Annotated in this window: 197 protein-coding genes, 1 tRNA gene and 3 pseudogenes (1 of these 201 only partly in view); 112 read left to right on the top strand and 89 right to left on the bottom strand. The window is 66.5% G+C overall.

Annotated elements, in window-relative coordinates; all coding sequences use genetic code 11:
- The 3 genes from J3A72_RS02950 to J3A72_RS02960 form a co-directional block, all read right to left on the bottom strand.
- Window positions 1–857, bottom strand: partial view of a TolC family protein gene (locus tag J3A72_RS02950; protein WP_075075842.1) — the 5' portion only. 397 nt of this gene lie to the left of the window's left edge; 857 of the gene's 1,254 nt are visible here — the first part of the coding sequence; the start codon lies at window positions 855–857; its stop codon lies off the left edge, out of view.
- A 56-nt stretch (window positions 858–913) separates the two neighbouring features.
- Complete coding sequence (locus J3A72_RS02955) at window positions 914–1,246, bottom strand: hypothetical protein (protein WP_014648874.1); 333 nt, start codon at window positions 1,244–1,246, stop codon at window positions 914–916.
- 241 nt (window positions 1,247–1,487) lie between these two features.
- Window positions 1,488–1,877 (bottom strand): RidA family protein, encoded by a 390-nt coding sequence (locus J3A72_RS02960; RefSeq protein WP_014648873.1) that lies wholly within the window; start codon window positions 1,875–1,877, stop codon window positions 1,488–1,490.
- A 108-nt stretch (window positions 1,878–1,985) separates the two neighbouring features.
- On the opposite strand from J3A72_RS02960, the gene J3A72_RS02965 reads away from it, so the two are divergent.
- A complete protein-coding gene (locus J3A72_RS02965) occupies window positions 1,986–2,879 on the top strand; it encodes a LysR family transcriptional regulator (RefSeq protein ID WP_075075841.1) in 894 nt (297 codons plus the stop codon).
- Window positions 2,880–3,025: 146 nt separating this feature from the next.
- Complete coding sequence (dnaQ, locus tag J3A72_RS02970; RefSeq protein ID WP_049407177.1) at window positions 3,026–3,535, top strand: DNA polymerase III subunit epsilon; 510 nt, start codon at window positions 3,026–3,028, stop codon at window positions 3,533–3,535.
- 13 nt (window positions 3,536–3,548) lie between these two features.
- On the opposite strand, the gene J3A72_RS02975 is transcribed toward dnaQ, so the two are convergent.
- Window positions 3,549–4,763: a glycosyltransferase gene (locus J3A72_RS02975; protein ID WP_075075840.1), complete on the bottom strand. Its 1,215-nt coding sequence runs from the start codon at window positions 4,761–4,763 to the stop codon at window positions 3,549–3,551.
- Window positions 4,764–5,044: 281 nt separating this feature from the next.
- Between J3A72_RS02975 and rpmB the strand changes: the two genes are divergently transcribed.
- The 9 genes from rpmB (at window position 5,045) to J3A72_RS03020 (ending at window position 13,254) form a co-directional block, all read left to right on the top strand.
- Window positions 5,045–5,281, top strand: coding sequence for a 50S ribosomal protein L28 (gene rpmB / locus J3A72_RS02980; protein ID WP_005411638.1), 237 nt, complete (start codon window positions 5,045–5,047; stop codon window positions 5,279–5,281).
- A 10-nt stretch (window positions 5,282–5,291) separates the two neighbouring features.
- The gene (gene rpmG, locus J3A72_RS02985; protein ID WP_169411268.1) at window positions 5,292–5,459 is read left to right on the top strand and encodes a 50S ribosomal protein L33; all 168 of its coding nucleotides are present in this window, start codon (window positions 5,292–5,294) and stop codon (window positions 5,457–5,459) included.
- A 475-nt stretch (window positions 5,460–5,934) separates the two neighbouring features.
- Window positions 5,935–6,183, top strand: coding sequence for a hypothetical protein (locus J3A72_RS02990; RefSeq protein ID WP_049442085.1), 249 nt, complete (start codon window positions 5,935–5,937; stop codon window positions 6,181–6,183).
- A 125-nt stretch (window positions 6,184–6,308) separates the two neighbouring features.
- Entirely contained in the window at window positions 6,309–7,727 is a 1,419-nt protein-coding gene (gene cls, locus J3A72_RS02995) for a cardiolipin synthase (protein WP_014648869.1), read from the top strand.
- Between the two features lie 45 nt (window positions 7,728–7,772).
- Entirely contained in the window at window positions 7,773–9,194 is a 1,422-nt protein-coding gene (locus J3A72_RS03000; RefSeq protein ID WP_075075839.1) for an FAD/NAD(P)-binding protein, read from the top strand.
- 9 nt (window positions 9,195–9,203) lie between these two features.
- Window positions 9,204–11,396, top strand: a complete 2,193-nt coding sequence (uvrD, locus tag J3A72_RS03005) for a DNA helicase II (RefSeq protein ID WP_014648867.1) — start codon at window positions 9,204–9,206, stop codon at window positions 11,394–11,396.
- Between the two features lie 122 nt (window positions 11,397–11,518).
- Window positions 11,519–11,845: a low molecular weight protein tyrosine phosphatase family protein gene (locus tag J3A72_RS03010; RefSeq protein WP_032960648.1), complete on the top strand. Its 327-nt coding sequence runs from the start codon at window positions 11,519–11,521 to the stop codon at window positions 11,843–11,845.
- 106 nt (window positions 11,846–11,951) lie between these two features.
- The gene (locus J3A72_RS03015; RefSeq protein ID WP_075075838.1) at window positions 11,952–12,506 is read left to right on the top strand and encodes a hypothetical protein; all 555 of its coding nucleotides are present in this window, start codon (window positions 11,952–11,954) and stop codon (window positions 12,504–12,506) included.
- A 301-nt stretch (window positions 12,507–12,807) separates the two neighbouring features.
- Window positions 12,808–13,254 (top strand): universal stress protein, encoded by a 447-nt coding sequence (locus tag J3A72_RS03020; RefSeq protein ID WP_005411629.1) that lies wholly within the window; start codon window positions 12,808–12,810, stop codon window positions 13,252–13,254.
- A 170-nt stretch (window positions 13,255–13,424) separates the two neighbouring features.
- Here J3A72_RS03020 and J3A72_RS03025 read toward each other — a convergent pair whose 3' ends face one another.
- Complete coding sequence (locus tag J3A72_RS03025) at window positions 13,425–13,709, bottom strand: DUF2782 domain-containing protein (protein WP_014038952.1); 285 nt, start codon at window positions 13,707–13,709, stop codon at window positions 13,425–13,427.
- A 97-nt stretch (window positions 13,710–13,806) separates the two neighbouring features.
- Between J3A72_RS03025 and polA the strand changes: the two genes are divergently transcribed.
- Window positions 13,807–16,581 carry a DNA polymerase I gene (polA, locus tag J3A72_RS03030; RefSeq protein WP_075075837.1) on the top strand — a complete coding sequence of 925 codons (2,775 nt, stop codon included), beginning with the start codon at window positions 13,807–13,809 and terminating at the stop codon, window positions 16,579–16,581.
- 366 nt (window positions 16,582–16,947) lie between these two features.
- Window positions 16,948–17,427: a YetF domain-containing protein gene (locus J3A72_RS03035; RefSeq protein WP_014648862.1), complete on the top strand. Its 480-nt coding sequence runs from the start codon at window positions 16,948–16,950 to the stop codon at window positions 17,425–17,427.
- A 44-nt stretch (window positions 17,428–17,471) separates the two neighbouring features.
- On the opposite strand, the gene J3A72_RS03040 is transcribed toward J3A72_RS03035, so the two are convergent.
- From J3A72_RS03040 to J3A72_RS03070, 7 genes are all read right to left on the bottom strand, one after another.
- Window positions 17,472–18,992 carry a hypothetical protein gene (locus J3A72_RS03040; protein ID WP_075075836.1) on the bottom strand — a complete coding sequence of 507 codons (1,521 nt, stop codon included), beginning with the start codon at window positions 18,990–18,992 and terminating at the stop codon, window positions 17,472–17,474.
- Window positions 18,993–19,088: 96 nt separating this feature from the next.
- Complete coding sequence (hemF, locus tag J3A72_RS03045) at window positions 19,089–19,985, bottom strand: oxygen-dependent coproporphyrinogen oxidase (RefSeq protein ID WP_075075835.1); 897 nt, start codon at window positions 19,983–19,985, stop codon at window positions 19,089–19,091.
- A gap of 53 nt (window positions 19,986–20,038) precedes the next feature.
- On the bottom strand, window positions 20,039–21,652 hold the full coding sequence (locus J3A72_RS03050) for a hypothetical protein (protein ID WP_075075834.1): 1,614 nt from the start codon (window positions 21,650–21,652) through the stop codon (window positions 20,039–20,041).
- 37 nt (window positions 21,653–21,689) lie between these two features.
- Window positions 21,690–22,655, bottom strand: a complete 966-nt coding sequence (locus J3A72_RS03055) for a hypothetical protein (RefSeq protein ID WP_075075833.1) — start codon at window positions 22,653–22,655, stop codon at window positions 21,690–21,692.
- Window positions 22,656–22,690: 35 nt separating this feature from the next.
- Window positions 22,691–23,251: a hypothetical protein gene (locus tag J3A72_RS03060; RefSeq protein WP_014648857.1), complete on the bottom strand. Its 561-nt coding sequence runs from the start codon at window positions 23,249–23,251 to the stop codon at window positions 22,691–22,693.
- A 30-nt stretch (window positions 23,252–23,281) separates the two neighbouring features.
- A complete protein-coding gene (locus tag J3A72_RS03065; RefSeq protein ID WP_075075832.1) occupies window positions 23,282–23,701 on the bottom strand; it encodes an NUDIX domain-containing protein in 420 nt (139 codons plus the stop codon).
- Window positions 23,698–26,067, bottom strand: a complete 2,370-nt coding sequence (locus J3A72_RS03070) for a S9 family peptidase (protein ID WP_075075831.1) — start codon at window positions 26,065–26,067, stop codon at window positions 23,698–23,700. Before J3A72_RS03070 ends, J3A72_RS03065 begins: the two co-directional genes overlap by 4 nt.
- 161 nt (window positions 26,068–26,228) lie before the next feature.
- Here J3A72_RS03070 and J3A72_RS03075 point away from each other — a divergent pair, with 161 nt between their 5' ends.
- The 27 genes from J3A72_RS03075 to J3A72_RS03205 all read left to right on the top strand — a co-directional run bounded on the left by J3A72_RS03075 (window position 26,229) and on the right by J3A72_RS03205 (window position 51,467).
- Window positions 26,229–26,681 (top strand): hypothetical protein, encoded by a 453-nt coding sequence (locus J3A72_RS03075; RefSeq protein ID WP_014648854.1) that lies wholly within the window; start codon window positions 26,229–26,231, stop codon window positions 26,679–26,681.
- Between the two features lie 70 nt (window positions 26,682–26,751).
- Entirely contained in the window at window positions 26,752–27,081 is a 330-nt protein-coding gene (locus tag J3A72_RS03080) for a hypothetical protein (RefSeq protein WP_005414880.1), read from the top strand.
- Window positions 27,082–27,118: 37 nt separating this feature from the next.
- Window positions 27,119–27,772, top strand: a complete 654-nt coding sequence (locus J3A72_RS03085; protein ID WP_014648853.1) for a sigma-70 family RNA polymerase sigma factor — start codon at window positions 27,119–27,121, stop codon at window positions 27,770–27,772.
- Window positions 27,769–27,984: a hypothetical protein gene (locus J3A72_RS03090; protein ID WP_014648852.1), complete on the top strand. Its 216-nt coding sequence runs from the start codon at window positions 27,769–27,771 to the stop codon at window positions 27,982–27,984. The genes J3A72_RS03085 and J3A72_RS03090 overlap by 4 nt, the downstream gene beginning before the upstream one ends.
- A gap of 213 nt (window positions 27,985–28,197) precedes the next feature.
- Window positions 28,198–29,595, top strand: a complete 1,398-nt coding sequence (locus J3A72_RS03095; RefSeq protein WP_075075830.1) for a cytochrome ubiquinol oxidase subunit I — start codon at window positions 28,198–28,200, stop codon at window positions 29,593–29,595.
- 1 nt (window position 29,596) lies between these two features.
- Window positions 29,597–30,610: a cytochrome d ubiquinol oxidase subunit II gene (gene cydB, locus J3A72_RS03100; protein WP_075075829.1), complete on the top strand. Its 1,014-nt coding sequence runs from the start codon at window positions 29,597–29,599 to the stop codon at window positions 30,608–30,610.
- A gap of 217 nt (window positions 30,611–30,827) precedes the next feature.
- Window positions 30,828–31,571 (top strand): beta-ketoacyl synthase chain length factor, encoded by a 744-nt coding sequence (locus tag J3A72_RS03105; RefSeq protein WP_014648849.1) that lies wholly within the window; start codon window positions 30,828–30,830, stop codon window positions 31,569–31,571.
- Window positions 31,564–32,361 (top strand): lysophospholipid acyltransferase family protein, encoded by a 798-nt coding sequence (locus J3A72_RS03110; RefSeq protein WP_075075828.1) that lies wholly within the window; start codon window positions 31,564–31,566, stop codon window positions 32,359–32,361. The genes J3A72_RS03105 and J3A72_RS03110 overlap by 8 nt, the downstream gene beginning before the upstream one ends.
- Complete coding sequence (locus J3A72_RS03115) at window positions 32,348–32,605, top strand: phosphopantetheine-binding protein (protein ID WP_005411610.1); 258 nt, start codon at window positions 32,348–32,350, stop codon at window positions 32,603–32,605. The genes J3A72_RS03110 and J3A72_RS03115 overlap by 14 nt, the downstream gene beginning before the upstream one ends.
- Before the next feature lie 17 nt (window positions 32,606–32,622).
- Complete coding sequence (locus tag J3A72_RS03120; protein WP_005411609.1) at window positions 32,623–32,880, top strand: acyl carrier protein; 258 nt, start codon at window positions 32,623–32,625, stop codon at window positions 32,878–32,880.
- Window positions 32,881–32,902: 22 nt separating this feature from the next.
- Window positions 32,903–33,454 carry a hypothetical protein gene (locus J3A72_RS03125; RefSeq protein WP_075075827.1) on the top strand — a complete coding sequence of 184 codons (552 nt, stop codon included), beginning with the start codon at window positions 32,903–32,905 and terminating at the stop codon, window positions 33,452–33,454.
- The gene (locus J3A72_RS03130) at window positions 33,447–35,132 is read left to right on the top strand and encodes an AMP-binding protein (RefSeq protein ID WP_075075826.1); all 1,686 of its coding nucleotides are present in this window, start codon (window positions 33,447–33,449) and stop codon (window positions 35,130–35,132) included. Before J3A72_RS03125 ends, J3A72_RS03130 begins: the two co-directional genes overlap by 8 nt.
- The gene (locus J3A72_RS03135; RefSeq protein WP_014648846.1) at window positions 35,122–35,892 is read left to right on the top strand and encodes a glycosyltransferase family 2 protein; all 771 of its coding nucleotides are present in this window, start codon (window positions 35,122–35,124) and stop codon (window positions 35,890–35,892) included. Before J3A72_RS03130 ends, J3A72_RS03135 begins: the two co-directional genes overlap by 11 nt.
- Window position 35,893: 1 nt before the next feature.
- Window positions 35,894–36,835, top strand: coding sequence for an acyltransferase (locus J3A72_RS03140; RefSeq protein WP_014648845.1), 942 nt, complete (start codon window positions 35,894–35,896; stop codon window positions 36,833–36,835).
- Window positions 36,825–38,375: an aromatic amino acid ammonia-lyase gene (locus J3A72_RS03145; RefSeq protein ID WP_075075825.1), complete on the top strand. Its 1,551-nt coding sequence runs from the start codon at window positions 36,825–36,827 to the stop codon at window positions 38,373–38,375. Before J3A72_RS03140 ends, J3A72_RS03145 begins: the two co-directional genes overlap by 11 nt.
- Window positions 38,362–38,793: an acyl-CoA thioesterase gene (locus tag J3A72_RS03150; RefSeq protein WP_032960618.1), complete on the top strand. Its 432-nt coding sequence runs from the start codon at window positions 38,362–38,364 to the stop codon at window positions 38,791–38,793. Before J3A72_RS03145 ends, J3A72_RS03150 begins: the two co-directional genes overlap by 14 nt.
- Window positions 38,790–39,419 (top strand): outer membrane lipoprotein carrier protein LolA, encoded by a 630-nt coding sequence (locus tag J3A72_RS03155; RefSeq protein WP_032960616.1) that lies wholly within the window; start codon window positions 38,790–38,792, stop codon window positions 39,417–39,419. Before J3A72_RS03150 ends, J3A72_RS03155 begins: the two co-directional genes overlap by 4 nt.
- A complete protein-coding gene (locus J3A72_RS03160) occupies window positions 39,412–41,766 on the top strand; it encodes an MMPL family transporter (RefSeq protein WP_075075824.1) in 2,355 nt (784 codons plus the stop codon). Before J3A72_RS03155 ends, J3A72_RS03160 begins: the two co-directional genes overlap by 8 nt.
- Window positions 41,767–41,818: 52 nt before the next feature.
- Entirely contained in the window at window positions 41,819–43,069 is a 1,251-nt protein-coding gene (locus J3A72_RS03165) for an NAD(P)/FAD-dependent oxidoreductase (RefSeq protein WP_014648840.1), read from the top strand.
- The gene (locus tag J3A72_RS03170; protein WP_014648839.1) at window positions 43,057–43,614 is read left to right on the top strand and encodes a DUF3261 domain-containing protein; all 558 of its coding nucleotides are present in this window, start codon (window positions 43,057–43,059) and stop codon (window positions 43,612–43,614) included. The genes J3A72_RS03165 and J3A72_RS03170 overlap by 13 nt, the downstream gene beginning before the upstream one ends.
- Window positions 43,611–44,795 carry a beta-ketoacyl-[acyl-carrier-protein] synthase family protein gene (locus tag J3A72_RS03175; protein ID WP_014648838.1) on the top strand — a complete coding sequence of 395 codons (1,185 nt, stop codon included), beginning with the start codon at window positions 43,611–43,613 and terminating at the stop codon, window positions 44,793–44,795. Before J3A72_RS03170 ends, J3A72_RS03175 begins: the two co-directional genes overlap by 4 nt.
- Entirely contained in the window at window positions 44,792–45,247 is a 456-nt protein-coding gene (locus J3A72_RS03180; protein WP_069117654.1) for a hypothetical protein, read from the top strand. Before J3A72_RS03175 ends, J3A72_RS03180 begins: the two co-directional genes overlap by 4 nt.
- The gene (locus J3A72_RS03185) at window positions 45,244–45,975 is read left to right on the top strand and encodes a 3-ketoacyl-ACP reductase FabG2 (RefSeq protein ID WP_075075823.1); all 732 of its coding nucleotides are present in this window, start codon (window positions 45,244–45,246) and stop codon (window positions 45,973–45,975) included. Before J3A72_RS03180 ends, J3A72_RS03185 begins: the two co-directional genes overlap by 4 nt.
- Window positions 45,975–47,213 carry a beta-ketoacyl-ACP synthase gene (locus J3A72_RS03190; RefSeq protein WP_014648835.1) on the top strand — a complete coding sequence of 413 codons (1,239 nt, stop codon included), beginning with the start codon at window positions 45,975–45,977 and terminating at the stop codon, window positions 47,211–47,213. The genes J3A72_RS03185 and J3A72_RS03190 overlap by 1 nt, the downstream gene beginning before the upstream one ends.
- Before the next feature lie 61 nt (window positions 47,214–47,274).
- Complete coding sequence (locus J3A72_RS03195) at window positions 47,275–47,715, top strand: hypothetical protein (protein ID WP_032960605.1); 441 nt, start codon at window positions 47,275–47,277, stop codon at window positions 47,713–47,715.
- A gap of 160 nt (window positions 47,716–47,875) precedes the next feature.
- Window positions 47,876–48,136: a YcgL domain-containing protein gene (locus tag J3A72_RS03200; RefSeq protein ID WP_032960603.1), complete on the top strand. Its 261-nt coding sequence runs from the start codon at window positions 47,876–47,878 to the stop codon at window positions 48,134–48,136.
- On the top strand, window positions 48,129–51,467 hold the full coding sequence (locus tag J3A72_RS03205) for an ankyrin repeat domain-containing protein (protein WP_032960601.1): 3,339 nt from the start codon (window positions 48,129–48,131) through the stop codon (window positions 51,465–51,467). The genes J3A72_RS03200 and J3A72_RS03205 overlap by 8 nt, the downstream gene beginning before the upstream one ends.
- 190 nt (window positions 51,468–51,657) lie before the next feature.
- On the opposite strand, the gene J3A72_RS03210 is transcribed toward J3A72_RS03205, so the two are convergent.
- The gene (locus J3A72_RS03210) at window positions 51,658–53,436 is read right to left on the bottom strand and encodes a monovalent cation:proton antiporter-2 (CPA2) family protein (RefSeq protein ID WP_014648831.1); all 1,779 of its coding nucleotides are present in this window, start codon (window positions 53,434–53,436) and stop codon (window positions 51,658–51,660) included.
- A gap of 346 nt (window positions 53,437–53,782) precedes the next feature.
- Here J3A72_RS03210 and mgtE point away from each other — a divergent pair, with 346 nt between their 5' ends.
- Together mgtE and J3A72_RS03220 are read left to right on the top strand one after the other, a co-directional pair.
- Window positions 53,783–55,153, top strand: coding sequence for a magnesium transporter (gene mgtE, locus J3A72_RS03215; RefSeq protein WP_014648829.1), 1,371 nt, complete (start codon window positions 53,783–53,785; stop codon window positions 55,151–55,153).
- A gap of 149 nt (window positions 55,154–55,302) precedes the next feature.
- A complete protein-coding gene (locus tag J3A72_RS03220; protein WP_075075822.1) occupies window positions 55,303–58,023 on the top strand; it encodes a bifunctional acetate--CoA ligase family protein/GNAT family N-acetyltransferase in 2,721 nt (906 codons plus the stop codon).
- A 73-nt stretch (window positions 58,024–58,096) separates the two neighbouring features.
- Here J3A72_RS03220 and J3A72_RS03225 read toward each other — a convergent pair whose 3' ends face one another.
- Window positions 58,097–58,477, bottom strand: a complete 381-nt coding sequence (locus tag J3A72_RS03225; RefSeq protein WP_049442059.1) for a YbjQ family protein — start codon at window positions 58,475–58,477, stop codon at window positions 58,097–58,099.
- Between the two features lie 139 nt (window positions 58,478–58,616).
- On the opposite strand from J3A72_RS03225, the gene J3A72_RS03230 reads away from it, so the two are divergent.
- Window positions 58,617–59,324 carry an alpha/beta hydrolase gene (locus J3A72_RS03230; protein WP_032960593.1) on the top strand — a complete coding sequence of 236 codons (708 nt, stop codon included), beginning with the start codon at window positions 58,617–58,619 and terminating at the stop codon, window positions 59,322–59,324.
- Between the two features lie 162 nt (window positions 59,325–59,486).
- Here J3A72_RS03230 and dkgB read toward each other — a convergent pair whose 3' ends face one another.
- Together dkgB and J3A72_RS03240 are read right to left on the bottom strand one after the other, a co-directional pair.
- Window positions 59,487–60,296 carry a 2,5-didehydrogluconate reductase DkgB gene (gene dkgB / locus J3A72_RS03235; protein ID WP_014648825.1) on the bottom strand — a complete coding sequence of 270 codons (810 nt, stop codon included), beginning with the start codon at window positions 60,294–60,296 and terminating at the stop codon, window positions 59,487–59,489.
- A gap of 245 nt (window positions 60,297–60,541) precedes the next feature.
- Window positions 60,542–62,662 carry a methyl-accepting chemotaxis protein gene (locus tag J3A72_RS03240; protein WP_075075821.1) on the bottom strand — a complete coding sequence of 707 codons (2,121 nt, stop codon included), beginning with the start codon at window positions 62,660–62,662 and terminating at the stop codon, window positions 60,542–60,544.
- Window positions 62,663–62,845: 183 nt separating this feature from the next.
- On the opposite strand from J3A72_RS03240, the gene J3A72_RS03245 reads away from it, so the two are divergent.
- Together J3A72_RS03245 and J3A72_RS03250 are read left to right on the top strand one after the other, a co-directional pair.
- Entirely contained in the window at window positions 62,846–63,301 is a 456-nt protein-coding gene (locus J3A72_RS03245) for an Rrf2 family transcriptional regulator (RefSeq protein WP_075075820.1), read from the top strand.
- Window positions 63,291–64,196 (top strand): NAD(P)/FAD-dependent oxidoreductase, encoded by a 906-nt coding sequence (locus tag J3A72_RS03250; protein ID WP_075075819.1) that lies wholly within the window; start codon window positions 63,291–63,293, stop codon window positions 64,194–64,196. The genes J3A72_RS03245 and J3A72_RS03250 overlap by 11 nt, the downstream gene beginning before the upstream one ends.
- Before the next feature lie 95 nt (window positions 64,197–64,291).
- On the opposite strand, the pseudogene J3A72_RS03255 reads toward J3A72_RS03250, so the two are convergent.
- Together J3A72_RS03255 and J3A72_RS03260 are read right to left on the bottom strand one after the other, a co-directional pair.
- A pseudogene (locus J3A72_RS03255) lies at window positions 64,292–64,792 on the bottom strand (RtcB family protein); the annotation flags it as partial.
- Window positions 64,791–65,330, bottom strand: a pseudogene (locus tag J3A72_RS03260) (aldo/keto reductase); the annotation flags it as partial. The pseudogenes J3A72_RS03260 and J3A72_RS03255, both read right to left, overlap by 2 nt.
- Before the next feature lie 169 nt (window positions 65,331–65,499).
- Between J3A72_RS03260 and J3A72_RS03265 the strand changes: the two are divergent.
- Window positions 65,500–66,357 (top strand): class I SAM-dependent methyltransferase, encoded by an 858-nt coding sequence (locus J3A72_RS03265; protein WP_075075817.1) that lies wholly within the window; start codon window positions 65,500–65,502, stop codon window positions 66,355–66,357.
- A 171-nt stretch (window positions 66,358–66,528) separates the two neighbouring features.
- A complete protein-coding gene (locus J3A72_RS03270) occupies window positions 66,529–67,068 on the top strand; it encodes a pseudouridine synthase (protein WP_014648817.1) in 540 nt (179 codons plus the stop codon).
- A 91-nt stretch (window positions 67,069–67,159) separates the two neighbouring features.
- Here the strand turns inward: J3A72_RS03270 and J3A72_RS03275 are convergent, their stop codons facing one another.
- A complete protein-coding gene (locus tag J3A72_RS03275; RefSeq protein ID WP_014648816.1) occupies window positions 67,160–67,534 on the bottom strand; it encodes a hypothetical protein in 375 nt (124 codons plus the stop codon).
- Window positions 67,535–67,734: 200 nt separating this feature from the next.
- Window positions 67,735–70,239, bottom strand: coding sequence for an ATP-dependent helicase HrpB (gene hrpB, locus J3A72_RS03280; RefSeq protein WP_046433145.1), 2,505 nt, complete (start codon window positions 70,237–70,239; stop codon window positions 67,735–67,737).
- Between the two features lie 67 nt (window positions 70,240–70,306).
- Between hrpB and J3A72_RS03285 the strand changes: the two genes are divergently transcribed.
- The gene (locus tag J3A72_RS03285) at window positions 70,307–71,104 is read left to right on the top strand and encodes a TatD family hydrolase (RefSeq protein ID WP_041864321.1); all 798 of its coding nucleotides are present in this window, start codon (window positions 70,307–70,309) and stop codon (window positions 71,102–71,104) included.
- Between the two features lie 55 nt (window positions 71,105–71,159).
- Here J3A72_RS03285 and J3A72_RS03290 read toward each other — a convergent pair whose 3' ends face one another.
- The 5 genes from J3A72_RS03290 to J3A72_RS03310 form a co-directional block, all read right to left on the bottom strand.
- Entirely contained in the window at window positions 71,160–72,044 is an 885-nt protein-coding gene (locus tag J3A72_RS03290; RefSeq protein ID WP_075075816.1) for an epimerase, read from the bottom strand.
- Complete coding sequence (gene panE, locus J3A72_RS03295; RefSeq protein WP_053496507.1) at window positions 72,041–72,979, bottom strand: 2-dehydropantoate 2-reductase; 939 nt, start codon at window positions 72,977–72,979, stop codon at window positions 72,041–72,043. The genes J3A72_RS03290 and panE overlap by 4 nt, the downstream gene beginning before the upstream one ends.
- Window positions 72,980–73,166: 187 nt before the next feature.
- Window positions 73,167–73,934, bottom strand: coding sequence for a hypothetical protein (locus J3A72_RS03300; RefSeq protein ID WP_075075815.1), 768 nt, complete (start codon window positions 73,932–73,934; stop codon window positions 73,167–73,169).
- 250 nt (window positions 73,935–74,184) lie between these two features.
- On the bottom strand, window positions 74,185–74,976 hold the full coding sequence (locus J3A72_RS03305) for an ABC transporter permease (RefSeq protein WP_014038898.1): 792 nt from the start codon (window positions 74,974–74,976) through the stop codon (window positions 74,185–74,187).
- Window positions 74,973–75,941, bottom strand: coding sequence for an ABC transporter ATP-binding protein (locus J3A72_RS03310; RefSeq protein ID WP_005411567.1), 969 nt, complete (start codon window positions 75,939–75,941; stop codon window positions 74,973–74,975). Before J3A72_RS03310 ends, J3A72_RS03305 begins: the two co-directional genes overlap by 4 nt.
- Window positions 75,942–76,025: 84 nt before the next feature.
- Here J3A72_RS03310 and J3A72_RS03315 point away from each other — a divergent pair, with 84 nt between their 5' ends.
- From J3A72_RS03315 to J3A72_RS03335, 5 genes are all read left to right on the top strand, one after another.
- Window positions 76,026–76,787 carry a ferredoxin--NADP reductase gene (locus J3A72_RS03315; protein ID WP_075075814.1) on the top strand — a complete coding sequence of 254 codons (762 nt, stop codon included), beginning with the start codon at window positions 76,026–76,028 and terminating at the stop codon, window positions 76,785–76,787.
- A gap of 66 nt (window positions 76,788–76,853) precedes the next feature.
- Window positions 76,854–78,188 carry a site-specific integrase gene (locus tag J3A72_RS03320; RefSeq protein ID WP_125899101.1) on the top strand — a complete coding sequence of 445 codons (1,335 nt, stop codon included), beginning with the start codon at window positions 76,854–76,856 and terminating at the stop codon, window positions 78,186–78,188.
- Window positions 78,185–80,182, top strand: coding sequence for a hypothetical protein (locus J3A72_RS03325; RefSeq protein ID WP_125899102.1), 1,998 nt, complete (start codon window positions 78,185–78,187; stop codon window positions 80,180–80,182). Before J3A72_RS03320 ends, J3A72_RS03325 begins: the two co-directional genes overlap by 4 nt.
- Complete coding sequence (locus J3A72_RS03330; protein WP_125899103.1) at window positions 80,182–82,185, top strand: hypothetical protein; 2,004 nt, start codon at window positions 80,182–80,184, stop codon at window positions 82,183–82,185. The genes J3A72_RS03325 and J3A72_RS03330 overlap by 1 nt, the downstream gene beginning before the upstream one ends.
- Window positions 82,182–82,688, top strand: coding sequence for a hypothetical protein (locus tag J3A72_RS03335; RefSeq protein WP_049459868.1), 507 nt, complete (start codon window positions 82,182–82,184; stop codon window positions 82,686–82,688). The genes J3A72_RS03330 and J3A72_RS03335 overlap by 4 nt, the downstream gene beginning before the upstream one ends.
- A gap of 42 nt (window positions 82,689–82,730) precedes the next feature.
- On the opposite strand, the gene dsr1 is transcribed toward J3A72_RS03335, so the two are convergent.
- A complete protein-coding gene (gene dsr1 / locus J3A72_RS03340; RefSeq protein WP_049403663.1) occupies window positions 82,731–86,555 on the bottom strand; it encodes an anti-phage defense-associated sirtuin Dsr1 in 3,825 nt (1,274 codons plus the stop codon).
- A gap of 585 nt (window positions 86,556–87,140) precedes the next feature.
- The gene (locus J3A72_RS03345; RefSeq protein ID WP_032962204.1) at window positions 87,141–88,055 is read right to left on the bottom strand and encodes a LysR family transcriptional regulator; all 915 of its coding nucleotides are present in this window, start codon (window positions 88,053–88,055) and stop codon (window positions 87,141–87,143) included.
- Window positions 88,056–88,331: 276 nt separating this feature from the next.
- Here J3A72_RS03345 and J3A72_RS03350 point away from each other — a divergent pair, with 276 nt between their 5' ends.
- The 3 genes from J3A72_RS03350 to J3A72_RS03360 all read left to right on the top strand — a co-directional run bounded on the left by J3A72_RS03350 (window position 88,332) and on the right by J3A72_RS03360 (window position 92,404).
- Complete coding sequence (locus J3A72_RS03350; protein WP_008266446.1) at window positions 88,332–89,396, top strand: SDR family oxidoreductase; 1,065 nt, start codon at window positions 88,332–88,334, stop codon at window positions 89,394–89,396.
- A gap of 75 nt (window positions 89,397–89,471) precedes the next feature.
- On the top strand, window positions 89,472–90,206 hold the full coding sequence (locus J3A72_RS03355; RefSeq protein ID WP_075075813.1) for an SDR family NAD(P)-dependent oxidoreductase: 735 nt from the start codon (window positions 89,472–89,474) through the stop codon (window positions 90,204–90,206).
- Window positions 90,207–90,481: 275 nt separating this feature from the next.
- Window positions 90,482–92,404, top strand: a complete 1,923-nt coding sequence (locus J3A72_RS03360; protein ID WP_230374543.1) for a TonB-dependent receptor — start codon at window positions 90,482–90,484, stop codon at window positions 92,402–92,404.
- A gap of 282 nt (window positions 92,405–92,686) precedes the next feature.
- Here J3A72_RS03360 and J3A72_RS03365 read toward each other — a convergent pair whose 3' ends face one another.
- From J3A72_RS03365 to J3A72_RS03405, 9 genes are all read right to left on the bottom strand, one after another.
- The gene (locus tag J3A72_RS03365) at window positions 92,687–92,932 is read right to left on the bottom strand and encodes a hypothetical protein (protein ID WP_008267212.1); all 246 of its coding nucleotides are present in this window, start codon (window positions 92,930–92,932) and stop codon (window positions 92,687–92,689) included.
- A 39-nt stretch (window positions 92,933–92,971) separates the two neighbouring features.
- The gene (locus J3A72_RS03370; RefSeq protein WP_032961297.1) at window positions 92,972–93,613 is read right to left on the bottom strand and encodes a hypothetical protein; all 642 of its coding nucleotides are present in this window, start codon (window positions 93,611–93,613) and stop codon (window positions 92,972–92,974) included.
- 16 nt (window positions 93,614–93,629) lie between these two features.
- Complete coding sequence (locus J3A72_RS03375; RefSeq protein ID WP_008264906.1) at window positions 93,630–94,328, bottom strand: HupE/UreJ family protein; 699 nt, start codon at window positions 94,326–94,328, stop codon at window positions 93,630–93,632.
- A gap of 29 nt (window positions 94,329–94,357) precedes the next feature.
- Window positions 94,358–97,495, bottom strand: a complete 3,138-nt coding sequence (locus tag J3A72_RS03380; protein ID WP_032961302.1) for a CusA/CzcA family heavy metal efflux RND transporter — start codon at window positions 97,493–97,495, stop codon at window positions 94,358–94,360.
- Window positions 97,496–97,504: 9 nt separating this feature from the next.
- Window positions 97,505–98,737 carry an efflux RND transporter periplasmic adaptor subunit gene (locus tag J3A72_RS03385; protein WP_040006894.1) on the bottom strand — a complete coding sequence of 411 codons (1,233 nt, stop codon included), beginning with the start codon at window positions 98,735–98,737 and terminating at the stop codon, window positions 97,505–97,507.
- Entirely contained in the window at window positions 98,734–99,984 is a 1,251-nt protein-coding gene (locus J3A72_RS03390) for a TolC family protein (RefSeq protein WP_075075812.1), read from the bottom strand. Before J3A72_RS03390 ends, J3A72_RS03385 begins: the two co-directional genes overlap by 4 nt.
- A gap of 88 nt (window positions 99,985–100,072) precedes the next feature.
- Window positions 100,073–100,438, bottom strand: coding sequence for a hypothetical protein (locus J3A72_RS03395; RefSeq protein ID WP_075075811.1), 366 nt, complete (start codon window positions 100,436–100,438; stop codon window positions 100,073–100,075).
- 129 nt (window positions 100,439–100,567) lie between these two features.
- Entirely contained in the window at window positions 100,568–101,218 is a 651-nt protein-coding gene (locus J3A72_RS03400; RefSeq protein ID WP_008264806.1) for a hypothetical protein, read from the bottom strand.
- 19 nt (window positions 101,219–101,237) lie between these two features.
- Window positions 101,238–101,888, bottom strand: a complete 651-nt coding sequence (locus tag J3A72_RS03405; protein ID WP_223224807.1) for a HupE/UreJ family protein — start codon at window positions 101,886–101,888, stop codon at window positions 101,238–101,240.
- 379 nt (window positions 101,889–102,267) lie between these two features.
- Here J3A72_RS03405 and J3A72_RS03410 point away from each other — a divergent pair, with 379 nt between their 5' ends.
- Window positions 102,268–102,591, top strand: coding sequence for a hypothetical protein (locus tag J3A72_RS03410; protein ID WP_008264507.1), 324 nt, complete (start codon window positions 102,268–102,270; stop codon window positions 102,589–102,591).
- A gap of 111 nt (window positions 102,592–102,702) precedes the next feature.
- Here J3A72_RS03410 and J3A72_RS03415 read toward each other — a convergent pair whose 3' ends face one another.
- The 9 genes from J3A72_RS03415 to J3A72_RS03460 form a co-directional block, all read right to left on the bottom strand.
- On the bottom strand, window positions 102,703–104,037 hold the full coding sequence (locus J3A72_RS03415; protein WP_008267238.1) for an MFS transporter: 1,335 nt from the start codon (window positions 104,035–104,037) through the stop codon (window positions 102,703–102,705).
- Between the two features lie 97 nt (window positions 104,038–104,134).
- Window positions 104,135–107,380 (bottom strand): CusA/CzcA family heavy metal efflux RND transporter, encoded by a 3,246-nt coding sequence (locus J3A72_RS03420; RefSeq protein ID WP_008266162.1) that lies wholly within the window; start codon window positions 107,378–107,380, stop codon window positions 104,135–104,137.
- Window positions 107,380–108,549 carry an efflux RND transporter periplasmic adaptor subunit gene (locus J3A72_RS03425; RefSeq protein ID WP_032961315.1) on the bottom strand — a complete coding sequence of 390 codons (1,170 nt, stop codon included), beginning with the start codon at window positions 108,547–108,549 and terminating at the stop codon, window positions 107,380–107,382. Before J3A72_RS03425 ends, J3A72_RS03420 begins: the two co-directional genes overlap by 1 nt.
- Window positions 108,550–109,773 (bottom strand): TolC family protein, encoded by a 1,224-nt coding sequence (locus J3A72_RS03430; protein ID WP_008266451.1) that lies wholly within the window; start codon window positions 109,771–109,773, stop codon window positions 108,550–108,552.
- A gap of 87 nt (window positions 109,774–109,860) precedes the next feature.
- A complete protein-coding gene (locus J3A72_RS03435) occupies window positions 109,861–110,424 on the bottom strand; it encodes a sigma-70 family RNA polymerase sigma factor (RefSeq protein ID WP_049400889.1) in 564 nt (187 codons plus the stop codon).
- Between the two features lie 14 nt (window positions 110,425–110,438).
- Window positions 110,439–110,867 (bottom strand): periplasmic heavy metal sensor, encoded by a 429-nt coding sequence (locus J3A72_RS03440; RefSeq protein WP_087786541.1) that lies wholly within the window; start codon window positions 110,865–110,867, stop codon window positions 110,439–110,441.
- Between the two features lie 508 nt (window positions 110,868–111,375).
- Window positions 111,376–111,990: a cyclin-dependent kinase inhibitor 3 family protein gene (locus J3A72_RS03450; RefSeq protein ID WP_162838411.1), complete on the bottom strand. Its 615-nt coding sequence runs from the start codon at window positions 111,988–111,990 to the stop codon at window positions 111,376–111,378.
- A 19-nt stretch (window positions 111,991–112,009) separates the two neighbouring features.
- A complete protein-coding gene (locus J3A72_RS03455) occupies window positions 112,010–112,465 on the bottom strand; it encodes an NIF family HAD-type phosphatase (protein ID WP_032961321.1) in 456 nt (151 codons plus the stop codon).
- Between the two features lie 68 nt (window positions 112,466–112,533).
- Window positions 112,534–113,310 carry a hypothetical protein gene (locus tag J3A72_RS03460; protein WP_125899104.1) on the bottom strand — a complete coding sequence of 259 codons (777 nt, stop codon included), beginning with the start codon at window positions 113,308–113,310 and terminating at the stop codon, window positions 112,534–112,536.
- Between the two features lie 120 nt (window positions 113,311–113,430).
- Between J3A72_RS03460 and J3A72_RS03465 the strand changes: the two genes are divergently transcribed.
- Window positions 113,431–113,700 (top strand): helix-turn-helix transcriptional regulator, encoded by a 270-nt coding sequence (locus tag J3A72_RS03465; protein ID WP_075075810.1) that lies wholly within the window; start codon window positions 113,431–113,433, stop codon window positions 113,698–113,700.
- 329 nt (window positions 113,701–114,029) lie between these two features.
- On the opposite strand, the pseudogene J3A72_RS03470 reads toward J3A72_RS03465, so the two are convergent.
- The 3 genes and pseudogenes from J3A72_RS03470 to J3A72_RS03480 form a co-directional block, all read right to left on the bottom strand.
- A pseudogene (locus tag J3A72_RS03470) lies at window positions 114,030–115,199 on the bottom strand (lytic polysaccharide monooxygenase).
- A 181-nt stretch (window positions 115,200–115,380) separates the two neighbouring features.
- Window positions 115,381–116,550 (bottom strand): lytic polysaccharide monooxygenase, encoded by a 1,170-nt coding sequence (locus J3A72_RS03475; RefSeq protein WP_049404906.1) that lies wholly within the window; start codon window positions 116,548–116,550, stop codon window positions 115,381–115,383.
- Between the two features lie 191 nt (window positions 116,551–116,741).
- Entirely contained in the window at window positions 116,742–117,269 is a 528-nt protein-coding gene (locus tag J3A72_RS03480; protein WP_032959047.1) for a DUF1203 domain-containing protein, read from the bottom strand.
- Between the two features lie 296 nt (window positions 117,270–117,565).
- Between J3A72_RS03480 and J3A72_RS03485 the strand changes: the two genes are divergently transcribed.
- The 4 genes from J3A72_RS03485 (at window position 117,566) to J3A72_RS03500 (ending at window position 122,087) form a co-directional block, all read left to right on the top strand.
- Complete coding sequence (locus J3A72_RS03485) at window positions 117,566–119,092, top strand: alpha/beta hydrolase (protein ID WP_075075809.1); 1,527 nt, start codon at window positions 117,566–117,568, stop codon at window positions 119,090–119,092.
- Window positions 119,089–119,835, top strand: coding sequence for an ATP-binding cassette domain-containing protein (locus tag J3A72_RS03490; RefSeq protein WP_046433110.1), 747 nt, complete (start codon window positions 119,089–119,091; stop codon window positions 119,833–119,835). Before J3A72_RS03485 ends, J3A72_RS03490 begins: the two co-directional genes overlap by 4 nt.
- Window positions 119,832–121,016 carry an ABC transporter permease gene (locus J3A72_RS03495; protein WP_049404907.1) on the top strand — a complete coding sequence of 395 codons (1,185 nt, stop codon included), beginning with the start codon at window positions 119,832–119,834 and terminating at the stop codon, window positions 121,014–121,016. The genes J3A72_RS03490 and J3A72_RS03495 overlap by 4 nt, the downstream gene beginning before the upstream one ends.
- 90 nt (window positions 121,017–121,106) lie before the next feature.
- On the top strand, window positions 121,107–122,087 hold the full coding sequence (locus J3A72_RS03500; RefSeq protein WP_075076136.1) for an IS5 family transposase: 981 nt from the start codon (window positions 121,107–121,109) through the stop codon (window positions 122,085–122,087).
- A 114-nt stretch (window positions 122,088–122,201) separates the two neighbouring features.
- On the opposite strand, the gene J3A72_RS03505 is transcribed toward J3A72_RS03500, so the two are convergent.
- Complete coding sequence (locus J3A72_RS03505; protein WP_032959053.1) at window positions 122,202–122,912, bottom strand: transposase; 711 nt, start codon at window positions 122,910–122,912, stop codon at window positions 122,202–122,204.
- A 99-nt stretch (window positions 122,913–123,011) separates the two neighbouring features.
- A complete protein-coding gene (locus J3A72_RS03510) occupies window positions 123,012–123,809 on the bottom strand; it encodes a helix-turn-helix transcriptional regulator (RefSeq protein WP_075075808.1) in 798 nt (265 codons plus the stop codon).
- Between the two features lie 77 nt (window positions 123,810–123,886).
- Between J3A72_RS03510 and J3A72_RS03515 the strand changes: the two genes are divergently transcribed.
- Window positions 123,887–124,141 (top strand): hypothetical protein, encoded by a 255-nt coding sequence (locus J3A72_RS03515; protein WP_032959056.1) that lies wholly within the window; start codon window positions 123,887–123,889, stop codon window positions 124,139–124,141.
- 83 nt (window positions 124,142–124,224) lie between these two features.
- Here J3A72_RS03515 and J3A72_RS03520 read toward each other — a convergent pair whose 3' ends face one another.
- Together J3A72_RS03520 and J3A72_RS03525 are read right to left on the bottom strand one after the other, a co-directional pair.
- The gene (locus tag J3A72_RS03520; RefSeq protein ID WP_014648799.1) at window positions 124,225–125,238 is read right to left on the bottom strand and encodes an energy transducer TonB; all 1,014 of its coding nucleotides are present in this window, start codon (window positions 125,236–125,238) and stop codon (window positions 124,225–124,227) included.
- A 201-nt stretch (window positions 125,239–125,439) separates the two neighbouring features.
- A complete protein-coding gene (locus tag J3A72_RS03525) occupies window positions 125,440–126,081 on the bottom strand; it encodes a TIGR00645 family protein (protein WP_019661669.1) in 642 nt (213 codons plus the stop codon).
- Between the two features lie 110 nt (window positions 126,082–126,191).
- On the opposite strand from J3A72_RS03525, the gene J3A72_RS03530 reads away from it, so the two are divergent.
- From J3A72_RS03530 to J3A72_RS03545, 4 genes are all read left to right on the top strand, one after another.
- The gene (locus J3A72_RS03530) at window positions 126,192–126,881 is read left to right on the top strand and encodes a glutathione binding-like protein (RefSeq protein WP_014648797.1); all 690 of its coding nucleotides are present in this window, start codon (window positions 126,192–126,194) and stop codon (window positions 126,879–126,881) included.
- Between the two features lie 163 nt (window positions 126,882–127,044).
- Complete coding sequence (locus J3A72_RS03535) at window positions 127,045–129,270, top strand: S9 family peptidase (protein WP_075075613.1); 2,226 nt, start codon at window positions 127,045–127,047, stop codon at window positions 129,268–129,270.
- 25 nt (window positions 129,271–129,295) lie between these two features.
- The gene (locus tag J3A72_RS03540; RefSeq protein ID WP_014648795.1) at window positions 129,296–129,811 is read left to right on the top strand and encodes a cytochrome c oxidase assembly factor Coa1 family protein; all 516 of its coding nucleotides are present in this window, start codon (window positions 129,296–129,298) and stop codon (window positions 129,809–129,811) included.
- Between the two features lie 67 nt (window positions 129,812–129,878).
- On the top strand, window positions 129,879–131,678 hold the full coding sequence (locus tag J3A72_RS03545) for a DUF885 domain-containing protein (RefSeq protein WP_075075614.1): 1,800 nt from the start codon (window positions 129,879–129,881) through the stop codon (window positions 131,676–131,678).
- 105 nt (window positions 131,679–131,783) lie between these two features.
- Here J3A72_RS03545 and J3A72_RS03550 read toward each other — a convergent pair whose 3' ends face one another.
- Window positions 131,784–132,242 (bottom strand): hypothetical protein, encoded by a 459-nt coding sequence (locus J3A72_RS03550; RefSeq protein WP_005420187.1) that lies wholly within the window; start codon window positions 132,240–132,242, stop codon window positions 131,784–131,786.
- 186 nt (window positions 132,243–132,428) lie between these two features.
- Here J3A72_RS03550 and J3A72_RS03555 point away from each other — a divergent pair, with 186 nt between their 5' ends.
- The 4 genes from J3A72_RS03555 to J3A72_RS03570 all read left to right on the top strand — a co-directional run bounded on the left by J3A72_RS03555 (window position 132,429) and on the right by J3A72_RS03570 (window position 135,029).
- A complete protein-coding gene (locus tag J3A72_RS03555) occupies window positions 132,429–132,677 on the top strand; it encodes a hypothetical protein (protein ID WP_005420185.1) in 249 nt (82 codons plus the stop codon).
- A 123-nt stretch (window positions 132,678–132,800) separates the two neighbouring features.
- Window positions 132,801–133,718 (top strand): bestrophin family ion channel, encoded by a 918-nt coding sequence (locus J3A72_RS03560; protein WP_014038878.1) that lies wholly within the window; start codon window positions 132,801–132,803, stop codon window positions 133,716–133,718.
- A 19-nt stretch (window positions 133,719–133,737) separates the two neighbouring features.
- Window positions 133,738–134,727: a porphobilinogen synthase gene (gene hemB, locus J3A72_RS03565; protein ID WP_053495949.1), complete on the top strand. Its 990-nt coding sequence runs from the start codon at window positions 133,738–133,740 to the stop codon at window positions 134,725–134,727.
- Window positions 134,728–134,759: 32 nt separating this feature from the next.
- Window positions 134,760–135,029: a hypothetical protein gene (locus J3A72_RS03570; RefSeq protein ID WP_032959066.1), complete on the top strand. Its 270-nt coding sequence runs from the start codon at window positions 134,760–134,762 to the stop codon at window positions 135,027–135,029.
- A gap of 120 nt (window positions 135,030–135,149) precedes the next feature.
- Here the strand turns inward: J3A72_RS03570 and J3A72_RS03575 are convergent, their stop codons facing one another.
- Complete coding sequence (locus J3A72_RS03575; protein ID WP_014648791.1) at window positions 135,150–136,013, bottom strand: PD40 domain-containing protein; 864 nt, start codon at window positions 136,011–136,013, stop codon at window positions 135,150–135,152.
- A 48-nt stretch (window positions 136,014–136,061) separates the two neighbouring features.
- Between J3A72_RS03575 and aroE the strand changes: the two genes are divergently transcribed.
- The 3 genes from aroE to dinG all read left to right on the top strand — a co-directional run bounded on the left by aroE (window position 136,062) and on the right by dinG (window position 139,534).
- Entirely contained in the window at window positions 136,062–136,907 is an 846-nt protein-coding gene (aroE, locus tag J3A72_RS03580; protein ID WP_075075615.1) for a shikimate dehydrogenase, read from the top strand.
- A 3-nt stretch (window positions 136,908–136,910) separates the two neighbouring features.
- A complete protein-coding gene (locus tag J3A72_RS03585; protein ID WP_014648789.1) occupies window positions 136,911–137,264 on the top strand; it encodes a hypothetical protein in 354 nt (117 codons plus the stop codon).
- 167 nt (window positions 137,265–137,431) lie between these two features.
- Window positions 137,432–139,534, top strand: a complete 2,103-nt coding sequence (dinG, locus tag J3A72_RS03590; protein WP_049404916.1) for an ATP-dependent DNA helicase DinG — start codon at window positions 137,432–137,434, stop codon at window positions 139,532–139,534.
- A gap of 105 nt (window positions 139,535–139,639) precedes the next feature.
- On the opposite strand, the gene ilvD is transcribed toward dinG, so the two are convergent.
- Window positions 139,640–141,484, bottom strand: a complete 1,845-nt coding sequence (gene ilvD, locus J3A72_RS03595) for a dihydroxy-acid dehydratase (RefSeq protein ID WP_075075616.1) — start codon at window positions 141,482–141,484, stop codon at window positions 139,640–139,642.
- A 409-nt stretch (window positions 141,485–141,893) separates the two neighbouring features.
- On the opposite strand from ilvD, the gene J3A72_RS03600 reads away from it, so the two are divergent.
- From J3A72_RS03600 to J3A72_RS03610, 3 genes are read left to right on the top strand one after another with little or no spacing between them, the layout of a single operon-like run.
- Window positions 141,894–142,466, top strand: coding sequence for a DUF1190 domain-containing protein (locus J3A72_RS03600; RefSeq protein ID WP_005420172.1), 573 nt, complete (start codon window positions 141,894–141,896; stop codon window positions 142,464–142,466).
- Window positions 142,467–142,473: 7 nt separating this feature from the next.
- Window positions 142,474–143,652: a glutathionylspermidine synthase family protein gene (locus tag J3A72_RS03605; protein ID WP_075075617.1), complete on the top strand. Its 1,179-nt coding sequence runs from the start codon at window positions 142,474–142,476 to the stop codon at window positions 143,650–143,652.
- A complete protein-coding gene (locus J3A72_RS03610) occupies window positions 143,652–144,311 on the top strand; it encodes a hypothetical protein (protein WP_053496510.1) in 660 nt (219 codons plus the stop codon). The genes J3A72_RS03605 and J3A72_RS03610 overlap by 1 nt, the downstream gene beginning before the upstream one ends.
- A 1,165-nt stretch (window positions 144,312–145,476) precedes the next feature.
- Here the strand turns inward: J3A72_RS03610 and J3A72_RS03615 are convergent.
- The 10 genes from J3A72_RS03615 to baeS form a co-directional block, all read right to left on the bottom strand.
- A complete protein-coding gene (locus J3A72_RS03615) occupies window positions 145,477–146,775 on the bottom strand; it encodes a DUF58 domain-containing protein (RefSeq protein ID WP_014648783.1) in 1,299 nt (432 codons plus the stop codon).
- Complete coding sequence (locus tag J3A72_RS03620) at window positions 146,772–147,758, bottom strand: MoxR family ATPase (protein WP_014648782.1); 987 nt, start codon at window positions 147,756–147,758, stop codon at window positions 146,772–146,774. The genes J3A72_RS03615 and J3A72_RS03620 overlap by 4 nt, the downstream gene beginning before the upstream one ends.
- Window positions 147,755–148,939, bottom strand: a complete 1,185-nt coding sequence (locus tag J3A72_RS03625) for a DUF4350 domain-containing protein (RefSeq protein WP_075075644.1) — start codon at window positions 148,937–148,939, stop codon at window positions 147,755–147,757. Before J3A72_RS03625 ends, J3A72_RS03620 begins: the two co-directional genes overlap by 4 nt.
- Window positions 148,936–150,552: a DUF4129 domain-containing protein gene (locus J3A72_RS03630; RefSeq protein ID WP_075075643.1), complete on the bottom strand. Its 1,617-nt coding sequence runs from the start codon at window positions 150,550–150,552 to the stop codon at window positions 148,936–148,938. The genes J3A72_RS03625 and J3A72_RS03630 overlap by 4 nt, the downstream gene beginning before the upstream one ends.
- Window positions 150,542–151,534, bottom strand: a complete 993-nt coding sequence (locus tag J3A72_RS03635; protein ID WP_075075642.1) for a stage II sporulation protein M — start codon at window positions 151,532–151,534, stop codon at window positions 150,542–150,544. Before J3A72_RS03635 ends, J3A72_RS03630 begins: the two co-directional genes overlap by 11 nt.
- Complete coding sequence (locus tag J3A72_RS03640; protein ID WP_014648778.1) at window positions 151,531–152,220, bottom strand: RDD family protein; 690 nt, start codon at window positions 152,218–152,220, stop codon at window positions 151,531–151,533. Before J3A72_RS03640 ends, J3A72_RS03635 begins: the two co-directional genes overlap by 4 nt.
- Before the next feature lie 123 nt (window positions 152,221–152,343).
- The gene (locus tag J3A72_RS03645; protein ID WP_075075641.1) at window positions 152,344–152,874 is read right to left on the bottom strand and encodes a gamma carbonic anhydrase family protein; all 531 of its coding nucleotides are present in this window, start codon (window positions 152,872–152,874) and stop codon (window positions 152,344–152,346) included.
- A gap of 141 nt (window positions 152,875–153,015) precedes the next feature.
- Window positions 153,016–153,837 (bottom strand): nucleotidyltransferase domain-containing protein, encoded by an 822-nt coding sequence (locus J3A72_RS03650; protein WP_075075640.1) that lies wholly within the window; start codon window positions 153,835–153,837, stop codon window positions 153,016–153,018.
- 135 nt (window positions 153,838–153,972) lie between these two features.
- The gene (locus tag J3A72_RS03655; RefSeq protein WP_075075639.1) at window positions 153,973–154,662 is read right to left on the bottom strand and encodes a response regulator; all 690 of its coding nucleotides are present in this window, start codon (window positions 154,660–154,662) and stop codon (window positions 153,973–153,975) included.
- Window positions 154,659–156,050, bottom strand: a complete 1,392-nt coding sequence (gene baeS / locus J3A72_RS03660) for a sensor histidine kinase efflux regulator BaeS (protein WP_046433068.1) — start codon at window positions 156,048–156,050, stop codon at window positions 154,659–154,661. The genes J3A72_RS03655 and baeS overlap by 4 nt, the downstream gene beginning before the upstream one ends.
- 128 nt (window positions 156,051–156,178) lie before the next feature.
- On the opposite strand from baeS, the gene smeA reads away from it, so the two are divergent.
- From smeA to smeC, 3 genes are read left to right on the top strand one after another with little or no spacing between them, the layout of a single operon-like run.
- On the top strand, window positions 156,179–157,375 hold the full coding sequence (gene smeA / locus J3A72_RS03665; RefSeq protein WP_075077035.1) for a multidrug efflux RND transporter periplasmic adaptor subunit SmeA: 1,197 nt from the start codon (window positions 156,179–156,181) through the stop codon (window positions 157,373–157,375).
- Between the two features lie 12 nt (window positions 157,376–157,387).
- Entirely contained in the window at window positions 157,388–160,537 is a 3,150-nt protein-coding gene (gene smeB, locus J3A72_RS03670; protein ID WP_075077036.1) for a multidrug efflux RND transporter permease subunit SmeB, read from the top strand.
- On the top strand, window positions 160,534–161,949 hold the full coding sequence (gene smeC, locus J3A72_RS03675; RefSeq protein WP_053495851.1) for a multidrug efflux transporter outer membrane subunit SmeC: 1,416 nt from the start codon (window positions 160,534–160,536) through the stop codon (window positions 161,947–161,949). The genes smeB and smeC overlap by 4 nt, the downstream gene beginning before the upstream one ends.
- 150 nt (window positions 161,950–162,099) lie before the next feature.
- On the opposite strand, the gene mnmG is transcribed toward smeC, so the two are convergent.
- Both mnmG and J3A72_RS03685 read right to left on the bottom strand, forming a co-directional pair.
- Window positions 162,100–163,989, bottom strand: coding sequence for a tRNA uridine-5-carboxymethylaminomethyl(34) synthesis enzyme MnmG (gene mnmG, locus J3A72_RS03680; protein WP_053495853.1), 1,890 nt, complete (start codon window positions 163,987–163,989; stop codon window positions 162,100–162,102).
- A gap of 556 nt (window positions 163,990–164,545) precedes the next feature.
- Window positions 164,546–165,037: a hypothetical protein gene (locus tag J3A72_RS03685; protein ID WP_032957537.1), complete on the bottom strand. Its 492-nt coding sequence runs from the start codon at window positions 165,035–165,037 to the stop codon at window positions 164,546–164,548.
- Between the two features lie 160 nt (window positions 165,038–165,197).
- Here J3A72_RS03685 and J3A72_RS03690 point away from each other — a divergent pair, with 160 nt between their 5' ends.
- Both J3A72_RS03690 and J3A72_RS03695 read left to right on the top strand, forming a co-directional pair.
- Complete coding sequence (locus J3A72_RS03690; protein WP_053496516.1) at window positions 165,198–166,160, top strand: pyridoxal-phosphate dependent enzyme; 963 nt, start codon at window positions 165,198–165,200, stop codon at window positions 166,158–166,160.
- The gene (locus J3A72_RS03695; RefSeq protein WP_080281832.1) at window positions 166,157–166,789 is read left to right on the top strand and encodes a YdcF family protein; all 633 of its coding nucleotides are present in this window, start codon (window positions 166,157–166,159) and stop codon (window positions 166,787–166,789) included. The genes J3A72_RS03690 and J3A72_RS03695 overlap by 4 nt, the downstream gene beginning before the upstream one ends.
- Window positions 166,790–168,148: 1,359 nt before the next feature.
- On the opposite strand, the gene bioC is transcribed toward J3A72_RS03695, so the two are convergent.
- The 5 genes from bioC to bioB all read right to left on the bottom strand — a co-directional run bounded on the left by bioC (window position 168,149) and on the right by bioB (window position 172,987).
- Window positions 168,149–169,033 carry a malonyl-ACP O-methyltransferase BioC gene (gene bioC, locus J3A72_RS03700; RefSeq protein ID WP_014648766.1) on the bottom strand — a complete coding sequence of 295 codons (885 nt, stop codon included), beginning with the start codon at window positions 169,031–169,033 and terminating at the stop codon, window positions 168,149–168,151.
- Between the two features lie 12 nt (window positions 169,034–169,045).
- Complete coding sequence (locus tag J3A72_RS03705) at window positions 169,046–169,825, bottom strand: SDR family oxidoreductase (protein WP_075076222.1); 780 nt, start codon at window positions 169,823–169,825, stop codon at window positions 169,046–169,048.
- A 29-nt stretch (window positions 169,826–169,854) separates the two neighbouring features.
- Window positions 169,855–170,634: a pimeloyl-ACP methyl ester esterase BioH gene (gene bioH / locus J3A72_RS03710; RefSeq protein ID WP_032957531.1), complete on the bottom strand. Its 780-nt coding sequence runs from the start codon at window positions 170,632–170,634 to the stop codon at window positions 169,855–169,857.
- An 18-nt stretch (window positions 170,635–170,652) separates the two neighbouring features.
- Complete coding sequence (gene bioF, locus J3A72_RS03715; RefSeq protein WP_014648763.1) at window positions 170,653–171,876, bottom strand: 8-amino-7-oxononanoate synthase; 1,224 nt, start codon at window positions 171,874–171,876, stop codon at window positions 170,653–170,655.
- A 67-nt stretch (window positions 171,877–171,943) separates the two neighbouring features.
- The gene (gene bioB / locus J3A72_RS03720) at window positions 171,944–172,987 is read right to left on the bottom strand and encodes a biotin synthase BioB (RefSeq protein ID WP_075076223.1); all 1,044 of its coding nucleotides are present in this window, start codon (window positions 172,985–172,987) and stop codon (window positions 171,944–171,946) included.
- A gap of 161 nt (window positions 172,988–173,148) precedes the next feature.
- Here bioB and J3A72_RS03725 point away from each other — a divergent pair, with 161 nt between their 5' ends.
- The 6 genes from J3A72_RS03725 to J3A72_RS03750 all read left to right on the top strand — a co-directional run bounded on the left by J3A72_RS03725 (window position 173,149) and on the right by J3A72_RS03750 (window position 177,718).
- The gene (locus J3A72_RS03725; RefSeq protein ID WP_075076224.1) at window positions 173,149–173,712 is read left to right on the top strand and encodes a DUF3658 domain-containing protein; all 564 of its coding nucleotides are present in this window, start codon (window positions 173,149–173,151) and stop codon (window positions 173,710–173,712) included.
- 109 nt (window positions 173,713–173,821) lie between these two features.
- Window positions 173,822–174,388, top strand: coding sequence for an HAD family hydrolase (locus J3A72_RS03730; RefSeq protein WP_197602793.1), 567 nt, complete (start codon window positions 173,822–173,824; stop codon window positions 174,386–174,388).
- Between the two features lie 123 nt (window positions 174,389–174,511).
- The gene (locus tag J3A72_RS03735; protein ID WP_014648760.1) at window positions 174,512–175,852 is read left to right on the top strand and encodes a chloride channel protein; all 1,341 of its coding nucleotides are present in this window, start codon (window positions 174,512–174,514) and stop codon (window positions 175,850–175,852) included.
- 93 nt (window positions 175,853–175,945) lie between these two features.
- On the top strand, window positions 175,946–176,641 hold the full coding sequence (locus J3A72_RS03740) for a ComF family protein (protein ID WP_053495196.1): 696 nt from the start codon (window positions 175,946–175,948) through the stop codon (window positions 176,639–176,641).
- A 58-nt stretch (window positions 176,642–176,699) separates the two neighbouring features.
- Complete coding sequence (locus tag J3A72_RS03745; protein WP_014648758.1) at window positions 176,700–177,251, top strand: HdeD family acid-resistance protein; 552 nt, start codon at window positions 176,700–176,702, stop codon at window positions 177,249–177,251.
- Complete coding sequence (locus J3A72_RS03750) at window positions 177,248–177,718, top strand: hypothetical protein (protein WP_075076225.1); 471 nt, start codon at window positions 177,248–177,250, stop codon at window positions 177,716–177,718. Before J3A72_RS03745 ends, J3A72_RS03750 begins: the two co-directional genes overlap by 4 nt.
- 52 nt (window positions 177,719–177,770) lie before the next feature.
- Here the strand turns inward: J3A72_RS03750 and J3A72_RS03755 are convergent, their stop codons facing one another.
- From J3A72_RS03755 to J3A72_RS03780, 6 genes are all read right to left on the bottom strand, one after another.
- Complete coding sequence (locus J3A72_RS03755) at window positions 177,771–179,549, bottom strand: MFS transporter (RefSeq protein WP_075076226.1); 1,779 nt, start codon at window positions 179,547–179,549, stop codon at window positions 177,771–177,773.
- Window positions 179,550–179,738: 189 nt separating this feature from the next.
- Window positions 179,739–180,854 carry an N-acetylglucosamine-6-phosphate deacetylase gene (nagA, locus tag J3A72_RS03760; protein WP_053495194.1) on the bottom strand — a complete coding sequence of 372 codons (1,116 nt, stop codon included), beginning with the start codon at window positions 180,852–180,854 and terminating at the stop codon, window positions 179,739–179,741.
- Window positions 180,851–181,627 carry a DeoR family transcriptional regulator gene (locus tag J3A72_RS03765; RefSeq protein WP_014038836.1) on the bottom strand — a complete coding sequence of 259 codons (777 nt, stop codon included), beginning with the start codon at window positions 181,625–181,627 and terminating at the stop codon, window positions 180,851–180,853. The genes nagA and J3A72_RS03765 overlap by 4 nt, the downstream gene beginning before the upstream one ends.
- 33 nt (window positions 181,628–181,660) lie before the next feature.
- Window positions 181,661–182,995, bottom strand: a complete 1,335-nt coding sequence (locus tag J3A72_RS03770) for a D-tagatose-bisphosphate aldolase, class II, non-catalytic subunit (protein WP_140222798.1) — start codon at window positions 182,993–182,995, stop codon at window positions 181,661–181,663.
- 16 nt (window positions 182,996–183,011) lie between these two features.
- The gene (locus J3A72_RS03775) at window positions 183,012–183,950 is read right to left on the bottom strand and encodes an ROK family protein (RefSeq protein WP_046433033.1); all 939 of its coding nucleotides are present in this window, start codon (window positions 183,948–183,950) and stop codon (window positions 183,012–183,014) included.
- Window positions 183,943–185,097: an SIS domain-containing protein gene (locus tag J3A72_RS03780; protein WP_075076228.1), complete on the bottom strand. Its 1,155-nt coding sequence runs from the start codon at window positions 185,095–185,097 to the stop codon at window positions 183,943–183,945. The genes J3A72_RS03775 and J3A72_RS03780 overlap by 8 nt, the downstream gene beginning before the upstream one ends.
- Window positions 185,098–185,419: 322 nt before the next feature.
- Between J3A72_RS03780 and J3A72_RS03785 the strand changes: the two genes are divergently transcribed.
- The 7 genes from J3A72_RS03785 (at window position 185,420) to J3A72_RS03815 (ending at window position 200,400) form a co-directional block, all read left to right on the top strand.
- Window positions 185,420–188,779, top strand: a complete 3,360-nt coding sequence (locus J3A72_RS03785) for a TIM-barrel domain-containing protein (RefSeq protein ID WP_075076229.1) — start codon at window positions 185,420–185,422, stop codon at window positions 188,777–188,779.
- Window positions 188,780–188,911: 132 nt separating this feature from the next.
- A complete protein-coding gene (locus J3A72_RS03790; RefSeq protein ID WP_075076230.1) occupies window positions 188,912–191,887 on the top strand; it encodes a TonB-dependent receptor in 2,976 nt (991 codons plus the stop codon).
- Between the two features lie 65 nt (window positions 191,888–191,952).
- Window positions 191,953–193,308 carry a Gfo/Idh/MocA family oxidoreductase gene (locus J3A72_RS03795; RefSeq protein WP_075076247.1) on the top strand — a complete coding sequence of 452 codons (1,356 nt, stop codon included), beginning with the start codon at window positions 191,953–191,955 and terminating at the stop codon, window positions 193,306–193,308.
- A gap of 317 nt (window positions 193,309–193,625) precedes the next feature.
- Complete coding sequence (locus J3A72_RS03800; RefSeq protein WP_075076231.1) at window positions 193,626–198,332, top strand: RHS repeat-associated core domain-containing protein; 4,707 nt, start codon at window positions 193,626–193,628, stop codon at window positions 198,330–198,332.
- A gap of 14 nt (window positions 198,333–198,346) precedes the next feature.
- Window positions 198,347–198,814, top strand: a complete 468-nt coding sequence (locus J3A72_RS03805; RefSeq protein WP_227832754.1) for a hypothetical protein — start codon at window positions 198,347–198,349, stop codon at window positions 198,812–198,814.
- A gap of 643 nt (window positions 198,815–199,457) precedes the next feature.
- On the top strand, window positions 199,458–199,847 hold the full coding sequence (locus tag J3A72_RS03810; protein ID WP_227863710.1) for a hypothetical protein: 390 nt from the start codon (window positions 199,458–199,460) through the stop codon (window positions 199,845–199,847).
- A gap of 103 nt (window positions 199,848–199,950) precedes the next feature.
- Complete coding sequence (locus J3A72_RS03815) at window positions 199,951–200,400, top strand: hypothetical protein (RefSeq protein ID WP_032967050.1); 450 nt, start codon at window positions 199,951–199,953, stop codon at window positions 200,398–200,400.
- Between the two features lie 82 nt (window positions 200,401–200,482).
- Here the strand turns inward: J3A72_RS03815 and J3A72_RS03820 are convergent.
- Window positions 200,483–200,559: transfer RNA gene (locus J3A72_RS03820), tRNA-Arg, on the bottom strand.
- Between the two features lie 149 nt (window positions 200,560–200,708).
- Between J3A72_RS03820 and ubiA the strand changes: the two genes are divergently transcribed.
- The 3 genes from ubiA to J3A72_RS22935 all read left to right on the top strand — a co-directional run bounded on the left by ubiA (window position 200,709) and on the right by J3A72_RS22935 (window position 203,943).
- Window positions 200,709–201,602, top strand: coding sequence for a 4-hydroxybenzoate octaprenyltransferase (gene ubiA / locus J3A72_RS03825; RefSeq protein WP_005411493.1), 894 nt, complete (start codon window positions 200,709–200,711; stop codon window positions 201,600–201,602).
- A gap of 478 nt (window positions 201,603–202,080) precedes the next feature.
- Entirely contained in the window at window positions 202,081–203,505 is a 1,425-nt protein-coding gene (locus J3A72_RS03830; protein ID WP_014038818.1) for a TIGR00366 family protein, read from the top strand.
- 273 nt (window positions 203,506–203,778) lie between these two features.
- On the top strand, window positions 203,779–203,943 hold the full coding sequence (locus tag J3A72_RS22935; protein ID WP_005414774.1) for a hypothetical protein: 165 nt from the start codon (window positions 203,779–203,781) through the stop codon (window positions 203,941–203,943).
- Window positions 203,944–203,997: 54 nt separating this feature from the next.
- Here the strand turns inward: J3A72_RS22935 and J3A72_RS03840 are convergent, their stop codons facing one another.
- A complete protein-coding gene (locus J3A72_RS03840) occupies window positions 203,998–204,624 on the bottom strand; it encodes a YiiX/YebB-like N1pC/P60 family cysteine hydrolase (protein ID WP_032958751.1) in 627 nt (208 codons plus the stop codon).
- Window positions 204,625–204,706: 82 nt separating this feature from the next.
- Here J3A72_RS03840 and J3A72_RS03845 point away from each other — a divergent pair, with 82 nt between their 5' ends.
- The 3 genes from J3A72_RS03845 to J3A72_RS03855 all read left to right on the top strand — a co-directional run bounded on the left by J3A72_RS03845 (window position 204,707) and on the right by J3A72_RS03855 (window position 208,534).
- Window positions 204,707–205,219 carry a hypothetical protein gene (locus J3A72_RS03845; protein ID WP_032958753.1) on the top strand — a complete coding sequence of 171 codons (513 nt, stop codon included), beginning with the start codon at window positions 204,707–204,709 and terminating at the stop codon, window positions 205,217–205,219.
- Between the two features lie 73 nt (window positions 205,220–205,292).
- On the top strand, window positions 205,293–207,131 hold the full coding sequence (locus tag J3A72_RS03850; protein WP_075076233.1) for a M3 family metallopeptidase: 1,839 nt from the start codon (window positions 205,293–205,295) through the stop codon (window positions 207,129–207,131).
- A 2-nt stretch (window positions 207,132–207,133) separates the two neighbouring features.
- Window positions 207,134–208,534: a TPM domain-containing protein gene (locus J3A72_RS03855; protein ID WP_075076234.1), complete on the top strand. Its 1,401-nt coding sequence runs from the start codon at window positions 207,134–207,136 to the stop codon at window positions 208,532–208,534.
- Window position 208,535: 1 nt separating this feature from the next.
- On the opposite strand, the gene J3A72_RS03860 is transcribed toward J3A72_RS03855, so the two are convergent.
- Genes J3A72_RS03860 through J3A72_RS03870 form a run of 3 tightly spaced genes read right to left on the bottom strand, consistent with a single transcriptional unit; the run spans window position 208,536 to window position 211,182 of the window.
- Window positions 208,536–209,207, bottom strand: a complete 672-nt coding sequence (locus J3A72_RS03860) for a hypothetical protein (protein WP_075076235.1) — start codon at window positions 209,205–209,207, stop codon at window positions 208,536–208,538.
- Between the two features lie 54 nt (window positions 209,208–209,261).
- Window positions 209,262–210,341, bottom strand: a complete 1,080-nt coding sequence (locus J3A72_RS03865) for an alpha/beta hydrolase (RefSeq protein WP_075076236.1) — start codon at window positions 210,339–210,341, stop codon at window positions 209,262–209,264.
- A gap of 13 nt (window positions 210,342–210,354) precedes the next feature.
- Window positions 210,355–211,182 carry an AraC family transcriptional regulator gene (locus tag J3A72_RS03870; protein WP_069117691.1) on the bottom strand — a complete coding sequence of 276 codons (828 nt, stop codon included), beginning with the start codon at window positions 211,180–211,182 and terminating at the stop codon, window positions 210,355–210,357.
- A gap of 186 nt (window positions 211,183–211,368) precedes the next feature.
- Here J3A72_RS03870 and J3A72_RS03875 point away from each other — a divergent pair, with 186 nt between their 5' ends.
- From J3A72_RS03875 to J3A72_RS03885, 3 genes are all read left to right on the top strand, one after another.
- Window positions 211,369–211,770, top strand: coding sequence for a hypothetical protein (locus tag J3A72_RS03875; RefSeq protein ID WP_014648738.1), 402 nt, complete (start codon window positions 211,369–211,371; stop codon window positions 211,768–211,770).
- 217 nt (window positions 211,771–211,987) lie between these two features.
- Window positions 211,988–214,390 carry a TonB-dependent receptor gene (locus J3A72_RS03880; protein ID WP_080469280.1) on the top strand — a complete coding sequence of 801 codons (2,403 nt, stop codon included), beginning with the start codon at window positions 211,988–211,990 and terminating at the stop codon, window positions 214,388–214,390.
- The gene (locus J3A72_RS03885; protein ID WP_075076238.1) at window positions 214,390–215,691 is read left to right on the top strand and encodes an aminotransferase class V-fold PLP-dependent enzyme; all 1,302 of its coding nucleotides are present in this window, start codon (window positions 214,390–214,392) and stop codon (window positions 215,689–215,691) included. Before J3A72_RS03880 ends, J3A72_RS03885 begins: the two co-directional genes overlap by 1 nt.
- Window positions 215,692–216,009: 318 nt before the next feature.
- Here the strand turns inward: J3A72_RS03885 and J3A72_RS03890 are convergent, their stop codons facing one another.
- Genes J3A72_RS03890 through J3A72_RS03905 form a run of 4 tightly spaced genes read right to left on the bottom strand, consistent with a single transcriptional unit; the run spans window position 216,010 to window position 219,882 of the window.
- Window positions 216,010–217,524, bottom strand: coding sequence for a PLP-dependent aminotransferase family protein (locus tag J3A72_RS03890; protein ID WP_075076239.1), 1,515 nt, complete (start codon window positions 217,522–217,524; stop codon window positions 216,010–216,012).
- A gap of 9 nt (window positions 217,525–217,533) precedes the next feature.
- Window positions 217,534–218,133, bottom strand: a complete 600-nt coding sequence (locus J3A72_RS03895; protein ID WP_032958773.1) for a DUF6436 domain-containing protein — start codon at window positions 218,131–218,133, stop codon at window positions 217,534–217,536.
- Window positions 218,133–218,411 (bottom strand): hypothetical protein, encoded by a 279-nt coding sequence (locus tag J3A72_RS03900; protein ID WP_169411283.1) that lies wholly within the window; start codon window positions 218,409–218,411, stop codon window positions 218,133–218,135. Before J3A72_RS03900 ends, J3A72_RS03895 begins: the two co-directional genes overlap by 1 nt.
- Before the next feature lie 55 nt (window positions 218,412–218,466).
- Window positions 218,467–219,882 (bottom strand): PLP-dependent aminotransferase family protein, encoded by a 1,416-nt coding sequence (locus J3A72_RS03905; protein ID WP_075076240.1) that lies wholly within the window; start codon window positions 219,880–219,882, stop codon window positions 218,467–218,469.
- 182 nt (window positions 219,883–220,064) lie between these two features.
- Between J3A72_RS03905 and cyoA the strand changes: the two genes are divergently transcribed.
- From cyoA to J3A72_RS03930, 5 genes are read left to right on the top strand one after another with little or no spacing between them, the layout of a single operon-like run.
- A complete protein-coding gene (gene cyoA / locus J3A72_RS03910; RefSeq protein WP_075076241.1) occupies window positions 220,065–220,970 on the top strand; it encodes a ubiquinol oxidase subunit II in 906 nt (301 codons plus the stop codon).
- Window positions 220,971–220,975: 5 nt separating this feature from the next.
- Entirely contained in the window at window positions 220,976–222,952 is a 1,977-nt protein-coding gene (gene cyoB / locus J3A72_RS03915) for a cytochrome o ubiquinol oxidase subunit I (RefSeq protein WP_053495291.1), read from the top strand.
- Complete coding sequence (cyoC, locus tag J3A72_RS03920; RefSeq protein WP_080469281.1) at window positions 222,949–223,584, top strand: cytochrome o ubiquinol oxidase subunit III; 636 nt, start codon at window positions 222,949–222,951, stop codon at window positions 223,582–223,584. The genes cyoB and cyoC overlap by 4 nt, the downstream gene beginning before the upstream one ends.
- 1 nt (window position 223,585) lies before the next feature.
- Window positions 223,586–223,918 carry a cytochrome o ubiquinol oxidase subunit IV gene (cyoD, locus tag J3A72_RS03925; RefSeq protein ID WP_006399830.1) on the top strand — a complete coding sequence of 111 codons (333 nt, stop codon included), beginning with the start codon at window positions 223,586–223,588 and terminating at the stop codon, window positions 223,916–223,918.
- A gap of 11 nt (window positions 223,919–223,929) precedes the next feature.
- Entirely contained in the window at window positions 223,930–224,610 is a 681-nt protein-coding gene (locus J3A72_RS03930; protein ID WP_075076242.1) for an SCO family protein, read from the top strand.
- Between the two features lie 161 nt (window positions 224,611–224,771).
- Here J3A72_RS03930 and J3A72_RS03935 read toward each other — a convergent pair whose 3' ends face one another.
- Window positions 224,772–225,350, bottom strand: coding sequence for a DNA breaking-rejoining protein (locus J3A72_RS03935; RefSeq protein ID WP_075076243.1), 579 nt, complete (start codon window positions 225,348–225,350; stop codon window positions 224,772–224,774).
- Window positions 225,350–227,116 (bottom strand): S8 family serine peptidase, encoded by a 1,767-nt coding sequence (locus J3A72_RS03940; protein WP_005411470.1) that lies wholly within the window; start codon window positions 227,114–227,116, stop codon window positions 225,350–225,352. Before J3A72_RS03940 ends, J3A72_RS03935 begins: the two co-directional genes overlap by 1 nt.
- 248 nt (window positions 227,117–227,364) lie before the next feature.
- On the opposite strand from J3A72_RS03940, the gene J3A72_RS03945 reads away from it, so the two are divergent.
- From J3A72_RS03945 to J3A72_RS03955, 3 genes are all read left to right on the top strand, one after another.
- Window positions 227,365–227,775, top strand: a complete 411-nt coding sequence (locus tag J3A72_RS03945; RefSeq protein ID WP_075076244.1) for a hypothetical protein — start codon at window positions 227,365–227,367, stop codon at window positions 227,773–227,775.
- 108 nt (window positions 227,776–227,883) lie between these two features.
- Window positions 227,884–228,324 (top strand): DUF2231 domain-containing protein, encoded by a 441-nt coding sequence (locus tag J3A72_RS03950; protein WP_041863928.1) that lies wholly within the window; start codon window positions 227,884–227,886, stop codon window positions 228,322–228,324.
- On the top strand, window positions 228,317–229,627 hold the full coding sequence (locus J3A72_RS03955; RefSeq protein ID WP_049441987.1) for a sorbosone dehydrogenase family protein: 1,311 nt from the start codon (window positions 228,317–228,319) through the stop codon (window positions 229,625–229,627). The genes J3A72_RS03950 and J3A72_RS03955 overlap by 8 nt, the downstream gene beginning before the upstream one ends.
- Window positions 229,628–229,676: the final 49 nt, after the last annotated feature.

Raw genomic sequence — 229,676 nt, forward strand, 5'->3', positions numbered from 1 at the left:
CGCTCGCCCCCCTCGCGGAAGCGGGTCTGCGCGGCAGTGACGCTCAGGTCGGGCAGGGCGCGCTTGCGCTCCACGTCGACCAGCTTGCCCGCCGCATCCGCTTCGGCTTCGGCGATGCGCACCGCCAGCGCGGTATCGGTGGCACCGCGTGGCAACGGCGGCGCGCGGTCGAGCAGGCTGTCGCCGATCGACTGCACCGGCGCATCCAGCAGCGCGGCACCGGCCAGGCGGGCCAGCGCGGCATCGCGGAAGGCCTGCGCCTCATCCAGCGCGGCGCTGGCGTTGGCGACTTCGCTCTGCGCCTGCACGGCGCGCAGCTGCGGCTCGCGGCCCTGCTTGACCATCGCGTTGACCGCGTTGGCGTCAGCGCGGGTGAGGCTCAGTGCTTCTTCGGCCAGGGTGTAGCGGCGCAGTGCACTTTCCGCCTGTGCATAGACCACCGCCAGCTGGCTGGCCACGTCGCTGCGGCTTTGGGCACCACGCAGGTTGGCGGCCTGTGCCTCGGCACGGGCGGCACGGACACGCGCGCTACGCTGGCCCCAGACCTCCAGCGGCTGGGACAGGGTGAGCACGGTATCGGCCTTGCCCATGCCGCCATAGGAGCCGGTGCCCCAGGCGTTTTCGGCGGAGTAAGAGAGGGAAGGGTTGGGCAACGCACGGGCCTGGTCGGCGCGCGCGTCGGCGGCCTCGGCCAGCGCCGCACCGACGCGGGTGCCGGGCAGCTGGTCCAAGCGTTCAAGCAGGGTGTCGTAGGAAGGGGCGGCTTGCGCCATCACCGATGCCGCCGGGGCCAGGCCCAGCAACACGGCGACGACCCGCCCGGCCGCACGCAGCGGCCGACGTGTCAGGGTCGACATGAAGAATTTCCGGAGGTGAGGGGAACCGAAGCCCGCGAATGCGGGACGCGCTCAACTCACGCCCGGGGAGGACGCGTCAGTTCATCCTGGGCGACCGCATAGGTCGCCGCGTCGCCGGCATTCATCCAGCGCGCCGGAAGCGGCGCACCGAAGGCGGCGAAGGTACTGGCCGGCAGGCTCAGATTGGAGTGGTGGCAGTGGTTGTGGCCACAGGCACCGACGTGCTTGCCGTCGGCATCGCCATCGGCATCCGGTGCGGACTCCACATGCACCGTGCTGGCATGCGGTTCCACCGTGCAGGCCAGCGCGTCGGCCACCGGCACGACCACGAATGCCGCCATCAGCAGCATCAGCAGGGTCGAACGGAGGTGGCGGGTGATCCAGCGCATGGACGGCAGGCTAGCAAGCGGTTTTCGCCGGATACAATATCAATGGACGCTTCGGGAATTCGTCGGAATCTCCCGTTCAGCTGGGCCGGGCGCGGGGTCGGATCCCTTTCCTCCGGAAAGGGCTCTGACCCCATCACATCGTTCGGGTGCGCCGCGCACATGTGCTCTGGTAGGTGTCGACCTTGGTCGACACGCTTTTCGACCCCACCGCGTTGCCGGCCAGCGGCCGGCACTACCCGTGTCACGGCAGCTTCGCGATCACCTTGATCTCGAACTGGAACCCATACAGCCAGGTCACGCCGATACCGGTCAGGGTCGGGTGCGGCGCCTCGCCCCAATACTCCGGCACGATTGCCCAGGCCTTCTCAAAGTTCTTCTCTGGATCGACCAGGAACACGGTCACGTCGATCACGTCATCGAACGTGCAGCCGGCAGCAGCCAACACCGCATTGAGATTCTCGAAAGCGCGGCGCACCTGCGTTTCGAAGTCTGGCTCGGGCGAGCCGTCCTCACGGCTGCCGACCTGGCCGGATACGAACAGGAAGCCGTTGGAACGGATCGCAGGCGAGTAGCGGTTGCGCTCGTACAGGGCCTGGCGGCCGGCGGGGAAAACGACATCACGCTGTGACATGGGGAAGATCCCGTGGGAGAGAACGCCATCCTCCCCGTCAGCGCTGTCTGGATAAACCGCGATGATCGGCCTAGATTGATTGTCAATTCCAAACAATCATGGCCCGCCATGGACCGTTTCGAGGCGATGCGGGCCTTTGCCCGGGTGGTGGAAACCGGCAGCTTCACCCGCGCCGCGCAGACCCTGCAGATCAGCCGCACCACGGCCACCCAGCTGGTGCAGCAGCTGGAGGCGCACCTGCGGCTGCGCCTGCTCAACCGCACCACGCGCCGGGTCAGTGTGACCGCTGACGGCGCGGCCTACTACCCGCGCATCGCCCGCCTGCTGGCCGAGCTGGAAGAGGTGGAAGGCGGGCTGGGTGACGCGGCCAGCCAGCCGCGCGGACGCCTGCGCGTGGATGTGCCCGGGCCGTACGCGCGGCTGCGGCTGGTGCCGGCGTTGCCGGATTTCCAGGCGCGCTACCCGGAGATCCAGCTGGACATCGGCGTGAGTGACCGCGAGGTCGATGTCATCGCCGACAACGTCGACTGCGTGATCCGGGGTGGCACCCCGGCCGACCCGGCACTGGTGGCGCGGCCGCTGGCGGCGCTGCCGATCGGCTTCCACGCCAGCCCCGGCTATGTGCAGCGTTTCGGGTTGCCGACCGATCCGCGCGCGCTGCAAGGGCCCGATCACCACATGGTTGGCTTCCTCAGCCCGCGCAGTGGCCGCGCACGCGTGTTCGTTGCACAGCGCGGTGATGAACGCGTTGAGGTGCAGGGCCGCTATACGGTCGGCTTCGATGATGGAAACGCCTATCTGGCCGCTGCGTTGGCGGGGTTGGGCGTGGTGGCGCTGCCCAGCTACATGGCCGAGCCGCACGTGGCGCGCGGCGAGCTGTTGCCGGTGTTGCCGGACTGGCAGCTGCCGCCGATGCCGATGCATGTGATGTTCCCGCCGAACCGGCACATGAGCCAGCGGCTGCGGGTGTTCATCGATTGGGTGGTGGAGGCGTTGGGTTGATCGCGCGCGCGCATCTGTAGAGCCGAGCCCACGCTCGGCTGCTTCTGGCATCACCAAGCCCGCGCTACGCGCGCCAGCCGAGCGTGGGCCCGGCTCTACCGGCATGCGAAAATCACCACCGCACGCAACAGAACACATCGCCACGCATGAGTCGCATCGTCGCACTGGATACCGAAACCACCGGCATCTCCCACCGCCTGGGGCACCGGGTGATCGAAATCGGTGCCGTCGAACTGATCGATGGCCAGCTCACCGGCCGCCAGTTCCACACCTACCTGCAGCCGCAGCGCAGGGTCGACTGGGGTGCACAGCGCGTGCACGGCATCAGTGATGCGATGCTGGTGGGCAAGCCACTGTTTTCCAGCAAGGCCGCCGAACTGCTGGACTTCCTGCGCGGCAGCGAGATGGTCGCGCACAACGCCACCTTCGATGTGGGCTTCCTGGACAACGAGCTGCGTCTGTCCGGTATTCCCGGCACGCTGGCCCAGCATTGCCGCATCACCTGCAGCCTGAAGCTGGCGCGCGGGCGCTGGCCGGGCCAAGGCAACAAGCTGGATGATGTGCTGCAGCGCCTGCGCATTCCCAGCCAGCGCGGCCTGCACGGCGCGCTCAAGGATGCCCATCTGCTGGCGCAGGTGATTTCGCACCTGCGCTGAGGCCTGGCCGCTGTTACACCGGCCGTAACCAGCGCTCGATCATCGCCACGCCACAGGCCACCCCGTCCTCATGGCCCATCGCCACGCCCAGGGCCGCCGCGCGTGCGCGTGTTGCGTCGGTTTCAACGAAGGTGATGGCTGCCGCCAGCGTTGCTGCATCCAGTCGCTTCGGTGACAACGGTGCCGGTGCCACGCCCAACCGATACAGGCGATCGGCCCAGAAGAACTGATCCGCGGCGAACGGCATCACCAGCGAGGGAATGCCGGCGCGGCTGGCCGAATGCGTGGTGCCGCTGCCACCATGGTGGATGGCGAGTGCGCAATGCGGGAACAGTGCTTCGTGTGGCGTCGGGCCGAGCACGAACACATCTGCTGGCAGCGCACCCGTCGGCAATCCGGCCCACCCTGGAAACAGCAGCACCCGGCGCGGTGCCAGCGCCTGCAGCAGGGCCGGCAGTACGCGCTCGCGATCGAATCCGGTCATGCTGCCAAAGCCCAGATAGACCGGCGGCGGCCCGGCATCGAGGAAGGCCTGCAGATCGGCCGGCGGCGTCCAGGGCGCATCAGGAAGCCGCCATTGGCCACAGGCGATGTGGTCGGCCGGCCAGTCCGCCGGTGGCGGCAGCAGCTGCGGCGAGATGCCATAGAGCATCGGCAGGTCGGACCACAGCGCGCGACGCGGCGATTGCCCCAGTTGCTGGCGTGCCGCGTTGATCGGCCGACGGAACTGGCGCCAGATCAGGCCGTTGACCCACCCGTAGCTGGCCCGGTTCAACCAGCCCGGCGAGCGTCCGGGTGGCAGGAACGGAGAGCGGAAGGCTCGCGTCGGGGTCAGCGGAATCATGCCGGTGCCGATGACCGGCAGACCCCGACGTTCGCCCACGCTCATGCCGACAAGGGCCGCCAGTCCGCCGGTCAGAATCGCATCGCAGCCTTCGGCGGCGGCATCGGCCTGGCGCATCCAGCCGCTGACATGCTGCAGCGCCATCCGTGCCAGACCGGTACTGGCGGCGGCAACACCGTTGCCCCGCGAGACAAGGGCGACCACTTCGTCATGGATGTCACCCTCAAGGGCCGCGTGGGGCACATCCAGGGCCTGCGCGCTGCCCAGGGTGCCGCCATCGGCCAGCAGTGTCACCGCGTGGCCTGCGCTGATCAGCCCATGGCAGAGCATGGCCAGCGGACGCGTATCGCCTTCGGTTCCGTAGGTCAGGGCCAGCAGCCGCATGGAAAGCTCCGCAGTGATCCGGGCCAGTATGCCGGTTGGCGAAGTCTCCCCGGCCCCGCCGGTCCAGTCCCCGCCTGTGGGTAACTTGCGCAAGTGCTTGAACCCGTGCATAATGCGCGGCTCGCTGTGTCCGGTTTTCTACCGGGCGGCGCCCCCGGGAGCACGTCCCCGGCCGCCCAACGCCAGCGTAACCCTTTGATTCTCTTGACGTGTGGTGGGCAACCATCGAGGCCGCCGTCGCCCGGGCTACGGGCTGACAACTACTACTATCGAGGTGCGCAATGTCCCGCGTATGCCAGGTTTCCGGCAAGCGAGTGCAGACGGGTAACAACGTCTCGCACGCCAACAACAAGACCCGTCGTCGTTTCCTGCCGAATCTGCACGAGCGCCGTTTCTGGGTGGCCAGCGAGAACCGCTGGGTCAAGCTTCGTGTTTCCGCGCATGCACTGCGCACCATCGACAAGAACGGCATCGATTCCGTTCTGGCTGAGCTGCGTGCGCGCGGCGAAAAGGTCTGAGGAGTAAAGCATCATGGCAGGCAAGCGCGATAAGGTCCGTATGATTTCCTCGGCCGGTACCGGCCACTTCTACACGACCGACAAGAACAAGAAGAACACCCCGGGGAAGATGGAATTCCTGAAGTACGATCCGGTCGTGCGCAAGCACGTCCTGTACAAGGAAGGCAAGATCAAGTAATCCGCACGGATTGCTGGTCCCCGCGAAGAAACCCGCCCTTGTGGCGGGTTTTTTCATGCCTGGCGTGCAGACTTCGGTAGCGGCCGACCTTGGTCGGCACTGCCGCACTCCCTGCGCACGCTGTCGCCAATGGCGCCATGCCTGGAGCGAAGGGCCGAATGCGATAAGTGATTGTTCCTACCGGTTCCGGCGCCTCGCACGGTTCAAATCGATTGGAACGACGGGCCCCGCCGTGCCCATGATGGCTGGCCGCTGCGGTTGCAGTGGTCGGGCTTGCAATCCCGTCGAATCGGTAGCCAGTAAACTCGCCCGCCGTTGCCGGAAAGCTCCGCCGACGGCGGGCGACCCATCTGCCTCTATGGCGGACGGTGCGTGGGGGCCTCGCGCCCGCCGGTTTGGTGGCTACCGTTCCCGGTATTGCAACCACGCATCGTCCGCCACCTTCACGGTGGCCAGATCCGTTGAAGGAGGTTGCATGAACACCCCATCACACCGGCAGGACCTGGAACTGGGCTGGCTGCGCCTGCAGCGCATGCTGCAAGGCATCGAGGGCATGGCGCTGCTGCTGTGCGACCACCATCTGGCACTGGCCAACGGCGCGCCGTCGCCGCTGCCGGAGGCGCAGCTGGAGCGGGCCGCACAGGCGATCGCCTGCATGGCGCTCAACGGCCGCCGCCATGCCGACACGGTGCGGCAGCTGTGCGAGGTGCCGGTGCGGCATTGAGCCATCCTGTAGAGCCGAGCCCACGCTCGGCTGCTGTGCGGTCGGACCGGAAGGCCGTCGAGCGCGGCTCGACTCCACAAGGGCCGGTGGGCAGAATGGCCCATCACCTCCCGACGGGCGACACGATGCTGTTCGAGTGGTTGCTGGGTTCGTACCTGCTGCTGATCGACTGGCTGATCCGGCTGGTTGCACTGTGCTGGATCCCCACCCGCACCACGCCGGGGGCGGCGCGCAGCTGGCTGCTGCTGGTCGGCTTCGTGCCGCTGCTGGGCCTGCCGCTGTACCTGCTGTTCGGCCACCCATGGCTGTCGCGCGAGCGCATCCGCCGCCAGGCCGAGGCCTCGCAGGTCATCCGCGAGGAACAGGCGCTGCAGCATCGCCTGCGCTGGACACCGCAGCCGGACACCGCCAGCGCCGAGATCGTGCCGCTGGTGCAGCGCCAGGGCGACTTCATGCCGGTGCACGGCAACGCCGTCGATCTGCTGACCGACTACGACGAATCACTGCACACGCTGATCGCCGACATCGACCAGGCCGAAGACCGCGTGCACCTGCTGTACTACCTGATGTTCGACGACGCGGTGGGCGAGGCGATCGTCGAGGCCCTGCAGCGTGCGGCTGCACGTGGCGTGCAGTGCCGCGTGCTGCTCGACGCGGTGGGCGCCAAGCGCGGCCTGCGTGCCTATCGCAAGCGCCTGCAGGCGCGCGACATCGAAGTGCGCGCGATGCTGCCCGGTGGCCTGCGCTGGCGCCGCAGCGGGCGCATGGACCTGCGCAACCATCGCAAGATCGCGGTGATCGACAACGAAGTGGCCTATGTCGGTTCGCAGAACCTGGCCGGCCCGCAGTTCGTGCCTGGCCACCCGAACCGCGAGCTGGTGGCGCGCGTGCGCGGCCCGGCGGTGGCGCATCTGGAAGCGGTGTTCGCCAGCGACTGGTACATGGAAACCGGCCAGCGCCTGGACGTGATCGCCGATGTGCCCGAGTGCAGCGACGACATCGCCACCCAGTTGCTGCCCAGCGGCCCCGCCTATCCCTACAGCAACGCACGCGATGCGGTGGCGGCGCTGATCCACCTGGCGCGGCGCCGGCTGGTGATGGTCACCCCGTATTTCGTGCCCGACGAAGCCACGCTCAGCGCCTTGCGCATTGCGGCCTTGTCCGGCGTGCAGGTGCAGCTGATCCTCTCGGCCAGCAACAACCAGCGGCTGACGTCGTGGGCGCAGGAGGCCTACTACGACGAGCTGCTGCGCTGTGGCGTGCGCATCGCGCTGTACGAGCCGCAGTTCCTGCATGCCAAGCACATGAGCGTGGACGAGGACATCGCCGTGCTCGGCTCGATCAACATGGACATCCGCTCGTTCGCGCTGAATGCCGAAATCGGCCTGGTCTGCTACGACCGCGCGCTGGTGCAGCAGCTGTGCGCGATCGAGGATGGCTACCTGCGCGAGTCGCGGCAGCTGGACCTGCAGCAGTGGCGCAGCCGTCCCACGTGGCGGCGCAGCCGCGAAGGCATCGCACGGCTGGCCGATGCGTTGATGTGAAACGGCGGCAACCGCCCGCTTCGGCAATCCGGCCCGTCATCGCCGATGGCCTACAATCGGCGCATGACTGATTCACCGCGTAATGGCGAACTGGACCTGGCAATCATCGGTGGTGGTGCGGCCGGGGTGCTGGTGGCGATCCAGGTGTTGCGCCAGGCCCAGGCGCCGTTGGCGCTGGCCATCTTCGAACCGGCTTCGCAGCTGGCGCAGGGCATCGCCTATGCCACGCCGTGGCCGGAGCACCTGCTGAACGTGCCGGCGGCGAAGATGAGTGCGTTTGCCGACCAGCCCGGCGATTTCCTCGACTACCTGATGGCCGCCAACGCCTACCCGGGCGAGGCGCGCGAGGTGCTGGGCGAGCGTTATGTGTGCCGGCATTACTTTGCAGCGTACCTGCAGCAGCGCCTGCAGGAGGCCGCCGCGGCCAGCCCGGCACAGCTGCAGGTGATCGTGCAGCCGGTACTGGGCCTGCAGCCGGATGACCACGGCTACCAGCTGGCACTCGGCGATGGCCAGACGCTGCACGCCGCACAGGCAGTGCTCGCCACCGGCAACAGCATGCGGCCGCTGCCGGTAGCCGGTGCCGAGGCACTGCCCGCCGATGACGTGATCGAGGCCTGGGACTACGACGGCGTACGCACCCTGGCCGGTGAGCAGGCCGTGGCCATCGTCGGCTCCGGCCTGAGCATGGCCGACACCGTGCTGGCGCTGGTTGCTGCCGGCCACACCGGCCCGCTGCACGTGATCTCGCGCCATGGGCTGCTGCCGTTGCCGCATGCGCATGGCGGCCTGCCCTCGTTCGACCCGGCTGCGCTGCTGCCGATGAGCCTGCGCCAGCGCCTGCGCGCGTTGCGCGGGTTCGCGCGCCAGGCGCAGGCCGATGGTCTGCCGTGGCAGGGGGTGATGGACCGCATTCGTCCGCACGGGCAGGCACTGTGGTGCAGCCTCGACGCGGCCGACCAGCGCCGCTTCCTGCGCCATGTGGTGCGCTACTGGGACGTGCATCGCCACCGCATCGCCGAAGAGGTCGACGCACAGCTGCAGGCGCTGATCGAAAGCGGCCAACTGCGTATTCACCGGTCCCGCCTGCAACGCGTCGGCCGCGAAGGCGATGCCCTGCGGCTGTCGGGTCGCGACGCCTCCGGCAAGGATCAGCAGTGGACGATCAGCGGGGTGATCAACGCCACCGGTGTGGAAACCCGCGCCAGCGCGCTGCGCAATCCGCTGCTGCAGCAGCTGCAGGCCGATGGCCTGGCCCGCCCCGGCCCGCATGGGCTGGGCCTGGACAGCACGGTGCCGGGCGACCGCCTGCGTGCGGCCGGTGGCCAGTCGCAGGCACGGCTGGGCGTACTCGGCAGCCTGCGCATCGGCAGCCTGTGGGAAAGCCTGGCGGTGCCTGAACTGCGTCAGCAGGCGCAGGCACTGGCCACCCAGGTGGTCGCAGGAGCCGCGACGGCGATGCCGTAAAATGGGGGCATGGATGTCTCCCACCTGCTTGATGGCCTGAACCCGGCCCAGCGCGAAGCCGTCTCCGCTCCCCCCGGTCACCACCTGGTGCTGGCCGGTGCCGGTTCCGGCAAGACCCGCGTACTCACCCACCGCATCGCCTGGCTGCATGAAGTCGATGGCGTGCCGACCCACGGCATTTTCGCGGTGACCTTCACCAACAAGGCGGCTGGCGAAATGCGCCACCGCATCGATGCCCAGCTGCCCCATGGCAGCCGTGGCATGTGGATCGGTACCTTCCACGGCCTGGCCAACCGCCTGCTGCGCCTGCACTGGCAGGACGCGAAGCTGCCCGAAGGCTTCCAGGTGATGGATTCGGACGACCAGCTGCGGCTGGTCAAGCGCGTGGTGCAGGCGCTGGAGCTGGACGACGGCAAGTACCCGCCCAAGCAGATCGCGTGGTGGATCAACGCGCAGAAGGACGAGGGCCGCCGCCCGCAGCACATCCAGCCCGAACCGCACGACGCGTGGCTGGAAACCATGCGCCAGGCCTACATCGAGTACCAGGCGCGCTGCGACCGCGCCGGCCTGGTCGACTTCGCCGAGCTGCTGCTGCGCGCGCACGAACTGCTGCGCGACAACCCGGCGCTGCTGTCGCACTACCGCGCCCGCTTCCGCGAGATCCTGGTGGACGAGTTCCAGGACACCAATGCCATCCAGTACGCCTTCGTGCGCGTGCTGGCCGGTGATTCCGGCCACGTGTTCGTGGTCGGCGACGACGACCAGGCCATCTACGGCTGGCGCGGCGCCAAGGTCGAGAACGTGCAGGGCTTCCTGCGCGATTTCCCGGGCGCGCAGACCATCCGCCTGGAGCAGAACTACCGCTCCACCGCCAACATCCTCGGCGCTGCCAACGCGGTGATCGCGCACAACCCGGATCGCATCGGCAAGCAGCTGTGGACCGACAGCGGTGACGGCGAGCCGATCGACCTGTACGCCGCGTACAACGAGATGGACGAGGCGCGCTACATCGTCGAGCGCGCCCGCCAGTGGGTGCGCGACGGTGGCAGCTACACCGAAGTGGCCGTGCTCTACCGCAGCAACGCGCAGTCGCGCGCGCTGGAAGAAGCGTTGCTGAGCGAGCAGGTGCCATACCGCGTGTATGGCGGCATGCGCTTCTTCGAGCGTGCCGAAATCAAGGACGCGCTGGCCTACCTGCGCCTGCTGTCCAACCGCAACGATGACGCCGCGTTCGAGCGCGCGGTCAACACGCCCACCCGGGGCATCGGCGACCGCACGCTGGACGAAGTGCGCCGCGAGGCACGCGCGCAGGGTATCTCGCTGTGGGAAGCAACGATGCTGGTCACCCAGGGCAACGCGCTGGCCGCACGCGCGCGCAATGCGCTGGCCGGCTTCCTGGGGCTGGTCAACGAGCTGCAGGCGCAGACCGTGCACATGACCCTGGCCGAGCGCGTGGACCACGTGCTGGCCCGCTCGCAGCTGCGCGAGCACTGGAGCAAGGAAAGCCGCAATGCGCTGGACTCGGAGTCGCGCACCGACAACCTCGACGAACTGGTCTCGGTGGCCTCGCGCTTCGTGCGCCGGGCCGACGACATCGAGGAAGTGGGCGAGGACATGGACGAGCTGGTCGCGTTCCTGGCCTATGCCGCGCTGGAGGCCGGTGAGGGCCAGGCGCAGGCAGGCGAAGAGGGCGTGCAGCTGATGACCCTGCACTCGGCCAAGGGCCTGGAATTCCCGCTGGTGTTCCTGGCCGGCCTGGAAGAAGGCCTGTTCCCCAGCGCACGCTCGCTGGAGGAAAGCGGGCGGTTGGAAGAAGAGCGCCGCCTGGCCTATGTCGGCATCACCCGCGCGCGCCAGAAGCTGGTGCTGAGCTATGCCGAATCGCGCCGCATCCATGGCCAGGACAACTACAGCCTGCCATCGCGTTTCCTGCGCGAGATCCCGCGCGAGCTGCTGCACGAAGTGCGCCCGAAGGTGCAGGTCTCGCGGCCGGCCTCGATGGGCGCCAGCCGGGTGATGGGCCATGCCTCGATCGAGGCGCCGCCGGTCAAGCTCGGCGCGCTGGTCACCCATCCCAAATTCGGCGAAGGCATGGTGACCGACTACGAAGGCAGCGGCGCGCACGCCCGCGTGCAGGTCGAGTTCGCCGACGCCGGCAGCAAGTGGCTGGTGATGGCGTATGCCAACCTGACGGTGATCTGATCACCGCCGCGGGGTCGGATCCCTCCCGCAGGGAGGGCTCTGACCCCATCGCGGAATGCACGTGGTTGGGGCCGGAGCCTTTTCCGTTGGAAAAGAGCTCTGCCCCCCATTAGGCTGCGCTCATGACCCGCAATGTGCTCTTCCTCTGCAGCCAGAACCGCCTGCGCAGCCCGACGGCCGAGCAGGTATTCGCCGATTGGCCGGGCATCGAGACCGCCTCGGCCGGGCTGCTGGCCGACGCCGAGGAAGTGCTCAGCCCCGAGCTGCTGCAGTGGGCCGATATCGTGTTCGTGATGGAGCGCGCCCACCGCAACCGGCTGTCCAGCCGCTACAAGGCCTGGTTGAACGGCAAGCGGGTGATCTGCCTGGATATTCCGGATGACTACGAGTACATGGACCCGGTGCTGGTGGAACTGCTGAAGCGCAAGGTCACGCCGTTCCTGCGTTGACAGGCTGTTGTAGAGCCGAGCCCATGCTCGGCTGCTTTTCCGGCCAGAAGCAGCCGAGCATGGGCTCGGCTCTACAATAGGTGGCACTTCTTCCAGGAACGCCCCCATGACCGAATCCACGCTGCACGTCACCGTGAAGTTGAACGCCCGGCTGCAGCCGGAGCACCGCCACGAACTGTTCGAGGATCCGCTCGACGCGCTGCTGCAGGCGGCCCAGGTGGGCGAGCTGACCGGCGGCGGCACCGCGATGTCCGACCTGGGTGAGGTCGAATACGGCGATATCGAGGTGGCGCTGGTCGATGCCGCGGGCGTGCCGAAGCTGATCGACCTGCTGGAGCAGCTGGGTGCACCGAAGGGTTCGCAGCTGCAGGGCGCAGGCGAGGCCGATCGCAGCTTCGGCGTGACCGAAGGCCTGGGCATCTACCTGGATGGCCTGAACCTGCCGGACGAGGTCTACGAACAGTGCGATTCCAACCACGTGTTCGAGCAGCTGTCCGGGAACATCGATGGCCTGGGCGAGATCTGCAGCTGGTGGCAGGGCCCGACCGAGACCGCGCTGTACATGTACGGCCAATCGTTCGAGGCGATGCGCGATGCGATTGACGAGTTCGTGGCCAGCTACCCGCTGTGCCAGAACGCGCGCATCGTGCAGATCGCCTGAGCGACGTTGTTGTAGAGCCGAAGGTAGCGGCAGGAGCCGCTGCCAACGTCGCTTTCGACGGCCCGAAGGGTGCCGGTCAGGACGACCGGCATAGCCCATGCTCGGCTGCTTTTCCCGCCAGAAGCAGCCGAGCATGGGCTCGGCTCTACAGAAGAGGGCGGGCCGAGCCTGTCCCCCGGACCACGTGACGGTGCGCACACGCCGCTGCGCGGCGCCGGATTGATCCTGCTCAAGGCGCCGCCTGCACATACGGTGTGCAATGGTGTCGTTCCCATCCGGCAGACCGCCACGGAGCCCCACCATGTACAAGCGCATCCTGATTGCCACTGACGGGTCCGAACTGGCCGACAAGGGCCTGGCCAAGGGCCTGGAGCTGGCCAAGGACCTCAACGCCGAGGTCGATATCGTCACTGTTTCCGAGCCGTGGGCCGTCGGCATGTATGACGCCATGGGCTGGAGCGTGGGCTACATGAACAGCCCCGAATACAAGGCCGACCGCGAGGAGGGCGCGCAGAAGGTGCTGCAGCCGGCGCTGGCCAAGGCCGCCGAGCAGGGCATCACCGCCAACCCGGTGCACGTGCTGGACCGCTATGCGGCCGACGGCATCATCGAGACCGCCGGCGAGCGCAACAGCGACCTGATCGTGATGACCTCGCACGGCCGCCGTGGCGTGACCCGTGTACTGCTGGGCAGCCAGACCGCCGAGGTGCTGGCGCGCAGCACACTGCCGGTGCTGGTCATCCGCTGATCCATACCCGCTGATTCAAGCGTTCCCGGGGAGGGGACCCGACGCCGGCCGCAGGATGCGCGCCGGCGTTGTTTTTTTGTGGGGGGATCGGGGCCGTGCCGATGGCCCTGAGGGGGGCAGAGCCCTTTCCTGTGGAAAGGGATCCGACCCCGGTCACAACCCCGGTCACCTCACCAGCTGTACAGCTTCCAGTAGACCGGCGACACGCCGTCCTTGTCGTTGTCCATGCGGCCGTCGCCGTTCTTGTCGTACATGTAGAACGGTGCACCGCGCGACGGGGTCACCTTGACCATGCGCAGCTGGCCGGACACGCGGTATTCCTCGATGGTGTCACCGTTGTCCATGGTGCGCTTGGACACATCCGCGCCCTTGACGTCCACCGGGGGAGCGCCCGCGCCACCCATGCTGGCGCAGCCAGCGAGCAGGAGCAGGGAAGCCAGCATCAGGGTCTTCATCGGCGGGGCCTTTGCCTGGAAAGAGCCCTGATTATGCCCCATCGCGGTGTACGGGCCGTGTCGCCGCGGTGCAGGCACGGGCGCGTAGAATCGGCACATGAGCAGATTAGTCCTGATCGACGGGTCCAGTTACCTGTACCGCGCGTTCCACGCGCTGCCGCCCCTGTCCAATGCACAGGGTGAACCCACCGGCGCGCTGTTCGGCGTGGTCAACATGCTGCGTTCGACGCTGAAGGAGCGCCCGGCCTACGTCGCGTTCGTGGTCGACGCGCCGGGCAAGACCTTCCGTGACGACCTGTACGACCAGTACAAGGCCAACCGCCCGCCGATGCCCGATGAGCTGCGCAGCCAGGTCGAGCCGATGTGCCGCATCGTCGAAGCGCTGGGCATCAGCATCCTGCGCATCCCCGGCGTGGAAGCCGACGATGTGATCGGCACGCTGGCCCTTCAGGGCCTGGCGCAGGACCTGAAGGTGACCATTTCCACCGGCGACAAGGACTTCGCCCAGCTGGTGCGCCCGGGCATCGAGCTGGTCAACACCATGACCGGCAGCCGCATGGATTCGGATGCGGCGGTGATGGAGAAGTTCGGCGTGCGCGCCGACCAGATCATCGACCTGCTGGCGCTGATGGGCGACGCGGTCGACAACGTGCCGGGCGTGGAGAAGTGCGGGCCGAAGACCGCCGCCAAGTGGCTGGCCGAGTACCAGCACCTGGACGGCGTGATGGCGGCCGCGCCGGCCATGAAGGGCAAGATCGGCGAGAACCTGCGTGCCGCACTGGAGCGGCTGCCGCTGAACCGCGAGCTGGTGACCATCCGTACCGACGTGCAGCTGGACGCCAGCCCGACCACGCTGGCCCTGCGCGAGCAGGATGTGCCGGCGCTGACCGAGCTGTATACGCGCTATGGCTTCACCCAGGCGCTGAAGGAGCTGGGCGCGCCGGTGCCGGCACCGGTGGCCGCCAGCGAGGCGACCCCGAGCCTGCGCGGCACCGCCACTGGCTTCGCCCGTGGCAGCGGCGAGGCGCCCGCCGCTGGCACGCTGGATCCGGCACTGTCCGCGCCGGGTGAGTACGAGACCGTGCTGACCGCCGAGCAGCTGCAGGCCTGGGTCGAACGCCTGCAGCAGGCCGAACTGATCAGCTTCGATACCGAGACCGATGCGCTGGACGCGATGCGCGCGCGCCTGGTGGGCATCAGCCTGGCCGTCGAGCCGGGCAGGGCGGCGTACATTCCGGTCGGCCACGATTACCCGGGTGCGCCGGCCCAGCTGCCCATGCAGCAGGTGCTGGACGCACTGCGCCCGGCGCTGCAGGACCCGGCGAAAAAGAAGCTGGGCCAGCATGGCAAGTACGACCTGCATGTGCTGCGCCGCCACGGCGTGGCGATGCAGGGCTACCACGACGACACCATGCTCGAGAGCTTCGTGCTCAATTCCACCGCCACCCGCCACGACATGGATTCGCTGGCGCTGCGTTACCTGGGCTACAGCACCATCAAGTTCGAGGACGTGGCCGGCAAGGGCGCCAAGCAGATCCCGTTCTCGCAGGTGGGCATCGACGAAGCCAGCCGCTACGCCGCCGAGGACGCCGACATCACCCTGCGCCTGCACCACGCATTGCAGCCGCAGCTGCTGGCCGAGCCGGCGCTGGACAGCGTGTACCGCAACATCGAGATGCCGCTGGTGCCGGTGCTGGCCAGCATTGAAGCCAATGGCGTGCGGATCGACACCGACGAACTCCGCCGGCAGAGCCAGGACCTGTCCTCGCGCATGCTGGCCGCGCAGCAGAAGGCCACCGAGCTGGCCGGGCGCAGCTTCAACCTGGATTCGCCCAAGCAGCTGCAGGCGGTGCTGTTCGACGAGCTGAAGCTGCCGGCGGTGGTGAAGACCCCGAAGGGCCAGCCCAGCACCAATGAAGAGGCGCTGGAGGCGATTGCCGACCAGCATGAGTTGCCGCGGGTGATCCTGGACTACCGCGGGTTGGCCAAGCTGCGCAGCACCTACACCGACAAGCTGCCGGAGATGGTCAACCCGGACACCGGCCGGGTGCATACCAGCTACCACCAGTCCGGTGCCGCCACCGGCCGCCTGTCCTCGTCGGACCCGAACCTGCAGAACATCCCGATCCGCACCGAGGACGGCCGCCGCATCCGCCGCGCGTTCATCGCCCCGGAAGGTTTCCAGCTGCTGGCGGCCGACTATTCGCAGATCGAACTGCGGATCATGGCCCACCTGTCCGAGGACCCGGGCCTGGTGCGTGCCTTCGAGCAGGGCGCCGACGTACACCGTGCCACCGCCGCCGAGGTGTTCGGGCGCACGCTGGAGGAAGTGACCCCGAACGAGCGCCGCGCCGCCAAGGCCATCAACTTCGGCCTGATGTACGGCATGAGCGCCTTCGGCCTGGCCCGCAACCTGGGCATCGACCGTGGCCAGGCGCAGGACTACGTGGCGCTGTACTTCAGCCGCTACCCGGGCGTGCGCGACTTCATGGAGCGGATGCGCCAGCAGGCCCGTGACCAGGGCTACGTGGAAACCCTGTTCGGCCGTCGCCTGTACCTGAACGACATCCACGCCCGCAACCAGGGCCTGCGTGCCGGTGCTGAACGCGCGGCGATCAACGCGCCGATGCAGGGCACTGCCGCCGACATCATCAAGCGCGCGATGGTGGATGTGGACCAGTGGCTGCGTGACAGCGGGGCGCCGGCACGGATGATCCTGCAGGTGCACGATGAACTGGTGTTCGAAACCGAAAGCAGTTTCGTCGAGGACCTGCGTTTGCAGGTGGTGGAGCACATGTCGCAAGCGGCCAAACTGCGGGTGCCACTGGTGGTCGACACGGGCGTCGGCAACAACTGGGACGAAGCGCACTGACGGTGTTTCAGGCCGAAAACGACGTGAATTTGTTCATGAGTCGGGTGTTTCTGACTCGACCATGAATGTTGCCCCTATTGAAATTCATTAAATGGGGTCCCTTCACGAACCGTTAGTGTTCGAAGTGCTTCTATAACTCCCGACAGGCGCAACGCCTGTTGTGGATCTCTCCCATCCCCTGGAGCAGATCTCGGAACGGGGACTCCTCCCCAAGTGCCCGTTCCCCGGCCCCGTTGACCTCCCCCTGGTCAGCGGGGCTTTTTATTGCGCGTACGGAACACACTGGGGGTCAGATCCCTTTGCCCGCCGGGCAAAGGGATCTGACCCCAGGTGCTAGGCTGGGCCACCGTTCCGCAGGGGAAGACCATGCCCGACCTGTTCGCCCTGGCCATGCCGTGGTGGGAATTCATCCTGCGCGCGGTGGTGGTCTATGTCGTGGTGCTGGGCATGGTCCGGCTGGGCGGCAAGCGGGCTCTGGGGCAGATCACGCCTTTCGACGTGCTGCTGATCGTGCTGCTGGGCAACGCGGTGCAGAACGCGCTGCTGGGCACCGACACCTCGCTGGGCGGTGGCCTGCTGCTGGCGGCCACCCTGATCGTGCTGAACTACGGGGTGGGCTGGTTGACCACCCGGAATCGGCGCATGGAGCGGATGATCGAAGGAGAGCCCACCGTGATCGCGCGTGATGGCCGGCTGTTGGAGGGCGTTCTCCGCCGCGAACTGATCAGCCGGGCCGATTTCGATGCCGCGCTGCGCCAACAGGGCGGCCTGCGGATCGAGGACGTGCAGATCGCCCTGCTGGAGACGACCGGGCACATCACGATCATCGCGCGGAAGAGCACCTGACCTCGTAGCGCCGGGCCCATGCCCGGCTCAACAGGTGCCTGGCCTCAGGGAGCGGCTTCAGCCTTCAGCGCCGGCCAGTTGCGCGTCGCGTCCACATCGCAGGCGACGTGGGTGCCCTTGCCGTCCTTCGCGCAGATCGCAGCCATGGCCTGCGGAATCTTCGGATCCGCGGTATGCGCATACACCGCGGCCATTGCCAGGCAACCTTCGCGCAGACCCGCGCTGCACAGCGTCTGGAAGTAGGACCGCGATGCGGCCCATTGTTCGTTTTTGAACAGTGCCTCGCCGGCAACCTTGCAGCCCAGCAGCTTGCCATCGGTGCAGCAGGCCTTGGCGCCGTCCTTGCGGTCCAGGGTCGGGCAGTCCAGCGGCAGGGGGATCTCCGCGAAGGCCACCGGCGGTGCGCAGCTGGCATTGCCTGAGCCCGGCTTGCGCTCGTAGTAGGCGAAGCGGTTGCCGCCGTCGACGCTGGCCAGGTTTCCGTTCTTCAGCGGCTGCAGTACGAAGTCGCTGCCGACGTCGCGATGGATGAGGATGCGCCCGTCCTGCAGGCTCGCGCGCAGGCGCTGGTCGCGGCCCCCGGCTTCCACCAGGCCACCATCGAGGAAGCGCAGCTGCGAGAGCACGCCGTATTCCGCTTCATAGCTCCCACAGGGCAGCGCGGAAGCCGGCACCGGGGCCAGTGCAGCGGCCGGTACCGAGGCCAGTCGGGCAAGCGCCTCGGCGCGGCCGCAGGCCACGCCCTCCGCGCGCTGGGCGCACGACAGCTGCAGCGCCTCATGGGCCTGCAACAGGCGCCCACCACTCCACAGCGCCTCGGCAACGTCGGCGCAGAACGCCTCGCCGTGCTGCTGCCGGCACAGTGCGGCCAGTTCATCGAGCTGCGCGGACGGCAAGACAGGGTCGTTCGAATGCTGCAGGCCGAGCACGGCCTTGCCCATCATCTCGGCGCCGACCACCTCGGCGATCGCCCTGCAGCCCTCGGCATTGAACGACGCCGAATCCTCCTTGCAGATCTCCGGCATCGGCGGCTCGGAACGTGCAGGCGCCGGCGCTGCGTCCTTGGCCTGCCGCTGGTAGGTCTCCAGCAGCTGCTTGCAGGCCGCGCCCACGCCTTCGGCGCACCAGGCATGCAGCTTCAGCGGTTCGGCTTCCGGCAATGCCTCCAGGCACTCGGAGGTGTTCATTACGCAGCCGCCCTCGATGGGCTCCGGCATCGTCCTGCAGGTGGCGGTGTGCTCGCGGGTGAATTCGCGATAGGGGGTGCTGATTGTGCGATCGTTATCCGAGAAGTACCAGTTTTCCAGGCGGCCGGTGGACAGGTTGCCGGTGCCGAGCACGTCCTCCTGGCGGGCGATGCGCAGCTGCTCGGTGGCCTGGTAGGGGCCGGACAGGAAACCATGGCCTTCACTTTCGATGGTCAGCGTGGTGTTGCCGTCGACATCCTTGTAGGTGCCGCAGGCCATCGATTGCGCGGCGGCCGGCAGGCTGGCCGAGGCCAATGCAAGCAACAGCAGGGAGCGCCAGCCCGCGGCGCGGGGGCGGAAGGGAACAGCAGCAGGCATGGGGTCATCCTTGAAGGAGGCAGTGCAGGGCCTGTCCGGCGCGGGGCGCACCACAGGCGTAAGAAGGCGCCACGGATCAGGCGTGGCGCCGGACGATCAGAGCCAGTCGCGTGGCACCAGGTAGTCGGCCAGGCGCGCCTCGGCGCTGCCCGCTTCCGGGGTGAAGCCGTACTCCCAGCGCACCCGCGGCGGCAGGCTCATCAGGATGCTTTCGCTGCGGCCACCGCTCTGCAGCCCGAACAGGGTGCCGCGGTCGTAGACCAGGTTGAACTCCACGTAGCGGCCGCGGCGGTACAGCTGGAACTCGCGTTCGCGCTCGCCATATGCGGCGTCCTTGCGCTGCTGCACGATCGGCAGGTAGGCGTCGAGGAAGCCATCACCGACCGCACGCAGATAAGCGAAATCGCGCTCGAAATCGCCGTGCAGGTCATCGAAGAACAGGCCGCCGACGCCGCGCGTTTCATTGCGGTGGCGCAGGAAGAAGTATTCATCGCACCAGCGCTTGTGCGCGGCATAGCGCTCGTCGCCGAACGGTGTGCACAGGTCGCGGGCGACCTGGTGCCAATGCTGCACGTCCTCGTCGAACGGGTAGAACGGAGTCAGGTCGAAGCCGCCGCCGAACCAGCTGGCCACCACTTCGCCGTCGCGCTGCGCCTGGAAGAAGCGCACGTTGGCATGGGTGGTCGGCACGTAGGGATTGAGCGGGTGGAACACCAGCGACACGCCGGTGGCGCGCCAGGAGGCGCCGGCCAGTTCCGGGCGGTTGGCCGAGGCCGACGGCGGCAGGCGGCTGCCGGCCACATCGGAGAAGCCGATGCCGGCCTGCTCGAACACCGCGCCGTCGCGCAGCACGCGGGTACGCCCGCCACCGCCCTCGGCCCGCTGCCACAGGTCTTCCTGGAAGCGGGCCTGGCCATCGACGGCCTCGATCGCCGCACAGACGCGGTCCTGCAGGTCGGTGAGGTAGGTGCGCACGCGCTCGAATTCGTTCATGGCGCTACTTTACCGCAGGGCCCGCCCGAAGCTGCGGGCAGGCCTTGGCCGGCTCATCGCTTGCGGTTGGAAGCGCGCGGCGCCGGAGTGTCCTCGGCCGTCGCTTCGTCCACCGCCTCCTGCAGGACACGGCCCAGCTCCAGGGCGCTCCAGTTTCCGGTGTCCAGCACGTCGCAGGCGACGTGGCGCCCGCTGCGGTCGGCGGCACACAGCCGCTCCAGCGTCGCATGGGCGTCGATGTCGCTGCTGCGGCCCTGCGCTGCGACCAGGTTTTCGCAGCCCTCGCGCACGCCGGCACGGCACACGGTGGTGTAGTGCTCTGCCGCCTGCCGCCACTGGCCGGACAGCGCAAGACGGTTGCCAAGAATGTTGCAGCCCTGCAGCTTACCCTGCGCGCAGCAGGCTTCGGCACCGCCGCTGGCCAGCGCCTGCGGGCAGTCCTGAGGCAGCGGCAGCACCGTGTAGTGTTTCGGCGGGCTGCAGGTGCTCGCGCCCTCGCCGGTCGGCACGAACACCTGGAAGCGTGTCCACGTGTCCAGGCCCAGCAGCTGGCCCCCGGGCAACGGCCGCAGCACGAAGTCGCCGCCCTTGTCGTGGCGGATGCGGATGTCGCCGTCTTCGACACGAGCACGCAGTTGGCTGTCCCAGCCGATGCCGACCCGTCCTGCATCGCCGAAGTCCAGCGTATCCATCAGGCCACCTGCGGCGCGGAAGGTGCCGCAGGGCAGCGCCGTAGCCGGCTGCGGCCGCAACGAGGCGCCCAGCGCCTGCAATGCAGGCAGGCGCTCGCAGGCGGCGCTTTCCTTACCGGGCGCGCACGCTGTGGTCAGTGCCTGCACCGCCTGCAAGGGGTCGCCGGATTCCCACGAGAGCTCGGCCACGCGGCTGCAGAAGCCGCCATGGCCGACCTGCTGGCACAACTGCAACAGCTGCTGGCGCTGCGCGGCCGGCACCACCACCGGCGTGGAGGGTGACAGCACGGAGCTCACGGCTTCGACCATCGCCGCACCCATCGCGGCCTTGACGATCTGATCCTGCAGCGCCGGATCCGCTTCCAGCGCCGCTGCACAGGCCGGTGTCTCGTTGCTGAAGCCGCCATTCCGGCACGGCACAGGCAGTTCGATGCCGGCCAGTGCGGTATCGAGGATGGCCTGTTGCTGCGCCTCATCCGGCGTGGCCGGCGCCCTGGCCTCGTCATGCCAGCGATCGGCCAGCTGCAGGCACATGCCGGGCACGCCTTCCCGGCACCCTGCTTCCAGCGCGGCCGGGGGCGCTTCACGGCGGTTGTCCAGGCACGCCGCCGCATCGGCCAGGCAGCTGCCTTCAGCCGGCCTGGCTGCGGCGGCGCACTGTGCGGGGGCCTGCAGGATGTAGACCGTGCCATCCACCTCGACCGTGCGGCCACGATCGCGCACCTGCAACGCGCTGGGCAGGCCGTACTCCAGGTTCACCAGTTGCAGCTTTCCGTCGATCTGCTGGAACGCGACCGGAGACGGCGCACTGCCGAAGTGCTTCTGCTCGCCGCGGTTCGGTGAGCTGATGCGCAGCGTGCCGCTGCCTTCGTCGGCCTTGAACAGGCCGCATTGCGGTGACTGTGCGGCGGCCATCGGCGCGGCCAGCAGCAGCGCCCAGACCAGCCAGCGGCGGCGCGGTGCGGGTGAATGCATGTCGTCTCCTTGACGATCGAACGGGAAACTCCAGGCGCTACGGCGAACCACGGCCCTCGCGCGGGGGCGTGCATTGTGCCGTGCCGGGCACCGGCTGGTAGCGCTGGTAACCGGTCTGCGTATCCATGCCAAGCAGATCGCCGTTGCCCAGCTGGCGCAGGACAAGGGTTTCGCCGTCCTGCTGAAGGTGGATGGCGCCGTCTTCCAGTCGGCCGCGCGTGCCATCGCCGAAGTCGAGCCTGTCGATCGCGCCGCCATCGGCCTGATAGCGGCCACAGGGCACTTGCTGGAGAGGCACGAGGCGTAGATCGGTGCCGAGTTCACGCAATGGCGCAACACGTTCGCAGGCACTGGCGCGCCCAGCATCGCAGACCACCTGCAGCGCCTGCACGGCCAACGCGGGTTCCAGCGCGATCAACTGCTGTTCGGCCACCTCGGTGCAGAAGCGACCACCGCGCTGGTGCAGGCAGAGCCGCTGCAGCGTGGTGCGCTGCGCGGCAGGCAATGGCGCGTCCTGCTGCCCGGCTGCGGCGGCGGGTGCAGCGAGAAAGTGGCGTAGCAGCGCCGAGCACCCGGCGCCGACGCTTTCCTCGCACGCGCGTCGCGCCTGTTCCGGCGGCGCATCCGCGAGCCGCGCAATGCACAGCGCAGGTTGGCCCAGGCAGCCGTCGGTGACGGGCGCAGGGGCGCGCTGGCAGGCCTGGGGTCGATGCAACTCGAAGTCGGTCATGCCGTCGTTGATATGCGCCCCGTCGGCAGCCACGCTGATGGCGGTGGATACACCGTCGTCGAGAAATACCAGGCGCAGATCGCCGCCGCTGCGGTCGATGCGCACAGGCGCGTGTTCCTGGCCTTCCAGAGCGCGATAACCGGCAGTGGATGATTCGAACACCAGCGCCATGGCGCCCTCGGTGCTGCGGTACTCGCCACATCGCAACGCGTCGGCGGACGCAGGTTGCGCGGCGAACAGCAGCAGTGCGGGGAGCAGGGGCAGCACGCGCATGCGACGGTCCTTGTCCAGCGGGAATCGGATGGGGCTCAGCGGAAGCGCGAGCGGATGTCCGGCCTCAACAGGCGCCAGGCCAGCCAGCCCTGCAGGCCGAGGAACAGGATCGAGGTACCGACCACGATGAAGGTGACCATCCAGCGCCGCGGCTGCAGCTCCTGCTGCAGGGCCGGGTCATCGGCCAGCAGTGCGATGAGATCGCGCATGCACGCGTCCAGCCACCAGGCGATCGCGAAGTTGGCCAGTGCGCTCAGCAGCAACAGCGCCACGAAGCCCCACAGGCCCCAGCGGCGTTCGCGCAGCAGGCCCCAGCTGGCTGCGGTCGAGACCAGGCAGGCCAGCGCGATGATCATCGAGGCGCCCACCGGGTGGGCCAGCAGCCAAGTGACGCTGTGCACCCGGTGCGCCTGCGCCATTCCGGCGAGCGACTGCCACAGCGGGGTGCCGTGCAGTGGCCACAACAGCAGCGCCTGCAGCACGAAGTAGAGCGTCAGCAGCAGGCACAGCCAGAACGACGCCTGCGCCATCGGGCGCACCCAGGCGTGAGCGGGTGGCGTGGTGCGGGTGGGAAGCGGCGGGAGCGGCACTGACATCCGATGTCCTTGCAGTCGGCGCCCGCCTGCTCAGCGGGCCGTCACCCGGGTGGCGACCGCCGGCAGGATATGGTGTTCGCTCAAGGGTGCCAAGGGCAGGCCATACGGTGGTTGCAGCGGCACCCAGGCCAGTTCGGCAATTTCGGCGCGCGCCTGCGGCGTGCCGTCCACCTGCACCCACCACGCCTGGGCCTGCACGCGGTGGCCGGGCTCGTTCACCGCCCAGTCCTCGAAGGTGCCCAGCGCGATGGCGGTCTCGGCGCGCAGCTGCACACCGAGCTCTTCGTCCAGCTCGCGGGCCAGCGCCTGCAACGGTGCTTCGCCGGGTTCGGGCTTGCCACCGGGCTGGATGAAGCGGCGGGCACCGTGCTTGCGCACCAGCAGTGCCCGGCCGCGGTCATCCAGGATGACCGCGGCCACGATCCGGATCGTGGCCGCGGCGTTGCTCACTTCAGGTTCTGCTCGAACAGCTTGAGGATGCGCTTGTACTGGTCCAGCCAGGAATCGGCACGCACGTAGCCGTGGCGTTCCAGCGGGTACGGTGCGATCGACCAGTTGTCCTTGTGCAGTTCGATCAGGCGCTGGGTCAGGTTCACCGAGTCCTGGAAGAACACGTTGTCATCCATCATGCCGTGGGCGATCAGCAGGTTGTCCTGCAGGTTCTGCGCGTACTCGATCGGCGAGGACACGCGGTACGCCTCCGGATCGATGTCCGGGGTGTTGAGGATGTTGCTGGTGTAGCCGTGGTTGTAGTTGTGCCAGTCGACCACCGGGCGCAGCGCGGCGCCGGCCTTGAACGTGCCCGGCGAACGGAACAGCGCCATGAAGGTCATGAAGCCGCCGTAGGAGCCGCCGTAGATGCCGGCGTGGTCACGGTCGCCCTGCTGGGTGTCGACCAGCCAGTCCAGGCCATCCTTGTAGTCTTCCAGTTCCGGGTGGCCCATGTTGCGGTAGATGGCCGTGCGCCAGTCGCGGCCGTAGCCCTCGCTGCCGCGGTAATCCATGTCCAGCACGATGTAGCCCTTCTGCACCAGCAGGTTGTGGAACATCTGCTCGCGGAAGTAGGCCGGGTAGCGCTGGTGCACGTTCTGCAGGTAGCCGGCGCCGTGCACGAACATCACGATCGGGTACTTCTTCCCCGGTTCCTTGTTTTCCGGCTCGTAGTACTTGGCCCAGACCACGCCCGCACCGTGCCTGGACGGTACCGCGACCAGCTTCGGCTGGATCCACTGGCGTGACTTGTAGTCGGCGGTGCGGGTGTCGGTCAGCACGCGTGCCTGGCCGCCGGTGCTGGGCAGCACCGCCAGCTGCGGCGGCAGGTAGGCACCGGAGTAACGCACCAGCAGCTGCTGGCCATCCGGCGACAGCGAGAAGTCTTCCACGCCGTTGAGGCTGGTCAGCTCGCGCACCTGGCGGTTGCCGGTGTCGACCGCGCAGACTTCGTAGTCATGCGGCGCCTGCTGGTTGCACAGGAAATAGAAGCCCTTGCCATCGGCCGACGGCACCGGTGCCGAGGTTTCCCACTTGCCGCTGGTCAGCGCCTGCGGCTTGGCGGTGCCGGCCTGGGTGTACAGGTGCGAGAAGCCCGATTCCTCGGACAGCAGCCACAGCGTGCGGCCATCGGCCATCCAGCCGAAATCGTTGAAGCCCCAGTTGATCCAGGCGTTGTCGGTCAGGCGGTGGCGGTTCTGCACGCGGCCGTCGGCGGCGTTGACGCTGATGATCCAGCGGTCCTTGTTGTCGTTGGCACGCAGCATCACCGCGGCCTGCTGGCCATCGGCGCTCCAGCGGATGCCGCCGCCCATGAAGTCGCTCATCACCTGCACGCTGCGCTCGCCCTTCAGCGCATCCTTGCCGGCCTTGCGGCGCAGCTCGGCCAGCGGGTCGGTGCTGATGCCCGGCAGGCTGGACAGCGAGACTTTCTCGGCCTTGCCGGTGCGCACGTCCACGTACCACAGGGTGTGTGGCTCGAAGCCGTTGCGGCCGACGCGGGTGCGGGTGTCCTCGGTTTCCTCGTAGCCCGATTCGGTCACGTACAGCGGCATCTTGCTGGTGCGGCCGTCGTCGAAGTCCTTCGGCTTGGTCACCACGATCAGGTGGGTCAGGTCCGGCGACAGCACGCTGTCACCGATCTCGACGTCGGCGCCCAGGTACACCGGGCCCGGTGCGCGGGTCGGATCGGCCTGGCGCCAGCGCTGGTCCTGGTCCTTCAATGCCTCGCGCTGCTCGCGGTCGCGGCGCAGGGTTTCCAGCGTGCGCAGCTGCTGGTCGCGCAGCACGTCGGCCTTCGGTGGCGTACGCGGGTCCTTCTCGGCCTTCAGGCTGGCCACCTGCTGCACGCCGCTGGCGGCGGTCCAGTGGAACCAGTTCTGGCCGACGCGCCAGATCACGCCGTTGTCGGCGGCAAAGTTCACGTTGCCCGCGCGCTCGTTGCTGCGGGTGAGCTGGGTCAGCGCGCCGCTGCGCAGGTCGCGCACGAACACATCGCCATTGCGCACGAAGGCGCTGCGGCTGCGGCTGCGGTCGTAGACCGGCTCGGCCACGTCCAGGGTGCCGCGCTGGTCATCGGCCACCTGCGCGGCCACGCCACCGGCTACCGGCTGGCGGAAGGTATCGCGTACCGGGCTGCCGTTGCGCTTGAGCTGGTACTCCACCTGCTGGCTGTTCCACGACCACCAGGCCTTCTCGACCGGCGGACCGATCCAGTCCGGGTCGGCCATGGCCTGTTCGATGGTGATCGGCGTCGGCGCGGCATGCGCAGCCGGTGCGGCCAGCACGGCCGACAGCAGGAGGGACAGGGGCAGCACTCGGGACATGGGCGGACGGCACCAGTAGAGGAAACCGGGCAAGCGTAGCAGCCGCACGGGCCCGGGGCAGGGGCCACAGGTCATGGCAGCGGAATCGGCAAAATGGCCCCCTCCAGGTCGCTGCGACGGCGTGTGCGGCATGATGGCCATTCCGTTCGGATGGAACCGATATGTACTGCTACGACTACAGGATCTCGCTGCGCGTGCAGCACCCAACAGAGGCCGGCGCCGGGATTGCCGCCCGGCTGGATCTGGAACCGGCGTTTTCCCGAGACGTCGGAACCGGATACCGGGATCGCGACGGCAGCCTGATCAGCGGGCATGCGGAGACCCGCGTGGTGTTCGTACTGGAGAGGGGCAAGGACGGCTGGCTGATGGATGCCTGGCCGGCGTTGGTCGATCTCCTGCGGGCACGCGCCGATGTGATCGGGGAACTGCTGCAGGAGGGGGCTTCGATCGGCGTGCGTGTCGGCATCTTTGGAAAGACCGCATGGGCGGGTTTTGTGCTGGATCAGCAGTTGCTGCGACTGTTGGCGGACCTGCAGCTGGGTTTCCAGGTGGAGACCTATTTCCCGGACCCGGCGGACACGCCCGGCGCCAGCGACGAGGTGGCAGGCAGCTAGTGCAACCGGTTGCCGTGGTCGCGCATCCATTCTCCTGAACCCGCATCATCCATCGAACAGGAGCCCGACCATGCAGGAACTGATCCCGATCACCCTCTTCATCTGCATCGCCTACGCGATCCATGCCATTGCCGATGCGCGCGCGCGCAGCAAGCTGGTGGCCCCGCACGTGCCGGAGGAAGTGATCCGCTCGCTGGCCGTGCTGGAAGAAGAGCGGCGCCGCCAGGGGGCGTTGCGCTGGGGCATCAGCCTGGTCTGCCTGGCCCTGGCCATGGCCCTGCTGGAGGCCATCGGTGCGCGTGACCTGACCTTCGGTGCCGCTGCCGCGCTGGTCGGCAGTGCCGGCCTGGGCCAGCTGCTGGCCTGGCACTTCACCCGTCCGGCCGCACGCAAGGGCTGAGCCGGCGCATGCCACGGGCACAGGGGGCGCCCCGCGCATGAGCCTGCTCGGCGAAGCGCTGTCGGCACTGCGGGGCCGTCGCCGCGAGGATACGGCGGCGACGGCGGCCCCCGCCAAAGCGCTGGACGCGGACCAGGCCCTGGTGCGGGCCATCATCGATGGCTCGCAGTCGGCCTTCGCGCAACTGGTTGAAGCCCACCAGCGCACCTGCGCGCATGTGATCGGACGCATGGTGGGCGACCGCGACCAGGTGGCTGACCTGCTGCAGGAAACCTTCCTGGCCGTGTTCCGCCAGCTGCACCGGTTCCGCTTTGAATCTTCGTTGCGTACCTGGGTTTCGCGGGTGGCCTACACCACTGCACTACAGCACCTGCGCCGGCGGCGGCTGGAGGCGCAATGGATGGTGGCGGTGGAGGTGCCGGAGGAACTGGGGATCGGCGATGAAGGCCCCGGGCCCGCCGAGTTGAGCGAGGCGCTGCAGGCCGGGCGCCAGCTCGGCGCGGCACTGGAACGGCTGAGCGCGCCGCAGCGCCTGATCGTCGGCCTGCATTACCTGGAGGATTTCGATCTGGCCGAGATCGAGCAGGTGACCGGACTGGCACGCGGTACCATCAAGAGCCACCTGCACCGCGCGCGCCAGGTCCTGAAGCAGGAACTGACGCGGCATGCCACTGCCGGAGAGCTGCTGTGAACCCACCCACCGATCCTCGCGATGCGGAAGCGCGCGTGCTGGCACAGGCGTTGCGCGAGCAGGCGCAGCAGGAAGCAACGCCGGATGTGAGCGAGGCGCTGCAGAAGCGCATTGCCGCTGAGTCGCGCGACGGTGGCGTGGGCTATGTGGTGGTGCAGGTGCTGTTGTTTGGCGCGCTGCTGGCTGCAGCGGCCTGGTATTTCTGGCTCTGAGGCGCCCTCCGGGCGGTGGGCCGTTCCAGTCGCCGTTGGTAGATGCCGACCTGGGTCGGCGTTTGGGCGTGTGTGCCAACCAAGGCTGGCAGCTACCAGAACGGTTGACCCCTGCGACAAAGTGAAGCAGCGCGTCACCCGGTCGCATCCCACCTTAACGAAATCCTCCTAAAGTGGTCCGGTATCCCACCGGTCGCAGGCAGGAGGCGTCCCTTGGACGCGTTGTTGTTGTCCCGGATCCAGTTCGGATTCGTCATCAGTTTCCACGTGCTGTTCCCGGCCTTCACCATCGGCACGGCCAGCTGGCTGGCCTTCATCGAATGGCGCTGGCTGCGCACGAAGTTGCCCGTGTGGCGCGAGCTGTATTTCTTCTGGCAGAAGATCTTCGCGGTGTCGTTCGGCATGGGCGTGGTCAGCGGCATCGTCATGGCCTTCCAGTTCGGCACCAACTGGCCGCGGCTGAGCGAGGTGGCCGGTACGGTCATCGGCCCGCTGCTGACCTACGAGGTGCTGACCGCGTTCTTCCTGGAAGCCAGCTTCCTCGGCGTGATGATGTTCGGCTGGGGCCGGGTCTCGCCGCGCCTGCATTTCCTGTCCACCTGCATGGTGGCGCTGGGCACGTTGTTCTCCACGTTCTGGATCCTGTCGTCCAATAGCTGGCTGCATACGCCTGCCGGCTACGAGATGGTCAACGGCATCGTGCATCCGGTGGACTGGTGGCAGGTGGTGTTCAACCCCTCGTTCCCGTACCGCCTGGCGCACATGGCGCTGGGCTCGTTCATCACCACCTGTTTCGTGATTGGTGGCGTCGGTGCGTGGTACCTGCGCAGGGGCACGCACGTGGAAGCGGGGCAGCGCATGCTGATCGCCGCCGTTGCATTCGCGGCATTGACCGTGCCGGTGCAGATCTTCGTCGGCGACATGCATGGCCTGAACACGCTCAAGCACCAGCCGATGAAGATCGCGGCGATGGAAGCGCACTGGCATGAAACCGAGGAAGGCGAGGGCGTGCCGCTGGTGGTGTTCGCGCTGCCGAACGAGAAGGAAGAGCGCAACGATTTCGAAGTGGCCATCCCGAAGCTGGGCAGCGTGATCCTCACCCACAGCCTGGACGGCACCTTCGACCCGCTGACCTCGGTACCGGCCAGCGAGCGGCCGCCGGTGACGCCGGTGTTCTTCGCCTTCCGCATCATGGTCGGGCTGGGCACGCTGATGCTGCTGTTGGCCTGGGTGTCAGCGTTCCAGCTGTGGCGCAGGAAGCTGCTGGATTCACCGTGGCTGCTGCGCGGATGGAACTGGATGCTGCCGAGTGGCTTCATCGCGCTGCTGTCCGGTTGGTTCGTCACCGAGATGGGGCGCCAGCCGTGGGTGGTGTACGGCGTGCTGCGCACCGCCGATGCGGTTGGCCCCCAGAGCGCGTGGATGACGGCGTTGTCGCTGGGCGTGTACGTGGTCGGCTACGCCTTCGTGTTCGGCTGGGGCATCTGGTACCTGGTGAAGATCCTGCGCCACGGGCCGCAGCCGTATGCCGAGGGGCCGTCGCTGGACCATGGCAGCCATACGCCGGCACGCCCGCTGTCGGCGGCCGACGAACCGCTGGAGGAGCGCTGACATGGACCTGATGACCTGGCTGCCGGTGGCGTGGTTCGCGGTGATCGGCTTCGGCGTGCTGATGTACGTGGTGCTGGACGGCTTCGTGCTCGGCATCGGCATCCTCGCCCCGTTCGCCGAGGACGAGGAACAGCTGGACCTGATGATGAACACCGCCGCGCCGATCTGGGATGGCAACGAGACCTGGCTGGTGCTGGGTGGCGCCGGCCTGCTGGCGGCGTTCCCGAAGGCCTATGCGGTGCTGCTGTCGGCGCTGTACCTGCCGGTGCTGCTGCTGGTGGTGGCGCTGGTGTTCCGCGGCGTGGCGTTCGAGTTCCGCTTCAAGGCGCATCGATCGCGCCGGCTGTGGAGCGTGGCGTTCGGCCTGGGTTCGCTGCTGGCCACCTTCGCCCAGGGCGTGATCCTGGGCACGCTGGTGCAGGGCATCCCGCTGGTGGACGGTGCCTACCAGGGCGGCGCGTTCGCCTGGTTCAGCCCGTTCGCGATGCTGACCGGTGCCGCGCTGGTGGCCGGCTATGCGCTGCTGGGCAGCACCTGGCTGATCCTGAAGACGGAAGGGCGCGTGCAGGCGCTGGCGCGGCAGATGACCCGCCCGCTGGTGGTGGCGGTGATCGCGGCGATGGGCCTGGTGAGCAGCTGGCTGCCGTTCCTCGATTCGCGGTTGATGGACCGCTGGTTCAGCGACGGCAACTTCTGGTGGCTGTCGCCGGTCCCGCTGCTGACCCTGGCGGTGGCGGCCGCGCTGTGGCGCAGCGCGACCCATCCGCGCCGCGACCTGCCGCCGTTCCTGCTCAGCCTGGCCCTGTTCGTGCTCGGCTTCCTTGGCCTGGTGCTGGGCATGTGGCCCTACCTGCTGCCGCCGTCGATGACCCTGTGGCAGGCCGCCGCGCCGGCCTCCTCGCTGGGCTTCACCCTGGTCGGGCTGGTCATTCTGCTGCCGGTCATCCTCGGCTACACGGCGTGGTCATACCGGGTGTTCCGCGGCAAGGTGCACGCCGACACCGGTTACCACTGATCGTTTGAATGCGGGGCCGGCCGGTGCCGGCCCCCGCGTTGGGGAATGTGAAACCTGCACACCCCGCGCAGGACGTGCTAGCGTGCGCTCCTTTCCGGCGGCCAGGGGGGCAGCCGGCGACGTCCTGGACGGACGCACGGCTGCAGGAATGGGGGGCCGCCGCGCGTCGCCGTAATGGCTCGTGCCTATCGTTCTCCCGTTGAAGCACCATCGCTAAATGATCGAATTCTCCATCGTCGACTGGGCCGCCTGGGCGCCCGGCCTGAGCGAGCGTAGCCAGTGGCTGGGCTGGGCCGATGCGCCGTATCCGCCGCAGGGCGAAGACACGCCGGCGTTGGCCGAGATCCCGGCGATGCAGCGCCGCCGCATCGAGCGGCTGGGCCGGATGGCGATCCAGGCTGCCTGCTGGTGCGAGGACGGGCAGGGCGCTGACAGCCAGGTGCCGCTGGTGTTCGCCAGCCGCCACGGCGACGTGGCCCGTTCGATGGACCTGCTGGGGGCGCTGGCCAGCGATCAGCCCCTGTCCCCCACCGGGTTCGGCCTGTCGGTGCACAACGCGATCGCGGCGCTGTACTCGATCGCCCGCGGCCACCGCGGCAACTACCTGGCGCTGGCCGCCGGCCAGGCCACGGTCGAGACCGCCTGCCTGGAGGCCGCCGGGCTGCTGGCCGATGGTGCCCGCGAAGTGCGGGTGGTGGTCTATGAGTCGCCGCTTCCTGAAATTTACGCGACGTTTGCCGACGAACCCGACCCGTTCTTTGCCTGGTGCTGGCGTTTGACCGCGCCGACAGCGGGCCAGCCGACGCTCTCGCTGCAATGGGAGGCGGCGCCGGAGGCCACCGCCACCGCCCCGGGCACGCTGCCGCACGCGCTGGACCTGCACCGCTTCCTGCTGTCTGGCGCGCCGGCGCTGGAGCACGTGGCCCAGGGCCAGCGCTGGCGCTGGGGACGCCGTGGTTGAGGCGCTGCGCCGCCTCGATCATGCCTGGCGGGTGTTCGGCACCGGCCTGAGCTTCGCCGCATTTGGCGTGGGCGGCCTGCTGTTGGGCGTGCTGGTGATGCCGGTGCTGCTGCTGATGCGCGACCCGGTGGTCCGCCGCCGCCGCGCCCGCCGCGTGGTCCAGGTCGCCTTTGCCAGCCACCTGCGCCTGATGCGTGCGCTGGGGGTGATGACCTACCAGATCGAGGGCGGGGAACGCCTGCAGCGCGACGGTTTGCTGGTTCTGGCCAATCACCCGACCCTGATCGACGTGGTCTGCCTGATTTCGCTGCTGCCCAACGCCGATTGCGTGGTGAAGCGGGCCGTGGCCTGCAACCCGTTCATGCGCGGCCCGGTGCGGGCGGCCGGCTACATCGCCAACGATGACGGGGCCGGCCTGGTCGACGACTGCGTAGCGGCGGTGCATGCCGGCGGTACCCTGGTGATCTTCCCGGAGGGCACCCGCAGCGTGCCGGGCCAACCGCCGCGGCTGCAGCGCGGGGCCGCCAACATCGCCGTCCGCGGCCGGCTGGACATCACCCCGGTACGGATCACCTGCACCCCGCCCACGTTGACCAAGGGACAGAAGTGGTATCGTGTCCCCTCACGTCGCTTTCACGTTCGGCTGCAGATCGGCGAAGATATCCCGATCGCGCCCTTTCTGGCCGATGACGACTCGCCAAGGGGGGATGCCTTGGCAGCACGCCGCGTCACCGAGCACCTTTCTCGTTATTTCGACCTGTCTGGAGATCCGCCCCGTGCAAGCACTTGAGCACGAGATCAAGGAATTGATCATTTCCTCCCTTTCGCTGGAGGACATCACGCCGGAGGACATCGATCCGACCGCGCCGCTGTTCGTCGAGGGCCTCGGCCTGGATTCGATCGACGCGCTGGAACTGGGCCTGGCGCTGCAGAAGAAGTACGGTGTCAGCCTCTCGGCCGATTCAGAAGAAACCCGTCGCCATTTCTCCAGCGTGCGCGCGCTCGGCGAGTTCGTCGCCGCCCGCCAGTCGTAACGGCGCCAGGAATTGCCATGACCAAGAATGAACTGTTCGAACGCATCGTCAGCATCCTGACCGACAGCTTCGAGATCGAAACCGCCCGGATCACCCCCGAGGCCCGCCTGTACGACGACCTGGACATCGACAGCATCGATGCGGTCGACCTGATCGTGCAGCTCAAGCCGCTGCTCGGCCGCAATCTGCAGCCGGAAGCGTTCAAGGCCGTGCGCACCGTGCAGGACATCGTCGATGTCGTGCATGGACTGCTGCCGGACCAGGCAGCCGCCTGACTGCAGCGCCGGCGGCTTCGCCATGGCTCGCGCACGTACCGTCGTGGTGGCAGCGATTTCGCTTGCCTACCCGCTGCTGGTGTACCTGGCGATGGGCCGTTTCGAGCCGCGCTGGTTGTCGCTGCTGCTGTTCACCCTGGCCCTGCTGCGTGCGCTGAGCACGCGACAGCCGCTGTGGTGGGCCGCCGCCGCTGGCACCGGCCTGCTGGCGTTGCTGGCCACCGTGCTCAACCAGGCCCTGCCGCTGAAGCTGTACCCGGCGCTGGTCAACGTGGTGATGCTGGCGGTGTTCGGCACCAGCCTGCGCTTCGGGCCACCGCTGGTGGAGCGCCTGGCGCGGCTGCAGGAGCCGGACCTGCCGCCGTTCGCGGTGGCCTATACCCGCCGCGTCACCCAGGTGTGGTGCGGCTTCTTCGTTCTCAACGGCAGCCTGGCCCTGCTGACCGCGCTGTACGCGTCGGACCGGGTCTGGATGCTCTACAACGGATTGTTGGCGTACGTGATGATGGGCGTGTTGTTCGCAGGGGAGTGGCTGGTGCGGCGGCAGGTGAAGGCGGCGCACGCGCATGGCTGAGTGGATTGCCCTGGACCGGCTGCTGCTGGAGGCACGGCCGCAGCGCAGCGTCGGCCTGTGCGACGGCGAGGTGATCGACCATGCCGGCTTCCGCCAGCGCGTACTGGCCTGGCGCGCCGCCTTTGCGGCCGCCGAAGGCCGCGACTGGGCCCTGTACTTCGATGATGCCGTGGCCTCTGCCGCCGCGCTGTTCGGTGCCTGGCATGCCGGCAAGCGGGTGTTCCTGGCCGCCGACAACCTGCCAGCCACGCTGCAGGCGCTGCAGCCGCAGGTGAGCGGCTTCGCAGGCGACGTGTCCGCCGACTACCGCTCGCTGGTGGCGCTGGACGCCGCGCTGGACGATGAGCTGCAGGCGCTGGACGAGCGCGCCTGCGAGCTGTGCGTGTTCACCTCCGGCAGCACCGGCCAGCCCAGTGCGATCGGCAAGCGCCTGGACCAGCTGGCGCGCGAGGTGGAGGCGCTGCAGGCCGCGTTCGGTGCGCAGATGGAGGGTGTGCAGGTCCATGGCACGGTGTCCCACCAGCACATCTACGGGCTGCTGTTCCGCGTGCTGTGGCCGCTGGCCGCCGGCCGCCTGATTCATCCGCGCCGGTTCTTCCACGAAGACCTGGTGGGTGCGCTGGCCGGTACCGATACGGTGCTGGTGGCGACGCCGGCCCACCTCAAGCGCCTGCCCGGGCAGCTCGACTGGGCCAGCCTGCATGGCCGCCTGCGCGCGGTGTTCTCCTCCGGTGGTCCGCTGCCGGAAGACGCAGCGCGGCAGGTGCGGCAGTGGCTGGGCGTGGCCCCGACCGAGGTCTATGGCAGCAGCGAGACCGGCGGCATCGCCTGGCGCCGCTGGGACATCGACCTGCCGCCGTGGCAGCCGCTGCCGGGCGTGCAGTGGCGCATCGACGATGGCTGCCTGGCGGTGGCCTCGGCGCACCTGGACACCCCCGGTTGGTGGCGCACCCAGGACCGTGTCGAAGCCCTGGCCGACGGCCGCTTCCGCCTGCTGGGCCGGGCCGACCGCATCGTCAAGATCGAGGAACGCCGGGTGTCGCTGGATGCGCTGGAACGCGCGCTGCGCGAAGACGCCGAGGTGGATGACGCGCGCGTGCTGGTGCTGCCCGGGCAGCGCGAGCAGCTGGCCGCCGTGGTGGTGCCGGCCGATCCGGCGCTGCTGGAGGGCGGCGACGCCGCGCGCCGTGCGCTGGGCCAGCGCCTTGGCGCCCGCCTGGCGCATGCGCATGACGCAGTGACCCGGCCGCGTCGCTGGCGCCTGGTGCAGGCGCTGCCGATCAATGCGCAGGGCAAGGTGACCCAGGCCGCGCTGGCGGCGCTGTTCCAGCCGTTGATGCCGGTGCCGGCGTGGGATCACCGCGATGCCGCCAGCGCCACCCTGCGCATGACCCTGGACCCGGCGCTGCGGCCGTTCCAGGGCCACTTCCCGCAGGCGGCAATCCTGCCCGGCGTGGCGCAGCTGGACTGGGCGGTGCGCTTCGCCCGCCAGGCGTTTGTGATGCGGGGCGCGTTCGTGCGCATGGATGCGGTGAAATTCCAGCACGTGGCCCGCCCCGGTGACGAGTTGACCCTGCAGCTGGACTGGGATGCCGCACGCAACGTGCTGGCCTTCCGCTACACCTCCAGCCACGGTGTGCATGCCAGCGGCAGGGTGGTTTTCGCTGATGCGGACTGATCCGGCCGTTGCCGGTGCCGCATTCGCGCCACTGGTGGTGATCCCTGTCTACGACCACGAGCACGCCATCGCGGCGGTGGTCGATGGCGTGCAGGCTGCGGGACTGCCCTGCCTGCTGGTCGACGATGGTTCGCACGATGGGTGCGCGGCGGTGCTGCGCGCGCTGGCACAGCGCCAGGGCGTCGACCTGCTGCGCCTGGACGTCAACCAGGGCAAGGGCGGGGCGATGCTGGCCGGCTTTGCCGAGGCCGGCGCGCGTGGCTACAGCCACGTGCTGCAGATCGATGCCGACGGCCAGCACGATACCACTGACCTGCCACGCTTCATCGAAGCCGCGCGCGCCCATCCCGAGGCGGTGATCTGCGGCATTCCGGCTTACGACGCCAGTGTTCCCAAGGCGCGCCTGTATGGCCGCTACGCCACCCACATCTGGGTCTGGATCAACACGCTGTCGCTGCACCTGCGCGACACCATGTGTGGCTTCCGCGTGTATCCGCTGCCGCCGGTACTGCGCCTGATCGGTGAAGAGACCATCGGCCGGCGCATGGATTTCGATACCGAAGTGATGGTGCGGCTGTACTGGCGGCAATTGCCGGTCGAGCACCTGGCCACGCGTGTGACCTATCCATCCGATGGCGTGTCGCACTTCGATGTGTGGCGCGACAACGTGCGCATCAGCCGCATGCATACCCGCCTGTTCTTCGGCATGCTCTGGCGTGCGCCGCGGCTGCTGTGGCGCCGCCTGCGGGGGCAGCGCTGAGATGGCGGCCGCGCAGGGTGCCCCGCACTGGGCCGACATCGGCGAATCGACGTCGGTGGCCGGCGTGCTGTTCCTGTGCTGGGTGCACCGCTGGTTCGGGCGCTGGCCGTTCCGCCTGTGCGTGTGGCCGGTGGTGGCCTGCCATTGGCTGGGCAACCGTATAGGGCGCCAGGCTTCGATGCAGTACCTGCAGCGGCTGCAGGCGCACAGCGGCGTGCTCGGCCGCGCGCCGACACGGCGTGACAGCCTGCGCCACTTCTTCGCCTTCGCCGATACGATGCTGGACAAGATCCTCGGCCTGGGCGGGCGCTACCCGGCCGAGCGCATCCACCTGCATCGTGACCTGGTGCTGCAGAAGATCGCGCGCCGCGAGGGCGGGCTGATCCTCACCGCGCACATCGGCTGCCTGGAGCTGTGCCAGGTGCTGGCCGAACAGGTGCCGGGGTTCCGCATCACCGTGCTGGTGCACACCGCGCATGCGCAGCGCTTCAACCGCCTGCTGCAGCGGCTGGACCCGCTGGCGGCGGTGGAACTGGTGCAGGTGACCGAAATGGGGCCGGCCACCGCGGTGATGCTGGCCGAGCGCGTGGCGGCGGGGGGCTTCGTTGCCATCGTCGGCGACCGCACGCCGGTACAGGGTGGCCGCAGCGTCACTGCCGATTTCCTGGGCCACCGCGCGCCGTTCCCGATCGGCGCCTATGTGCTCGCCGCGGCGCTGGGCTGCCCGGTCTACACCATGGCCTGCCTGCACGAGGGCGACGGCTATCGGGTGGCATTCGAACAGTTCGCCGAACGCATCGTGCTGCCGCGTGGCTCGCGCGACGCCGCGCTGGCCGAACAGGCACAGCGCTTCGCGCGCTGGCTGGAACTCCAGGTCATCCAGTCCCCGTTGGACTGGTTCAATTTCTTCCCCTTCTGGGATCAGGCTCCGCATGACGACTGACGCCGTACCCGTGTGCCGCTTTGGCGACGCACCGTTGACCATCGAAGACGTGGTTGCCCTGGCCCAGCGCCAGTGCGAGGCCGCACTGAGCGACGCGCCGGCGTTCCGCGCGCACATCCAGCGCGGTGCCGACTTCCTCGACCGCCTGCTGCGCGAGGACGGTGTGATCTACGGCGTGACCACCGGCTACGGCGACTCGTGCACGGTGAACATCCCGCCGGCGCTGGTGGCGGAACTGCCGCACCACCTGTACACCTACCACGGCTGCGGCCTGGGCCGTTACCTGGACCCGGTCGAGACCCGCGCGGTGCTGGCCGCGCGCCTGGCGTCGCTGGTGCGCGGCATGTCCGGCGTCAGCGTGCCGCTGCTGGAAGGCCTGGCCACGCTGCTGCAGCACGACGTGCTGCCGATGATCCCGGCCGAAGGCTCGGTCGGTGCCAGCGGCGACCTGACCCCGCTGTCGTACGTGGCGGCGGTGCTGTGCGGCGAGCGCGAGGTGCTGCATGACGGCCGCGTGCAGCCGGCGGCCGAAGTGCTGGCGAAGATCGGCATGACCCCGCTGAAGCTGCGGCCGAAGGAAGGCCTGGCGATCATGAACGGCACCGCGGTGATGACCGGCCTGGCCTGCCTGGCCTGGCAGCGCGCCGATTACCTGGCGCGCATGGCCACGCGCCTGACCGCGTTCAACGTGCTGGCCAGCGACGGCAACGCGCACCACTTCGACGAAACCCTGTTCGCCGCCAAGCCGCACCCGGGCCAGGGCCGCATCGCTGCGCGCCTGCGCAGCGACCTGCACAGCGAACGCCCGCCGCGCAACGAACAGCGCCTGCAGGACCGCTATTCGCTGCGCTGCGCGCCGCACGTCATCGGCGTGCTGGAAGACAGCCTGCCGTTCCTGCGCCAGCTGATCGAAACCGAACTGAACAGTGCCAACGACAACCCGCTGATCGACGCCGACGGCGAGCGCATCCTGCATGGCGGCCACTTCTACGGCGGCCACATCGCACTGGCGATGGACACCCTGAAAAACACCGTGGCCAACGTTGCCGACCTGCTCGACCGGCAGCTGGCGCTGGTGGTGGATGCCCGCTACAACCATGGCCTGCCGGCCAACCTGTCGGCGGCCACCGGCGCGCGCGCGGCCATCAACCATGGCCTGAAGGCGCTGCAGATCAGCGTGTCGGCCTGGACTGCCGAAGCGCTGAAGCAGACCATGCCGGCCAGCGTGTTCTCGCGTTCCACCGAGTGCCACAACCAGGACAAGGTCAGCATGGGCACCATCGCCGCGCGCGACTGCCTGCGCGTGATCGAGCTGACCGAACAGGTGGTGGCCGCGATGCTGATCGCCGCCCGCCAGGGCCTGGCGCTGCGTGAGCGGGTTGGCCTGAACGCGCAGCTACATGGCAGTCTGGCCGACATGTACGTCGACCTGGGGCAGCGCATCGCCCTGGTTGAAGAAGACCGCGCGCTGGATCGCGAACTGCGGGAACTGCTGGTGGAGATCCGCGCGCAACGTTGGGAGCTGTATGCCGGTGAATGAGGCCATCGAACGGGTTGGCGAAATTGCGTTGACCCCTGCCTTCCATGACTGCGATCCGATGAACGTGGTCTGGCATGGCAACTATTTCAAGTACTTCGAGATCGCGCGCTGCGCGCTGCTCGGGCGCTACGACTACGACTACCCGCAGATGCTCGAATCGGGCTACCTGTGGCCGGTGGTCGATGCGCGGGTGAAGTACGTGCGCCCGCTGCTGTTCAACCAGGCGCTGCGCGTGGTCGCGCGCATCGTGGAATGGGAGAACCGGCTGAAGATCGAGTATGAAATCCTCGATGCGCAGAGCGGCCAGGTGCTGACCCGCGCGATGACCATCCAGGTCGCGGTGGACGCGGCCAGCAAGGAAATGCTGTACCAGTGCCCGCCGGTACTGTGGGAACGCCTGGGAGTGCCTGCGCCGTGAACCCCCTTGTCCGTCTTTCGAGCGTGCTGCTGTGCGCGCTGATCTTCGTTGCCGCACCGCAGGTGCAGGCGGCCGACCCCGCCATCGATGCGATCACCCAGGCGGTGGCGCGGCCGGACGTGCTGCGTGGCCAGTTCAGCCAGGAAAAGCAGGTCAGCGGCTTCAGGAACCCGCTGCGCTCGCAGGGCCAGTTCGTGGTCGCGCGCCAGCACGGCGTGATCTGGACCACGCTCAAGCCGTTCCCTTCCGAAGTGGTGGTCACCGCCGACCGCATCCTGAGCCGCCAGCGCGATGGCAGCACCCGTGTCGAGCTCGATGCACGGCAGCAGCCGGCGATGCGTTCGGTGAACGCGATCATGTTCGCGCTGATGAGTGGCGACGTGCAGGCGCTGTCCAGCCAGTTCAACGTGGCGGCCAGCCGTGAAGGGCAGGGCTGGCGGCTGCGGCTGACGCCGAAGTCGGCGATGCTGGCCAAGGCGTTCCAGTCGCTGACCCTGCAGGGTGACCGCTACGTGCGCCAGGTCGAGATCGTCGAGGCCAACAAGGACCGCACGCAGATCCAGTTCAGTGCATTGAGCGAGGCGCCGGCCACGCTCACCGCCGACGAGGCACGCCGCTTTGAGTGAGGCCGTCGCATCGAACGCACCGGAGCGGCTGCGGGGCTGGTGGCACTGGCTGGGCATCGCCTGGCTGTTGCTGCTGCTGGTACTGGGCGCGCAGCAGTGGCACCTGTGGAGCCAGCAATCGCGGATCGACACCGACATCCTCGCGCTGCTGCCGCAGGATGCGCATGACCGCCTGTTGAGCGACGTCACCCGGCGCATTGCCGACGGCAGCTCGCGGCAGGTGGTGGTGCTGCTGGGCAGCAGGGACGGCGCCGCCGCCAAGCGTGCGCAGGCGGCCTTTGCCGCGGCCATGGCCAAGGACACTGACCGAGCCCTGCTGGTGCCCAGTGGTTCGATCGAAGGCTGGTTCGATGAGGCGCGCGCGTTCTACGCGCCGTACCGCGACCGCCTGCTGACGCCGGCCCAGCGCGAGCAGCTGCAGGGCAGCGAACCGGGCGCGTTGGCCGAGCAGGCGTTGGCCGCGCTGTACGGCCCGATGGGCGCTCCGCGCCTGACCGACTGGCGGCAAGACCCGTTGTCGTTGTGGCCGCAATGGTGGCAGCAGCAGGCGCAGGGTTCGGGGTTGCGGCTGGGCGATGACGGCCTGCTCGAAGCCGAGGGCAGGCACTGGGCCGTGCTGCAGTTCGATACACCGGGTTCGGCGTTCCAGCTCGACGGTGAGCGTCATCTCGACGGCCTGCTGGAACGTGCCGGGCGGGCTGCCAGGGCGGCAGCGCCGGAGCTGGAAATCCTGCATGCCGGCGTGCCGCTGCACGCCGAGGCGGCCGCGGTGCAGGCCAACCAGGAGATCAACACGATCGGCTGGGGCTCGCTGGCCGCGGTGCTGCTGCTGGTGTGGCTGGCGTTCCGTTCGCTGCGGCCGATCCTGCTGGTCGCCGCGTCGTTGCTGATCGGTTGTGGCGTGGCGCTGGCGGTGACCGTGCTGGTGTTCGGCAAGGTGCACGTGCTCACCCTGGTGTTCGGTGCGTCGCTGGTGGGCGTGGCCGAGGATTACGGCATCCACTGGTTTGCCTCGCGCCAGGCCGAGCCGGCCGATCGCCGCTGGAAGCTGCTGCGGCACCTGTTGCCGGGCCTGTGGCTGGCCTTGCTGACCAGCGCGCTGGCCTACCTGGCCCTGGGCCTGGCCCCGTTCCCGGGCCTGCGTCAGATGGCGCTGTTCTCGGTGGTCGGTCTGGCCGCCGCGTTCCTCACGGTGATCTTCTGGTTCCCGTGGCTGGATGGCGGCGAGATCCGCCAGACCCGTTTCTCGCAGTGGCTGGGCAACACGCTGGAGCGCTTCCCGCGGTTGCATGGCCGCCGGCCGGTGACGGTGTTCGTGGTGATCACGCTGGCGCTGTCTGCCATCGGCATCGCCCGCCTGCACAGCAATGACGACCTGCGCAGCCTGCAGTCCTCACCGCCGGCACTGATGGCCCAGCAGATCCGCCTGAGCCAGCTGCTGGGCATGCCCAGCCCGGCGCAGTTCTATCTGGTGCAGGGCAGTGACGCTGCACAGCTGCTGCAGCGCGAAGAAGCACTGACCGAACGCCTGCGTGTACTGGCCAACGACAAGCGCATCGGCGGTTACCGCGCGATCAGTGACTGGCTGCCGTCGCCGGCACGCCAGCAGGCCGATGCGGCGCTGACCGCCAAGGTGGAACCGGGCGTGCTGCAGGCCGTGTCCGATGCGGTCGGAGAACCCTTGCCGCGCCCCGACTTCGCCACCACGCCGCTGACCGCGGAGGCGTTCCTGGCCTCGCCGGCGTCGCAGCCGTTCCGTCACCTGTGGGTGGGTGAGGTCGGTGGGCAGATGATCAGCGTGGTGATGGTCGATGACCTGTCGCGCGCCGATGCGCTGGCGACCCTGCGCGGGGCGGCCGAAGGCCTGCCGGGTGTGCGCTGGGTGGACCGCACCGCCGACTTCTCGCAGCTGCTGGGCCACTACCGCAAGCTGATGGGGGGGCTGCTGCTGGTCGGCATCGTGCTGGTGTTCGGTGCGCTGTGGCTGCGCTACCGCCGCCAGGCCTGGCGCGTGTTCGCGCCGACCCTGATTGCCGGTGCGTTGACCCTGGGCCTGCTGGGCCTGTTCGGCCAGCCACTGCAGCTGTTCAACGTGCTGGCACTGATGCTGCTGCTGGGCATGGGCATCGACTACGGCATCTTCCTGATCGAGCACCGCGGCGATGCCAGTGCCTGGCTGGCGGTGTGCGTGGGCGCGGCCAGCACCTGGCTGTCGTTCGGCCTGCTGGGGCTGTCGCAGACCCCGGCGCTGCGCGCGTTCGGCCTGACCCTGCTGTTCGGCATCGGCCTGGTCTGGCTGATCTCGCCGCTGTTCCGGCCGCCGCCGCATGATCTGCCGCGGGCCTGAGCCTGCTTCCGACTTCCTTCTTTCCACTTGATCGAGCAACAAGGACGCACCGATGAATACTGCTGTGGATGCTGTCGAACGTACTGAAATCCTGATCATCGGTGCCGGCCCGGCCGGCTCCGTGGCTGCGGCGATGCTGCGCCAGCAGGGCCGCCAGGTGCTGATGCTGGAGCGCCAGCAGTTCCCGCGCTTCTCCATCGGCGAAAGCCTGCTGCCGCAGAGCATGGAGTACATCGAGGCCGCCGGCCTGCTGCAGGACGTGGTCGAAGCCGGCTTCCAGCACAAGAACGGCGCGGCCTTCGTGCACGGCGAAGCGCGTACCGCATTCGACTTCAGGAAGAAGTTCTCGCCGGGCTGGGGCACCACCTACCAGGTGCAGCGCGCCGACTTCGACAACGTGCTGGCGCGCGGTGCCGAGCGCATGGGGGCCACGCTGCGTTTCGGTGATGAAGTGCTGTCGGTCGAAGCCGGCGAGCAGCCGGCGGTGACGGTGCGCCGCCCGGACGGCAGCGAGTACCGCATCGAGGCCGATTTCATCCTCGACGCCTCGGGCTTCGCACGCCTGCTGCCGCGCCTGCTGCAGCTGGAATCCCCGTCCAACTTCCCGGTGCGCGGGGCGATCTTCTGCCACGTGCGCGACAACATTCCGGCCGAAGCTGACTTCGACCGCAACAAGATCCTGATCACCACCCATCCCGAGCATGTCGACGTCTGGTACTGGACAATCCCGTTCTCCAACGGCTGCTGCTCGCTGGGCGTGGTCGCCGAACCGTCGTTCTTCGAGCGCTACGAGGGCGACGACCTGCAGAAACTGCAGGCCATCGTCGGCGAGGACCCGAACCTGACCCGGCTGCTGGCCAATGCCGAATGGGCGGTGCTGCCGGTGCGCCGCATCACCGGCTACTCGGCCAATGTCAGTTCGTTGTGGGGGCCGGGCTATGCCCTGCTGGGCAATGCCGGCGAGTTCCTCGACCCGGTGTTCTCGTCCGGCGTGACCATCGCCTTCAAGTCCGCGCAGCTGGCCAGTGCATGCCTGGCGCGCCGCTATGCCGGCGAAGCCGTGGACTGGGAAGCGGAGTTCTCGGTCCCGCTGCGGGCGGGCGTGAAGACCTTCCGCCGCTTTGTCGAAAGCTGGTACGAAGGCGGTTTCCAGAAGATCATCTACCACCCGCAGCAGCAGCCCGAAGTGCGCGACATGATCAGCTCCATCCTGGCCGGTTACGCCTGGGACACCAACAACCCGTACGTGGCCGATGACAGTGGCCGCCGCATGCGCGTGCTGGAGCAGCTGTGCGGCGCCTGATCGCCCCTGCGACAGCACTGCTGCTGAGCCTGCTGCTGGTGGCCTGCGCCGGCCGCATGCCGAAGCCGTTGGTGGAACTGCCGCCGCTGCGCCTGTCGCCGGCCAGCCTGCCGGCGCCGCTGGCGTTGCAGCAGCAGTTGCATTTCCGGTTCGGCACGCATGAGCGCGACCTGGATGCACTGCTGGAAGCCGATGCGCAGCAGGTGCAGCTGGCGGTGCAGGCGATGGGCCAGACCGGCGTGCGCCTGCAGTGGGACGGCCGGCAGCTGACCCAGCAGCGCGCGCCGTGGCTGCCGCCGCAGGTGCGCGCCGAGCGCGTGCTGGATGACCTGCAGTTCGCGCTGTGGCCGACCGCAGCCATCGCGGCCGCGCTGCCAGCCGGCTGGCAGGTCCGTGACGATGGCCATCAGCGCAGCCTGTCGCGCGACGGCACGGTGTGGCTGCAGCTGCAGCGCCTGGACGATGGCAGCGTGCAGCTGGACAACCGCGCCGAAGGCTATGCGCTGCGCATCGAATCGATCGACATGGCCGGGCCGGATCGATGAGTGCACCGATCTATCTGAACGATCTGGGCGTGGTCTGCGCGCTCGGCGATGGCCGCGACGCGGTGGCTTCGGCGATGTTCGCCGGCGTGCCGGGCGGGCTCAGCGACAACGATACCCTGCTGCCGGGGCACACCCTGGCGCTGGGGCAGGTGCGTACACCGCTGCCGACGCTGGAAGAACTGCCGGCCGCCCTGCGCGGGCGCAACAACGCCCTGCTGGACGTGGCACTGGCGCAGATCGCACCGGCGGTGGCCGCCGCGATCGCCCGCCACGGCGCCGAACGCGTGGCGGTCGTGCTGGGCACCAGTACCTCGGGCATCGGTGAATCCGAGCAGGCCCTGCGCACCCATGCCGAACAGGGCCAATGGCCGCCCGGGTTCGATTACGCCCAGCAGGAAATGGGTACTGCCGCGCAGTTCGTGCGCCAGCGCAGCGGCGCTCAGGGGCCGGCGTGGACCCTGTCCACCGCCTGCTCGTCCAGTGCCAAGGCACTGATGTCGGCTGCACGCATGCTGCGGGCCGGTATCGTCGACGCCGTGATCGCAGGTGGCGCGGACTCGCTGTGCCGCTTCACCGTGGCCGGCTTCAGCGCGCTGGAATCGGTGTCGGCCCTGCGCTGCAATCCATTCTCGCAGCACCGTGCCGGCATCAACATCGGCGAGGGTGCCGCGCTGTTCCTGCTCACCCGCGAACCCGGCCCGGTATGCCTGGCCGGCTGGGGCGAATCGGCCGACGCGCACCATATGTCCGCCCCCGATCCGCAGGGCCTGGGTGCCATCGATGCCCTGCAGCAGGCGCTGCAGCGCGCCGGCTGGGCGGCTGATGAAGTGGACTACGTGAACCTGCATGGCACCGCCACCGGCCACAACGATGCGATGGAAAGCCTGGCGGTGTCGCAGGTGCTGGGCAACCAGGTGCCGGCCAGTTCGACCAAGCCGCTGACCGGCCATACGCTGGGTGCTTCAGGCGCGATCGAAGCTGCACTGTGCTGGATCGTGCTGGCCGGGAACCCGCAGCAGCAGCTGCCACCGCACTGGTGGGACGGCGTGGCAGACCCCGCGCTGCCGGCACTGCCGCTGGTCGCACCGGCCACCCGCCTGGCACAGGCACCGCGGCGGGTGCTGAGCAATTCGTTCGCCTTCGGCGGCAGCAATGCCGTGCTGGCGCTGGAGCGTCGATGAACACGCTGTACGCGATCGAAGAGGTGGTGCCGCACCGCCAGGACATGTGCCTGCTGGAGCGCATCACGCACTGGGACCAGGACACCATCGAGGCCGAACTGGTGGTGCCCGACGCGGGCCTGTTCGTCGAGGAGGGCCAGGTGCCGGCGTGGGTCGGCATCGAATACATGGCGCAGGCCATCGCGGCCTGGGCCGGTTGCCGTGCGCGTGCGACGGGCAAGCCGCCGCAGTTGGGCTTCCTGCTTGGCAGCCGCCGCTACAGCAGCCCGCGCAGCAGCTTTCCCAGCGGATCGCGGCTGCGCGTACAGGCGCGCTGCGAGCTGTTGGGTGACAATGGATTGGGGATGTTCGCCTGCCGCATCCTGGCAGGCGAGGACGAATGGGCGACAGCCAACGTGTCGGTGTTCGAACCGGCCGATGCGATGGCCTATCTGGAGAGTGGACAGGCATGACAGGGAATCGAAGCGTGCTGGTGACCGGCGCCAGCCGGGGCATCGGCCGGGCCATCGCGCTGCGCATCGCGCGTGACGGCTTCGACGTGGTGGTGCATTGCCGCAGCCGCCTGGATGAGGCACAGGCCGTGATGGCCGAGATCCACGCGTTGGGCCAGCAGGCCCGCGTACTGATGTTCGACGTGGCTGATCGCGAGGCCGCACGCGCTGTGCTGGAGGCCGATGTCGAAGCGCACGGCGCGTACTACGGCGTGGTCTGCAACGCCGGCATCGCCCGTGACGGTGCCTTCCCGGCACTGTCAGCGGAGGATTGGGACCTGGTCATCCACACCAACCTGGACGGTTTCTACAACGTACTGCATCCGCTGATCATGCCGATGGTGCGCCGGCGCAAGCCTGGCCGCATCATCACCCTGTCGTCGGTGTCCGGACTGGCCGGCAACCGCGGGCAGGTCAATTACAGCGCCGCCAAGGCCGGCATCATCGGTGCCACCAAGGCCCTGGCGCTGGAACTGGCCAGCCGCCAGATCACCGTCAACTGCGTGGCCCCGGGCCTGATCGAGACCGAAATGCTCAACGATGAAGTGGTTGAACACGCGCTCAAGCTGATTCCCGCCGGCCGCGTCGGTCGTCCCGACGAAGTGGCGGCCACGGTGGCGTTCCTGCTGTCCGAGCCGGCCGGCTACATCACCCGCCAGGTGATCTCGGTGAACGGAGGCATGATCTGATGGCCGCCGATCGTCGCGTGGTGGTCACCGGTGCCGCCGCCATCAGTCCGCTCGGCCACGACTGGCCGACCATCGAGGCACACCTGCGCAGCTGCCGCAATGCGGTGCGTGCGATGCCCGAGTGGGATGTCTATGCCGGGCTGAACACCAAGCTGGCCGCGCCGGCGCAGGATTTCGAGCTGCCGCCGAACTACAACCGCAAGACCACCCGCTCGATGGGCAAGGTCGCGATCATGTCGGTGCGCGCCACTGAGGTGGCACTGCGTGAAGCCGGCCTGCACGAGCATCCGGTGCTGCGCAGCGGCCGTACCGGCGTGGCCTACGGCTCGTCCTCGGGCAGCCACGAGGCCACCGGTGAATTCGGGCGCATGCTCAACGAGTTCACCACCGATGGCATCAGTGCCACCACCTACCTGAAGATGATGAGCCACACCGCGCCGGTCAACATCGGCGTGTTCTTCGGCCTGTCCGGGCGCGTGTACACCACGTCCAGTGCCTGCACCTCCGGCAGCCAGGGCGTGGGTGCGGCCTATGAAGCGATCCGCAGTGGCAAGCAGACGGTGATGGTGGCCGGCGGTGCCGAGCAGCTCGATGCCACCGCAGCGGCGGTGTTCGACACCCTGTTCGCCACCAGCGTTCGCAACGATGCGCCGCAGACCACCCCGCGCCCGTTCGATGCCGGCCGTGATGGCCTGGTGCTGGGCGAGGGCGCCTGCACGCTGATCCTGGAAGACCTGGAGCACGCGCAGGCGCGCGGCGCCACCATCCTTGCCGAGGTGGTCGGCTACGGCACCAACAGCGATGGCCAGCACGTCACCCAGCCCAGCGCCGACACCATGGCCCAGGCCATGCGCCTGGCGCTGGAGGATGCCGGCCTGGACGCGGCGCAGATCGACTACGTCAACGCCCACGGCACCGCCACCGACCACGGTGACATCGCCGAAACCCAGGCGACCGCGCAGGTGTTCGGCAACCGCGTGCCGATCAGCTCGCTGAAGAGCTATGTCGGCCACATGCTGGGTGCCTGTGGCGCGTTCGAGGCCTGGCTGAGCATCCAGATGATGCGCGCCGGCTGGTTCGCGCCGACCCTGAACCTGGCCGAGGTCGACCCGCGCTGTGGCCAGCTCGACTTCATCACCGGGCAGGGCCGCGAACTGCAGGCCGAGTACGTGATGAGCAACAACTTCGCCTTCGGCGGCATCAACACCTCACTGGTGTTCCGCCGCTGGAGCGAGTGATCCACCGCCCCACCGCACTGTTTCCGCCATCCACCCGCACCCCTGACAAGGAGAAGTTTCGATGCGCCGCACTCTCATGATCGCCACTGCCACCGCGCTGCTGGCCCTGACCTCCACCGCCTCTGCCCGCGATACCCGCGTCGAGCAGTCCCTGCAGGAGCTGGTTAGCTCGCAGGCTGCCAAGGACGCCGGCATCGACGGCAGCGTGCGCTTCTACCTGGCCGGCCAGCCGGTCAGCGTGCAGCAGCGCCTGGGTGAAGACGTGACCAACAAGAAGACCAACGCCGCCAACAAGAGCGATGCCGAGGCCTGCCGCTGGGTCGCGCTGTCGGCGCTGCGCGCGCTGCAGGACGGCGCCAGGTCGCGCGGCGCCAACGCCGTGGTCGACATCGTCAGCTACTACAAGAAGAACGAGTTCAAGAGCAGCACCAATTACGAGTGCTACGCCGGCACCATCCTCGCCGGTGTCGCGCTGAAGGGTACCTACGCCAAGGTCAAGTAAGCGCCCGCGTGGCGGCGGCGTTGGCTGAACGTCGCCGCCACATTGCTGAACCTCGCAGGGGAAACGCCGCCGATCGCGCCGCCATCGTCGGCTGACGGCTTTCCCCGGTGTCGGCTTTCCGACACAATCATGGCTCTTCCCGGGTTATCGTCCCGCGGACATGCACGCCTACGTCTATAAAAGCCAACTCAAGCCGGACACCTACGTCTACGTTCCCCGACGCGATGATTTCAGCGCGCTGCCCGCGCCGCTGCTCACCTCGCTGGGGACGCTCGCCTTCGTCCTGGAGGTGGCCCTGGATGTCCAGCGCCGCCTGGCCCAGGCCGATCCTGAAAAGGTCCGCAGCGAAATGAGCGAACGCGGGTTCTACCTGCAGGTACCGCCGTCGGTGGCCAGCCTGATGCCGCGACACTATGACTGACACCTCCCGTCCGCGTGCCCTGTCGATCGCCTTCGCCGTGGGTGCCATGCTGGCGTTGGGCGCCGCGGTGGGCGGTGTGCCGGGTGCCATCCTTGCCGCACTGGCGCAGCCGGCGTTCGCGCTGGGCGTGTCGTGGTGGCGTCGCAGCCGTGCGCTGCTGCCGCTGAAGGTGGTCGCACGCCAGGACCTGCCCGCACTGCTGGCGCTGTGGGCTGCCGCGCCATTGCTGCTGGCGCTGCTGCTGGCCTGGCCGCTGGCGGCCCTGCGTGACAGCGGCAGCCTGGCGGCGGTGCTGGGCCTGAGCGTGCTGGTCAGTGCCGGCCTGCTGGCGGCCTGGCGCACCTGGCCGCTATGGAACGATGTCGAACGCCTGGATGGCAGCCTGGCCCAGCACTGGCAGGCGCTGGCCGGCCGCGACCTGACCGCCTGGCGTGGTCTTGGCGTGGCGGCGCTGGTGATCGCCTTGGCCGCACTGGTGGTGCTGCCGGCCTGGCCGGGCCTGTTGCCGGACGGCGCACGCTGGCCCGCCGCACTGGCGGTCGTGCTGCTGTCGCCGGCGCTGCACCTGCTGCTGCAGCGGGTCGCGCCCGCGCCGCTGGTGTCGCTGCGCCCCAGCCCGTTCGCCGCTGCCAGCAGCGAACAGGAACCGATGTTCCCCGCTGCGGCCGAAACCGCGCCGCTGGAGGCGATGGCGCCGCAGGAACTGACACCGGCCCTGTATGAGGCCGCGCGCCAGGGCCGCGTCGACCGCGGCCTGCAGCTGCTGCAGGCCGGTGCTGATCCGTATGCGCTGCCGGACCCGAACTGGCGTGACCAGCGCAGCCTGGCGGTGCTGGCGGCGGTGCTGCCGGACCTGCGCCTGCTGCGCGAGCTGATTGCCCGCGGCGTAGATGTGAACGCGCCGCACCGGGGCATGACCCCGCTGCTGGCCGCCACCCGCGACAGCTGGCATGGCCGCCCCGAAGCGGTGATGACCCTGCTCGCCAACGGCGCCGATTCACGTGCCACCGACAGCGATGGCAACACCCCGCTGCACCATGCCGCACGCAGTTCCGACCCGGGCGTTGCCGCGCTGCTGCGCGATGCCGCTGCCGAAGTCGATGCGCTGAACCGCGAGGGCTGGTCGCCGCTGGCGGTGGCCTGCCAGGTCGGCAACTGGCGCCTGGCCCGCTTCCTGCTCGAGCGCGGTGCACGCAGCGAACCGGCCGACGGCACCCCGGTACTGCTGGCCGCCGCCGCCACCGAGGACGACGATCCGGCTGGCGTGCAGCTGCTGCTCAAGCACAAGGCACGCGCCGACGCGCGTGATCGCCAGCGCCGCAGCGCGCTGCACGAGGCAGCGCTGGCCGGCCACGTGGAGATCATCGGCGTGCTGCTGGGCGCCGGCGCCAACCTGGAAGCGCGCGATGCACTGGGCCGCACGCCGTGGCTGGAAGCCGCCCGTGCCGGCCGTGCCGCCGTGGTCGAGCACCTGCTGCCGCACAAGCCGGACCTGGTCGCGGTGGACGGCGAAGGCCGCAATGCGGTGCAGCTGGCAGTGATGGCCGAGGATGTCTCGCCGCTGCTGATCAAGCGCCTGGTGGAACTGGGCATCGCCGCCGACGCCACCGACCCGGTTGGCCGCCGCGCGGTGGACTATGCGGCCGAAGCGGGCCGCTGGGCGATCGTGGCCCTGCTGGACCCGTCCTATCCGCTGCCGGCAGCCGTCAGTGATGGCCTGGCCGAGCGCGGTGAAGCGGCCAGCGCCAGCGGCCTGTTGCCGGACCGTCCGCCGCTGACCCTGCTGCGCGAAGCGCTGGGCTTCGGCAACACCGATGGCATGGCCGCGCTGGCCAGACTGTGCCAGCCGGAAGAACTGGGCGGCCTGCTGCTCGATCCGGAGCTGGCCCTGGAGCCGCGCGCGGTCGATTGGCTGCTGGCCCACGGTGCCGATCCCTATGTGCGCGACGCCTGCGCCGATACGCCGATGTTCGCGCTGCTGTCGCGCGGCATCGACGCGGTGCCGGCGCTGCAGGTCATGCTGCAGCGCGGCCTGTCGCCGGCCGGGCGCGGTGGGCTGGCACGCTTCCTGGCCGCCTGCGCACAGCACGACCAGGCCGCCCGCGGCCTGGAACAACTGGCGCTGGAACTGCTGGAGCGTGGCGCCGATCCGTTCGCCGCTTCGCCGGCCGGTGACCCACCGCTGTCGCTGGCGGTACGCCTGGGCTGGCTGCGCCTGCAGCAGGCCCTGCTCAAGGCCGGTGTCGATCGCGAGGCGCGCGACAGTCATGGCATGACCGCATTGCATCTGGCCACCGCACTGGCCCGCGAAGGCGCACTGAAGCTGCTGGTGCAGCACGGTGCCTCGCCGGAAGCACGTGCCGCCGACGGTCAGACGCCACTGGGCGTGGCGCTGTCGATCGGTCGCCGTGACCTGGCCGACTGGCTGGACTGGCGGGTGTGGCCGCTGCCGCGCCGTACCCTGCGCGAGGCCGATCTGCCGGCCGCTGCGATGGCCGGTGATGTAGACGCCGTGCGCCGCCTGATCGATCTGGGATTTGCCGTCGACGCGGTCGACGCACAGGGCTGCACCGCGCTGCTGCGTGCGGCCGGTGGTGGTCACCTGGCCGTGACCGACCTGCTGCTGGCGCGCGGTGCCGATCCGCAGCACGCCGCTGCAAGCGGCGCGACGCCGCTGTCGGCGGCGGTCAGCATGCGCCAGGTCGACATCGTTTCGGCCCTGCTCGATGCCGGCGCCAAGCTGGAACACCGCCTGCCGGGCGGGGTGACCGTGCTGATGCTGGCCTCGGCGCTGGGCCTGCCGGACATCGTCGCGCGCCTGCTCACTGCCGGTGCCGACGTGCATGCCGGTGACGCGCAGCAGCTGGGCCCGCTGCACTGTGCCGCGCTGTACGGTTTCAGTGCCCGCGACCGCTCGCGCCTGCTGGCCCTGCTCGACACCCTGCTGTTGGCGGGCGCCGAGCCGGACCAGGCCGCCGCCGGTTCGGTCACGCCGCTGCTGCTGCTGCTGGGCGCACGCGCCGAGCCGGGAACCGCCTGCGACGAGCAGGTGGTGATGGCGGCGGTAGAGCGCCTGCTGGATGAGGACGTCAGCCTGGACGTGCGCGATCCGCGCGGCTTCGGCCCGCTGCATCTGGCCGCCCTGCATGGACTGCCGCTGCTGGTGCAGCGCCTGTTGCGCGCCGGTGCCGATCCGGAAGTGCGCGACAGCCTCAACCGCAGCCCGCGCGAGATCGCGGTGATGCGCGGCTTCATCGACGTCGCTGGCGAGTTCGAACCGCGCGTACCGGGCGTTTCGTCGATGGCGCGGTTCCTGCGCGACAACGGTTGAGCACCGGGATCGGAATCCGCAGTGGGTAGTGCCGGCCGCTGGCCGGCAACCTGCTGAGACCTCCGGGATACCGAGGCTGCCGGCCAGCGGGCGGCACTACCGGGTCCGCCATCGATCGGGTCGGTGCCAACCCTGCCCCCGGTGGGTGCCGATCCTGCCACCGGTGGGTGCCGACCGTTGGTCGGCACGCCTACTTGCCGTCGCTTTCCGCGTCGGCCTCGAACAGATGCATCAGGTCGTTGCGTGCGTCGCGCGAGGTCTGGATCACCGCTGCCTCGTCGTCGTACACCAGATACTGGTCGCGCAGCAGCTGCTCATCGTGCTCGCGGAAGCGCTGCACATGGCGTTCGGCCACGTCCGGCGCCACGCCCAGCGCGGTCAGCACGCGCCCGCTCATCTCAAGGCTGGTGCCGAACACTTCGCGGAACGGCTCGGCCGACATGTCCATCAGGCGCCACGCATGCTGGCGGTTGCGTGCACGCGCCAGCACCGTCGCGTCCGGGTACAGCCGGCGCACCATGCGTACCGCGCGCAGGTTGGTCTCCGGGTCATCCACGGTGATCACGAACACATCGATGTGCTCGCCCCCCGCCGCACGCAGCATCTCCGGCCGGGTCGGATCGCCGTAGTACAGCTGGTTGCCGAAGCGGCGCAGGTCGGCAACGGTGTCCGGGTTCGCCTCCAGCGCCACGAACGGCACCTTCTGCGCGGTCAGCAGGCGCGCGATCACCTGGCCGAAGCGCCCCATGCCGGCGATCAGCACCTTGGGCCGGTTGTCCGGCGCCACCTTGTCGGCCTCGGCCGCCGCGCGTGGTGCGGCTTTTTCCTGGCCGAGCAGCTTGAGCAGCGCGATCATCAGCAGCGGCGTGATCGCCATCGACAGGCCGACGATCGCCACCAGCCGGTCGTGGTTGGCGTTGCCCAGCAGGTGCGCGCGCTGTGCCTCGTTGAATACCACGAAGGCAAACTCGCCGCCCAGCCACAGCACGCTGCCCAGCAGCAGCGATTGCCGCGAGCTGAGCCGGGCGACACGTCCAACCGCGTAGAGCAGGCTGAACTTGACCACCAGCAGGATGCCGACACCCGCGGCGATCAGCCACGGCTCGGCGGCGATGCGGTCCAGGTCGATGCCCATGCCCACTGCGATGAAGAACAGGCCCAGCAGCAGCCCCTTGAATGGTTCGATCTGCGCTTCCAGCTCATGCCGGAACTCCGAATCGGACAGCAGCACGCCGGCCAGGAACGCGCCGAGGCTGGGGCTGAGGCCGGCTTCCTGCATGAACCAGGCGGTGCCCAGCACCACCAGCAGGGCGGTGGCAGTGAATACTTCCGGGCTGCGGGTGCGCGCAATGATGCTGAACACCTTGCGCAGCACCGGTCGTCCGCACAGGATCACCACCGCCAGCGCACCCAGCGCCACGGCCGCATCTTCCCAGCGCAGGGTCTCGTTCTTCACTCCGCCCAGCAGCGGGATGGCCGCCAGCAGCGGGATCGCGATCAGGTCCTGGAACAGCAGGATGGCGAACCCGAGCCGGCCATGGTCGCTGTTGATCGCCTTGTGCTCGGACAGCAGCTGCAGGCCGACCGCGGTGGATGACAGCGCCAGCGCCACGCCGACCACCAGCGCGCTCTTCCACTGGAAGTGATCGAGCAGCAGCAGGCCGCCCAGCACCAGCCCGGACAACGCCACCTGCGCCGCGCCGGCGCCGAACACCGAGCGCCGCATCACCTTCAGGCGTGCCGGTGACAGCTCCAGGCCGATCACGAACAGCAGCATCACCACACCGATCTCGGCGGCACCGAGGATGCGGTCGGCGTCCTGCACGAAGCCCAGCCCGTCCGGGCCCAGCACCACGCCGGCCGCCAGGTAGCCCAGTACCGCGCCGAAGCCGAACTTCTTGAACACCGGCACGGCGATGACCGCCGCCAGCAGCAGTACCAGGGCCAGTTCCAGACCACCGCTATGCATGGGAATACCTGGTCATCGGGGGAGCCCGCTGTGCGTCCGTTCGGATGGGGGAGGGCGTGGCGAGCGCCACCACGACATTATGCGCGCCGGCCTGTGTATGCACGAGAACAACCGGCCGGGCGGCCACCCAGCGCGGGGCGCCCAGGTTGACCTGCATGGCCCACGGGTCCAGACTGCCCGCCGCTGGCGGCGCGTCCGTTGGCATACGCATCCCGGAGTCCCCAACCCATGTCCAGCGACAGTAGAAGTCGACCTCGTTCGACGCCAGCGATGGCCACCGCCTGACACCGGGACGGTTTGCCTGCGTTGGCGTTGCGCGAGGTCGCATCCCCACAAGGCAAAACCGATGAACCAGAAGCAATTGCTGCGCCCGGTGGCCGATGCCGCCGCACTGGCCGCACCGCTGGCGAACTACAACACCGCCGACGCGGTGGAATTCCTCAACACGCTGGACCTGACCCGCGCCGCGGAAACGCTGGCTGCGCTGCCGTTGCCGCGTGCAGTGAAGATGCTCGAAGCGCCGGAGCTGCACCGCAGCGGTGAGCTGGTGGCCGCACTGCCACCCGCGCGGGCTGCGGCGCTGCTGGGCCTGATGGCCGACGACCGCGCCACCGACATCGTCCACGAGCTGGATGAGGAAGAGCGCGCGCGGTTGATCCCGCTGCTGGGCACCGACGCCCGCCAGGTCATCCAGAAGCTGCTCAGCTACCCGCCGAACACCGCCGGCGCACTGATGACCACCGAGTACGTGGCGGTGCCCGCCAGCTGGACCGTGGCGCAGACCCTGCAGCACATCCGCCAGGTCGAGCGCACCCGCGAGACGGTGTACGCGATCTACGTGCTGGAGCCGGCCAGCCAGCAGCTGCAGCAGGTGGTGACCATGCGCCGGCTGATCACCGGCCTGCCCGAGGAATCGATCCTGGACGTGGCCCAGGTCAATCCGCCGGTAACAGTGGATGCGCTGATGGACCAGGAAGAGGTGGCACGGCTGATCCGCCGCCACGACCTGCTGGCGATTCCGGTGGTCGACGCGCAGCAGCAGATGCTCGGCATCGTCACCGTGGACGACGTGCTCGATGCGCTGATCGAGGAATCCACCGAGGACGCGCACAAGTTCGGCGGCATGGAAGCGCTGGACAAGCCGTACATGCAGATCGGCTTCTTCGAGATGCTGCGCAAGCGCGCCGGCTGGCTGAGCGTGCTGTTCCTGGGCGAGATGCTGACGGCCAGCGCGATGCAGCACTACGAGGACGAACTGGCGCGCGCGGTGGTGCTGACCCTGTTCATCCCATTGATCATGAGTTCGGGTGGCAATTCCGGCTCGCAGGCCACCTCGCTGCTGATCCGCAGCCTGGCACTGCGCGAACTGCGCCTGCGCGACTGGTGGAAGGTGGCCCTGCGCGAAGTGCCGACCGGCATGGTGCTGGGCGCCATCCTCGGCTGCCTGGCCATCGTGCGCATCGTGATCTGGCAGCTGGGCGGCCTGCACGACTACGGCGAGCACTGGATCCTGCTGGCGATCACCATCGGCGCCGCGCTGGTGGGCATCGTCACCTTCGGTTCGCTGTCCGGCTCGATGCTGCCCTTCATCCTGAAGCGGCTCGGCTTCGACCCGGCCAGCGCCTCGGCCCCGTTCGTGGCCACCCTGGTGGATGTGACCGGCCTGGTGATCTACTTCAGCATCGCCGCGATGATCCTGCACGGCACGCTGCTGTAACAAAACGTGCACGCCGGGGTCGGATCCCTTCGCGCAGCGAAGGGCTCTGACCCCGGATATCCGCAGCAGGGGTCGGAGCCCTTTCCTGCGAAAAGGGATCCGACCCCGCCTCCGACCCCATCGCCACGGAATTTGGGTACCGTAGGCGCATGAGTACCTACCACCTGCAGTCCGTGTTCCGTCCGCAGTCGGTCGCGGTGATCGGCGGCAGCCCGCGCGAGCGTTCGGCCGGGCGCGCGGTGATGCGCAACCTGCGTGGCACCGGCTTCCCCGGCAAGGTGGCGTGGATCAATCCGCGGCATGCCGAGATCGATGGCATCCGCACGGTCAAGCGGCTGAAGGACCTGGACTGGGTGCCCGACCTGGTGGTGATCACCGCACCAGCGGCGATCGTGCCGCAGGTGGTGCGCACTGCCGCCGAACGTGGCGTGCAGGCGGCGATCATCCTCACCGCGCACCTGGGCGAAGGCCCCGGTTCGTTGTCTGCACAGGTAGAGGCGGTGGCGCGCAAGCATGGCCTGCGCATCCTCGGGCCGCATTGCCTGGGCGTGATCGCGCCGCACGCGCGGCTCAATGCCAGCATCGCCGCACATTTTCCGCAGGCCGGCGACCTCGCGCTGATCTCCGAATCCTCGGCCATTGCCGCCGCGCTGGTGGAATGGGGCGTGGCGCGCTCGGTCGGGTTCTCCGCCGTGGTCTCGCTGGGCGATACGATGGACGTCGACTTCGGCGACCTGCTCGACTACTTCGCCACCGACTACCGTACCCGCGCCATCCTGCTCTACGTCGAGCAGATCAAGGACGCGCGCAAGTTCATGTCGGCCGCGCGTGCCGCCGCCCGCGCCAAGCCGGTGGTGGTGGTGAAGTCCGGCCGCGCCGAGCGCGTGCAGCCGGGCAGCCGCGATACCCATGTGCAGGCCCTGGCCCGCGCCGATGATGTGTACGGTGCGGCCTTCAACCGCGCCGGGCTGCTGCGCGTCGGTGCGCTGGACGAGCTGTTCACCGCCGCCGAATCACTGGGGCGGCTGGGCACCTTCCCTGGCCGCCGCCTGGCCATTCTCAGCAATGGTGGCGGCGTCGGCCGCCTTGCCGTGGACCAGCTGATCGCGCTGCGTGGCACGCTGGCCACCCTGTCCGACAGCACGGTGCAGAAGCTCGATGCGGTATTGCCACAGGGCTGGTCGCGCAGCAATCCGGTCGACATCGTGGTCGACGCCGATGGTGACCGCTATGCCGCGGCCATCGAAGCGCTGCTGGCCGACAACGAGAATGACGCGGTGATGGTGGTCAACGTGCCGACCGCGTTCACCTCATCGGCGGACGCCGCGAAGGCACTCACCCGCACGCTCGGCCTGCGGCCGCGCCACCACCGCGACAAGCCGGTGTTCGCGGTGTGGCTGGGCAACGACGACCAGGCCACCGCCACGCTCAACGCGGCGCGGGTGCCGACCTATCCGACCGAGGCCGAAGCCGTACGTGGCTTCCAGCATCTGGTGCGCTACCGCGAAGCGCAGAACGCGTTGATGGAAACGCCGCCCAGCCTGCCGCAGGACTTCAGCGTCGACACGACCGCCGCGCGCGCACTGGTCGATGCCGCGCTGGCCAACGGCCAGCAGTGGCTGGACCCGCTGGCTACGCATGAACTGCTCAAGGCCTACGGCATTCCCTCCGCGCCGGTGATGCATGCGCGTGATGCGCACGAGGCGATGGACCTGGCGCAGCCGCTGCTGGAACGCGGTGCCACGGTCGCGCTGAAGATTCTCTCGCCGGATATTCCGCACAAGTCGGAAGTGGATGGTGTGCGCCTGAACCTGTCCACGCTGCCGGCGGTGCAGAGCGCGGCCAACGCGATCCTGTCGCGCGCACGCCAGCTGCGGCCGGATGCGCGTGTCGATGGCCTGCTGGTGCAGCCGACCATCGTGCGTCCGAAGGCGCGCGAGTTGATTGTCGGCATCGCCGATGACGCGACGTTCGGCCCGGTGATCGTGGTCGGTCGCGGCGGCACTGCCGTCGAAGTGATCAACGACAAGGCACTGGCGCTGCCGCCGCTGGACCTGCGCCTGGCCCACGAGCTGATTGGCCAGACCCGCGCCTCGCGCATCCTCAAGGCCTACGGTGACGTGCCGGCGGCTGACGAGCGCGCACTGGCGCTGGCGCTGGTGAAGCTTGCACAACTGGCCGCCGACATTCCCGAAGTGCGTACGCTGGACATCAACCCGTTGCTGGTCGACGGCAAGGGCATCCTCGCCCTCGACGCCCGCGTGGCGGTGGCGCCGTCGCGCATCCTGCACAAGGGCCGCGGCCATCCACGTTTCTCGGTGTTCCCGTACCCGAAGGAGTGGGAGCGCACCATCGAACTGTCCGATGGCGGCCGCGCCTTCGTGCGCCCGGTGCGGCCGGAGGACGACGCGCTGTTCCGTGCGTTCTTCGCCCGCGTCAGCGACGAGGACCTGCGCCTGCGCTTCTTCCAGTCGGTGAAGCACTTCAGCCACGAGTTCATCGCGCGCCTGACCCAGCTCGACTACGCGCGCTCGATTGCGCTGGTGGCGATCGAACCGCGCAGCGGCGAGATGCTGGGCGCGGTGCGCCTGCATGCCGATGCGGATTACCACCGTGGCGAGTACGGCATCCTGATCCGCTCGGACCTGAAGGGCCACGGCATCGGCTGGCGGCTGATGGCGATCATGATCGAGTACGCCAAGTGGCTGGGCCTGGACGTGGTCGAAGGCCAGGTGCTGCGCGAGAACAGCACCATGCTGGCGATGTGCCAGAGCCTGGGCTTCAAGACGAAGCTGGACCCGGACGACCCGACGGTGATGATGGTGACCCTGCCGGTGCAGCAGGTCGAGGTGCCCGACGTGCCATTGTAGAGCCGAGCCCACGCTCGGCTGCCTTGCATCACACGGGCACGCCTGAGCCGGGCATGGGCTCGGCTCTACAGCTTCAACGCATCGGCTCCACCACCACCGCCGTGCCATAGCACAGCACTTCGGTAAGCCCGGTCATCACATCGGTGGCGTCGTAGCGCATGCCGATGATCGCGTTGGCACCCAGCTGCCGCGCATGCTTGACCATGTCGCGGTAGGTTTCCTCGCGGGCCTGTTCGCACAGTTCGGTATAGATGGTGATGTTGCCACCGAAGATCGTCTGGATACCGCCGAGGAAGTTGCCGACGATCGAGCGCGAGCGCACGGTGATGCCGCGCACCACACCGAGGTTGCGCACGACGCGGTGCCCAGGCAGCTCGAAGGCGGTGGTGACCAGCGCATCATCGAAGCGGAGCGCGGGTGGGGTGGGGGTGCCGCTGTTGTAGGGGTCTGCCATGGTCGCGTCCGTATCGCCGCCTTCTGTAGAGTCGAGCCATGCTCGACGGGCTGTGCAGTAGTCGAGCATGGCGCGACTCTACAACGCAACCGCCTGTTGCGGCATGGTTCCGTCACCGTGCTGGCGCGACAATACCCCCATGACCGACCGTATTCCCCTGCTGCTGCTGCCCGGCCTGCTCAACGATGCCGAGCTGTGGCGCGCGCAGCTGGCCGACCTGGCCGACATCGCCGACTGCACAGTAGGCGACCAGACCCGTGGCGAGACCCTGCAGGCGGTGGCCGAGGACGTGCTCGCACAGGCACCGGAGCGCTTTGCGCTGGCCGGTTTCTCATTGGGCGGCTTCGTCGCCCAGCAGATCCTGCGCATTGCGCCGGAGCGCGTGCTGCAGCTGGCGCTGATCGATACCTCGATCCACGCCGATTCACCGGAACGTGCCGAGCAGCGCCGCAGCCAACGCGCCAGCGTGCGCCTGCCGGGGAAGTTCCACGGCTTCGGCGATGTGCTGATGCGCAGCTACATCGATGCGTCGCGGCTGGATGACTACGTGCTGGTGCAGCGCGTGCGCGACATGACCGCCCGCCTGGGCGCGGACGTGTTCCTGCGCCAGAGCGCGCTGGAACGCCGCGATGGCCATGATGTGCTGGCCGGTTACCGCGATCCGCTGCTGATCGTGTGCGGCGCGAACGATCGCATCACGCCGCTGGCGGTGAGCGAGGAAATGCACGCGATGGTGCCGCACTCGCAGCTGGTGGTGGTGCCTGACTGCGGGCACCTGGCACCGATGGAGAAGCCGGACGAGGTCAGTGCGGCGATGCGTGGGTGGTTGCTGCAGGGCAGGGGATGATCCCCGCCCTCTCGTAGGTGCCGACCTTGGTCGGCACGGTGTTCCAACGATCGATCAGGGCTCAGTGCCGACCAAGGTCGGCACCTACCTGTAGAGCCGAGCCATGCTCGGCTCCGGGGAGGCAGCAGCCGAGCGTGCGCTCGGCTCTACAGCACCACTGCCTCAATCCCAGGCCGGGGCGATGCCTTCCGGGTTGGCCAGGCGATGGCCGCGGTCGAGCTTGGCGATCTGTGCCATGTCTTCGTCGGTCAGGCGGATCGCTGCTGCTTCCAGGTTGCTCGCCAGGTTCTCGCGCTTGGTCGAGGACGGAATGACCGAGAAACCCTGCTGCAGCGCCCAGGCCAGCGCGACCTGCGCCGGCGTGGCCTGGTGGCGTCCGGCAATGGCCTGGATCACCGGGTCCTTGATCACCTCGCCGTAGGCCAGGCTCATGTAGGCGGTGATGTGGATGCCGTTGTCCTGCAGGAACTTCACCAGCAGGCGATTCTGCAGGTAGGGGTGGATTTCGATCTGGTTGGTGGCAATGGCACCGGCGCCGAGGATGCCGATCGCCTTGCGGGTCTGCGCGATGGTGAAGTTGGAGATGCCGATCTCGCGGGTCAGGCCCTGCGCCTTGGCTTCAGCCAGTGCGGCCAGGTACTCCTCCATCGGCACGTCGACCTTGTCGTTCGGCGATGGCCAGTGGATCAGCGCCAGGTCGACGTACTCGGTTCGCAGCTTTTCCAGGCTGGTGCGCAGGCTGGCCAGCAGCGCATCGCGCTTGAACGCGGTGATCCAGACCTTGGTGGTCAGGTAGATGTCGTCGCGCGGCACGCCGGAATCGGCGATGGCCTGGCCGACCTCGGCTTCGTTGCCGTAGATCTGCGCGGTATCGATGGCGCGGTAGCCGACCGCCAGCGCGTTGCGCACGGAGTCGATCACGGTCTGGTCTTTCAGGCGGAAGGTACCGAGACCGAAGGCGGGGACAGTCATGGGGGCTCCAGCAGAGGGGGAGGGAGGCGGGAATATCCACGAAAGGGTAGGCCAGCGGCCGTGTGCATGCCGGCAACGGTGCATTGCATCGACGTGTACGACGGCAGGTGGTGGTGGGTGCGGACCGTTGGTCCGCACTGTTCATGCCGCCACCCATGCAGCGTTGGACGCTGCCGGCCAGCGGCCGGCACTCCCCCTGTCTGCGCTCGACGGTAGTGCCGGCCGCTGGCCGGCAACCGGATCAATCAAGCCGCGCGTGCCAGCCCGCCCTTCGCCGCCGCCGTGGTCGACAGGTCGAACACATCCACCGCATCGATCAGGCGGTTGGCCTGCTGCTCCAGGCTGCGCGCGGCGGCGCTGGCTTCTTCCACCAGCGCGGCGTTCTGCTGGGTCGTGCCGTCCATCTGGATCACGGTCTGGCTGACCTGTTCGATGCCCGCGCTCTGCTCCTGCGAGGCCGCGGAGATCTCGGCCATGATGTCGGTCACGCGCTGCACCGATGCAACGATCTCGGCCATGGTGTCGCCTGCCTCGCGCACGCGCTGTGCGCCATGGCCAACCTGTTCCACCGAGGCTTCGATCAGTGACTTGATCTCCTTCGCGGCTGCCGCCGAGCGCTGCGCCAGCGTACGCACTTCGCTGGCGACCACCGCGAAGCCGCGGCCCTGTTCGCCGGCGCGTGCCGCTTCCACCGCAGCATTCAGCGCCAGGATGTTGGTCTGGAACGCGATGCCATCGATGACGCTGATGATCTCGGCGATCTGCCGCGACGAGGTCTCGATCGCGCCCATCGTCGCCACCACCTGGCCGACCACGCTGCCACCGTGCGAGGCGACCGTATGGGCGCCGATCGCCAGCTGGTTGGCCTGGCGCGCATGTTCGGCGTTCTGGCGCACGGTGGAGGTCAGCTCCTCCATCGATGCCGCCGTCTCCTCCAGGTTGGCCGCCTGCTGCTCGGTGCGGCGCGACAGGTCATTGTTGCCGGCGGCGATCTCCGCGGCGGCGGTGTGGATGTTGCCGGAGGCGTGCTTGATGTCGGTGACGATGGTCGCCAGCTGCGTGGCGGTGGTGTTGGCATCGCCGGCGATACGGGCGAACACCCCCTGGAAATCACCGTGCATGCGCGCGCCGAGACGGCCATCGGCGATGGCGCGCAGCATCGTCGAGACTTCGCCGAGGTTCAGTTCGGTGGTCTGCATCAGGCGGTTCAGGCCATCGACCATCGCGCGGAAGTCATGCTCGAAGCGCGCGCTGTCGCCACGCTGGCTGAAGTCTCCCGCGCCGGCAGCTTCGGCCAGGCGGCGGATCTCGCCATTGATCCTGCCGAGGTTGTGCTTGGCCATGTCCAGTGCTTCGGTGATCACGGCCTTCTCGCCGGGCAGGCGTTCCATGTCCTGGCTGAGGTCGCCGACCGCGTAGCGGCCCATGATCGAGATCGCGCGCATCTTCACCCGGATGTGCGCATCGACCAGTGCGTTGCAGTCGGCCACCATGGTGCCGAACGCGCCGGGGAAGGCAGCGGCGTCCATGCGATGGCTGATGGTGCCGGCTTCGTGCGCCTGCGCCATCGCGGCCTGTGCATCCAGCACGCTGCGCAGCGTGGATTGCACCGCCTGCATGGCCTGCGCGAGGCGACCGATCTCGTCGCGGCTGCGCACCTGTACTGCGTGCTGCAGGTCACCGGCGGCCACCGCGCGCGCCGCTGCTTCCACTGCCAGCACCGGCTGCACCACCGCACGCCGCAGCCACCAGGCCAGACCGATCAGCAGCAGCACGGCGGCCAGCACGGTCAGCACCGCGCACAGCAGCAGGGTCTGCCGCGCCTGCTGCGAACGGGACGCCACCGCCGCTTCAGCCACCTGCGTGGCGTGCGTGCTCAGCGCATCCAGAGCCATCGCCACCGGGCGATCCTTGCCGCGCACCAGGTTGTCGCCGGCCGCGGGATCGTAGCCGGCCGCGGCAAATGCCTGCAGCGCCGCGTGATAGTCCTGCTGCAGCTGCGCGTGCAGGCCAACGAACGCCTGCGCCAGCTCACGCGTGCGCGGGTCCGGGCTGGTGGCCAGACCCTTGGCCAGCTGCCCGACCAGGCGGCCTTCGCTGTCGAAGCCATCCAGGTGGCGTTGGCGCAGCGCATCGTCGTGCCCGCGCAGCAGCACGTTCTTCCATTCCTGCACCTGGCCACGGAACTCACGCTGCAGGCGTTCGGCATCGCGGCTGTGCGCGACTTCGGGCGGGACCTCGGTGGACAACTTCAACCAGGCGGAGGCCAGGCCTGCCAGCGCGCACAGCAGGACCACGGCCAAGCCAACAGAAACCGCGCCGAGCAGCTTGGACTGCAGGCGCGGAGCACGGACAGACGCATTCATCGGGAAGCACTCTCGGGAAGGGGCAATGCGGTATCGACCCGCTACGCTTCCGCTGAAGTGCGACGAACATCACATTAGCGTTTCGTTTAGTTATGTGAAGGAAGTGTTTCATAGGACAAATGTGTCCATATGGAACAAATACGGACCCTGGACAGGGGATATAAATGTAACTACTGTGGTTACATGAAATCCGCGAACCCGCTCTCTGACGCCCTGCACGTGATGGCGCATCTGGTCGGCCAGGATGGCCCGCGCACCTCCGGGCAGCTGGCGTCCTGCCTGCCGACCCATCCGGTGGTGATCCGCCGTCTGCTGGCGCAACTGCACCAGGCCGGCCTGGTGCGCAGCACCCGCGGTCATGGCGGCGGCAGCCAGCTGGCCCGCGACGCTGCAACGATCACCCTGCATGACATCTATCTGGCCGTGGGCGCACCACCGCTGGTGCAGGTCGGCGCCCGCGACGCCGGCGGCGGCTGCCCGATCCAGCAGCTGGTCAACAGCGCGCTGCTGGAGGGGGCACGCGAGGCACAGCGGTTGCTGGAGGCGCGCCTGCAGGCGACCACGCTGGACCAGCTCGGCGCCGACTTCGCACGCCATCTCGCCCATCACCGTTCCCTGGAAGGTCACCATGAATCCTGATGTGCTCATCGTCGGCGGCAGCTACGCCGGCATTGCCGCCGGCCTGATCCTGGCCCGTGCCCGGCGGCCGGTCACCGTCATCGATGCCGGTTCACCACGCAACCGCTTCGCCAGCCATTCGCACGGCGTGCCAGGGCTGGATGGCATCAGTGGTGCCGAGCTGCTGAAGACCGCGCGTCAGCAGCTGCTGGACTACCCCACGGTGCGCTGGGTGCATGCCGAGGCCGTGCAGGCCAACACCAGCGCAGAGGGCGTGGAAGTACGTACCGCCGATGGCCAGGTGCTGGCCGCGCGCAAGCTGCTGCTGGCCAGCGGTATCGCCGACCAGCTGCCGGAACTGCCCGGGCTGGCCGAGCGCTGGGGCAGCACCGTGCTGCACTGCCCCTACTGCCATGGTTACGAAGTGGGTGGCGGCGCCATCGGCCTGCTTGGCGGCCATCCGATGTCCGCCGCCAAGGCGCCGCTGTTTGCCGACTGGGGCAATGTCACCTTCTTCAGCATGGGACGGGACATCACCGATGAGGAACGCGCCGCCATGCAGCAGCGCGGCGTGCAGATCGAGACCTCGCCGGTGCTGGGCGTGCAGGGCGACCAGCCGACCTGGCTGGAGGTGGAGCTGGCCGACGGCCGCCGCATCGCCCAGCGTGCGCTGTTCGTACCGGCCACCCAGGCGATGGCCACGCCATTGGTGCAGCAGCTTGGCTGCGCCTTGGTCGAGAGCCCGCTGGGGGTGCTGATCGAGGTCGACATGATGAAGCAGACCTCGGTGCCCAACGTGTACGCCGCAGGCGATGCGACGACGGTCGGCAACATCACCCTGGCCATGGCCGAAGGCGTGCGCGCGGGCATCGGCGTGCATCATGCGCTGGTGGCCGAAGACAGCGTGCCGCGCTGAATGTGCCGGGGTCAGATCCCTTTCGCAGAAAGCGATCTGACCCCCGACGCGACGTGCTGCTCTGGTAGAGGCCGGCCTTGGCCGGCACCGCTCCGTTACCCCTTCACGCACAGCACCTGGCGCAGGGTGTGCACCACCTCGACCAGGTCCAGCTGCGCTGCCATCACATCGTCGATCGACTTGTACGCGGCCGGTGACTCGTCCAGCACGCCGCTGTCCTTGCGGCATTCCACGTGCGCGGTGGCCTCGCGGTGCTGGGCCAGCGTGATCTGCTGGCGCGCCGTGCCACGGCTCATCACCCGGCCGGCACCGTGGCTGCAGCTGTGGAAGCTGTCGGCGTTGCCCTTGCCGCGCACGATGTAGCTGCGCGTGCCCATGCTGCCGGGAATGATGCCCAGCTCGCCTTCGCGCGCACTCACCGCCCCCTTCCGGGTCACCAGCAGTTCCTGGCCGTGGTGCGTCTCCTTCTGCACGTAGTTGTGGTGGCAGTTCACCGCCATCGCTGCCAGCTGGAACTTCGGCAAGCGGTGGCGCATCTCGGCCAGCACGCGCGACATCATCGCCTCGCGGTTCTGCCGGGCGTAGTCCTGCGCCCAGGGTTTCGTAACGCGGCAGCTTGTAGTCGGTGGACACCTTCAGCGCATCGGCCAGGCGCGTGGCGCTGTAGTTGGAAGCACCGATGGCGCGCACCTTGCCGGCTTCGATCAGGCGGCCGAACGCGGCCAGGGTCGCTTCCAGTGGCGTCGACTCATCATCCTCGTGGGCCTGGTACAGATCGATCACGTCGGTCTGCAGGCGGCGCAGCGAATCCTCGACGGCCGCATTGATGTTGTCCGGGGTCAGGCCGGGGCGTTCGGCCCACTTGGCCACCTTGGTCGCCAGCACCACCTTGTCGCGCTTGCCGCTGCGGGCAAACCACTTGCCGATCAGCGTCTCCGATTCGCCGCCGGCATTGCCCGGCACCCAGGCCGAATACACATCGGCGGTGTCGACCAGGTTGAAGCCGGCGTCGACGAAGGCATCGAGCAGGGCGAAGCTGGCCTTCTCATCGGCGCTCCAGCCGAACACGTTGCCACCGAAGGCGAGCGGACGTACATGCAGGCCGGAACGGCCCAGTTCGCGGGTTGCCGTCATGGGCACGGACTCCTTGGGGGAAGTGCTCCAGAATAAAACGCGTAGTGTGACCGTGCTGCGGCGGCGACCACAAAACAGTGTTCCGCGATACGCACGCAGCTAACGTTCTGTGAACACCTGTGGCGCCGCGGCTGCTAGTCTCGCCGCATCTTCCGCTGGAGTCGCTCCGATGATGCCTGCTTCGTCCCTGCGTGGTTACCGCCTGCTGCTTGCTTCGGCCCTGTTTGCCGCTGTTCCCGCGTTCGCCGCACCGGCCACGGTGGCGCCGGCGAAGATCCAGGTGTCGCCGGCCATCAACGTGGCGGTGAAGGCACCCACCCGTGATGCCAACAACGTCAAGCGCGACGGCTTCCGCCACCCGGCGCAGACGCTGTCGTTCTTCAAGGTGACGCCGGAAAAGACCGTCATCGAGATCACCCCCGGCAACGGCTGGTACTCGGAGATCCTGGCGCCGCTGCTGCACGACAAGGGCCACTACGTTGCTGCGGTGGTCGATCCGATGGCGGTGCCCGAAGGCCGCGGCCGTGACTACCAGCAGCGCAGCCGCGACAGCCTGGAAAAGAAGTACGCCGCTGCACCGGCACAGTTCGGCAAGACTGCCGTGGTGGCCTACGATCCGGCCAAGCCGGTGTTCGGCCCGGCCGGTTCAGCCGATGTGGTGCTGACCTTCCGCAACGTGCACAACTGGCGCAAGGCCGGCCAGGCGCAGGGCATGTTCCAGGGCTTCTTCAACGTGCTCAAGCCGGGCGGCGTGCTGGGCGTGGTCGAGCACCGCGCCAAGGCCGACGTGGCCGACGACGATGACACCGGCTATGTCGGCCAGCAGCAGGTGATCGCGATGGCCGAGGCCGCCGGCTTCAGGTTGGACGCGCGCAGCGAGGTCAACGCCAACCCGCGTGACACCAAGGACCACCCGAACGGCGTGTGGACGCTGCCGCCGACCAACCAGCACGACAAGGCCGATGATGCGAAGTACCAGGCGATCGGCGAAAGCGACCGCATGACCCTGCGCTTCATCAAGCCGTAAGAGGGGTGCCGGGCTGGCGCATGCTGACTCTGTAGAGCCGAGCCCATGTTCGGCTGCTGTTGCGTTCCGCCGTGCTGTGCGCGATGAGCCGAGCATGGGCTCGGCTCTACAGCCGAGTGGCACGTGGCGCGGCATGGGACAATGCGCCACCCGCCGACTGCCGTGCCCGCAATGCTGATCGCCTTCAACAAGCCCTTCAACGTGCTCTGCCAGTTCACCGACCGCAGCGTACCGCCGCGGCCGACGCTGGCCGGGTTCGGCCTGCCGCCGCGCGTGTATGCCGCCGGTCGCCTGGACCATGACAGCGAAGGCCTGCTGCTGCTGACGGATAACGGCACGCTGGCGCACACGTTGACCGACCCGAAGCACAAGGCCGACAAGACCTACTGGGTGCAGGTGGAAGGCACGCCCAGCGATGAGCAGCTGCAACGGTTGCGCGATGGGGTGGAGCTGAATGACGGGCCGACCTTGCCGGCGAAGATCGAGCGCCTCGATCCGGCGCCGTCGCTGTGGACACGCGATCCGCCGGTGCGCTTCCGCAAGACCGTGCCCGATGCCTGGCTGGCGATCACGATCCGCGAGGGCCGCAACCGCCAGGTGCGGCGGATGACCGCGGCAGTGAACCTGCCAACGCTGCGGCTGGTGCGGGTGGCGATGGGGCCCTACCGGCTGGACGACCTGCAGCCGGGGCAGTGGCGGCAGATCGGTTGAAACAGGAAGGGCCGGATACCTCGCGGCATCCGGCCCTCGTAGCTGGTAGGGTCAGAGCCCTTCCTGCGGAAGGGCTCTGACCCGGGCAGCTTCACGCGTCGCTGCCGATATCGCTGTGCTCGTCCACCACGGTGTCGTTGCGGCGGTCGCGTGCGTGGATGCGCTGCGCCTGCCCATTCACCACGTGGCCATTGGCAGCCTTCTTCTTCTGCTGCTTGCGGTACAGCGCATAGCCCAGCAGGCCGACGCCGACGGCAGCCGCGGCAATGGTCACGGCCGGGTTGCGGCGGGCGAACTTGGTGGCGACCTTGCCGCCGGTCTTCACTGCGCCGAGGGCGGCGCCGGTCTTGATCCAGTCCGCGTTGCGCAGGCTGCCACCGGCGCTCTTCAGGCCATCGCCGGCGGTGTGGGCCAGCTCCAGGGCGCGCTCCAGAGCGCGGTCGGTGATTACGGTCAGCTTGCTCATGCGGGGGTCCTTTGCCTCGGGTCGAAGTCCAGTGTCGCGTGTTGCCCGTAAACGGTATGTCAGTCGGGGACGCACGTGGTGTGACTTTACCGCAGCCATTCAGGATCAGGCAGGCTCCGCACCCGGTAGTGCCGGCCGCTGGCCGGCAATGCTCTCCGCCTGGTGCCAGGGGGCTGCCGGCCAGCGGCCGGCACTACCAATCAGGTTCCGCGCGGCTTGGCCCGGTGCGTGGCCGTCGCCGTCCACGGATCATCCGGCCATGGGTGGCGCGGGTAACGGCCCTTCATCTCCTTTTTCACTTCGGCGTAGGTGCTTTCCCAGAAGTTGCGCAGATCCTGGGTGACCTGCAGCGGGCGGCCGCCGGGGGAGAGCAGGTGCAGGGTCAGCGGCACGCGGCCATCGGCGATGCGCGGCGTGTCGGCCAGGCCGAACAGTTCCTGCAGCTTCACCGCCAGCACCGGCGGCAGCGGATCGCCGCTCTCGCTGTCCAGCGCATAGGTGATCGGCCGCTCCAGTCCGGACGGCACGGTGATGCGGGTCGGCGCATGACGCTCGACCAACTGCCGTTGTGACCACTCCAGTGGCGATTTCAGCGCCTCGCCGAAGCTGGATTCATCCAGCGCATCCAGTCGCGTCCTGCCGGCGAACGCGGGCTGCAGCCATTGCGCGCGCGTGGCCAGCAGGGCATCGTCGCTGCAGTCGGGCAGGCCGAGCTCGGGCATCCAGCGCCGCAGCGATTCCACCCGTGCCTGCCACTGGCGCAGGCCCTCGGTCCACGGCAGCGCCTGCAGGCCGAGCTCGGCCACCGCATCGGTCAGCGCCTGCGCGGCGTGCTGCGGATCGACCCGGCCGGCCGAGCGGCTGTCCAGCACGATCCGGTCGAAACGGGTCTCGCGCAGCGCCACCAGGGCGCGTCGCTCGCTGTCCCAGCGCACCACGTCTTCGGTGACGAAGCGCTCCGGCCATGCCTTGCGCAGCTGGCCTTCATCCACCGGTGCGGCACGCAGCAGCAGCGCATCGCGCGCCTCGAAGCGCAGTTCGCTGGCCACCAGCCACGGCTCACCGCGCAGGTCACTCAGTTCGTGCAGGCGCGCGCTGCGGCCATTGGCCAGCAGGTAGCGCAGCGGATCGCCGGGATGCTGGAAACCGATCCGGTCGGGAAAGGCGTGTGCAAGCAGATCGCCCAGTTCGTGCGCCTCGATGCTGGCCGGCGGCGTAGCCTCGCAGCGCAGGCGGCGACGCCACTGCTTGGCGGCGGCATCAATGGCGGCCAGCCCGCTGCGGTTGGCATCGCCCGGCGCGCGGCCAGTGCGGAACGCGGCCAGTGCGCGCCAGCGGGCCGCCAGCGCGTCACCGCCCTGGCGCAGCGGGTCGCGCGCTTCCAGCAGGGCGGCCAGATCGGCGGCCAGCGCCTGCGCGCGGGCATCGGGCGCTGCCAGCAGCATCGCCGCCATCCGCGGGTGCGTACCCAGCGCCAGTACACGGCGCCCGAGTGCGGTGATCGCGCCCGAGTCCGACAGTGCACCCAGGCGTTGCAGCAGTTCGCGCGCCGCACCCATCGGGCCGGCCGGTGGCGGGTCGAGGAAGCGCAGGTCGCTGCTGCCCCACGCGGCCAGTTCCAGCGCCAGTCCGGCCAGTTCCACCTGGTCGATCTCCGCGCGGCGCTGCGGCTCCAGCCGCTGCGACTGCGGCCACAGCCGCCAGGCCACGCCCTCGGCCACGCGACCGGCACGGCCCGCGCGCTGGTCGGCCGACGCCTGCGCGATGGCCACCACGTCCAGCCGGGTGAAGCCGCTGTTGGGGTCGTAGCGCGGCTCGCGCGCCTGGCCGCTGTCGATCACCACGCGCACGCCGGGCAGGGTCACCGACGACTCGGCCACGTTGGTCGCCAGCACCACGCGACGGCGGCCATCGCTGGCGGCCTGCAACACGCGCGCCTGTTGTTCGACCGGCAGCTCGCCATGCAGCGCCAGCACCTCGACGTTGCCATCGAGTGACTCCTGCAGGCCGGCCTGGACGCGCGCGATCTCGCGCTGGCCGGGCAGGAACACCAGCAGGTCACCGGGGTGCTCGGCCAGTGCCTGCTGCACCGCGCGGCGCACCTGCAGTTCCAGCGCTTCATCGCGGCGCGCCGGGAAGTGGCTGATCGCCACCGGATAACTGCGGCCCTCGCTGCTCAGCCGCGGCGCATCGAGGAAGCGTGCCAGCCGCTCGCCGTCCAGCGTGGCCGACATCACCACCAGGCGCAGGTCGTCGCGCAGCTGCGCCTGCACGTCCAGCGCCAGCGCCAGGCCCAGATCCCCACTGAGATGGCGCTCGTGGAATTCATCGAACAGGATCGCGCCGACGGTTTCCAGCATCGGGTCGTCCTGCAGCATCCGGGTCAGGATGCCCTCGGTGACCACCTCGATGCGGGTGCGCGCGGATACCTTGTTCTCGAAGCGGATGCGGTAGCCGACCGTGCCGCCGACCTCCTCACCCAGCTGCCGTGCCATGAACAGCGCCGCGCTGCGCGCGGCGACCCGGCGTGGTTCCAGCAGGATGATCTTGCGGCCCTGCAGCCACGGCGCGTCGAGCAGCGCCAGCGGCACCTGGGTGGTCTTGCCGGCACCGGGCGGGGCCTCCAGCACCAGCCGTGGTTGCACGGCCAGCTGCTGCTGGATCTGCGGCAGCAGCGGGGAAATCGGGAAGAGCGGGGCGTTCATATGCAAAGGATAAGGGGCCACGGCAGGCGCAGGTACAATGCGCGGGCACTTTTCCCCCGCGATGACCATGCACCTGATCGATATCGGCGCCAACCTGACCCACGACTCCTTCGACCGCGACCGCGATGCCGTGCTGGACCGCGCGCGCCAGGCCGGCGTGGTGCAGATGGTCATCACCGGTGCCAGCCGCGAGCACTCGCCACTGGCCCTGCAGCTGGCCCAGCAGCACCCCGGCTTCCTGTACGCCACCGCCGGCGTGCACCCGCACCACGCGGTGGAATACACCGAGGAATGCGATGCCGAAATGCGCGCGCTGCATGCCCACCCGGAAGTAGTGGCGGTGGGGGAGTGCGGGCTGGACTACTTCCGCGATTTCTCGCCGCGCCCGGCCCAGCACCGCGCGTTCGAGCGCCAGCTGCAGCTGGCCGCGGACAATGGCAAGCCCCTGTTCCTGCACCAGCGCGATGCGCATGCCGATTTCATGGCACAGATGAAGAACGTCGAAGGCCGCATCGGCCCGGCGGTGGTGCATTGCTTCACCGGTGAGCGTGACGAGCTGTTCGACTACCTGGACCAGGACTGGTACATCGGCATCACCGGCTGGCTGTGCGACGAGCGCCGTGGCGCGCACCTGCGCGAACTGGTGAAGAACATCCCGGCCAACCGCCTGATGATCGAGACCGACGCACCGTACCTGCTGCCGCGCACGCTGAAGCCGATGCCGAAGGACCGCCGCAACGAACCGATGTTTCTCTCGCACATCGTGGAAGAACTGGCGCGTGACCGTGGCGAGGACGTGGCAGTTACCGCCGCGAATGCAACGGCCGCGACGCGTACGTTCTTCCGCCTGCCCGGCGCAGGTTGATGGTAGTGCCGGCCGCTGGCCGGCAACACGGTTGATTGCCGGCCAGCGGCCGGCACTACCGGAGCAGGTCGCGCAGGCCCTCACGGTAGCTGGGGAACCGCGGCGCCCACGCCAGTGCTTCACGCGTGCCACGGCTGTCGATGCGCTTGTTGCTCTGGTAGAAGCGTCGCAGGGTCGGGCTGAGTGCAGGGTCGTCCCATGCCACGGCAGGTGGCATCGCAAACCCGCCCAGCTGCGCGGCAAAGGCCAGTACCTCCTGCGGCGGTGCCGGCTCGTCATCGGCCGGCAGATACAGGCCATCCACGCACGGCCGCTGCATCGACGCGATAACGACCGTCACCAGGTCATCCACGTGCAGCCGGTTGAATAGCAGCCCGGGACGCACTACGTGGCGGGCACGTCCCTGCGCCAGCTGCAGCAGCGCATTGCGCCCCGGGCCGTACAGGCCGGGCAGGCGGAACACTGCCGATGCGATGCCGCGTTCTCCTGCAAGCGCACGCCATCGCGCTTCGGCCCGCAGGCGCTGCACGCCGGCTGCTTCAGTGGCATCGGCTGCGCTGCGCTCGTCGACCCAGCCGCCGGCGCGATCGGCATACACCGAGGTGGACGACAGATAGCCCACCCAGCGCAATGCCGGGCTGGCCCGCAGCGCGGGCAACAGCAGGCGCAGTGCAGGATCGCCATCGGCGTCGGGTGGCACGCTGCACAGTACGGCCTCGGCCTGCGCGATCTCATCGAGCAGGGCGGGCGATGGCGTGGCATCGGCACCCAGCGGATGGCGACGCAGACCATCGCGTGGTGCCGATGCGGGATCGCGTACCGTGCCGGCGACGTGTGCGCCCAATGCCTGCAGATGTCGGGCCAGCGCACAGCCACTCCAGCCCAGCCCGAGGATCAGCACCCGCGAGGGCAATGCACTGGCGGCAGAGATGAAGCTCACGCGCCGCGCAGTGCCTGGTAGGCCTGCAGGCTGCTGTAGGCGACCTGCAGCAGCAGGGCTTCCTGGTCGGCCTTGCGCGCGCGGGCCAGCATGTCGCCGACGATCTGTTCGGCCTCCACCTGCTGGCCGGCTTCCAGGTCACGCAGCATCGATGCCTTCAGTGCCGAGCCGGCCTGGGTCAGGGTGCCGCGCGCGGTGTCCTGCGCGGCCTCGGGAACCGGTTCGCCGGCGGCTTCGGCCACGGCCAGGCATTCGTCGTACAGGCCGCGCACGATCGCCTCGCCATCATCGGTGGCAACGATGGTGCCGATGTCGGCGCGCAGCAGGCAGGTCGCCGCCGCCAGCGCGGTCAGGAAGGTGTACTTGATCCATTGTTCCTGGCCGATGTGTTCGCTGGCCAGGTGATCAAGATGGGCCTGCGCGCAGACCGCAGCGAAGGCGCGCACGCGCGTCGAAGCCAGGCCGCCGTCGCGCTCGCCGAAGGTGAGCTTGGCCGGTTTGCCCAGGTGCAGCACCGCACCGTCGGGGGCCTTGGTGGCGCTGATGAAGCACAGGCCGCCAAGCACGGCGTCGCGGCCGAAGCGCGCGTCCAGTGCGTTGTAGTGATGCAGGCCGTTGAGGATCGGCAGCACGGTGGTGCCTGCGCCCACGGCCGGGGCAATGGCGTCGATCGAGCTGTCCAGGTCGTAGGCCTTGCAGCTGAGGATGACCAGGTCGAACGGCTTCTGCGCGGCCAATGCGGGCAGTGCATCAGCGGTGACATGCTGCACGGGGAAGCTGGCATCGCCGAGCGGGCTGCGGATGACCAGGCCGTCGCGATCCAGCTGGGCGGCGCGCGCGGGGCGCACGAGGAAGGTCACGTCCACACCGGCCTGGGCCAGGCGACCACCGAAGTAACCGCCGGTACCGCCGGCGCCGAGGATCAGGATGCGCATTGCACGTTCACCGTGTTCTGGGGAATCAGGATTTCGATTGTGCCGGAGATCGCGGCCAACGGCGGTGCCCCTCGTGGTGGTTCGCGGAAAGCACGGTTCAGCGGGGTTGGCCGGGTGCGGCCACCACGGAAAACAGATCAGGAGCGGAAGCGGGTCGCTCGCTGCGCGAGCGCGTGTAGAACCGCGCTCAGGGCAGCTGTTCGCTGAAGCCTTCGGTGTATCCCAATAGAAGCGTGGTGCGGGAGGACAGCGTTGCAGCCAGTTGTGACCAGGTGTCGTGCGTTCCGGCAGCGTAGACGCGCTGCAGGTCCGCGACCAGAGCGTCCGCTTCCGCAGGCGACGGCGCGCTGTCACGCTGGAAGCCCAGCCACGATGCGCCAAGCCCGAACAGGCGGTAGTCGTAATGCTCTTGCAGGTGCCGGATCAGGGCGTGGTTCTGGAAGATGTTCCAGTCCGCGCTGAAGTAGCCGTTGGGCAGGGCGGCGATCAGCAGGTCGTCACGATCCACGGGCACCTGTTGCACGCAGACCACCTCGTCGACGATGAGATCCGGTGCGGCATTGGCCGCGACCAATGCCTCGATGTCCGCGTCATTGCACATCAGCGTGCCCGCCAGCGTGCTCCATTCCAGCCGATGCGTCGAATGCTCAAGCTGCGCGACCACATGCGCCAGCAACCGCCCGCGTGCCGCCAACGCATCGTCGGGGGTTGCCGGGTCTTCGTTCTCGTAGAGCGCGATGCGCGCGTCGTCTGACGCGTGCATGCTGGTGTAGCGGCACTGGCCGGCATCATCGAGCGTGCACAGGTAGCGATACCGGGGATCAGCCGCGTGCCGCGAGGCCAGGTATTCCAGCACCTCATCCAGCGTGGGTGAATCGCCCAGCAACGCATGGCTGAAGGCATCGATGGGGCCGTCCGACACGGCTTTGTCCAGCGCAATGGAAGTGATCTTCATCGCCACAGCCTAGCTGCAATCCCGAACGAGAAAAGCGGAACATCGGCTTTGCCGTGAAAGCTCCATCCACGCATGGCGTCGATCCATCGTGTCGACCAAGGTCGACACCTACCAGCAGCAGCGGAGAACGACATCCCGGCAGATCGCCGGAATTTGCCATCCCCCGGATAGTCAGCTTTTGCCGTTGCCGTTGCCGTTGAAGTTGACGTTGATTCGGCGGGTGCAGGGCCGCAGGCCCTGCAGGCCACCCTCAGCTGCGCATGCCCACGCCACGGCGCAGCAGCCACAACGCCAGCGCCGTCAGCGCCACCACGAAGCCGATCATCAACCCATAGGCCACCGGCAGCGGCACATCGCTGCTGCCCAGCAGGCCATAGCGGAACGCATTGACCATGTAGAAGATCGGGTTCGCGTGCGTGGCCGCTTCGGCCCAGCCCGGCAGCAGCTTCACCGAATAGAACACGCCACCCAGGTAGGTCAGCGGGGTCAGGATGAAGGTCGGCACGATCGCCACGTCGTCGAACTTCTTCGCATACACCGCATTGATGAAACCGGCCAGCGAGAAGATCGTCGCGCCCAGGATCACCGTGGTCAGCATCACCAGCGGGTGCGGAATGCGCACCGGGGTGAAGAACATCGCGATGATCAGCACGATCACGCCCACCATCAGGCCGCGCAGCACGGCGCCGGCCACGTAGCCCCACAGGATCACCCAGTTCGGCATCGGGCTGACCAGCAGCTCTTCCACGTGGCGGCCGAACTTGGCACCGAAGAACGAGGAACTGATGTTGCCGTAGCTGTTCTGGATCACGCTCATCATCACCAGGCCCGGCACGATGAACTGCATGTACGTGTAGCCGCCCATGTCACCCACGCGCGACCCGATCAGGTTGCCGAAGATCAGGAAGTACAGGGTCATGGTGATCGCCGGCGGCACCAGGGTCTGGCCCCAGATGCGCATGATGCGGGCGACTTCGCGGCGCACGATGGTCATCAGTGCGATGCGGTTGCGCTGGCCGTCGGTCAGCTCGGTGGTGCTCATGCAGGCTTCTCCAGGTTGCCGGTGAGGCGCACGAACAGCTCCTCCAGGCGGTTGCTCTTGGTACGCATCGAACGCACGCGGATACCGGCCTCGTTGAGCGTGGCGAACACGCGGTTGAGGTCCATTGCGCGCGGCATGTCGATGTCCAGCGTGTGCGGGTCCGGCGCGGTCAGCGTCGCACCCTCGATCACCGGCAGCTGCGCCGGCAGGTCACCGTCGATGTCCAGCAGGAAGCCCTCCACGTCCAGCTTGGCCAGCAGGGTACGCATCGGCCCCTGCTCGACGATCTGGCCATGGTTGATGATCGCCAGGTGGCGGCACAGGTACTCGGCTTCTTCCAGATAGTGCGTGGTGAGGATGATCGTGGTGCCGGCAGCGTTGATCTCCTTCAGCACGCGCCACATGTCGCGGCGGATCTCGATGTCCACGCCGGCGGTCGGCTCATCCAGGATCAGCAGGCGTGGGCGGGTCATCATTGCGCGGGCGATCATCAGCCGGCGCTTCATGCCGCCGGACAGCGTGCGGCTCATCACCTGCGCCTTTTCCCACAGGTGGGCCCGCTTCAGTTCCTCTTCGGCGCGCTGCTCCGCTTCCTCGCGCGGCACGCCGTAGAAGCCGGCGTAGTTCACCAGGATGTCGAAGGGCTTTTCGAACAGGTTGAAGTTGATTTCCTGCGGCACCAGCCCGATCAGGCGCATGGTGGCGCTGCGGTTGCGCACCAGGTCGCTGCCGAACACCTCCACCTGGCCCTCGCTGAGGTTGACCAGGGAGCTGATGATGCCGATCAGGGTCGACTTGCCGGCACCGTTGGGGCCCAGCAGGGCGAAGAAGTCGCCCGGGGCCACTTCCAGGGAAACCCCCTTCAGGGCCTGGGTGCCGTTGTCGTAGGTCTTGCGCAGGTCGCGCACGCGCAGGGCGGGCGCCGTATCGTTCTGGGATGCCAAGCTCGAAGCCTTCGCGCCCATGGGCTGGCGCTGGAGAGGGGCGGGGAGGGGCTATTATAGAAGACCCCGAGGGCTTGCCCCGGCTACACACTGTCCCGAAAAGTCGTGCCTGTTCAATTCCCTCTCAAGCTGGTCGGCCGCCGCATGCTGGCCCCGACCGTCGGCCACTACCAGTTCGTGCGTGACGATGGGCAGCCGCTGGATTTCCAGCCCGGCCAGTTCATCCAGGTCCATTTCAGCTACGCCGATGGCACCGAAACCAAGCGCAGCTACTCGCTGGCGACCATTCACGACCACGCACTGGGCCCGGGCGAGGCGGTGGATATCGCGGTCAGCTTCGTGCCCGGTGGCGCCGCCACCGCGCTGTTCGAGGCGCTGGAGCACGGCGGCCAGATCAGTGCGTCCGGCCCCTACGGCCGCTTCTGCCTGAATCCCGGTGACCACAATGCCCGCTACCTGCTGATCGCCACCGGTACCGGCGTTACCCCGTACCGCTCGATGCTGCCGCTGCTGGAAAAGGCCATGGCCGAACGTGGTGCGCAGATCGTGCTGCTGCAGGGCGCGCGCAGCCCGGGCGAGCTGCTGTACAGCGAGGATTTCTACAGCTTCGCCGAAAAACACCCGAACTTCCGCTATGTTCCATGCCTGTCGCGCGAACTACCCGCCGATCCGCATCCGGACGTGCAGCACGGTTACGTGCAGCAGGCGCTGGCCGGTTTCACGCCGGACCCGGCCACGGACATCGCCTACCTGTGCGGCAACCCGGACATGGTCGATGCCTGCGCCGAGCTGCTGAAGGCCGCCGGCCTGGGCAACCCGCAGATCCGCCGCGAGAAGTACGTAAGTTCAACCCCTTCAAAGGCTTAAGTGGCCTATTGACCTTGGCGAACAGCGGGCGTACCGTCCGCTGCAGGTCAGCTCGGAGTCAATCCGATGCAAGTGGTTATGCCCCCTGAGGGAGCCTTTGCACACGCGCCTAAGTTGCAGCATGTACCGATTCTGATCGGTGACGATGGCTCATACCCAATTGAAGCCAACCGCTACCTCGATGAGCGCAGCAACGGGGAATGGCAACTTCCTCGCGACCGATCAAAAGCAAAAGCTGAGAGTGAGCTCTTTTACGGGCCCATCCCAACCTTGCGCTCGCGAAGAAACATGGCCGCAAGGCTTTCTATTTTTCTCGAATGGTGCATAGACCAAGCCACTGATTGGCGAGAAATTTCCTACAACGAGAATATCCTTCATCAGTATCAGCCGGCACTCCTGAGTGGAGACGGCTCCCCGAGTGGGAGGCAGTTGGATCCCGCTACAGTTAACCTCTACGTCAATGAGGCGTGTCTATTTCTGACCTGGGCCAGCGAGCGCGGCTATCGCCTGCCCATGCAGATACCTGTAAGAAAAGTTGCATACACCTACATATCGCCCACAAGCTCGCAAAGCGGAACACTGCGCTCAAAGACTGTGCGGATCGGGTCTCTAACTGCGCCGGAAGCTCCGATCATCCTCCCTCCTGACAGGGAGGTTGAGATGTGGTTGAAGTCGATTTCGGTGCGTGCGCCCGTAAAAATTCTGATCTTCGAGCTGATCATCCGTTCTGGCCTCAGGATCTCGGAAGCCAATCAACTACGGGTCACCTGTTTTCCAGCAAAAAGAACGAGCGAGAGAACCAACTGGCAACCCGACTGGATATTGGCTGGTGAGGTTCCGCTAGTGCTCAAGTATGGCACTAAGGGAGGCAAGGTCAGTCCTGGGTCAGACCTTGGCACAAGATGGCGTACGGTATTTGTGCCACTAGATCTTGCCGAAAGGATCTGGCACTACATTTCGGTGATTCGACCGACCCAGCTGACGAGATATCACATTGGTGATAGGAAACACACCAAGCGGACAGATCGTCTGTGGCTTGGAGAAGGTGTGAACCGACCTGTGAGCAATGAGATGCTTCGCCGGATTTGGACTTCCGATCGGCATTGTCCCAAAGGATGGCACCCTCATACAGGAAGGCACCATTTTGCGGTGGAGAAGATCTGCGCCCTGACGCGGGCGCAGTTGGCCCTCGCAGGCAACTCAGAGCTGAGTGGTGCTGACTTCGGTTGGTTGCATGGGCTCATGGCCGGACAGGTAAAGATGCTTCTCAGTCCGCTTATGGGGCACGTTGATGAGCGCACGACGATGCAATACTTGCGCGCTGCGGTAGCCAAAATTGGTCGTGATCGAGGGCATCCAGCAATTCGTTGGAATGCGATCATCGACGAGGCATTGACGTGAGAGCGCGTGAAGATACAGGGGGAATGCCTGGGAAATGGGTGGTGCCCTGTACACATCCGGACCTCATTAGCACGGGGAAGATCTATGACTTCTCGATTCTGGCGACTGGTGCAAGTGATGCCCCGCCCATTGCCGCAGTCAGGCATTCCTGGAAGGGGGGATTCACTGGTAGGCCGGAGCTGCTGCGCGATCTATGGCCTACGCTGAGCGCGAGTATTGAAGGCATCGCATCAGACGGTGCAGCTGCAAGAAGGGGGGCACTGGTGTCCTTCTGGAGATTCCTCGATGCACTTGAGGGATACATGGCCTCAAATGGAATTCCATTCAAACGGGTGGTTAGACTTCGCGATCTGACATCCCGGCACGTTGCCCTCTACACAAGCCCGGGTCCGGAGGGTGCATGGGATGCCACTATGGACAGCAGAGCTGCCGTCGTCCGCGCGATTATAAAGACCGCGATTAGCTACCATGAACTTCCAGAGCTAGTACTTCCAGTTTTCAGGATAGCCTCGAATCGCCGCGAGACCCCATCCGAAGAGCACGGATTGGCCGTCATTAGGCTGCTACGAGCGGAGGCACTGAAGGTTCTACAGCGGTGGAGGAGAACGGACAGACTCATTCCTCAAGGACGCGATCTGATCGAGTTGTACAGAGAGAATCCTGAGTTCATGAATGCCCCCGACTTCGTATGTACGGAAGCGGATGCGCACGCGACCTATCGCGCGCTCATAAGGCTGACGGGAAATCCAGTGCCTCGGCGATCTCAGTTGTTGGCGATCTTCGGCAAGCGCATCAAAAGACTCCCAAGCTGGTGGGCGCACTACCCCGATGACCACGAACGATCAGGAAGCGAGGTCGGCTGGCACGATCTGGTTGCCGGAACCTATCCTACTAGCGCAGATGTCTCAATTTTCTTCCTGCTCTTTGTAGCGCGGAGCGCCTGGAACCCCGCAACCGCAGCATCCATGAACTTGAGCGACTGGACGGCAGTCTATGATGAGCAGCATGCATGGATCTATGCGCCTAAGGACCGGGCCAAAGGGACCGCGCAATGGACTGTGTCACGGGTAGGCGATGCGACGGGCTGTCATTCGTTAGTTGAGCTTCTTCTGAAGCGGACAGAAGGGCTTCGAGGCCATATCGAAAGAAACCCGCGCCTGTGCCCTCTCCCAGACGTTGTCGCTCGTAGTCCATGGGTGGGCGTAACAGTGCGCGGACGGCGACAAGGGGTGTATGTAGTAAATCCCCGCACAACTCGAACTGCAAACAACTGGCTCGCCTCTCTGATAGAGCAACTCGATGACGGCACCCGTACAGCTTCCGAGACCATGTCAATTGGACAGTTCAGAGATGTCGCCGCGGCTGCGATCTTCAAGGATTCTCAATACTCGAACTGGGTAATGATGGTACTACTTGGTCACAAGAACCTCATGACCACTAGGCACTATGGCTACCGAAGATCTTCTTTTGAGGAATCCTTCTCGCTTGTGTCCGAAGTGATTGATGACTTGTTCTCCCAGCTTCGGGTCAATCGTGTGTTCGACGTAGCCTTGACGAGGGCGAAGCTCGCAAAGTTGGACGTCAGTGAAGCCGAGATCGAAAAGCTGAATCAAGCACGCCGTCATAAGACCTACGACGGAAGCGGATGTGCAGATCCTTACAGCCCGCCAGCAGTCATTGATCCAGGCAATCCGAGAGATGGATGCACTCTATGCGTCCAGCAGCATAGGTGTGCTTCCAGCGGCTGCCCCAACTGTTTTGTGTTCACGGACAGCCTGGACTTCATCTGCCGGCGTGTGGCAGAGCTAGAGGCAGTTCGGACCTCCGTAGGAATGGTTCGGTTCGATGCTGGATCAGATGCAAGTGACCTGGCGCGGCTTCGCCTAACCGTTCTTCAATGGCCAGCAGATGCAGTGAAGTTCGCCATTGATAAGTGGGCGGCAAGGATAGCCTCCGGTGAGCACATGCCAATCTACTTCGCAGGGCAGCACTGATGAAAATGGTCAACCGGTCTCTAGTAGCAGGCAACCATGAACTCCTAGCTCCTGACGTGGAGGTGTCGCTACTGTCGATTAGTCCGAATGAGCTGAGGTTGGCGCCGGAGGCAAAGCTGAAGCAGCTTCAGAAGCTTGTTGGAATGGGGGACAACTGGGGCGTTCTTCGTATTGACGACGAACATCAGTCTGGCCTACGGACCTCTGATCTCGATCTAAGGCTCTATTCTGGAAGGGGCAAGACGTGCAAGGGGAAGCACTCACCCTTCGTAGTTCGAGAGCTTATGAGGCTGGCGATCACGATGGCGATAATTCCAGGCAAAACCGGGAAGGTGTATAGATACACAACGATCCGGACGCTCATTGCCAATCTTAAGAGGGCGATCCAGCGTACAAATGTACGTCCAAGCTCCAAGAGACTCTGGAGCCTGGTCGAACGCGCTGGCCTGACGCAGAAGTACTCTGACTGCCTTGGGGTGGTTGAGTACTACCACCGACTGGGGTGTCTTCCCGATGGCCCCGCGCCCATGCGTCCAACGGTTCATGGAATGAAGGCTGCGCGAGATCGAACGGGTGAACCTGAGCATACAATCCCGGTCAGCATAGCGAAACCTCATCAGCCATACTCAGATGAGTTCGTCTCTGAAGCAGGCTCGATGGCACTGGTGATGATCGAAGTCGTTGGTCCTACTTTGTTGGATGCCGTAGAGGCCGCACTCGCCGCTACTGAAACTACTCGTGATCTGAAAGACGGTCCCTCGCCATCTCCCAGTCGCCGAGCTGCTCGCGTAAGCAATGCTGTGATCCGGTCATGGGAATGGCGGGGGCCTGACGGGGAGCCGCTTAGGGATGCCCCGCTTCAATTTTCGATGAAATCCGGGCGAAGTGGAAAAACCGTCGCATGGCCGCCTCGGACGTTACCCCAGGCCTTGCGCCTGATAGTGGTTCTACAGGGTGCACACGCTTTTCCGGTGGCTCTTTCTGGCGGTCCCCGACATGGTGAACTGCTAACGATGCAGATCGGCTCGCTTGGCAAGCGAGGTGGTTCCAGTGTTTACGAGTTCAGAACCTGGAAGTTTGAGAATCCCGGAGGGAGGCAGAGTGAAGCGCCAGCGCCGTCAATTGCCATTCAAGCGATTCTGCAGCAAGAGCGCCTAGCGAACATTTTTCGACGGCACCACGGCCTAAAGGGGAACGGCCTGTGGGTTTCCCCAAGATATCCAGATAAGGTGCCGAGCCTTGCGCATGTGTTCAATAGCTTCGTGGAGATACTTGGCCTGGAGCGCTGGCTCACCGATGGTGGTATGAACCCGCATCGATTCCGAAAGACCCTCGCTCGAATTGTTGCTCTAGCGCTTGTCCATGCGCCAAAGATTTTGATGGATGTCTTTGGGCACAGGGATGAACAAATGACAATCATGCGCTACATACTTTCGGATCCAGGAATTCTTTCCGAAGTACAGCAAGTTGTACGTGAGATGCTTATTCTAAAGGGAGTGGAGGCGATCAATAAGGCTGATGAGGTTCAGGGGGCCGGCGCAGAGAAGCTACGGGGGCGTGTGGCGCTGTTCGCGCGCCGGCTGGGTAAGTCCGCCCTTGATCCGCAGAACATCAGGGAGTTCGCCCGCGCGATGACTGCTGAGGGCTCTTCTTGGGCAGTTGTCGCACCAGGAATAGTGTGTACGAACTTCACCGATGGAGGCCTTTGCAACAAGGGGCATGGTCAGGCTAATCCACACTACTGTCATCCTGCATGTGAGAATCAGTTGATTCTCCCTGACGACGAGGATAAGGCGTCCAGAAGCGTTGTTCAGGCCATCGAGACAGTTCAGTACAATCTTGAGTTGCTAGAGCACGCTTTCGTGGATGATGACGTTATGCTCATTGCTCAGTTCCGGGGGCAGATCAAGTCCGTGCTCGGCAGGTGGAAGAAGGTGGACGAATACTTCTCGAAGAGCAGTTTGCTGACGCGCCTCGTACCCAATGTGGTACTTCTGAAATGAGACAAAAGAAGAGTCTTGCCGAGCTTGGAAAGGAGCGGACGGAGGCGTTCGTTGCACGCCTTCGATCAACTATGGCCGAGATTGACAGGGAGATATCGGAGAACGACGGAGTGTATCCACGGAACTCTGGTCGGCTGAATGTTGCAGAGCTGTGTCGGCGGGCAAAGGTAACAGCGGTATCGCTGCACGGAGAGAAGCATGCCGGCACCACAAAGCTCGAGGTGCAGGCCTGGCTCACGAAACTTCGAGTGGACGTTCCTACGAGCGTGAAGGCCGCCAGACGAAAGTCCTACTCACAAAGGCTGGGATGGAAAGAGAGGTACGACGGTATTTCTGCGCAGTTCAAGAACATGTACTCGATCGAGGTGGTGCAGCGAGATGCAAAGATCGCCGCCTTGAAGAAGGAGATTTCTGAGCTGAAGTCACAGATCAAGAAGCAGCGCGAGGCGGGCTCAAGGGTGGTTGGAATCGAGAGCGGGAGAAGGAGAAAAGCGAGTTCGTAATAGGGCATCTCGCAAGCTTCGAATGATGCCCCGCCAGAACTCTTAGGAGCGCGTTCGCACCAGCTCCTCAAGTCGATGAAACTGGTTGTTTCGCTCTAGGTCGGGAGCGGCGGCCCTTACTTGAGCTAGGCATTCATTCAGTCCTAGAGGCGCCCATTGTTGGGATCCAACAACGGCACCCAGCAAATCTAAAGCCTCAGTTGGCGACTGGCTACAAAGGCCAGATTCTAGTAGAAGATGGACGATGTAGTCCGAATTCGCTACCGGCTGAAGCCAGTCACGTACCGCCTTCAATGCGGAAGGGAACTCAACCCGGGCCGCGATGGCGAGTCGAGCTAAGGAGGCAGCAATGCTGGGTGTAGCTAGATTGCGCGATTTTGGCCAAATCTCCTGCCAGAAGGGTTGGACTCGATTTCTCCAGAAGTCTTCGCGTTGATCGCCTGCGGCCTCCAGTGCTTGGGAGAGCGATTGTGCGGACTTCTCCAGTCCATCCTGTGGAAGCTTGCCCAATGCAGATCTAAAGTCGTCCCGAGAGTAGCCTTCCAATTGCCCTAGGGCTGAGTGCGTTAGGAAAGCAGAGAACTGTCCTCGGTGTTCACCAAGGTCGGCGTAGTGACCGGCCGTCAATAGGAACTGCGACTTCAATGCCACCATCAATGGCTGGTACAGTCGCGGTGACCAAAGAAATCCTTCCCAGGCTGCTTTCGCTTCGACAGGGTTGGACCAATCGAAGAGCGGTAGTAGCGTCGCTTCGGTCCACGCCCGGTCTACGCGATACAGGGCGATGAGTCTAGATGCGAGCAACACCCTGCCATGGCGGAATCGATCTACTTCAACATCGCATATGGCGGAAAATGCCGCCTTAAGTTCAGGGGGAAGTAGGTCTCCATCGTTGGGCGCCCTCTTGAACCATAGATTGAGCAAGGCGCGCGTGGCATGCCCAATGGGGTGATTAATCGCCTCCGAGACAGGGTTATCGATTGGCTCGCCGTTCCTTGTCATGCCACTACTCAAGGGGATCGGAAGCGCAAGCACTCGACCGGCGAGAGTCAATAGGAGGTTCTCGCGATTCGCGCCGCTTCTTGAAGTGGCCTCCATCCACCACGCTACTGCAGGTGCGATCTCGGACAGAACTTCATCAGGCATTAGCAGTACCAAAGGCGATGCGTACTGCCAGGAGCGGGCTGCCATTGAATCGTCCGACCAAACCTGAAGCGCCTCGCGCCATCGAACTGCGGGCCAGACGTCTTGGTGAGCGAGGTCGCAGAGCGCGGCAAGGCTATGGAAGAAGCGAGTACGGCAGACATCCCGCCAAGTGTCCTCATAGAACGGTCTATGGGCAGGCCTCGGCGATTCAAGCCATTCAACTAGCTCCTTGCGAGTGCGAGGGGCGACATCGACCTCTCTGCCGTCCTCGAAATCCGGATCTCCGGTGCCGCTCATCCAGTGTGAGAATTCGTCCTTCTCGTTAGGGTCCAATCTCAACTCAGGATGCGCGATGGATATCTCCGCTAGGCGCCTTGCTGCAGACACACCAAGATGTAGGCCCGAGGACTCCAGCTTCGCTAGACGAATCCATACTGCGCGAGCAACCAGGCGATCCCAGCGTTCGGACTCCAGATCATCGCGATACATCTCGCGGGGAGGTCCTGCCAAGATGACATTCTCCAAGCGTGCTTGAGACGCGTTGTCTAGAATTCTCCCCTGGAGAACAAGAAGCCTCAGCACTTCGCGTGCGGTGCACTGCGACCACAGCCACCGCCCCTCATCCAGTAGCAGCCAATCGACCCACTGCTCCTGCTCGATGCAATTGTCCTGGCTGGCCGCAAACAATGCCAGCCGCTTGAATGTGGGATACGGGATCTCGAACCATGCCTGAGCCATGAGCGTGGATCTCGACTCATCCGTAGCTCGAACTGCTAACCAAGCGTCGCGTAGCAGTTCAATCAGGCTAACCCAGTCTCGGAAGGACCGGTTCTGCCAATGGGGCGTGATTGATGGAAGGTCCCAGTAGGATCTATCGACAAGGTCATCTGCCTCTCCTAGATCTCGAAGAAGGCCCAGCGCGTCACAGAGCAGTTGCTGTAGGTCCGAATGCAGGAGCGGGAGTGCCTTCTCCCACTCACCCTTAGACTGATCCTGGAGGACCGCATGTACATTGTCCTCCGCAAGCACAAGGTCCCAGTCAACCAACTGCTTAATTCGCACTGTCTCGTCTGCACCATCGGCCACTTCGCCGTCCCAAACAAATGGACGCCTTAGTGTGATCTTTGGGCTGAGAAGGCTACGAAGTTCCATCCGAAGAGACGTGTTCAGTCCCTCACGTCTAAGACGCTTGATCCAACGATATAGCAGCCCCCCTGACAGTGGGGTCTTGAGTCGGCCACCGAGCACGATTCTCCAAAGAGTTCGCATCTTTGGATCGGGCACACCCTTTGGGGCGTCCAGGCGAATAAGATCCAGCTCCGAGACTTTGCCATCCCGTTCCAGTGTGGCCAGACGCTCAAGTTCGGAGTCGACTAGAGAGATCCAGCGACTATCCATCTGCCCGCCACGCTCTGCAATCCATATGATCAATCGTGGATCGTCCAGATGACGCACAAGCCAGCGTGCGAGCTGGAACATCAATCCATCCCATCGGCTGGCCATACTTCCAGAAGACGCCAGTGTCATAGGAGGAGCGTGATCATAAGGCGCAGGCCTACGAACCAAGCTGAATCTGAGTTCTGCATCCTCCTCCTTAACCGAGGAGAAGCCAAAGCGGGCTAGATCCCTCTGCAAGAATCGCTCATGGGAAAATGCCTCGAGGAGCCACTCAAGCGGGGGAACTGGATTGAACTCCGCGAAGCGCTTCGCGGGGAGGCCTGACTTGTCTGAAAGAGCCCACAGCATTCGTCCAACAAAATCGTCCTGGAGCGTGCTGTCCTGAGGTTGGGCCATGGCGTGCTTCGCAACAATGGCCTCTTTACCTTGAACTCCATCGCGATAGACATCTGCCCAAGTCCTGATTGTGTCGTGCAACGCAGAGTGGTCATGGGTAGCAGGCTGAACCCTGTAGAGGATAGGTCTAACGCCCTTAGCTTCCCATTCAATAGTCTTCAGATGCTCTTTCCCGGCTTCGCAATCTCCGAACGCCCACGCCTGCGGGGTAACCTCACCGAGCATTCGATCTGCTGCTAATGCGTCCATCATGTACCGGAGGACCGGATCGTCAATGCTGTATCCAATGAAGCAAACGACATAGTTGCGAAAAAGTTCGCTGACGAACCGCGCGGCCCAGCGTTCGGTCAAGTAAGCCAAGCCGAAGTCACCACTGGTGGCCACTAGTCGATGGAGTGCTGCATCATCCTCACTCTCCGGAAGCAGGCCATGCAGAAAGACAAGCCCATCCCAGCGGCTGCTCTTAGGGATCGGCAGCATTGGAGCGGGATAGGCCGGAAATGGTTGGCCCATGCGCTTCGCCGCCGCGTGGAAGGTTCGATCGAAGTTGGTAGTCACCAACCGCAACGCGCCATCCCGGCTTCGTGCTAACCGAAGAAGCGCTGCTTGGGTGTCAATTGCTCCCTTCCGACGAAGCTTGGGTCTCAACGATTTCGCTAGGGCGCGCCGAACCGCCAATCGCTGCCCAGGCAGTCGCCTTTCAAGTAGATCGAGAGTCGCGTCGAACTTTGAATGATCGAAGGCGGCACGCTCGATGTCCGTGAATGATGTCCCATTCGACGCATAGATTTGCTCAACCAGTCCTTTGAAACCAGGTAGTCCTGACGGGTAGGAGACTCCGGCGCCGCAGAAGAAGACTACTCGTCCTTCTTCGTGTGCCTGTAGAAGTGCTTCTGGGATGTCTGGCCCGTCGACGATGAACTGCATTGCAACTCCCTCTGAATGCTCTCGAACAGAGTGTAGGTTCAAATCAGATGGAATTGGCCAATCGCAGCGTCCAATTAAGTTCTTCTTTTGAAGTTTGTGCGGATTCAGTCTGATGGTCCAAGAGGTGAGATCTGTCCGAGCCCGCTCAACGCCTCGTCGTGGCAGTGCCAATCATTCTTCAGTAAATTCGGCTTCGAACTCGTGCTGATGTGGCAGTATTGAAGGTAGGGTTTTTGGTCTCATCCGCGTTTAGGAATGTTAAAGCCAACCACAGCGGAGGACCGCAACTTCAGCGCCTCAACAGTGGTTGGCAATTGAACGCTTCCATATGAAGGGACTGCATTCCGATACCCACTCATATGGACGAGGTGCTTATGGAACTAGCGAGTCCAGGGCATCCATTCTCGGAGTCCTCCGGACTGGCTCTGTCTGATGCCGGTGGCAAGAAGCGCTCTCATTGCCTCACAGCAACCTACATATGTGATCCAGAGGGAGAGTCTGGAGAGCACTCCGGTATCGAACTGGTGATGGAGTACGTTGGCAGACCATTCATGTCGATCCCAACTCCATAGTTTGGAGCATGTTTTAGCATGCATCGATCATCTGTGTCCGAATTACCTCCGCTAGCCCCTTGAGGCCGGGCAGGGATTGGCGACGAGTGGGGTAGTACAGCATGAATGGTGCGCCCATTGATGCCCAGTCTGGCATCACAACTTCAAGTGCGCCGGACGAGATTTCGTCCTGCACTCTGAGTTCCAGACAGTATGCCAACCCCAATCCCTGCAACGTTGCAGCGAGCAGAGAGTCGGTGCTGCTCACCCTCAGCATTCCGCTGGGAATTACCTTGACCATACGATCACCGTCGCCAAGTTCCCAGCGATAGATTGAGCCGTCGCCGATTCTGTTCTCAATACAAACATGCCGCCGCAGATCGCTTGGATTCTCAGGTCTCCCAGCATGTTGCAGATAGCTGGGCGCTGCCACGACCACCCACTTAAGCGGATGTGTAAGCTCCAGACCAACCATCCCCTCTGGCACTCGGTCACCGTATCGAATGCCGCCGTCAAAGCCTTCCGCTACTAAGTCCACCAGGCGTTCTTCTATCACTAGATCAAGATGGACGTTAGGCCAGCGTTGCTGAAAGCTCCACAGCACTGGCCAGAGTAGGAGGCGCGCCGCATCGTGTGATAGCGAGATCTTGAGCATCTGGATCTCTGACTGCTTCCGAGCCCGAATCGCGGCTAGACCCTCTCCAATTGTATCTAGGCCAGTGGCTGCATAGCGTTCCAGTTCGCGTCCTTCAACGGTGATCGAAAGCGCACGGGTCGTACGATTAACGAGACGCACACCCAGTCGATCTTCCAGCCGCTTTAAGGCGTGACTTAGAGCTGAGGCAGATAAGCCAAGTTCGAGGGCGGCGGCGCGCATTGATCCATGCCGAGCGATCTCGATGAACGCAGCTAGATCTGAAATGCTTATTCTCTCTAGATCACCTTTCAAGACACTTCACCCGGGTATCGATTACTAAACGTGCCAATGATCCGCCGCACAAAGCATGATTTATGGATCGAACGCAGTGCAGATGCTTCCCCATTATCGCCGAGGATGGCATGGCAAGAAGCTGCGCCGTCGACGCTTTCGATCATTTCTGAATTGAAAGAACTTCAGCAATAAAATTGCTACTTGCGCATGTTCGCCGCAGTAAAGTTGCGTCTCCTCCACGGTCGCTGTACTCAAATTTGCTTGGGCCAGAGTGACCAATCAACTGGGATGAACATGTCAAATTCGAATAGTGATTTGCCTGAGCACGACGATGAAGCCACGCCGGTCATCGGCCGCAGACAGTTTATTGCGGGAAGCAGTGTGGCCATCGCCAGCGGAATTGCTGCTTCCTCGGCATTCGGTGCTGTGCCCGCTGCGGTACTCTCGGAGGCGCAGGGTCAGGGCCGCCCGCGAGCCGGCCTGATCGACCCTCGGCAGGCATATCCTCGGCCACCCTACCCGCGCCAAGAACAGCCTTGGCCGGGGCTTGCGTCGAAGATGCGTCCGCTGCCGGACCACGGTGAGAAAACCTATCGAGGCAATCGGCGCCTTGAAGGCCGCAAGGCACTGATTACGGGAGGAGACTCAGGAATCGGTCGGGCCGCTGCCATTGCATACGCCCGCGAGGGTGCCGATGTGGCCATCAACTATTTGCCTGAAGAAGAGGAAGATGCGCGTGAAGTTATTGCGCTGATACGCGCAACCGGCCGTCAGGCATACGCTTTACCTGGTGATATTCGCAGCAAAGACTTTTGCCTGGATCTTGTGCGCAAGGCGGCATCGGCGTTGGGCTCGATCGACACCTTGGTGCTGAACGCGGCGTATCAGCAGCAGGAGCCGGACATTCTAAAGATTACCGACGAACACCTCGAGAACACCTTCCTTACCAACATCAATGCAATGGTATGGATGACCCAAGAGGCACTGCGTGTGTCTCTTCCGCCTGGAAGCGTCATCATCGTTACTACGTCTGAGCAGGGCTACGATCCGTCCCCCTACCTGGTCGACTATGCGATGACGAAGAGTGCGCAGGTTAGCTACGTTCGCTCGATGGCTAAGCAGCTTGGCCCTAAGGGGATTCGGGTAAACGGAGTTGCTCCAGGTCCTATCTGGACTCCGTTGCAGATCAGTGGCGGGACTGCATCCGAGAAGATTCCGAACTTCGGGGGGGACAAGCCGCTAGGACGCGCAGGTCAGCCTGCTGAGCTGGGTTCAATCTTCGTCCAACTTGCGGCAAGCGACGCCAGTTATGCGAACGGCCAGGTGTATGGGGCCGAAGGTGGCGCTGCACGCCCCTAACTTGCGTCACAGACGACCCCAACTCCTTTCATGACTCAACTACACCTGGTCGCCAACGAACGTAGGAGATAGACCTTGACAGAAGCAAGTTACAGCCTTAGAAACCGCTGCGTTGCCATTACTGGCGCCGGTTCGGGGATCGGACTGGCAACGGCGGAGATGATCTTACGCAGTGGTGGAAGCGTTCTTGGAGGATCCAGGCGTTTAGGTGACTTCAAGCGGCTACAGGATGAGTTCGGCGCTGATCGCGCCTACTGGATGCGTCTGGATGTGCGCGATCCGGATAGCGTGGGTGCCTTCGCATCTTGCGGCATTGATCACTTTGGAAGCGTACATTCGGTAGTGGCCAACGCCGGGGTTGGCTACTACGGCGGAGTCGCTGACGCAAGCGATGATCAAGTCATCGAAATGTGTGAAATCAACTATCTCGGAACGGTCCTCACGGTACGTGCTTTCCTCCCTCATCTTCGTAGCGTTGGTGGCGGGGATATTTTGATCGTATCGAGCGTCGCAGCTCATCGCAGTGGGGCGGACGAAGCCGTCTACGCAGGTACCAAGGCCGCCCAGCTCATTTTTGCGGGCGGCTTGGACCGAGAAGTAAGGAAAGATGGGATTCGCGTGAGTGCCATCTGCCCCGCAGGTACTCATACATCTTTTGCCGTGGGTCACGGTCGCACGGCCGACGATCCCCGTTTGAGCGAATTCATGGCCGCGCAGGATGTAGCCTCGCAGATTGTCTATTGCTTGCAGCAACCGCGGACCTTGCGGACCGGCGTATGGACGACTTGGAGCATGAGCCAGTCCAGCTGAGGTGCTGCCCAGACAGCATCGGTCGGCCACAGTTTGATACCTGACCTCAAGACGCAAGCCAGCCCTCGACCCGATATGGGCGTTTTCCGGAATCAAGCGAGGCAGCCATTCCCCAGCAATAATGCCCGTTACCGGATTACCCCGAGATGTCGCACACATACCTGAAGTCACGACTTGCTCTTCCCACGCTGACAGTTGCTATTGGTCTGGCCCTTTCTTCGCATGCCAGCGCTGAAGCTTTGACGCATGCCTCCTCCGTCAAGCAGTTGGACATCTTGGTCGTTACCGCCACCGGTGCCCAGCAGTGGATCAGGGATGCGCCAGCCAGCATTAGCGTTATCAGCCGCGAGGAGATCGAGCGTAAGCCGGTCACCAGCAGCGGCCAGCTGCTGAGTACCGTCCCTGGAGTGACCGGTGGCTATGCACTGTCCGGAGCGCAGTCGAAGATCCGCCTGCGTGGACTGCCCGAGCAGTACACGCTGATCCTGATCGACGGCCGCCGCCAGGGCAACTCCTCCGGCGTGAACTACCGCGACGACCTGGGTCCGCAGGATCTGAACTGGCTGTCGCCGGACATGATCGAACGAATAGAAGTGGTGCGCGGCCCGATGTCGTCGCTATACGGTTCGGATGCGATGGGCGGCGTGATCAACATCATTACCCGCAAGATTTCCGACCACTGGGGCGGCTCGGTCACCTTGAACCACAGCGTGCCCGATTCATCCACCCGCGGTGATACCACGCAGATGGGTGCCCTTTTCAGCGGCCCACTGACCGACAACCTGGGGATCCGCATCGGGGCCAACGTGACCGACCGCAAGTCCGATCGCCTTGAGGGCCAGACTCCGGGCAGCAAGGCGGAGAATGCCAACCTGCAGTTCCACTGGCGCCTCAACGATGACCACGCACTGACCATAGAAGGGTCGCGCGGCGTGCAGCGCAACACCGGCAGCGGTGATGTATATGCCTGGGGTCTGTCCAAGCTGGTACAGACCGGTTACGTGCTGGGCCATGATGGCCGTTACGGCGACTCCACCACCTCCAAGACCACCCTTGTGCGGAACGACTACCAAGACAAGGGCAGTGCGGTGGGCAACCATTCGAAGGAAACGGTGTTCGATACTGCCTTCACCACCGCTTTCCATTGGGGCTTCGAGCACAGCCTGAACGTGGGTGGTCAGTGGAAGCGCGAGCAGCTGGAAAACAGCGACACCATCGGTACCGTACCTGTGACTTGGACCGGCAGCAGCCGCATCAGCCCGACCAGTGAAGCGGACTCATGGGCCTTGTTCGCCGAAGACCACATCACCCTGCACGAGCGCTTCGTGCTGACTCTGGGCGTGCGCTGGGACAACACCGACAACTACGACGACAACGTGAGCCCGCGCATCTACGGCGTGTGGCACCCGGCAGACGCATGGACAGTACGCGGCGGTGTCTCCAAAGGGTTCCGCGCGCCCAATCTTAAGCAGGGCACCGCTGGTGCGGCCACCCAGTCTCTGGGACGCGGCTGCGGCAGCCTGACCCCGGAAGGCTGGAACAGCCGGCTGATCAACGCCGACGGCACGACCGGCTGCTACATGGCCGGTAACCCGAACCTGAAACCGGAAACCAGCACCAACTATGAGCTTGGCGTGGGCTTCGACCAGAACGGCTGGTCCGCATCGGCCACCTACTTCCTGACCAACTTCGACGACAAGATCGAACAGGTGCCGCTGCGCGAGATCCCAGGCCAGAACACTAGCTTCGTAAACGGCTTCTGGTGGACGGTGGCGCAGAACATCCAGAAGGCTCGCACGCGAGGCGTGGAAGCCAGTGTGACCGTGCCGCTGCACGAGCGACTGAGCTGGACCACCAACGCCACACGCATGTTGGAATCGAAGAACCGCACCACCGGCGCCAGCCTGCTAGTGGTGCCGAAGATCACCGCCAACACTTCGCTGAACTGGAGCGTGTCCGATGCATGGTCGCTTAACCTCAGCGCGCAACACATCGGGAAGCAGCTTGTGTCTTCGTCCAGACCTACCTTCGCCAAGGCATACACCACGGTGGATCTGGTCACCGCTCTCGATGTGAACGAAAACCTGACCTTGCGCGTCGGCGTACTGAACTTGGGTGATGTTTCCACGCTTGAAGAAGGCAATAATTACGACGGCGGCGCACGCACGCTCTTTGTGGGCGCGACCGCGCGCTTCTAAGGCGGGTTGATCAGGTCAGGAGATTGCGTTCGGTTCAGCACGTTCGATCACGTCGATGATTGCAAATGAACTTTGCCGCACTCGGGTTTGGAGAATGTAAGCCCGAGTGCGGCTCTAATCGCAATCCTCCGGTCAAACGCTAGCATTCGAGAGCGAGCCTGTTGGAAGAATGAGGGTCTAACCGAGGTCTATTTGTAGGACGACGCTGGCACTATTCGCTTGGCTCAAGGGTAAAGACGAATGGTCCGACTTCACCCAAGCCGGACCATTCGCCGCAATCAATTACTTCTTCTTCGCAGCCGACTGCGCCTGAGCGTCGCACCTGTCCTTCAGCGCCTTGGTCTGAGGATCGGCAAGATCCACCTTGAACTTCGTCCGGTCAGCCAGCTGTTCACACGTAGCAGGCTTTGCCTTAGGCGCCTCCTTCACTTCCGACTCGGCATGAAGCGCCGGATCATGTGCGAAGGCCGATGCGGACGCTGCAATGGAAGCGAAAAGGACGCTGATGAGGGCAAAACGATTCTTCATGTTGCTTCTCCTAGGTTGATTTCGGCGTTATGCCGGGTGTCACGGCTGGTAGAGGTCGGCTTGGTAGCCGGTAATTTGCACCTCGATGATCACGGGGGTGCTGCCGCGGTTCTGCCAGTACCACCCATGGGTACCTTCAAAGGGAGCAATGAACGTTCCCTCGGCCTGACGCTGGGCGCCTTCAACGGCGTAGCTGGTCCAGGGGCCCTTCACGTCGGGACGCTCGCCGTGCATGTCCACGGCAACATCAGACGTGGCCTTCCAGCTGAAAACCATCCCAGCGCCCTGAGCCATATGGGCCTTCACCTCCTGGCCCTTACCAGGGGCAAGCTCGATCGTCAGTGAGTCCTGCCGTAAAGGAGTGCTGGCGAGAGAGACAGCGGCGGGTTCGAAGGCCTGCTTGCCATTGCTCCCGAAGGCAACCTTGGCCTTCTCGAACAGCGCCGAGACGGCTTCGGCGCTGCCAGCAGATGCCGGAACTGGGGGAGCTACGGCCTCTACCTGGTCAGTGGAGGCTAGGGCGTCCAGACCCAGAACCTTACCTACGCCCGTAGGGTCGATTCCGTACTCCGCGGGAAGCACGGTGGTGAGCAGAATCACCCCTGCAACGGCAGCGGCCAGGGCGGTGGATTTCAGCAGCTTGCGAGTGCTGGGCAGCTGATTGGAAAGCGTGATGGACATGAGTACCTCTGTAGATTCAGGAAACGAAGTAGCCGGTGAGCTGCATGCCAACAAGCACGAAGCCGGCGCACATAAGGGCGGTGTTGATGCTGTACGCCTGTCGATGGAATGACGGCAAGCGGCGCCAGAAGCCCATCACGATCAAGATGCCTGCGAGCGCGAGCAGCTGTCCGATCTCGACCCCCACGTTGAAGGCGAGCATGTTTGGGACAAGCCCGTCAGGTGAGAGCGAGAAATCCTGCAGCTTTGTCGCTAGACCAAAGCCATGGAAGAAGCCAAAGATCAGCACGGCGGCTTTGGTGTTGGGCTGTACCCCAAACCAGCGCTTGAACGCGCCCATGTTGTCCAGCGCCTTGTAGACAACCGACAGGCCAATGATTGCGTCGACCAGGTACGCATTCACATGCAATCCGCCCAGGACACCTAGCAGCAAGGTGGTGCTGTGGCCGATCGCGAACAACGTCACGTAGATGCTGACATCACGCATCCGGTACAGGAAGAAGATCACCCCGAACAGAAACAGGAGGTGGTCGTATCCAGTCACCATGTGCTTGGCGCCGAGGTACGTGAACGCGATGAGCTGCAGGCCGGTACTGTCTTCCAGGAAGGCCTGGTCGCCTTCACTGACGCCATGCGCCCAAGCAACGCAAGGCAGAAGGATGGCTGCAAGCAGGTAGAGCCACGCTTGGGTTCGTTTGGAAATGGTCAACTGCATGTTCCTGGGAGGGGTTGAGATGGACGGGTTCACGCTGCGTCCTCCTTCCGCTCATCCCCTTCGCGGTGGATGAGGCGATAGAGCGCCGGCAACACCAGCAAGGTCAGCAGCGTGGAGGAGATGATTCCGCCGATAACGACCGTCGCCAGCGGGCGCTGAACTTCCGCGCCAGCCCCAACGTTTAGGGCCATTGGCAGGAAGCCCAGGCTGGCAACCAGGGCCGTCATCAGCACGGGGCGCAGCCGGGTCAGTGCACCTTCGGTTACCGCTTGGTGCAGGGGAGTGCCCTGTTCCCTAAGGCTCTTGATGAAGCTGATCATGACCAGGCCGTTGAGCACGGCGACGCCCGACAGCGCGATGAACCCCACGCCTGCAGAAATGGACAGGGGTATGTCACGCATCCACAGAGCCACCACGCCACCGGTCAACGCAAGTGGAACGCCGCTGAACACGATGGCAGCATCCTTGCCCGAGCCGAACGCCATGAAGAGCAAGCCGAAGATCATCACCAGGACGACCGGCACGACCACGGACAGCCGCTTGCTGGCAGAGATGAGCTGCTCGAAGGTACCGCCATACTCAATCCAGTAGCCTTCCGGCAACTGCACCTCCTGACCAACCTTCTCTCGCAGCTCCTCTACGAACGAACCAAGGTCGCGACCACGTACGTTGCTGGTGATGACGACGCGACGCTTGCCGTTCTCGCGACTGACCTGGTTTGGGCCTGGCGCAACTTCAACTTTAGCCAACTGCCCCAGCGGAACGAACGCTCTCTGTTCGCCGGAACTGGCCCCGACGGCGACGGCTACCGGTAGCGATGCGAGCGTCCGGGTGTCCTGACGCAGGTTCTCGGGCAGACGAACGACGATGTCGAAGCGACGATCACCCTCAAAGACCTGACCGACCGCCTCACCGCCCAGCGCAACAGAGATGGTCTTCTGGACCTCGTCGATCGAAACGCCATAGCGGGCCAAAGCACCCAGGTCAGGCGTGATGGTCATAAGAGGCAGACCACTGATCTGCTCTAACTTCACGTCTGCGGCGCCTGGGATGGAACCTGCGGCGTCCTCGATCTGGCTGCCGATCTGCGCCAGCTGATCCAGGTCGTCACCGTACAACTTCACCGCCACCTCGGCGCGTACACCGGCAATCAGCTCGTTCATGCGCATCTGCACGGGCTGGGTGAACTCGTAGTTGTTGCCGGGAATTGCTCGGACAGCCTTCTCCAGCTCAGCAATGAGCTGCGCCTTTGGCTTGCGGGGATCAGGCCATTGGTCGCGATCCTTGAGCATGATGAAGGTGTCTGCGACCGACGGTGGCATGGGGTCGGTCGCTACCTCTGCTGTGCCGATCTTTGCGACAACCTCATCCACCTCGGGGAACTTCTTGATGGTCGCTTCAAGCTGGCGCTGCATGCCGATGGCTTGCGTCAGACTAGTGCCGGGAATGCGCAGCGCGTGAAGCGCAATATCACCTTCGTCCAGATTCGGAATGAACTCAGTGCCCATGCGACTGGCCAGAAGACCCGCCAGTACGGTGAGGACGGCTGCACCACCCACAACCAGTTTGCGAGCACTGACTGCCCGCTCCAGCATCGGGCCATACAGCTTGGTTACGCCCCGCATAGCCTTGGTTTCCTTCTCCGAGACCTTGCCCGTGACAAACTGAGCAACCGCAGCGGGAACGAACGTGAGGGACAATGCCATCGCACCAGTCAGCGCGATAACGACGGTCAGGGCCATCGGGTGGAACATCTTTCCTTCCACGCCGGAGAGCGCAAAGATCGGGATGTAGACGGCGGCAATGATGAACAAGCCGAACAAGCTGGGCTTGATCACCTCGGCACTGGCGCTGGCGGCCAAAGCAAAGCGCTCATCCCGGGTCAACAGACGCCCCAGGGCGTGCTGACGCTCGCCGAAGCGGCGCAGACAGTTCTCAACAATGATGACCGCGCCGTCGACGATCAGACCGAAGTCCAGCGCACCCAAGCTCATCAGATTTGCTGAGACACGGTTCTGGACCATGCCGGAGATGGTCAGCAGCATGGTCAAAGGAATGACCGCGGCCGTGATCAGTGCGGCGCGAAGATTTCCGAGCAGAAGGAACAGCACCGCAATGACCAGCAGGGCACCTTCCAGTAGGTTCTTCTTGACGGTTTCAATGGTGCGGTCGACCAGCTCCGTACGGTCATAGACCGCATGCGCGCGGACACCTTCTGGAAGCGTCTCGTCGATCTCCTTCAGCTTGGCAGCGGTTCGCTGAGCGACTTCGCGGCTGTTCTCACCAATGAGCATGAATGCAGTACCAAGTACCACTTCCTTGCCATCTTTGGTCGCTGCACCCGTTCGCAGTTCGGTGCCCTCGTGAACGTCTGCGAGGTCACCGACGCGAAGCGGCAGCCCCTCGCGATTGGCGACCACGATCTTGCGCAGGCCGTCCATGTCCGCCACTTGGCCAGGAACGCGCACAAGGTACTGTTCACCACTCTTTTCAATGTAGCCGGCACCCACGTTCGCATTGCTGCGCGCCACGGCCTCCATCACATCCTGCATGGTCAGCTCGTACGCCTGAAGCTTGCGCGGGTCAGGCGTGATGTGGAACTGCCGCACATAGCCACCGACGGTGTTGACCTCTGTAACACCTTTCAGATGTCGCATCTGGGGGCGTACCACCCAATCCTGGAGGGTACGAAGCGCCATCGGCGTCCAGGTCTCTTCAGCACCCTTCTCGGCTTCCACGGTGTACATGAAGATCTCACCGAGACCGGTGGCGACCGGGCCCAGCGTTGGCTTCAGCCCAGTTGGGAGCTGGGATGCGGCTTGCTGCAAGCGCTCGGCCACCTGCTGCCGCGCGAAGTAGATGTCGGTACCGTCTTCGAATACAACGGTGACCTGGGAGAGACCATAACGCGAGATGGACCGCGTGTACTCCAGCTTGGCTAAGCCGGCCAAGGCTGTCTCGACGGGGAACGTTACCCGCTGCTCTGCCTCCAGTGGAGAGTAGCCCGGTGCTTCGGTGTTGATCTGGACCTGGACATTGGTGATGTCAGGGACGGCGTCGATTGGCAGCTTGCTGTAGTTCCAGATGCCCAAGCCTGACAGCGCCAGGACCAGAAGCAGCACAAGCCATCTATGCGCGATGGACGCGCGAATGATTCGCTCTAGCATGATGGATCCTTAGTGGTCGTGGCTGGCGCCAGACTTCTCGATGTCTGCACGGATCAGATAGCTCTGCTCGGCGACGTACCGCGTTCCGGGCTTCAGTCCGCCAAGAACCTCTGCCCACTCGCCATCACGCTTTCCAAGCTCAAGCATGCGCACCTCATAGGTATCGCCCACCTGCGCAAATACGACGGTAAAGTCGCGAAATCGCTGGAGCCCTGACTCTTTGACGGCCAGTGGAACAGGTGTCTCGGCAATGATGACCTCGGCCGAGACAGCCATTCCTGGACGCCACTTGCCGTCACCATTGGGGATACTCACGCGCGCAACCACGCTTTGGCCGCTGCTTGCCAGCGGAAGCAGGCTTTGGAGCCTACCTTCAGTCTCCAAGGCACCCGTGGCGGAACGGATCCGCACTGCTTGACCTGGAGCGAGACGCTCGGCGTCAGTGCCCAGAGCTCGTAGATCGACCCAGACCTCTGACAGATCGGCAACGTCGAACAGTGTGTTGTCGGCGGCCACATCACCAACACTGGTGTTGCGCGCAAGAACGATGCCGCTGAAGGGAGCAATCACCGCGTAGGTGCGCATGCTGTCATTGCCTTCAACCGTCGCCAGCGTCTGCCCTGCGGAAACGCGTTGGCCCATCTCGACCGACACGCTGCGGACAATACCTGGGAATCGTGCTTTGACGGCGGCCTGGCGGCCAGTGTTGACCGCGATGTTCCCCATCAGCGTGACCGTATCGCGGATAGTGCCAGCGGTAGCCTCTTCCACCACCACACCCGCATCCTTGGCAGCGCTTGGCTCGATGGTGGTACGGCCCTCATAGGACTGATAGGACCAGGTGTGTGTCTTTCCTCCTACCACTGCGTCTGCCTTCACGTCGAAAGAATGAGGTTCCACGACCTCGCCGTTCCCCACGAGATAGTCGTTTTCGGCGGTGAAAGTGAAATCATTGACCTCACCGTCGAGGCGCTTCAACTGCATTGTTGCCTTCACCTCATTCGGTGAGATCGGCTTGTCATTTCGATAGGCGTAGAGGCGGAACTGAGGAGGCGTGTTGGTTTCATAGACGGTGACTTCAAGTGCGAAATCACCATCGCGGAGCATGCGACCGCGGTTGGGGCCGCGCTCGTAGTCGCCGGCCGCGGCGGTGGACTCTGCGGCTTCTTTCTCAACCGGCTTTTCACCGCCACAGGCGGCCAGTGCCAGCGGAAGCAACATAAGAAGGGCGTAACGATTCATGGGCGGATATCCTGGGCGGAGGCGGTGAGGCGATCTGCCTCGACCAGCAATCGGAGATAGAGTGCGGCGGACTCGACTTCGCGCTCACGAAGGTCGAACAGCGTCTTCTGCGCCTGGCTCAATGCGAGATAGGAGAATCGACCCTCCTCGAAGCCACGACGGCTCTGATTCATCGCCTGCTCCGCCTTGGGGAGCTGCCGCTCACGAACGGAGGTGACCTCCAACTGCGCTTGGCGCAGCTGTTGATAGACTCCGAACAGCTCCTGGTTGAGCTCCAACATTTGTGCTTCACGGCGTGACTTGAGCGCACTCAGTTCGTAGTCGACTTCGGATACCGAGTAGGCTGATCGACGCCGGGTTCCCAAGGGAACCGAGATCGACATGACCAAGCCACTGTCCTTCGTTGCTTCAAGACGGCGAAGTCCAAATCCAACACTCACGTCAGGCTTCGCGCTGGAAACGGCGACATCGCGGCGCGCGGCAAGAATTCTGGACTGGGCATCGAAGGCACGTTGCTGTGGCGCGTTCTGAAGGCGTTCGGACAGCGTCTGGTAGTCATCCAGCGGGGGGAGGATGTTTGTATCGCCGGCGACGGTGTCGAAGTCAGCGGTGAAAGAGCCCCAGGAAGACGCAAGCGCCATGCGCGATGCCTCCAACCGCTGGACTGCTTGATCACGCTTGAGCTCTGCATCGGCCAGGGCGATTTCAGCGGCCCTCAGGTCTGAGTCCGGGTTCCGTGCCGCAGAGACCCAGCGGGCCACCTCTCGCTGGAGCGCGCGGGCCATACGAATCCGCTCTTCCGCATGCTCGACATGCTCCTGCGCCGCAAGCACGTCGATGAATCGACCAGCGGTGCGTGTGGCGATGGCCACCCGGGTCACATCAGCCTCTCGCTGGGCTGCATCGACCTCCGCGCCGCCAAGCGCTTGGCGGGCCGCCCGCTTGCCACCCAGTTCCAGAATCTTGGATACCCGGAACGTTGCCTCGGCAGCGTCCATACCTCGCACGCTGCCACTACCGGCCACGTTCTCCAGTTCTCCGCCGAGCACCAACGGGGCTGCTAAGCCCTCTCGCGCCGCACGGTTCTTTGTCGCCTCTATTTGTGCGGCATCTGCCTGCACGCTTGGGTGAGTGCCAAGGGCGCGGGCAACCGCATCCTCCAGGCGCAGCACTTCGGCGGCGTGGCCAGGAAGGGCCACACCGCAGGCGCCGGCAACAGCCAGCGCCCACACACTACGGAATTTCACGGAAGCCTCCGGAAAGAAAGTCAGAACGACGCGCCGCGTCCCGCTACACGGGAGGCGCGCTCAGGCTGCTAGAGCGCAGCTAGGGTCGTCAGACGATCGGAGGTCGGAAGGGTGACGCCGGGTGCCCTGCAGGCACCCTCAGAAGTCGCAGAGCATGGACTTCACCGGCCAGCGGTAGTGAAGCCAGGTAGACGTGGGGCGTGAACAAGCTTCCAGCGAAACTCGCGTCTGCCTGATGCAGTACCGCATGAGCGCCAGTGGCGTGATCCGGGTCCAGATTGTCGCCCGCACCGCCGGCATGTGAATGGCCATGATCCACCGCTGCTGCGATGTCATGTTCCAATCCGTGCAGTTCGCTGAGCTGGATCACCATCGGCCGCGCAACGACACTCAACAGCATCAGCGCAAAGAAGCTGATCCTGAGGGCAAGGCCGTGGCGGGCGGAAAGACGCATATGGGTTAGCTTAAGCGGGGCTGGCTGGGGTTGTCGAGGGGCCGAAACTGGGCGCAGCCCATCGGAAATACCCCACATAGGGCGGTGGCCGGGCCTTAAGCGCACCCGGCCACCGCTCACCGCTGCGGTTTACATCTTCTTGATCAACTCGTACTCCCCTCCGGTGCGGAGCAGAAGCGTTACGGGCTCCTCGCCCCTGTTGCGCCAGAACCATCCGTGGTTGCCATCGAAGGCAGCCAGGAGCACCCCCTGCTTGGTGGCTTCCCCTCGACCCTTCTCATAGCTGATCGCTCGACCGCCGCCGTCTCCGTGGGTGTCGAAGTTCACGACGCCGCCTTCAACAGACCACTGGTAGCTGGCGCGCTCGCCCGCCTTCATGACGAGCTTGATCTCGGTGCCCTGGCCCGGCGTCAGGACAACCTGTTCTTCGTCCCGCCATTCGGCAGCGGTGGCCGCATTACTCGCGGCAGGCTTCTGAGCAACTTCAACGGTCTTACGGTTCTGCGTGGACACCTGCGTCAGCAGGGCGGCTGCCTCGTCTTCGGCGGCCTTTGCGTCCATCGCAGCGTCAGCTGCCGCTTCCTCGGCAAGCTGTTCCTTGATCTCCCCCATTTCCTTCAGACCAAGTACCCGACCAACACCAGTGGGATCGATTCCGTACTCAGATGGCATCACCACTCCAACCAGGAGGATGATGGCGATGCCGGCGGCAATTGCGGTGGTGCGTCCCAGCTGGCGGCTGGTGGGAAGGTCGCCTTCGGCGGGCTTACTGTTGTACATGATGTAGTTCTCTTGAAAGTCAGGAAACGAAGTAGCCAGTGAGCTGCATGCCGATCAGAATGAATCCGGCGCAGAGCATGGCGGCATTGGCGGTGTAGGCGTGCTTGAAGAAGCTGGGCGTGCGGCGCCAGTAGCCCATTGCGATCAGAATCGCGCCAAGCGAGAGGATCTGGCCGATCTCCACGCCGACGTTGAACGCAAGCAGGTTGGGCAACAGACCATCGGGTGAGATGTCGTACTCGATGATCTTGGTTGACAGACCAAAGCCGTGGAACAGGCCGAAGATCAACGTCGCAACCTTTGTGTTTGGCTGGAAGCCGAACCAACGCTGGTAGGCGCCCAGATTGTCCAAGGCCTTGTAGACCACAGACAGACCAATGATTGCGTCGATCAGGTAGCTGTTGATGCCCACGTTGAACAGCACACCCAGCAGCATCGTTGTGGAGTGCCCGATCGCGAACAGCGTCACATACAGCGCGACATGCTTCATCCGGTACAGGAAGAACACCACGCCCAGGAGGAACAGGATGTGGTCATAGCCGGTGGCCATGTGTTTCGCGCCCAGATAGGCGAATGCGATCAGATTTACTCCAGATATTTCCTGGATGTAGCCCTTGTCGCCTTCGGCGATCGCGTGAGCCAACGCCCCGTCAGCTGTGAGTAGCAGCATGAACAGGGAAAGCAGTGCGAGTAGAGTTCGCGGCCAGTGCGACAGTAGTGGGGGTTGGAGAAGGACGCGCGAGAGCGTCCCGGATTCAGAACTGGGGATCATGATGAGGATCTACGAATGCGGTCAGCGGACCTCCGCCAAAGCTATCCGCTACGACACTGGGAACCGGCGCAACGTGCTACGAGTGCGCAGAAGGCGCGCACGGCACGTCACACGGATCACTGCGCGTAAGCGGGGTCCGGGCGGGGAACGAATGAATAATTTCTTGCAGCGACGAACGTCCAGTAAGGATTGACTGGACGGGCGCTGCCAAGCCTCTGCTCAGTGCGAGCACGAGGCCTGGGTCTCAGGCGATAGGAGGCCTGAACAGGGATGAGCGATGATGCTGAAGCTCTGCCGCTGGCTGGTGCCAGGGATGGATATCGCTCAGATCAACTCGAGCGGGTCCAGCAAGGCTGGCCAAGATGCCTACAGAAGCCGTCAGATCGGCCTGGTGCAACAGGCTGTGCAATCCAACCGCGTGTTCAAGATCACGGTCTGCGGCATCACTCACCCCAACATGGGGGTGACCATGTTCCACCGCAGCCTGCACGATGTGCTGCAAGCCGTGCAGCTCACCCAGATGATTCAGGACGGGTCGCACGAGCAGACTCGCCACCAGCATCATGAAGATGCAGCTGCGCAACAGCACGCTGGTTGGTAGACGAAGGGATCGCACGGGCAAAGACTAGAGGCTTGTTCTGGCAAAGTCGATATGACAACGTCGGGCGCGAGCGGTGAAAATGCCCTCTCGCGCCCCTTGTTCAAGTTTCCGTCATCCAGGCCAACGAGGGTGCACGTCGTCGATGACATACCGATGTGAATGCTTGCCGTTGGAAGAGGCGTGTTCCGCCCAGTGGGGATGGTCCGCAGCCAGATCGTCGTGACCGTGGGAAATCTCGTCCGGGTCATGGGCGGGCCAGATTCTCCAGGCGAACACGAATCCGGCGATGCCGACTACTGCCAGTGCCATGATCGCCACTGGCATTCCAAACTTCGCACCCACGGTTCCCGCCAGAGGGTAGGCAATCAGCCAACACACGTGGGAGAGAGAGAACTGCGCTGCGAACAGGAATGGCAGATCGGTGGATTCCGCTGATCGTCGCAGCAATCTGCCGCCAGGAGTCACCAGCCCCGCATAGCTCATCCCCAACAATGCCCAGCCGGCGAGCACGATGGGCCAACCTATGGAGGAGGGCGAGAGCAGCCAGGTAAGACTGAGGGTCACAAGTACAATGCACATTGCAAGGGCTGCGGAGAGCATCACACGCCTGTCAGCCACCCGATCGAGAACCTTGGGGAGGACAAGCGCCGTCAGCATCGAACCGCCACCGAAAGCTGCCAGCGCCCATGCCACCTGTGACTCTGCTCCGCCGAGAACGTTGCGCACCACGACGACAGTGTTCACGAACACCATGGCGCCGCCGGCGGCCGCACACAGATTAAGGGCAAGCAACCCTTTCAGCCTGGGCGTCTTCAGGTAGATCCGCATTCCTCGAATCGCGCGGGCGTAGGGACCGTCCTTTCTCAGGGAAGGAGCAACGAAGGGGAATGCAGTTGAGAACACCAGCATGGCGGATATCACGAAGCCTACGGACGTACCAGCGAACAGGCCGTGGAAGCTGATCAGCGTCAGCAGAGCAGCGGCCAACGCGGGACTCAGCAGGCTCTCCAGGTCATAGGCCAGGCGCGACAGGGACAGTGCTCGGGTGTAGTCGCGTTCCTCCTTCAGGATTTCCGGGATCGTCGACTGGAACAGAGGGGTGAAGCACGCCGAGGCCGACTGCAGCAAGGCAATGAGCAGGTACACCTGCCAGATCTGGTTGACGAACGGCAGACAAAGCGCCGCGCCCGCCCGCACCAGGTCGAGGGCAATAAGCACCGGTTTGCGTAGATTTGCCGGGACGATCGCTCCGGACAGAGGGGCCAACAGCACGTAGACAATCATCTTGATTGCCAGAGCCGTACCTAGCACAGCGCCCGCCTCAGCCCCCGCCAGGTCATAGGCCAAAAGAGAGAGCGCCACGGTAGCCAAGCCCGTGCCGATCAGCGCGATAACCTGCGCAGCGAACAGGTTCCTGAATGTTGGAAAGCGTAGGACCTCGATCATGGCTCACCTCTAGATGGAACAGTGGAAAGCGCCGCTGCCCTGCGGATCGTAATCCGATCCGTAGGGCAGGACGTGAAGCCGTGGAAGGGGCTTGTGCTCAATCGACTTCGGGTACCGGCAGGGGGTCTTCAATGCCCGCGGCCTTCCTGCGTGCAGTTCTTCGGAGTACCAGCCCGCACAGCGCAGGCAGCACGAACAGCGTCAGTACGGTTGCCGTGGCAAGACCCCCGATAACCACTGTAGCCAGTGGCTTCTGCACTTCGGCGCCCGTACCCGTTGCAATCGCCATCGGGACGAAGCCCAGGGAGGCAACCAGCGCGGTCATAAGAACCGGTCTGACGCGCTCCATTGCACCCAGTTCGACCGCCTCATCTGGCGGAAGCCCCTCGTGCAGGCGTTTCTTGATCGCGGAGATCAGAACCAGGCCGTTGAGCACCGCGACACCAGATACCGCGATGAAGCCCACAGCGGCTGAGATCGAGAAGGGGATTCCTCTCAACGCCAATGCGAAGAATCCACCGGCCAGAGCAAGTGGCACTGCAGTCAGTACCGTACCTGTCAGCAAACCGTTGCCAATCGCCATGTAGAGGACGGCCGCAATGAGGATGAAGCAGAGAGGCACAATGATCGCCAGTCGCTTCGTTGCTGCCTGCAGATTTTGGAACTGCCCGCCCCATTCGATCCAGGAACCGGTGGGCAACTGCACCTGCTGGCCAATAGCCGCCTTGGCGTCGTCAACGAAGCTACCCAGGTCACGCCCGACCACATTCGCTTCCACATAGATTCGACGTTTGCCATTGTCGCGGCTGACTTCGTTCAGACCCTGCGTGAAGCGGAAGCTGACCAATTCACGAAGCGGAACAGACTGACGGCCTTCCTGACTGCCTGGCGGCAGCATGACCGGAACGGCTCCCAGTACATCGAGATCGCTGCGGTCCACACGGGGCAGACGAACCACTACGTCGAAGCGCCGATCACCTTCGAAGATCTGGCCCGCCATGCGACCTGCCAGCGCAGCAGACACTGTGTCGGCCACTTCCTTGACGGTCAGTCCGTAACGGGCGATCGCGGCCCGGTCGAATGCCATGTCAAAGGTCGGGAAGCCTCCCGTTTGCGCCACACGGACATCCGATGCGCCCGGAATCTTCTTGAGGACGCTCGCAATCTTGTCAGCGCTGCCGGCAAGCGCCGTCAGGTCTTCGCCATAGATCTTGACTGCAACGTCGCTACGAACGCCGCCGATCAGCTCATTGAAGCGCATCTCGATGGGCTGGGTGGCGTCATAGTTGTTACCAACAAGAAAGGCTGTCTTCTCTCGAATCCTCTCGATCACCTGCTCTTTGGTCTTCACTCCATCCGGCCATTGGTCCTTGGGCTTGAGGATCACGTAGTTGTCGGACGCGTTGGGCGGCATGGGATCTGCGGCCAGGCTTGCGGTACCGGCCTTGGAGTACACCGTCTGTACCTCCGGCAACGTCATCAGTGCCTTCTCAAGAGGAAGGTCGATGGCGACGGACTGCTCGATCGATGTGGACGGGATGCGAACGGAGGACAGGTTGAGATTCTGCTCATCCAATGTGGGCATGAACTCCCGACCCACAAAGCCAAAGGCCACAACGCCGGCCACCAGGACGCCAAGACCACCGGCCAGGTAGGGCATGGGTTGGCGGATTGCGCTGCGAAGCATCGGCTGATAGCGGCTCTTGGTGGCAGCGACTACCCGTACTTCTTTCTCGGAAATGTGGCCCTTGAGCATGACCGCCACCATCGCCGGAACGAAAGTGAGGGAGAGCACGAATGCAGAGGCCAGCGCCAGCATCAGGGTAATTACCATCGGGGAGAACATCTTTCCCTCGACGCCCTGGAAGGTCAGGCATGGCACGAAGACCAGGAAGATGACCGCCTGCCCATACACGGTCGGGCGGACCATCTCCTTGGACGAGGCGATCGTTTCATGCAGCCGCTCCGATAGATTGAGTGGGCGCCCAAGTGCATGCTGTCGCTCTGCCAAACGGCGCAGCGCGTTCTCGACGATGATGACCGCGCCGTCGATGATCAGGCCAAAGTCGAGCGCACCCAGACTCATCAGGTTGCCAGAGATCCCGAGCTTGTTCATGCCGATCGCGGTGATCAGCAGGGACAACGGAATCACCAATGCAGCAATGACAGCAGCTCGCCAGTTTCCGAGCAATGCAAATAGGATGACCACGACTAGAAGAGCGCCTTCGGCCAGGTTCTTGGCGACGGTCTTGATCGTTGCGACAACCAGCTGGGATCGGTCCAGCGTGGGAACAATCCTCACGCCCGGCGGCATGGTCTTGCCGATCTCCTGCAGCTTGTCACCCACTGCGGCCGCCACAGTTCGGCTGTTGGCGCCAACCAGCATGAGTGCGCTGCCAACGACGGTCTCGTAGCCATTGCGGCTGGCGGCACCGCGGCGGAGCTCACCGTCAACGACCACACGTGCGACGTCTCCCACTGTTACGGGAACTCCGTTGCGATTGCCCACAACGGCACGGGCAATCTCGTCCACGGAGCGGATGCGGGCGTCTGCGCGCACCAGATAGGACTCGCCCGACCTCTGGATGTAGTCTGCTCCGACCGACAGGTTGGCATCCTGCAACGCGTCGGCTAGGTCGGTATAGGAGAACCCGTACTCTGCGAGCTTGCTCGCATTGGGCTCAACGACATACTCCTTGACGTAGCCGCCGAGGCTGTCGACGTCTGCTACGCCCGGCGTCGTGCGCAGCTGAGGCCGCACAATCCAGTCCTGGACTGTGCGCAAGTAGGCCAGACGTGCCATGTTGTCCGTCAGCCGTTCCCCCTGATCAGTCAGGAACGAACCGTCGCTTTGCCAGCCAGGCTTACCATCATTTCGCGGGGCATCTTTGCCATCTGGGTGGGTGAATTCAACGCTGTAGTGGAATACTTCGCCCAACCCGGTCGAAACCGGGCCCATCAGCGGTTCGGCACCCTCCGGCAACTGGGGCCGAGCCTGAGTCAGTCGCTCGGTGACCTGTTGGCGCATGAAGTAGAGGTCTGCGCTCTCATCGAAGATCACCGTGACCTGGCTGAAGCCGTTGCGCGAGAACGACCGGGTGTTCGCGACGCCCCGAAGTCCTGCCATCGCGGTCTCGATCGGGTAGGTAACGCGCTTCTCGACCTCCACTGGACTCAGCGTCGGGATGACGGTGTTGATCTGGACCTGCTTGTTCGTGATATCCGGAGTCACGTCGATCGGTAGCAGGTTCAGTTGCCACCCGCCGATCACCGCAATCACCAGTGTGATGAACAGAACCAGCCAGCGGTGCCGTACGGCACCCGTAAGTACTTGCTCGATCATTACTCGTCTCCGCCCGACTTTTTCATCTCGGCCTTCACCAGAAACGCATTACGGGTAGCAACCGGGGTTCCCGCAGTGACGCCAGAAAGGATCTGCGCCATACCACCGCTACGGAGGCCAATGAAGACCGGCTGTGCAGTGAACCCCTTACTGGTTCTGACGAAGAGGACGTCTTTTCCGTCGATGTTCTGGACCGCCTCTTCCGAGACAGACAGCCCCTCACCCGATCCGGAAGCGGTGACCAGCCGGACCTGCACACCGTCACCCACAACCAATCCGTTCGCCTCTGCGCTCGGGGTGATTACGACTGTGGCAGCCCTTGTCAGCCCACCTACGGCGGCAGCAACTGAACGGACCTTGCCTGAGGTGACGCTTCCGTCGGAGCGGGTAATGGACGCGCTGTCGCCGGCCTTGATCCGACCGGTGTCACCCGCACGAACGGAGGCCTGAATCTCCACGCCATTGGAACCTGTGACCCTATAGAGGGAGGCCTGCGGCTCGACGAAAGCGCCCAGAGTCACTTGCGAGCTGCTGATGGTTCCATCGATAGGGCTGATGACGTTGACGCTACCTCCTCCATCCACATTGGCGGTGCGTGCCACCAGGGCAGCGCGTTGTGCTTCTGCTTGCGCTGTGAGATAAGCGGCGCGACTCGCCTCGGCCTCTTGTCGTGCCAACACGCCCTGTGCGAGCAACGACTCATCGCGCTTGACGTTCTTTTCGGCGAGGGAGAGGCTGGCGCTGGCCACACGAAGGTCAGCCGCAATACGGGCCCCATCAGGGCTGGCTACGCGTGCCAGCACTTCGCCCTTCTTCACCTTGTCGCCCACCTGCCGGATGACATCGGTGACGTTACCGGCCGCACGTGCCACCACGACGGCCTCACCACCGGGGATTGCCACGACCGAACCCGATGCGGTGATGTTCGCCGCTACCTGAGCGGAAGTGACGGGCTCCACCGAGATCCCCGCAGCGGCAACATACTCCTTGGGAATCGCGACTTCCTGAGCCGCCTCCGCCGGCGCACTGGCGCTGGCTTCGTCTTTCGCGGGGTCGACCACCGTCTCTGAAGGGGCGGATAAGCGTGCAATGCCAAATCCTGCGCCAAGCGCCAAGGTAGCCACGCCGATCATCGTCAGGGTGTTAACAGCCGGAATACTTCTCTTCATCTACATGTCTCCAAAGGCAATCTGACCGCTGGCCACGGCGAGCGATGCGTAGGCGGCAACGCGTGCGAGTCGTGCATCCACCACGCTCAGCCTCGCGTCCGTCAGCGTGCGACGGCTAAGCAGCAGCTCAACCAGTGGGGTTCTACCGGCCTCGTATCCCAAGCGCGCCATTCGGTAGGCTTCCGTGGCTGCTTCCTCTCCCTTGGAGGCAGCGATCAGTCCTCGCTTGGCGGCGTCAACACGCGCAAGCGCAGTCGCACGGTCCGCCTGGCTCTGGAGGCGTGCGGCATCCAATCGAGCACGGGCGGCGTCGCTCCGTGCTCGAGCCGCGCTGATCCCGCCACTGTTCCGGTCAAACAATGGGATGCTCAGAGACACGCCGACGACCAATGCGTCCCCACCGGCGGCGAAGTTGCGACGGCCTGCGGTGAGGTTCAGGTCCGGTGCCCGCTTGAAGCGTTCAGTGCGCAGAACCGCATCGCTCGCGTCGACGTCTGCCTTCGCAGACAGGACAGATGCCGAATCGACGTTCGCAATTGCGGGCGCAACCCACTCGCGCACCAGGAGTGACTCGGACGTGCCTGAGTAGGGTTCCGCTCTTCCCGCCAGTACTGACAGTTGCTCGAGAGCTGCAGCCGCCTCTGCCTCTCTTGAGGCGGCAATCGCTTCTGCTGAGCTCAAGCCTGCCTGGGCTTGTGCTACGCGCAGGCTGGCCTCCTTTCCTGCGTCAACCAGCGCCTGAGCTGCCTTCAGGTCGCCTCTGGCGCGATCAACATCTTCGGCAGCAATGTCGCGCCGTATCAGCCCAGCTTCGGAAGACGCGTAGGCAACAGCCAAGGCTGCGGCGAATTCGACTTGCGCCTGGTGCTGGCGAGCTTCGGCCGCCTGCAGCCCTTTCTCTCCCGCCTGGATTCGAGCCCCACGTTGGCCAAAGATCTCGAGTGGCTGGCTGATGGTGTAGGTCGTCTGCCGCTGGCTCGCGCCATTGCTGGGGGGAGCGTTGAGATTCTCTGCGAGGGCATCAATGGTGGGGTTACGTAGCGCTCGCGCTTGGCGGGCTTCGCCCGCAGCGGCAGCTGTGTCGAACCCCTTTTCCTGAAGGAAGGGGGATTGGGCCCTGCTCTGCTCGAGCAACGCGCTGAAGTTCGGGGCGTCCGAGGCATAGGCCGCAGAGATACTGGTCAGGGCCAGCATCACCGTCAGGGCAAGCAATGATGGTTTCATGAGGATCCGGTGCAGTGGGGCCGCAATCTCGGCCGTCTTTCTGCACTACGCGGCCTGCGCGGCCTTCCCCTCGAATCCGGCGAAAATTTATTTCCCGCGGCTCAGTGCATCTGTCAGTTTGGCCCGCGCTCTCAGGACGCGACCCTCTATCGTTTTGAGACTGATACCCAGGGCGGAAGCTGCTTCAACCTGGGAAAGGCCGACGAAGGCAGTCAGAACCAGAGCTTCACGCAGGCTCGGGTCGATCGTGTTGAGAACCCTTCTTACTTCTGCGAGCTCAAGCTGAGAACCGGCAACCTGCTCTGGCCCGGCCTGCTCGGAATGCAGGGCGCGTCCTTCCTCATCATCCAAAGGCTTGGCCCGAAACAGGAAGTGGCGGACGCGTCGAAACCGTTGCGTATCACGAACCTTGTTGATTCCAATACGCATCAGCCAAGGAAGTACCGAGCGCGTCGGATCGTACTCTGACAGGCCTCGCCAAGCGGCAACGAATGTCTCCTGCACGACATCATCGACGTCGGTTTCGGGCAGACCCATGCCTCGAACCATCTGCTTGATTGCTGGCGAGTGACGGCGGACCAGGCGAGCGAAGGCCTCAGCATCACCCGCCGCAGCTTCAACTGCCCAGTTGTTGTCGTCCTCGATGGTCACAACGTTTGTGGGGCTCAGGGAGAGTCGGTGCGAAGTGCTTCAAGGAGTGCCTTGTCGTAGGCCGGCCGGTGCTCGGGTTTCAAGCCCTCGCGCATCTCGAACACATGCTCGAGCGTGATGCGCTGGAGATCGCCCGCAGCCCGCTCCACCTCACGACTTGCACGTTCCACCTGGGGGTTCCATTTGGGGTCAGCCGCGATGGCGTCCGCCAGCTGGCGGTTGGCAATCCGCAGGCGCGCTTCGATCTCACCTCGCCTTGTTGCGAACAGCTGTTCCTTGGCCTGGAGGATCTGCTTCTCCGAGTCGTCCAGAGGCACCACGGCGTGAAGGCGTTCATGGAGATCGCTGTGCCCAGGATTGAGCGAGTGCCAGATCCAGCCGATAGCCAGCGCGCACACTACGCCAATGATGGCGCCAGCGATTGTTGCCAGCGGCAGCCTCATGAGGGGTCCGATTGCCATCAGCGTTCCACCAGTAGAGCGTATGGGGACATGGAAGCTGGGGCCGCGACCCATGTCGGGCGCGAGGGTGCCTGGGTGACAAAGAAGGCGGAGCCTACTCCTCCGCAGGTAAGCACCGCCGCGAGCGCCGCGCATGCGAGTGCCCGGCGGAACTCTCGCTTACCGGCCCATTGCGAAGGGGAAGCTTCCTGGGACAGGCGTCGGACCAGGCTATCGGTGGCCCGATCATGGCCGTCTGGCCTTGTAGCTGCCGAGGCTCTGGACAGCCAATCGTCTAGATCATTCATGTGGAGATCTCCTCATCCTTCCCTACTTATACGCCTGCCGTGGGGAGATCCCCTCAAACCTCTGATTGCTGACCTCCCCGCGGGTTCTCAGATTCACCGATGAGCACCGGGGCGAAGCTGATCCGGCACTGGGAGGTTCACAGGTCTGGACGTGATTAGTGCCGTGTCAAGAGTTCAGAACGGATGCTTCAGCGCACACGGTTCTAGAGCATCCGAGAAGCCCAGTGAAGAAGGAAGCGCTCTTGCTCCGCCGTTTCCACGGCTCCGGGACGAGCACTCCGAACTCTGGCCATAGCTTCTTCAGCGCTTAGGCATGATCTGCTCTCGAGCAGTAGCATCGAAGCCACGGTGCCCGCTCTGCCAAGCCCTCCTTTGCAATGAACGACTACTTTGTCACCGCGGAGCAAATCGTCAGTGAGGACGGGGCCTAGTCGTGTCCACTCGTCCAAGAACTGAGGATCCGGCGCTTCTCCATCACGAATCGGAAGACCATGCCAGTGCAGGCCATGAGCGCGCGCGCGTTCGGGTAGCGACCCTATCCCGAGATCGTCGAACTCCCACGGTTCAATCAAGGAAAGCAGATGGCGACATCCCCAAGCTGAGACGGACGCTAGATCGAGCTCGAGATCTCTACACCACGAGCCCGTCATTGCAACTTTCTGATGCTTACCGGGGGCAAAGGTAACGCCTATGGTTCCTCCGTTGGCACCGACGGAAAGTCCCGCAATCTGCAACGGATGAGACAAGCTAGTTCTGTGCACAGAATCCTCGAGTATTGGGGGCTGGCGGTGTCTCACTGCGGCGTCCGAAGATTGCATCCACGGCACACTCCATCCACTAAGGCCGCGCCTTGGGCTTTGTGCTGCCTGGATTGAGGCGCTCCTCAAGACGCTGGATCACCAGCTGCAGCCCCTCGTCTCCATCAGAATATGGTGCAGCGAAGAGAGGGGCTTCAATCCAGAGGAAGTGTTGGCCGGGATGCACGTAGGCCCCGTGATCATCCAGCAACAGTGCCTCGCCAAGTTCTGCCGAAACGAATCGAAGGTCCTTCGTCGGACCGTCCCATTCGATGTATGGGAGATGTTGAGACCATTCGGGAGCGCGTCCCTCCAGCACCAAGAGGGATGTAATCTCTGCAACAACCTTTTGGGGTACAGAGGTGAACATGACGATCCGATTGAAGGTGCTGCTGGCATAGTTTAGGAACTCCATCAGGCCGGGTCGGGGTATTTGACTGACGGCATTGGAGATAAGTGTTCCCTCAAGGTCCAGTGCAAGAATGATTGGACGCATCTATCAAGTCTCGTGATTCTTGGTTCAGCTGAGCCAGGGAAGTGGGTAATCGAGGGCCTCTGTTTTGACTAGATTTCGCCCAAGGATGGAGCTGCAAGCCAGTAGTCATCGCCTATCTTCAGTATGCTTTCCAGCGCTACATCGATCATCAGTGGTCGTCGCCAACCTGTGTCAGGAAGGAAGCAATAGTCGGTTCTTCGAAGTTCACCCGCGGCCGCCTTTACTACCAGCCAGCGCGTCCTCCTTCGCATCTCTCGGGAAAGCACTTCTAGTGCGGCGTCCTCGTTGCCACCGCTACTAAGGAACTGGCTCGCTGCTCCCCTTACAGATGACCAGAGCACGTATCGTTTCCGCCCCAGGCTCAGACGAGTCCACTCCTCATCCTGACTTCTCAGGATTTCATCTACGCGGTGCACTCCGATACGGTGACGGCGCAGCAATGATGTGAGATAGGCGCTTGCCTCTCGATCCGCTAGCTGGCGCCAGATCCAAAGTCTTGCGTGTTTATCAAGCGTCGGGCGCCAAGCATCAAGCATCCCCTTGAGCGCTGCATCAAGGTCATCAGGAAGAATCAGGTCATCGACGTAGGACCAACTGACCGGTTCGTAGAGAGAGCGCTTAACGGCTCCGTTGCCTGAACTGGAACCGGTCACAACACCTGCGCTTTTTAGGAATTGCAGGAGTTGCTGGGCGACAGCAGGGTCTGAGGAAACGGGCGCGCTAACGGAAGTGGAGCGTTCAAGCGCACACCAGGCGCAGGTGTAGAAAGGACCAAGCGATACGACAAGTGAGTCGAGCTCGGGCCACGAAGGAAGGAGGGTCTGTTGGCTACGGCCATAGATCACTCGATCCCCGGCAAATTAACCAGTCCGGATGCTACCAAGGCGGCACGATGTCGTCTACATGATTTTCATGTATGCCGTGCCCCGGTCATAGATTTCCATCCGCTCCTTGAGGCGGACCGGATGGCTACGAAGACGATCTATCAGAACCCGTACCTCCGTTTGGTCGGAAAGCTTCGGGAGCATCGGGAGATCTTGGGCATCAGTCAGACTCAGCTTGCTGCCCATCTGGGGTGGCCCCAACAGCGCATTTCTTCAATAGAGTCTGGATCACGTCGTCTAGACGTTCTCGAATTCTGCCAAATGGCATCTGCGCTGGGTGTCTCTCCAGCTGAGGTGTCTGATCTGATCTGCAAGGCTCTAAAGGCAGTGCGAGTCTCGAGGATCAATTGACAAGGCTCACATAAGTCGAAAGTCTTATTTCAAGCATAAGTAATTGATTTATATGCTTTAAATAAGTTTTCCGTTGTTATTTAGTACGTCAGCAGCAAATAGGTCCGGCTGGTGCCGGCCGCTGGCCGGCAACCCCACGAACCTGGTAGTGCCGGCCGCTGGCCGGCAACGGCACGAACCCCGGTAGTGCCGGCCGCTGGCCGGCAACCGCACGAACCCCGGTAGTGCCGGCCGCTGGCCGGCAACCGCATGAACCCCGGTAGTGCCGGCCGCTGGCCGGCAACCCTGGAAACCGGAGGCGACCCCACGCCGCCCCCGGTGCCCTGCCTTCAGTACTCGATCCAGGCATCACGCCAGGCAGAGCCGGTACCCGGGCGGTAGGCCTCTGCATTGATGTTGCATCAGGCGCCTTCCGGGAACGGGCGGCAGGCATACAGCTTGCCGTTGGTGCCCTTCACCACGGTCTGGCCCGGCGTGTAGCTGCCGATACCCGCGGGGTATACGAAGTCGTAGTCGTCAGCCGGCGGCGGATCGATCGGATCGACCGGATCCGGCACGCGGGTATCGAGCTGGAACAGGTGGCCTGGCTTCAGATAGACGCGGTTCCCGGTAGCCGAGGCGACGGGCGTGATCACGCCGTTCTTCATCACCCCCACGCGCGCCTGCTGCGCAGTGCCATTGACCTTGTGGGCCAGTGCCAGCGGCCACTGGTTCGCAGCGGTCTGGCCGGCGGCAAGGGTGATCTGCGGGCTTTCCAGATCGTTGCCCTGGGCGTTGAAGACCCGCAGGGTCAGGACGGTGCCCACGTCCAGCGCACCACGGGCAGTGACCGGACCCGCGTCCTGCCACTGCGGCGGCGGGGTCACACCACCGCCCCCCTCGAAGCGCACGTCTGCGCAGGTATAGAACGCCTCGCCCGAATCCGAGCGCTGCCAGGTGTTGTAGATGATGTGCTGGCCGCTGCGCTTGGGTAGCGGGCAGTCCAGCTTGTAGACGTCACCGGAGACCGGCACGTTGCCCAGCGTGCAGAATTCCTGCAGGTCGGCCCAGCGCAGCGGGCTGCCTGGTTGCCAGCCATCGCGGGTGACATAGAACTTCCACTCGCGGGTGGCATGCGGGGCCGGCGCCTTGAACTCGAACGTGTAGCGGCCACGGGCGTCGGCTCGGATCGGCGAGGTCTGCCAGTCACTGCGGTTCAGATCCAGGCCGCGGTACTTGCTGTTGCCGCCGCTGCACAACTCGCCATCGGGCACGACGGCCTGGTGGTTGCCATGGGCCTCGGCCTGGTTGATCCCGGCCCAGTCATAGAACGGTTGCGCACCACCGATGGCCTTGGCGGCAGCGCAGGCGGGGTTGGTCGGATTTTCGGGATTGCCCTGGTAACAGGCATAGACACGGCTGGCGGGTTTGGACAGGGTGCCGTGGGCGAACGCGCTGCCAGAGGTGGCAATGCCTGCGATCACAGACAGCGCGATGACGGTCCGGTGTGACAGATGCATGGAGATCTCCTGTGGGTGGTGAAACCCCGCGAAGTCTCGACATCCCGCCCGCCCGCATCCATCGGATTACGTTGAAAAAAGCATCGCGTGGTTGCATATGGGAACGGCTTCACACTCACGCGCTGGCGCGTCTCACGCTATGCAGGGAACGGCGCTCTGCCACCGTTCCCTGTACCCGGTCTCAGTATGCAATCCACGCATCGCGCCAGGCCGCACCCACACCCGGCCGGTACGCCTCGGCGTTGACGTTGCACCATGCACCTTCCGGGAACGGGCGGCAGGCGTACAGCTTGCCGTCGCTGCCCTTCACCACGGTCTGGCCCGGCACATAGCTGCCGATGCCCGCCGGGTACACGTGGTCGAAATCACCGCCCGGTGACGGTGTACCCGGGTCGGGCACCTGGGTATCGAGCTGGAAGCGGTTGCCGTCCTTCAGGTACACGCGGTTGTCGGTGGCCGAGGCGGTCGGCGTGATCACGCCATTGGCAAGCACGCCCACGCGCGCGTGCTGGGCACTGGCATTGACCTTGCGGGCGAGCACCAACGGCCACTGCGCGGGTGCGGTCTGGCCGCTGGCCAGGGTGGCCTCCACACGTTCGACGTCATTGCCGTTGGCGTTGAACACGCGCAGCGCCAGCGTCGTGCCAACCGGCAGCTCACTGCGTGCAGTGACCGGGCCGGCGTCCTGCCATTGCGGTGCCGGTGCGGCCCCTCCGCCTCCCTGGAAGCGCACGTCCATGCAGGTATAGAACGCCTCGGTCGAATCCGAGCGCTGCCAGGTGTTGTAGATCACATGCTGGCCGGTGCGCTGCGGCAACGTGCACTGAAGCTTGTAGGTGCCGTCGGCCGACAGCGGCGTATTGCCCAGCGTGCAGAACTCCTGCAGGTCGGCCCAGCGCAGCGGGCTGCCCGGCTGCCAGCCTTCGCGGGTGACGAAGAAGCGCCAGTCGCGCGTGGCGTGTGGTGCGGTCGCCTTGAACACGAAAGTGAACTTTCCATTGGCATCGGCCTGGATCGGCGTGGTCTGCCAGTCACTGCGGTTCACGTCCAGGCCGCGGAAGGTCGGGTTGTTGCCGCTGCACAGCTTCCCGTCGGGCACCACGGCCTGATGGTTGCCGTTGGCGTTGGCCTGGTTGATGCCGTTCCAGTCGTAGAACGCCTGTGAACCGCCGATGGCCTTGGCCGCGGCACAGGCCGGGTTGGTCGGGTTCTCGGGATTGCCCTGGAAGCAGGCATAGACGCGGCTGACCGGCGTGGTCATCGTGCCGTGGGCGAACGCGCTGCCGGCCAGGCACAGGCCCGCAGCGGCGAACGAGGTGGCCAGCAACAGCGGTGTGGATCGGAATGACATGGCGCATCCTTGTGGTCGTCGAAAGGGAACGGTGACCGCAGGAGCTGCGCTGCGCGGCGGACTTTCGGCGGCACCACGGCGAGTATCGAGTCGCACTGCAGGCGACGGAACCATCGCAGTGCCGATCCGTGACTGCGCATGTGAAGCCCTTCCCGCAGGCTTCACGCAGGGCTGAACGGATGCGCTGGACGTCACGTGACCGGCGTGGCATCGATCACGTCATGGAGATCACGCGACGCAGTCCCGGTAGCCACGCGATCTGCCTGGCACGAGAAACAGCCATGCGCCGCGTTGTGCAGCTGCACGAACGCCACCGACGGGTCGGCAAACAGTGCATCCAGGTGGTCGGCCACCTCGGTGCCCGCGCAGACCTGGGCACCGCACATCAGCGCGGCGTGGTCATAGGCACGCATCGAGATCATCCGGCGCTGCACATACGGGGGCACCTCGCCCGGCGGCAGGACGCAACGGGTCACGCCGCGCTGCACGAAGATCGGGCCGGCGGCGCGGTACGGCGAATGCAGCGGCAGGTGGACGTGGGACAGCAGGAGCAGCTCGCTGCCAGGCGCGGGATCGCTCAGGCTGATCCGGCAGGGATGTCCGCCGTTGGCGCCGGCCCAGCGACGCTGGATGCCGAGCGTGGCGAGCGCGCTGTCGCTCATCTCGAACAGGTGCAGGAAAGGGCGGTGGTCGATGCCGCCGAGGTACCACGCGTGCATGGGCGTCTCCTTGGGTTTTCCGCGGATTGTGCGCATGCGCCGGTCGCCGTGCTCGCCGTTTTCAGACCCCGCATCGCCGTCGGGCCGGAACACTGGCCCTTGGGGTGCTGCTGGCCGCCGCCGATGCCGCCCTGCACGGGCCAAGGCCGAGCGCGGGACTGCCAGGTCTGCGCGCCGTCGGCGGCGGATTCGTCATTGCCCATCGCCGTCGGCGCGTTGCCCGTGTAAGTTGGGTCACATCTTCCGCGGCAGCCCGTCGTGGTCGACAGGAACGTCCTCCAGGGGAAACGAGCACGATGCAAAGACACCACCTCGCGCTGGCCGGGATGCTGGCCAGCCTGATGCTTGCCGGGTGCAGCCAACCGCCGCCGGCCGCCGCCGGAAGCGCCAGCGATGCACCCAGCCGCCGCTTCGGCACGATCGACTTCCAGCCCTGCACGTTGTCCACCGAAGGCGCCAGCGCCAACGTGGAGGCGCAGTGCGCCACCCTGCAGGTGCCGGAGAACCGGGCCCAGCCCGATGGCCGCCGGATCGGCCTGCGCATCGCCTGGCTGGAATCGGGCAGCAGCGGCGCCAGCCAGCCCGACCCGGTGTTCTTCCTGGCCGGCGGCCCCGGCCAGGCGGCCAGCGAGGTGGCGGTCATCGTCGATACCGCACTGCGCCAGGTGCGCAAGCAGCGCGACGTGTTCCTGATCGACCAGCGCGGCACCGGCGGCTCCAACCCGCTCAGCTGCCTGGGCGCGGACGGCAAGCCGCTGCAGATGGACGAGGATGCCGCGCCTTCCGAGGCATCGCTGCGCGACTACGCCCAGCGCTGCGCCGCATCGCTGCAGGGGCGTGCCGATGCGCGCTTCTACACCACCACCGAGGCGATCGCCGATCTGGATGCGGTGCGTGCGGCGCTCGGTGTGGACCAGCTCAACCTGGTTGGCGGCTCCTACGGTACCCGCGTGGCCCAGCGCTATGCCGGGGCCTATCCGCAGCACACCCGCAGCATCGTCATCGATGGCGTGGTACCGAACGAGCTGGTGGTCGGTGGCGACTTCGCGACTACCTTCGAGGATGCGATCGCCCTGCAGTCGGCGCAGTGCCGCAAGGATGCCGCGTGCAGCAAGCGTTTCCCGACCGACACCCGCGTGCAGCTGCGCAGCGTGGTCGACACCCTGCGCCGTGCACCGGTCTCGGTCGAGTATCGCGACCCGGGTACCAACGCACCCCGGCAGGATGTCCTGACGCCGGACAGCGTGGTCGGCCTGGCCTTCGCCTTCTCCTACGTGCCGCAGTATTCCTCGCTGCTGCCACTGGTGCTGGATGAAGCCGCACACGGGCGCTATGCCCCGTTGGCATCGCTGGCGCGCGGCGCGAACCGCAGCATGGATTTCCAGATCAACCGCGGCATGCAGTGGTCGGTGATCTGCAGCGAGGATGCGCCGCGCTACCACGCGCCGGCCGAGGACCCAGAGCGGCTGTTCGGCAATGAAGTGGCCAGCGCCTTCTTCGCCGCCTGCCCGGTGTGGCCGCACCGTCCGGCACCGGCAACCGATGCCGTGCCGCTGCGCAGCGACGTGCCGGCACTGCTGTTGTCCGGTGAGCTGGACCCGGTGACCCCCCCGCGCTACGCCGCACAGGTGCTCAAGGGCCTGCCCAATGGCCGTGCGCTGGTCGCCCGTGGCCAGGGCCATGGCACGTTGACCGCCGGCTGCATGCCGCGGCTGCTCGGCCAGTTCATCGACAAGACCGATGCCAAGGCGCTGGATGCCGGCTGCCTGGACACGCTGAGCTACGTGCCGGCGTTCACCTCGTTCAACGGATGGGAACCATGATCGTCGCCGACAACCTGCACAAGGCCTTCGATACCCGCACGGGCCGCATCCAGGCGGTCGCCAACGTCGGCTTCCGCGCCGGCGATGGGCAGATCACCGGCCTGCTCGGCCCCAACGGTGCCGGCAAGACCACCACCATGCGCATGCTCTACACGCTGATGACCCCTGACCAGGGCAGCATCAGCGTCGATGGCATCGATGCCGCCGGCAATCCGGTGGAGGTACGTCGCCACCTGGGCGTACTGCCCGATGCGCGCGGCGTCTACAAGCGTCTGACCGCGCGCGAGAACATCGCCTACTTCGGCGAGCTGCATGGCCTGTCGGCCGAGCGCATCCGCGAACGCATCGAGGTGCTGTCGCACGCGCTGGACATGGGCGACATCCTCGACCGGCAGACCGATGGCTTCTCGCAGGGCCAGCGCACCAAGACCGCGATTGCCCGCGCGCTGGTGCACGATCCGCGCAACGTCATCCTCGACGAACCGACCAACGGCCTGGACGTGATGACCACGCGCGCGCTGCGCCGCTTCCTGCTGGGCCTGCGCGAAGAGGGTCGCTGCGTGATCCTGTCCAGCCACATCATGCAGGAGGTGGGCGCGTTGTGTGACCACATCGTGATCATCGCCAAGGGCACGGTGATGGCCGCGGGCAGCGCCGATGATCTGCGTGCGCAGGCCGGTGAAGCCAATCTTGAGGACGCGTTCGTGAAACTGATCGGCAGCGAAGAGGGCCTGCACGCATGAGCATGATGTCGACCCTGATGACGGTGATGCGCAAGGAACTGCGCGACCTGTCGCGTGACCGCCGCACGCTGCTGCTGACCCTGCTGTTCGGGCCGCTGCTGTACCCGGTGCTGCTGCTGGGCATGGGCAAGCTGGCCGAGAGCCGGGTGCGCACCCAGATCGAGGAGCCGTTGCAGATCCCGACGATCGGCGCGGAGAACGCGCCGAACCTGGTGCGCTTCCTCGCCGCACAGGGCCTCAATGCCGCACCGGCGCCGAAGGACCTGGCCGAGGCCATCCGCAGCCAGGATATCGATGTGGCGCTGCGCATCAGCGGGGACTTCGGCAAGGACTGGGCCGAGGGCAAGCCGGCGCTGGTGGAGGTGATCAAGGACAGCACGCGTCGCGCGGCCGAGGTACCCAGTGCACGCCTGGAGGCGGCGCTGGCCACCTACAACGGCCAGGTCGGTGCCTTGCGCCTGATGGCACGCGGCATCGATGCACAGGTGGCACGCCCGCTGGACGTGGCGCGCCAGGACCTGGCCAGTGCCGAGGCCAAGCGCGGCATGATCCTGTCGATGCTGCTGCCGGTACTGCTGACGCTGACCTCGTTCATCGGGGGTGCCTACCTGGTGATGGACGCCACCGCCGGCGAGCGCGAGCGGCAGTCGCTGGAACCCCTGCTGGCCACGCCGGGCTCGCGCAGCGCGATCGTCAGCGGCAAGATCGCCGCCGCCTGCGTGGTCGGTTTCGTGTCGCTGCTGCTGACCCTGGTCGCGTTCAAGGTGAGCGCGCAGATCGCACCCGGCAACATCGGCCGCCAGTTCAACATGAACGTCGGCTCGATGCTGCAGATGTTGCTGGTGATGCTGCCGATGCTGCTGATCGGTACCTCGCTGCTGACCTTCCTGTCGGCCGCGGCCAAGAGCATGAAGGAAGCACAGAGCCACATGACCTGGCTGATGCTGCTGCCGATGCTGCCCGGCTACGCACTGGTGGCCTATCCGCTGAAGAGCGAGATGTGGCAGTACGCCGTGCCGTTCCTGTCGCAGAACCAGATGCTGCTGAAGGTGATCCGCCACGAGACCATCACCCCGACGGTCTGGGCGATCTACCTCGGTGCCAGCCTCGGCTTGGCCGCCGTGCTGTGGTTCGCCGCCGTGCGCCGCTACCACAACGAGCGCCTGGCCATCTCCGGCTGACCCCAAAAAGGGGACGGAGGGGATTAAGGAAGGTCTGAACAACTCCGCTGCTGCAGGCGACAATAGCGCACCAGATTGGGGTGACGATCGATGCAGCTGACGTTCGGTGATGCCGAGACCCTGGGCCAGCGCAAGCGCACGCGGCGGGAGATCTTCCTGGCCGAGATGGAGCAGGTGGTGCCGTGGCAGGCGCTGCTGGCGCTGATCGAGCCGCACTACCCGAAGCTGGGCCGTCCCGGCCGCCAGCCGTACCCGCTGGCGACGATGCTGCGCATCCATTTCCTGCAGCAGTGGTACGCGCTCAGCGACCCGGCGATGGAAGAGGCCTTGTACGACACGCCGGTGATGCGCCGGTTCGCGCGGTTGGGCGGCGTGGACGCGATTCCCGACGAGACCACGATCCTCCACTTCCGCCGGTTGCTGGAAACCCACGGCCTGGCCGGGCGGATCTTCGAGCGGGTGAATGCGCATCTGGCGCGCAAGGGCCTGAGCCTGCACGCGGGCACGATCGTGGACGCGACGATCATCGCCGCGCCGAGCTCGACGAAGAACGCCGAAGGCAAGCGCGATCCGGAAATGTGCCAGACGAAGAAGGGCAACCAGTGGCACTTCGGCATGAAGGCGCACATCGGCGTCGATGATGAATCCGGCCTGGTGCACCACGTCGAGTGCACGGCGGCGAACGTGGCCGACGTGACCCGGGTACACAGGCTGCTGCACGGCCGGGAAGACACGATCTGTGGCGACAGCGGCTATACCGGTGCCGACAAGCGTGAAGAGTTGAAGGATGTGGAGGCCGGCTTCCTGATCGCGGAGAAGCCGTCGAAGTTGCGGGCGATGAAGAACCCGCGCGAGCGGCGTTACACCGAGCGCTGGGAGCGGTACAAGGCGAGCCTGCGCGCGAAGGTCGAGCATCCGTTCCGGGTGATCAAGCGCCAGTTCGGCTACACGAAGGTGCGCTACCGCGGCCTGGCGAAGAACGCGGCGCAGGTGCTGACGCTGTTCGCGCTGTCGAACCTGTGGATGGCGCGCCGGCGCCTGTTGCCGGCGATGGGGGTGGTGCGCCTGTAAGGCGGGAAAACCCGCCAGAAACCGCCTGAAAGGGCGGGAAATTGATCAAATCGACGCTGGTCCGGCGCTCTGACGCTGAAATCCAAGTGTCAGAGTGCGTTGTTCAGACCCTCCTTAAGTCGTTTCTGCCCCTCCCGTCCCCTCCTTGCGCGGGCGGCCTTGTCTTCGCATCGCCACCGGCCGCCCGAGCGTCTTCTCTACCATCCGCAGGAACGCAGCATCCCCCAACGGACGCTGTTTGGCGCTATGACTGCGGATTGCGGGCAGATCGGCGGACGCATTCACATCGCGCAGGAATCGCGCATACACCGCCGTCCTGTTGCGAGCGGTCGCGGCCAACGCTCTGAATGCGGGATGCGGGGTCAGCATGGGGTCATCGCGTCGTTGAAGGTTGCCGTGCACGCTGGACCACGGATGATCTTCAGCACTGACCGCAATGCCGGCACGAACGGGATTGCGTTCGATGTAGCGGTATACGCTGAGCAGGTAAGCGTCGCTGTCGATCATCGAGGAATGGAAGCGGCCCTGCCACAGGGGACCGGTGCGGCCGTGCCGCTGGTTGAAAGCCTGCACATAGTTGTTGCCCTGCATGCGCATTGCATCGGCCAGCCCACGCTGCGTGGATGGCGTGGCCAGCAGGTGGATGTGGTTGTCCATCAGTACGTAGGCATGCAGTGCGACGCGGTGCTTGAGGAAAGCGCTGTGCAGCAGATGCAGGAACAGTTGCCGGTCGATGTCGTCGACAAAGATCGCACCCTTGTTCACACCGCGCTGGATCACGTGATAGGCCTGGCCGGCCAGCATCAGGCGCGCTTGTCGGGGCATGGGATTCCCAGGTCGAAGGGGGCCTCAGCCTGGCATCGGCACCGTGGCGTACGGCATCAGGTAATGCCGCGCAGGCGTATCGGAGGAGTCAGAAGCGACTTAATCCCCTCCGTCCCCTTTTGCGTACCGCGCGGGCGTTACCCCCATCTCGCGCTTGAACACGTTGATGAAGGAACTGGGCGTGTCGTAGCCCATCGACAGGGCGACGCTGATCACCGGTTCGCCTGCCAGCAGGCGTGGCAGTGACAGCAGCACGCGCAGGCGCTGCCGCCACTGGCCCAGGGTCATGCCTGTGGCGGCCTGCCAACGGCGGGCGAGGCTGCGGCTGGACAGTCCGCTGGCGGCTGCCCACGCTTCGACGCTGCGCAGGTCGTCCGGCGAACGCGCCAGCGCCGCCGCGATCCGCCGCAACCGGCGATCCCGCGGCTGTGGCAGGGCAAATGGCAAGGGAGTGCTGGCACGGATCTCATCGGCGATGACGCCGGCCAGGCGTGCCTGCGCAGCGTCCAGTGCCTGATGGGGCCAGCGCAGTGCGCGCGTCACCGCCGCCTGCAACAGCGCATCGGGTTGGAAAATACGGGGCAGCGGGGGCAGATCCAGGCCGGTATCGGCGCGGACGTACAGGCTCCAGCCATCGAATGCGTCTGCCCCTATCAGGGCGTGGGGCAGCAAGGGCGGTATCCAGGCAACATGCCCCGCCGGCAGCAGCCAGTGCAGGTCGCCGGCTTCGATCCGCAACAGGCCCTGATGGGCACCCAGCAACTGGCCGCGCACGTGCTGGTGGCGCGCGGTGCGGCGCCGTCCCGGCACCCGCAGCTGGGAGGCCATGACGAGAGGACCGCCTTCAGCGTTCGCCAAAGCGGGGTCAATCAGCACAGGTGATGTCTGATCTGCCATATCCAATGGCAGTTATACGGCAGAACTGCCGATGACTGGGCGTCACACTGGGCTCCCGATCCCACAGGAGCATCACCATGCAGCCGCAGGACATTCTTCCCGACCATCAGAACGAGGTGCAGGTAAACGGCCTCACCGTGCGCAAGGGCAGCGTCGGCGCCTTCCTCGCCAGCGTCCGTGACTGGCAGGACCCCGCCAGCGATGACGCCACCCGCGTCACCGCCGAAGCAGATCTGCGTGGGCTGCTGCCGGGCCTGCATGCGCTGGGCCTGTTCCAGGTGCTGGCCGCGCGCGATCCGGCACTGCAACGCCTGATCGACAGCCTCTCCTGAAACGAACACGGCCCGGACATGCCGGGCCGTGTCCTCATTGCGGGGGCGGAAACGACTTAATCCCCTCCGTCCCCTTTTTGCGGTCAGGTGCCGCCCGGGGCGAATACCAGGGTACGGCGGGTGGTGACCGGTGCGCTGACCGGCTCGAAGCGCCAGCGCTTGACCGCGTTCATGGCTTCGCGATCGAAGACGCGCGACGGTGTTGCGCGCAATACGCGGGCGTTGGTCACTGAGCCGTCGGTGCCGACGGTGATTTCCACCAGCACTTCGCCGGAGGTGCCTGCACGCAGTGCCTCGGACGGATAGCGCGGCGCCGGGGTGCTGACCGGGCGCAGGTTCGGCGCCGCAGCGGCCGCTGGAGCCGCGGCCTGGCGTGCGGCACTGGCCTGCTGGGCGGCGGCCTGCTGCTGCTTCAGCTCGGCTTCGCGGCGCGCGGCGGCCTGGCGCTCGGCTTCCTGGCGCTCGTTGTCGCGGCGGGCGGCATCCTGCTGCGCAGCGATCTGCTTGGCCGCGTCGGCTTCCTTGGCACGCTGCTCGGCCAGGCGCTGCTGTTCGGTCTGCTGCTTGCTGCGGTCCTCGGCGTCCTTCTTGGCCTTCTCGGCTTCGGCCTCGGTGCGCTTGGCCGCGTTCTGCACGCCCTTGGCCAGGCCGTCCTTCAGGCGCGGCAGGGCCGGCGCGGATGCATCCACCTTCTCGATCAGTGCCACCAGTCGCTGCGCTTCGGTGTAGTCCTCGCGCCCCAGGTGCTGCTCGGCGGCGATCAGGGTGTACGGCAGCAGGTCGGTCAGCGCGCTCTTCACCGAGGCGTCGTCCGGGGTCTTGTCGCGCAGGGCGAGGTAGTACTCGATGGCGTTGTCGCCGGCCGGCGCGTACATGCGGTTCTCGCGCAGGGCCTGGCTGGCCGACTCACGCAGCTGCTCGGTGCCCATCGACTGCACCTTGGCGGCGACCACCGGTGCGGCCGGTGCAGCGGCGGTCGGGGCGGCGGCCGGAGCCGGTGCTGCGGATTCTTCCTTGCCCGAGCAGGCGGCCAGCGCCAGTGCCAAGGCAACCGGCAGCCACCGGCGCGCGGCGGTGATCGTTGAGACGTGCGACATCCTGCTCCCCTTTAGAAGACGACGTGACGTAAATCATTGATATGCATGGCCGGGGCCCGTGGTCCAGGCGCGGCAGGGTGGCGTTTCCCGACGCCACCGCCGGCAACGGCGAGGGTGCAATCTAGCATCCCGGCCACCGCCCCGCACAAGGGGTGGTGGCCGGGTGGGGCCGCGGCGATCATGTCGTGGCCGGCGGCGACCTCAGTGGTCGTGTGCCTTGTCGTGCGACTTGCTGTGGCCGTTGGACATCAGCTTGTCGGTCCAGGCGATGCCGATCGCCGACAGGATGAACACGCAGTGGATGATGGTCTGCCACAGCACGCCTTCCTGGGTCATGGTCGTGCAGGTATCGACGCCAGCGTTGTAGAAGCTGGTCGAAGCCGAAGACACTGCTGCCGCCCATTGTTCCGGCTTGCACAGTGGCAGTCCCTTCAGCGCGCTGGTGGCAATGAAGGTCTTCAGCAGGTGGATCGAGGAGATGCCGATGATCGCCATCGCCAGCTTCACCTTCAGCACGCTGGCGTTGACGTGGCTCAGCCATTCCGGCTGGTCCGGGTGGCCTTCCAGGCGCAGGCGCGAGACGAAGGTCTCGTAGCCGCCGACGATCACCATCACCAGCAGGTTGGAGATCATCACCACGTCGATCAGGCCCAGCACGATCAGCATGATCTGCTGTTCGCCCATCGACACCGAGTGGGACAGCAGGTGCCACAGTTCCTTGCCGAACAGGAACACGTAGACGCACTGGGCAAGGATCAGGCCCAGGTACAGCGGCAGCTGCAGCCAGCGCGAGGCGAAGATCAGCGAGGACAACGGGGACAGGGGACGAGGACTGTGGCTCATGCAGGACAGTGCGTTTCGGGGGAGCCGCGAGGTTACCGGCCCGCCATGACGGTGCCAACCCAACTCACGCACTAGACTTCAGGTTCCTTTCCGCACCCCGAGCCGACGCCATGATCGACCTGTATTACTGGCCCACCCCGAACGGCCACAAAGTGACCCTGCTGTTGGAGGAAGCCGGCCTGGAGTACCGCATCCACCCGGTCAACATCGGCTCGGGTGACCAGTTCAAGCCAGAGTTCCTGGCCATCTCGCCCAACAACAAGATGCCGGCCATCGTCGACCACGCCCCGGCCGATGGCGGTGCCCCGCAGAGCGTGTTCGAGTCCGGTGCGATCCTGCTGTACCTGGCCGAGAAGACCGGCCGCTTCCTGCCCAGCGACCCGCGCGGCCGCGTGACCACCTTGGAATGGCTGTTCTGGCAGATGGCCGGCCTGGGCCCGATGAGTGGCCAGATGGGCCACTTCAACGTGTACGCACCAGAAAAAATTCCCTATGCCATCGAGCGCTACGACAACGAAGTGCGCCGCCTGCACGGGGTGATGGACAAGCGCCTGGCCCAGCACGCCTTCCTGGCCGGCGACGAGTACACCATCGCCGACATGGCCAGCTACCCGTGGATCGGCGCCTACGACAAGCTGCCGGTGGACTTCGCCGCGTTCCCGAACCTCAAGCGCTGGCACGAGGCCATCGCCGCGCGCCCGGCCACCCAGCGCGCCTATGCGCTGCGCCAGCAGGTGAACCCGAACGCCGGCAAGCCGCTCAGCGACGAAGAGCGCAAGCACCTGTTCGGCCAGCGCTGACCCGCCGCGGGGTCGGATCCCTTTGCAACGCAAAGGGCCCTGACCCCAGCACCGCAGCATGGGCAGAAGGTCATGCTGCCTTCCTGCACGGGCTTGGTTAGGATGGGGGAACGACCACCCGGCGCCCGCCGCCGGGCGGACCTGCCGTTTGCCGGGATCCTCCATGCGCCACCTGTTCGCTTCGCTTGCCCTCATGCTCGCCACCAGTACCGCCGCCCACGCCGAAAAGCTGACCCTGGAAGCCATCACCGGCCCGCTGCCGCTGTCCGGCCCGACCCTGATGAAGCCCAAGGTGGCGCCGGACGGTTCGCAGGTCAGTTTCCTGCGCGGCAAGGACAGCGATCGCAACCAGCTGGATCTGTGGACCTACGACATCGGCAGTAGCCAGACCCGGTTGCTGGTTGATTCCAAGGTGGTGCTGCCCGGCACCGAGACCCTCAGCGATGAGGAAAAGGCGCGCCGCGAGCGCCAGCGCATCGCCGCGATGACCGGCATCGTCGATTACCAGTGGTCGCCGGACGCACAGCGCCTGCTGTTCCCGTTGGGCGGCGAGCTGTACCTGTACGACCTGAAGCAGCAGGGGGCGGCGGCCGTGCGCCAGCTGACCCACGGTGAGGGCTTCGCCACCGACGCCAAGCTGTCGCCCAAGGGCGGCTTCGTCAGCTTCATCCGCGGCCGCAACCTGTGGGTGATCGACCTGGCCAGTGGAAAGCAGCTGCAGCTGACCCGCGACGGCAGCACCACCATCGGCAACGGCGTGGCCGAGTTCGTCGCCGATGAAGAGATGGACCGCCACACCGGTTACTGGTGGGCACCGGATGATTCGGCGATTGCCTTTGCCCGTATCGACGAGGCACCGGTGCCGGTGCAGAAGCGCTACGAGGTCTACGCCGACCGCACCGATGTGATCGAACAGCGTTACCCGGCCGCCGGCGACGCCAACGTGCGCGTGCGGCTGGGCGTGATCGCACCGGCCGCCGAGGCACAGCCGCGCTGGGTCGACCTGGGCAAGGAACAGGACATCTACCTGGCCCGCGTCGATTGGCGCGATGCGCAGCACCTGAGCTTCCAGCGCCAGTCGCGCGACCAGAGGCAGCTGGACCTGGTGGAAGTGGCACTCGACTCCAACCGCCAGCGCGTACTCGCCCACGAAACCAGCCCGACCTGGGTGCCGCTGCACAACAGCCTGCGCTTCCTTGAAGACGGCAGCGTACTGTGGTCGTCCGAGCGCACCGGCTTCCAGCACCTGTACCGCATCGACAGCAACGGCAAGACCACCGCGCTGACCCACGGCAACTGGCCGGTGGACGAGCTGCTGGCGGTGGATGAGACGGCCGGCAAGGCCTACTTCCGTGCCGGCATCGAAAGCCCGCGCGAAAGCCAGATCTACGCGGTATCGCTGCAGGGCGGTGAGCCGCAGCGCCTGTCGAAGGCGCCGGGCATGCACAGCGCCACGTTCGCCCGCAATGCCAGCGTCTATGTCGACAGCTGGTCCAACAGCACCACGCCGCCGCAGATCGAGCTGTTCCGCGCCAACGGCGAGAAGATCGCCACACTGGTGGAAAACAACCTGGCCGATCCCAAGCACCCGTATGCGCGCTACCGCGACGCGCAGCGCCCGGTTGAGTTCGGCACGTTGATGGCTGCCGACGGCAAGACGCCGCTGCACTACAGCCTGATCAAGCCGGCCGGCTTCGATCCGTCCAGGCGCTACCCGGTGGCGGTGTATGTCTATGGTGGCCCGGCCAGCCAGACTGTCACCGACAGCTGGCCCGGCCGCGGCGACCATCTGTTCAACCAGTACCTGGCCCAGCAGGGCTACGTCGTGTTCTCGCTGGACAACCGCGGCACCCCGCGCCGCGGCCGCGACTTCGGTGGTGCGCTGTACGGGAAGCAGGGCACGGTGGAAGTGACCGACCAGCTGCGCGGCGTGGCCTGGCTCAAGCAGCAGCCGTGGGTGGACCCGGCGCGCATCGGCGTGCAGGGCTGGTCCAACGGCGGTTACATGACCCTGATGCTGCTGGCCAAGGCGTCGAACCAGTACGCCTGCGGCGTGGCCGGTGCCCCGGTCACCGACTGGGGCCTGTACGACAGCCATTACACCGAGCGCTACATGGACCTGCCGGCGCGCAACGACGCCGGTTACCGTGAAGCGCGCGTGCTGACCCACATCGATGGGCTGCGCTCGCCGTTGCTGCTGATCCACGGCATGGCGGACGACAACGTGCTGTTCACCAATTCGACCAGCTTGATGAGCGCGCTGCAGAAGCGCGGCCAGCCGTTCGAGCTGATGACCTACCCGGGTGCCAAGCATGGCCTGTCCGGCGCCGATGCCCTGCATCGCTACCGTGTGGCCGAAGCCTTCCTGGGGCGCTGCCTGAAGCCTTGAAATACAGACGGGAAGGAGCCCGCCGATGACACTGCCGCCGCCGATTCCCACCCACGGCCCGAAGCCCGCCGGCTGGTGGTCCCGCCACTGGCGCTGGGCGATGCCCGTGGCCGTGCTGCTGGTGCTTGCCGGGGCCGGTGGCACGGTGGCCTGGAGCGTGCTGCGCTGGAGTGAGGCGGCACGCGAGAGCCCACCGATGCGCGAGGCGATGCGTCGCGCCGGCTGCAGCATCGAACTGGTGGAAGCCTTCGGCGAGCCGCTGCGTACCGAATCGATGCCGCTGGGCAGCATGCAGACCGCGCTCAACGGCCAGCGCGATGTCGGCCTGACCGTGGCCCTGGAAGGCCCCCGCGCACACGGCCGGTTGTTCGTGAAGGGCACCCGCAGTGACGACGTGTGGGACTACCCGGTGATGTACGTGCTGGGCGAGAACAAGCAGACCTTCGACCTGACTGCGCTGGATGACGATGAGGCCGCGCAGGAATGCGAACTGCAGGCCTGCCGCGAACGCGGCGAATGCCCGCTGACCGCAGCGTTGTGACCTCCGGCCGATTGTCGCCACCGCGCTGAGCGCGTAGGGTGCGGGCAACCCTGTCCTGGAGTGCACCATGAAGCCGATCGCGTTGGCCGTTGCCCTGGCCCTGACCGCCGCCCCGCTGCTGTCCGCACCGCCGGCGCTGGCGGCACCCGCCGCCAAGGCCGCCACACCGGCCAGCCCGGCCTGGGTCGCCCGCAGCAACGCACTGGCGCAGATCCTGCTCGATGCGCAGGGCCCGTTCCAGCCGGAAGAAACCGGCTTCTTCGGCGTGCCCGGCTACGACGACAAGGTGGCCGACCTCGGCGCGGACAACGGCAAGCGCTACCGCGCCGCGATGGCCAAGGCCCGCGACGAACTGAAGGCGAAGCTGGCCACCGAGCAGGATCCCAACGTCCGCCAGGACCTGGAGATCATGATCCACGCCGCCAACCAGAACATCGAAGGCAGTGAGCTCAACGAGAAGTACCTGTTGCCGTGGAGTGATGCGCCGCAGACGGTGTTCAGCGGCCTCAACCTGCTGCTGTCCGACCAGGTGCCGGCCGAGCGCCGGGCCAAGGCGATCGACCGCCTCAAGGCTTACGCCGGCCTGCAGCCGGGCGGCACCGCGTTCACCACGCTGGCCCGCCAGCGCTACGAAGAGCGCTTGAAGGACAGCAGCCTGCTGCAGCCGACGAAGATCGAAGTGCAGCAGTCGCTGGACAACGTCGAGACCTACATCAGCGGCATCGAGTCGCTGCTGAAGAAGTACCAGATCGCCGGCGCCGATGAAGCGATGAAGGCCCTGGCCGGGCAGATGAAGGACTACGCCAGCTGGACGCGCTCGACCGTGCTGCCGAAGGCGCGCACCGACGCACGGCTGCCGGCGCCGCTGTACGCCTACCAGCTCAAGCAGGTCGGCATCGACATCGACCCGAAGCTGCTGATGCAGCGTGCGCAGCTGGAGTTCATGGAAACCCGCTCGGCGATGCAGCAGCTGGCGCCGCTGGTGGTGAAGGACAAGGGCCTGAAGGTGGCCGACCCGAGCGACCCGGTGGCGGTGATCCGCGCGCTGAAGGCCGACAAGATCGCCGACGACCATCTGGAAGGCCACTACCGCAAGGTGATCGATGTGATCGATCCGCTGATCCGCGAGCATGCCATCGTCGACGTGCCCAAGCGCGCCATGCAGATGCGCCTGGGTTCGGCCGCCGAGAGCGCGGCCAGCCCGGCCCCGCATTTCCTGCCCGCGCCGCTGGTCAACAACACCGGGCAGCAGGGCACCTTCGTGCTGCCGCTGGGCAACCCGGCCGCGGGCCCGGGCGCACAGTACGACGACTTCAACTTCGGTGCGGCGGCGTGGACGCTGAGTGCGCATGAAGGCCGCCCCGGCCACGAGCTGCAGTTCACCGCGATGGTCGAGCGCGGCGTGTCGCTGGCACGCACCATGTTCGCGTTCAATTCGGTGAACGTGGAAGGCTGGGCGCTGTATGCCGAGGCCGAGATGGTGCCGTACGAGCCACTGGACGGGCAGATGATCGCCCTGCAGTTCCGCCTGCTGCGCGCCGCACGCGCGATGCTCGACCCGATGCTCAACCTCGGCCTGACCGACCGCGCCAACGGCGAGCGCGTGCTGATGGAGCAGGTCGGCCTGTCCAAGGCGATGGCCACCCAGGAACTGGACCGCTACATGGTGCGCATGCCGGGCCAGGCCGGCAGCTACTTCTACGGCTACACCCGTATCCTGGAACTGCGCATGCAGACTGAGCTGGCACTGGGTGCGAAGTTCGACCGCCTGGCGTTCAACAACTTCCTGCTCGACCAGGGCCTGCTGCCGCCGGACCAGCTGGCCGACGCGGTGAACAAGGTGTTCGTGCCGAAGTACAAGCGCTGAACACCCCCCGGTAGTGCCGGCCGCTGGCCGGCATTCCCCTGGCATCAAGAGGATTCCTGAGGTTGCCGGCCAGCGGCCGGCACTACCTGCGGTGACGCTGCCGCGTCACCGCTGTGGGGTGATCACCTGCGTCGGCAGTCGTGCCGGGGGTTCCGGGTTCGGCACCCAGATCGCCACGCCGGCGGCGCGCTTCTGCGTGGTCGGAATACCGATGCCGACGCCACCGCCGACATGCGAGCCGAACGTGCCGGCACCCACCGACATGCCCACCGGTGAGCCGCTGCTGCCCACGCCCATCAGCACCACGCCGTTGGCGCCCAGCGCTGCGGCCTCGCGCTTCAGGCGCGCCACCGCTGCATCGGTCTGGCCCTGCGTGCCGAAGCCCACGGCAGACGCCGATTCCAGCTGGGCGATTTCCTGGGAGCCGGCCGGCGGCGTCGAATAGATCTGCACCAGTGCCGGATCGATCGGCGCGCGGGCGCGCCCCAGCATGACCTTGGAGGTGCTGGCACAGCCAGCGGCGACCAGCAGGATGGCCGCCAACGCGGCCCAACGGATGTTCATGGCACGACCCCTGTAGGACTGGTTGCGATCATCGGCGGGCCACTCTGAATCGGCGCCAACACCCGGCCCAGGGCAGGCACGGCGGCACGCTAGCACGGCGCCGGTGACAGCCCCGCCAACGGCAGTAGGCGGCGACGGCGGGAACGACTATGGTGCACAGACAGGAACCAACTGCGGGAGAGTGGAATGGGCGTGATCAGTCTGTTGTGGGGCGTACTGGCGCTGTTGTGGATGATCCTGGCGCTGATTCCGCTGCTGGGCTGGGGCAACTGGTTCCTGATCCCGTTCGCCGCCGTAGGCGCGGTGATCGCCGCGCTGGGCATCCTGTTCACCCACCCGACCAAGCGCGGCCGGGCCTGGGCCGGGCTGGTGCTGAACGGCATCGTGGTGGTGGTCGGCATCCTGCGCCTGGGCCTGGGTGGCGGCGTGATCTGAGCCGCATCGCCGGGTGCGACAGGGCGTCGCAGGTACACGGCCGCGGGCCGGGCAGCGGCGTACAATGAACGGCTGCGCGAGCCCCCCGCGTGCCTGTGAATCCGCGCCCGGCGCGGCTGCCCCATGATCATCCGACCCCGTCCCCACGGCTGGCAACTGCTGTACATCCTGCGCGGCTCGATCGTAAAAGCGATCGCGCCGAAGGTGCTGGCCATCCTGATCCTGTCCATCGCGGTGGCCGCGGTGGTGGAACTGGCGCCGCCGACCGGCATCGAGCGCGTTTCCGTCACGCCGTTCACCCTGCTCGGCCTGGTCCTGTCGATCTTCCTCAGTTTCCGCAACAGCGCCTGCTACGACCGCTGGTGGGAAGGCCGCAAGCTGTGGGGGCAGCTGGTCTACGAATCGCGTTCGCTGGCCCGCCAGGTGAACCTGCTGCTGGCCGATGACGCCGGTCGCCGCCGCCGCATCGCCTACCTCACTACGGCTTTTGCCCATGCGCTGGCCGCGCGCCTGCGCGGGCGCATCGTGGCCCTGGCGGCGTTGCCGTGGCTGGACAAGCCGCAGCGCGAGCAGCTGGGCCAGCGCGAGAACGTGCCCGACGCATTGCTGTCGATGATCGCTGCCGAGCTGGCCCAGGCCCTGCGCGCCGGCGAACTCGACCCGATCCTCTACACCCAGCTGGAAGAGCGCCTGCACGCGATGTCGTCGATCCAGGCCGGCTGCGAGCGCATCCTCACCACGCCGCTGCCGTTCGCCTACACCCTGCTGCTGCATCGCTGCGCATGGATGTTCTGCGTGCTGCTGCCGTTCGGCCTGGCCAGCTCGCTGGGCTGGGGCACGCCGGTACTGTCGGCGGTGCTGGCCTACGCCTTCTTCGGCCTGGACCAGCTGGGCGAAGAAATGGAAGACCCGTTCGGCTTGGAGCCGAACGACCTGCCGCTGGACGCGCTGGTGCGCACGATCGAGATCGACCAGCTCGACGCGCTCGGCGAACGCCCGTTGCCCGAACCCCTGCTGCCGCAGGGCTACCTGTTGCAATAGCCACTCCTCGGAGCCTGCCATGTCCCACCCGCTTTACCGCCCGCGCCGCATGCGCCACGACGAGTTCTCGCGCCGCCTGATGCGCGAGAACACGCTGACCACCGACGACCTGATCTACCCGGTGTTCGTGCACGAACGGGCGGGCCGCACCGCAGTGCCGTCGATGCCGGGCGTGGAGCGGCTGTCGATCGAAGAGCTGCTGAAGGTGGCCGAAGAAGCGCTGGAACTGGGCATTCCAGTGATCGACCTGTTCCCGGTGATCGACCCGTCGCTGAAGTCGCTGGACGCGTCGGCGGCGTGGGCCGAGGACGGCCTGGCGCAGCGTGCGATCCGCGCGCTGAAGTCGCGCTTCCCGGAACTGGGAGTGATGACCGACGTGGCGCTGGACCCGTACACCACCCACGGCCAGGACGGCATCATCGACGACAAGGGATACGTGCTCAACGACATCACTGTCGAAGCGCTGGTCAAGCAATCGCTGTCGCACGCCGAGGCCGGTGTGGACATCGTCTCGCCGTCGGACATGATGGACGGCCGCATCGGCGCGATCCGCCGTGCGCTGGATGCCGACAACCACATCAACGTGCGCATCATGGCCTACTCGGCCAAGTACGCCTCGGCGTTCTACGGCCCGTTCCGTGATGCGGTGGGCAGCGCGGCCAGCCTTGGCAAGGCCGACAAGAAGACCTACCAGATGGACCCGGCCAACGGCGACGAGGCCCTGCGCGAGATCGCGCTGGACCTGGAAGAGGGCGCCGACATGGTGATGGTCAAGCCGGGCATGCCGTACCTGGACCTGGTGCGCCGGGTGAAGGAAAAATTCGGCGTGCCGACCTTCGCCTATCAGGTCAGTGGCGAGTACGCGATGATGAAGGCCGCCTTCGCCAACGGCTGGCTGGACGAGCGCGCCTGCGTGCTGGAGTCGCTGCTGGGCTTCAAGCGGGCCGGTGCCGATGGCGTGCTGACCTATTTCGCGCCGCAGGTGGCGCGATGGCTGCGCGAGCGCTGACAATAGCGCCACGATAGACGGAGGACTGCGCGATGGGACCCGAACTGGGATGGATGCAATGGCTGATCTGGGGCACCGGTACGCTGGTGTTCGGCGCCATCATCGTCGCTGTCTTCATCGCCGCCTGGCGGGCCGGCAAGCGCCCGCCGGAACAGCTCTCCGCTGCCCGCCACGTGGCCCGTGAGCAGGCGCTGCCGGAGACCGTGCAGGCCGAGCTGGCCGCGTTGAACCAGCGCAAGGACAACGGCCAGCTGAGCGAGATGGAGTACGAGCAGTTGCGCGCCAAGGTGTTGTCGCGCTGACGGGGCGTTTCATCCACGCATGGCGTGGATCTACTGGTAGTCGCCAACCTTGGTTGGCGCTTTCACGTATGCCAACCAAGGTTGGCATCTACCAAACGGCCATCCACGCATGGCGTGGATCTACCGCGCGCACCCGGCCACCGCCGCCACCTTCGGCACCGCCAACCGGTACACGTCCACGCCACCGGCACGCGGCGCCTTCGCTGCACTGCTGGCCACCATCATCTCGCCCGGCTTGGCGTTGTCGACCACCGGCGCACCGGTCCAGCCGCCGGCCTGGTTGAACGACAGCCCCAGCGGCTGCAGCGCTACACCGCTCCACGCACAGCCGCTGCTCCAGACCTGCGCGGTACTGCCATTGCCGCGGCTGAACACCACGGCGCCGTCCTGGCCCAGCCAGTCGCCGTCGGTCTCGTCGTCGGCGCTGTTCAACGCGCTCAGTGCGCTGGCCGGGCCGCGCAGGCCCTGCGCATCCAGCGTCGCCACGAACAGGTCCCAGCCGGCGCCACGGCCCTGCTGGCGGGCAAACAACAGCTGCTTGCCGTCCGCGCTCAGGGCCGGCCCGCGCTCTTCCCGGCGCCCGCCGTCACCGGCCAGCGGCTGCGCCGGGCCCAGCCGGCCGTCGGCGGCCAACGCGGCGCGGTACAGCGCCAGCGCGCCCTCGCGGCCGGCCGCGAACAGCAGCCAGCGGCCGTCACGGCTGAAGTAGGGATCGCGGGCTTCACCGGCCACGCCTACCGGCAGTACCTGTGCCTGCTGCCAGCGACCGTCCACCACGCGCGCCTCCCACAGGCCCCAGCCGGCCTCGCCGCGGCGGGCGAAGACGATGCGCTGGCCATCGGCGCTGATCGTGGCGCGGCCTTCGTCGGCGCGGGTCGAGACCACGCCCATGCCTTCGATGCCGTACTCGTTCAACGCCATCGCCACGGGGGCAGAGAGTAGACTGGCGGCGAGCACCAGCAGGGGCGGGGTGATGCGCATCATCCGGTTCCGTGCACGAAAGAGCATCAGTCTAGCCAGCTTGAGGATTCCATGACCGACCGTTACGCCGTCTTCGGACACCCCGTTGCCCACTCGAAGTCGCCGCAGATCCACGCGACGTTCGGTCGCCAGGAAGGCATCGCCATCGACTACCGCGCGATCGACCTGGCCCCGGATGCGTTCCTGGCCGGACTGGAGGCCTTCGCCGCCGAGGGCGGTGTCGGCGCCAACGTCACCCTGCCGCACAAGGAAGCCGCGTTCTCGGTGTGCACCACGCTGACCGCGCGCGCGCGCCGCGCCGGCTCGGTCAACACGCTGCTGCACAAGGGCGACCGCTGGCACGGCGACACCACCGATGGCATCGGCCTGGTGCGCGACCTGACCGACCGCCACGGCCTGGACCTGCGCGGCCGCCGCGTGCTGATGATCGGCGCCGGTGGCTCGGCGCGCAGCGTCGCCCCGGCGCTGCTCGATGCCGGCATCACCGAACTGGTGGTGGTCAACCGCACGCCGGAGCGCGCCGACGAACTGATCGACGCGATGGGCGAGCCCGGCCGTGCGATCAGCCGCTACTGGGAAGACCTGCGCGACCTCGGCGACTTCGAACTGATCGTCAATGCCACCTCGGCTGGCCGCGACCGCGACGTCGAGTTCAAGCTGCCGCTGTCGCTGGTCAACTCGATGACCACTGCCGTCGACCTGAACTACGGCGAGGCGGCCATCGCCTTCCTGGCCTGGGCCCGTGCGGCGCAGTGCCGCAATACCGTCGACGGCCTGGGCATGCTGGTCGAGCAGGCCGCCGAGAGCTTCCTGCAGTGGCACGGCGTGCGCCCGCAGACCGGCGAGGTCTACCAGTCGCTGCGCCAGGGCTCGGCCGTGCTGGCCGGCGAGGACTGACCGATGGACAGCACAACCCTGATGGTGACCGTGCTGAGCATGGTCGGCGTGCGCCTGCCGGTGCTGATCGCGCTGTGCGTCGGCCTGGTCTGGGTGGTCGGTGCGCCGCGCGATGCCACCCGCACCGGCGCGCTGGTCGGCCTGCTGCTGTTGCTGCTGTCCAGCCTGGGTGGCCTGGCGGCGGGCATGCTGCCGATGTGGCTGGTCAGCAGCGGCAACTTCAGCGCCATCTCGGGCATGAGCGCCATCTTCGGCGTGGTGCACTTCGCGCTGGCGATGGTCGAGGCCATCGGCGTGGTGCTGCTGGTGTGGGCGCTGGTGCGCCTGCTGCGTAGCCGTCCCGCCCCGGTCGCCTGAGCGCTGGCGCCGGGCCACGCCCGGCGTGTTTCGCCCCTGTGCGGCGCGGGCTTCGGACCGTGCGCGCCGGCGGGCGTCGTCGCTGGCTCGTTCAGGGTGCCAGCAACAGTGAACGCGGCCGGCCATGCGACAATGACCGGCCTGATCCAGCTACGGTAGTTCCCGGCGTGACCGAAACCGTCGCCGCTCCGCGCACGCTCGATGACACCTTGAAGGACGCGATCCGCAAGGCGTACACGACGCTGCAGGCCAATACCCCCGGCTTCTCCACCCGTCGCTCGCAGAGCCAGATGATCGGCGTGGTGTCGCGCGCGCTGTCGAAAAGCGGTGGCGTTGGCGTGGTCGAGGCGCCGACCGGCGTCGGCAAGAGCCTGGGCTACCTCACCGCAGGCGTGCCGATCGCGCTGGCCACCAAGAAGAAACTGGTGATCAGCACCGGCACCGTGGCGCTGCAGTCGCAGCTGGTCGAGCGCGATATCCCGAATTTCCTGAAGGCCACCGGCCTGGAAGCGACCGTGGCGCTGGCCAAGGGACGCACCCGCTACCTGTGCACGCGCAATGCCGCCGAGGCGCAGGGCGAGGGCTCGCAGGGCGGCATGTTCGAGGATGACGCGCCACTGTTCGACCGGCCGCTGGCGCCGATCGAAATGGACATCGCCAAACGCCTGACCGACGCCTTCACCAGCGGCAGCTGGGATGGCGATATCGACAATGCGCCGGAGACCATCAGTCCCGGCCTGCGCAGCCGCATCACCACGCCGGCCTCGGGTTGTGCCGGGCGACGCTGCGCCTATTCGGCGCAGTGCGCGGTGCTGCGCTCGCGCAATACGGTACGCGACGCACAGATCGTGGTCACCAACCACGCGCTGCTGCTGTCGGCGCTGTCGATCGGTGACAGCGACAACGGCCAGCCGTTGATCGCGCCACCCTCGGACATGCTGCTGGTGCTGGACGAAGGCCATCACATCGGCAACGTGGCGATCGACCAGGGCGCGGCCAGCCTCGCGCTGGACGAGATGGCCAAGCGCACCGGCCGCCTGCAGATCCTGATCGCCGGTGCCTACCGCGCGGTCGACAAGGACCGGCTGGGCAACCTGCTGCCCAACGAAGCGATCGAAGTCGCCAGCAACGTGGCCAAGCAGCTGCGCGCGTTCCGTGATCACATCGAGCGGGTGTGGATGCCGGCGCCGGCGGACGAAGAGCCGATGTGGCGCGCGGCCAATGGACGCCTGCCCGAGGCCTGGCGCGAGCCGATCGAGGCACTGGCCGACGATACCCGCAGCCTCTACAACTGGGCGCATGCGGCCACCACGCAGGTGGCCAAGGGCAAGCCGGACGATGCCGCGCGCGAGCGCCTGCAGCGCAACCTGGGCATGGCGCTGGAGATGATCGAGCAGCAGTACAACCTGTGGCAGGCGTGGCGCCGCGAAGACAAGGACGGCGCGCCGCCGATGGCGCGCTGGGTGACTGCCACCCGCGATGGCGACCTGGTGCTGCACGGTTCGCCGGTGTCGGCCGCGCACGTGCTGCGCAAGCTGCTGTGGGATGAAGTGGACTCGGTGGTGATGACCTCGGCGACGCTGACCGGCGGTGGCGACTTCCAGGCGCTGGCGATCGACAACGGCATTCCGGAAGAGGCCGAGATGGTCTCGCTGTCGTCGCCGTTCGACCTGCCCAACCAGGCCGAACTGATCGTGCCGAAGTTCCCGGTCACGCCGGACGACCGCGAAGGCCACCCGCGCGAAGTGGCGCGCTACCTGGACACCGAACTGGACTGGGCCAAGGGCTCGATGGTGCTGTTCACCTCGCGCTGGAAGATGGAGAAGGTGGCCGGGCTGATGCCGGCTGCGCGCCGCAAGCAGGTGCTGGTGCAGGGCGAGATGTCCAAGACCCGGCTGATCGAGGAACACCTGCGGCGTGTCGAGGCAGGCGAGGGCTCGGTGCTGTTCGGCCTGAACTCGTTCGGCGAGGGCCTCGACCTGCCCGGCGAGGCCTGCACCACGGTGGTGATCACCCAGGTGCCGTTCGCCGTGCCGACCGACCCGCAGACCGCCACCCTCAGCGAGTGGTTCGAGGGACGCGGGCTCAACGCGTTCAACCTGATCGCCATTCCGCATGCGCTGCGCACGCTGACCCAGTTCGCCGGCCGCCTGATCCGCACCTCCACCGACACCGGCCGCGTGGTCATTCTTGATTCGCGGCTGCTGACCCGCCGCTACGGCAAGCGCATCATCGACGCGCTGCCGCCGTTCAAGCGCGTGATCGGCTGAAAAAAGGGGACGGAGGGGATTAAGTCGTTTGAGGCACACACGACTTAATCCCCTCCGTCCCCTTTTCCCAGATGGCGGCCAGCGGCCGGCACTACCGGATCGGCATCAATCGCCGAGCAGGGCGGTGTTGCGTACGGCGCCCTTGTCGGCGCTGGTGGCCAGCAGGGCGTAGGCCTTCAACGCGCTGGTAACCTTGCGCGGGCGTGGCGCGCGCGGTTTCCAGCCACGCGCGTCGGCGTCGGCGTCGGCGCGGCGCTGGGCCAGCGTGGCCTCATCCAGCAGCAGGTCGATGCGGCGGGCCGGGATGTCGATGCGGATGCGGTCGCCGTTCTCCACCAGACCGATGACACCGCCGCTGGCGGCTTCCGGCGAGACGTGGCCGATCGACAGGCCCGAGGTGCCGCCGGAGAAACGGCCATCGGTGAGCAGCGCGCACTGCTTGCCCAGTCCCTTCGACTTCAGGTAGCTGGTCGGGTAGAGCATTTCCTGCATGCCGGGGCCGCCCTTCGGCCCTTCGTAGCGGATCACCACTACCTCACCCGGTTGCACCTCGTCGGCGAGGATGCCGGCGACGGCGGCGTCCTGGCTTTCATAGACACGCGCGGGGCCTTCGAACACGTGGATCGATTCGTCCACGCCGGCGGTTTTCACCACGCAGCCATCCACGGCCAGATTGCCACGCAGCACGGCGAGGCCGCCTTCCAGTGAGTACGCATGCTGCAGCGAGCGGATGCAGCCCTCGGCGCGGTCCATGTCCAGGGTCGGCCAGCGCGTGGCTTGGCTGAAGGCCTCCTGGGTAGGGATGCCGGCCGGGCCGGCCTTGAAGAAGGCATGCAGGGTGTCGTTGTCACTGCGCACTACGTCCCAGCGTTCCAGCGCGTCGGCCAGGCTGGCGCTGTGCACGGTCGGCACCGTGGTATCGAGCAGGCCGGCACGGTCCAGTTCACCGAGGATGCCGAACACGCCGCCGGCGCGGTGCACGTCCTCGATGTGGTACTTCGGCGTGTTCGGCGCCACCTTGCACAGCTGCGGTACGCGCCGCGACAGCGCGTCGATGTGGGTCAGGTCGAAGTCGACCTCCGCCTCCTGTGCGGCGGCCAGCAGATGCAGGATGGTATTGGTGGAGCCGCCCATGGCGATGTCCAGGGTCATCGCATTGGCGAACGCGGCCTGGGTGGCGATGCCGCGCGGCAGTGCGCTGGGGTCTTCGCCGCCATACCAGCGATGGCAGAGTTCGACGATCAGGCGGCCGGCGCGGCGGAACAGCGCCTCACGGTCGGCGTGGGTGGCCAGCGTGGTGCCGTTGCCGGGCAGCGACAGGCCCAGCGCCTCGGTCAGGCAGTTCATCGAGTTGGCGGTGAACATGCCCGAGCAGGAACCGCAGGTGGGGCAGGCGCTGCGCTCGAACGCGGCGACTTTCTCGTCGGAGGCGCTGTCATCGGCGGCCACCACCATCGCATCGACCAGATCCAGCTTGTGCTCGGACAGCTTGGTCTTGCCCGCTTCCATCGGCCCGCCGGAGACGAACACCACCGGGATGTTCAGGCGCAGCGCGGCCATCAGCATGCCGGGGGTGATCTTGTCGCAGTTGCTGATGCACACCAGCGCGTCGGCGCAGTGCGCGTTGACCATGTACTCCACGGCGTCGGCGATGATCTCGCGGCTGGGCAGCGAATACAGCATGCCGTCGTGGCCCATCGCGATGCCGTCGTCCACGGCGATGGTGTTGAATTCCTTGGCGACACCGCCGACCTGTTCGATCTCGCGCGCGACCAGCTGGCCGAGATCCTTCAGGTGCACGTGGCCGGGCACGAACTGGGTGAAGGAGTTGGCGATGGCGATGATCGGCTTGTGGAAGTCGCCGTCCTTCATGCCGGTGGCGCGCCACAGGGCGCGGGCGCCGGCCATGTTGCGACCGGCGGTGGAGGTGCGGGAACGGTATTCGGGCATGGCGGGCGGAACGGGCGGGCCGTACGACGTGGGGGTCAGCCGATCATGGCCAATTTTTTCGGTTGCTGCTGCAACCACCTTCACCGCTTGCAGCGGCTTGGCGGTCCGCGCATTTCCCCTTATCCCCGCGCCTTCGGCGCGCCCCCCTTGAACAACAAGGGGGCTTCTTGCCGGAGACTTGGCTGAGCGCGCCGGGCATGACCGGGCGCCGCGGGATGTGTGCCAACCAAGGTTGGCACCTACCAGAGCGGTGCGTCGCCTGGGGTCGGATCCCATCGCGGCGCGATGGGCTCTGACCCCAATGCCGACGAAAATGAAAGTCCGTTCATCTTTCGCACTTTGCCGATTCCGGTTGCTGGCCCGGATTTGGCATCATTGGGGCATTGATCCGTCGACAGGGCATGAGGCCATGAAACGTTCCCGCACCACCGCGCTGCTGCTGATGAGCGCCGCGCCGCTGCTGTTCACCGCCTGCCAGAAGGAGCCGGAGGTGAAGGTGCAGGAAGGCCTGTATACCTCGGTGGAGGCCTGCACCGAGGCCACCGGCGATCCGTCGTCGTGCCGCAATGCGTTCGCCGAAGCGCAGAAGCAGGCCGCCGATGCGGCGCCGAAGTACGCCAGCAAGGAAGCCTGCGAGAAGGACTACAAGCCGGAACAGTGCGTGCAGCAGCACACCTCGGCCGGTACCTCGTTCATCGGCCCGATGATGATGGGCTTCTTCATGTCGCAGATGCTGAGCAACCGCGGCGGCCTCGCCCCGCAGGCGCCGGCGTCGGCACCGGCTTACCAAGACAAGAATGCGGGTTGGGCGCGCCCGGCACCGGGCGGCACCGGTGGCCTGAACACCGCCAGCGGCATCGGTGCTGGCAAGGCCGGCCTGGCCCCGGTCACCAGCGAGCCGAACCGTGCGGTCACTGCCAGCCGTGGTGGCTTCGGCAACACCAGCGCACGCCGCAGCACCAGCGGCAGCTACGGCGGCTGATCAACCCATGCAGCGCATCCGGATTGCCGAGCGTGCCCAGTGGCGGGCGCGCGCGGAAGAGGCGGGTTTCCGCTTCCACACCATCGACGGCCAGCCGTACTGGGATGAACGCGCGTATTACGCCTTCACCCTGCGCCAGATCGAACAGGACATCGAAGACCCCAGCGCCGAGCTGCACCAGATGGCGCTGGATCTGGTCGGTGATGTCATCGGCAGCGAACGCTTGATGGACCAGCTGGCGATTCCGTCGCACTACCGCGACTGGATCGCCGACAGCTGGCGCCAGCGCCAGCCGCACCTCTATGGCCGCCTGGACCTGACCTACGACGGTACCGGTCCGGCCAAGCTGTACGAATTGAACTACGACACGCCGACCTCGCTGTTCGAAGCCAGCTTCTTCCAGTGGCAGTGGCTGGAAGACCAGCGCAATGCCGGTCGCCTGCCGCAGCATGCCGACCAGTTCAACGCCATCCATGAGGCGCTGGTCGAGCGTTTCGGCGACCTCGCCGCGCAGCTGCCGCCGCCGCTGTACTTCAGCGCGGTCGGCAGTTCGGAGGAAGACCGCGGCACGGTCGAGTACCTGCGCGACTGTGCGTCGCAGGCCGGCCTGCATGGCCAGGCCATCGCCATCGATGACATTGGCCTGTCCGAGGACGGACGCTTCACCGCGCTGGACGACTCGGTGATCGGCACGCTGTTCAAGCTGTATCCGCTGGAAGACCTGATGGCCGAGGAATTCGGCCGCGCGCTGCCCGGCTCGGGCGTGCAGCTGCTGGAACCGGCCTGGAAGGCGGTGCTGAGCAACAAGGGCATCCTGCCGCTGCTATGGCAGCGCAACGTGGGCCATCCGAACCTGCTGGAGGCGCATTTCGATGACGGCAGCGCGCTGGCGTCGGGCTGGGTGCGCAAACCGCTGTTCTCGCGCGAAGGGGCCAACATCGAGATGCACCTGGCCGATGGCAGCACCCAGCGCAGCGACGGTCCCTACGACGGCCCGGCGATCATCCAGCGTGCGCATCCGCTCACCCGCTTCGAAGACGGCTATCCGCTGATCGGCAGTTGGGTGATCGGTGACCATGCCTGCGGCATCGGCATCCGCGAGGATGACAGCGCGATCACCCGCGACAGTGCGCGCTTCGTGCCGCACGCGATCGTCGACGAGGCGCCGACGCGGATCTACGTCTGATGACGGTGCGGCGCAATCGCGGCCTGCGGCCTGCGCCGCTGCCGGGCCGGCATCTGGACGACGGCCACGCCCTGTGGCGCTATTCGGACCGCATCGCGGTGCGCTGCCACCGCTGCGATACGCCCGGCTGGGTGGTGCGGACGCCGGAATCGCGACGTTTCCGCTGCCTGGGCTGCAGCGCAGCCCTCGACAGTGGATGCGGCTGCGGTTGCTGTGCCGCGGGCGACTGGGTCGGGCCCGTGCGCTACAGCGGCTATCGTCCCTGCGGATACTGCGGGCACAAATGGGTCCGCGCCGAGCTGCACCGTGCGCGTGCAGTGTCGCCGTTGCGGACGCTGGCGGCGGACTGCAGTCAGTGCGGACGCAGCAGCGAGGTGGAGGTCACGTTGTCGCGATGGCGTGGCAATGAGGCGATCGATCCGCATTTTGGCTTGCCGCTGCGGCTGGTCGAAAAGACTGCGGCCGGCGTGCTGTGGGCCTACAACGAAGCCCATCTGCAGGCACTGCACGACTACGCTGCCGCGCCTCTGCGCGAGCGCGCGGGCGTTACCAACGGTTCGATGTTCTCGCGCCTGCCGCAGTGGATGAAGCTGGGCCGCAACCGAGTGCTGCTGCAGCGTGCGGTGGAGCGGTTGCAACGTCGGTTGCTTCAGGGGTAGTGCCGGCCGCTGGCCGGCAACCGGTTTTGGTAGATGTCGACCTTGGTCGGCGCTGTGGATTTCGTGCCAACCAAGGTTGGCACCTACCAGGGCGATGCATCGGTTGTTGCAGGGGTAGTGCCGGCCGCTGGCCGGCAACCGGTTCTGGTAGATGCCGACCCTGGTCGGCGCTGTGGATTTCGTGCCAACCAAGGTTGGCACCTACCAGGGCGATGCATCGGTTGTTGCAGGGGTAGTCCCGGCCGCTGGCCGGCAACCGGTTTTGGTAGATGTCGACCTTGGTCGGCGCTGTGGATTTCGTGCCAACCAAGGTTGGCACCTACCAGGGCGATGCATCGATTGTTGCAGGGGTAGTGCCGGCCGCTGGCCGGCAACCGGTTTTGGTAGATGCCGACCTTGGTCGGCGCTGTGGGTTCGTGCCAACCAAGGTTGGCACCTACCAGGGCGATGCATCGGTTGTTGCAGGGGTAGTGCCGGCCGCTGGCCGGCAACCGGTTTTGGTAGATGCCGACCCTGGTCGGCGCTGTGGATTTCGTGCCAACCAAGGTTGGCACCTACCAGGGCGATGCATCGGTTGTTGCAGGGGTAGTCCCGGCCGCTGGCCGGCAACCGGTTTTGGTAGATGTCGACCTTGGTCGGCGCTGTGGATTTCGTGCCAACCAAGGTTGGCACCTACCAGGGCGATGCATCGATTGTTGCAGGGGTAGTGCCGGCCGCTGGCCGGCAACCGGTTTTGGTAGATGCCGACCTTGGTCGGCGCTGTGGATTTCGTGCCAACCAAGGTTGGCACCTTCCAGGGCGATGCATCGGCTGCCGCAGGGGTAGTGCCGGCCGCTGGCCGGCAACCGGTTTTGGTAGATGCCGACCTCGGTCGGCGCTGTGGGTTCGTGCCAACCAAGGTTGGCACCTACCAGGGCGATGCGGCGGTTGTTGCAGGGGGTAGCGCCGGCCGCTGGCCGGCAACCGGTTTTGGTAGATGCCGACCTCGGTCGGCGCTGTGGGTTCGTGCCAACCAAGGTTGGCACCTACCAAGGCGATGCGGCGGTTGTTGCAGGGGGTAGCGCCGGCCGCTGGCCGGCAACCGGTTTTGGTAGATGCCGACCCTGGTCGGCGCTGTGGATTCCGTGCCAACCAAGGTTGGCACCTACCAGAGCGATCGCGGGTATCAGAGCAGCCCTTCGCGCTTCACCGCCAGATAGCGTTCCACCAGCGCGCCGGGCAGGGCATCGGCGGTCACGTCCAGCACCATCACCTTTTCGCTGCGCAGGGCCTCATGCGCCTTCGCGCGTTGCTGCAGGTACAGCGCGGCGGCACCGGCCTGGGTGGCGTCTTCCAGTGTCTGCACCTCGCCCTCCAGTGCGCCGTCCAGCTCGCGTTCGCGCAGGCTGGCCACGCACACCAGGTGGCGCCGCTGCAGCAGGCGCACTGCCGCCAGCAGGTCTTCGATGTCCTCATCACGCACGTTGCTGACCAGCATCACCAGCGCACGCCGGCGCTGGCGCAGCGACACCTCGGTGGCGGCGGCCAGGTAATCGGTGGCCACCGCGCGTGGCTGCAGGTCGTAGCTGGCGCGCAGCAGGTGCTCGACCGTACCCATGCCGCGCTGCGGCGCCACCCAGCGGCGTTCGCCCCCGGCAGCGTACAGGCCGGCAGCGTCGCCCTGGCGCAGCGCCAGGTAAGCCACCACCAGCGAGGCGTTCAAGGCATGGTCGAAGTGCGAGAGCCCCCCTTCGCTGGCCAGCATGCGCCGGCCACTGTCCAGCATCAGCAGCAGCTGCTGGTTCTTCTCGTCCTGGTATTCGCGCGAGATCAGCTTGCGCGCACGCGCGGTGGCCTTCCAGTCGAGCTGGCGCAGGCTGTCGCCGATGCGGTACTCGCGCATCTGGTGGAAATCGGTGCCTTCGCCACGGCGGCGCTTCACGTGCGCACCGACCAGCCGCGACGCCTGGTCGGCACTGAACAATGCGAAGCGGGTGAGCGGCACGAAGTTCGGATAGACCCGCACCTCCAGCGCCGGCGGCAGCGTGCGTTGCTGCCACCACAGGCGCCACGGCGAACGCATGCGCAGGTGCACCCCCTCGAAGCGGAAGTGCCCACGCTGCAGCGGCTGCAGGTGGTAGTGCAGGGTGGACGCCGTACCGGCCTGCAGGCGCACGCGCTGCGGCAGCGCTTCCAGCGGCCAGCCGCCGGGCACCAGGTCGAACACCTGCACCGTCATCGATTGCTCGGCCTGCAGGCGCAGCGCCGCCTCGCGGCGCACGCCCAGCGCCAGCGCTTCGGGCAGCTCGCGCTGTACCTGCGGCGACGGACGCCGCGACTGCCGCCACAGATCCCACAAGGCGGGCAGCGCGATGACGACGGCTGCCAGCGCCCAGCTCCAGCGCGGCAGCCACCCGCCCAGCACCAGGCCGCCCAGGGCAGCCCAGGCCAGCAGCAGCGCCAGCAGCAGCGGGGCCGGTCTCATCGGCGCGGTGCTTCCACCTTGGCCAGCAGCGCGCCCAGCACGTCGTCGGCGTCCTGGCCTTCGATCTGCAGCTCCGGGGCCAGTGCAATGCGGTGGCGCAGCGCCGGGCGCGCAATGTCGCGCACGTCGTCCGGCGTGACGAAGTCACGGCCGGCCAGCACCGCCTGCGCGCGCGAGGCACGCACCAGCGCGATGCTGCCGCGGGGGCCAGCGCCGACCGCGATGCCCGGCCACTGCCTCGTGGCCGCCACAATCCGTACCGCGTAGTCGATCACTTCGTCATCGACGGTGATCGCCGCGGTCGCGCGCTGCAGTTCCAGCAGCTCGCCGGCCCCCAATACACGCGGCACCTGGCTCAGGTCGAAATCGCTGGCGGCACGGCCACTGGTGATCGCGGTCACCATGCGCTTCTCGTCCTCCAGCTGCGGGTAGTCGATCAGCACCTTCAGCAGGAAGCGGTCCAGCTGTGCTTCCGGCAACGGGTAGGTGCCTTCCTGTTCCAGCGGGTTCTGCGTAGCCAGCGCCATGAACGGCGGCGCCAGGGTGAAGGCCTTGCCTTCGATGGTCACCTGGCCTTCCTGCATCACTTCCAGCAGGGCCGACTGGGTCTTGGCCGGGGCACGGTTGATCTCGTCGGCCAGCAGCAGGTTGGTGAACACCGGGCCGCGACGGATCTTGAAGCTCTCGCTCTTGGGGTCGTACACCGCGTGGCCACTGACGTCGCTGGGCATCAGGTCGGGGGTGAACTGCACGCGCCCGTAGTCCAGCTCCAGGGCCTGTGCCAGTGCACGCACCAGCAGGGTCTTGCCCAGACCGGGCACGCCTTCGATCAGCACGTGGCCACCGGCCAGCAGCGCCACCAGGATCTGGTCCAGTACATCGGCCTGGCCGATGAAGGCGTGTCCAACGGCGGTGCGGATGGCATCGACGCGTTCGATCAGGCGGGCGTTGGCGGCCGCCGGCAGCTCGGGGACTTCGGTCATAGCAGGGATCTCATCTGGAGCAGCAAGCGGATGCGCTCGCGCAGGGCGGAGGAATCGTGCGGTGGCGGGGGCGTGAGCGCGCTGGCAATACGGCCTTGCGGCCATTTCAGCAGCTCGGCGATGGCCTGATCGCGCGGCGCACCGTCCAGTGCAGCGGCTACTGGTGCGCGCAGGCGCAGGCGATGCAGGAACAGGACGAACACGGCGTCGTACAGGCGCGTGCCGTGGCCGAAGCGCAGCAGCAGCTCGCCACTGGCACGCACGTGTTCCAGCAGCGAGCGGCGTTCCAGCACCGGCGACGGCAGCAGGCTGCCGAAGCGCTGCGAGCGGGCCCACAACCAGCCCAGCAGGGCCAGCAGCAGCGGCGCCCACAGCGGCCAGCCCTGGTAGAACAGGCGCGCCCACAGTGACGGCGGGCGGCTGGCATAGACCAGCCAGAACGCTCCCTTGCCGTAATTCGGGTCGAGCAGGTAACGGGTCAGGTCGCGGTGCGAGAGATCGTGCAGGCCATCACTGGCCCTGCCTGCGGCCGACGCCAGGCGTGCCGCCGGCGAATCCACCTCGCCGCGCATGAATTCCATGTCGGCCAGCACGCTCACCTTGCCCTGGCCATGGTGCAGGCGTGCGAACACCAGGCTGTGCTCGTTGCCCCAGCGCCGTTCGGCCCGCGCATTGGCGGCAAAGCCCAGCGTGAAGCGACGGCCGCCGCAGAACTCGACGTGGCTGGGATCATCGATGACGTGGAATGGCTGGCAGTCGCTTTGCTGATACAGGCTGTCCACGCCCAGCTGGTCCAGCAGGGGCCCCTGCGTGCTGCTGGCGTCGTCCTCGGCGGGCGGCGGCGTACGCACCAGCAGATGGCCACCACCATCAACCCAGGCCAACAGGGCCCTGGCCGCCGGCGCCGGCAGCTCGCTGCTGTCCTGCAGCAGCACCACCGTATCGTGCGGGCCCAGCGCCATCTGCTGCAGGTCCAGCCGCGGCCGCGAGTGCACCTCGATGCCATCGGCACGCAGGGCCTGGCCCAGCACGTACAGCGGGTTGTAGCCAGCTTCGCCCTGCGGTGGCAGCTGCACGGTCTCGGTCACGCGTTCGTGCGTGCGCAGGTAAAGGATCGTCAGCGGCACGCCGAACAGCACCAGCGCGCCCAGCAGCAGCGACCAGAACAGGCGCGGACTCATGCCAGCCACCTGTACTGCCGGCGCAGGGTATCGGCCAATGCATCGAAATCGGCGCGGCTGGGCAGGCGGCCACCGTAGGCGGCGTACTGCCACATGCGCACGATGCGCGCGAACAGGTCACGGTCGGTGGCATCGGGCATGCGCCGCGACGCGCGCAGGCATTGCGCTTCGGTAGCACCGGGCGGAAGCGCGATGCCGCTGCGCTCGCCCACCGTGCGCACGCTGGCGCGGTACAGCAGGGCCAGCGCCTGCCGCGGCCGCCCCTGGTCCCACAGCAGGCCGGCCTGGGTGGCCACGTCCGGCGGCAGCACGACCGGCAGTTCCACCGGTTCTTCCACTACCTCCGGTGCGGCCTCGGCCTTGCGCCGGCCACTGCCGCGCAGCCACGGCAGCCACAGCCGTGCGGTCAGCAGCAGCACCAGCAGCAGGACGCCCAGCAGGCCCCACAGGCCCCACTCGGCCAGGCGTGCCAGCCAGGCGATGCCGTCCTTGCGCGTTTTGCGTTCACCCTTGCTGTTGGTGTCACGCTGCAGCTGCTTGTCTTCCTTCTTTTTTTCCTCGGCCTGCTCGATCGGCTTCCAGCGCGTGACCTGGCGGGTCGGGCGCTGCAGCGGATCTTCATAGGCGCGGTTCACCGCCTGGCGGAAGCCGGCGGTGTCCACTGGCGCTGCACCGAAGATCATGGCCGGTGCATTGGCCGGATCGTTCGCCGCAGTGGCCGGTTCCTCCGCGCTGTCCTCGTCCTCTCCGGCATCGTCTGCCTGTTCTGCGGCCGTCTGCGCGTCCTGCGCATGCACTGGCGCGTAGGCCAGCGGCAGGGCAAGGCACAGCAGCAGGGCCAGCGTGGATGCCGCCGGCAGCAGCCGCTCGCGCAGGCGGCGCAGGGCGATCTCCACGTCCCACGCTTCCATCTGCGTGCGCCGGTTCAAGTACAGGCCGAAGCCGGCGCCGACGTAGAACGGACCGATCAGCACCGAGGCCAGCCAGCACGCCAGGTTGAAGCCGGCCCGCGCCCAGGCGGGTGTGTCCTGGCCGATCATGTCCCACGCGGCACGCCATGATTCGGACATCAGCTCCAGCGGCATGAACATGAACACCGCGCCGATCGCACCGGACACCAGCACCGCTTCAAACGCCATGCAGGCCACGGTCAGCACGGCGGCGGCACCCGCCGCACCAGCGGCCACAGCGCGGCGGCGTGCACCGCGCTGGGCCGGCGCATTGCCCTCCAGCAGGTTCACCGGCAGGCACAGGCTGCGCAGCACGCTGAAACGGCGCCAGCCCAGGTAGCCCCAGAAACCTGCATTGCCCCAGCTGCGTTGCGCGCGCAGGGCCGCCAGCGTACCGACCGGCTCGCCGAAGATGCCACGCGACAGCACGTACAGCGGCGCCCGTTCGAACAGCGGCTTGCACCACCACATCGCCAGCCACGCCCAGCCGAATGCATCCAGCCACCAGCCCAGCGCGTTGAAGACCACGAACAGCGGCGCACTGGCCAGCAGCCAGCTGCCCCATACCGCGCGTGCGTGGCGGCGCGACAGGGCACTGCCCAGCTCCATTGCTTCCCAGCCGCTGCGCGCGCGCAGCACCACGTCCAGGTGGTCAATGCGCATGGCCGCCTCCGCGTCCGCCGCGCCACAGCCACAGCAGCACGCCGGCCCACAGCATGCCGGCCACGCTGAACTTGCCCCACGCCGGCACTTCGGCAATCGACGACCAGAAGGCTTCGATGAACGCGGCCACCAGCAGCATGAACGCCACGCCCAGGCACAGGCGCGCACCGATGCGGCCGCCCTCGACCAGTGCATCCAGGCGGCTGCGCCGGCCGGGTGCCAGCAGTTTCATGCCCAGCTGCAGACCGGCACCGCCGGCGATCACGATCGCGGTCAGCTCGAAGGCACCATGGCCTGCGACGAAGCGCCAGAACGGATCACCATGGCCGATGTGCTGCAGGTGGCCCGCCACCGAACCGATGATCACGCCGTTGAACAGCAGCACCAGCAGCGTGCCCAGGCCGGCCAGCAGGCCGCTGGCGAAGGTACGCAGGGCGATGCTGATGTTGTTGAGGATGTAGTGGCCGAACATCATCCAGTCGGTGCCGCTGTCGCGTCCCAGGCGCTCGGCGGCCGGATCGTACATGCGCTCCATCTCGGCGATCTGGCGGTTGTCCATCACCATGTGGATCAGGTCCGGATAGACCTGCACCAGCACGAAGCAGGCCAGCGCCGGCAGCGCGAACATCGCCAGCGCCACCCACATGCTGCGCGCCTGGCTGCGCACCAGCAACGGGAAGTCGGCCACCAGGAATTCCAGCGCACCGCGCCAGCGCGTCGGCGGCGTGCGGTACAGCACGCTGTGGCCCTGCTGCATCAACTGCTGCAGGCGCTGCACCAGCTGCGGGCTGTAGCCGCGCTCGCGGGCCAGCGCCAGCTGCTGGCACAGGCGCCGGTAGCGCTGCGGGAAGGCGGTATCGTCCAGCGCGAGCGCGCTGGCCTTGCGCCGCGTGCGGCGCGAAGCACCGGCGCGCAGCAGCAGCCAGTGTTCCAGGTCCTGCCATTCCTGCTGGTAGCGGGCGACGAACTGTTCCTGCTTCATCGCCGCCCCAGCAGCCAGTTGGCCATGGCATACAGGCGCAGCACGCCGACCTGGCCGTGGGTGCCGGTCAGTGGCTCGGCAATGCCGGCCAGTTCCTGCTGGCGTGCCGCCGACAGCCGCGGCGCGCGCTCGGCGAAGGCCATCAGCGCCGCCTGTTCTTCCGGTCGCAGCGGCTGCGGCGGGGCCAGCACGCTGTCGATGGTGGGCGGAGGCGGCAGGTACAGCACCGGTGCATGCACCACCACGGTACCGGCCACCAGGTCGCCGAGGCGGCGGCCGTGGGAATCGAACAGGCTGCTGATCAGGCCCAGTGCATAGCCGAACGGCAGCATGTCCACGGTGCGCAGCAGGTTGCGGGTGATGGCAGCCATCCAGCCCACCGGCGCGCCATCGCGCGCGAGCACGTGCAGGCCCAGTGCGCGCTTGCCCAGGGTGCGGCCCCACCGCGCTTCGCAGACGATCGGGTAGGCCCAGTAGACCAGGAACATCAGCACCAGGCCGAGCCCGGAGCCGAACGAATCCAGCAGTGCCAGCGGAATCGACATCAGCACCAGCACCGCGATGCGCACGCCCAGATCGATCAGCCAGGCCATCGCCCGGGGCACCGGGCCGGCCGCCGGCAACTGCAGCGGCACACCCTCCGGCGTCACCACCTCGCGGTAGGTATCGAGCATCGGTGCGGCCATCAGTGCGATGGCCTTCGTTGTGGGCGGCGGAGTCCTCTCCGGCAGGCAGCCACAGGCATGGGGGTCTCGACAGGTCCTGGTCGGGCCCAGACTTTAGCAGAGCCGCATGGCGGCGTTGGCCGTTCAGCCCAGGTATTCGTCCTTCAGCCGCACGTAGTGGTCGGCCGAATAGTGCAGCGACTCGATCTCCCTGTCGCTCAGCGTGCGCGCCGGGCGGGCCGGGTTGCCCACCCAGAGCTCACCTTCACCGACCACCTTGCCCGGGCCGACCACCGCTCCGGCACCGACGAAGCCATGGCGTTCCACACGGGCGCCATCGAGGATGCACGCGCCCATGCCGATCAGGCTGTAATCACCGATGGTGCAGGCGTGGATGATGCAGCCATGGCCGACGGTCACGCCTTCGCCGATCAGGGTCGGGTAGCCGGCCTTGTTGTACGGGCTGTGGTGGCTGACGTGGATGATGGTGCCGTCCTGCACATTGGTGCGCGCACCGATGCGGACGTAATTGACGTCGCCGCGGATGATCGTACCCGGCCACACTGATACGTCCTCGGCCAGTTCCACGTCACCGATGAGGGTGCAGGCCGGATCGATGTACACGCGCTGGCCGAGGACGGGCATCTTGTCGCGGAAGGGGCGCAGCGGGTTCATCGGTGTCTCCGGAAATCAGGGCGTTCACCGCGATGATACCTGCGTGGTAGTGCCGGCCGCTGGCCGGCAACGTCATGGGCGTACCTGGAATTCTGCGGTTGCCGGCCAGCGGCCGGCACTACCCGAGTCAGGTGCAGCCGCTCAGATCGGCGCGTGCTCGGCCAGCATCTGCCGGAACAGCTCATCCAGCCACGCCGCATCACCGTGTCCAGCGGGCAGCTGCGGCGCCTGCGCAGTCCGGATGGCCAGTTCACGATCGATGAAATCGCTGATCGCCGCGATGCGTGGTCCGGCACTGACCTCGGCACTGGCGCGTTTAACCGCCAGCAGGGCATCGATGGCTTCACGCACCGGGCCGTGCGTCAGCAGCCGGTCCAGCAGGTCCTCGAAGGCCATCGGCGGGGGGGTCTGTTCGTACTCGATCCACTGGCAGGCCAGCAGCGGGCGCAGCACGTACAGGTACTTCTTCGTGCGTACCGTTTCGCCACGCAGGTAACCGCGATGGTTCGAGCGCGCCATGTTGAAGTAGTGCCACCACGTGCCCAGTGGTGAATAGAACGACTCAGCTGCCTTCCAAAGCTGCGACACTGCGGTGTGATCCTGCTGGTAGATGATCGGCGAGCGCAGCCATTCAATCAGTGTCGGATTGGATTTTGAAACCAGGCGTAATGCCTTGCGCAGGTCCCAGCCGCTGACATCGAGCTCATCGTCGATCGGCAGTTCGATCACATCCCGCTGCGCATCGCCGGGGCCGGTGCTCTCGTTGACGGTGAGATACCACGGCTGGCGATGCACGTAGATGAAGCGTGCATCGTAGTCGCTGTCCGGCGAAGAGAAGCCCCAGCCACGGCTGCCGGACTCGCACGCCAGCAGAACGCGCACGTCGTGTCGCTGTTCGATGTCGGCGAGGCTGGAAAGAATGGCGGCGCGCTTGTCCGGCGCGATCGGGTGGATGTCGTCCATGCAGTCGTGATCCGTTGATGTCGAGCGTTCTCGACTGTAGCGCAGTTGCGCACGGGTAGTGCCGGCCGCTGGCCGGCAACCTCAATGGGCGCACCTGGAATTCTGCGGTTGCCGGCCAGCGGCCGGCACTACCGGCTAGGGTTCGTAGCTGTAGCCCATGCCGTACACCGAACGGATCGGTTCGCCTTCCATGCCGGCGTCGGCCAGCTTGCGGCGCAGGTTGCGCACATGGCTGTCGACGGTGCGGTCGACCACCACGCGGTGGTCCAGGTAGAGGCGGTCGAGCAGCTCATCGCGCGCCCAGATCCGGCCGGGCGTGGCCAGCAGGGTGCGCAGCAGGCGGTATTCCACCGGCGTCAGGTCCAGGCCCTTGCCGTTCCAGGTGGCGCGTGCCGCCGGTTCGTCGATATGCAGCCCGCTGTTGGCGCGTGCAGCGGGGTCCGGGCGGTAACGGCGCAGCACTGCCACCACCCGCGCCACCACCTCGCGCGGACTGAACGGCTTGCAGATGTAGTCGTCGGCACCGATGTCCAGGCCCAGCAGGCGGTCGATCTCTTCCACCCGCGCCGTGACCATGATCACCGGTACATCGCTGCCGGCGCGCAGTTCGCGGCACAGGTCCACGCCATCGCGTTGCGGCAGCATCAGGTCCAGCAGCATCAGGTCGGGCTGGTAGCGGGCGAATGCGTCGATCACCTGGCCGCCATCGTCCACCCATTCGCTGGTCATGCCGGCGGCGGCCAGGTAGTCACGCAGCACCGAGGCCAGGCGTGGCTCATCCTCGACGATCAGGATCTTCGCGGACGCGGCGGGGGACAGGCTCATGCGGACTCCGGCAGGGTGACGACCACGCGCAGCCCGCCCAGCGGCGAGGGCTCGGCGTGGATATGGCCGTGGTGGGCGAGGATGATGTTGTGGCTGATGGCCAGGCCCAGCCCGCTGCCGCCGCTGGCGCGGTTGCGCGAACTCTCCACCCGGTAGAAGCGCTCGAACAGCAGCGCGCACTTGTCGGCCGGTACGCCCGGCGCGGTGTCTTCCACGATCAGCTGCACGCCGGCGGGCACGCGCGCAGCCTGCACGCGCACGCGGCCGCCGCCATGGGTATAGCGCAGTGCGTTTTCCAGCAGGTTGGCCAGCACCTGCTGCAGGCGGCGCTCGTCACCGGACACCTGCAGCGGTGTGGCGGGCAGCGCTTCTTCCAGTGCCAGCCCCGCCGTGGAGAAGCGCACGCGCATGCCATTGAGCTCGCTACGCACCAGCGCCACCAGGTCCAGCGGGGCGAAGCGGTAGGCCAGGCCGCCGGACTGGGTCATCGACAGGTCGTGCAGGTCGTCGATCAGCTTGCCCAGCTGGCGGATCTCGCCCTGCAGGGCACCCAGGTTGGCGCGGTCCAGCGGGCGGATACCATCCTCGATGGCCTCCAGTTCGGCGCGCACCACCGCCAGCGGCGTGCGCAGTTCGTGCGAGATGTCGGCAATGAAGGCGCGGCGGTTGCGCTCGGTGTCGTCCAGCGCCTGCGCCATCCGGTTGAAGTCGTTGACCAGTGCATCCAGCTCGTCATCGCTGGTGCGCTCGATGCGGGTGGCGTAGTCGCCGGCGGCGAGCCGGTGAGTGGCGGCGGCCAGCTTGGCCAGGCGCTGGCGCAGCGCGCGCGACACCAGCCAGGCCAGCACTACGGTCACCAGCAGCAGTGAGATGCCGATCACCCACCATGCGCGCATCTGGGTGTTGTAGAAATTCAGGTCGTTGGTGGCGATGACGGTCTGGAACGGCACCATGCCCAGCCAGCCGACGGTGTGCCCGTCCAGCTGCACCGGATGCGGCTCGTCGTCGCTGATCGCGTCCGGGTTGCCGGCCACGAACCGATGCTGCGCATCGAACAGGCCCAGCCGCGAGGGAACGCCGGTCTGGTCGGACAGCGGCGGCACGGGCCCCTCGTGCCCATGGCCCAGGTCCGGGCGCAGCAGCCGCGCCCAGCGGTCACTGTCGCCGCGCAGATGCTCCCAGCCGCCGTGCGTGCGGTACTCGCGCTGCAGGTGTGGCATCACGCGCTGCATGCGCAGGTCGCCCTGGTCGTTGAGGTAGTCCAGGAAGCCGGTCTGGAACGCCACGCGGCTGGCAATGCCGTTCACTGCCAGCACCAGCAGGCAGGCGGTGAAGATCGCGAGGAAGGTCTTCGCGGTCAGGCCGAATTTGAATCGAATCTTCGCCATCGCCGGGCCATTAGCGGCGCATGCGGCGCCGAAAGCAAGCGCCCGCTGAGCCGGTCGCACAATCTCCATATTCTCTGCACACTTTCACGGCAGCGTGCACGGGTCAACGAAAGGCCCCCACGCCCCCCATGTCACTCCTGCGTCCGCTGTTCCGCTCCCCCCGTGCGTTGTTGTTGCCCCTGCTGCTGGCCCTGGCGGCCTGCTCGGCGGGCAGGACCGAGGCCCCGGCCACCCCCGAAGTCGGCGTCGTCACCGCCCGCGCGCAACCGCTGGCGCTGCAGCAGACCCTGCCCGGCCGGGCGGTGCCGTTCGAGGTGTCCGAGGTGCGGCCGCAGATCGGTGGGCTGATCCGCCAGCGGTTGTTCACCGAAGGCCAGCAGGTCAAGGCCGGGCAGCTGCTGTACCAGGTCGATCCGGCGCCGTACCAGGCCGCCTTCGATACCGCGCGTGGCCAGCTGGCGCAGGCCGAGGCCGCTGTGCTGTCGGCGCAGCCGAAGGCCGAGCGCACCCGCACGCTGCTGGGCATGGACGCGGCCAGCAAGCAGGACGCCGACGATGCCACCTCGGCACTGAAGCAGGCCCAGGCCAACGTGATTGCCGCGCGCGCGGCATTGCAGGCCGCCCGCATCAACCTCGACTACACCCGGGTGACCGCACCGATCGACGGCCGCATCGGTACCTCCAGCGTCACCGCCGGCGCGCTGGTCGCCGCCGGCCAGGACGCGGCACTGGCGACCATTCAACGGCTGGACCCTGTCTATCTGGATGTGACCCAGTCCAGCACGCAGATGCTGGCGCTGCGCAAGCAGCTCGACGCCGGCCTGGTGAAGGCCATCGATGGCAAGGCCCAGGTGAAGGTGCTGCTGGAGGACGGCAGCACCTATGCCCATGAGGGCACGCTGGAGTTCGTCGGCAGCGCAGTCGATCCAGGCACCGGCAACGTGGTGCTGCGCGCGGTCATTCCGAACCCGGAGGGCCTGCTTCTGCCGGGCATGTACCTGAAGGCGGTGTTGCCGATGGCCACCGATGCGCGTGCCCTGCTGGTGCCGCAGAAGGCGGTGCTGCGCAATGAACGTGGCGAGCCGCTGCTGCGCCTGCTCGACGCAAAGGATCGCGTGGTCGAGCGGCGGGTCAGCACCGGCCAGGTGGTGGGCAACCAGTGGCAGATCACGCAGGGCCTGAAGGCTGGCGAGCGGGTGATCGTCAGCAACGGCAGTGCGGTAGCGCTGGGCCAGCAGGTGAAGGCGGTGGCGGCCACCACGGCGCAGCTGGCGGCGATGCCGGCGGTCGACCCGAACGGCAACACCGACGAAAAGTCGCACTGAGGCCTGCCGCGCATGGTTCGTTTCTTCATCGACCGGCCGATCTTTGCCTGGGTGATCGCCATCGCGGTCAGCCTGCTCGGCCTGCTCGCGATCCTGATCCTGCCGGTGGACCGCTACCCGCAGATCGCCCCGCCCACCATCACCATCCGCGCCACCTACACCGGCGCCTCGTCGCAGACCGTGGAAAACGCGGTCACCCAGGTCATCGAGCAGTCCCAGCAGAGCCTGGACCACCTGATGTACATGACCTCGACCAGTGCTTCCGATGGCTCGGCGCAGGTCAACCTGGTGTTCGCCACCGGCACCAACCCGGACACCGCGCAGGTGCAGGTGCAGAATCAGCTGCAGGCCGCTATGGCGACGCTGCCGCAGGCGGTGCAGCAGAACGGCCTGACCATCACCAAGTCCAGCGGTTCGATCTTCGAGGTGCTGTCGTTCACCAGCGAAGACGGCAGCATGGACAACTTCGATGTCGCCAACTTCATGGAAGCGCGCATCGACGACCAGATCAGCCGCGTCAGCGGTGTCGGCAACATCCAGCCGATCGGCCAGGAATACGCCATGCGTATCTGGCTGGACCCGGAAAAGATGCGCCAGTACGCGCTGATGCCGTCGGACATCGAGACCGCACTGCAGGCGCAGAACACCGACGTGTCGGCCGGTGAACTCGGTGGCCAGCCGGCGCTGAAGGGCCAGCAGCTGGACGCGACCGTGACCGCGCGCAGCCGCCTGCACACGCCCGAGCAGTTCGCGCAGGTGGTGCTCAAGGCCGATGCCAATGGCAGCGTGGTGCACCTGGGCGACGTGGCGACGATCGGCCTGGGCCCGGAAAGCTATGACAGCATCAGCACGTTCAACGGCAAGCCGTCGGCCTCGCTGGGCATCGAGCTCAACGCCGGTGCCAACGCCATCGCCGTCTCCAAGGCCGTCGAGGCACGGCTGCAGCAGCTGCAGAAGTACTGGCCGCATGGCTACACCTACCACGTGGCGTTCACCACCACGCCGTTCGTGACCATCTCGCTGAAGGAAGTGGTGATCACCCTGATCGAGGCGATCGCGCTGGTCGTGCTGGTGATGTACCTGTTCCTGCAGAACTGGCGGGCCACGCTGATCCCGACCATCGCGGTGCCGGTGGTGCTGCTGGGCACCTTCGGCGTGCTGGCCGCCTTCGGCTATTCGATCAATACGCTGACCATGTTCGCGCTGGTGCTGGCCATCGGCCTGCTGGTGGACGACGCCATCGTGGTGGTGGAGAACGTGGAGCGGGTGATGACCTTCGAAGGGCTGGCACCGAAGCCAGCCACGTTGAAGGCGATGGGCCAGATCACCGGCGCGCTGGTCGGCATCGTGCTGGTGCTGACCGCGGTGTTCCTGCCGATGGCGTTCTTCAGCGGTGTCACCGGCGTGATCTATCGCCAGTTCTCGGTGACGATCGCCGCTGCGATGATCCTGTCGGTGCTGGTGGCGATGACCATCACCCCGGCGCTGTGCGGCAGCATCCTGCACCAGATTCCCAAGGGCGGCCATCCGCATGGCGACCACGCTGGCGAGCCGGGCCTGCTGGGCAAGTTCTTCATCTGGTTCAACCATCGCTTCGAGCGCACCTCCAACCGACTGCGCCATCGCGTCGACCGCTTCCTCGGCCGGCGCACGCTGGGCGTACTGTTCTACCTGGTGCTGAGCGTGGCCACCGGCCTGTTGTTGTGGCACCTGCCGGGCGCGTTCCTGCCCGATGAAGACGAGGGCATGCTCAACGCGCTGGTGAAGCTGCCCGCCGGGTCCACGCTGGAGCAGACCCGTGCCGTGATGGATCGCCTGAGCGCCGCCGCGGTGAAGGACGACAGCGTACTGTCAATCCAGGCCACCGCAGGTTTCAGTGTCAGCGGCAGTGGCCAGAACGTCGGCCAGGCCTTCATCCGGCTCAAGGATTGGGACGACCGCAAGGACGATGCCGATACCATCGCCGCGCGCTTGACCGCGGCCATGGCCAGCGTGCCCGATGCGCAGGTGTTCATCACCTCGCCACCGGCCATCCTCGGCCTCGGCGATGCCGGTGGCTTCACCCTGGAACTGCAGGACGAAGGCGGTGCCGGCCACGCCGCCGCCGTGGCCGCGCGCAACACGCTGCTGAAGGAGGCTGCCAAGGATCCGAAGCTGGTCAACGTGCGCTACGCCAGCCTGGAAGACGCGCCGGTGTACGCGGTGAAGGTGGATGACGCCAAGGCGCAGGCGATGGGCGTGAATCCGCAGGACATCAATGACACCTTGAACGCCGCGCTGGGTGGCGACTTCGTCAACAACTTCATCTACAAGGGCCGCATCAAGAAGGTGTTCATCCAGGGCACGGCCGAAGCCCGCATGCAGCCGCAGGACATCGAGCGCTGGAGCGTGCGCAACCAGGCCGGCCAGATGGTGCCGCTGTCGTCGCTGGTCAGCGCGCACTGGACCAGTGCGCCAGCCGCATTGCAGCGCTACAACGGCGTGTCGGCGATGGAGATCACCGGCCAGCCGGCGCCCGGCGTCAGTTCCGGCGAGGCGATGGCCGAGATCGCGCGCCTGGCCGACACACTGCCGGATGGCTTCAGCCATGCCTGGTCGGACATGGCCTACCAGGAACAGCTGTCGGGCAACCAGGCGCCGATGCTGTACGCCATCTCGCTGCTGTTCGTGTTCCTGTGCCTGGCCGCGCTGTATGAAAGCTGGGCGGTGCCGTTCGCGGTGATGCTGGCAGTGCCGGTGGGCGTGTTCGGCGCCGTGCTGATGATGAACCTGCGTGGCCTCAACAACGACGTGTACTTCCAGGTCGGCCTGCTGACCACGATTGGCCTGGCAGCGAAGAACGGCATCCTGATCGTCGAGTTCGCGCGCATCCTCGAGCAGCAGGGCAGGAGCACCCGCGACGCGATCCTGCAGGCGGTCTACCTGCGGCTGCGACCGATCGTGATGACCTCGCTGGCATTCCTGATGGGTGTGCTGCCGCTGGTGTTCGCCACCGGCGCCGGTTCGGCCGCGCGCCGTTCGCTGGGCACGGGCGTGGCCGGCGGCACGGTTGCCTCGATGGTGCTGGGCATGTTCTTCGTGCCGTTGTTCTACCTGCTGGTGCGCCGCCTGTTCCCGGGCCGCGCGCCGGCCGACGCCACTGCCCCGGAGGCACGCCCATGAAGCCGATGCTGTTGCGCGCCCTGGCGGCCGCAACGATGACCACCGTGCTGGGCGGCTGCGCGAGCATGGCCCCGCACTACCAGCGCCCCGAGGCGCCGGTGCCGGCACAGTTCGCCAATGCCGCCACCGGCGAGACCGGGCCCGCACTGGCGATGCCGGCCTGGCGCGAGGTGTTCCTGGAACCGCGCCTGCAGCAGGTCATCGCGCTGGCACTGCAGAACAACCGCGACCTGCGCGTGGCGGTGATGCAGGTGGAGAAGGAACGCGCGCAGTACCGCATCCAGCGTGCGGCGCTGCTGCCATCGGTGGATGCCAGTGGCAGCATCACCCGCTCGCGGGTGAGCGATGCCAACAGCGGGACCGGTGCCACCCAGGTGACCGAATCCGACAACGTGCAGGTCGGCATCAGCAGCTGGGAACTGGACCTGTTCGGGCGCATCCGCAGCCTGAAGAACGAGGCGCTGCAGAACTGGCTGGCCAGTGCCGAGAACCAGCGTGCGGCGCGCACCAGCCTGGTGGCGGAAGTGGCCACGGCCTGGCTGGCGCTGGCGGCCGACGAGCAGTCGCTGGCGTTCACCCGGCAGACGCTGGACAGTCAGCAGCAGACCCTGCAGCGCACCGAGGCCCGCCATGCACAAGGCCTGGCCTCGGGCCTGGACCTGTCGCAGGTGCAGACCAGTGTGGACGCCGCGCGCGCTGCGCTGGCCAGGCTGCAGGCCCAGCAGGCGCAGGATCGTGATGCGCTGCAGTTGCTGGTGGGCGCGCCGCTGGAGGCGGCACTGCTGCCCGGCGCGCAGGCACTGGACGGCAGCGTGGCGCTGGCACCGCTGCCTGCCAACCTGCCCTCAAGCGTGCTGCTGCAGCGCCCGGACGTGCTGTCGGCCGAGCACGCGTTGCAGGCGGCCAACGCCGATATCGGCGCCGCGCGCGCCGCGTTCTTCCCGACGCTGACGCTGACTGCCAACTACGGCCACAGCTCCACCGCGTTGTCGACGCTGTTCTCGGCCGGCACCCGCGGCTGGTCGTTCGCGCCCAGCATCACGGCGCCGATCTTCCACGCCGGTGCGTTGAAGGCCTCACTGGATGCCTCGAAGATTGGCAAGGACATCGGCATCGCTCAGTACGAGAAGGCGATCCAGCAGGCCTTCAGTGAAGTGGCCGATGCCCTGGCCACGCGCGATCACCTGGGCGCGCAGATGGAGGCACAACGGGCACTGGTCGCCGCCAGCCAGCGCAGCTACACGCTGGCCGAGGCGCGCTATCGCACCGGGCTGGACGGCTATCTGCAGGCGCTGGATGCGCAGCGCAGCCTGTTTGCCGCGCAGCAGGACCTGATCGCGCTGCAGCAGCAGGAAGCGGGAAACCGGGTGACGCTGTTCAAGGTGCTGGGCGGTGGCGCAGACGCACGGTAACGCGCCCTGCTCTGGTAGGTGCCGACCTTGGTCGGCACGGAAGCATGGAGTGTCGCGATCTGATGATTCGTGCCGACCAAGGTCGGCACCCACCAAGGCAGATTCATGTGCCGACCAAGGTCGGCACCCACCAGAAGCGGACGGTGCTGCCTACGCCACGCGGCCGCGGCGTGCACGCTCCAGGTGCACCAGCAGCAGCGAGATTGCCGCCGGGGTCATGCCCGGGATGCGCTGCGCCTGGCCGATGGTCTGCGGACGCACGCGTTCCAGCTTCTGCAGGGCTTCGGCCGACAGCCCGCGCACCGTGGCGTAGTCGAAGCCTTCGGCGATCGGCGTGGCTTCATGCCGCTGCTGGCGCTCGATCTCCTCGCGCTGGCGGTCCAGGTAGCCGGCGTACTTCACGCCGATCTCCACCTGCTCGGCCACCTTGGCGTCGGCCACGGCCGGGCCCAGCGACGGCACCTGCATCAGCTGCGCGTAATCCAGCTCGGGGCGCTTGATCAGGTCCAGCACGTTGGTTTCGCGGCTGACCGCCACGCCCAGCGTGTCCTGCACTTCGCGGCCCAGTGCGTTGGCCGGGGTCGCCCACAGCGCGCCCAGGCGCGCGCGCTCGGCGGCGACGGCGGCCTGCTTGGTCTCGAACGCGCTCCAGCGCTGGTCATCCACCAGGCCCATCTCGCGGCCGGCCGGGGTCAGGCGCTGGTCGGCGTTGTCCTCGCGCAGCTGCAGGCGGTATTCGGCGCGGCTGGTGAACATGCGGTACGGCTCGTTGGTACCGTGGGTGATCAGGTCATCCACCAGCACGCCCAGGTAGGCCTCGTCGCGACGCGGGCACCAGCCGTCCAGCCCACGCACCTGGCGTGCGGCGTTGAGGCCGGCCAGCAGGCCCTGCGCGGCGGCTTCCTCATAGCCGGTGGTGCCGTTGATCTGGCCGGCGAAGAACAGGCCGTTGACCAGCTTGGTTTCCAGCGAAGCCTTCAACCCGCGTGGATCGAAGAAGTCGTACTCGATCGCGTAGCCGGGGCGGGTGATGTGCGCGTTGCCGAAGCCGCGGATGCTGCGCACCATCTCCAGCTGCACGTCGAACGGCAGCGAGGTGGAGATGCCGTTGGGGTAGATCTCGACGATGCCCAGGCCTTCGGGTTCGACGAAGATCTGGTGGCTGGCCTTCTCGGCGAAGCGCACCACCTTGTCCTCGATGGACGGGCAGTAGCGCGGGCCGATGCCTTCGATCTGGCCGCTGTACAGCGGCGAGCGGTGCAGCGCGTCGCGGATGATCTGGTGGGTCTGTTCGGTGGTGTGGGTGATCCAGCAGCTGACCTGCTGCGGATGCTCGTCCACCGAACCCAGGAAGGACATCACCGGGCGCGGCGAATCGCCGGGCTGCTCGTCCATCACGCTGTAGTCCAGCGAGCGGCCGTCGATGCGCGGTGGCGTGCCGGTCTTCAGGCGGTCCACCTGGAACGGGCGCTCGCGCAGGCGCGCGGCCAGCGTGGTGGCCGGCGGGTCGCCCATGCGGCCGGCGGCGTACTGGGTCGGGCCGACATGGATCTTGCCGGCCAGGAAGGTGCCGGCGGTCAGCACCACGGCCTCGGCATCGAAGCGCAGGCCGGTCTGGGTGATGACCCCGCGCACGGCGTCGCCTTCGATGACCAGGTCATCGACGGCCGCCTGGAACACGGTCAGGTTGGCCTGGCCTTCAACGATGGCGCGGATCGCCATGCGGTACAGGTTGCGGTCGGCCTGGCAGCGGGTGGCGCGCACGGCCGGGCCCTTGGAGGCGTTGAGGGTGCGCCACTGGATGCCGGCACGGTCGGCGGCATGCGCCATCGCACCACCCAGGGCGTCGATTTCCTTGACCAGGTGGCCCTTGCCGATCCCTCCGATGGCCGGGTTGCAGCTCATCGCGCCCACCGTTTCGATGTTGTGGGTCAGCAGCAGGGTGCGCACGCCGGTACGGGCCGCGGCCAGCGCGGCTTCGGTGCCGGCGTGGCCACCGCCGATGACGATGACGTCGTAACGATGAAAGGACGGGTTCATGGGGCTGTTCAGCTGGGGGCAGGCGCGGCCGGGGCGGCCGGGGCGGCGCCGGGGTGGCGATTTTAGCGCCATTCGGGGCCGCGGCGTCGGTGCCGGCCGGCCGGCGTCGAAATCAGCCCTAAAGTTGGCAGGATTATTGCAGATAACCCAATAGCACCCACCGTGGCTGGCGCCGCAGGCGCCCGTGACCGGAATTGGAACAGGGGCCGGTACAGGCGCACGGTGGGGGAGCAGAGGGCCGGCAGTCGGGGGACTGTCCGGCCCTGTTTTTTTGGGATTGCCGGGAAAGGCCCGACCACGCATGGCGTGGATCTACCGACGCTGGGGCTCTCTCCGGTTGGCGACCCGGCAAAACAGACGGCCCCGCAGTGCGGGGCCGTCTGTCTTCAGAGGTGCCGACATCCGACAGGGCCGGAACAGGGGGGATCCAGATGTTCCTGTCGGATATCGACGTAGAGATTTTTGCGGCGGCCCGTCTCGCTTTTTGTCACTTTGTGACGCGGGCCGTCACCGGTTCCGTAGAGTGCAACCTGGACCGGGTGAAATGCAAGACGGTTCAGCGCTCAACTGTGCGCTGCGTCCCACGATCCATGTTGCGCCACGGGGAACCGTTCATCCTCGGCGCGCTCGGCGCCGGGGTCGGACGGGCCGGCGGTGGCGGCGCCGACGGCTGGATGTTCGACTGCGGCGGGCGACGCATCGAGTCCATGTTCCGCCACGGCGAACCGCCGTTGTACGACGGCCGCGGCGGCGGCGGCGGACGGTTCTCGCCACCGTTGCCGGGCGGGCGCGGTGGCGGACGGTGGTTGTGCGGCGGGCGGTAGATCGGGCGCGAGTAGTACGGATTGCCATAGCCGCCGTAGTAGCCGCCATAGCCGCCGTAGTAAGGGTAGCCGTAGTTGTAGGGATAGCCGGCCGGGTAGCGGTACTCCACCGACGGCGCACCGTGGTAGTAGCTGCCGCTGCGGCCACCGCCGACATAGTCGTAGGTGGTGCAGCCGGTCAGGGCCAGCAACAGGCCACCGGCAAGCATCAGGCGCGTTTTCATGGTGGGTCCCCCCAGAGGACGGGTTGTGCAGTCAGCTTCGTGCGCAGGCGTTGAATCGGCCCTTAACTTCACTGGCCAGGATGAATGGAGGTGAAGGCCCTCATGCTGGCATGACCTGTGCCGGGGTCGCCAGCGTGGGGCCATACGTTAATCTTGCGTCATGAGCGATTCACTGTTGCCCCGTGCCGACGATGTCCTGGCTGCCGCTGCGCGGATCGCGCCGCACGCCAGCGTGACCCCGGTGCTGCGCTCGCGCACGCTTGATGCGCTGGCCGGCGCGCAGCTGGCGTTCAAGGCCGAGCACCTGCAGCGCGGCGGCGCATTCAAGTTCCGCGGGGCCTGCAACGCGGTGTGGTCGCTGGATGCCGATCGCGCCCGTGCCGGCGTGGTCACCCATTCGTCCGGCAACCACGGCGCTGCCCTGGCCCTGGCCGCGCGCACCCGTGGCATTCCCTGCCACGTGGTGGTGCCCGAAGGTGCGGTGGCGGCCAAGCTGGCCAACATCGCCCGCCACGGTGCCACGCTCTGGCGCTGCCCGCCGACCATCGCCGACCGCGAGGCCGCCTGCGCCAAAGTACAGGCTGATACCGGCGCGACCCTGGTCCATCCCTATGCGGACCCGGCGGTGATGGCCGGGCAGGGCACCGCGGCCCTGGAGCTGCTGCACAGCGACGGTCCGTTCGACGTGCTGGTAGTCCCAGTCGGAGGGGGCGGCCTGGCCAGCGGTACCGCCCGGGCCCTGCAGCTCGCCAGCCCGCAGACCCGGCTGGTGCTGGCCGAACCGGCCGGCGCCGATGACACCGCGCGCTCGCTGGCCGCAGGCGAGCGCCAGGGCGCGTTCACCCCTGACACGATCTGCGACGGCCTGCGTACCCTGATCGGCGCCCCCAACTTCGCGCTGCTGCGCGCGGCCGGCGTCGAGGTGATCGTGGTCGACGACGCCGCCACCATGGCCGCGATGCGCCTGCTGTGGGAGGTGCTCAAGCAGGTGGTCGAGCCGTCCTCGGCCACCGTGCTGGCCGCGGTGCTGGCACAGCCGCAGCGGTTCGCCGGCCTGCGGGCGGGCCTGGTGCTGTCCGGTGGCAATGTCGACCTGCCCGCGCTGCGTTGGGGGGCGCCTTGAGCCGCGACGGGCACCGGCCCCGCACCGGCCTGCTGGGCTGGCTGTGGCGGCTGTTCGTGCTGCTGGTGGTCTGGCTGCTGGGCGTGACCGCCTGGATCGTCTGGGTGGGGGAGCGCGACCAGGCAGCCAAGGCCGACGCCATCATCGTGCTCGGTGCGGCGGCCTATGACGCCAAGCCGTCGCCGGTATTCGAAGAACGCATCCGTCATGGCCTGGATCTCTATGAAGCCCGGTACGCGCCACTGCTGATCTTCACCGGCGGCTACGGTGGCACCGGCGCGCGCTTTTCCGAATCGCAGGTGGCGCGGCGCTATGCGCTCAAGCATGGCGTGCCGGACGATGCGATCCTGATCGAGACCGCCTCGCGCAACACCGTGCAGAACCTGGTCGAGGCCAAGCGGCTGATGGACCAGCGCGACCTGCACCGGGTGATCATCGTCAGCGACCCGTTGCACATGGCGCGCGCGCTGCGCCTGAGCAAGGCGCTGGGCATCGATGCGCTGGCCTCGTCCACGCCCAGCACGCGCTTCCGCAGCTTCCACACCAGCTGGCGCTTCCTGGTGCAGGAAATCTATTTCTTCCACCGCGACCTGGTGCGGCCGCCGCTGAGTTCGCCGGCCAACACCTGAGGCGGAAACCTGATTTGGGCAGACGCCCATCGTGGAAACGTGAGGTTGCCGGCCAGCGGCCGGCACTACCAGCCGGTCAGGTCTGCCTGCGCCGGATCGGGATCGCCGACACCGCCCGGATTGGGTGGGTGCCGACCAAGGTCGGCACCTACAGAGCGATTCGCGCACGGTGTTGCATGCGGTAGTGCCGGCCGCTGGCCGGCAGATGTCCATCGTGGAATCGTGAGGTTGCCGGCCAGCGGCCGGCACTACCAGACGATCAGGTCTGCCTGCGCCGGATCGGGATCGCCGACACCGCCCGGATTGGGTGGGTGCCGACCAAGGTCGGCACCTACAGAGCGATTCGCGCACGGTGTGGCATGCGGTAGTGCCGGCCGCTGGCCGGCAGATGTCCATCGTGGAAACGTGAGGTTGCCGGCCAGCGGCCGGCACTACCAGCCGGTCAGGTCTGCCTGCGCCGGATCGGGATCGCCGACATCGCCCGGATTAGGTGGGTGCCGACCAAGGTCGGCACCTACCCGGGCGATTCGCGCACGGTGTGGCATGTGGTAGTGCCGGCCACTGGCCGGCAGACGCCCATCGTGGAATCGTGAGGTTGCCGGCCAGCGGCCGGCACTACCAGACGATCAGGTCTGCCTGCGCCGGATCGGGATCGCCGACACCGCCCGGATTGGGTGGGTGCCGACCAAGGTCGGCACCTACAGAGCGATTCGCGCACGGTGTTGCATGCGGTAGTGCCGGCCGCTGGCCGGCAGATGTCCATCGTGGAATCGTGAGGTTGCCGGCCAGCGGCCGGCACTACCAGACGATCAGGTCTGCCTGCGCCGGATCGGGATCGCCGACACCGCCCGGATTGGGTGAGTGCCGACCAAGGTCGGCACCTACCCGGGCGATTCGCGCACGATGTGGCATACGGTAGTGCCGGCCGCTGGCCGGCAGATGTCCATCGTGGAATCGTGAGGTTGCCGGCCAGCGGCCGGCACTACCAGACGATCAGGTCTGCCTGCGCCGGATCGGAATCGCCGACACCGCCCGAATTGGGTGGATGCCGACCAAGGTCGGCACCTACAGAGCGATTCGCGCACGGTGTGGCATACGGTAGTGCCGGCCGCTGGCCGGCAGAGGTCCACCGTGGAATCGTGAGGTGCCGGCCAGCGGCCGGCACTACCAGACGATTAGGTCTGCTTGCGCCGGATCGGAATCGCCGACACCGCCCGAATTGGGTGGATGCCGACCAAGGTCGGCACCCACCCGGGCGATTCGCGCACGGTGTGGCATACGGTAGTGCCGGCCGCTGGCCGGCAGAGGTCCACCGTGGAATCGTGAGGTTGCCGGCCAGCGGCCGGCACGACCGGGCGATCAGGTCTGCTTCCGCCGGATCGGAATCGCCGACACCGGCACCGAGGCCACGTCGTGCCCGCCTTCGCGGATCGGCGCGCCCGGGTCCGGTGCCCAGGCGTGGGCGTAGATTACTTCCCAGCTGCTGGGCAGCTTGCCGTCGGCGCGTCGCATCGGTTCATACGCCGCTGCCGCCGCGGCGAAGCGGCCACGCCCGGTCAGCGTGTGGCGGCGGTCCACCCGCGCATTGGTCGCGCCCATCGCGCGCAGCTCCCGCATCAACGAGGGCAGGTCGTCGTAGGTCAGGGTGAACAGGTCGCGGTCCAGCACCGGGTCGCGGAAACCGGCCATCATCAGCGCATCGCCGAACTGGGCGATCTGCGCGAAGCGGCTCACGTGCGGGCGGTCATCGGCGGCCGCGAACGCTTCGTTGAGTTCGACCAGCGTATCCGGGCCGAAGGTGGAGCACAGCAGCAGGCCGCCGGGCTTGAGCACGCGACGGAAGCCGGCGAACACCGCCGGCAGGTCGTCCACCCACTGCAGGCACAGGTTGCTGAAGATCACGTCCACGCTGTTGTCGGCCAGTGGCAGCGCGGCGGCGTCGCCGCACAGGCGCTGGAACGGCTTCCACCAGCCGGCCTGGCGCTTGGCCTGATCCAGCATCGGCAGCGCCACGTCCAGCGCGATCACCTGCGCCTTCGGCCAGCGCTTCTTCATCAGCGCACTGGCGTGGCCGGTACCCGCGCCGATGTCCAGCACTACCTCGGGCTTGCGTGCCTCCAGGTAGTCCAGCGATTCCACCAGCCGCGCCTGCACCTCGCGCTGCAGGGCGGCGGCGGCGTCGTAGCTGTTGGCGGCGCGGGCGAACGCGCGGCGGACATGGCGGGCATCGAAGTGGGACGGCATTGCGAAAGTCTCTTAGAACGTACCGGGGTAGGCGCCGCCGTCGATCAGCAGGTTCTGCCCGGTGAGGTAACCGGCCTGTGCGCTGCACAGGAAGGCGCAGGCCGCGCCGAATTCATCCGCCGTGCCGAAGCGGCCGGCCGGGATCTGCTGGCGGCGGCGTTCGGCCACTTCGGCAGCATTGCCGTCCTTGCCCGCACTGTGGGCGAAGTTGGCGCGCAGGCGGTCGGTGTCGAACTGGCCGGGCAGCAGGTTGTTGATTGTGACGTTGTGCGCCACGGTACGGCGCGACAGCCCGGCGACGAAGCCGGTCAGGCCGCTGCGCGCGCCGTTGGACAGCGCCAGGATGTCGATCGGGGCCTTCACCGCCGACGAGGTGATGTTGACGATGCGGCCGAAGCCACGCGCGATCATCGCGTCCACGGTCGCGCGGATCAGCGCGATCGGCGCCAGCATGTTGGCGTCCAGTGCGGCGATCCAGTCGTCGCGCTCGAAACTGCGGAAGTCGCCCGGCGGCGGGCCACCGGCATTGGTGACCAGGATGTCCACCTGCGGGCACGTGGCGAGCGCTGCGGAGCGACCGGCCTCGGTGGTCACGTCGGCGGCGACCACGCGGACTTCGGCGGCGCCGGGCAGGGCGCGCAGCGCTTCGGCGGCGGCCTGCAGCGCAGCCTCACCACGGGCCACGATCACTAGGTTGACGCCCTCGCGCACCAGCGCACGCGCGCAGCCCAGGCCCAGCCCCTTGCTTGCGCCGCAGACCAGTGCCCAGCGGCCGTTGATACCCAGATCCATGCATCAATCCTGCGGAATGAGGAAGGCGCTCATTGTCCGCCATCGGCCGGTGACAGGCCGGCAACGAAGTGTTGCAGGGCGGCGGCCACCTCGTCGGCATGGCCGAGGAAGGGCGCATGGCCGCCGTGGGCGATGGTCAGCGCCTGCGCACCGGGGGCCAGTGCCGCGGCGGCCTGCATTGCCGCCGGAGACACCAGCCGGTCACGCTGGCCGGCGATCCACAGGCTGGGCTTGGCCAGCGTCGGCAGTGCGCCACGCAGGTCGGTGCTTTCCAGCAGGCGCAGGCCTTCCAGCAGGGCGCGTTCGGTGGGTGCACCGCGCTCGACCAGGCGCTGGCGCAGCGTGCGCAGCTCCTCGCGGGCGTGTGCCGAGCCCATTACATCCAGCGCCAGGAAGCGTTCCAGGGTGCCACCGAAGTCGGTGGCCAGCTCGCGCCCGAACTGCTCGAACACCGCCGGCTCCACCGCATGCGGCCAGTCGTCGCCACGCACGAAGCGCGGCGTGGCCGCGATCATCGCCAGCCCGCGCACCTTCGGCAGTGTCGCGGCGGCGTGCAGCGCGAACAGGCCGCCCAGCGACCAGCCGCACCACACCGCAGGCGGCGTGGCCGCGGCAATGGCATTGACCACGAACGGCAGGCGCAGCGGCGTGGTGTCCTCGCGGCTGTGGCCATGGCCCGGCAGATCAACCAGATGCAGGGTGAAGTGATCGGCCAGGCGTTGCACCAACGGCGCGAACACGCCGCCCTGCAGGGCCCAGCCATGGATCAGTACCAGGTCCGGCCCCTGGCCGGTGACGTCGATATGCATGGGGAAACGGCAACAGGCTCAGGCGAAGACAGGCAGCGGCGGTGGCGCGGCCTCACGCGCGGCCAGGTCGACGCGATCGCGCGCGCTGGCAATGGCTTCGACCAGGCCACGCACCTGCTCGGGGGTGTGCAGCGCGGACAGCGTGACGCGCAGGCGCGCCTTGCCTTCGGGAACCGTGGGCGGGCGGATCGCGCCGACCAGCCAACCGGCCTGTTCCAACGCCTGGGACATCGCCACGGCGCGATGGTCGTCGCCACACAGCAGCGGCTGGATCGGCGTTTCCGAGGCCATCAGGTCCAGGCCATGGCGGCGGGCTTCGCCGCGGAACAGCGCGATCAGATCGGTCAGTTTCGAGCGCCGCCAGTTGTCACGGCGCGCCAGGCGCACCGCTTCCAGTGCTGCGGCGGCCAGCGCCGGCGGCATCGCAGTGGTGTAGATGTACGGGCGTGCGGTTTCGGCCAGGTGCTCGACCAGGTCGTCGCGGCCCAGCACCAGCGCGCCGGAACCGCCCAGTGCCTTGCCCAGCGTGACCAGCTGCAGCGGCACATCGTCCACGCCCAGCCCGGCGGCGGCCACGGCACCACGGCCATCACCGACCACGCCCACGCCGTGCGCATCGTCCACATAGAACAGCGCCTGCTGCAGGCGTGCCACCAGCGACAATGCACGCAGCGGTGCGATGTCGCCATCCATGCTGAACACACCGTCGGTGGCCAGCATCGCCGCGCCATCGGGCGCGTGCTTGAGCTGGCGCATCGCGCCTTCGGCGTCGAGGTGCGGATAACGGCGCAGGCGCGCACCCGCCAGCCGCGTCGCATCGAGCAGGCTGGCGTGGTTGAGCTTGTCCTGCACGCACACATCGTTCTCTTCGCTCAGCAGCGCCTGCTGCACGGCCAGGTTGGCGGCGAAGCCACTGCCGAACAGCAGCGCGCGCGGGTAGCCCAGCCACTCCGCCACTTCGCGCTCCAGTGCCTCATGCAGAGCGTGGTGGCCGCAGACCAGATGCGAGGCGCCCGCGCCGGAGCCTTCGCGTGCGGCCGCATCCTGCAATGCGTTGACCACGCTGAACTGCTGGGCCAGGCCCAGGTAATCGTTGCTGCAGAAGCCGGTCAGCCACTGGCCGTCCACCTCCAGGCGGACGCCATCACGACGGCTGACCGTGCGCCGCGTGCGGCGACGGCCTTGGGCATCGCGCAGGGCGCGTTGGGCGTGGAGGCGGGCGGTCAGGTCGGGGCGGGCCATGGCGGCTGAATGCGGCGACGGGGCGGCTAGGGTAGCGCGTTGCCGCGGCGCCTGCTTGCGGCCCGTCTCAGGCCGCGTGAGCGCAGCCACAGGCGGGCGCATCGGCGCTGATATCAGCGTGCACGGTGCCGCCGTGGTCGTGGCCCTCGGCATCCACCTGCACCGCCATCGGCTGCAACCCCAGCCGTGCGAACAGGGCCAGGTCGCGCTCGCTCTCCGGGTTGCCGGTGGTCAGCAGCTTGTCGCCGTAGAAGATCGAGTTGGCACCGGCCACGAAGCACAGCGCCTGCAGTTCGTCGCTCATCGCCTCGCGACCGGCCGACAGCCGCACCATCGAACGCGGCATGGCGATGCGTGCCACCGCGATCATGCGCACGAACTCGAACGGATCCAGTTCGGCACTGCCATGCAGCGGCGTGCCCGCCACCTGCACCAGCTTGTTGATCGGCACCGAATCGGGATGCGCCGGCAGCGTGGCCAGCGCCAGCAGCAGGCCCACGCGCTGCGCGCGCGTCTCGCCCATGCCGACAATGCCGCCGCAGCAGGTTTTCAGACCGGCATCGCGCACGTGCGCCAGCGTGTCCAGGCGGTCCTGGTACTGGCGCGTGTGGATGATCGAATCGTAGTAGTCCGGCGCGGTGTCGAGATTGTGGTTGTAGTAGTCCAGGCCGGCGTCCTTCAGCGCACGCGCCTGCTCGCCACTGAGCATGCCCAGCGTGGCGCAGGTTTCCAGGCCCAGCGCCCTCACCCCGGCGATCATCGCCGCCACCTTCGGGATGTCGCGGTCCTTCGGCGATCGCCACGCGGCACCCATGCAGAAGCGCGATGCGCCGGCAGTCTTGGCCTGGCGTGCCTTGGCCAGCACCGCGTCGGTGTCCATCAGCTTCTGCGCGTTCACCCCGGTGCTGTAGCGCTGTGCCTGCGGGCAGTACGCGCAGTCTTCCGGGCAGCCGCCGGTCTTCACCGACAACAGCGTGGACACCTGCACCTGCGCTGGGTCGAAGTGCTCGCGATGGACTGCGGCGGCGCGGAACAGCAGCTCGGGGAACGGCAGATCGAACAGCGCCTGCAGTTCGTCGTGTTGCCAGTCGTGGCGGATGGCAGCAGCCATGGCGGGACCTTGGGGTACGAGTGAAGCGAGGGCGGCAGTGTGGGTGGGTTGGTTAGTCCTGTCAACTTTGCTGTTTCTCATATGGTTTACATTGGTTGACCGCCATGAATGGGCGCTACGGTGTAAGTTCATTGCTGCATACGGACGCGCGAGCACGTGCCATGAACAGCTACCAGCCCTACCCGATCCGCCGCGACGCGGTGCTGTGCAGCCTTGCCGAACTGCCCGACGGCGGCCTGCGCGTGGTGCTGGATGATCTGCGCCAGTCCGACACGCCAGGGCAGTGGAAGAACCACGTCTTCGTGACCTTCAAGGACTACCCGGCAGGGCAGCTCGATCCGGCGACGTTGCCCAAGGAGGAGCTCGAGGCTTTCGGCCACTATGTGCTGGTTCGCCTGTTGGCCATCAATGGCTGCCTGCGCGATACGGACGAGCGCTCCGACAACGATGCCCATCTCACTGACCAGGCGCGGCAGAACATCGCCGCGCTGACCAGCGAGGACATCGCCTCGATCGATGAGCAGCTGTTCTCCCTCTGCGACGGGCAGTTCCGAAAGATCGCCTACATTGTGGGCATGGTCATGTCGCTGCAGCCGAAGTGCCGATCGGGAATTCCCGATGTGTTCTATGCAGGGCGTGTACGCATGCTGGTGGAACGGGGCATGTTGCAGGCACAGGGCGACCTCACGCGGATGGGCTGTTGCGAAGTGCGCGTCCGGCAGTAGGCTTGCGCCCACCAGGACCTGGCTGGAACTGTGCTTACATCTACCTGCTGGAAGGACACATGCTGAAGTCCATCCAGAAGATGGCGGCAGCCGAGGCAATGAAAGAAGGATGCGCATGGAACCGGACACGATGCCGCAGGGCGGAAAGCTGCTGATACTCGATCTGGATGAGACGCTGGTGCATGCCAGCGAGCGTGAACTGGAGCGACCCGCAGATTTCCGCCTCGTCGGCTACCACGTCTACCTGCGGCCCCATCTGCAGGCATTCCTCGACTATGCCTTTGCCCATTTCACGGTGGGTGTGTGGACGTCGTCCGGGCAACTGTACGCCGAACCGCTGGTGGACCGGCTGATGCCGGGGCGTCCGCTGGCGTTCCTGTGGTCCGCGCCGCGGTGCAGCACGGCCCGTGATTGGGAAACCGGCGGTTACACCTCGCAGAAGCGGCTGGGCAAGCTGAAGCGCCACGGCTTCCGTTTGGAGCAGATGATCGGTATCGATGACACGCCCGGCAAGTACGCCAGAAACTACGGAAATCTGGTCGCGGTGCGTGAGTTCACCGGTGATCCGGCTGATGACGAGCTGGCCCATCTGCAGCTGTATCTGGAGTGGCTGCGGCAGCAGCCCAACGTGCGAGCGGTGGAGAAGCGCCGGTGGCGGGAGCGCCTGCACGCATAGGTAGCTGCACAGGGCAGGTGCTATCGGCGAGCACCCGCACTCGCGCGTTTCACCGCATCCTGCAAGGCCTGCAGCCACAATAACCGCTGCCCAACGCAAGCGCTGGCGCGCAGACTGTGCCCCATGACCGATCTCCATCGCCTCCGCGGCCGCATCACCGCGCTGGTTCTCAGCGAGGCCTGGCGCCGCCGTGCCGCGCTCTGGGGCGGCGCGGTGGCCGTGGCGTTGGTGGCCATCCTGTTCGCCAAGGCCAGCGACGCGGCCTTCCATCTGTTCCAGCGCATCACCGCGCACTCGCCGTGGTGGGCCCTGCTGCTCACGCCGGGCATCTTCGCGCTGCTGGCCTGGTTGACCAGTGGCGTGCTGAAGCCCACGCGGGGCAGCGGCATTCCGCAGGTCATCGCTGCGTTGGACAAGCCCGATGAGCCATTCCGGAAGACCAATCTTTCGCCTGCGGTCTCAGCCGGCAAGCTGCTGCTGACCTCGTTGTCGCTGCTCGGCGGCGCGTCCGTCGGACGCGAAGGTCCCACGGTGCATGTGGGTGCCAGCCTGATGTACCTGTTCGGCCGCTGGTTCGGCTTCAAGGATCCTCGCGAGCTCTCGCACTTCCTGCTGGCCGGTGGTGCAGCGGGCATTGCCGCGGCGTTCAACACGCCGCTGGCTGGCATCGTATTCGCCATCGAGGAGCTCAGCGGCCGTTTCGAGCATCGCTTCTCCGGCACCCTGCTGACGGCGGTGATCGTCGGTGGCGTGGTGTCGCTGGGCCTGCTTGGCAACTACACCTACTTCGGCCATGTGAGCGCGCGGTTGCCGCTGGGGCAGGGCTGGCTGGCGATCCTGCTGTGCGGCGTGGTGGCCGGGTTGCTGGGCGGCCTGTTCGCGCGCGCGGTGCTGGCCAGTGCGGCGGGCCGCCCGCGTTGGCTGGGCCAGCTGCGCCAGCGGCATCCGGTGCTGCTGGCCGCAGGCTGCGGCCTGGCGGTGGTGGCACTGGCTTTGACGTTCGGCGACGGCGCGTTCGGCACCGGCTACGAGCAGGCGCGCAGCCTGGTGCAGGGGCAGGCGTTGGTCGGCCACGAGTTCGGGTTGATGAAGCTGCTGGCCAACCTGGCATCGTACGTGGCCGGCATACCCGGCGGCCTGTTCTCGCCCGCGTTGGCGGTCGGCGCGGGGCTGGGCCACAACCTGGCGGTGCTGATGCCGGGCGTGGATCCGCGCGCGTTCGTGCTGCTGGGCATGTGCGCCTACCTGACCGGCGTCACCCAGGCACCGCTGACCTCGGCGGTGATCTCGCTGGAGCTGACCGACAGCGGCGATCTGCTCCTGCCGATCTTGGCCACGGTGCTGATCGCGCGGGGCGTGTCCGGTCTGGTATGCCGGGTGCCGATCTATCGTGGGTTGGCGGAGGTGTTGACGGCGTCGGCCGTTGCATCAACCGGGCCTGGGCAGGGCGGACGCCTTTCCTGATCGGCAGCACCCTCTGCAGTTGCGGGCAGTCCCGACACTGCGATCGGTGCTTCGCCGATGGCCGCACATGGGCAGCGCGATGAAGCATGGGCAATGCGCATTGATCTCCTGCGTTCGGCAACCCGTGTCTCCCGCGCACTGCTGGGTGTCCTGCTGCCACTGCGCTGCCTGGTCTGCGGCGATCCGGGCCATGATGATCTCGATCTGTGCCGCGCCTGCCTCGCCGGACTGCCCTGGGCCGGTCGCGCCTGCCTGCGGTGTGCACTGCCGTTGCCGGATGAGGGCCTGATCGTCTGCGGCAGCTGCCGCGAGGAAGCACCACCGCAGACGGCCACGCACGCCAGCCTGCTGTACCTGCCGCCGGTGGACCAGCTGCTGCTGCGCTACAAGTTCCATCAGGACCTGGCGGCCGGTCGCCTGCTGGCGCAGTTGATGCAGCGCGCACCACCGCCCTGGTCCTGCCCGCCGCTGGTGCCGGTGCCGCTGCACCGCCGGCGCCTGCGCCAGCGCGGCTACAACCAGGCTGCCGAGCTCTGCCGGCTGCTGCCGTTGCCGGTCTGGCAGGGGCTGTACCGGCGGCGGCACACCGCACCTCAGTCCGAGCGCACGGCCGAACAGCGCAGGGAAAACCTGTTCGATGCGTTCGATGTCCACGGGCCGGTGCCCACGCATCTGACCGTGGTCGACGACGTGATGACCACCGGCAGCACGGTGATGGAAATCGCCGAAACCCTGCGCTGCGTGGGCGCCAGAGAGGTGCGGGTATGGGTGTGCGCGCGGGTGCCGTGATCGCTCCCTTCATCGCAACGGGCTAGGATGAACCCGGTTCCGGATCGAAGGAGTGACCATGAATTCCCCCTTGTCTCCCTTGTTGTCAGCGGTTGGCCGCAGCTGGTGGATCCTGCTGCTGTATGGCCTGGTCGCGCTCGGCTTCGGCATCATCGCCATCGGTTGGCCGCTGTCCGCAGCCATGGCATTGGCCTGGACGCTGGGCGTGATGGCCATCATCGAAGGGGTCATCAGCCTGTTCGCACTGATCAGTGGTGGCAGCGGCGCCTCGCGCGGCTGGCTGGCGCTGTATGCCATCGCTTCGCTGGGCTTCGGCATCCTGGCGGTGATCAACCCGCTGGCCACCGCCAGCGTGCTGGTGCTGTTCCTGGCGGCGTGGCTGCTGGTAGCCGGCATCTATCGCATCGTCTTCGCGATCCGCGTGCGCAAGCAGATCCAGGGCGAGTGGCTGCTGATCCTCAGTGGCGTGCTGGCGGTGGTGCTGGGGCTGCTGTTCGCGGCCAATCCATACGCAGGCGTGGCGGTGACCACGCTGTGGATCGGCATTGGCAGCCTGCTGTACGGGCTGCTGCAGGTGCTGGTGGCGTTCAAGCTGCGGAAGCTGAAATGAGGGGCGCGCTTCCGCTCCTGCTGGGCGCGGCGCTGGTGCTGGCCGGATGCATGCCGGGTGCCACGCCCGGTGCGCTGGCAGGCAAGGATCATGCGCCGCGCGCCGGCGTGGACGTGCGCCTGAGCGCGGTCGATGCGGCTGGCAACGGCACTCCGGCGCACTGGCAAGGTGAAACCCTGGCCCTGCGCGAGCCGCCGATTGCCGGCAGTGCGGACATCGCCGATGTGCGCTACGTGCTGGACGATGCCAAGCAGCCAGGCCTGCAGATCCGCTATCGGCCAGAAGCGCATCAGCGCATCCACGATGGCACCTCGGCCCTGGTGGGCCAGCGCGCGGCGATCAGCGTGGACGGCCGCGTGCTGATGGTGGCGACGGTGAAAGGCGCCTTCGGGGAATCGATGATGCTGAGCGGGCTGCCGAGCATTGCCGAGGCGCAGGCGCTGGCCAGGCACATCACCGGTCAGTGACGGGCGCGCCAACACCACCGCGCTACGCGCGGAGGTCGACCAAGGTCGACCGCTACCGTGCGAACCGTGCCTCGATCTCCTCCAGTGACTTGCCCTTGGTCTCCGGCAGCCAGAACGCGGCTACCAGGAAGAACACGAACGTGCACGCCGCCCAGAACAGGAACATGCTGGCGTAGCCGTAGTGGCCCACCGTGGGCAGGAAGATCGCCGCGATGGTGGTCGACACGAACTGGTTGATCAGCAGGGCGATGCTCATGCCGTTGGAGCGGATGCGATTGGGCATCAGTTCCGACAGTGCCAGCCACACGCAGACGCCGGGGCCGACCGCGAAGAACGCGACGAACACCAGGATGCAGGCGGCTACCGCCCAGCCATGCGCCGGCGGCGGCACCGGGCCGATGCGGGCCTGCTCGATGCGCAGCGGTGCCTGTGCGGCCATGGCCGGGTCGGCGAACGGGTTCAGATGCAGCTTGCGGAAGAACGCGCCGATCACACTGTCCGGCTGCACGGTCCCGGCACGCTCGATGCGCAGCTCGCGGTCGGTCAGGCTGTCGCTGCGCAGGGCGCGCACGTTGGTGAAGTCACCGTAGGCGTACGACACGGTCAGCTGCATCGGCCGGCCTTCGCTGTCGATGCCGGCGCCCAGGCGCTGCCACTGTGCGTCGTCCAGCACCAGCTGCAAGCCATCGGCGCTGACCGCCGCCTGCAGTTGCGGCTGCACGTCGGCGCGGCCACGCTCGGCCTGGAAGAACAGCGTGGCGGCGGCCAGCAGGGCCACGCAGATGCCGCCGCTGCCGAGCATCAGCAGGAACTTGCGGCCCTTGCGGTCGACCAGCAGCAGCGCGACCACGGTCATCACCGCGTTGAGCAGCTTGATCGCCACGTCGGCGCCGTTGGCCACCGAGCCGGACAGGCCGGCCTGGTTGAGGATGTTCACCGCGTACGCCAGCACCGTATTGATGCCGGTGGCCTGGGTGCAGGCCAGCACCACGCAGGCCAGCACGAACGGCACCACGTAGCGGCGGCTGAGCAGTGGGTCGCGCTTGCCGTCGCTGCTGCTCGATTCCGGCGCCTGGATCTGTGCAAGGGTGGGTTCCACGTCGGCAGCAGGCAGCACCCGCTGCAGGCTGCGGCGGGCATCATCGACGCGGCCGCGGCGCACCAGCCAGCGCGGCGATTCGTACAGCCAGAAGATGCCGGCGCAGAACAGCAGGCCGGGCGCCAGGCAGCTCCAGAAGATGGTGCGCCACGCATGATCCTTCACCGTGAACAGTTCCTGCGCCTGCTGCGCCAGCGGCAGCGAGCGCACGGCTTCGGCGGCGGCATCCACCGCATGTGCGTGGTACAGCCCGATCAGTGCCGCCAACACCAGGCCGATGGTCAGCAGCAGCTGGAACATCGCCGCACCGCGCCCACGCCGCTCGGGGCTGAGCACTTCGGCCAGGTACAGTGGAATCACCACGCCGATCAGGCCGCCACTGATGCCCTGCAGCAGTCGCCCGAGCAGCAGCGGCGTGTAGCCCGAGGCCAGCGCCATGATCGGAATCGACGCGGTGAACAGCAGGCCGGCCAGCAGCATCGCACCGCGGCGACCGATCAGGTCGGCGACCATGCCGGCGAACAGCGAGGACAGCACGCTGCCCAGCAGCACCGCCGCCACCACGAAGCCGAGTTGCTGGCTGCTGAGCTGCCAGGCGTGGCTGGCCGTTGCCTCCAGGTAGGGCAGGGCACCGGCGATGATGCCGATGTCGATGCCGTACAGCAGGCCGCCGAGGCCGCCGATGAAGAGCAGGTAGCGTACGGGCCAGCGCGGGGCGGTGCTTGCAGTCATCGGCAGTTCCTGTGGTAGCGCCGGGCCAGGCCCGGCGGTTCGTCGCAGAGTGCATTCTGTAGAGCCGAGCCATGCTCGGCTGCTTTCCGTTCCGATATCGAGGTTCCCCATGCCGCGCTTCGCGCGGTGAGCCGAGCATGGCTCGGCTCTACAGGGAGCCCGCGCGGCATCCGGGCCGCATCGCTTGCGTCAGGTCAGATCGACCACGCGCCCACCAATGACCACCTGCTGCAGGCGCAGTTCGGCGTCCAGCACCACCAGGTCGGCGCGGGCGTCGGGCGCGATGCGGCCGCGATCACCCAGGCCCAGATAGTCGGCCGGGAAGGTGGAAACCCGCTGCGAGGCGTCGGCCAGGTCCAGGCCGACGCGCACCAGGTTGCGCAGCGCCTGGTCCATGGTCAGTGCGCTGCCGGCCAGCGAACCCGTCGCCAGGCGCACGCAGCCGCCGCACTTGTGCACGCGCTGCTCGCCCAGCGCGTACTCGCCGTCGGGCATGCCGGTGGCGGCAGTCGCGTCGGTCACCGCGTACAGGCGCGGGATCGCGCGCGCGGCCAGCCGGATAACGCCGGGGTGGATGTGCTGCAGGTCGGGGATGATCTCGGCGTACTGCGCATGCGCCAGCGCCGCCGCCGCAATGCCCGGGCGATAGTGGTCGACGCCGGTCATGCCGTTGAACAGATGGGTGAAACCGGAGGCACCGGCCTGCAGCGCCGCCACGCCCTCCTCGTAGGTGCCGGCGCTGTGGCCCAGCTGCACGCGGATGCCCATCGCCGAAAGCGCGGGTATCAACGCGGTGTGCTCGCCGATCTCCGGCGCCAGCGTCATCACCCGGATCGGCGCCAGCGCGTGCAGCTGCTGCACCAGTGCCACCGTCGCCTCGATCGTACGATTGGGCTGTGCGCCCAGCCGCTGGGGGCTGATGAACGGTCCTTCCAGATGCACGCCGACGATGCTGGCGGCGTCGGCATCGGGCGCCGCCATTGCCGCAGCGACGCCGTGCAGCGCGTGCTCGATCTCGTCCAGCCCGGCGGTCATGGTGGTCGCCAGCAGCGTGGTGGTGCCGAAGCGCAGATGGGTGCGGGCGATGGTGCGTGCCACGTCGCCGCCCTGCATCAGGTCCACGCCGGCCGCGCCATGCACATGCAGGTCGACGAAGCCGGGCAGGATCACCGGCAGCTGCAGGTCGTCGGCGCCGCTGTGGTCGTCCACCTGCAGCCGGCGCACGCGTGAATCGAAGTGGACGTGCCCGCGCCGCCAGCCCAGCGGGGTGAGGATGCGGCCATGCAGGGTGCGGGTGTCGGTCATGCGGTGGGCTCGGCGATGATCACTTCGATGCCCAGCCGCTGCAGCCCTTCGCGGGTTGCATCGTCGATGCCGGCGTCGGTGATGATGGCGTGGATCTGGTCCAGCAGGGCGATGCGGTGCAGGCTGACGCGGCCGAACTTGGAGGCATCGGTCAGCACCACGATGCGGCGCGCACGCTCGACCATGCGGTGGTTGAGGCGGGCTTCGGCCTCGTCGTGGGTAGTCAGGCCGAACTGCAGGTCCAGGCCGTCCACGCCCAGGAACAGGGTGTCGAAGCTGTACGAGTTGAGGCTGGCTTCGGCCTGGCTGCCCTGCAGCGACAGCGACTGCTGGCGCAGCAGGCCACCGGTCAGCAGCACGGTGATGCCCGCGGCATTGGCCAGTTCCCAGGCGATGTTCAGGCCGTTGGTCATCACCGTCACGTCGCGATGCGCGCGCAGGTGGCGGGCCAGCGTCATCGTGGTCGAGCCGGAATCGATGATGATGTTGTCACCCGGCTGCACCAGGCGCGCAGCGCGCGCACCGATCGATTCCTTCAGTGGCAGGTTCAGCGCGTCCTTCTCATGGATGTCCTGTTCCTGCGGCGGCGTGCGCACCAGGGTCGCGCCGCCGTGGGTGCGGTTGGCCAGGCCCTGCGATTCGAAGTGGGTCAGGTCGGCACGGATCGTCACCGCCGACACGCCGAAGCGCTCGACCAGATCGGCCACCTGCACCGAGCCGTGCTCGATCAGCAGCTGCAGGATCTGTTGCCGGCGGGAGCGGGTGTTGCGCATGGCCATTCTCGGTTTCGCGGGAAAAGGTAGAGATTAGCCGTTCGCAGGAACGCCGGCAGCCGAACCTGCGTTCTGCGTGCGGGGTCCGGCCTGGTTGGCGCTGCAGGCACGGGCGTACTCACCCAGGCACAGGCCGATGCGGTGCTGCACCAGCGCGGTGGGGGTGTTGGCCAGGCTGCCTTCGCGCACGGCGCGGTACTGCTCCGGCAGGTACTGGCTGAGCAGCACCAGCGGCGGCGCATGCTGCTCCAGGTTGGCGAACAGGGTCTGCACCGCCTGTACCAGCGCCGGCTCGCCCCAGTAGTAGCGGCAGCGGTCGCTGAAGGAATAACGGCGCAGCAGGCGCAGCGCGGCGGCATCGCCCTGGTAGTAGGACTGCCAGTACTTCGGCTGCGCCACCATCACCTCGTCCAGCACCTGCGGCAGGCGCGAGCACTGTGCGGCCGGCAGCAGTTCGGCCTCGATCGCGGCCAGCGCGAACAGCGCCTCGCGGTAGGCGAAGGTGGCCGCCGGGCCGACCTTGAGGATGGCGAAGTGGTCGCGTACCAGCGCATGCAGGCCGCTTTCGCGCTGGTAGTCGGTGGAATGTGCTTCGAACACGATGCGCGGCTGCCGCTCGAGGAAGTCGGCCAGCGCATGGGCGGCGTCCGGGTTGTACTCATGCACGCTGCTGTGGTCGAAGTCCACGCCCGGCTGCACCACCATCGCGATCACGCGCTGCCACGCATCGCGCAGCTGTGGCGTGTCGAACGCCTGCTGGTGGATGGCCAGGGTCTGCGCGGCGGCAGCCGGCGTGGTCACCTGCAGGCCTTCGGCCAGCGAGGCTTCGCCACCGGGAATCGGCACCTCGGTACCGATCACGTAGACCGGCGGCGGCAGGCCGTGTTCGGCGGCGGTGCGTTCGGCGATCTCGGCAAGCTCGGCCGAACGTGCAGCGACGATGGCATCGGGCAGCGGCACCGGGTCATCGGCGCAGGACATGCTGCAGTCGAGGTGGATCTTGTGGAAACCGGCGGCGACGTAGGCTTCGATCAGCACGCGCGCGTGGGTCATCGCTTCGGCCGCCGGGCGCTTCTGCCAGGCATTCGGGCCGAGATGGTCGCCGCCCAGGATCAGCCGTTCGCGTGGGAAGCCTTCCTCATCGGCCAGGGCGCCGACGTAATCGCGGTACTGCGGCGGGGTCATGCCGGTGTAGCCGCCGAACTGGTCGATCTGGTTGGAGGTGGCCTCGACCAGCAGCACGGTGCCATGTGCCTGTGCCACGTGCATGGCCGCGCGCAGCACCTGCTCGTTGCTGCAGCAGACGCTGTACAGGCCGACATTGGCACCGGCGCGGTGGGAAGCAAGCAGGGTCTGCAACGGGGACATGGTCAGGCTCCGGACATCAGGAAAAGGAGGGTTGGCAGGCGAGCAGGGCGGCACCACGTGCGCCACCGGCATCGCCGAAGCGTGGCGGCACGATCGGTGGCACCTGCACACCCTTGAACAGGTGGGCGGCGATGGCGGCGGGCAGGTGCTGGTACAGCGGCGCGTACTGCGAAAGGCCGCCGCCGAGCACGATCACGTGCGGGTCCAGCGCCAGCACCAGCGCGGCCAGGCTGTGGCCGAGCAGGTCGCGATGGATGTCCAGCGCCTTGCGCGCGCGGGCATCACCGGCTTCGGCCAGGGCGATCACCGCGCTGGCGTCGGCGGCGCTGCCACCAAGGTGGCGCTCGATCATCGCCACGCCACTGCCGGACACATAACGCTCCACGCAGCCCTGCAGGCCGCAGGCGCAGTCGATCAGCGGCAGGCCGTGGCGCTGCAGCAGATGACCGGGCACGCTCCAGTGGCCCCATTCGCCGGCCAGCCCGTTGAAACCGGTCAGCAGGCGGCCCTGCACGCAGAAACCACCGCCAGCACCGGTGCCGAGGATGGCGCCGAACATGCTGGGGTAGCCGTCGGCGGCACCGCCGTGTGCTTCAGACAGGGCAAAACACTGCAGGTCGTTGCCGAAATGCAGCGGGCGTTGCAGCCGCGCCTGCAGGTCCGCGGCCACGCTGTGGCCGGTCAACGCAGGCACGTTCGCGCTGAGCTGGCGGCCGCTGCGGCGGTCGCGCACGCCGGGCAGGGCGATGCCGATCGCCGCATCACTGCGGCCCAGTGCGGCATCGGCCTCGGCGACCAGCGCCACGACTGCCTGCAGGAAACCGTCGTAGTCACCCTGTGGGGTGGCCACGCGGCGGCGCCAGGTAACCTGCATCGCCACATCGCACGCCACCAGCTCGATCTTGGTGCCGCCGATGTCGATGCCGTAGCAGGCGTGGGCGATCAGCTCAGCCATGGTGGATGGTGACGCCCTTGACGACGCGGTTGACGGTGCCGTCCGGGAACGGGTTGTCCGGGGTCAGGCCCAGCGCGGCCGAGCGCTGTAGTGCGAACAGCTGCGCAAAGCCCAGCCACACCGGTGCCAGCCACGGATCGTCCAGTGCCGGCACGGTGAGGGTGTATTCGTCGTCGGCGCCGATGTCCGAATGCGGACCGATCGCCAGCACCTGGCCGGCCACGCCGTCGCGGCGCAGTTCTTCCAGCAGGTCCTGTTCGTAGCGGCGCGCCAGCGGCTGCACGCTGCGCAGCACCACCACCAGGGTGTTGCCATCCAGCGTCGACTTCGGGCCATGACGGAAGCCCAGGGGTGTGTTGGCCAGCGCCAGCACGCGGCCAGCGGTGAGCTCCAGCACCTTCAGCGCGCACTCGCGTGCCAGTGCTTCCAGCGGGCCGCTGCCGAGGTAGATGATGCGGTTGAACGGGCGCTGCGCCAGTGTCGCCACCGGTGCATCCCACTGCGCCAGGCCTTCGCGGGCCAGCGCGGCGATCTGCTTCAGGCGCGTCACGCGCGCATCCCACGGCGAACGATCGAACACGGTCAGCGCGGCCAGCAGCATGCAGGTCAGGCTGCTGGTCATGGCGAAGGCGCGGTCGCAGCTGGCCGACGGCATCAGCAGGGTGCAGGTGTCGGCACGGCCGGCGCCACGGCGGGCCAGCTCGCCATCGGCGTTGCAGGTGATGTCGAGGAAGCGCGCGTCATCCACGTCGCTGCGCACGCGGTCAACCGCCGCCACGCTCTCCGGGCTGGAGCCACTGCGGCCGAACGAGACCAGCAGGGTCGGACGGTCGCGCTGCAGGTACAGCGCCGGGTGGGTCAGCAGGCTGGTGGTGTGCACCACGCGCACCTCGGCAGGCCATCGCGCGTTGATCGCGTCGGCCACCATTTCGGCGATGAAGCCGGAGCTGCCGGCGCCGGTGAACAGCACGCGTTGGTTGGGATCGTTGAGGCTGTCGCCGAGGAAGGCCTGCAGGCGGTCGCGGGCACGCGACAGGTCCTGTGCCAGGGCGTCCCACAGCGCAGGCTGCTGGGCGATTTCGGTAGCGGTATCGGCTCCGCCAAGGCGCTGCCAGGCGGACACATCGGAAAGCAGGGTGACGTCCATTCGGAGGTTCCAGTTGGGCCAGCGCACCATCTGCGTTTTCTTTCGAAATGTCAAACATCGAAAGTAAAAAGAAAGAAAAAAGGTGGGTGGCTTTGCCCTGTGCGCAATGCCGGGAAAAACGAAAGGACCCACTAAATTCCGTATCGCACAATGCTTAACAGGCACCTGCAAGCGCTTACACAAAGTATTGCGGCGCAACAACTTTCGTTTCAACGGAATATATCTTCCTTTTTCCTTTCAATTTGTTGACATCTTTCGAATCGCTGCCCTAGAGTCGGCCCAATCGCTTTCGAAACGCCCGGTGAACGGGTTGGGAGTCCGCGTGGAAAACTGCGTTCGTCGCTCGCCGCTGATGCTGGCCCTGGTGCCGGCCTTGATGCTGGCGTCCATGACGGCCCGCGCCGAGCCGGTCGGCAACCTGCGTACGGTCAGCGCCAGCGCCAGCCGCGACGGCGTGCAGGGCTGGGACCTGCAGACCGACAACGGCGCGCGCATCCGCATTGAACTGCCGGCGACCGACATCATCCGCGTGCAGGCCGGCCGCAACGGCACGTTGACCGGCGCCGGCGACAAGGCCGCGCCGATCGTGCTGCCGCAGCCCAAGGCGAGCGTGCAGGCGCAGCTGGAAGAAGACGCACAGGAAATCCGCGTGCGTACCGAGGCACTGGTACTGCATGTACAGCGGCAGCCGCTGCGCCTGCGCCTGGAACGGCTGGACAATGGCCAGCCCACCGCGCTGTGGCAGGAACTGCAACCGCTGGACCTGGATGCCACGCAGAGCGTGCAGGTGCTGTCCTCGCAGGCCGATGAGGGCTACTTCGGTGGTGGCCAGCAGAACGGCCGTTACCAGTTCAAGGGCCGCGAGCTGGAGGTGTCCTATTCCGGTGGCTGGGAAGAAGGTGATCGGCCGAGCCCGGCGCCGATGCTGCTGAGCAGCCGTGGCTGGGGCATGCTGCGCAATACATGGAGCGATGGCAGCTACGACCTGCGCCAGAGCGACCAGGCCACGCTGCTGCATCGCGAAGACCGCTTCGATGCGTACTACTTCGTGGGCGCCGACCTGCCCAAGCTGATCGAACGCTACACCCAGCTGACCGGCCGCCCCAACATGGTCGCGCGCTGGGCGCTGTCCTACGGCGATGCCGATTGCTACAACGACGGCGACAACAGCAGGAAGCCCGGCACCGTGCCCGAAGGCTGGAGCGACGGCCCGACCGGCACCACGCCCGATGTGATCGACAGCGTGGCCAAGCAGTACCGCGCCCACGACATGCCCGGTGGCTGGATCCTGCCCAACGATGGCTACGGCTGCGGCTACAAGCAGCTGCCGGAAACGGTGAAGGGGCTGGCCGGCTACGGCTTCCGCACCGGCCTGTGGACCGAGAACGGCGTCGACAAGATCGCGTGGGAAGTGGGCAAGGCCGGCAGCCGCGTGCAGAAGCTGGACGTGGCCTGGACCGGCAAGGGCTACCAGTTCGCGATGGACGCCAACCGCCAGGCATTCAACGGCATCCTCGACAATTCCGATTCGCGCCCGTTCCTGTGGACGGTGATGGGCTGGGCCGGCATCCAGCGCTACGCGGTGGCATGGACCGGCGACCAGAGCAGCAGCTGGGATTACATCCGCTGGCACGTGCCGACCCTGGTCGGTTCGGGCCTGTCCGGCATGGCCTACGCCAGCGGCGATGTGGATGCGATCTTCGGCGGAAGCGCCGAGACCTTCACCCGCGACCTGCAGTGGAAGGCGTTCACGCCGGTGCTGATGGGCATGAGCGGCTGGTCGTCGAACGCGCGCAAGCACCCGTGGTGGTACGACGAGCCCTACCGCAGCATCAACCGCGACTACCTGAAGTTGAAGATGCGCCTGACGCCATACATGTATGGGCTGGTGCACGAGGCCGCGCAGACCGGTGCACCGCCGGTGCGTGGCCTTATGTGGGACAACCCGCGCGATCCGCATGCGCAGGATGAAACCTACAAGTACCAGTTCCTGCTCGGCCGCGACCTGCTGGTGGCGCCGGTGTACCGCAGCCAGGCCGCCAGCCGTGGCTGGCGCCGCGACATCCACCTGCCGGCCGGCGGCTGGATCGACTACTGGGATGGCCGTCGCGTGCAGGCCGCCGCCGATGGCCGCCAGCTCGACCGCCAGGTGGACCTGGCCACGCTGCCGGTGTTCGTGCGTGCCGGTGCGATCCTGCCGATGTACCCGTCGATGCTGTTCGATGGCGAAAAACCGCTCGATGAAGTGACCTTCGACCTGTACCCGCAGGGCGACTCGCAGTACACGTTGTACGAAGACGATGGCAACACGCGCCGCTATCAGCAGGGCGAGTCGAGCACGCAGGTAATCCGCGTGCAGGCGCCGGCGCAGGGCAGTGGCCCGGTGCAGGTGCAGATCGACGCCGTGCAGGGCCAGTACAACGGCCAGCTGGCGCAGCGCCGCTACGGCCTGCGCGTACTCAGCCGGCAGGCACCACGTGCGGTGCAGGCCGGTGGCCGCGCGCTGCCGGCGCTGGCCGATGCTGCCGCCTTCAACAGCGCCAACGAGGGCTGGTACTTCGATGCCAAGGACCGCCGCGGCACCGTGCATGTGCGCACTGCCAACCAGGATATCCGCCAGCCACTGCAGCTGCAGCTGGACTTCGCAGTCGCTGCCGCAGCCACCGATGATGCCTATCCGGCCGCACCGGTGCTGGGCCGCGAACTGCCGGCCGACAGCCTGCTGGTGGTCAACCGCCCGGCCGAAGAGCCTGGCCATGCGTTGGAAAATGCTTTCGACGACGATCCGGCCACCTGGTTCCGCAGCGTGCGCAACCAGGCCGTGCGCACCGGCGCCCACGAGTGGGTGATCGGCTTCGGCGAGCGGAAGATGATCGATGGCATCGACATCGCGCCACGCAATGACAAGAACTGGAAGCACGGGCAGGTACGTGACTATGAGGTCTACCTGGGCGACAGCAACGGTGAGTGGGGCGAGCCGATCGCCCGCGGCCGCCTGCAGTTGAAGGAAGGCGTGCAGCGCATCGACTTCCCGGCCCACGCCGGCCGCCTGCTGCGCTTCCGCGTGATGAGCGTGCAGAACCCCGAAGGCGACGGCGCCAGCAGCACCGACCCGATGGTCACCGCCGCACAGGGCAGCGCCCGCGCGTTCGATGCACTGCAGCCGCGCGATGTCGGCCCGATCGCCCTGTCCACCTTCCACATCCTTGAACACCAGGAACCGGAGCGACCGGCCCGGCAGCGCTATCTCTCCGAGTTGCCGGTGCCGGCCGCGCTGGCCAGCCAGGTGCGCACCGACCAGTCCTTCCGTGGCGACGCCGGCATGCGCATGAACGGCCTGCAGTTCCGCCGTGGCCTGGGCGTCGGCGCCAGCAGCCGCATCGACCTGCGCCTGCAGGGCGGCTGGCACCTGCTGCGTGCCGACCTCGGCATCGACGACGCCTGCCGCAGCGCCGGCGGCCTGCAGTTCCAGGTCTGGGGTGACAACCGCCTGCTGTACGACAGCGGCCTGGTCAAGGCGCCCGGCGTGGTCAAGCCGGAGCTGGACATCCGTGGCCTTTCCACCCTGAGCCTGCGCACGCTGGGTGCGCAGGGCAGCCAACCCGCCCAGGTCTGCGCCAACTGGGCCAACGCCGTACTGATCGGCCAGGAGGGCGACTCCGCCAGCATCGTCGCCCCATGACCCCTACGTAACACCGCTCCTCCCCCGCCCAATCCGACCACGGCCCTCATGGCCGTGGCCCGGGAGCGTTTTGCCCGCCGAACGCCCACGCGCTCACTTTTTGCGCCGCACCCCTGCCAGGAGAGAACCCCGATGTTGCCCGCCCGCCACCACCGCCCCCCCTGTCGCTCGATCGCTCCGCTGACGCTGGCCATCGCCGGCGTGCTGCTGTCGGTCGCCGTTCCTGCCTTCGCCCAAGAGAGCAAGGACAAGGCCACCGACCTGGCCCGCATCGAGGTCACCGGGTCCAACATCCGCCGCACCGACGTTGAAACCGCCTCGCCGGTGCAGGTGATCAGCAAGCAGGACATCCAGAACATGGGTGCGCGCACGCTGCTGCAGGTGCTCGACAACCTGCCGGCCGCCCGCCCGGCGCAGCAGGACGCGCGCTCGCTGTTCACCGGTTCCGACGGTGCCTCGCAGGCCAATCTGCGCGGCCTCGGTGCCCAGGGCACGCTGGTGCTGCTGAACGGTCGCCGCCTGTCGTACTACGGTGCCCCGGCCGGCTTCCAGACCCAGTTCGTCAACATCGATGCGATTCCGGCCGCGGCCATCGAGCGCATGGAAGTGCTGACCGACGGTGCCTCGGCGGTGTACGGCACCGACGCGGTGGCCGGCGTGATCAACGTGATCACCAAGCGCAACTTCCAGGGTGCCGAGGTCAGCTTCACCAACGACACCTCCTCGCGCATCGACTCCTACGGCGAACGCCAGGCCAGCATCACCGCCGGCTTCGGCGACCTGGCCGAGAACCGCTTCAACATCTACGGCGCGGTGAACATGTACCGCCGCGACGCGATCCCGCTGAGCGATTTCTACGACAAGCGTCCGGACCAGTACTACGTCAACAACCCGAACTACCTCAACAACCTGCGCCTGGGCGTGGGCAGCAAGCCGGGCGAGTTCAACCCGGGCACCTACTTCGCCTTCGATCCGGTCACCGGCCGCCGCGTGCAGGAAGCTGCGCCGGGCTGCAGGAACGTGCTGACCAGTGAAGCGGCCGGCCCGCGTTGCGTCTGGGAAACCTGGATGAACAACGAGATCGATGCCGGCGCCAAGTCCGAGCGCAACACCGCCTACCTCAACGGCACCTTCCTGGTCGGTGACAACACCGAGATCTTCGCCGAGGCGACCTATACCGACATCGACCTGCGCGCCAACGGTGGCACGCCGCGCACCTATGGCACCACCACCGGCAACCCGACCAGCTGGTTCTCGCGCAATACCGGCAACACCGTCAACCAGTTCCTGTACCCGTTCCTGGGCCCCAACAACGAATACAACCATGCCAGTCCGCAGTTGAAGGCGATGATGGGCGGGGTGGTCGGCCTGAACTACCTGCTGCAGGATGCCGGTCCGAACTACTTCGGCCAGCGCAACACCGACAAGAGCTACCGGGTGCTGGCCGGCGCACGTGGCAATGTGGGTGACTGGAACTGGGAAACCGCCTTCGCCAGCGCGGGTACCCACTCCACCACCTACCAGACGATCAACGTCAACACCAAGGGCTTCGAAAAGGCGTTCGGCCCGTACACGATCGATCCGGGCACCGGGCGGGTGATCATCTCCGACCATCCGGCGTACAAGTTTGGCGAGATCAGCGACGCCAACGCCGCGTTGATCCGTGAAGCGTTCCCGACCTTCGACATCCAGTCGTGGACCCGCCTGCATACCCTGGACGGCAAGATCGAAGGACCGCTGTTCCAGCTGCCGGCCGGCGAGATGCGCGCCGCGTTCGGTTTCAACGCCAGCCGTGAGACCTTCTACACCCCGGGCAACGCCGATGCGGCCAATGGCCTGATCACCCAGCAGGGCGGCTCGTGGTTCGATGGCAAGCGCAACACCTACGCGCTGTTCGCCGAGACCGTGGCGCCGATCACCGACAAGCTGGAACTGGATGCGGCGGTGCGCGTGGACAAGTACCCGAACTTCAGCGCCAACATCGCGCCGAAGATCGGCTTCAAGTACCAGGCGTTCGATCAGCTGATGCTGCGCGGCACCTATTCCACCGGCTTCCGCGCACCGAGCCTGGCCGAGTCCGGCAACGGCGGCGTGTTCGCCCAGCTCGGTGGCTTCCGTGACGAACTGCGCTGCGGCGAGACCAACGCCATCGCCAACCTGCTGCTGAAGTCGCAGCGGCCGGGCGATGTCGATCTGGGCAAGAGCCTGCTGAACGTCGATTGCAGCCGCACCGTCGCGCGCATGACCCAGCCGAACAAGGACCTGAAGCCGGAGAAGGCGAAGATCGCCACCCTCGGCTTCGTCTACGAGCCGGCGAGCTGGCTGTCGGTGTCGGCCGACTACTGGTTCATCTACCGCAACAACGAAATCGTCGCGCCGGACTATCGCCGCATGGAAGACATCATCTCGATGTCGCGCTCGCCGATCACCGATAGTGACCGCGCCAACCTGGCGCAGCTGGCGGCGATGTGCGCCGATCCGGCCAGCGGTGTGAGCTGCCCGGCGAACCTGCCGGGCTACTCCGCCGGCAACGTGGCCAGCGTGGTGGGCCAGTACAAGAACCGCGGCAAGACCCTGATCGACGGCTTCGACATCGACGCGCGCAGCCGCTTCTCGCTGGGTGACTGGGGCAACCTGAACATCGGCCTGGCCGCCACCATCGCCAACCGCAACCGCTTCTACATGGACGCCGAGAACGGCTGGTACTACGGCGACGTGGTGGGCTACTACAACAACCCGCGCCTGCGTGCCACGCTCAATGCCGACTGGACCTACAAGCAGGTGACCACCAGCATGTTCGTCAACTATGTCGGCGGCACCAAGTGGGCCACCGACCAGATCGACGAAGAGAGCAACAACAAGGAAACCTGCACCGGCGGCTACCTGGCCCTGCAGAAGAGCAAGTGCGATGGTGCACCGTCGTGGTGGACCGCCAACATGAGCGTCACCTGGCGCCCGGACGATGCGTGGAACCTGAGCTTCACCGTCAAGAACCTGTTCAACCGCCTGCCGTTCTACGACCCGAACAGCTTCCTGGGTGACTCCAGTGACTACGCAACCATCTTCGGCCGTGGTTACAGTGTGACCATCGGCTACCGGTTCAAGTAATTCCGTTTGCGTGACCTGGCGTGCCGGCTGCGGCCGGCACGCTGCCAAGAGGAGAGATGTTTGCCATGAAGCGTAGGGAATTCATCGCGGCCAGCGCCGCTGTCGCCGCCAGCAGCCTGCTGCCGCAGACCCCGGCATGGGCACGCGGGCGCAAGGTGCGCCTGGCGATGATCGGTACCGGCATGCGCGGGCTGGTGCTGCTGAAGGAGCTGGTACGTCGCGACGACGTCGAAGTGGTTGCCCTGTGCGACATCGAGCCGATCATGCTGGGCCGTGCCACAGAGATGGTGGCGAAGGCCGGCAAGCCCGCGCCGAAGACCTATGGCCAGGATCGTGATACCAACGCGTGGAAGCGCCTGCTGGAACAGAAGGGCATCGATGGCGTGATCATCGCCACGCCGTGGGAATACCACGCACCGATGTCGATAGCCGCGATGCAGGCCGGCGTGGCCGTCGGCTGCGAAGTGGTGGCCGGCATCACCCTGCAGGACCACTGGGACGTGCTGAAGACGCAACTGAGCACCGGTACCCCGTACATGCTGCTGGAAAACGTCTGCTATCGCCGCGACGTGATGGCGGCATTGCAGATGGTGCGCCAGGGCCTGTTCGGCGAGCTGGTGCATCTGCAGGCCGGCTACCAGCACGACCTGCGCGGCGTGAAGTTCAATTCCGGCGACCCGAACCAGCCGTACGACAGCGGCGTGGAGTTCGGTCCCAAGGGCTGGAGCGAAGCACGCTGGCGCACCGAGCATTCGGTGGAACGCAATGGCGAGCTGTATCCCAGCCACGGCATCGGCCCGTGCGCGATGTACACCGGCATCAACCGTGGCAACCGCTTCACCCACATCAACGCTTTCGCGACCAAGGCGCGTGGCCTGCACGAATACACCGTGGCCAAGAGTGGCGGCACCACCCACCCCAGCACCAAGGTGAAGTTCAAGCTCGGCGACATCGTGACCACCACGCTGGCCTGCGAGAACGGCGAGACCATCCTGCTGCAGCACGACACCTCGCTGCCGCGCCCGTACTCGATGGGCTTCCGCGTGCAGGGCACCAAGGGCCTGTGGATGGACGTCAACCATTCGATCCACATCGAAGGCCGCAGCCCGCCGCACCAGTGGGAGGAGTTCAAGAAGTACCAGGATGAGTACGAACACCCGCTGTGGAAGCAGAATGCCGACACCGCCGCCAGCGCCGGCCACGGTGGCATGGACTGGTTCGTCATCCATGCATTTGTTGAAGCACTGAAGGCCAAGGCACCGATGCCGATCGACATCTACGACGCGGTGACCTGGAGTGCGATCACCCCGTTGAGCGAGCAGTCGATCGCCAACAGCTTCCAGACGCTGGAGTTCCCGGACTTTACTGCTGGTGCGTGGAAGACGCGCAAGCCGATCTTCGCGTTCGACGGTAAGTATTGAGGTTTACACCCTTCCACGCTGTGACGGGGACGCCGGGCACTGCCCGGTGTTTCCGTTTCTGGAAGCATTCGCCTTGTAGAGCCGAGCCCACGCCCGGCTGCTTGTTCGGTCGGTCGCTCGCTTTATCAGAAAACTCTGAAATCCGACCCACTCCACAGTTTCTGACTTGAATGTGTAAACCACATCGGAGATAACGTTCCCCGTGCGGTCATGGCCGCATTCCGGACCAGGGACGATCCGAAGCATGACGTGGTGAGGCAGCTGCCCCACGTTCTCGTTCCCGCCGGAGCTGTGTTCGTCCAGGAAGGAGAACAGGGATGTTGGAACGACTGAAGACCATTTCGTGTGCCGCACTGGCGATGATCGCGCTGGGGAGCTTGGCTCCTTGGGCTGCGCAGGCGCAGGAGGTGCAGAAGAAGTGGGAGAGCTACCTGTCGATGGGCCAGCCGCGAGCCACCGAAGCGGCGGTGCAGAAGGACATCAAGTCGCTCTTTTCCCAGTACGAAAAGGACAAACCCTTCAATTGGCATGTCAAACGCCAACGCGTCCTTGGAAAGAAGGTCATCTACGATTACCGGGTGAGACCCGAGAAGATCGTTACTACCGACTGGGTCTACATCCACTCAGGGCAGGAGTACTCCTCCGAAGATCAGATTCGTAGCGTGATCCTCGCTACCCGCGTCAGCGACCCGCAGTGCCCGGCGACTTCACTCACGGAGGATCCTTGGGTGGAGCTCCTTGGACTTGGCAGGGGCGACGACGGTAGCGTGACCAACGAGGAGAAGGATTTCCATTACACCTTGAACTTCTATCATCAGAGCACTCAAGAATGCTCGTCGATAGTGGGGTGGGAGCATGTGCGCCGGGCCAGAACGGCGCTTTGTCCGAATCGACCGTCCCTGACGTGGAATGAGGCCCTGCAGATGTGCTCTCTGGTCCAGCAGGACGAGCCGCACATGTCGCCCATGCTCTCCTACACAAGCGGGCCGCTGCCGCCGCAGCAGTGTCCTGTTGGTAACCCGTGTGATCCGACCACTGGCGATAAATCCCAGCCTGAGCCGGATTTCAACCTTGGATGGGTGAGCTTCCAACGCCACTATCACTCCCTGACGAGCACGGCGGGTGGCGCGTTGGGTACGGGCTGGACCCATTCCCACAATCTGCGGCTTACCACAGGCGTAGACGATTCCACCTTCCCTCCCAGCTCCGAACTGAAAGTTGGGCTGATCGGCGCCGATGGCGGGCAGACCGCATTCCAGAAAGTGGGGGCAAGCTACGAAGCCATGGACGGAAGCGGCGATCGCGCGGTCCAGCAGGGCACCAACTGGCAACTTTCACGTGCCGAAGAGCGCATTTATTTTGATGCTGATGGCTTGATGCAGCGCCGTGATTTCGAAGACGGTACTTCGCTGACCTATGCACACGACAGCCGCGGCCGCCTGCTCAGCATCACCCATTCAACCGGTCGGCGCGTGGATGTCCAGTACCTCGCGCCGGGCGACGATTCACTGATCTCCGCCCTGGTGATCGCCGGCCAGCCTGTGGTGAGCTACGCCTATTCTCCGGCCGGGGAACTGATCACCGCGACCTATGCAGACGGCGCCAGCCGTACATACCACTATGAGGACACACGTTTCCCGGGCTACCTGACGGGCGTGACCGCCGAAGACACCCGGCGCTACAGCTGGTTTGGCTATGACGCCAAGGGGCGGGTCAGCTGCAGCCGCCATTCCGGTGATTGCAGTCAAGCCGACGTGGGCATTGATGGCGTGCGCCTGGAGTACACCCCGGCAGGCACCACCATCGTCACCGACGCACTGGGCAAGCAGAGTACGTACGCATTGACCGCCAGCGGTACCAGCGGCCTTCCGCGCAAGGTCAATGGCATCACCGAAAGCAACGGCAGCATCACTCGCTCCTATCTGCCCGAGGGCACCGATTTCCGGCGTCGGCTGCAGTCGGTGACCGATCGCCGTGGTGTCGTCACCAGCTACGCCTATGCCGAGGCAAGCGATGCTGCCGCAGGCGCCGTCAGCGTGACCACCACCACCGAAGCGGCCGGTACTCCGGATCAGCGCGTCAGCGAAACGCGCGTGGCCATGGACAGCAATCGGCTGGTGCAGCAGACCGTCGGTAACCGTGAGGTCCGCATCGCACGCAATGCGCGCCTCCAGCCAACCACCATCACCGTGCGCGACATGGTGACCGGTGATACCCGCATCACCACGCAGACCTACTGTGAGGCCGAAGGGCCGGAATGCCCGCTGGTGGGACTGCTGCGTAGCGTGGATGGCCCACGCAGTGATGTGGCGGATATCTCCACCTATGCCTACTACACCGCGGACGACGCGGGATGCGCGACCAATGGTGCCTGCAGTTATCGCAAGGGTGACCTGCGCAGTGTGACCAATGCGCTGGGCCAGACGGTCGAGACCTTGGCCTACGACGCACTCGGGCGGCCGTTGTCGGCGAAGGATGCCAATGGCGTGATCACCGCCTACACCTACCATGCCCGTGGCTGGCCGACCTCGGTCACCGTGCGCGGTGCCACCACAGCCGAGGACCGGGTGACCCAGATCAGCTACTGGCCGACCGGCCAGGTGCAGCAGGTCACCGAGCCGGACGGCAGCAGTGTCACCTATGTCTATGACGCCGCCCAGCGCTTGACCGATATTGCGGACAACAGCGGCAACACCATTCACTATGCGCTGGACAACGCCGGCAACCGCCTCAAGGAGGACACGCTGGACACTGGCGGCACCCTGCGCCGGACCCTGGCACGGACCTTCAACACGCTTGGCCAGCTGACCGCATTGAAGGACGCAGGCAATCACGCCACCGGCTTCGCCTACGATGCCAACGGCAACCCGCAGACCGTGACCGACGCCCTGCAGCGCGTGACCAGCCAGCAGTACGACCCGCTCAACCGACTGGCCCAGTCCCTGCAGGATGTGGGTGGCGTCGCGGCGGAGATCCGCAGTCAGTACAACGCGCTGGACCAGGTCACCCAGGTCACTGACCCGAAGGGCCTGCATACCACCTATGCCTACAACGGTTTCGGTGACCTGACCGGCCAGGTCAGCCCGGACAGTGGCGCCAGCAGCTTCACCGTGGATGCGGCAGGCAATCGCAAGACGGCCACCGATGCGCGCGGCGTCACCGCTACCTATCACTACGATGCACTCAACCGCCTGATCGGCATTGGCTACCCGGACCCCAATCTGGACGTGGGCTACAGCTATGACGTGGCGCCAGCGGTCTGTGCCACCGACGAGCGCTTTGCCAAGGGACGCCTGGGGCAGGTGCTGCATGCCAATGGCAGCACCCAGTACTGCCATGACCGCTTCGGCCAGGTCACCCGCAAGGTGCAGACCGTCAATGGTGTGGCCAGCACACTGCGCTATGCCTACAGCAAGTCGGGTCGCCTGACTGCGTTGACCTACCCCGACGGCAGCGTGGCCGACTACGTGCGCGATACCCAGGGCCGCATCAGCCAGATCGGCCTGACCCGCCCCGGCCAGGCGCGCCAGATCGTGGTGAACAACGTGACCTATGCGGCCTTCGGCCCGGCGACCGGCTGGACCTACGGCAACGGCCGCCAGCTGCAGCGTCCGCTGGATCTGGATTACCGCCCGCAGGCGGTGCATGACCCGGCCGCAGGCGGCCTGTCGCTGGGCTATGGCTATGATCCGGTCGGTTCGATCACCGAGCTGAAGAACGGCGCAGGTTCGACGGTGCTGGCCAAGTACGCCTACGACACGCTGGGCCGCCTGACCCAGACCCAGGACGGCGCGACCGGCACGCCGATTGAAACCTATGCGTATGACGCCACCGGCAATCGCACCGCGCTGACCACTTCGGCGGGCACTGCCAGCTACACCTATCCCGCAACCAGCCACCGGCTGACCGCCGTGGACGGCGAAGCGCGCAACCATGACGCGGCGGGCAACACCACCAGCATCGGCATCAAGACGTTCACCTACAGCGATGCCAATCGCATGAACGCGGTGAAGCAGGGTAATGCCGCACTGGAGAGCTACGGTTACAACCATCGCGGCGAGCGCGTGCTGCGCAGCCCGGCCGGTGGCGCTGCTCAGATCACCCTGTATAACGAAGCAGGGCAGTGGCTGGGCAACTACTCGGCCACGGGGCAGGCGCAGCAGCAGGCCATCTGGCTGGATAACTACCCGGTGGCGCTGATCAACGTGCCGGGCACCGGCGTGCCGGAACTTGCCTACGTCCAACCAGATCATCTGGGCACGCCGCGCGTGGTGATCGATCCGGTACGGGACGTCGCGATCTGGGAGTGGAGCAACAAGAGTGAGGTGTTCGGTAACCAGATTCCGAGTGCTGATCCGGATGGCGATGGTGTGGCGTTCGAGCTGGCGCTGCGATTCCCGGGCCAGCAGGCCACGGATGCGAGTGGGTTGTTCTACAACTACCAGCGGGAGTATGACCCGGCAGCGGGGCGCTATTCGCAGAGTGATCCGATGGGATTCGACGGGGGGGTATCTACCTTCTCCTATGTATCAGCTGATCCAGTGCAGGCGGTTGATCCGCTCGGACTGCTGGCCAATTGCACTTGCGTGGACGGTGGAGTTCATATCGACATCCCTATTCGCTTCAGTGGTGAGGGAGCTACTCCTGAGACTTTGAGAAAAATGATAAATGCAATTGAATCGACCTGGTCTGCGCCCGGATTTACAGTGACTGTTAGCCAGCCGGAGAAAGGTCGGTTAAACCGTGTTGAGGTTCCGCTGGGGAGGGGGGTTTCGACCGTAACTGGAGGCAGTGTCGGTAAATGGTATGCAGGAAACACTGAGTGGACGGCTGCGCACGAAGCAGGGCATTTGATGAAATTCAAGTACGATGGTCGTTTTGATATGTACGATGTGGTGTCGCAGGCGCCATCTCGTTCTACTAAGCCCGTTCCGGGGTGGGAGGGAAACATCATGGCAGAGCATCTTGGCGTTCCAGACGATAGGGTTCGGGACGCTATCAAGAAGCGGTTGGGGTGCAAATGATGGTGAGTCTACGCGTGGCTGCGCTCCTTCTTCCATTGCTCGGAGGCTGTGGCACTAGCCAGATCAAACACATTGAATGGAACTCAGATTGGGTGGACGTTTCATCGGATGAGATCATTCCTGGGAACTCGACGACACTTCGAAGTGACCGCTTGGCCACCTTGAATCCGCAGAGCGAAAAATCGATTGCTCAGTGGATGCTCGATCAGAACTTGAGCATCATCCAAGCATCGGATGCTGCTGAGAAATTCGCGCCACTACAGTTGAATGGGTTAGTGCCGGCAGAGGGGGAGACTGTTTATCTCGTCAGAGCGGCCTCGGGTGCAGGAGGCGGGAGTTTTGTCGGCTACATAAATGACAATGGAATTCTCATCTTGTACGGGGTAATGGGAAGTTGTGGGGAGCAAGTGCATCGAGTGGTTGCTGTGAGCCTGAGTAAGAGGCCTGCCAAGGTCTTCGGAGGGTGCTCAGGAGCGCTTTGAAGATTCTTATGTGTGTGGGTCTGAGGTGGGAATAGGGAAGTGGGAATTTCATTTGCGAGCGCTCTGTTGGTGTGTTTGAGGGCGGGGGCATAGATTGCAGCTGTTGAGCGGCTTGACGACACCGTGGTCTTCATGAGGCCTCTGTCGGCGCAGAAGATTGCACTTCTAGTAGAGGGCGCTTGGGAAGGCCGGTTGATTCCTGTCAAATCATGATTCTTGAGCAGAGCTTCCCGGGACGATCGAGCTATCGATCACAGGCGTAACAGTAGACCGCTAGGCCAGATGGGGACGGGCTGTTCTTTTTCATGCGAATCCATGGTGGGTGCGGAGCGATTGGCCGTTGTGTCGCATTGATCGATTGAGGGCATCACCCCACGGCGCACGCACCGCTTGGCTTGAACGGGGGCAGGTTGCGGGGCATGTAGGCCGGCAGGGAGCTGACGAAGGGATGGATTACAGGACGGATCACCATCGGGCCAACGCAATGGGCTCTACCGTGCGTGCAGCTCGATGAACATCATGGATCCTGTACTCAGCGAACTGCTTTCCCGGTTCGGTGTCGACAGTGACTTCGGGCAGGCAGTACTCTCGCGCGCTGCGCGATGGGCTGCGTGAGTAGGCCGCCAAGCAGGAGGCAAGGTGCATGAGCTCCCGCGCTCCTCCACAACAGAACGCGATCGGCCTGCACGCCTCGGAGAGGTACAAGATGAAAGCCAGGCGGATTCTTCGGTATGGGTTGGCCTACGCGGTGTCGTGTGGAGCACTCTGGCTGTTCCTGCACTTTGTGGGCAGGGCGCTTTACGCCTTCGACTCACATCAGGTTTTCTTCTGGCTGTATGCCGTCAGCCTTCTGTTGCTGGGAATTGGCGCACGGGTTCCCGCCGCTGGCCGCCTGACGTTCAGGCGGCTTGCCAAGGGGGCTGGCTTGGGGCTGCTCGCGGGCCTTCTGGCCCAGGTCGTGGTACTTGTACTGGAAGCCTACAGATTCAGCGGATTCAGGCCATCGCTGCTCTGGCAGGTACCGGTTCGCTGACGGTGATCAGCGTCGTGCTGCTCACGCCGCTCTGGGGCGTAGTGCTGGTTGCCCTCACCGCCGCATTCCGCCGCGACAACCACCCACATCAGGCCTCGAACCCATGAAGCGCCTGACTGCCTTTTGCCTCGCGGCCGCACTGACATCCTGTGCGGCGCATCCGAACCGCACGACGAAGTGTCAGCCGGCCCAATTCACTTACATCGGCACCGAGAGCATCGACGGGCTGACCTATGGGCGCTTCCAGGTCAGCCACAACGCTGGTCAGCCGCTTCAGCTGTGGGTGGATGAGAGACGCAGGTTGAACTCAAGGACCGCTCGCGCAGAGATGAGGCGCACAGGCGAAGATGCCTGGCGGCCTTACAACGTGATCCTTGAGGAAATCACACCGGGAGCGATCGGGGTGTCGATCGGGCAGGATGAACAGCAGAGCGTTCTGTTCGATGGTGATGGCCTGTTCCTGCCCGGCGCATCCAGCGCGGGCGCGAATTACTCCATCGTGGTACAGGACGCTGCCGATTGCGAACATCGCTCGGCAACGTTCATTCCCTGACATTCCTGGCGGCGAGCCGGATTCCTTGCGACTTCGCAGCATCGCCCGGTTGGGACGCTGCGTACAGGCAATGAAGGAAAAATGGCGCGCCCGGAGGGATTCGAACCCCCGACCAATGGCTTCGGAAGCCACTACTCTATCCGGCTGAGCTACGGGCGCGTTGTAGAACCGCCGCGCCGTCGGCCAGTGCCGGGGCGGGCATCGCAGCGCCATGAAGCGGTGCGGGACGGGCATTCTATCCAGTTTCGCCGAACAAATCTCCCCCCACCGGCAAAGCCCTGCCGGAGGGGCAGGAGTATCCTATCGCCATGGCTGATACCCCCCTCACTTCGCCGCAGTCGCCGGCGACGCCGCGTTGGCGGCATTACTGGAGTCTGATGCGCGCTGATCGCCCGATCGGCACGTTGCTGCTGCTGTGGCCCACCTGGTGGGCGTTGTGGCTGGCTGCCGGCGGCCTGCCGCCGCTGTGGACGCTGTTCGTGTTCACCGCCGGCGTGTGGTTGACCCGCTCGGCCGGTTGCGTCATCAACGACTACGCCGACCGCTGGCTCGACCCGCACGTGGAACGCACCAAGGCGCGTCCGCTGGCCACCGGCGCAATCAGCGGCCGAGCTGCGCTCGCCCTGTTCGCGGTGCTGATGCTGGTGGCGTTCGGCCTGGTGCTGACCCTGAACGGGCTGACCATCGGCCTCAGCTTCATCGGCGTGTTCCTGGCGGCCAGCTACCCGTACCTGAAGCGCTACACCCACCTGCCGCAGGTCTACCTGGGCATGTCGTTTGGCTGGGGCATCCCGATGGCCTTCGCCGCCGTGCAGGGCGAGGTGCCGATGCTGGGTTGGCTGCTGTACGCCGGCAACATCCTGTGGTCCACCGCCTACGACACCTGGTACGCCATGGTCGACCGCGAGGACGACCTGAAGATGGGCTCGCACTCCACCGCGATCCTGTTCGGTGATCTCGATCTGGTCATCCAGGGCGTGCTGTACGCACTGTTTCTGGCCACGATGGCGCTGGTCGGTGTGCGTGGCGGGCTGGGCGGGTACTACCTGGCCGGCGTGGCCGTGGCCACCGCGCTGGTGGTGTACGAGTTCTGGATCTGCCGCAACCGCGAACGCGGCCCGTGCTTCAAGGCGTTCCTGCACAACAACTGGGTGGGTGCCGCGCTGTTTGCCGGCATCGCCGTGGACCTGGCGCTGCGTTGATCCCAAGGCCTGGTAGAGCCGGCCGCTGGCCGGCTGCGCCCGTGCGCGATCCCGAGGTTGCCGGCCAGCGGCCGGCACTACCGCCTTCCACCACCTGCGATGATGCCTGGATCTGGTAGAGCCGGCCGCTGGCCGGCTGCACCCGTGCGCGATCCCGAAGTTGCCGGCCAGCGGCCGGCACTACCGCCTTCCACCACCTGCGATGATGCTTGGATCTGGTAGAGCCGGCCGCTGGCCGGCTGCACCCGTGCGCGATCCCGAGGTTGCCGGCCAGCGGCCGGCACCACCGCCTTCCACCACCTGCGATGATGCCTGGATCTGGTAGAGCCGGCCGCTGGCCGGCTGCACGACCATCCCGATTGGGAAATTGCCGGCCAGCGGCCGGCACTACCGTTCTGTGCCGCCTACGACCAATAGGTGGCTGACAGCCCGCACCCCACCGCCCAGAATCGGGCCATCGAACCTGGGAGGGTAGGCGATGGCCTCGACGGCAGCAGTACAGGACGGCTGGATGGCGCGCGCAGCGCTGCGTTCGGCCGCCTGGGCGGAAAAGTGGTTCCCCGATGCGTATGTGTTCGCGGTGCTGGGCGTGGTCATCGTCGCGCTGGCCGCGATGGGCTTCGGCTCGACCCCGCAGGCCACCGCGAGCGCCTTCGGTGACGGCTTCTGGAGCCTGATTCCCTTCACCATGCAGATGGCCTTCGTGGTCATCGGTGGCTACGCCGTGGCCACCGCGCCGGTGGTCGCGCGCTTCATCGACTTCCTGGCCCGGGTGCCGCGTACCGGCCGCGGTGCGGTGGTGTACGTGGGCCTGGTCAGCATGCTCGCCTCGCTGCTCAGCTGGGGGTTCTCGCTGGTGTTCGGTGGCCTGCTGGTGCGTGCGCTGGCCCGTCGTACCGAACTGCGCATGGACTACCGCGCCGCCGGTGCTTCGGCGTACCTCGGCCTGGGTGCGGTGTGGGCAATGGGGCTCAGTTCCTCGGCCGCACAGCTGCAGGCCAACCCGGCCAGCATGCCGCCGGGGCTGGTGGAGATCACCGGCGTGCTGCCGTTCACCGAAACCATCTTCCTGTGGCAGTCGATCGCGCTGACCTCGGTGCTGATCCTGGTCTCGCTGCTGATCGCCTGGCTGACGGCACCCGCGGCGGGTAGTGCGCGTACCGCCGAGGAGTTCCCCGGTGCTGCACAGGCCGAGCCGGAACCGCTGCAGCGACGCACGCGCCCGGGCGAATGGCTGGAATACAGCCCGCTGCTGACCGTGCTGCTCTCGCTGCTGGCGTTCGGCTGGCTGTTCAACGAGTTCGCCAACAAGCCGGTGATCACCGCCATCGCCAACCTCAATACCTACAACTTCCTGTTCATCTCGTTGGGCCTGCTGCTGCACTGGCGCCCGCGCAGCTTCCTCAACGCGGTGGCCAAGGCGGTGCCGAGTACCACCGGCGTGCTGATCCAGTTCCCGCTGTACGGCGGCATCGCGATGATCCTCACCCACGCCGCTGGCGGTGACGGGCAGACCCTGGCGCATCGGCTGTCGAGCCTGTTCGTGCACGTGGCCAGCACCGATTCGTTCGCGCTGGTGATGGGCGTCTATTCGGCCGTGCTGGGCTTCTTCGTGCCGTCCGGTGGCGGCAAGTGGATCATCGAGGCGCCGTACGTGATGCAGGCCGCCAACGAACTGAAGGCGCACCTGGGCTGGGCGGTGCAGGTCTACAACGCGGCCGAAGCCCTGCCCAACCTGATCAACCCGTTCTGGATGCTGCCGCTGCTGGGCGTGCTGGGCCTGAAGGCACGCGACATCGTGGGCTTCACCTTCATCCAATTGCTGGTGCACATCCCGCTGGTGCTGGGCCTGTTGTGGCTGCTGGGCATGACCCTGGCGTATGTGCCACCGGTGATGCCATGAATGCAGAGCTGGCTTCCCTGCATGCGCCGGGAAACCAGCCTCGTTCAGCGCGTGTTTCCGGCTGCGAGCGCCATGAATACGAGCAACGCTGGGGATGGCATGAGGACATGCCGAACCCGCATGAATCCTTCAGCGGCTTGTGCCGCAAGGGCTTTCGCGCGTTCATTCACGCGCGTACACACAGGTGTAGCCGTCCGCCAACGCGCGATTAACTCTTCGCTGCAGACGATGGCCCCGTCCACCGCATTCCGCGCGTGGCTTTGGAGATCGGACATGGCACAGCAGAACCAGAACCCGAACCAGAAGCAGCAGGGCCAGCAGAACCAGCAGGATCAGCAGCAGGGCCGTGGCCGCGACCAGCAGCAGCAACAACAGCAGGAACAGCAGCAGCGCAACCAGCGCAATCAGCAGCAAGGTGGGCAGGACGAGGAAGAGTGACGTCGGTACCCACCCTGGGCAACCCCCGAAGCCCCGCCGCGCGCGGGGCTTCGCTTATTCCAGCACGCCGATGCGTTGCAGCACCGGGGCGGCCGACATGTCATTGGGATTGGTGCCGGGCTGATCCTGCGGCACCTCCATGCCCATGCCGCGGTACAGATCGACCCAGTGCTGGGCGATCTGCCCGGTCTGCGGATTGCGGAAGTTCATCGGCTGCAGCGCGAACACATGGTGCGCACGGAACGCACGCTCGATGAAGTCGGAACAGTAGTAGCTGTCCTCGTTCAACACATACGACGTGTTGTACGGCTTGCCCAGCATCATGCGCGCGGTGGCGACCGCATCCTTGATCGCCGCCTGCTGCGGTGCCCGCAGGCGATAGACCACGATCTGCCGCTGCTTGGTCCGGGCGTCCTGGCGGAACTCGACCAGCGATTGCCGACGCGATCCCTTCTCGTCCGCATGCAGTACCTCCCAGCCGTTTGGCGCCACAGCGACCAGGGCCACATGATCGAAGCTGGGCGCGCCCTGCTTGCCGGTGGCATCGTCGATGGCCGCACTGAGGCCGCTGCGGCCGGCGGTGACGAACAGCAGATCGCCTTCGTGGACATCGACGGCCATCGCCAGCGCTGGCCACAGGGCGGGCAACAGCAGGCCGATCATGAGCAGGAGGCGACGCATGGAGAGTCTCGGTCAGGCGGAATGCCGGAATTGTAGGGCGCGCGGTAGCATGGGACGACCCAACCGGATTCAGGATGAGCCCATGCGTCGAAACCGTTCCGCTGCCGTGCTGATGCTTGCCTGTGGCGTGGCCCTGGTTGCCTGCACGCCCGAGCCCCAGGTGACGCCCACGGAAGTGGCGCCTGCACATCCCGCGCCGTCGTCCACGGCGGCAGCGGTCCAGCCCGCACCGGTGCCTGCCAGCGGTGAATGCCCCTACTCGCAGTTCGATGCGTTCCTGAAGCACTTCGGCAACGAGATCGCGCTGCAGGAAAAGGCCACCGCCGATCCGCTGCTGGACAGCTACATCGATGCCGAGGCCGAGCCGGAACCGCGCAAGGTGGAAAGCCGCCTGGCGCTGGCCGATGTCGAGTGGCCGGTGATGCCTGATCCCGCCGCGTTGGCCGGGCAGGGCCGCGAGATGCAGGTCAGCACGCTGGCCGATGGGCAACGGCAGGTACAGATCCGCACGCCGGACAGCAGCGACCAGCAGACCTACACCTTCGCGCAGTCGCCCTGCTGGACGCTGGTCAAGCGCGAGGATGAGTCGATCTGATGCCTGTCCCGGCACAGGCGCGGCCGGGCGGGGGCTGCTAGGCTCGGAGCCTGATCCAGGCAGGGAGACGCCGATGCAGGCTCGCAGGATGTGCACCATCACCGCCACCATGACTGTCATGCTGGCAATGGCACCCTTCTCCGGCGTCCAGGCGCAGTCGCTGCCGGCCGACGATAGCGCCTACTTCGCCAGTGCGGCAGCCGAACAGGCCGCGCGCGGCGAGCTGGGCAAGCGTGTCGAGGCCCTGCAGCAGGCTTCCGCGCTTGCACCTGCGCAACGCTTCCATCAGGCCGAGGCACTGCAGGCGCAGTGCCTGCGCCATCACAGCTATCTGCATCTGCAGGCTGCACGCAACGCCCGTGACCATCGCCCGACGCAGGCGCTGGACCAGGTGATGGGGCTGTGCAGCCGCATCGCCCACACCGGCCGCGCGGCGCTGCGCGAAGCGCCCGCAGACGCGGCGTGGGCGGCACCGTTTGCCTTCCTGCGCGCGCGTGCGCTGAAGGACGCTGCAGCACCGGCCAGTACCGCACTGGATGAGGCCGTGGAGGCCCTGGCCGATCCGGCACTGGACAGTTTCGCACGGCTGCGTGGGCAGATCCTGCGCAGTGCCGAGTACCCGCAGATCGAGCGTGATGGTCGGCACTGGGACACCGGGCTCGACAAGCAGGCACTGGCCCAGCAGCAGGACCGCGCGTTGCGGGAAGCGGGCTGGAAGGGTTACTGGCAGGGCCTGCACTCGCGCCGCGAGCCGATGGCCTCGGTGCTGCTGGGCCTGGTGCGGGTGAACGATGCCGCCGCGCGCCTGCAGGGCGATGGTTCTGCACCGGCGCGGGGCTACCAGCGCATGGGCCTGGATGCATCGGCGGTGGATGCTACGCTGCAGGCGATCGAACGCCATGCAGGGGACCGTCGCGCCTACCAGGACATGCTGCTGCGCCACGCCGCGCGTTCAGGCATCGATGCGCCGCAGCTCTGGGATACCACGTTGCCCGATGCCGGCTATATGCCGCCGGTACTGACGCTGGCGCAGCTGCGCGACAATGCCGCCGATGCCATGCAGCACCTGGGGCCGGCATACGTCAGTGAGCTGCGTGCGCTGCTCGATCCGGCCAACCGGCGCATGGATCTGGCCACCGAACGTGGTGACCGCAGCCAGGACGCGTTCTCGGTAAGCGCTCCCGGCGTGCCGGCAATGCTGTTCGTTGGCGTGCGCCGTGGTGATCTGGAAAGCGATGTCGAGATCGCCCATGAAGCCGGTCATGCCATGCACGGTGAGTGGATGCAGCGCGGCCATGCCTCGCCGCTGCAGCGCAATGGCAGCCAGTGGCTGACCGAGGCCTTCGCCATCTACAACGAACTGCGCTTCCGCGACCAGCTGTACCAGCAGGCAGAGGACCCGCGGGCCAAGGCCTATTACCTGAAGTCACTGCTGGACGATATGGTGCTGCAGCTGTTCACGTCTTCCGAAGAGGCGCAGCTGGAGCAGTCGATCTACGAGGGCGTGGCGGACAACACGCTGGGTACCGCCGATGACCTGGACGCGTTGACCGGTCGGGTGCTGGCGCGCTTCGGTCAGGACCCGGAGCGCTATCCGCAGCTGCGCAACGGCTGGATCGGCAAGCGCCTGATGTATGACGACCCCAACTATCTGGTGAACTACCTCTATGCAGGGCTGCTGGCCGTGCAGCTGTTCGTGCAGGATCAACGCGACCCGGAAGGGTTCCGTGAACGCTATCTCGCGGTGCTGGGCGAAGGCTTTGATCGTGCGCCGACCGAGCAGGTGGCGCAGTTGCTGGGGCACGCGCCCGACTGGTCGGCGCTGGTCGATGCCGATCTGCAGGTGTTCAATCAGGCGGCCGCGCAGCTGCAGGCGCTGCATGCGCGGATCGAGGCAGGGCAGGGCACGTGAAGATGCTGCGCAGGATGACGTGCACCCGGGTCACGGCATGGCTGTTGATGCTGTTGTGCCTGTTGCCGATGGTGGTGATGGCCGGTGCTGCGGTCCCTGCGCTGGATGACCCGGTGGTGGACGCCGCCAACGCACTTTCGGCGGATACCCGCGACATACTGCGCACGCAGGCCTTCAAGTTGCAGGCGCGCACCGGCGCGCAGCTGCAGGTGCTGGTGGTCGACCATGCTGGCGACGAGGGCATCGAGGCCTACGCACAGCAGGTGTTCGACCAGTGGCAGTTGGGCCGCGAAGGCGTTGACGATGGCGTGCTGCTGCTCGTGGCCGTGCAGGACCGCCGTGTACGCATCCAGACCGGTTACGGTCTGGAGGGCGCGATTCCAGATGCCTATGCCGCCCGCATCATCGACAAGGCGATCGTGCCGCGTTTCCGCGATGGCGACCTTGACCAGGGCCTGCTGGATGGAACGAAGGTCGTGGTCGCGCTGATCGAAGGCGAGGACCTGCCGGCCTGGGAAGCGCCATCGATGCGCAACGTGCTGCCGGCCGATTGGCGCAGCGCGGATTCCGTGGTTGCACTGACGCTGCTGGCCGGCTTCCTTGCGGGTCTGTGGCGCTCACCGCCCTCGGCGCCCGCGGCCAGGATGCCGGACGACCTCGCACGCAGGCATCGCGAGCGACGACGTGGAGCGCCACGCGAGGTCACCACGCCGCAGGCGCGTCCGAAGCGATTGCCGGCCTGGGCCCGCCCGATGCTGGTGACGGCTGTGGTAGCCGCGGGTCTGCTGTCGGCGGCTATGTGGGCGCCACGCCAGGCATTGGCAGCGGTCTGCATCGTATTGGCGTTGTGCGTACCGGTGGCGAGCCTGCTTGGCTGGTGCTGGCGCCGCAGCCGAGGTGTGCGCGTGGTGCTGCTCGGCATGCTCGGGGTCAGTTCGGGGTTCTTGGTGGTGATGGTGCTGCGTGGCCAGTTGCCGCCCAGTCTGGCCCTGCACACGTTGCTGGACCTGGCGGCAGGCATCGTAGCCATGCTGCTGTTCTTCCTCGTGCAGGCGTGCCGCGCGCGCTGGCACAAGGACCGCAGCAGCTTCGGGGTGAGGTTCGCAGCGCTCTTGCTGCTGACCGCTGGCTACGTGCTCTTCGCACTGCTGGCCATCGATCGCGCTGACCCGGTGGCACGCCTTGCCACGACGATCGGGTGGAGTGCCGGCACGGTCGTGCTGTACTTCGCCTGGATTTTCACCATGCTGCCCGGTGAGAAGGCACGCGGCAGCCGAAGATCATCCGTCGGCCACCGCAGTGCGTCCAGCTCCCCGTCATCAAGTTCGTCTGCGAGCAGCTCCAGCAGCTGGTCCGGAGGCGGCGGCCGCAGCGGCGGAGGTGGTGCGTCGGGCAGCTGGTAGTTCAGGCTGCCTGTACCCGCCAGCCGAGCACAACGTCCTCCACGACACCGGGGCCAGCCACGTCGCCCACCTGCAGCAACAGCCCCTGCGCATTGGGCAGGTCCTTCTGCTCGGGAAACCACCGTCGATCGGCCGCGACCACGATCAGCAGGCCCTCGTCGTCGCCCATCGGTGCGAACTGCGGCGAAGCCGGGCTGATCGGCTGCAGGCCGAAACGTTGGTTGGACAGTTCGCGTACGGCCTCGACATCGCGGCTGGGCAGGCCGACTTCGCTCAGGCAGGTCAGCTCGCTGCCATGGAACACGCCTTCGCGAGCGCTGGCCGGCAGGCGGCGGCGGCCGATCAGTTCAAGGATCAGGCCGTCCGGGCCGGTGAAGTACACCGACTGCGACTGCCAGCTGCTCTCCAGCGCGAAGTAGTCCAGCCCCGCCGGATTGCGCTGCAGCGGCGTGCGCTCACGCAACCACGTCATTACCTCGCTGAAGCGGTTGTCCGGCACGTTGAAGGCCAGATGCACGCCACCCACCGGACGCCCCGCCGCAGGCTGAAGTTCGAGGGTGCTCCAGCCGACGTGCACATGGTTGCCGACCACGCGCTGCTGCAGCACATCGTGGAAATATGTGGCCACGGAAGCGACGTCGGATACCGGCAGAGTGAGGTGCAGCAGGCGCATGATCGATTCTCCGTGGACGCGCCCACTGTAGCGCCGGGCGATGCCCGGCGGCCACTAGCGCAGCGAATGGTTGAAGAACCGTATTGCCGCGTCCGCTGCCTGCGCGTGGGTCTGCGCCTTCGGCACCGATGTGCTGCACAGGTCCTGCAGCCGCTGTTGTCCGGCCGGGGTGCATGCGGCGAGGAAATCGTAATGGCCGACACCGGGCAGCACCTGCAGTGCAGCGGCCGCAATCACCGCACGCGCAGCCTCGCCATTGGTCTGTGGTGGCGCGATCGTGTCCGCCTGGCCCAGTACGATCGACACCGGCTGTTTCAGCGAGGAGAGCTGCTCGGGCGCAAAGGCCTGCACGATTGCCGGCGCCAGCAGGAACACCGCGCGCACGCCGGGAATGGCGCGTGCGTCGTTGGCGTGGGACATCCATGGCGACAGCTCGGGCGACGCCGCAGCGGCAACGCGCGCCTCCATCGTGTGCGTTGCCGCCTCCTGTTGGGGCCGGCAGACGCCGTCATCCGGATGTGCGGTGCAGAAGTCCCGCAATCGCTGCAGGTCCGGTCGCGCACCGGCTGCCAGCAGCGCGGTGTAGCCACCGGCCGAGAAGCCGGCGACTCCCAGGCGCTCAGGATCGACATGCGGGCCCAGCACCGGATCAGCTTGCACGGCCGCCAGTGCGGCACGCAGGTCATCGGCGCGCAACCAGGTCAGAAGGCTGCCGGGCAGGGTCATGGTGTCAACGCCGTTGTTGCCTGGATGATCCACCGCAATCACCAGATATCCGGCCCGCGCCAGCGCCGTGCCCAGCCAACCCATCATGCGCGCGCTGCCGCCGTTGCCATGCGAGAGCAGCAGGGTCGGCAGGCGATCACCCGCGACCGGCGCATCCTTGGCCGACCGGCCGGCGTCGAACAGCGGCGCGTCGGGTGGACCGATGGTCAGCGCGTTTTCGCGGCTGCCGGCCTGTGCCGGATACCAGACCGTGTAGCGCAGCGCGTCGCGGTGCCCTGCGTCGCGCACGGCGGCGCTGGCCAGCGTCGTCGTGCCGTGGCGCTCGCCGGCGACGCCGCTTTCGCGCGCGGCGCCGACGCTCGCGAACGCCAGCAGCATTCCTCCCAGCACAGCAGCGGTCATGCGCATCTTCAACTCCTTGTCAGTGGGGACGTTCTTCCACCGGCAGCCAGATCTCCACGCCGCCGTTGCCGCTGTGCTCGTCGAACCGGGCGTCGTAGCGCTCCAGGTCCGGCGCATCGGCAAGGCTCAGGTTGGACGCAGGGAGATAATGATCCAGCAACCAGAACCAGGTCGAGCGGATGGCCGAGATGTGTCCGCCGTGCCAAGCCACCAGGTAGCGGCGCGCCGGGATGTCCACGCGTCGCCAGTGCGCAGGCACGCTCGGCACCGTGCTTGCCGGTAGTGCCGCAATGTAGTCGAAGCCACCATCGTCATCACTGTTGCAGCACACGCCGAAGCTGACCGGTGCCGGCGTCGGCCACTCGCGGTTGAGCTGGGCCCATTGGCCCGGAATCGCGCCGCTGCTGTCGCGGGTGTGCCGCATGCCGACGCCTGCCAGCTGGAACGCGGGCGTATCGAGCAGCCGGGGGGCTTCAATGCAGGCTGACGGGGCCTCGTCCAGGCGGATCGCCTGCACCAGCGTCAGCCCATCGGTGCCCTGTTCGCGTACCCGTTCCGGTGTCTGCCCGAACTGTTCGCTGAAGGCGCGGGTGAAGGCAGCATGGGTGGTGTAGCCGGCCCCCAGCGCCACCTGCAGGATGTCGCCCGCGCCGTTGGCCAACCGCTGCGCGGCAGCGGTCAGGCGGCGCCCGCGCAGGTAGCGCACCACCGAGGTGCCGGTGCGGGCCTGGAACAGGCGTGACAGATGAAACGGCGACAGGCCGGCCGCAGCGGCGATATCGGCCAGCGCCAATGGCTGGTCCGCATGGGTTTCGATGTACCACAACGCCTTGCCTGCCGCGCTCATCCTGCCGTTCCCCGCATCCAATGCCGGCACAGTAGCGGATCGGCAGGCGCGGCGTTTAGCAGTTCTTGCGCTGCCGGGCTTTGCGTCTGCCTGCGTACCGGCAACAATGCGTGCTTCATGGACGTGATGGGGGGCAGGGGAGATGCGATCGACGACGGGGGATGCCAGGCCAGCGGAGCCCGGCCGATGATCGAGATGATCGAAATGCTGCTTGCCCTCTGGGTACTTCCCAGTCTGTTGACCCTGGCGCTGATGCTGCTGATGTTGTTCGGCGCGCCACGGTGGCGCGGCAACCCCTGGGTGTACCGTGTCGGCTTCGCGTTGCTGGGCGGGTTTCTGACACCGACGTTGTTGGGGGCCGGTCACGGTGGGTTGCCGTGCGCGACTATCGGCGGGCTGGTGATGATACTGACGCAGCTGCAATGGATCGGCGATCTGCAGGTCGACTTCATGGGGATCGGGATTCGCAACAGGGGCATCTGGATCATGTCCACCCCCGCCTTGGTGGTGTTCGCCGCCATGATGTTCGTTCCGCTGCGAACGGCACGGCCGGCCCGTTTCGGCTTTGGCGACGACGCCAACGGCTAGCCGCTGTGTGCGGGGATGGGGCGTGGGTCTGCATTGCCACCCATGCATGGCGTGGATCTACGGATGAGCCCTGGCAGGGGCCAACCTTGGTTGGCGCATCAAGCTGTCGTACTGACGTCATGCCTCCTTCACACATGGCGCCGAGACTGCGCGCCTTGTCCAGGCCTGTTGTGTGCGCACAGGTGCTGGCCCTGTCGCGTCCTCCCGGAGCCCTGCCGTGCATCGTTCGAAGCTTTCGCGTTCCATCCTCCTTGCCCTTTCCATGGCCAGCGCAGGAGGCGCGATCGCAGCGGAGGCCGATGCGGTCGATGCCGCCGGCGGCAGCCGCGCCGCGCCCACCCAGCTCGACGCGATGCTGGTCACCGGTACCCGCGCGTCCAACCGCACCCAGTTCGAAACGCTGGTGCCGGTGGACGTGTTCAGCAAGGAAGACATCAGGTCCGTCGAATCCACCGACCTGAAGGACGTGCTGGCCCAGCTGGTGCCGTCGTTCGTGGTGCAGCGCCTGCCGATGGCGGACGGCCAGGTGTTCGTGCGTCCGGCGACGCTGCGTGGCCTGTCGCCGGACCAGACCCTGGTGCTGGTCAACGGCCGCCGCTTCCACCGCAGCGCGCTGCTCGGCAACCGTGGTGCACAGGCCGCTGACCTGGCACAGATTCCAACCAGCGCGATCAAGCGCATCGAGGTGCTGCGTGATGGCGCGTCGGCGCAGTACGGCTCGGACGCCATCGCCGGCGTCATCAACATCATCCTGGAGGATGGGCCGGGTAGCGAGATCACCGCCGGCTACTCGCAGTACGCGCAGGGCGACGGTGCTTCGCGCGATTTCAGTGCACGCACCGGCTGGTCGCTGGGCGACTATGGCAGCCTGGTGCTGTTCGCCGAATCGTCCACCTCCGACGCCACCTCGCGCACCCGCCAGCGCCCCGATGCCATCGCCTTCCAGGCCGCGCATCCGGAGCTGGAGGTGCCCAACCCGGTGCAGCGCTGGGGCCAGCCGGAACTGGAAAGCCGCCGCGTCGGCTTCAACGTAAAGGCCAACGCCAGCGATACGCTGGAGCTCTATGCCTTTGGCCTGTACAGCCACAGCGATGGCGTCAGCGATTTCAACTGGCGCAACCCGGACACCACCACCGGCGCGTACCGCACCACCGCCATCTTCCCGGGCTGGAACCTGCGCTCGCTGTATCCGGTCGGCTTCAGCCCGCAGTACGGCAACGTGCAGAACGACCTGCAGCTGGTCGGTGGCCTGCGCGGCGAGATCACGCCGAAGCTGCGCTGGGATGTCAGCGCCTCGTATGGCCGCAACGCCATCGACTATCGCCTGAAGAACTCGATCAATGCCTCGCTCGGTCCGGCCAGCCCGACCGACTTCGATCTCGGCCGCCTGACCCAGACCGAGAAGAACGCCAACGCCGACTTCAACTACGAATGGGACGTGGCTGCGCTGTCCAAGCCGATCAACGTCGCCTTCGGTGGCGAGTTCCGCCAGGAAACCTACCAGGTGCGCGCCGGTGATCCGGCCTCGTACGCGGTGGGTCCGGGCGCGGCCGCGGGCCTGGAGGCCAACTCCAATGGCGCGCCGGGCTTCTCGGCCAGCCAGGCCGGGCAGTGGAGCCAGCGCAGCAAGGCCGCCTACGTGGACATGGAAGTGCCGCTGGGCGAGCGCTGGAGCATCGGTGCAGCCAGCCGCTATGAGGACTTCTCCAGCTTCGGCAGCACACTGGACGGCAAACTGTCGGCGCGCTTCGCGATCACCCCGGACGTCGCCCTGCGCGGCACCGTGTCCACCGGCTTCCGCGCGCCGACGCCGGCGCAGCTCAACACCACCAGCACCACCCAGGGGTTGGATACGCGCACGCTGCAGATCTTCACCAGCGGCCGCCTGTCGCCGAACGATCCGCTGGCGCAGCTGCTCGGTGCCAGGCCGTTGAAGCCGGAAGAATCGCGTACCGCATCGCTGGGCCTGACCTGGCGCACCGACCTGGGCCTGTCCGGCTCGGTGGATGTCTACCAGATCAAGCTCACCGACCGCTTCAGCCAGTCGGCCAGTTTCGCCATTCCGGCCGGTACGCCCAATCCGCTGGGCTATACCTCGGTGAACTACTTCACCAACGACTTCGACACCACCACCACCGGCGTGGACGTGGTCGGCAACTACCTGCGCGACCTCGGCGCGGGCCGCATGACGCTGACCCTGGCCTACAACTACAACCGCACCCGCGTGGACAACGGCAGCACCTCGGTGGCCACCAACGAGACCCAGCGCGTGCTGTTCGAAGATCGCCTGCCCGAGCACAAGGGCAGCTTGACCGGCAGCTGGGACATCGGTGCCTGGTCGCTGATGGCGCGCATGCGCTACTACGGTGCCTGGACCGATTCCAGCGGCAATGCGGTGGGCGATATCTACCAGCGCTTTGGTGCGATGAGCTTCCTCGACCTGGCCGTCGGCTATCGCATCAACGAACATCACAGCCTGCGCGTGGGTGCCGACAACGTGTTCGACCGCTATCCGGACGAAGCCACCTTCCAGGCCAGTCGCGGCCTGGTCTACTCGCGCAACGCGCCGTACGACACCGACGGTGCCAACCTGTACGCACAGTACCGGCTGAGCTTCTGATGGACCGCAACCGCCGCGTCCTGTTGCGTGCCGGTGCACTGCTGCCGGCTGCAGCTGCGCTGTCTTCACTGCCCGCCATGGCTGCCGCGGGTTACGCTGCGTCCATGCAGATTCCCGCAACGACCGTAGCGCCGGACGCGCTGGCCCGCGATGAAGGCTACTGGGCCGCCGTGGCCAGCCACTTCGACATCACCGATGAAGTGAACCACCTGGAGAACGGCTACTGGGGCGCGATGGGCCGCGAGACGCTGGCCAGCTACCAGCGCCACACCGCCGAGGTGAACCGTGGTAACGCCTGGTACGGCCGTCATGAGTTCCCGGTGCAGTACATGGCGGTGCAGCGGCAGGTGGCCGAACTGCTGGGCGTGGGCGCCGACGAGATCGCACTGACCCGTGGCGCCACCGAAGCGATGCTGGCGCTGATCGGTGGCTACAACCGCCTGCGGCCCGGCGACCAGGTGCTGTACGCCGACATCGACTACGACAGCATGATCGGTGCGATGCGTTGGCTGCAGCAGCGCCGTGGCGTGCAGGTCGAGCGCATCGCGCTGCCGGTGGTGCCCGACCATGCGCAGATCCTGCAGGCCTACGAGGCCGCGTTCGCGCGGCTACCACGCCTGAAGCTGGTGCTGCTGACCCAGGTCAGCCATCGCCATGGGCTGGTGCTGCCGGTGGCCGAGATCGCCGAGCGTGCACGCGCACGCGGTATCGACGTGATCGTCGATGCGGCGCACGGGTTCGGCCAGATCGACTACGCGGTGCCGCAGCTCAAGGCCGATTTCGTCGGCATCAACCTGCACAAGTGGATCGGCGCACCGGTCGGTGTCGGCGCGATGTACGTGCGCAGGGGCCGCGTTGCGGACCTCGACCCGTACATGGGCGAGACCGACGACGGCCGTGTGGGCAGCCGCGTACACACCGGCACGGTCAACTTCGCCGCTTACCTGGCACTTCCGGAGGCGATTGCCCTGCACCAGCGCATCGGTGCGGACAACAAGCAGGCGCGCCTGCGTTACCTGCGCGAGCGCTGGACGCTGCCGGCGCGGCAGATGGCGCACATCGAAGTGCTGTCTTCGCCGGATCCGGCGTTGGCGAGTGCATTGGCCAGCTTCCGCCTGCGCGGGCGCACCAGCGTGGCTGACAACATCGCGCTGCAGAAGCGCCTGTTGGATGAGCATCGCGTGTTCACCACCCATCGCGACGGCTTGGACTCCGGCGCCTGCGTGCGGGTGACGCCGTCGGTGTTCACCCGGCCGCAGCAGATGGATGCGCTGGTGAAGGCGCTCTCCGCCTTGGCCTGACCCTGCTTTGGTGGGTGCCAACCTTGGTTGGCACATTTCGGGTGGGTGCCAACCTTGGTTGGCACATTCCAACCGTACCGGGGAATCTTCCGCCGGCCAGCGGCCGGCGCTACCGATCTGGTGGGTGCCAACCTTGGTTGGCACATTCCAACCGTGCCGGGGAATCTTCCGCCGGCCAGCGGCCGGCACTACCGGTCGGGTGGGTGCCAACTGTTGGTTGGCACATTCCAACCGTGCCGGGGAATCTTCCGCCGGCCAGCGGCCGGCACTACCGGTCGGGTGGGTGCCGACCGTTGGTCGGCACATCCCATTCCAGGGCTACCGCTCGATCGCCGGCAACGCGTCCGACAACAACAACCGGTCAATCCGTCGCAGCGCACTTTCCAGCTGCCGGCGATCGGCCGCCAGCCCCAGCGACAGCCGCACGCCGTTCTGATGCTGCACCCCCGGCGGGCAGAACGCCGATGAGGGCGCGATCGCCAGCCCCTGCAGCTGTGCGGTACGCACCAGGGTGGCGTCAGTCCATGGCGCTGGTACCCGGCACCAGGCATGCAGGCCTTCGGCGCGCAGCAGCAGCGAAGGCGCCAGCAGGTAGCGCGCCATGCGCATGCGCTCGTGCGCTTCGCTGCGCACCTGCGCCAGCAGCGATTGCGCCGAACCATCCAGCAGCAGCTGGCTGGCCAGCGCCGCCACCAGCGGATGCCCCATCAACCGGGTGGCGCGCAAGGCCGAAGCCATCGCCTCGGCGTGCGCGGCACCCGGGCAGCGCACGAAGGCCGTGCGCAGGCCGGGGCTGATCACCTTCGACAGCGTCGCCACGTAGAACACATGGCGCGGTGCCAGCGCCGCCAGCGGTGTCGGTGCATCCTCGGCGAGGTGCCAGTAAGGATCGTCTTCGATCGCCAGCAGGCCTTCCCTCTCCAGAACACGCGCCAGCGCTTCGCGCCGCTGCAGCGGCAGGGTCAGCGCGGTCGGGTTCTGGCAGGTGGGGTTGAGATAGACCAACCGCGCGCCGCTTTCGCGTGCCAGCCGGGCCAGCGCATCGGGGCACATGCCGTGTTCGTCGCTGTCCACCGGCAGCAGCCGCCGGCCCAGTGCGGCGGCGGCCTGCAGCAGGCCCGGATAGACCAGCGCATCGCAGAGGATCGCATCATCGTCGCGGCCCTGGCTGACCAGGATCGCGGCAAGCGCCACCTGCGCGCCTTCGGTCAGCAACAGGCTGGCATCCTCCACCGCGCCCAGCATCGATTGCAGCCAGCGCGCTGCCGCGTGGCGGTCGGTGGGATTGCCGCCGCCCAGGTGGTAGGTCATCAGGTTCGGCGCGTTGCTGCGCGCAAGCACGGCGGCGGCACCGCGGCGCAGGGTCTCGGCCAGCGCATCGGCATCGGGCACCGGCGGCACGTTCATGCTCAGGTCCACCACCTGGTCGAAGCCGGCCTTGGGTGGTGCGATGAAACTGCCTTGTGGCCCGCGTGCCTCGATCAGGCCGCGCTTGCGCGCTTCGTCGAACGCCCGCGTTACCGTGGTCAGGTCGACGCCGAGCTGCTGCGCCAACGCACGCTGCGAGGGCAGGCGTTGTCCTGGTGCAAGCCCACCGCGACGCACCGTGCGCTCCAGCGAATTGACGATGCGCAGGTAGATCGGCCCGTTGTGCGCGAGCACGTCCTGCACCCATTCGCGGGCTGCGACATCCGGTCGCGGCATGTACGGAGCATGTCGGGGCGTATCGTTGCTTCCAACGGCGGGAGCCTGTCCATAACCATCGGTCGGTTCGGACAGGTGACCGCCGTTGTTGCTTGTGGCGGCCACAGCGGCCAGCGTCACTGGTGTCATTGCGCGTCCTCAGCGCTTGGCCTGCCAGGGGCAGTAGCAGCCCACGGCAAGCAGTCCTTTCGGGCGCACGGTTTCGCCGCGCACCAGTCTGTCCAGCAGTGGTTCGACGAAGCTGTTGGCCGAGTTGCAGACCATGCCGATGCTGTACGGGCCGGCATAGGCGAGGTGGCCCTGCCGGTCCCAGATCGCCACGGCAGGGCTCGCCGGGATGTGTTCGATGCCGTCGATGGTCGGCAGGTTGATCACCTTGTTGCGCAGCGGCTCAGGCAGTTCGCCGTGGGTACCGGGGCGGCGGATCGCATAGAAGTCGATGCCGGCGCGGCGGTACATGCTGATCAGGTAGCTCAGGTGTGCGCCGGTTTCGCGGTTGCAGACGGCACACGCCGGGTCCCAGAAGTGCACCACGCGGATGCGGCCGGTATCACCGGCCAGATCGGACGGCAGGCGCAGCTGCGAGTCGTCGAAGACGATGGCCTGTTCGGTGAACGTCGACTGCGCGCTGTAGCCGAAGTACTGCCACAGCGCAGCCGCCACGCCGGCCATGAACAGGCAGGCGAGGGCGATCATCGTCGGCAGCAGCCAGCGGCGGCGCGGCGCGGCTGCGCCCATCAGGACGCGTCCCCGCCGAACTTGTGCACGTACTGCTTGCGCATCTCGCGGCAGGAGTCGGCCTGCGCGCGACGCTGGATCTCGCTACGCGACGGATCCTCGCTGCGCTGCACGCATTGCTCGATGGCGTGGCGCTCGGCGGCCTGCACATCCACGGTCTGCGGCTGCAGGCAGACCCAGGCCAGCGCGGCCAGCATCAACACCACAAAGCCACCACAGCCGGCCATTACCAGGTGGAACTTCAGTCTCTCGGCGCGCATCGACGCACGTCCCTTCATCCATACATTGCATACAAAATATCATCTTGTATGGATGCGGCGCCATGCGCCCGGTTCAGACGATGGCGTTGTGCCGGGCCTCGGGGGCCTCAGACAGGATCTCGTTCAGTTTCGCCAGCGCCCCGGCCAGCGCATCCTGGTCAACTGCGCCGCCCAGCGACAGGCGGATGGCGTTGCCCGGTGGCGGTTCCTCCACGCTGAAGGCGTCCGAGCTGGCGATGCCCAGCCCCTGTTCCTGTGCGGCCTGGATCAGCCGGTACTGGTCCAGCCGCGGCGGTAGCGGCAGCCATACGTGCAGGCCGGCCGGGTGCGCCCGCGCGCGGGACGGCAGGTACTGCGCGGCAATCGCCTGGCGCTCGCGCAGCTCCTGCTGGAAGCGCTGCACCATGTCCTGGGCCTGGCCGCTGCGGATCCACTGCGACGCCACCGCCACCATCGACTGGGTCGGCATCAGCGCGATCGCACGCAGGGCGTCCAGCACCGGTTCCATCGGTTCGCCGGCCGGCACCACCAGGTAAGCGGTGCGCAGGCCCGGTGCCAGGCACTTGGACAGGGTGGAGATGTAATACACCGGGCAGCCGGCGTCGCGGTGGGCGGCCAGCGGCGGTGCGGCGTCCCCGGCCAGCAACCAGTAGGGATCGTCTTCGATCACGGTCAGATCGTGGCGTTTCGCGACCGCCAGCAGGGCCTGCCGGCGTTGTGCCGACATCGTCGCCGTGGTCGGGTTCTGGATGGTCGGTACCAGGTACAGCAGGCGCGGGCGGCGTAGCTGGCAGGCCTCTTCCAGCGCGTCGGGCAGCATGCCTTCGGCGTCCATTGCCACTGGCACCACACCCCGCTGCAGCACGCGCGCGGCGGCCAGCAGGCCCGGGTAGGTCAGCTGCTCGGCGGCGATCAGCTCGCCCGGCTGGGTGCGGGCCAGGATCAGTGCGCACAGTGCGGTCTGCGCGCCGGGGCAGATCACCACCTGGTCGGCACCCACCGTGCCCAGCACCGGTGACAGCCACTGCACGGCGGCGGCGCGGTCCTCGCGGGTGCCGGCGCCGACGTGGTAGCTCATCAGTTCGCCCTGGCCCAGCTGCTGGCCCACGTGCTGGAAACCGGCCTCCATGCCCTGTGCGAACGGCGCGCTGCCCAGCAGCGGCGGGATGTTCATGCTCAGGTCCACCGAGGTGCTGCGGTTGCCGGCCGACAGCGCGATGAAGGTGCCGCCGGCGCCCTGCGCATCCAGCAGGCCAGCCTGGCGCAGCTCGGCAAAGGCCCGGGTGACCGTGGTCAGGTCCACGCCCACCTGCTGGGCCAGGTCGCGCTGCGGCGGCAGTCGGTCGCCCGGACGCAGCACGCCGTCATCCACTGCCTCGCGCACCTGCTGGGCGATCTGCAGGTACAGCGGGCCAGCGCCCTCGCGGAAGGGGCGAACCCAGGTGCGATTGGGGTGTTTCAGGCGGCGGCCGGCGGCAGGTGGCGTCATCGGTCAGTTTTTCCATACGTGCAGATGCACAAGTCCATACAATGATGTATCTTGTATGGGCTTGATTGGAGTGGATCGCTCTCTTGTAGGCGACCCCGTACCCACAGTGTAGCCGCTCCACGCCCGGGCGCTGCGCGCAGGCGAGCCGGTCAAGCGCGCTTCTTCAACAGGGTTGACCTCCAATGAATATCTGCTGGAACCGCATCCGCCTGGCGCTGGTCGCCCTGGCCTGCGTCGGCCTGTCGGGCTGTGACTGGGTGCTGCTGGATTCGAAGGGCATGGTCGGGCTCGCCCAGCGCGACCTGATCCTGATCTGCATCGGCCTGATGCTGATCGTGGTGATACCGGCCATCGTGCTGACCTTCGTATTCGCCTGGCGCTTCCGCGCCGGCAACACCAAGGCGAAATACACGCCGGACTGGTCGCACTCCACCAAGGTGGAGATCGTGGTCTGGGGCGTGCCGCTGCTGATCATTGCCGGCCTGGCCGTGATCGTGTGGAAGTCGACCCACGAACTGGACCCGTACAAGCCGCTGGACGTGGCCGGTGAGCCGCTGCACGTGGACGTGATCGCCACCGACTGGAAATGGGTGTTCGTCTATCCGGACCTGGGCATCGCCACGGTCAACCAGCTCAACTTCCCGGCCAACCGCCCGCTGGCGTTCAACATCACCTCCAACTCGACGATGAATACCTTCTTCATCCCGCAGCTGGGTGGGCAGATCTACGCGGTGGCCGGCATGCGCACGCAGCTGCACCTGATCGCCAACGAGCCCGGCCAGTTCCGTGGCATGTCCGGCAACTACAGCGGGCATGGCTTCTCGAACATGAAGTTCATTGCCACCGCCAGCAGCAACGAGGAGTTCGAGCGCTGGGTGGCCGAGGTACGCAGCGCACCACAGGCGCTGGACTTCAACCAGTTCAAGGCGCTGGCCGCACCGTCGAAGAACGCGCCGGTGCAGCACTTCTCCAGCGTCGAACCGCTGCTGTTCAAGAAGGTCATCGACCAGTTCATCGGCGTCGGTGAGAACACCGCTGCTGCGTCCCCGGCGGGTGCTGCCGGTGGTGCCCAGGTTTCCCAGGAGTAACGAACATGTTGGGTAAATTGACGTGGGAGGCCGTGCCGCTGCACGAGCCGATCGTCGTGGTCACGCTGGCGGCCATGGTGCTGGGTGGCCTCGCGCTGCTTGGCGCGGTGACGTACTTCAAGCTATGGGGCGTGCTCTGGCGCGACTGGTTCACCACCGTGGACCACAAGAAGATCGGCATCATGTACGTGGTAGTGGCGCTGGTCATGCTGGTGCGTGGCTTCGCCGACGCGCTGATGATGCGCGCGCAGTTGGCCGCGGCCGGGCCAGGCAGTGATGGCTTCCTGCCACCGGAGCACTACGACCAGATCTTCACCGCGCATGGCGTGATCATGATCTTCTTCGTGGCCACCCCGTTCGTGGTCGGCCTGATGAACATCATCGTGCCGCTGCAGATCGGCGCACGCGACATGGCGTTCCCGTTCCTCAACGCCTTCAGCTTCTGGATCTTCGTGGTTGGCGCTGCGCTGATGATGATCTCGCTGGGCGTTGGCGAATTCGCCATGACCGGCTGGGTCGCCTATCCGCCGCTGTCGGGCATCGAGTTCAGTCCGGGCGTAGGCGTGGACTACTACATCTGGGCGTTGCAGGCCTCGGGCATCGGCACATTGCTGACCGGCGTCAACCTGTTCATCACCATCCTGCGCATGCGTGCGCCGGGCATGACCCTGATGAAGATGCCGGTGTTCACCTGGACCGTGCTGGTCACCAGCGTGATCATCATCGCCGCCTTCCCGATCCTGACCGTGGCGCTGGGTGCGCTCACCCTGGACCGCTACCTGGACTTCAACTTCTACACCAACACGTTGGGTGGCAACCCGATGATGTACGTGAACCTGGTGTGGGCCTGGGGCCACCCGGAGGTGTACATCCTGGTGCTGCCGGCGTTCGGCATCTTCTCTGAAGTCACCGCCACGTTCGCGCGCAAGAAGCTGTTCGGCTACAAGTCGATGGTGGGCGCCACGCTGGCGATCGGCATCCTGTCGTTCATCGTCTGGCTGCACCACTTCTTCACCATGGGCTCGGGTGCCAGCGTCAATGCCTTCTTCGGCATCATGACGATGATCATCGCCATCCCCACCGGCGTGAAGATCTTTACCTGGCTGTTCACCATGTACGGCGGCCGCGTCGAGTTCAGCGTACCGATGCTGTGGACCATCGCCTTCCTGGTCACCTTCACCATCGGTGGCATGACCGGCGTGCTGCTGGCCATCCCGGGCGCGGACTTCCTGCTGCACAACAGCCTGTTCCTGGTCGCCCACTTCCATAACACCATCATCGGCGGCGCGCTGTTCGGCTACCTGGCCGGCTTCGCCTACTGGTTCCCGAAGGTGTTCGGCTTCACCCTCAACGAGCGCCTGGGCAAGTGGTCGTTCGCCTGCTGGGTGATCGGCTTCTACCTGGCCTTCATGCCGCTGTACATGCTGGGCTTCATGGGCATGACCCGCCGCATGAACCAGTACGACAACCCGGCGTGGACGCCGTACCTGATCGCCGCCTTCATCGGTGCACTGTTGGTGTTCGCGGGCATCATCCTGATGCTGGTGCAGATCTACGTGAGCGTGCGCGACCGCAAGCGCAACCTGGACCTGACCGGCGACCCGTGGAACGCACGCACGCTGGAATGGGCCACGCCGTCGCCGCCGCCGTTCTACAACTTCGCCGTGGTGCCCAAGGCCGATGAGCTGGATGCCTTCCACGAAGCGAAGAAGCGCGGCCTGCCGCCGCCGCCGAAGACGTACGCCCCCATCCACATGCCGAAGAACACCGGCGTGCCGCTGATCCTCAACATCTGGATCCTGGTGCTGTGCTTCGCCCTGGTCTGGCACATCTGGTGGATGGCCGCAGCCAGCTTCATCGCGATGATCGTGACCCTGATCGTGCGGTCCTACGATGAGGACGTGGATTACTACGTCAGTTCCGAAGAGGTGGCGCGCACCGAAGCGGCCAACCTTGCCAAGCTGAAGGAGGTACGCGCATGAACCTGTTGACCCGCCCGGAGCTGGCCAGCGACACGCAGGCGCACGAGGACCACCACGAGCACGACCATGGCCACGAACAGGGCGGCATGAAGGTGTTCGGCATGTGGGTCTACCTCATGTCCGACCTGGTGCTGTTCGGTTCCCTGTTCGCCTCGTACGCGGTGCTCAGCACCGCCTACGCCGGCGGCCCCACCGGCAAGGACCTGTTCTCGTTGCCGTTCGTGATGGCCGAGACCTTCCTGCTGCTGGTCTCCAGCATCACCTACGGCCAGGCCGTGCTGGCCATGCATCGCCACGATGCCTCGGCGGTGCTGCGCTGGCTGGGCGTGACCTTCGTGCTCGGTGCTTCGTTCATCGGCATGGAGATCTACGAGTTCTCGCACCTGATCCACGAAGGCGCGGGCCCGAGCACCAGTGCCTACCTGTCGGCGTTCTTCGCGCTGGTCGCCACCCACGGCCTGCACGTGGCCAGCGGCCTGATCTGGATGGCGGTGGTCATGCACCAGGTCTACCGCCGTGGCCTGACCCCGACCAACATCACCCGCGTGTCGTGCCTGAGCCTGTTCTGGCACTTCCTGGACCTGGTGTGGATCTGCGTCTTCACCTTCGTCTACCTGACCGGAGCCTTCTGACATGGCCCACGTCGAAACCTCGCGCGCCGGCAATGCGCACGGCTCCACCAAGTCCTACCTGATCGGCTTCGTGCTGTGCGCGCTGCTGACCGTGGTGCCGTTCGCACTGGTGATGAATCCGGTGCTGTCGCGGCCGCTCACGCTGTTCCTGCTGGTCGGCTTCGCAGTGGCGCAGATCCTGGTGCAGCTGGTCTATTTCCTGCACATGGACCGCAAGTCCGAAGGTGGCTGGAACCTGGCCAGCTTCGTGTTCACCCTGGTGATCCTGTTCATCGTCGTCGCGTTGTCGGTCTGGATCATCTGGAGCATGCACTACCACATGATGATCAACTGAGCCTGCGAACCGTGAAAGGCATTGCGTTCCCCCATCGTGGCCTGCGCCTGGCCGCAGGCCTGCTGCTCGGCCTGCTGGCCGGCTGCAGCGCGCAGTCGCGCATGGACTTCTATGCGAAGGACATCGCCTGCGAAGAACTTGGCCAGCAGTGGTCGATGCCCGACAGCCACGGCACCGTGCGCGGTCCGAAGGACCTGCAGGGGCAGGTGACCTATCTGTTCTTCGGTTTCACCAGTTGCCCGGACGTGTGCCCGACCACCATGGTCGAGCTGAGCCAGGTCAAGCACCTGATGGGCAAGGATGCCGACCAGCTGCAGGTGGTGTTCGTCAGCGTTGACCCGGCCCGCGACACCCCGGAGGTCGCGCGCACCTACGTGGAAGCGTTCGACCCCAAGGCGATCGCATTGGTCGGCAACGAAGCACAACTGGCCGCGATGGCCAGCGACTTCAAGGCGTTCTACGAAAAGGAACCCGGTCAGGTACCGGATACCTACACCATGAGCCACATTGCGGGCGGCTACGTGTTCGACCGCCAGGGACGCCTGCGCCTGTTCGCGCCGTACGGCATGCCGGTGGAAAAGCTGTTCTCGGACGTGCAGCGCCTGCTGCTCGAGCCCGGCCACCCGGCCGCCGGCAACGACGCGCTGGCCAGCTGCCACCTCAAGCACAGCGGCGCACTCGCCGCGCGGTAATCCCGGTCCATGCCCGGCTTATGCCGACCCTTGGTCGCGCGCGCTACCCCGGTAGGTGTCGACCTTGGTCGACACGTGGGTGCCGACCGTTGGTCGGCACACCCCCACACCAATCCCCGGCCGGCCAGGAGAGCCAGCCGGCCGGGGCACCACTCAACGCCTTACTTGGTCTCTTCCCACTGCACCACGTCCGGCTCGGTGGCGCGGATACCGGCGGTGGACAGCAGCTTGGTGCTCGCATCCAGCGCCGCGTTCACCGACGGATACTCCACGATGGCCTGGCCCGAAGCCTTCGACACCTTCACCACGGTGCCACCGGTGGCCGTAGCCGCGCGCTGGGCCGATGCCGCATCGGTGAAGAACACCTTGACCCGCGAGGTCGCCACCACCGGCGCTCCGTCGCGGGAGACCGCCGCCGCGAACTTGCCGGCACCGGCATCAGCAGGCGCGGCCGCGGCGCCATCCAGCGAACGCTTGGTACGCGAACTGGTGGTCGCCGCCGCCTGCGGGGTGATCGTGAACTGACCGCCGCTGGCCTGCTTCACGGTGGTCGAGGGAGACAGCTGGAAGCGCGTGCCGCCCACATCGAACGAGCGGCCGGTAGCGGACGCCTTCAGTTCCTGCGCATCCACGGTCGACAGGGTCCTGGCTGGAGGGGTCTGCCCCGAGCTCTGTGCCCAGGCAGGGGAGGTCATCGCCGCGAAGGCGAGCGTGCTCAACAGAATGGTGGTCTTCATCATCAGTGCCCCAGAACGCGGATCTTGAAGAATTCGAGGTTGCCGCGCGAAGCTGCGGTCGCGGCCTGCCCCATGTCGGTCACTTCCAGCGTCCAGGTGCCGCTGGCATTTTCATCCAGGAAGGCATTGCTGGACAGCAGGTCCCAGCTGGTGAAGTTGCTCTGCGCGCCACCCGTGCCCGAACCGATCGCGGTGAACGCCGGTTGCACCACGCTGCGGGTGCCGCTGGGCGACACCAGCACGAACTGCAGCTGGCGCGTGTTGCGGTGGTTGACCCGGAAGCCCAGCTGCACGCTTTCGATGTTGCGCGCGCCGTTGGCCAACTGGAAGGTCAGGCGTGCGGCGGCGGCCGAGGTGTTGCCGATGGCCACGGTACGCGTGGTGTTGCGCCAGCCGCTGTCGACCAGCGCACCGAGCGACTGGAAGTTCTCGGCCACCTGCACCGCGCGTGCAGCGTTGACCACGCCGAAGCCATACCAGTTGCTGTAGGCACGGCCGGCAGCATTCACCGTCCAGCCTGGCACCAGCGTGCGCCCGTCGGCCAGCGTCACCGCCGGCTGGTTCGGGTGGTTGCGGGTGGCGGTGGTGGCCAGGATGTACTTCACATCGCGATAGGACAGGTTCGGATTGGCTTCCAGCACCAGTGCCGCCACGCCCGAGACCATCGGCGCTGACGCCGAGGTGCCGTTCATCTTGGCGGTGTAGTTGCAGGTGCTGTCGATGGCCGACAGGTTGCTGTCCAGCGTGTTCTGGCGGTTGGTGTTCTTGTTGCTGCCCTGCGCGCACCCGGTCACGTCGGTGGTGACGATGGCCGGGTCGTAGGCGCGTGCCACCAGGCCGGGGGCGTACTGGGCCTGCAGGCCGTATTCGCCGCCGAAGGCCGACACCCACAGCGCCGAGCCGGTGGAGGAATACGACGAGCGCACGCCATCGGCACGCACCGCGCCTACCGTGATCACGTTGAACAGGTTGTTGCGCGGATCGCGTCCGGCCGGCACGCAGCCGGTGTTGCGGTTCTTGGTGTCGGTGGTGCAGACATCCTGGGTCTGGCTGATCGAGGCATTGTTGAAGTTGTTGCCCGCCGACTTCACGTAGATGCCGCCGCGGCCACCGCGCGTACCCGACAGTGCCTGCTCATACGAACGAATCGTGTTTTCGCTGTACGCCAGCGGCAGGTTCGGATTGCCCGGGCCGGCGCCCCAGCTGTTGTTGAACACCTGCACGTCGGCCGACTCCGCGCCGTCCCACCAGGCGTACTCGATGTTGCTCTGCTGGTTGCCCAGGGCTGAGCGCGAAATCGGGTTGAAGCCCTTCAGCGTCGCCGCCGGCGCCACACCGCGTACGCCCAGGTTGTTGGCGCCCACCGCGCCAGCAATGCCGCCGACCATGGTGCCGTGGTTGTCGACATCCGGGTTGGTCGGGGTGGGGTTGTTCGAGCCGTTGGTGAAGTTCTTGCCGGCCACCGCCGCCACGTTGGCCGCCAGGTCCGGATGCGCGATCTGCAGGCCATCATCGACGATGGCGATGGTGACACCCTGGCCACGGATTCCGTTGCGGAACAGGCCATCCACGTTCAGGTCGTTGCCGGCCACCGGCAGGGTGTCGGCCGGGACGGTCTGCCCGGTGTTGAGCAGGTGCCACTGGATACCCGCCAGCGGATCGGCCTGTTGGGCCTGCGCGGTGGCGGCCAGGCTGCCCAGCACCAGGGCAGTGGCAAGGGCCAGGCGCGCAGAGCGCGGTGGCGCGGAGCGTTGCGTGTGTCGCTTCATACACGAATCCTTCTGTTGTGAATCGGCATGGCAGGACGGCGGGGCGGAACTGCCCCATCGCAACGAGCCAAACGCGACACAACGGAGAACCCCCTACCTCTTCACATCCGCAATGTACGAATATGCAAATTGCGTCACAAACACTTAGTACGTCAGGTTATGACAGGGCGCGCGAATGCCTTCACGCCATCTTCGCGCGTCTGCTTCGGGTGCGGGAAACTCGGGTAACCACATGCAGGTGAAGACACATGAAGAAGGAACGCCAGCGTGCACGTGCGCGCGCAGACCAGACCCCGCTCTCGGTCGCCGCCATCCGCAAGGTGGTGCTGTCGATGTACCACCGTCGCCATGATTACTGGACCGATGCGGATATCGCCGAGCTGCTGCCGGCGCTCGCCACATTCAATATCACGACGATCAAACAGTTGCGCTTGCTGATGAAGCGGCACCGACGCGCGCTGCTGCAGGAGGAAAGAGTGAAGATGCGTAGGGCGCAGACACTGCACCTGCTGGCTGAGGATGGTCCCTGTGGCATCGATGTACACGCCAATACCAGCTACTACGCCATCGGCGGCCTGGTCCGCACCAGCATGGAACACGAATTCGGCTTCGAGACGATGCTGCCCTTCCACGAGGTGCGCGAGGACGAACCCACGTAGTGCGGTGCCTGCCCGGTGGGTGTGGCAGCCCCGCCGGGGCGTCATCGCGCGCCCTCACATCGCGCTGTGCTACTACAGTCCGTGCACCCTTCCGCACGGAGCACGATGATGGTCAATCCGCTCGCCCAGGCCCATCGCGGCCTCGGCACCACGCTGTTCAGCCTGTTGAACCCGATACCCTTCGGCTTCTTCGTCGGTGCACTGATCTTCGACGCGATCTATCTCAACAGCGCCGAGGTGATGTGGGGCAAGGCCGCCGCTTGGCTGATCACGTTCGGCCTGCTGATCGCCATCGTGCCGCGCCTGATCAACCTGTTCGCGGTCTGGCGCCGCAACGGCACGGCCACCCGCATCGACCGCATCGACTTCTTCCTCAACCTGGTCGCGGTGGTGCTGGCCATCTGGAACGCCTTCGTGCACAGCCGCGATGCGTATGCCGTTGCTGTGCCGGGCACGATCCTGTCGGCGCTGACCGTGGCCCTGATCGCCCTGGGCCTGATCCTGTTGTCATTGCAGCCGCCGGTGCTGCAGGGAGGTCGTCATGGCTAAGCACATCCTGCCCACCGTGGCCGCGCTGGCACTGGCCGTCACCCTGTCGGCCTGCGCCGGCAAGGCCGAATACCATCCGGCCGACCAGTCGGGACCGCAGCCGCCACTGCCCAAGCCGGCCAACTTCCTGATGCCGCCGATGCAGGTGCCCAAGGGCGTGGGCTGGGCCGACGGCCAGGCCCCCACGGTGGCCGAAGGCCTGAAGATCGAGCGCATCGCCGCCAACCTGCAGCACCCGCGCCGGCTGCTGACCCTGCCCAACGGCGATGTACTGGTGGTGGAAGGCAATGGCCCCGGCGAAGAGCCGGTCACCACACCCAAGCAGTGGATCGCCGGCAAGGTGAAGGCGCGCTCGGGCAAGGCCGGCAAGGGCGGCAACCGCGTCACCCTGCTGCGCCGCTCGCCGGGCACCAACACCTGGACCCAGCACGTCTACATCGAGGGCCTGCATTCGCCGTTCGGCATCCAGCTGATCGGTGACACGCTGTATGTGGCCAACACCGGCAACATCATGCAGTACCACTACGTGCCCGGCGAAACCCGCATGTCCGACAAGGGCCGCGAGTTCACCGACCTGCCCAGCACCATCAACCACCACTGGACCAAGGAACTGCTGGCCAGCCGCGATGGCAGCAAGCTGTACGTGGGCGTCGGCTCCAACAGCAACATTACTGAAAATGGCCTGGCCGTCGAATACCGCCGCGCGGTCGTGCTGGAGGTGGACGTAGCCACCCGTGGCAGCCGCATCTTTGCGTCGGGCATCCGCAACCCGACCGGGCTGGACTGGGAGCCGAGCACTGGCCAGCTGTGGGCCGTGGCCAACGAGCGTGATGAGATCGGTGCCGACCTGGTGCCGGATTACCTCACCTCGGTGAAGGAAGATGGCTTCTACGGCTGGCCCTACAGCTACTACGGCCAGCACGTGGACGAGCGCGTGCAGCCGCAGCGGCCGGACCTGGTGGCCAAGGCGATCGTGCCGGACTATGCCATCGGCTCGCACGTGGCACCGCTGGGCCTGCTGTTCTACACCGGCCAGGCACTGCCGGCGCAGTACCACGGCGGCGCCTTCATCGGCGAGCACGGCAGCTGGGACCGCTCGCCACTGAGTGGCTACGAAGTGGTCTACGTACCGTTCAAGGACGGCAAGCCGACCGGGCGGCCGCAGACCGTGGTCAGTGGCTTCACCTCGAAGGACGAGAAGACCCTGATGGGTGCGCCGGTGGGCATGGCGATGGATGCCGAGGGCGCACTGCTGGTGGCCGACGACGTGGGCGACGTAGTGTGGCGGGTGTCGGCGAAATAGCTGTGTAGCGTCGAGCCACGCTCGACTGCTGTGGATCCGGCCTTTGTAG

It is taken from the genome of Stenotrophomonas sp. PvP093 (genome assembly GCF_017876915.1).
Lineage (GTDB): Bacteria > Pseudomonadota > Gammaproteobacteria > Xanthomonadales > Xanthomonadaceae > Stenotrophomonas > Stenotrophomonas muris.

Excerpts from the sequence above, each read along its gene's own strand:
- J3A72_RS02955 (WP_014648874.1), bottom strand. The coding sequence starts at position 1,246 with ATGCGCTGGATCACCCGCCACCTCCGTTCGACCCTGCTGATGCTGCTG.
- J3A72_RS02960 (WP_014648873.1), bottom strand. The coding sequence starts at position 1,877 with ATGTCACAGCGTGATGTCGTTTTCCCCGCCGGCCGCCAGGCCCTGTAC.
- J3A72_RS02965 (WP_075075841.1), top strand. The coding sequence starts at position 1,986 with ATGGACCGTTTCGAGGCGATGCGGGCCTTTGCCCGGGTGGTGGAAACC.
- dnaQ (WP_049407177.1), top strand. The coding sequence starts at position 3,026 with ATGAGTCGCATCGTCGCACTGGATACCGAAACCACCGGCATCTCCCAC.
- J3A72_RS02975 (WP_075075840.1), bottom strand. The coding sequence starts at position 4,763 with ATGCGGCTGCTGGCCCTGACCTACGGAACCGAAGGCGATACGCGTCCG.
- rpmB (WP_005411638.1), top strand. The coding sequence starts at position 5,045 with ATGTCCCGCGTATGCCAGGTTTCCGGCAAGCGAGTGCAGACGGGTAAC.
- J3A72_RS02990 (WP_049442085.1), top strand. The coding sequence starts at position 5,935 with ATGAACACCCCATCACACCGGCAGGACCTGGAACTGGGCTGGCTGCGC.
- cls (WP_014648869.1), top strand. The coding sequence starts at position 6,309 with ATGCTGTTCGAGTGGTTGCTGGGTTCGTACCTGCTGCTGATCGACTGG.
- J3A72_RS03000 (WP_075075839.1), top strand. The coding sequence starts at position 7,773 with ATGGCCTACAATCGGCGCATGACTGATTCACCGCGTAATGGCGAACTG.
- uvrD (WP_014648867.1), top strand. The coding sequence starts at position 9,204 with ATGGATGTCTCCCACCTGCTTGATGGCCTGAACCCGGCCCAGCGCGAA.
- J3A72_RS03010 (WP_032960648.1), top strand. The coding sequence starts at position 11,519 with ATGACCCGCAATGTGCTCTTCCTCTGCAGCCAGAACCGCCTGCGCAGC.
- J3A72_RS03015 (WP_075075838.1), top strand. The coding sequence starts at position 11,952 with ATGACCGAATCCACGCTGCACGTCACCGTGAAGTTGAACGCCCGGCTG.
- J3A72_RS03020 (WP_005411629.1), top strand. The coding sequence starts at position 12,808 with ATGTACAAGCGCATCCTGATTGCCACTGACGGGTCCGAACTGGCCGAC.
- J3A72_RS03025 (WP_014038952.1), bottom strand. The coding sequence starts at position 13,709 with ATGAAGACCCTGATGCTGGCTTCCCTGCTCCTGCTCGCTGGCTGCGCC.
- polA (WP_075075837.1), top strand. The coding sequence starts at position 13,807 with ATGAGCAGATTAGTCCTGATCGACGGGTCCAGTTACCTGTACCGCGCG.
- J3A72_RS03035 (WP_014648862.1), top strand. The coding sequence starts at position 16,948 with ATGCCCGACCTGTTCGCCCTGGCCATGCCGTGGTGGGAATTCATCCTG.
- J3A72_RS03040 (WP_075075836.1), bottom strand. The coding sequence starts at position 18,992 with ATGCCTGCTGCTGTTCCCTTCCGCCCCCGCGCCGCGGGCTGGCGCTCC.
- hemF (WP_075075835.1), bottom strand. The coding sequence starts at position 19,985 with ATGAACGAATTCGAGCGCGTGCGCACCTACCTCACCGACCTGCAGGAC.
- J3A72_RS03050 (WP_075075834.1), bottom strand. The coding sequence starts at position 21,652 with ATGCATTCACCCGCACCGCGCCGCCGCTGGCTGGTCTGGGCGCTGCTG.
- J3A72_RS03055 (WP_075075833.1), bottom strand. The coding sequence starts at position 22,655 with ATGCGCGTGCTGCCCCTGCTCCCCGCACTGCTGCTGTTCGCCGCGCAA.
- J3A72_RS03060 (WP_014648857.1), bottom strand. The coding sequence starts at position 23,251 with ATGTCAGTGCCGCTCCCGCCGCTTCCCACCCGCACCACGCCACCCGCT.
- J3A72_RS03070 (WP_075075831.1), bottom strand. The coding sequence starts at position 26,067 with ATGTCCCGAGTGCTGCCCCTGTCCCTCCTGCTGTCGGCCGTGCTGGCC.
- J3A72_RS03075 (WP_014648854.1), top strand. The coding sequence starts at position 26,229 with ATGTACTGCTACGACTACAGGATCTCGCTGCGCGTGCAGCACCCAACA.
- J3A72_RS03080 (WP_005414880.1), top strand. The coding sequence starts at position 26,752 with ATGCAGGAACTGATCCCGATCACCCTCTTCATCTGCATCGCCTACGCG.
- J3A72_RS03085 (WP_014648853.1), top strand. The coding sequence starts at position 27,119 with ATGAGCCTGCTCGGCGAAGCGCTGTCGGCACTGCGGGGCCGTCGCCGC.
- cydB (WP_075075829.1), top strand. The coding sequence starts at position 29,597 with ATGGACCTGATGACCTGGCTGCCGGTGGCGTGGTTCGCGGTGATCGGC.
- J3A72_RS03105 (WP_014648849.1), top strand. The coding sequence starts at position 30,828 with ATGATCGAATTCTCCATCGTCGACTGGGCCGCCTGGGCGCCCGGCCTG.
- J3A72_RS03120 (WP_005411609.1), top strand. The coding sequence starts at position 32,623 with ATGACCAAGAATGAACTGTTCGAACGCATCGTCAGCATCCTGACCGAC.
- J3A72_RS03125 (WP_075075827.1), top strand. The coding sequence starts at position 32,903 with ATGGCTCGCGCACGTACCGTCGTGGTGGCAGCGATTTCGCTTGCCTAC.
- J3A72_RS03130 (WP_075075826.1), top strand. The coding sequence starts at position 33,447 with ATGGCTGAGTGGATTGCCCTGGACCGGCTGCTGCTGGAGGCACGGCCG.
- J3A72_RS03135 (WP_014648846.1), top strand. The coding sequence starts at position 35,122 with ATGCGGACTGATCCGGCCGTTGCCGGTGCCGCATTCGCGCCACTGGTG.
- J3A72_RS03140 (WP_014648845.1), top strand. The coding sequence starts at position 35,894 with ATGGCGGCCGCGCAGGGTGCCCCGCACTGGGCCGACATCGGCGAATCG.
- J3A72_RS03145 (WP_075075825.1), top strand. The coding sequence starts at position 36,825 with ATGACGACTGACGCCGTACCCGTGTGCCGCTTTGGCGACGCACCGTTG.
- J3A72_RS03150 (WP_032960618.1), top strand. The coding sequence starts at position 38,362 with ATGCCGGTGAATGAGGCCATCGAACGGGTTGGCGAAATTGCGTTGACC.
- J3A72_RS03165 (WP_014648840.1), top strand. The coding sequence starts at position 41,819 with ATGAATACTGCTGTGGATGCTGTCGAACGTACTGAAATCCTGATCATC.
- J3A72_RS03175 (WP_014648838.1), top strand. The coding sequence starts at position 43,611 with ATGAGTGCACCGATCTATCTGAACGATCTGGGCGTGGTCTGCGCGCTC.
- J3A72_RS03180 (WP_069117654.1), top strand. The coding sequence starts at position 44,792 with ATGAACACGCTGTACGCGATCGAAGAGGTGGTGCCGCACCGCCAGGAC.
- J3A72_RS03185 (WP_075075823.1), top strand. The coding sequence starts at position 45,244 with ATGACAGGGAATCGAAGCGTGCTGGTGACCGGCGCCAGCCGGGGCATC.
- J3A72_RS03190 (WP_014648835.1), top strand. The coding sequence starts at position 45,975 with ATGGCCGCCGATCGTCGCGTGGTGGTCACCGGTGCCGCCGCCATCAGT.
- J3A72_RS03195 (WP_032960605.1), top strand. The coding sequence starts at position 47,275 with ATGCGCCGCACTCTCATGATCGCCACTGCCACCGCGCTGCTGGCCCTG.
- J3A72_RS03200 (WP_032960603.1), top strand. The coding sequence starts at position 47,876 with ATGCACGCCTACGTCTATAAAAGCCAACTCAAGCCGGACACCTACGTC.
- J3A72_RS03205 (WP_032960601.1), top strand. The coding sequence starts at position 48,129 with ATGACTGACACCTCCCGTCCGCGTGCCCTGTCGATCGCCTTCGCCGTG.
- J3A72_RS03210 (WP_014648831.1), bottom strand. The coding sequence starts at position 53,436 with ATGCATAGCGGTGGTCTGGAACTGGCCCTGGTACTGCTGCTGGCGGCG.
- mgtE (WP_014648829.1), top strand. The coding sequence starts at position 53,783 with ATGAACCAGAAGCAATTGCTGCGCCCGGTGGCCGATGCCGCCGCACTG.
- J3A72_RS03220 (WP_075075822.1), top strand. The coding sequence starts at position 55,303 with ATGAGTACCTACCACCTGCAGTCCGTGTTCCGTCCGCAGTCGGTCGCG.
- J3A72_RS03225 (WP_049442059.1), bottom strand. The coding sequence starts at position 58,477 with ATGGCAGACCCCTACAACAGCGGCACCCCCACCCCACCCGCGCTCCGC.
- J3A72_RS03230 (WP_032960593.1), top strand. The coding sequence starts at position 58,617 with ATGACCGACCGTATTCCCCTGCTGCTGCTGCCCGGCCTGCTCAACGAT.
- dkgB (WP_014648825.1), bottom strand. The coding sequence starts at position 60,296 with ATGACTGTCCCCGCCTTCGGTCTCGGTACCTTCCGCCTGAAAGACCAG.
- J3A72_RS03240 (WP_075075821.1), bottom strand. The coding sequence starts at position 62,662 with ATGAATGCGTCTGTCCGTGCTCCGCGCCTGCAGTCCAAGCTGCTCGGC.
- J3A72_RS03245 (WP_075075820.1), top strand. The coding sequence starts at position 62,846 with ATGAAATCCGCGAACCCGCTCTCTGACGCCCTGCACGTGATGGCGCAT.
- J3A72_RS03250 (WP_075075819.1), top strand. The coding sequence starts at position 63,291 with ATGAATCCTGATGTGCTCATCGTCGGCGGCAGCTACGCCGGCATTGCC.
- J3A72_RS03265 (WP_075075817.1), top strand. The coding sequence starts at position 65,500 with ATGATGCCTGCTTCGTCCCTGCGTGGTTACCGCCTGCTGCTTGCTTCG.
- J3A72_RS03270 (WP_014648817.1), top strand. The coding sequence starts at position 66,529 with ATGCTGATCGCCTTCAACAAGCCCTTCAACGTGCTCTGCCAGTTCACC.
- J3A72_RS03275 (WP_014648816.1), bottom strand. The coding sequence starts at position 67,534 with ATGAGCAAGCTGACCGTAATCACCGACCGCGCTCTGGAGCGCGCCCTG.
- hrpB (WP_046433145.1), bottom strand. The coding sequence starts at position 70,239 with ATGAACGCCCCGCTCTTCCCGATTTCCCCGCTGCTGCCGCAGATCCAG.
- J3A72_RS03285 (WP_041864321.1), top strand. The coding sequence starts at position 70,307 with ATGCACCTGATCGATATCGGCGCCAACCTGACCCACGACTCCTTCGAC.
- panE (WP_053496507.1), bottom strand. The coding sequence starts at position 72,979 with ATGCGCATCCTGATCCTCGGCGCCGGCGGTACCGGCGGTTACTTCGGT.
- J3A72_RS03300 (WP_075075815.1), bottom strand. The coding sequence starts at position 73,934 with ATGAAGATCACTTCCATTGCGCTGGACAAAGCCGTGTCGGACGGCCCC.
- J3A72_RS03305 (WP_014038898.1), bottom strand. The coding sequence starts at position 74,976 with ATGAGCACCACCGAGCTGACCGACGGCCAGCGCAACCGCATCGCACTG.
- J3A72_RS03310 (WP_005411567.1), bottom strand. The coding sequence starts at position 75,941 with ATGGGCGCGAAGGCTTCGAGCTTGGCATCCCAGAACGATACGGCGCCC.
- J3A72_RS03320 (WP_125899101.1), top strand. The coding sequence starts at position 76,854 with ATGCAAGTGGTTATGCCCCCTGAGGGAGCCTTTGCACACGCGCCTAAG.
- J3A72_RS03330 (WP_125899103.1), top strand. The coding sequence starts at position 80,182 with ATGAAAATGGTCAACCGGTCTCTAGTAGCAGGCAACCATGAACTCCTA.
- J3A72_RS03335 (WP_049459868.1), top strand. The coding sequence starts at position 82,182 with ATGAGACAAAAGAAGAGTCTTGCCGAGCTTGGAAAGGAGCGGACGGAG.
- dsr1 (WP_049403663.1), bottom strand. The coding sequence starts at position 86,555 with ATGCAGTTCATCGTCGACGGGCCAGACATCCCAGAAGCACTTCTACAG.
- J3A72_RS03350 (WP_008266446.1), top strand. The coding sequence starts at position 88,332 with ATGTCAAATTCGAATAGTGATTTGCCTGAGCACGACGATGAAGCCACG.
- J3A72_RS03365 (WP_008267212.1), bottom strand. The coding sequence starts at position 92,932 with ATGAAGAATCGTTTTGCCCTCATCAGCGTCCTTTTCGCTTCCATTGCA.
- J3A72_RS03370 (WP_032961297.1), bottom strand. The coding sequence starts at position 93,613 with ATGTCCATCACGCTTTCCAATCAGCTGCCCAGCACTCGCAAGCTGCTG.
- J3A72_RS03375 (WP_008264906.1), bottom strand. The coding sequence starts at position 94,328 with ATGCAGTTGACCATTTCCAAACGAACCCAAGCGTGGCTCTACCTGCTT.
- J3A72_RS03380 (WP_032961302.1), bottom strand. The coding sequence starts at position 97,495 with ATGCTAGAGCGAATCATTCGCGCGTCCATCGCGCATAGATGGCTTGTG.
- J3A72_RS03385 (WP_040006894.1), bottom strand. The coding sequence starts at position 98,737 with ATGAATCGTTACGCCCTTCTTATGTTGCTTCCGCTGGCACTGGCCGCC.
- J3A72_RS03395 (WP_075075811.1), bottom strand. The coding sequence starts at position 100,438 with ATGCGTCTTTCCGCCCGCCACGGCCTTGCCCTCAGGATCAGCTTCTTT.
- J3A72_RS03400 (WP_008264806.1), bottom strand. The coding sequence starts at position 101,218 with ATGTACAACAGTAAGCCCGCCGAAGGCGACCTTCCCACCAGCCGCCAG.
- J3A72_RS03405 (WP_223224807.1), bottom strand. The coding sequence starts at position 101,888 with ATGCTGCTACTCACAGCTGACGGGGCGTTGGCTCACGCGATCGCCGAA.
- J3A72_RS03410 (WP_008264507.1), top strand. The coding sequence starts at position 102,268 with ATGATGCTGAAGCTCTGCCGCTGGCTGGTGCCAGGGATGGATATCGCT.
- J3A72_RS03415 (WP_008267238.1), bottom strand. The coding sequence starts at position 104,037 with ATGATCGAGGTCCTACGCTTTCCAACATTCAGGAACCTGTTCGCTGCG.
- J3A72_RS03420 (WP_008266162.1), bottom strand. The coding sequence starts at position 107,380 with ATGATCGAGCAAGTACTTACGGGTGCCGTACGGCACCGCTGGCTGGTT.
- J3A72_RS03425 (WP_032961315.1), bottom strand. The coding sequence starts at position 108,549 with ATGAAGAGAAGTATTCCGGCTGTTAACACCCTGACGATGATCGGCGTG.
- J3A72_RS03430 (WP_008266451.1), bottom strand. The coding sequence starts at position 109,773 with ATGAAACCATCATTGCTTGCCCTGACGGTGATGCTGGCCCTGACCAGT.
- J3A72_RS03440 (WP_087786541.1), bottom strand. The coding sequence starts at position 110,867 with ATGAGGCTGCCGCTGGCAACAATCGCTGGCGCCATCATTGGCGTAGTG.
- J3A72_RS03450 (WP_162838411.1), bottom strand. The coding sequence starts at position 111,990 with ATGCAATCTTCGGACGCCGCAGTGAGACACCGCCAGCCCCCAATACTC.
- J3A72_RS03455 (WP_032961321.1), bottom strand. The coding sequence starts at position 112,465 with ATGCGTCCAATCATTCTTGCACTGGACCTTGAGGGAACACTTATCTCC.
- J3A72_RS03465 (WP_075075810.1), top strand. The coding sequence starts at position 113,431 with ATGGCTACGAAGACGATCTATCAGAACCCGTACCTCCGTTTGGTCGGA.
- J3A72_RS03475 (WP_049404906.1), bottom strand. The coding sequence starts at position 116,550 with ATGTCATTCCGATCCACACCGCTGTTGCTGGCCACCTCGTTCGCCGCT.
- J3A72_RS03480 (WP_032959047.1), bottom strand. The coding sequence starts at position 117,269 with ATGCACGCGTGGTACCTCGGCGGCATCGACCACCGCCCTTTCCTGCAC.
- J3A72_RS03485 (WP_075075809.1), top strand. The coding sequence starts at position 117,566 with ATGCAAAGACACCACCTCGCGCTGGCCGGGATGCTGGCCAGCCTGATG.
- J3A72_RS03490 (WP_046433110.1), top strand. The coding sequence starts at position 119,089 with ATGATCGTCGCCGACAACCTGCACAAGGCCTTCGATACCCGCACGGGC.
- J3A72_RS03495 (WP_049404907.1), top strand. The coding sequence starts at position 119,832 with ATGAGCATGATGTCGACCCTGATGACGGTGATGCGCAAGGAACTGCGC.
- J3A72_RS03500 (WP_075076136.1), top strand. The coding sequence starts at position 121,107 with ATGCAGCTGACGTTCGGTGATGCCGAGACCCTGGGCCAGCGCAAGCGC.
- J3A72_RS03505 (WP_032959053.1), bottom strand. The coding sequence starts at position 122,912 with ATGCCCCGACAAGCGCGCCTGATGCTGGCCGGCCAGGCCTATCACGTG.
- J3A72_RS03510 (WP_075075808.1), bottom strand. The coding sequence starts at position 123,809 with ATGGCAGATCAGACATCACCTGTGCTGATTGACCCCGCTTTGGCGAAC.
- J3A72_RS03515 (WP_032959056.1), top strand. The coding sequence starts at position 123,887 with ATGCAGCCGCAGGACATTCTTCCCGACCATCAGAACGAGGTGCAGGTA.
- J3A72_RS03520 (WP_014648799.1), bottom strand. The coding sequence starts at position 125,238 with ATGTCGCACGTCTCAACGATCACCGCCGCGCGCCGGTGGCTGCCGGTT.
- J3A72_RS03525 (WP_019661669.1), bottom strand. The coding sequence starts at position 126,081 with ATGAGCCACAGTCCTCGTCCCCTGTCCCCGTTGTCCTCGCTGATCTTC.
- J3A72_RS03530 (WP_014648797.1), top strand. The coding sequence starts at position 126,192 with ATGATCGACCTGTATTACTGGCCCACCCCGAACGGCCACAAAGTGACC.
- J3A72_RS03535 (WP_075075613.1), top strand. The coding sequence starts at position 127,045 with ATGCGCCACCTGTTCGCTTCGCTTGCCCTCATGCTCGCCACCAGTACC.
- J3A72_RS03540 (WP_014648795.1), top strand. The coding sequence starts at position 129,296 with ATGACACTGCCGCCGCCGATTCCCACCCACGGCCCGAAGCCCGCCGGC.
- J3A72_RS03545 (WP_075075614.1), top strand. The coding sequence starts at position 129,879 with ATGAAGCCGATCGCGTTGGCCGTTGCCCTGGCCCTGACCGCCGCCCCG.
- J3A72_RS03550 (WP_005420187.1), bottom strand. The coding sequence starts at position 132,242 with ATGAACATCCGTTGGGCCGCGTTGGCGGCCATCCTGCTGGTCGCCGCT.
- J3A72_RS03555 (WP_005420185.1), top strand. The coding sequence starts at position 132,429 with ATGGGCGTGATCAGTCTGTTGTGGGGCGTACTGGCGCTGTTGTGGATG.
- J3A72_RS03560 (WP_014038878.1), top strand. The coding sequence starts at position 132,801 with ATGATCATCCGACCCCGTCCCCACGGCTGGCAACTGCTGTACATCCTG.
- hemB (WP_053495949.1), top strand. The coding sequence starts at position 133,738 with ATGTCCCACCCGCTTTACCGCCCGCGCCGCATGCGCCACGACGAGTTC.
- J3A72_RS03570 (WP_032959066.1), top strand. The coding sequence starts at position 134,760 with ATGGGACCCGAACTGGGATGGATGCAATGGCTGATCTGGGGCACCGGT.
- J3A72_RS03575 (WP_014648791.1), bottom strand. The coding sequence starts at position 136,013 with ATGATGCGCATCACCCCGCCCCTGCTGGTGCTCGCCGCCAGTCTACTC.
- aroE (WP_075075615.1), top strand. The coding sequence starts at position 136,062 with ATGACCGACCGTTACGCCGTCTTCGGACACCCCGTTGCCCACTCGAAG.
- J3A72_RS03585 (WP_014648789.1), top strand. The coding sequence starts at position 136,911 with ATGGACAGCACAACCCTGATGGTGACCGTGCTGAGCATGGTCGGCGTG.
- ilvD (WP_075075616.1), bottom strand. The coding sequence starts at position 141,484 with ATGCCCGAATACCGTTCCCGCACCTCCACCGCCGGTCGCAACATGGCC.
- J3A72_RS03600 (WP_005420172.1), top strand. The coding sequence starts at position 141,894 with ATGAAACGTTCCCGCACCACCGCGCTGCTGCTGATGAGCGCCGCGCCG.
- J3A72_RS03605 (WP_075075617.1), top strand. The coding sequence starts at position 142,474 with ATGCAGCGCATCCGGATTGCCGAGCGTGCCCAGTGGCGGGCGCGCGCG.
- J3A72_RS03610 (WP_053496510.1), top strand. The coding sequence starts at position 143,652 with ATGACGGTGCGGCGCAATCGCGGCCTGCGGCCTGCGCCGCTGCCGGGC.
- J3A72_RS03615 (WP_014648783.1), bottom strand. The coding sequence starts at position 146,775 with ATGAGACCGGCCCCGCTGCTGCTGGCGCTGCTGCTGGCCTGGGCTGCC.
- J3A72_RS03620 (WP_014648782.1), bottom strand. The coding sequence starts at position 147,758 with ATGACCGAAGTCCCCGAGCTGCCGGCGGCCGCCAACGCCCGCCTGATC.
- J3A72_RS03625 (WP_075075644.1), bottom strand. The coding sequence starts at position 148,939 with ATGAGTCCGCGCCTGTTCTGGTCGCTGCTGCTGGGCGCGCTGGTGCTG.
- J3A72_RS03630 (WP_075075643.1), bottom strand. The coding sequence starts at position 150,552 with ATGCGCATTGACCACCTGGACGTGGTGCTGCGCGCGCGCAGCGGCTGG.
- J3A72_RS03635 (WP_075075642.1), bottom strand. The coding sequence starts at position 151,534 with ATGAAGCAGGAACAGTTCGTCGCCCGCTACCAGCAGGAATGGCAGGAC.
- J3A72_RS03640 (WP_014648778.1), bottom strand. The coding sequence starts at position 152,220 with ATGGCCGCACCGATGCTCGATACCTACCGCGAGGTGGTGACGCCGGAG.
- J3A72_RS03645 (WP_075075641.1), bottom strand. The coding sequence starts at position 152,874 with ATGAACCCGCTGCGCCCCTTCCGCGACAAGATGCCCGTCCTCGGCCAG.
- J3A72_RS03650 (WP_075075640.1), bottom strand. The coding sequence starts at position 153,837 with ATGGACGACATCCACCCGATCGCGCCGGACAAGCGCGCCGCCATTCTT.
- J3A72_RS03655 (WP_075075639.1), bottom strand. The coding sequence starts at position 154,662 with ATGAGCCTGTCCCCCGCCGCGTCCGCGAAGATCCTGATCGTCGAGGAT.
- baeS (WP_046433068.1), bottom strand. The coding sequence starts at position 156,050 with ATGGCGAAGATTCGATTCAAATTCGGCCTGACCGCGAAGACCTTCCTC.
- smeA (WP_075077035.1), top strand. The coding sequence starts at position 156,179 with ATGTCACTCCTGCGTCCGCTGTTCCGCTCCCCCCGTGCGTTGTTGTTG.
- smeB (WP_075077036.1), top strand. The coding sequence starts at position 157,388 with ATGGTTCGTTTCTTCATCGACCGGCCGATCTTTGCCTGGGTGATCGCC.
- smeC (WP_053495851.1), top strand. The coding sequence starts at position 160,534 with ATGAAGCCGATGCTGTTGCGCGCCCTGGCGGCCGCAACGATGACCACC.
- mnmG (WP_053495853.1), bottom strand. The coding sequence starts at position 163,989 with ATGAACCCGTCCTTTCATCGTTACGACGTCATCGTCATCGGCGGTGGC.
- J3A72_RS03685 (WP_032957537.1), bottom strand. The coding sequence starts at position 165,037 with ATGAAAACGCGCCTGATGCTTGCCGGTGGCCTGTTGCTGGCCCTGACC.
- J3A72_RS03690 (WP_053496516.1), top strand. The coding sequence starts at position 165,198 with ATGAGCGATTCACTGTTGCCCCGTGCCGACGATGTCCTGGCTGCCGCT.
- bioC (WP_014648766.1), bottom strand. The coding sequence starts at position 169,033 with ATGCCGTCCCACTTCGATGCCCGCCATGTCCGCCGCGCGTTCGCCCGC.
- J3A72_RS03705 (WP_075076222.1), bottom strand. The coding sequence starts at position 169,825 with ATGGATCTGGGTATCAACGGCCGCTGGGCACTGGTCTGCGGCGCAAGC.
- bioH (WP_032957531.1), bottom strand. The coding sequence starts at position 170,634 with ATGCATATCGACGTCACCGGCCAGGGGCCGGACCTGGTACTGATCCAT.
- bioF (WP_014648763.1), bottom strand. The coding sequence starts at position 171,876 with ATGGCCCGCCCCGACCTGACCGCCCGCCTCCACGCCCAACGCGCCCTG.
- bioB (WP_075076223.1), bottom strand. The coding sequence starts at position 172,987 with ATGGCTGCTGCCATCCGCCACGACTGGCAACACGACGAACTGCAGGCG.
- J3A72_RS03725 (WP_075076224.1), top strand. The coding sequence starts at position 173,149 with ATGAACAGCTACCAGCCCTACCCGATCCGCCGCGACGCGGTGCTGTGC.
- J3A72_RS03730 (WP_197602793.1), top strand. The coding sequence starts at position 173,822 with ATGCGCATGGAACCGGACACGATGCCGCAGGGCGGAAAGCTGCTGATA.
- J3A72_RS03735 (WP_014648760.1), top strand. The coding sequence starts at position 174,512 with ATGACCGATCTCCATCGCCTCCGCGGCCGCATCACCGCGCTGGTTCTC.
- J3A72_RS03740 (WP_053495196.1), top strand. The coding sequence starts at position 175,946 with ATGCGCATTGATCTCCTGCGTTCGGCAACCCGTGTCTCCCGCGCACTG.
- J3A72_RS03745 (WP_014648758.1), top strand. The coding sequence starts at position 176,700 with ATGAATTCCCCCTTGTCTCCCTTGTTGTCAGCGGTTGGCCGCAGCTGG.
- J3A72_RS03750 (WP_075076225.1), top strand. The coding sequence starts at position 177,248 with ATGAGGGGCGCGCTTCCGCTCCTGCTGGGCGCGGCGCTGGTGCTGGCC.
- J3A72_RS03755 (WP_075076226.1), bottom strand. The coding sequence starts at position 179,549 with ATGACTGCAAGCACCGCCCCGCGCTGGCCCGTACGCTACCTGCTCTTC.
- nagA (WP_053495194.1), bottom strand. The coding sequence starts at position 180,854 with ATGACCGACACCCGCACCCTGCATGGCCGCATCCTCACCCCGCTGGGC.
- J3A72_RS03765 (WP_014038836.1), bottom strand. The coding sequence starts at position 181,627 with ATGCGCAACACCCGCTCCCGCCGGCAACAGATCCTGCAGCTGCTGATC.
- J3A72_RS03770 (WP_140222798.1), bottom strand. The coding sequence starts at position 182,995 with ATGTCCCCGTTGCAGACCCTGCTTGCTTCCCACCGCGCCGGTGCCAAT.
- J3A72_RS03775 (WP_046433033.1), bottom strand. The coding sequence starts at position 183,950 with ATGGCTGAGCTGATCGCCCACGCCTGCTACGGCATCGACATCGGCGGC.
- J3A72_RS03780 (WP_075076228.1), bottom strand. The coding sequence starts at position 185,097 with ATGGACGTCACCCTGCTTTCCGATGTGTCCGCCTGGCAGCGCCTTGGC.
- J3A72_RS03790 (WP_075076230.1), top strand. The coding sequence starts at position 188,912 with ATGTTGCCCGCCCGCCACCACCGCCCCCCCTGTCGCTCGATCGCTCCG.
- J3A72_RS03795 (WP_075076247.1), top strand. The coding sequence starts at position 191,953 with ATGAAGCGTAGGGAATTCATCGCGGCCAGCGCCGCTGTCGCCGCCAGC.
- J3A72_RS03800 (WP_075076231.1), top strand. The coding sequence starts at position 193,626 with ATGTTGGAACGACTGAAGACCATTTCGTGTGCCGCACTGGCGATGATC.
- J3A72_RS03810 (WP_227863710.1), top strand. The coding sequence starts at position 199,458 with ATGAGCTCCCGCGCTCCTCCACAACAGAACGCGATCGGCCTGCACGCC.
- J3A72_RS03815 (WP_032967050.1), top strand. The coding sequence starts at position 199,951 with ATGAAGCGCCTGACTGCCTTTTGCCTCGCGGCCGCACTGACATCCTGT.
- ubiA (WP_005411493.1), top strand. The coding sequence starts at position 200,709 with ATGGCTGATACCCCCCTCACTTCGCCGCAGTCGCCGGCGACGCCGCGT.
- J3A72_RS03830 (WP_014038818.1), top strand. The coding sequence starts at position 202,081 with ATGGCCTCGACGGCAGCAGTACAGGACGGCTGGATGGCGCGCGCAGCG.
- J3A72_RS22935 (WP_005414774.1), top strand. The coding sequence starts at position 203,779 with ATGGCACAGCAGAACCAGAACCCGAACCAGAAGCAGCAGGGCCAGCAG.
- J3A72_RS03840 (WP_032958751.1), bottom strand. The coding sequence starts at position 204,624 with ATGCGTCGCCTCCTGCTCATGATCGGCCTGCTGTTGCCCGCCCTGTGG.
- J3A72_RS03845 (WP_032958753.1), top strand. The coding sequence starts at position 204,707 with ATGCGTCGAAACCGTTCCGCTGCCGTGCTGATGCTTGCCTGTGGCGTG.
- J3A72_RS03850 (WP_075076233.1), top strand. The coding sequence starts at position 205,293 with ATGCAGGCTCGCAGGATGTGCACCATCACCGCCACCATGACTGTCATG.
- J3A72_RS03855 (WP_075076234.1), top strand. The coding sequence starts at position 207,134 with ATGCTGCGCAGGATGACGTGCACCCGGGTCACGGCATGGCTGTTGATG.
- J3A72_RS03860 (WP_075076235.1), bottom strand. The coding sequence starts at position 209,207 with ATGCGCCTGCTGCACCTCACTCTGCCGGTATCCGACGTCGCTTCCGTG.
- J3A72_RS03865 (WP_075076236.1), bottom strand. The coding sequence starts at position 210,341 with ATGCGCATGACCGCTGCTGTGCTGGGAGGAATGCTGCTGGCGTTCGCG.
- J3A72_RS03870 (WP_069117691.1), bottom strand. The coding sequence starts at position 211,182 with ATGAGCGCGGCAGGCAAGGCGTTGTGGTACATCGAAACCCATGCGGAC.
- J3A72_RS03875 (WP_014648738.1), top strand. The coding sequence starts at position 211,369 with ATGATCGAGATGATCGAAATGCTGCTTGCCCTCTGGGTACTTCCCAGT.
- J3A72_RS03885 (WP_075076238.1), top strand. The coding sequence starts at position 214,390 with ATGGACCGCAACCGCCGCGTCCTGTTGCGTGCCGGTGCACTGCTGCCG.
- J3A72_RS03890 (WP_075076239.1), bottom strand. The coding sequence starts at position 217,524 with ATGACACCAGTGACGCTGGCCGCTGTGGCCGCCACAAGCAACAACGGC.
- J3A72_RS03895 (WP_032958773.1), bottom strand. The coding sequence starts at position 218,133 with ATGGGCGCAGCCGCGCCGCGCCGCCGCTGGCTGCTGCCGACGATGATC.
- J3A72_RS03900 (WP_169411283.1), bottom strand. The coding sequence starts at position 218,411 with ATGAAGGGACGTGCGTCGATGCGCGCCGAGAGACTGAAGTTCCACCTG.
- J3A72_RS03905 (WP_075076240.1), bottom strand. The coding sequence starts at position 219,882 with ATGACGCCACCTGCCGCCGGCCGCCGCCTGAAACACCCCAATCGCACC.
- cyoA (WP_075076241.1), top strand. The coding sequence starts at position 220,065 with ATGAATATCTGCTGGAACCGCATCCGCCTGGCGCTGGTCGCCCTGGCC.
- cyoB (WP_053495291.1), top strand. The coding sequence starts at position 220,976 with ATGTTGGGTAAATTGACGTGGGAGGCCGTGCCGCTGCACGAGCCGATC.
- cyoC (WP_080469281.1), top strand. The coding sequence starts at position 222,949 with ATGAACCTGTTGACCCGCCCGGAGCTGGCCAGCGACACGCAGGCGCAC.
- cyoD (WP_006399830.1), top strand. The coding sequence starts at position 223,586 with ATGGCCCACGTCGAAACCTCGCGCGCCGGCAATGCGCACGGCTCCACC.
- J3A72_RS03935 (WP_075076243.1), bottom strand. The coding sequence starts at position 225,350 with ATGATGAAGACCACCATTCTGTTGAGCACGCTCGCCTTCGCGGCGATG.
- J3A72_RS03940 (WP_005411470.1), bottom strand. The coding sequence starts at position 227,116 with ATGAAGCGACACACGCAACGCTCCGCGCCACCGCGCTCTGCGCGCCTG.
- J3A72_RS03945 (WP_075076244.1), top strand. The coding sequence starts at position 227,365 with ATGAAGAAGGAACGCCAGCGTGCACGTGCGCGCGCAGACCAGACCCCG.
- J3A72_RS03950 (WP_041863928.1), top strand. The coding sequence starts at position 227,884 with ATGGTCAATCCGCTCGCCCAGGCCCATCGCGGCCTCGGCACCACGCTG.
- J3A72_RS03955 (WP_049441987.1), top strand. The coding sequence starts at position 228,317 with ATGGCTAAGCACATCCTGCCCACCGTGGCCGCGCTGGCACTGGCCGTC.